The organism is Microbacterium sp. MYb45 (assembly GCF_002979655.1).
Classification (GTDB): Bacteria; Actinomycetota; Actinomycetes; order Actinomycetales; family Microbacteriaceae; genus Microbacterium.
In genome coordinates this window covers 111,061-280,099 of record NZ_PCPG01000004.1, presented here as the reverse complement: position 1 = coordinate 280,099, position 169,039 = coordinate 111,061, and the positions used below count along the sequence as shown (strand labels likewise).

Here is a 169,039-nt window from a genome sequence, read left to right as displayed (position 1 = left end):
CGCCCAGGACCTTGTCGGTGTCGGGGTCGATCTCGAAGATCTTCCGGCTGTTCTGGTCGCCCAGGTACAGCAGGTCGCGCGATTCGGAGTAGGCCATGCCCGCGGGCAGGCTCGCCTTCGAACGATCCACCGACGCCAGGTTCCCGGTGACCTCGTAGTCGACCTCGCCGGTCGGCACGTCGGGCGCGACCTCACCGGGGTCGGGGTTGCCGCCGCAGCCGAGGCACGGCTGCACGGGACCGGTCGGGATCTCCTGCGGATCGACCCCGTCGGTGACGAGCTTGCCCTTCTCGTCCTTCTTGATGGTCACGCCGTCGAAGAACTCGCCATCGGCCGTGCGGGACTCGTAGCGCAGCGTGCCCTCGGTGACGTCAACCAATTGATAGAACTGCTTGCCGCCGTCGAGGCGACGCAGGTGCGCGCCGTTCTCCTTCCACAGGCGCGGCCCGTATTCGTACAGCTTCACGCTCGCGCTCGAGCCGACGTAGACGGGTCCGGTCGCGCTCTTCTTCGGGTCGGCGCCCGCCGGAAGGTTCTCCTCCGCGGCGAGTGTGTTGCCCCGGCCGTAGGCGTGGTCGTGGCCCTGGAGCACCAGGTCGACGTTGTACTTCTCCAGGAGGGAGCCCCAGACGGTGCGGATGCCGAGGTTGTTGCGGCCCTCGTCGAGGGAGTACACGGGGTGGTGGAACAGCACGACGGTCCACTCGTTCGCGTTGTCTGCGAGCACCCCTTCGAGCCACTCGGCTTGGACGCGCAGGCCCTCCTCGGACGAGATGTTGCTGTTGAGGGAGATGAAGCGCACCCCCTCACGGTCGGTGAAGTACACCGTGCCGGCGAGCTCGTCGTAGATGTCGCCCTCGCCGCCCGGACCGTTGTCCGGGTAAGGGAGCTGTGCGCGCCAGGTGCGGGACAGGCCGCCGTCGTACTCGTGGTTGCCGGGCGTCGTGATGAGGTTCTGCGTGCCCAGTGAGTAGGAGAAGGCGTCGAACAGCTCGCCCCACTCCTGGTCCGAGTTCGCATCGTTGACGAGGTCGCCGATCTGCACCACGGCATCCGCGTTCGGCCGGTCGCGGAAGGCGTTGCGCAGCACGCGCGAGCCGTCGCTCAGGATGCCGTTCTGGATGTCGCCGAGGAAGATGAACGAGGTCGTCTTGTCGGTCGCGCTGGCTGTGGCGAAGTCCTGCCACTCCGAGAAGTTCGTCCCGTCGCCCACGCGGTACATGTACTCGACACCGGGCTGCAGGCCCGTGATCGTGGCGGTGTGCATGTTCTGGGTGTAGCCGATGTCGGTGGTGACCTCGGTGTGCGCGGCTTCCGCCTCGAGCACGCCACCCGGGTAGGGGGCCGGCGTCATGGTGCGGTACTGCACGAGTCCGCGGTCGGTGGTCGCCGAGGTGCGCCAGGTCACACTCTGCTGCGTGGTGGCGTCGGCTGCGGGAGTGAGGACGATCCGGTCAGGGATCGCGGACGGCTCCCAGCGGGAGGGGGTGTCCTCGGCGGCCTGCGCGCTGGGCGCAGGAGCGGCGAGGACCCCGCCCGACAGGAGCACGGCTCCCGCGAGGGCGCAGGCGGCGAGCCGCCACGGGGAGCGGCGCCGCGTGAAGGGGGTGGTCATCGAGATCAATGCCTTTCGGGAAGAGAGGAAGGGGCCGGTCACGCGGCGGAGCGGGAACGGGCGCGGAGGATCACGGCGGCACCGGCCGCGGTGATGAGGATGCCGAACAGGGCAAGGCCGCCTCCGGCCCACCCGGTCGCGGCGAGGGAGCCGCCGCCGTCGGACGGCTGGGTCACGATGATCGCGATGCGTCCGGTGGCGTCGGAGCCGAGGCCGGTCACGACGATCTCGTGCTCGCCCGGGGCGGTGTCGGCGGGGATGCGCACTGTCGCCGCCAGCGCACCGTCGGCGTCGCTCGAGGCGACGGCGAGCTGCACCGGTGTCGAGTGCAGCTCGATCGAGGCGCGTTCGCCGGGCTCGAGTCCCTTCGCCTGCAGTTCGATCTCCTCGCCAGGAGCCACCTGTGCGGTGGAGAGGGTGATCGAGACGCCATCCGGGTCGACGGGGTCCACCGGGTCGACGGGATCGACCGGGTCGACGGGATCGACCGGATCGACCGGGTCGGTGGCCCCCGGCAGGCCGTCACGCGTCGAGCCGGGTCCTGCCGCCCATGCCGTGTCGTCGCTCACGAGCTTGCTGCCGTCCTTCGCCATCTCGATCGTGAAGGAGTCGAACAGGGCGCCGTCGACGGTGCGGGCCTCGACGTGGAACTCGTCGTCGGTGACGTCGACCGTCTGGAACAGCTGCACGTCGCGTCCGACGACGCGGAGGTTCGCGTCGTTGGCTGTCCAGTTGTTGGCGTCCTCCGGGTCCGGGATGTACATCTTCGGTCCGGCGACGGAGACGAGGTACACCGGTCCGGTGTGGCTCTTCGCCGGGTCGGCGCCCGCGGGCAGGTCCTTCTCGTTGGCGATCAGGTTGCCGCGACCGTAGGCGTGGTCGTGGCCCTGGACGACGAGGTCGACGCCGTACTTCTCGAACATGGGCATCCACGCCTCGCGCAGCACCGCGTTGTCGCGGCCGGACGTGACCGAGAAGACCGGGTGATGGAAGGCCACGACGGTCCAGGTGTTCGGGTTCTCGGCGAGCTGGCCCTCGAGCCATTCGGTCTGCGCCGACAGGCTCGCGGGGTCGAACGCCTGGGTGCTGTTGAGCGTGATGAAGCGCACGCCCTGGTAGTCGACCGAGTAGACGGTCTCGCCCAGGTCGGCGCCCTCAGGGCCGTTGGCCGGGTACTCGAACTGCGCGTCCCAGTGCTTCGAGAGCTCCGGTCCCGGGTAGTACTCGTGGTTGCCGGTGGCGGCGATCACATTGAGGTACTGGTTCGAGAAGGCAGCGGCCTCGTGCCACTCTCCCCATTCGGCATCCGAGGTCTCGGTGTCGATCAGGTCACCGGCGTGCACGACCGTGCGCGCGTACGGGCGGGCCTCGAACGCGGCGCGGAGGGCGCGCGAGGTGAACGCCTTGTTGTCGTTCTGCGCGTCTCCTTGCACGAGGAAGCTGAAGTTGCCTGGCTTGTCATCCGCCGTGGTGAACTCGAGCCACTCGCTCCAGGTCGTGCCGTCGCCGACCCGGTACAGGTACGTCGTCGCGGCCTTCAACTCATCGACCGTGGCCGAGTGATGGGCGATCTCGTAGCCGAAGTTCGATTCGAATCCGGTGGTGGTGGCGGTGATCGTGCGCGCTGCGGCCACGTCGACGGGCGTCGCGCTGAGAGGGGCGAGCTGCATCTGCGGCGACGTGACGTCCGAGGACGTGCGCCAGCTGACACTCTGGCTCGTCTCGGGCGTCGCGGTCGGTGTGAGGATCACGCGATCCGGCACGGCCGACGGGACGAACACCGTCGCGGGGGCGACGGCAGGCGGGTTGAGGCCTCCCGCGGCGACGGCGACGCCGCCTCCGAGGAACGTGAGGCCGACGGCGGCGGCGAGGCCGCCCGCGGTGAACGCGGCACTGCGCCGCAGGGTCAGGGATCGTGGCAAGCGCGCCATCGCAGGCAGCACCTTTCGTCGGGATTCGAGAGGGGTGATGGCGCGCTGCAACAGGGTGGAGGAGGCGCCATTCGCGAAGCTACTAGCGCGGGGCGCAGCGAAACGGCGGTTCCTGCCACCCGTCATCCGTCGTTCATCGAAAGGCGACGAGCGTTCACCGAGCAGTCGCTTGACGCCGCTCGGCGATCTCTGAACGGGCGTTCAGTGAAAGGGGAGAGTCTTCCCCGGAAGCGATCCCGAGTGTCAGTCGAGCGGCGGCAGTGCCGGCAGGTCCGCCGCGATCAGCAGCACTCTCTCGGCGGCGGCGTGGCCCGCGGAGAGGCGCGCGGCGAGGTCGGCGCCGTCGAGGGTCGCCGCCAGGAAGCCGGAGGCGAAAGCATCGCCCGCGCCGACCGGCTCGACCACGTCGACCACCGGAGCGGGGACGAACACCGGCTCGGCATCGCCGTCGTACGCGGTCGCGCCGATGTCGCCGTCCTTGACGATCAGCAGCGCGCAGTTCGGCAGGAAGGCCCGGATCTCGGCCGCCGTCGCGGTTCCCCAGATGCGTTCGGCCTCGTCGCGTCCGACGAAGGTGATGTCGGCGGCGTCGGCCAGGCGGGCGAGGGTCTCGGCCGCGTCCTCTCGACTCCACAGGGGGCGGCGGTCGTTCACGTCGAAGGACACCAGCGCACCGGCTGTGCGCGCATCGGCGAAGAGCCGGTCCACCATCTCGCGGCAGGATGCGGAGAGCGCGGGCGTGATCCCGGTGGTGTGCACGATGCGCACGCCGTCGAGCCGCTCCGGCGTGAGGTATCCCGCCTGCATGTGAGAGGCCGCGGAGCCTCGGCGGTAGTAGTAGACGGAGGAGGACTCGACGCTCGGATCCTTGAACATCACGCCGGTCGGGGTGGTGTCGTCGCGCTCGACCCACAGCTCCACGTCGCGACGCTCGAGCTCCGACGCGATGCGGTCGCCGAGCGGATCGGCGCCGAGGCGGGATGCCCACGCCACGCGGTGCCCGGTCGCGGCGACCCCGGCCGACACGTTCGACTCCGCCCCGGCGATGCCGATCGTCGCGTGACCGGCTGTCGCGAGTGCGGCATCGGTCGGTGTGATCAGCGCCATGGTCTCGCCGACGCAGACGATCTCGGGTGCGGAGACGGGGGAGGAGGTGGAGCTCATGAGGGGGTGACCGCCAGGGGTTCGGTGTCGGGATACGGGCTCGCGTCGCGATGACGCAGGTCGGGGAAGGAACGGACGAAGACGATGGAGACGAGCAGGCCGACCGCGGCGAAGATCGTGGCGGCCAGGTAGGCGCCGCGCCAGTCGCTCGCATCGACGAGGAACCCGGCGACGGCGGATCCGGCTGCCGCGCCGATCAGCTGCCCGGTGCCCGCCCAGCCGAAGGCTTCAGCCGTCTCGCTGAACTTCACGCTGGCCGAGGTGATGGCGAAGAGCACGGCGAGGGCGGGAGCGATGCCGATGCCGGCGAGGATCAGGGTGCCGCCCAGCCAGAACACGTTGAGCATGACCATCGTGAGGCCCAGGCCGATCGTGACGATCAGCAGGCGGCGCGCCATGGCCCACGGCCCGATCGGGATGTGGCCGAACGCCAGGCCGCCCGCCAGGCTCCCCGCCGAGAACACGGCGAGCACGAGTCCGGCCGCGAGACTGCCGTGCTCGAAGGTCGCGACGACGCCCACCTCGACCGCCGAGCAGGCGCCGATCAGCAGGAAGCCGATGACGGTCGCCAGCAGCACGGGAGGTTTGAGGACGACCTTGCCCAGCGCATTGCGGCTGCGCGGGATGCGCACCCGACCGACCTCGGGGGAGAGGATGAACCAGGCGCCGCCGCCGACGAGGATGATCGCCACCAGCAGCAGGCCCTCCGCCGTGCCGATCTGGGTGGAGACCAGGGTGATGACGACCGGCGCCAGCACCCAGATGATCTCCTGCAGCGAGGCGTCGAGGGAGAACAGCGGCGTGAGGTTCGAGGAGTTCACGAGCTTCGGGTAGATCGTGCGGACAGCGGCCTGCACGGGCGGGGTGGAGAGCCCCGCGACCATCCCGAGCAGCATGTAACCAGGCACGTCGAGCGGCAGCAGGGCGAGTCCGAGCACGGTGACGACGCAGACCGAGAGGGTGAGGGTGATCACGCGTCGCATGCCCCAGACGCCCATCCATCGACTCGTGATCGGGCCGGCGACGGCCTGCCCGACGCTGGTCGCGGCGAGGACGAGGCCGGCGGAGCCGTACGACCCGGTCTGCTGCTCGACGTGCAGCAGGATCGCGAGGGACATCATGCCGTTGGGGAAGCGCGCGGTCAGCTGAGCCGCGATCATGCGCGCCACTCCGGGCGTGCGAAGAAGGTCCCGATATCCCGCCACCAGACAACGGTACCGGGCCTCGAGTGTGGTCGTGGAAGAGGCCGTGCGGCGACACGCCCGCGACACGCCGAAAGTCCGATTCCACAGGAAACGAAATGTCTGAGGGGCGGCGTAGCGTGCCCCCTGTGGATGGATCGTTCACAGGGGCTTCCCAGCCGCGATTTCTCGCGGTTCGCGAGCCTCGCGAAGGGGCCTCAGCCTGTGGAAGAAACGGTGGAGAACCTGTGTTGTATCTGTAGAGAACGGTGGATAACTACACGGATGTAACTACTACCCCTTGTGGTCGCCCCCAATGTCGGTCCCCATATGTAGTATTGAAGTCCCGGCAGGGGGTCTACCGGGAAACAGCCTGATGAGAAGCAGGCCAGAGATTTGAGGGGTTACGAAAAGATGTCGATCACGGTCTACACAAAGCCTTCCTGCGTTCAGTGCAACGCCACCTACCGCGCCCTCGATGCCAAGGGCATCGAGTACGAGATCCTCGACCTTTCCGAGGACCCGACGGCGCTCGAGCAGGTCAAGGCGCTCGGCTACCTGCAGGCACCCGTCGTCGTCACCGACGAGGGTCACTGGTCGGGCTTCCGTCCCGACAAGATCGACGAGCTCGCCTCCCGTCTGGCGTGACGCCCCATGAGCGCCGTCGCGACCGCAGCGCCGCTCCTGATCTACTTCTCGAGCGTGTCGGGTAACACTGCGCGCTTCATCGAGAAACTCGGACTCCCGTCCCGACGCATCCCCCTCCACCGACACGAAGAAGATCTCGTCATCGACGAGCCGTTCGTGCTGGTCACCCCCACCTATGGCGGGGGCGCGGGGCGCGGCGTCGAGAAGGGCGCCGTCCCCAAACAGGTGATCCGGTTTCTCAACGACGAGCGCAACCGGCGCCACATCCGCGGAGTGATCTCCGCGGGCAACACCAACTTCGGCGATGCATTCTGCCTCGCCGGTGACATCATCAGCCGCAAGTGCCACGTGCCGCACTTGTATCGGCTCGAGATCTTCGGCACACAAGACGATGTGGATCGCGTGAGCGACGGATTGGAACGACGGTGGCAGCTTCAGTGACCGAGACAGTGGCATTCAAGGCGAACCCTGCATACGAGGGTCTCGACTATCACGCCCTCAACGCGATGCTCAACCTGTACGACGCGGACGGGAAGATCCAGTTCGACGCCGACAAGCGCGCCGCGCGGGAGTACTTCCTGCAGCACGTGAACCAGAACACGGTGTTCTTCCACTCGCTCAAGGAGCGTCTGGACTACCTCGTGGAGAAGGAGTACTACGAGGGCGCCGTCATCGAGAAGTACTCGATGGAGTTCATCCAGAAGCTCAACGATCTCGCCTACGGCAAGAAGTTCCGCTTCGAGACGTTCCTCGGCGCGTTCAAGTACTACACGAGCTACACGCTCAAGACCTTCGACGGCAAGCGCTACCTCGAGCGCTTCGAGGACCGTGTCGTCATGACCGCGCTCGGCCTCGCCGACGGTGACGAGAAGCTCGCGGTCGCCCTCGTCGAGGAGATCATCTCCGGTCGCTTCCAGCCCGCAACCCCGACCTTCCTCAATGCCGGCAAGGCACAGCGCGGCGAGCTCGTCAGCTGCTTCCTGCTGCGCATCGAAGACAACATGGAGTCGATCGCCCGCGGCATCAACTCCGCGCTGCAGCTCTCCAAGCGCGGCGGCGGCGTGGCGCTCCTGCTCTCGAACATCCGCGAGTCGGGTGCGCCGATCAAGCAGATCGAGAACCAGTCCTCGGGCATCATCCCCGTGATGAAGCTCCTCGAAGACAGCTTCAGCTACGCCAACCAGCTCGGTGCCCGTCAGGGTGCGGGTGCGGTGTACCTCAACGCGCACCACCCCGACATCATGCGCTTCCTCGACACCAAGCGTGAGAACGCCGACGAGAAGATCCGCATCAAGACGCTCTCGCTGGGTGTCGTGGTTCCCGACATCACGTTCGAGCTCGCCAAGAACGACGAGGACATGTACCTGTTCTCGCCGTACGACGTCGAGAAGGTCTACGGCGTGCCGTTCGGCGACATCTCGGTCACCGAGAAGTACCGCGAGATGGTCGACGACCCGCGCATCAAGAAGACCAAGATCAACGCGCGCGAGTTCTTCCAGACCGTCGCCGAGATCCAGTTCGAGTCCGGCTACCCGTACGTCATGTTCGAAGACACGGTGAACAAGGCCAACCCGATCAAGGGTCGGATCAACATGTCCAACCTCTGCAGCGAGATCCTGCAGGTGAACACGCCGACGACGTACAACGACGACCTGTCGTACGACAACATCGGCAAGGACATCTCCTGCAACCTCGGCTCGATGAACATCGCGCTGTCGATGGATGCCGACGACCTGGGTCAGACCGTCGAGACGGCGATCCGCGCTCTCACCGCGGTCAGCGACCAGAGCCACATCGGCTCGGTGCGCTCGATCGAGGACGGCAACGACCGCTCTCACGCGATCGGCCTCGGCCAGATGAACCTGCACGGATACCTCGCCCGCGAGCACGTGTACTACGGCTCCGAAGAGGGCATCGACTTCACGAACATCTACTTCTACACGGTGCTGTTCCACGCGCTGCGTGCGTCGAACAACCTCGCCATCGAGCGCGGCACGACGTTCGACGGGTTCGAGGACTCGACCTACGCGTCGGGTGCATTCTTCGACAAGTACATCGACCAGGCGTGGGTCCCCGCGACCGAGAAGGTCAAGGAGCTCTTCGCCGGCAAGCACATCCCGACGCAGGACGACTGGGCCGAGCTGAAGGCGTCGATCCAGAAGCACGGCATCTACAACCAGAACCTGCAGGCCGTCCCGCCGACCGGGTCGATCTCGTACATCAACAACTCCACGTCGTCGATCCACCCGATCGCGTCGAAGATCGAGATCCGCAAGGAAGGCAAGCTCGGTCGCGTCTACTACCCGGCGGCGTTCATGACGAACGACAACCTGGAGTACTACCAGGACGCATACGAGATCGGCTACGAGAAGGTCATCGACACGTACGCGGCTGCCACGCAGCACGTCGACCAGGGTCTGTCGCTGACGCTGTTCTTCAAGGACACCGCCACCACGCGTGACATCAACAAGGCGCAGATCTACGCATGGCGCAAGGGCATCAAGACGATCTACTACATCCGCCTGCGTCAGCTGGCGCTCGAGGGCACCGACATGGCCGAGTGCGTCTCGTGCATGCTCTGACCTGTTGACCCGAGAACACAGCTGAACCCCGAGAGACGACGAAGAAAATGACTCCTGAAAGACTCAAGCTGGTCTCCAGCGTGCAGGCGATCAACTGGAACCGCATCCAGGACGACAAGGACCTCGAGGTCTGGAACCGTCTGGTGAACAACTTCTGGTTGCCGGAGAAGGTGCCGCTGTCGAACGACGTGCAGTCGTGGAACACGCTCACCCCCGACGAGCAGCTGCTCACCATGCGGGTGTTCACCGGTCTCACCCTGCTCGACACGATCCAGGGCACCGTGGGTGCGGTGTCGCTGATCCCCGACGCGATCACGCCTCACGAAGAGGCCGTGTACACGAACATCGCGTTCATGGAGTCGGTGCACGCGAAGAGCTACTCCTCGATCTTCTCGACGCTCGCGTCGACGAAGGAGATCGACGAGGCGTTCCGGTGGTCGACCGAGAATCCGAACCTTCAGAAGAAGGCTCAGATCATCATGGACTACTACCAGGGCGACGACCCGCTCAAGCGCAAGGTGGCCTCCACCCTGCTGGAGTCGTTCCTCTTCTACTCGGGGTTCTACCTGCCGATCTACTGGTCGTCGAAGGCGAAGCTGACGAACACGGCCGACCTGATCCGCCTCATCATCCGTGACGAGGCCGTGCACGGGTACTACATCGGCTACAAGTTCCAGAAGGGCCTCGAGAACGAGACCCAGGAGCGTCGCGATGAGCTCAAGGACTACACGTTCTCGCTCATGTACGAGCTCTACGACAACGAGGTGCAGTACACCCAGGACCTCTACGACGGCGTCGGGCTGACCGAAGACGTCAAGAAGTTCCTGCACTACAACGCCAACAAGGCCCTCATGAACCTGGGCTACGAGGCGATGTTCCCCTCCAGCGTCACCAACGTGAACCCGGCGATCCTGTCGGCACTCTCGCCGAATGCCGACGAGAACCACGACTTCTTCTCGGGGTCGGGCTCGTCGTACGTCATCGGCAAGGCCGAGGCCACGGAAGACGACGACTGGGACTTCTGACCCGTCCGAGATGAGCTCAGGCGCGCCCGTCGGCCAGGCGGGCGCGCCGCTCCTCCTCGCGCTTCGAGTACGTGGCGGCGCGGATCGCGTCGTCGGATTCCAGGCCTGTGCCCAAGGCCCCGCCGAGAGTCGCCGCCGATGCGACGAACCAGGTGAGCACGAACAGATCGCCGACGCTGACTGTTCGGCCGAGGGCTTCGCTCATCACCGTCGTGTCGAGCACGAACAGCGCCCAGGCCAGGTTCACGACGTACAGCGCCAGATAACAGATGATGATGCCGATGGTCAGAGTCAGCAGCGTCGAGGTGTTGTAGAGACGGGATCTCTCCCGCGCTTGAGGTGAGTCATCGTCGGGGCGGTCCCAGAGCCTGCCGTCGATCACGATCCAGGCGATGATGATCGCGATGGAAGCCAAGGTCGCCGCGGCCAGGCGCCAGCCCGACAGTGAGATGGCGAGCGACCACACCGTCGGTTCGATCGTCGCCACCGCGCCGGTCGCCAGGGCCGCGACCAGGGCGGACTTGAGCCCGGCGGCGAGCAGCCACGGGCCGTTGGCCAGCACCATGCCCAGAAGCACGCGCCCACGGGCGCTGAGCCGGGGGAGAGGCAGACGCTTCTCCTCGGGTGAGGCGGGTTCGGCCATCCCGTTGACGAGCCCTTGCACCGCTTGTCGGGCGCGGGCCTGCACCCGGAAGCCGCCCAGAGCGGGCAGCGACAGCACCGCGCACAGGCGTCGAGGATCGATCGCCGCCAGCAGATAGCGCCCGTCATCATCGCGAAGCGGAAGCTCGGTGACGCCGATGACGATATCCCACCGGTTCTGGTCGGCGTGCGCACGGAGCCGTTCCAGGGCGACGTCGACGTCTTCGGAGCCGAGGGTGAACGGTTCGCTGACGAGTTCGACGATCCAGCCGTCGGCGTCAGCCGCGAGCGGTGGCGTGAGGTCGGTCATCCGGCGCGCGACGGCGGTGGGCGAAGCCGGGTCGGCCACGAGGCCCACGCGGATCGGCTCCATCTCCGCAACCTACACCTCCCACACGTCGCCCGCACTGGCATCTGCGAGTTCTGCGCTGCCTACTTCTGGTTCGCCGCGTGGTACGCGAGCAGGGCCTTGATCGAGGCGTCTGCCCAACGATGGCCGACGCATCTCCGTCGATGGCGGGAGCGATCTGCATCGCGACGAGCTGATGTCCCAGATCGTGTCCTGGGTGACGGTGATGTGCTCGTGCAGGGCGATCAGCTGGTCGAGCACCTGCCTTTCTCTGTCGACTGCGCGCCGGAATCGTCGGCAGCTCCACGAGCGATCAGGGCGCTGAAGTGCCGGAATCCGCGGATGCTTGACGAGCGGCATCCCGGGCTCGTGTCCAAGGGCTCCCGCGCAACGTTCGCGCGGGTCGAGCTTCAGTAGCATCGAGCGGAGACCGAGGCGAGGAGTCGCTTCGACGCCGCGGGCGAGTGCGTCGTGACGTAGATCGGCCCGACTTATCTCGGCGCAGTTCGCAAGAATCTCGGTGTGATGTGAACCTCGCAAGAGCAGTCGTGCCATATCGATGACACTGTGCCAACAACGCTGATGATCCACAGAAACGCTGGTCAGTCTAGGATTCGCTGACACCCACGAAGCCCCCGCCCGGCGGTCCTATCGACCACCGTGCGGGGGCTTTCTCGTTCGAGGTCGCCAGCTGCGCCGTTCATCATGGGCGTGGCTACGGGGATACTGTCCGCGAATCCTGTCTCGGTATGAGGACCTGCTTCACGATGAGGAGGATCGAGGCGGTCACCGGAATCGCGATCAGAGCGCCCAGGAGGCCGAGCAGGGTGCCGCCCACGAGCGCCCCGATGACCACGAGTGCCCCGGGTACGGCGATCGCCCGATTCATCACCTTCGGCGTCAGGACGTAGGCCTCGAGCTGCATGTAGATGAGGTACGCCACGGCGAAGATCAGCGCTGGAAGCCATCCGGAGAAGAGTGCGAGCGCGGTCGCGACAGCCCAGTAGAGCACGGATCCCACCAGCGGGATGAGGGTTATGACGAATGCGACGACCGCCATCAGCAGCGCGAAGGGAAGGCTCAGGACGAGGTGCAGGACGAGCGCGACAACACTGTTGAAGAACGCCAACACGACCATTCCCATGAGGTAGCTGCCCACGGAATCCGTGATCTGACTTGTCATCGAGTCGACCCCGGACCGGTTGTACGCGGGGAAGAGACGGTTGAATCCCGCCTTGATCGCCGGCAGGGAGGCCAGAAAATACAAGCTCAGCACGAGCACGATGACCACGCCGGAGACCGTCGAGACGATCGACACTCCGACCTCCAGCACCCCCTGGCCTATCGCCGCGATGTGGGAGGGCTGCGTGAGAAAAGTCGTGACGTCGTGCACGAGGGTGGTCGCTTCGCTCCCCAGGGCATCGTGGAGCCAGCCGTAGAAGCTTGATGCTTCGAAACTCTTGATCAGCTTCGGTCCGTCGGCGATCACCTGAGCGACTTGGCGCACCGCGGTCGGCACGATCAAGAGCAGAGTGCCCACCACCGCCGCAGCGAAGACCGCGTACACGATCAGGATTCCCCACGCGCGCCGTACCCCGCGGGTCTCGAGCTTGCGCACCACGGGGTCGAGTCCGAGGGCGGCGAAAAGGGCGAATGCCACATAGATCAGCACCGTGGAGAGGTGCGTGAACGCCACACCCGTGCCGAAAGCGAGAAGTCCGCCCAACGTCAAGATGTACCCCGACGAGAAGGGACGATTGAGCGATGTCAGGGTCTCGCGAAGCCGGCGCGGATTCTCGTCGACGGCAGGATGGTCAGTCATGGTGCATTCGCTCTCCGTCGCTCGGCTTCGTCGGTCCGTTTGCGCCACCCCGTCCGCGCGCTTGCCTCCACCCTCGAGACATCGCCGCGACGTCACGGCTCAGCCCTGCTCCCAGCAGCATCCCGATCGCGATGGCAGTGAGGGAGCCGAAGGTCCGCATGATGGTGTCGGTGGCGCCGGAGGCGCCCGATGCCGCCTCGCTGAGACCGATGAACCCCATCGCGCCGGGTACCAGGAGCCAGTACGCACAGGTGAGCATGACCGCGGTCGAGGGGGATGCGGAGAGGCGGCCGGCGAGCATCACGGCGGGGATGACGATCAGGGCGCCGATGAGCCCCGACAATTCGGCTCCGACCAGCATGTCGCCCAGCAGCTGTCCCGAATAGGCCACGACGAGCGCATAGAGGATCCACACGAGTGATCGTCGCGGCGCTGCGGAGTACAGGTAGTAGCCGAGTGCGACCAGGACGATCCCCGCCCAGGGCGCCCATGCGCCGAGCTGCATCGGTGCGGCGGTGGGAGCCGGAGGCTCCCCGGCGATGGAGATACCCGCGTACACACCGAAAGTGAGAAGGCCGAGCCGGGCGATACCGGAGACCAAACGGCTCGCCCCCGCCATCATCTGCCCGGAGGTGAGCTCGACGGCGGCGATCGTGAGCGTGAGCCCGGGGAGGAAAGAGACCAGCGACGGCGCCACGAGCCGGAGCACATCGTCGTGCACGAAGGGACGAACGAGCAGCGATATGAGGAGTGTCACGGAGAAGGCGGTGAGCACCGGCAGGATGAGGGACAGCGTGGCGACGCGATTGCCGATCAGAACGATCGACCCCACGACCACGCCGAGCAGCACATAGACCGGAAGAGCGGTCACGGTGGGATTGAGCACCAGGCCGAACCCGACCGTGAGCAGGGTGTATCCGAAGACGGTGAGCACCGGTCCGAACCGTGCGGATTCCGATCGGATCTCGCCGAGTCGAGCGACGACGTCTTGCGGTGGCGTCGTACTCCTCGAGGCCTCACGCACGAGTCGCTCGACGGCGTCGACCTGGTCGAGGCGCAGCGGAACACTACCCACGGCGAAGAGGGAAGTGGCGGATGACGAGTTGCGCGGATCCTCGACCATCACGATCGTCGGGAGGACGAACACGCGGAGATCTGCGCGGTCGTATTGCTGCGCGAGACGGTTGAGTGTCTCCTCCACATCATTCGTCGCCTGCGACGAAGCCAGTAGCGAGGCGCCGAGCATACCGAGCATCGCGATCACGTCGGCACCGGGCTCGGCATCATTCCCGACCACAGAACGCGGGCGCAGGGCCTGGAGAGCGCCCCGTGCCCGCCCGATGATCCCTGGACTCTGATTCGTCTCGCGGTCGAGCGGTGTCATGATCGGGGCGAGACTTCGGAGGCGAGTAGATGCAGTCGGGATGCGATGCTGACGGCGTCGTCGCGCGTCGAACACCCGAGCTTGCGGTAAAGCGATCTCAGCTGCGACTTGATCGTGTTCGGTGAGACGAGCAACGACGCGGCGAGAGCGGCGGTCGTGGCATGCAGCGGAAGAGCTTGGAGAACACGGAGTTCACTCGCGGTGAGGGTGGGCGGACGTGGGCGGTCGGCGGCGGCCAGCCCCCCGGTCGCGGCCGCGAAGGAGGTTGCTTCCTCCGGGGAGAGGCGTTCCTGCACCCGGGTTATCAGCTGGAGGGGAATCTGCGAGACGAGTCGCCGCCGCCCCGGCCTCGAAGCGATTCGCGCGACCTGCGCAGCCGTCTCCGAGGCGACCGCATCGGTGAGTGCGCATTCCAACCACGCAGACAGGAGGATCGACTCCGCGCGTGCACCCGGCCCCAACGATCGGGCGGTGGACATCTGACGCAGTCCCGAAGCGGCGACATCCAGGCGCGACTCGAGAAGTGCGTGGCGGATGATCGCCATGCGCGTGAGCGGTCCCGATCGAGCGGTCTCCTCGGCGATCCGTCTGGCGGTGGTCGTGTCTCCGGTAGACCAGAGTGCGTCGATCGACACGGAGTTGATGACGTCGGTCGCGAACGAGCCGTGCTGATCCGGATGCGCGTCGCGTGCGAGAGCAACGGCCTCGATCGCATCGTCGGGATGCTGCAGCACGAGCAGTCGCCGTGACCGCGCGAGCAGCGCGAACGGCCAGGTCAGCTCGATGCTGTCATAGGTTTCGAGCTGGCTGAGGAGTTCGTCGGTGTCCGGGTCCATGCTGTCGACGGCGAGCAGAGCGCGTGCGCATCGTTCCGTCATAGCCGTCGCCGTCAGATGGGCGCGTGTGGGTTCAGGCAACGTGGCGAGCTCTCTCAGCGAGCTCTCGGCATCGTCGATCGAGCCGCGAACGGCGTGGGTGAGTGCGGTGCGCCCGAGCGCCATCCGTTCCGCATCGGTCTGCTGCGACAATCTCCCGAGGTCCCGGGCGGTGGCGAATTCCAGCAGCGCGGCCGCGGATTCTCCGGCCGCGAGCAGGGTCGATCCGATCTGCTGGTGATAGAACCAGAGCGGTCCGTCCGGGCGCTCGCGGGACTCGACGCGGACTTGCAGGATGCGGTCTTGCAGGCGACGAGCGTAGATCATCGCGGCCGCCACGTCTCCGCTCAACCGGAAGGCCACCATCTGCACAAGCGTGAAGATGTCGAGTTCGTCCGCGCTCATGTTCCGCGCGTCGTCGGGATAGATGAGGGGTTTGAACGGGCGGTTCGTCCGCGCCAGCACGGGCGTCATGCGGTGCACGATGCGCAGCACCGGGTACCGCTCCAGGAGAGGCGTCGGAAGTGACTCGACGGCGGACACGAGCTCATCGGCGTGCACGCTGTACAACGGCCAGATGTTCATCATGGCCGCGTGAGCCACCGCTTCGCTGCTCTTCGAGAGCACGGCGCTCCGCAGCGCCTCGATCGCCCGCGTGCTGTCCGTCAGGTTCATCGTCTCAGCGCGCGCCGAGGCGCTGCGCGCGTTCTGTGGCATCGGAGACTCAGCTCGGACGGGACGAAGCCACCGCACCGTGTCCGGCGGCGAGACGACGGAGATCGGTGAGGGACAAGAAATGCAGTTCACCGCGCTCCTCGAACTTCGTCGAGACGTTGCCCGCCAGGCCTCCTTCGATCGCGAGACCGCTGCCCAGATCGAGGACCAGCGGGGGCTGCCCTCGGCGAAGTCGACATCCGCGAGGTCGACCCACACGATGTTCGGGCGCGTCGTCGATTCGAACACATAGCGGAGGCGGGTGAGATCCGCGACGACCTGCCAGATGGTCTGCGATGCATCCGGTCTGCCTTCGTCCGGCAGACGGAAGGGCTGGGCGGCATTGCGGATCACGCTGAACATCGACGCGATGGCCTCGAGTTGGGTCCTCGGCTGCGGCAGACGACGGACGTAGTGGGCGGCACGGGCGAAACGGTCGGGGGCGAGCGTCGTCCCAGGCAGGGGGTTCTCGCCGCCGAACCCGTCGATCTGTGAAAGCAGCGCGAGCTGCTCGTCATACTTCGGCGAGTTCGTCATCACCCGAAACTCCGCCCCGTGGTGGACCTCGACGTCGCCGTCGATGTACTCGATGATCGCGGAATCGCCGGATGCGTCGTCCAGGGCCAGATGAATCGTGGGGACCTCACCCGTGACGGGGTCCGTGAGCTGGACCACCTGCACGCGGTTCGAGGTGATCCACCCCACGGCTTCCGCCACCGTGGCGAAATTGTCGAGGAAGTACTGCAACCAGACGGCCTGGCTCAGCGCTGGTCGTGACGGATCGAGCTCTCCGTATGAGGATTCGGCGAGCCAGAGAACGTGCCCGGCGAGCCCCGCCTCGTTCACCCCGTCGACCGTGATCATGTCGAAGGCCGTGGCGACGATGCTGCCGTACCGGGACTGCCAGGTCAGAGCGCCGTCGACTCCGTCGTCGCGGCGCGACCCTCTCGGCAGCTTCCACAGATTGGTGCCCAGATCGCGGTGGTAGTCCATGTTCCGTCCGACGATCACCGCTCCGTCCGCGTCGGGCCAGACCACTCTTGTGCACATGTCGGTGTCTCTCTCTCGGGTTCGTCGGGGATCAGCAAGATTGCGCTTCTATGCCGGAGCAGGAATGAAGGTCATCCACGCTTCCGCGGTCGGAACCAGGGGAACAGGGAACCGATGACCACGCCGGCAGCCAGAACCGCGAGAAACCAGCCCCAGGCGGGCATCGTGAACTCCAGGAACAGGAATCTCAGCGTCGCGGGAGCCACATTCGAGAACACGAAGGAGAGCGCGGCAATGGCGATGATGATGGCGATGATGGCCTTCGCGCCGTTCGCTTTCGCCTTCTGTTCCGTACCGCTGCCTGTCGTGCTTTCCTTCTCGGGCATACGTCTCCTCCTCCTGCTCCCGCGCGCTCGCGGGCCGCTCCAGGGAGGAGACTACTCACCTTTCGTGCCGCTCCACGAGAGGATGAGAGCCGGGTGAAGGGCAGGGGGCGGACAGGGTCATCACCCGAATGACGGGTCGGGGGAAATCTCTCGCCGGGACGCATCCACCGCGCAGCCCGCGGCATAGTCTCGCGGCCATGGCCCCAGGGACGCACGCACCTCAGAGAATGATCATTCGCGACGCTCGCGTCTTCGACGGCGTGAACGCGAGGACACAGGACAACGTCGATGTCCTGATCGAAGGTCCCTTCGTCGTGGCCGTATCCTCGGCTCCCGTCGCCGGCGACGCCTCCGACGGCGTGATCGAGATCGACGCGAAAGGGCGCTTCCTGATGCCGGGCCTGAGCGATGCCCACGTGCACCTCATGGGCAACGCCAACAGCATGATGGAGTTCCTGCAGGGTCCGACCGGCGCGCTGTACGGGAACACGATCGCCGAGGCGAAGCGGATGCTGCTGCGCGGGTTCACGACGGTGCGGGATATGGGTGGTGACACCGCTCCGGTGAAGTCGCTCATCGATCGCGGTGTATTCGAGGGGCCGCGCATCTTCCCCAGCCAAGCGATGATCTCGCAGACATCGGGACACGCTGACTTCTCGTTCGTCTACGACGTTCCGGAGGAGTTCGGCGGTGCACCGAGCCGGACCGAGGACATCCACTTCACCCGCGTCGCCGACGGAGTGCCGCGCGTGTTGGCGGCTGTCCGGGAGCAGCTCAAGATGGGGGCGAGTCAGATCAAGCTCACCCTCGGCGGTGGGGCTGCGTCGATGTACGACCCGCTGAACACTCTGCAGTACACACCGGATGAGATCCGAGCCGCCGTGCAGGCGGCGACCGACTACGGCACCTACGTGGCCACCCACGTCTACACGCCCGCCGGAATCGCGCGTGCTCTGGAGGCCGGCGTCACATCGATCGAACACGGACACCTCGCCGACGAGGCGACGATCGCGCTGATCGCCGAGAAGGGTGCCTGGCTCTCGATGCAGCCTTTCGCCGAGGACGACCACCACTATCCCGACCCGGTGCGTGCCGCGAAGAACACCGAGATCTGCCATGGCACCGATGAGGTGTACGGCTGGGCGAAGCAGTATGGAGTGAAGACCGCATGGGGGACCGATCTGCTGCTCGAGCCGCAGTCCGCGGCCCGCCAGAGTGTCATGGCTGCGCGCCTCGGTGACTTCTACAGCAATGTGGACGCCCTCACGATGCTCACCTCCGGCAACGCGTCGCTGTTCGAGCTCGCGGGGGAGCGCAACAGTTACCGAGGCGCGAAGCTCGGCGTCATCGCGGAAGGATCCTGGGCGGACCTGATCCTCGTCAACGGAGATCCGATCGAAGACCTCTCGCTCATCGCCGACCCTGACGCGAACTTCGCGCTCATCGTCAAGGGCGGCCAGGTCATCAAGAACGAGGCCTGAAGCCATGTCGGCTCCTATCGGCAATCTCAGGGCGAATCGAAGGGGAAGAGCGATGGCAGCTCCGACGGATCAGGGTGAGACCGATGAGGGTCTCGGCACACGCAGTGGCCACAGCGAGACGTTCGGCGAGGTGCTGATCACCGCGACCGGCATCGGTGTCGACGCCTCTTGGGGGCACATCTACGGACCTGTCGATCTCACGGTCCGAGCCGGCGGCGTCACGGTGCTCGTCGGCGCAGGAGGCCGCGGCCGTCAGGCGCTCCTGCTGACGTTGAGCGGGCGGATGAAGCCGACCACCGGACGACTCGAAGCCTTCGGACGCATCGACAAGCCGCATCATCTCTTCGGTCAGGCGGCGATCGCCAACGTCGACGAGGTCGACGGCATCCCGCAGACGATCCGCGTGCACGACATCGTGACCGAACAGGTGCGGTGGGCCGCCAAGTGGTACCAGTGGGTGCCGCAGTCGACCGACGAGGATCTCGAACGCATCTGCCGCCCGGTATTCGGTGACTATTCGCTGCCGACGATGGACGCGATGGTCGAGGAGCTGCCGGAGTTCACGGCAGCCCTCTTCCGCATCGCCGTGGCCAACATCCGAAAGCCCCCGCTGCTGGTCGTCGGTGGTGTCGACACCCTCGCCAGCGTCGAGGGCTCCCGGCGTCTCCGTGAGCGCCTCATCGCTCTCGGTGCCGAGCAGACCGTCATCATGGCCGACGTCAACGGCGTCGAGAAGCAGGACGGCATCACCGATGTGATCGAGGTCCACAACCTCACCGACCACGAATTCGCGGTCCTGGAACGAGAGGTCACCGGCCGATGATCGCCGCATTCTCACCCGGTAGCGATTTCAAGCGCTACTACCGCGGGCGCATGCCGCGTCTCGCCGTCGCCGTCATCATCCTGATGCCACTGCTGTACGGCGCACTGTACCTCTGGGCGTTCTGGAACCCGTTCGGCAACGTGAACCATCTGCCCGTCGCCATCGTCAACCTCGACGAGGGGGCCGACGCGATGGGCGAGCCGCTCGATGCGGGTACCCAGGTCGTGAAGGGGATCGTCGATTCCGGGCAGCTCGAGACCCACGTCGTGGATGAGGCCGAAGGCACCGCAGGCCTCGAACACGGACGATATGCGTTCACGATCACGATCCCTGCGGACTTCAGCGAGGCGATCGCATCGGCGGCGACGGGGGACCCCCGCCAGGCCGACCTGATCTTCACCTACAACGACGCCAACAACTACCTGTCGACGGTGATCGGTCAGGATGCTGCCGCTGAGGTCATCAACGACGTCACCGCGCAGGTGGGGGAGCAGGTCTTCCTCGCCGTCGCGACCGGGATCAAGGGGGAGCTGCCCACGATCCGTCAGGCCGCAGCCGGTATCGAGACGCTCAACTCCGGGGTCGACGAACTCAGCGCGGGAGCCGATCAACTCGCCACGGGTCTGGTGACGGCCAAGTCGGGCGCGGGGACGCTTTCCGCCGCCCTCGATGAACTCGTGGCCAACGTGGACGTTGCCGTCGGGCAGGTCGAGCGAGCCGTCAACGCCAACGGTCTCACGACCGGCGAACTGCAGCAGTTCGCCTCGTCCATCCGCACCAGCACCGACAGCCTCGACGGCGCACTGGCAGGTATCGCGGAAGCGAACACGCGGGCGCGGGCAGATCTGCAGGCGGTGATCGACGACGTGCGCGCCTCCGGCGACGACGAGCTGGCCGAGCGGCTGGAGAATGTGCAGCGATCGATCGAGCAGAGTGGTGTCGGGCAGGAGGTGTCGATCGCCTTCGACCGTCTCCGCAACGACGTCGACACCCTCGCCGGCGAGTTCGACAACCCGAGCAGTCGCGTGAACGTGATGCTGCGGGCTGTCGAGTCCGGCGGCATCAACAACACCCTGAACCAGGTCACGGGGAAGGCCGACGAACTGCGATCGGGCGCGGACCAGCTCGCGAGCGGCCTGGTCCAGCTCAGCGACGGTGCGAACGAGATCTCCGCGAACATGCCTGCGCTCGTGGCCGGCACCGCGGAACTGGCCAGCGGCGTCGAATCGGGGATGAAACTGATCCCCCACTGGAACAGTGATCAGCAGTCGAGCTTCATCAAGACGCTGGCCGATCCCGTCGTGATGAAGCAGGTCACGAACAACGAGGCGAAGACCTTCGCCTACGGATTCGCACCGTTCTTCTTCGGGCTTGCGCTGTTCGTCGGCGGCATCATCGCGTGGATGCTCTTCACTCCGCTGCAGGCGCGTCCGCTGGCGCAAGGGCTCGGGTCCTTCCGAACCGTGCTCGCCTCCTATGCGCCCACGCTGGCGGTCGGCTTCCTGCAGGCGGCGATCCTCTACCTGGTCGTGCGGTTCGGACTGGGAATGGAGTACGCCAACCCCTGGGGCACATTCGGGTTCATGCTGCTCATGGTCGCGATGTTCATGGCCATGATCCAGATGTTCAATGCCGTCCTCGGGCCGGCCGTGGGCCGAGTGCTCACGCTCGCCTTCCTCATGGTGCAACTCACTTCCGCCGGAGGCGTGTACCCGGTCGCGGTGACGACGCTGCCGTTCCAGTACATCCATTGGATCGATCCGATGACGGCCACCGTCACCGGGCTGAGGTTCATGATCCTGGGAGGCGCGGACTACCGGCTGTGGGTTGCGATCGGCACGATCGCCCTGCTCACAGTGGTGTTCCTCGCGATCTCGACGTTGGCCGCCCGGCGCAACAGGCAGTACAACATGGACCGCCTCTACCCACCGGTCGAGGTATAGGAGGAGAGTCACCCTCACCACACGTCCTGGCACCTCATCCCACTTCACCCGTCCGATCTCTTCGTAGGAGCGAAAAGTGACCACCAACACGCACAAGGCCCGGCAGTCGACGAACATCGACTCGACCATCAGCATCAATCCCGTCTTCGTCCGACCGGGCGAGGCCACCGAGTTCGACAAGTTCACATTGCCGACCGGCCCGAGCCTGCCGGAGACGGCGTACCAGATCGTGCACGACGAGTCGATCCTCGACGGCAACTCGCGACTCAATCTCGCGACGTTCGTCGGCACCTGGATGGATGACGAGGCCAAGAAGCTGTACCTCGAAGCGGCCGACAAGAACATGATCGACAAGGACGAGTACCCGGCGACCGCGGCGATCGAGGATCGCTGCTGGCGGATCCTCGCCGACCTGTGGAACGTCCCGGACAAGAGCGACACGATCGGCACCTCGACGATCGGCTCGTCGGAGGCGTGCATGCTCGGCGGGCTCGCTCTCAAACGCCTGTGGCAGGAGAAGCGCACCGCTGAGGGCAAGTCGACGGACAAGCCGAACCTGATCATGTCGGCGGCTGTCCAGGTCGTGTGGGAGAAGTTCTGCAACTACTGGGACGTCGAGCCGCGATACGTGCCGGTGAGCCCGGATCACATCATCCTCGACGGCTACAACCTCGAGGACTACGTCGACGAGAACACGATCGGCGTGGTGTCGATCCTCGGACAGACGTTCACCGGACTGTACGACGACACCATCGCGATCTCGAAGAAGCTCGATGAGATCCAGGCGAAGACCGGCCTCGACGTGAAGATCCACGTCGACGGGGCATCCGGCGCGATGGTCGCACCGTTCTGTCAGCCGGACCTGGTGTGGGACTTCCAGCTGGACCGGGTGAACTCCATCTCCACCTCTGGCCACAAGTACGGCCTCGTCTACCCCGGTGTCGGGTGGGTGGTCTGGCGCAACACCGCCGTGCTGCCCGAGAGCATGATCTTCCACGTGAGCTACCTCGGCGGGGACATGCCCACGCTCGCGCTGAACTTCTCTCGCCCCGGCGCGCAGGTGCTGCTGCAGTACTACCAGTTCCTCCGTCTCGGATTCGAGGGCTACCGCGAGGTGCAGCAGAACTCGATCGACGTCGCCACCTACCTCTCGAGTGAGATCGCGAAGATCGGCCCGTTCGACCTGATCAGCAAGGGAGACACGATCCCCGTGTTCGCGTGGGTGCTGAAGGACGGGCACACCGACAAGTGGACTCTGTACGACCTCGCCGATCGTCTGCGGATGAAGGGGTGGCTCGTCCCCGCCTACCCGATGGCCGATGACATGTCGGATGTCGTCCTGCAGCGCATCGTCGTGAAGGTCGGGCTCAGCCGTGACCTCGCATCGGCTCTGCTCGCGGACATCCGGGGCGAGGTGGCGTTCCTCGAGGCGCTGACCACCCCGCTTCCCGATACCGCGAGCAGCGGATCACACTTCCACCACTGATCCGTCCGATCGGGGAGGGCGCCGTCGTGCGCCCTCCCCGATCGCGCCTTCGAGTCACACAGAGATGAGAGGAGTGCGACGATGACCGTTGCAGCGACCAGCATCGATCCACCCCGCAGGCTCTTCGTGCCCAATGTCACGAAGCAGTGCTGGGGGTTCATGATCGGCTCCGCGTTCTTCGCCGTCGGCTCCGCGCCCGGCCTGAGCGAGGCATTGGGCTCGAGCGGGTCCAACCTGCTCTTCTTCATCGGCGCCTGGTTCTTCACCGGCGCCGGACTGATCCAACTGTTCCTCAGTGGTGCCGTGGCCGTGAGGGTGGCCTACGCGCCGGGACGGATGGTGCGGGCGGAGTGGCTCGCCGCTGCCACGCAGTCGTTCGGGACGATCCTGTTCAACGTCAGCACGACCGGCGCCCTGCACGCGCGGAGCATCGCTGCACAGGAGAAGCTCGTCTGGAATCCCGACGCGGGGGGCTCTGTCGCCTTCCTCCTCAGCGGCATCCTCGCATTCGTGGCCTACGCCCATGCCCGAAGACTCTGGGACCTGGGGCGCCGTGCCTGGTGGTCGGTCTTCATCAACATGGTCGGATGCATCGCGTTCGGTGCCTCGGCAGTGGGCGCGTTCATCCTGCCCAGCGGAGATGCGTTCAACAACGGTCTCGCGAACTACGGCACCTTCGTCGGGGCGCTCTGCTTCCTGCTGGCCTCTCTCATCGTTCTTCCGTTCTGGGATCGAGCGCGCCGTCATCCGGGTCGGGCGGGCTCCGACCAGGACGACGAGCCCGCCCTCCGATGACGCACACGCAGCGGCCAGTGGCGACGGAGGAGAGGATGGCGATGGGCAGCACGACATCGATCGACGCGAGATCGAATGAAGGGGCGACCGGCACCCGTCGTCGCGTCCGACGCGCGCTCGATGACGAGTCCTTCGCCCTCACCTTCGGCGCGTTCGCCTTCGCGGGAAGCGCCATCGTCGCGATCTTCGTGTTCTGGGGCCGCGAGCTCCCGATCGATGGCCGACACTCTCTCGGCGAGTTCGCGGCGATCGCCGGCGCCGTGGCCGCCGCTGCCGGTTTCGCGACATCCCGTCTGCGTCCGCATCGCGACAGGCCGACCGACATGCGCGCCGCCGACGGCACCAGGTACTGGTGGTTCGACCTCGTCGCGTTGTCGGCCGCCTACGCTGCCATCGCTCTTCTCGGGTGGATCGGCGTGGCGACCATCCTCGATCACAGCTTCGTCGGGGCGACGGTGTTCGCGTCGCCGGCGGTCGTGCTCGCGGCGGCATCCACGGCGCTCAGCGCATATCTCGCCTTCGTGAGCGGGGCGAATCTCACGCCCCGCCATCTGTCCCTCGTCCTCGCGGTGTTCCTCGTGGTCGGCATGGTGACGGCAATGCTGAGTGCGACGGACCCGCAGTGGTGGCAGATGAACCTGTCGGCGCTCGGCATCACCCACGACATCTCGGCGCTGACGTTCAACGTCACACTGATCGTGTCGGGCGTCATCGTCACGACGATCGCGCGGTTCGGGACCGCGTCTCTGCCTTCGGAGATGGACGCGGATCGACGGCGGCGAGGCACCGTTCGGGGGCTCTTCGTTCTGCTCGGTGCGCTGCTCGCCTGTGTCGGGCTCTTTCCCGTCGACCGGTTCTTCCTCCTGCACAACACAGTCGCCACCGGCATGTGCGTCGCGTTCGCGGTGCTCGTGGTCGGGCTCCCCTGGCTCATCCCGACCATGCCGAGAGTCTTCGTCGCGCTGGGCTTCGTCTACGTGGGGGTGATCGTGATCCTCGCGCTGCTCTTCTCCGCCGGCATCTACAACCTGACGGCCGTCGAGCTCGTCTCGGCTCTGCTCATCTTCAGCTGGATCATCCTGTTCCTGCGTAATGCGCACCCGGTGGTGCGCGCATGATCGCCGTCCTCGCAGATCTGCTGACACTCGGCGTCGCCGTCGCGATCAGCCCGTTGTCCATCGTCGCCGTCATCCTGATGGCGACATCGGGCAAGGGGCGCACGAACGGCACGGCGTTCATCCTGGGGTGTTATGCGTGGGGCATCCTCTTCGTCGGCGTCCTCGTGCTGATCGGCCGAGCGGCGGGGGCGGAGGACCCGGACTCCGGGCCGCACATCACGATCGACATCATCGAGATCGTCCTCGGTGCGGGTCTGCTCGTGCTCGCGCTGCTGCAGTGGCGCGGCCGTTCTTCGCACGAGACTCCCAAATGGATGGCCAGTCTCGACGGGCTGACCGCGTGGAAGGCGTTCTTCGTCGGCGTCCTGATATCGGGACCGCTGTCGCCCAAGGATCTGCCGCTGCTCGCCGCCGCGGGGGGCCGCATTTCGCAGGCCGTCCTGCCCGTCGAACAGGTGGTGGCCGTCGTGCTGATCTTCGGCATCTTCGGCATCTCAGCGGTGGCGATTCCGTGGATCATCAGCGTCGTCTCGCCGAGCAAGGTCGAGGTGCGCCTCTCCGGCATGCGCAACTGGCTCGTCACCAATCACGCCGTCATCATGGCGGTGCTCTTCGTCATCCTCGGTTTCAAGCTCATCGGCGCCGGCGTCGCCGACCTCGCCGGGTGAGTCGTGGGTTCCGATCGTGAGGAGTCCGGATGCCGGTAGAGGTCCTCGTCTTCGTCATCGTCGCCGTGTTCGTGATCGTGTTCACGAGCTCGCTGTCGCAGCGGACGGGCATCGCGGGGCCGCTGATCCTCGTCGCCGTCGGCGTGGGGGTCAGCCTGATCCCCGGGGTGGCCGCCGTGTCCGTGCCCCCGGAGTTGATCCTGGTCGGCGTGTTGCCTCCACTGCTGTTCTCGGCGGCCGTCTCCGCCCCGGCGATCGAATTCCGGCGTGATCTCGCCGCGATCGGCGGCCTATCGGTGCTCCTCGTGATCGTGAGCGCCGTGGTGCTCGGGCTGTTCTTCTTCTGGGCCATACCCGGTCTCGGCTTCCCGCTGGCGGTGGCGCTCGGTGCGATCCTGAGCCCGACGGATGCCGTCGCGACGTCCATCGTGCGCCGACTCGGAGTGCCGCGACGCGTGGTGACCGTGCTCGAGGGGGAGTCCCTGCTCAACGACGCGACCGCACTGGTGCTGCTGCGCACGGCGATCGTCGCGGCGGCGTCCGGATTCTCCTTCCTCACGACTCTCGGATCGTTCGCCTGGGCGGTGCTCTCCGCTGTCGCCGTCGGTGCGGGCGCCGGGTGGCTGGCGCTGCGCCTGCGGGCATGGACCACGAGCGCGACGGCGAACACCGCCCTCGGCTTGACGATCCCGTACATCGCCTATCTGCCGACGGAAGCACTCGGAGGTTCCGGCCTCGTCGCGGCGGTCGTGGCGGGCGTGGTCTGCGGGCAAGGGGCCGTGCGATGGCTCACACCCGAACAGCGCATCTCCGACAAGCTCACCTGGCGCACGATCGCGTTCCTCCTCGAGGGTGCCGTCTTCCTCCTCATGGGGCTCGAGTTGTGGGGGATCGTCGAGAGCAATCTCGAGGCAGAAGAAGGGCTGCTCGCAGGCATCGCCATCGCCGCGGTGGCACTCGTGATCCTGATCGCCGTCCGTGCCGCCTACGTCTTCCCCATGATGCAGGTGCACACCGCCAGGGTGGCGAGATCGGTGCGCCACCGCCTCTCCGTGGACGGAGCCGGGTCCGGAAGGCGCACTGCGGGACGGATGCGCGCCGACATCGAGTACTTCGACGCGTCGCCGCTGACCTGGAAGCACAATGCGATGATCGTGTGGGCCGGCATGCGTGGTGCGGTCACCCTCGCGGCGGCGCAGACGCTGCCCGCAGAAGTACCGTCGCGCGACCTGCTGGTCTTCATCGCGTTCCTCGTCGCCGCGGGCAGTCTGCTGCTGCAGGGGATGACCCTTCCTGTCTTGGCGCGTCTCCTCGGACTCCGGGCGGCTGGGGCGAGCGGCCCGCCGCGCGACGAGATCCGCAGCATCGACGAGCAGCTGCGTGACGCCGCCCAAGCGGCGATCGACGGTGACACGCTGCAGCGTCGTGGGCGCACGCCGTTCTCCGACGCGCTCTCTTCGCTCCCGAGGGCGGGATTCGTCGCGCCACTCGATCCCCGTGGCGGTGCGGATGCCCCGGAGGCGCTCGAGTTCCAACTCGCCCTGATCGCCGTCATGCGGGAGCGCCTGCATGAACTCGGCCGGTCCGGACATCACAGCACGACCGCCCTCCGATATGTCCTCGATGAGCTCGATGCCTTCGAGATCAGTGTGAAGCTCCACCTCGAAAGCGAGAGATGACCATGGAACTCGACTCGGCACCTCTGATCGGCATCGCTCTGGCGGTCGGATCTGCCGCTGCGCTCGCGGTCGGCAATCTGCTGCAGGCGCGAGGTGTGCGTGCCATGGAGGCCGCAGCGGAGCGCGGAGTCGACGGTTCGAAGGCCATGAACCTCCTTCGCAACCACTTCTGGCTGCTCGGCACTCTCCTCCTCGGAGTCACCGTGCTCCTGCAGATGGGCAGTCTCACATTCGCGCCCTTGATGGTCGTGCAACCGGTGGGCGTCGTCGCACTGGTGTTCACCGCCCTGTTGACGGCAGTGTTCGCCAAGAGAGTGCCCTCCCGTCAGGTGGTGCGAGCCATCGCCATCTGCGTGCTCGGGGTGGCCGGGTTCGTGACCGTCGCGGCGATGGTGAGCACGCAGCACGCGATCACCGATGTGCAGCTCATCGCGGTGCTGGTCGTGCTGACCGTGATGCTGGTCACCACGGCGGTGGTCGGGATCGTGGGGCGGCGCCGGCGCACGCCTCCGGTCGTCTGGGTGCTTCTCGGCGGCATCTACTCGGCCTTCGTGGCGACCCTCGGCAAGACAGTCATCCTCCGCGTGCAGTCTGCCTTTCAGTCGGGCGGTCTGAAGTGGGATGTCGCCAACCTTCTGACCATCGCCTGCATTCTGGGCATCGGAGTCGCCGGGGGACTCTCGATCTACTTCGTGCAGAAGGCCCACGCTTTCAACCGCCCGGAGGTCGTCGTCGCGGGGCTCACCGTCGTGGATCCCGCGGTCGCCGTCGTGCTGGGCATCGCGATCCTGGGCGAGGCGAGCGGCGCGCCGATGTGGGCGTACCTGGCGTTGGCGGCGGCGGGAGCGGTCGCGATGAGCGGGGTGTTCGCCCTGTCACGGGCGGAGGCTCGCACGGAATGAGCGGTGCGGGTCGGGTCCTCAGCGGCCCGGATGCCGGACAGCCCGGGTGGTCGCCCGGGTGTCACCGGGGTGAACACCCGGGTGATGTCCGACGGTGATCTGCGCCCCGAGCCCGCCAATATATTAGGAAGGAGTCAGCGAGGAACCGAGGGGGTTGGTTTCTCGTCTTACAGGACCGGCGCTTCCCCAGAGCGTCGGCAGAGCAGGGGGTAACGATGCTTCGAGCGACCGCTTTTAACGACAAGTGCACGACTGTCCTTCGTCGGGAGCTCCTCCGTCCCGTCGTGGTGCGAACACCTCGAACCTCTCCGGAAAGAGCCTGGGTGGGGCCCGCATGAACCTCACCGACACGGACCGCGCCCGCGATGAGCTCGCGAAGGCAGTGCGTGCCGGACATCCAGAAACCATCGCCCGCACCGTCGTCTCCAACGTATGGCCGCTCTACACGACGCATCCCGACGCGTTGACGGCAGCGGTCGTCGAGCTCCCGAGCAGTCTGCTCGACCGGCATCCCATTCTTCGAGTGATCCATCCGATGACGGCCGTGCTCGCCCGCAGGGCTCGGGCCTATCAGCCGGTCCCGCACGCCCAGGATGCGCGCCTGATGAGCGCCGATGAGCTCGACTTCCTCACTCTTGCCCAAATGCTCTCGTTCCGCGTCAACGGCGACGTCACGGCCGCCATGGTCTACGCGCGGCGGCTCGAGGATCGCCTTCTCGAGACGGCAGCCGAGGGCCGGGAACGCATCGACGGGCCCCTGTGGTTCCTCCATCATCAGATCGGGACCACGATGCTCGCCGCCGGCGACTCGGGGCGGGCGCTGTTGGAGTTCGCGACGGCTCGTCAGCTGGGCAAGTTCTCCGGGCAGGAGTACGCCGAACGTATGGCTCTCGCCCGAACCGCACTCGCACACGCGATCCGCGGCACTCTGAGTGAGGCGGAACGCGCGCTCGCCGAGGCGGAGGAGATGCCGGAGGTGACCGCCCTCCATGCGAGCGCGACGATGTCGTCCGAGCTCATCGCCAGGGCGCTCATTGCCGTGGACCGCCGGTCGGGTGACGTCGACGAGTTGCTGTCGGGAGCGTGCCCGGTCGACAGCATCGAACTCAACTGGCCGTTCGCTCTGCTGGCCCGTTGCCGTGCCTATCTCTCGCGGCATCGGCCGGAGGATGCGCTCGAGGCGATCCGACTGGCTTCGGACGGGCATCCGACTCAGCGGGGCTCGTTCGCCGCCGACGTCGTCGCCTCCTCGACCATCGAGGCGCTCATCGCCACGGGTGACTCCGCGTATGCCTGGACGGTCGTCAAGGAAAACCCCAAGGTCGGCGTGCTCACCCTGCTGGCGACCGCCCATCTCGCGCTCCACGACGGGCGGCTGGACACGGCGGCACACGAGCTTCGCGCGCTGGCATCGGACCAGACGCTCGGACCTGCGCAGCGCGCCGAAGCCGTGCTGCTCTCCGGGTGGCTCGAGCTCGCGCGAACGGGCGAGATCGATGCGGAGACCGCACGCCAGATCTCGAGGATCTCCCAGCGCGCCGACCGCCGACGCCTGCTGGAAGTGATGCCGCGACAGCTCGTGGATCGCATCAAGGAAGTGCTGGATGCGGAAGCCGCCGAGGAGTGGGTCGTGGTGACGGAGGGCATCGTGTTCCGGGATCTCCAAGCGCGACCGTCGCTCACCTCGGGCGAACTCCGTATCCTCAACGCGCTGCCGGCACAGCGGTCGACGGCGAACATGGCATCGAGCTTCCACGTGTCGCCGAACACCGTGAAGTCGCAGCTGCGCTCGATCTACCGCAAGCTGGGGTGCTCGACTCGAGAAGAGGCGATTCGCATCGCGACGCGCATGCGTCTGCTCGCTGCCTCCATGAGCGACTGATCGCCTTCGCCGCATCGACCACGGACGGTCGCGCTGGCCACGTTCGGGCAGCCGGCGCGACCGTCCGTGATCAACGCTGCATGCGACCGAACGTGATCGCTCGCACGATGTTCACCACGCCGAGGACGATGAGCGAGATACCCATCAGCATCCACAGCACCATGGCGCCCCACAGCGGTGCGAACAGCAGCACCGCTCCAGCCACGATCGAGAAGATCGCGAAGACGATCGACCAGACCCTGGAGCCGGTTCCGGAGAGGGTGCTCAGAGCGACGATGCCCTCGACGATCCACAGGATGCCGACGAGCACGCCGAGGAAGGCTCCCAGCCAGACCGCGGTCTGACCGAGGCTCGTGAACGCGATCACCCCGGCGACGATGAAGATCAGGCCGAGCAGCACGTGGCCGACGCGCGCCCATCCGCCCTTCGTCCTGCTCAGCCCGCCGATGGCCGCGTAGATGACACCGGCGACGATCGCGTAGGCGGCGACGAGAGCGGTGACGGCCATCGCGGTCTTGCCCGGCCAGACGAGGATCACCACCCCGACGACGAGGGCGAGCGATCCCCCCACGCCGATGGCGATGCGGATGCCGTCGAAGGCGGTCTTCGTGGACGTGGGTGCAGCGTGCATAGGCGTTTCCTCGAGAGTCGATCGGGCGGTGCCGGGCGTTATGCGGCGTGGGGCTTCTTCTCGCCGACCAGGCTCTGAACGGCCTTCGTGATCGCGGCGAACTCGTCCTGCTTGCGCGCCACGAACTCGAGTGCTTCGGTCCCGGTGGCCAGCACCTGCTGGCCGAGCTCTCCGACATCCGCGAAATGGTGGCTGGCGTTGCCGACCAGGCCGCCCTCCAAAGCCAGTCGCCCCACCAGGTCGAGCTTGAGGATTTTGGTGCCCTCGTTGAAGCTCATGTCGGCGAAATCGACCCAGACGATGTTCGGTCGGGTCGTCGATTCGAAGGCGTAGCGCATGTTGGTGAGGTCGAGCACCACCTGCCAGATGGTCTGCGACGCGTCGGGTTTGCCCTCCTCTGGCGTTCGGAACGGCTGTGCCGCGTTGCGGATGATGCTGAACATCGCCGAGATCGCCTCGATCTGAGTCTTCGGCTGTTTCTGGTGCGCCACGTAGAAGGAGGCGCGCGCGAAGCGATCACTGGCCAAGGTCGACCCGGGAAGCGGCTTGTCACCGCCGAGGCCTTCGACCTCCTTCACGAGGTCGAGCTGCTTGTCGAACGTCGGGGAGTTGGTCATCACCTGGTACTCGCGGCTGTGGTACACCTTCGGCTTACCGTCGGTGTACTCGATGATCGCCGAGTCGCCGGTCGCGTCGTTGATCGCCAGGTGCAGCGTGGGAACGAGGTGCCCCGTCGGGTCGAAGAGCTGAGCGATCTGCACCTGCGACTCGTTCGTCCACGCGACGGCCTCGGCGACCGTGGCGAAGTTGTCGAGATAGTACTGCAGCCACACCGCCTGGCTCAGCTGAGTCGCATCCGCTGCGGGTCTGCCGTAGTCGGATTCGGCAAGCCACAGGATGTGACCCGCGAAGCCCTTCTCGTTCATGCCGTCGCACGCGATGAGGTCGAACGCCGTCGCGATGATGCTTCCGTACTTGGCCTTCCAGGTGAGGGTGCCATGGACACCGTCGGAGCGCTCGATGCCACGGGGGAGCTTCCAGAGGTTGGAGAGCAGGTCCATATGGAAGTCCATGTTTCGGCCAACGATGACTGCACCATTGGCATCGGGCCAGACAACTCGTGTGCACATGAGCGCCGCACGTCCTCTCGTCGATGATTCGCCCGCGGCCGGAGGAGTCACGGGCTCTCTGGTGATTATTGGTCGCGCTCGCCCGTGCGGACGTGGCGACGACGCGAAATCACCCGCAACGCTCACCCGGGTGCCACCCGCACCTTCACCCGCTCCCAACCCGCTTCGTACCGAATCGCTCCGCAGTGGTTGCCCACGAGGAAACTACATGTTAGTTTCTTCTCGCGAAACGAAATTCGAGGGGAAACATGGACAGTGACGAAGCAGCGGCCCGCCTCGCGGCCGTGAAGCAGACGAAGAGCGTGTCGGTGTGGAACGGGGCGTGGGTCGCCTCCCTGGTGGCGTCGGCGGGAGCGCTGGCGATCGGGCTGATGATCGACATGGACATGATCTACCTCTCGGCACTCATCGTGCTGGGGATCGTCGGGCTCTTCTCGATGCTGTCGATCCGGCTGCGGCTGACCTGGTCCGACCGCGCCGGCGCCTGGCTGGTCTGGGGCGGTGCCCTGCTGGCGCTCGCCGCATTCGCCGCCGTGCAGTTCCCCGTGCGCGCGGCGGGATGGATCCTCCCCAACACGATCGGAGCGCTCGCCGCCGTCGTGGTGATCCTCCTCGTCTGCCGACCGGGTCTGCAGCGCCTCGCGAGTGCACCCACCCCGGTGGCATCCGGGAAGCGAGATGAGTGACGCGCAGGGAGAGGATGCGGTGGCGCCGCGCCTCGATCCGCTGCTGCACGAGCCGGTGCGTTTGAGCGTGCTCTCCGCCCTGGCCCCCGCGGACTACATCGAGTTCTCGACGCTGCTCCGCCTGGTCGGGGTGAGCAAGTCCGCGCTGTCGAAGCACGTGTCCGCTCTGACGGATGCGGGAGTCGTCGTCGTGACGAACAGCCCCACCGATCAGCGCGCGCGTCGCATCGCCCTGACCGAGGCGGGGCGGGAGTCCTTCGACGCCTATCTCCGCCGGCTCGAGGAGATCGTGCGCGCGGCACGCGGGCAGGCGGGCGGATCCCGATGACGGAGAACACCACCGCCGACGCGCGGGTGCGTACGGGCGTGACCCGGAAACTGGTGCGCAACCCGCTCCTCTGGGGCGCGGTGCTGCTGCTCGCCGCCATCGTCTTCACGGTCGCGGGCGATGACTTGAGCTTCTTCCCCTTCCTGCTCATGCTGGTCGGCGGCTGGTGCTTCGGCTTCGCGTTCGTGAATGCGACGTTCGACATGGTGCCCGCGCGCAACGGCGCGATCCTCCACGTGATCGTGGCCGTGGTCCTGGGCGTGCTCGTCGCCTCGGTGATCGAGTTCGGGGGAGACCTGCTCGACCCGTTCCCCGCTGCCGTTCGCGGTGTCGCCGTGGTGCTGCAGATGGCGGCGATCCCCGCGGTCGGATGGATCTGGCTCGGGCTGCTCAGTCGCGTCACCGATCTGCTCGGGCGCCGGGATGCGAAGAAACGCCCGCTGCCCGTGGCCCCGGAGTGGGAACGCGAGGAGAGCGGCGACGGTTCGGTCGTGCGGTTCCCCGGCATCGAGCTCCGGATGCGCAGCCTCACGCAGGCGATCGTGGCGATCGTCGTGGTGTTCGGGCTCCTCGGTGTCGTCGCGCTGATCGCGCTCGACGACCTCGCGATGCGGATGGGCCCGCGCCTCGCCATCCTCCTCCTCGGGATCGTGGTCGGACTCCCCGTATACCTGGCGTTCACCGCGATCCTGCGTCGCCGCACGCAGCAGTGCGCTGTCGCCTTCGGCAACGACGAACTCCGGATCCGCGTGGGGGAGGCCCGTTACTCGATCCCGTTCCGGGACCTCGAGCTCCTCCGTTGGCGGACCCGCAGCGACTACGCGCGCTTCGAAGCGCGCGGCGGGTCCGGTGTCGACCTCTCGGTGGTCACCGGGATCGCGAAGCCGCCCCGAGGGTTCTCCGCCGAGCTGCCGCCATTGCCGAGACGGGCGTATCGGCGCCTCGAGCTCGCCGGTCTGACGCTCGAGAAATCGCGCCGGGATGAGGTCGTCACCTTCCGTCGGTGAGCCGATCCGGTAGAGCGTCGGTGGCTCATGCGAACATCCGTGCATGGATTCCCTCCGCCTCCGACTCTGGTCCGAGAACGACCTCGAGCTGCTGCATGCCGCCAACACCCCCGCGATGACGGCTCATCTGAACGGTCCCGAGACCGAGGAGCAGGTCGTCGAACGTCAGGCCCGCTATCTGCGGCTCGTGGCCTCCGGCGAGGCACGGATGTTCGTGATCGAAGACCCCGAGGGGGCGTCGCTCGGTTCGATCGGTTACTGGCGCATGGACTGGCGGGACGAGCCCGCGCTGGAGACCGGCTGGTTCGTCCGCCCCGAGGCGCAGGGGCGCGGCGTGGCATCGAAAGCCCTCGCCCTGCTCATCGACGATGCCCGCGCACATCGAGGTGACAGGCGTTTCCTCACCGCATTCCCCGGCGTCGACAACCCCGCGTCCAACAGCGTCTGCCGCCGGAACGGCTTCGCCCTGGTCGGCACGTTCACTGAGGCGTTCCGGGGCGCAGAACTGACCGTGAACGAGTGGGTGCTCGACCTCACGGGGTGATCGACATCACCCCGCCGGGTACTCCTGCGCCTTGAGCAGCCGAGCGAGGTGCGCGGCGTTCCGCGCCGCCGTCCCGATCGCCGAGGCGACCTTCTCGGGGGTCTCGTCGAGGTCCTTGTAATCGGTGGTGTGCATCGCCTCCCCGTTCCAGTAGACCGAGCCCTGGGCCGGGATGGTGAAACCGACGTCGTTCAGCGACTGGAAGAGGATCGCCGCGATGTGGTGGGCTCCGTCCTCGTTGCCGACGATGCCCGCGATCGCGACCTTGTCGAAGAGGGTGGGCCGTCCTCGCGCGTCTGTCTCGCCGAGCTCGGCGTCGAGGCGTTCGAGCACGCGCTGCGCGACGCTGGAGTGCTGTCCCATCCACGTGGGAGTGGCGAACACGAGGATGTCGGCGTCGAGGATGCGTCGGCGCACGCTCGGCCACTCGTCGCCGTCACCCATGTCCTTCTCCACGCCGGGGCTGATCGACAGATCGACGGCGCGGACCAGGTCGCCCGTGATGCCGTGACCGGCGAGGGCCTCGAGCAGCTGCGTGGCGAGAAGGTCGGAACTGGAGGAGGCGGGCGACGGCTTCAGGGTGCAGGAGACGGCGACCGCGGTCAATGGTGTCTTCATCCTCCGAGGACACCAGGCCGCGAGTCCGGTGCACAGGGGGTTTCCGCGCCGGGGCTATCCTGGTAAATGGCACCGACGACAGGAGATCCCGTGATCCTCAGCTTCCTCTTCTTCATGATCCTCTTCATCGGAGGCATCTGGACGATGGGCATCTCGTTCGGGCTGCCCGACTTCCAGGCGCTCGCGTTCTGCGGCGGCCTCCTCCTCGTCACGCTGGCGATGGCGTTCATGCTCCGCCAGGGAGGGTCGGCCACCCGCCGGTCGAACAACTGGTCGGGCAACGCCACCGAGTGACGCATCGCGGACGGCAATGCCGTCCGCTCAACGCGGTCCGCTCAACGTCGTTTGGCGAGCCTCGCCTCGAGGTTGGCCTGCACCGCGGGCCACTCCGGCTCGATGATCGAGAACTCCACGCTGTCGCGCAGCGCGCCGTTGCGGTAGCGGCTCATGGCTCGCATCACGCCGTCCTGCTTGGCTCCGAGCCGCTCGATGGCTGTGCGGGACTGGAAGTTGACCCACTGCGTGGTCAGGCCGACGCGGAACACCCCGAGCGTCTCGAAGGCGTGCCGGAGCAGGAGGAGCTTGGACTCGGCGTTCGTGCCCGTGCCGTGGGCGGACGGACGGTTCCAGGTGTAGCCGATGTGCAGACGCGGGACGTCGGCGACGATGTCGTAGTACGAGGTGAGTCCGAGGATGCGTCCGTCGGCACCGAAAGCGGTGAACGGCACCATCTCGCCCTTCTCGATGAGCGAGAGGCGTCGGTCGACTTCTGCGCCCACGCCGTCGGGGGCCGGAACCGAGGTGTACCAGGCCGTCTTCCACAGGTCGCCCTCCTGCACGGCGTCGATGAGACCGTCGACGTGCGAGCGCTCGAGCGGACGGAGTTCGACGAGTTCGCCGGTGAGGGTGACGGGGGCGGGAGCGACGAGGAAGGCCATGACGGTATTCAACCAGCGACCGGGACGGCACCCTGACGCAGGAGCTGCTGGTAGGCGGTGACCAGCTCGATGGTGACCCCGAGCTCGAAGGCCAGACTGGCCAGGTGCGGCCCGCGGAGCTCTTCTGCCTCGGCATAGGCACGTGAGGTGATCAGCCGACAGGCCGCCCACTCGTCGGCCTGGCGCTCCTGCTGCGCACGGATCACGGGCACGCGCGCGGGAGTGTGCCCGAACTGCGCATGCCCGAGCTCGTGGGCGAGCACACTGCGTGTGGTGCGCGCGCTCATACCGGGACTGAGTCGGATCGTGCGGGTCAGGGGATCGAAGCCGCCGCGCGTGCGGCCGGGACCCTCGACGATGCGCAGTCGCTGTTCCTCGGCGAGGTGCAGAAGGTCGTCCATCGCTCTCCTCCTCGCCGTGCCGGGGCGGCAGCGTATGCGCCGCTAGTCGTAGAGGTCGTCCGTATCCGAGTCGTGCGACGTGCGGGATTCGAAGGCGACCTCGCGGGTATCTTCTCGCGGACCGGCGACATCGGGGGTGGGGCGGATCGGGGTGATGCGCGCGCTCGTCTCCCCGTCTGCTCTGAGGCGTTCCTCTGCGCGAGCGAAGAGCACGTGGGGCTCGAGGCCGAGAGCGTCGCAGACCGAGTAGACGACCGGGACCGGGATGGCACGCTTGCCGGTGACGTAGTTGTCGAGGGCGCTGCGCGCGATACCGATGGTGCGCGCCATCGCCGCGATGCTGCTCCTGGACGCGGCGATCTCGCCGCGGATCTGGCGCCCCACGGCGTTGTTGAATTCCTCGGCCGGTGTCTTCACCCGGCTCACGATAGCAGCGCACCGACTCCAGAATGCCGCCATTATGGTGCAATCGACAGGTCTGCGTGTCCGTGCGGGGTACTAGCGTAGGCGTATGGGGACAGAATTGCGTCAGATGTTGGCATCCACCGTGAACGGCGCGCGAATGCACGCCGGGCTGTCGTTCGCTCGACTGTCCGAGCTCTCGGGCATCACGCCGGACGCGCTCTCGGAGCTGCTGGAGGGTCAGGTCGACTTCACCGTCGTCGACCTCGCCGGCATCGCCGCGGCGCTCGACATCCCGATCACGAGACTCCTCCCGGCATCCGCGGTCGACGACTGAGGTCGGACGCGCACAGTAGCGTGGTCCGTATGAAGACCGTGCCGTTCGGATCGTCCACCGCCCCCGCCGTCGTCGCCGGCATGATGCGCATCAACGACAAGGACGAGGCGCACATCCGGGCGCTCTACGCCACAGCGCGGGAGTCCGGCATCGACTTCTTCGACCACGCCGACATCTACGGCGGGAGCATGCACCAGTGCGAGGCGCGCTTCGCCGATGCGCTGCGGCTCAGCGCCTCCGAGCGCGACGAGATCGTGCTGCAGACCAAGTGCGGGATCGTGCCCGCGCAGGGGACGTTCGACTTCTCCTACGAGCACATCGTGACCCAGGTCGAAGGGTCGCTCACCGCCCTGCAGACCGACCGCCTCGACGTGCTGCTGCTCCACCGCCCCGACATCCTCGTCGAGCCCGAAGAGGTCGCCCGCGCGTTCGACGATCTGGAGGCCTCGGGCAAGGTCCGCGCCTTCGGCGTCTCGAACCACACGCCGCGGCAGATCGATCTGCTCCGCACGGCCGTCCGGCAGCCGCTGGTCGCCAACCAGCTGCAGCTGTCGATCACCCATGCGCCGATCCTCGCTCAGCCGGTCGCGGCGAACATCGCCGGCCACGAGCAGAGCGCCGTGCGCGACGGTGGCGGCATCGTGGAGTACTGCCGCATCAACGGCATCACGATCCAGGCCTGGTCGCCGTTCCAGGACGGCCGCGGTCACGGCGTGTTCCTCGGCAACCCCGAGTACCCCGAGCTGAACGCGGTGATCGATCGCCTCGCGGCGTCGTACGGCGTGACTCCGCTCGCCATCGCGACCGCCTGGATCACCCGTCACCCCGCCGGCATGCAGGTGGTCCTCGGCACGACCACACCCCAGCGCGTGCGCGAGGCCGCGATGGGCGCCGACCTCGAGCTGACCCGGCCCGAGTGGTACGAGCTGTTCCGCGCCGCCGGACACCTGCTGCCGTAGAAGCGGTTCGGGTCGGCGCGGTCCGGCACGCCGTCGTCTACCCTGAACTCATGCCGTTCCTGTTCTCGCTCCTCGTCATCGCCCTGATGATCGGCGCACTGATCGACATCATCACCCGCGACAGCGCCCTGGTGAAGCACCTGCCGAAGATGGTGTGGATCATCATCGTGATCCTGTTGCCGTTCGTCGGCAGCGTGCTGTGGTTCGCCATCGGACGCGAGTACGGCGAGGCCGGCATCTCCATCCCTCGCGTGCGTCGCGCCGAGCGGCCGACCGCCACCCGCACCGACGTGCGTCCCTCGCCGCCGGCGGACACGCGCACGACCGAGCAGCAGATCGCCGACCTCGACCGCGAGATCGAGGAATGGCGGCTCCGCGAGGAGCTCGAGAAGCGCCGCCGCGACGGGGACGCAGCCTCCGGATCCGCCGGCGCCGCCTCCTAGGCCGAGACCCCTCCGCGGTCGAAGGACTCGCGGATCGCCTCTTCCAACTGCGGGTGGCGGAACTCGAAGCCCGCGGCGGTGAGCTTCTCCGGCAGCACCCACCGGCTCTTCAAGACGAGTTCGGTCTCGGTACGGATGCCGATGGCGCCGAGCTCGAGCATCCAGCGGGGCAGCGGCGGCCCGATGCGAGCACCCAGCACCCGCCTGATCGTCGCCATGAACTCGACGTTGTCGACCGGATTCGGGGATGCGACGTTGACGGGACCCTCGAGTGACGGCGTCTGCTCGATGAAGTCGATGATGCGGGCGACGTCGTCGATGTGCACCCAGCTGAACCGCTGACTCCCGCGGCGCGCGCGGAAGTGGTGAACGGTCCCGGCCCGGCGTCGCGCGGCGCTCGCGGGCCACCGACCGTCGTACTGCGGACCGCCGAGCCCGAGCCGGACGAGGTTCTTCAGGGGCCCGAGCACGCCGCCGTGGCCGAGCACGATGGCGCTGCGGAGGGCGACGCGGCGAGTGGCGGGCAGCTCTTCGGCGAACAGTGCCTTCTCCCAGGCCTTCGCGACCTCGACCGAGAAGCCGGTGCCGAGCTCGCCCGTCGACTCGGTCATCGGACGGTCCTCAGCGTGCCGGTAGATCGTGGCCGTCGAGGAGTTCACCCACAGCGCCGGGGGTGCCGACGCGCGGGCGATCGCCGTGCTCAGCGAGGTGGTGGTGTCGAGCCGCGACCGGAAGATCTCGGCGCGGTTCTCCGGTGTGTAGCGGCAGTTGACGCTCTTGCCGGCGAGCCCGATGACCAGGGAGGCGCCGTCGACCGCGCGGTCGATCTCGACCTGATCGCCCCAGCGGATGTCGGCGCCGGAGCGGGAGATCGTGACGACCTCGCGGCCCTCGGCGCGGAACCGGGAGACGAGGTGGCTGCCCATGAAGCCCGTGGATCCACCGATCACGACCCGGCCTGTGTTCATGCGGACTGCTCCTTCGCTGCGGTGCGGGGGACATCGGCGATGTGCGGGACGCGGTACTCGAAGTCGCCCCGGTATTCGTACACGCGGCCGAGGAGAGGCGCGTCGATCGTGAGTGCCACCTGCTGCCGGTCGATGGCGTCGTCGAAGCGCTCCGTGAGGCGGACGACCGGTGCGATCAGACGGGGGATGCGCATTCGGAGCCGTCCGAGTCGCACCCCGACAGCCCGACTCGTGAGGTGCAGTGCGCCGTCGCGCACGTCGACGTCGAAGCAGGCCGCGATGAGTCCGGGTTCGCCGAGTTCGTCGAGCACGCGACCGTGCCGGGTGAGCGCGACCGCATCGCGCATGACCCACGGGCCGCGGGTGAAGCGGAACGTGCGCTCGCCGATGGCCCTCGATGCGATCGTGCGGTTCTCGACGCGGAAGGGCACGTCGCGCTCCCAGACGGCGGCGACGACCCCGCGACGTTCGAGGACGCGGAGCACGGGCCACAGCCACCGCCGCGGCGTGCCGACGACGTGGAACACGCCCTCGCCGATGCCGACGGCGCCGTCGGGGACCGCCGAGAAGTAGGCGCGCAGGCGAGGGTGCAGCTCGTCGATGCGTTCGCCGAGCGCCCGGGCGTAGGGGGAGTCCGGCACGGGCGTCACGCTTCGAGCCTAGCCCGACGGCGGGTGCTCCCGGCCGGTCCGCGGTCGGTCACGCGGGCGGGCGCAGCAGCCGGTCGAGCAGCGCGAGCGCCTCGTGCTGCGGGGCCGTCTCGTCGAGCAGCCACTGCGTCTGAAGGCCGTCCGACGCCGCGACGACGAGAGCCGCGACGGCGTCCGCGTCGACGTCTTTCCGGATCTGCCCGCCTTCCTGCTGTCGCCGCACGGTCTCGGCGAGCCGTTCGCGCAGACGTGTGAAACGACCGGTGGCGAACGTGCGCGCCGCCGGGTGGCCCTCCTCGAGTGCCGACGCGACAAGGGTCGAATACAGCTGCACGAGGCCGGGGATCGCGCGGTTGAAGCGTGCCGACTCGATCATCATCTCGACCGGCGTCGCATCCGCCGACGGGGGATCGGGCTGCCGCCCCGGCGCGTTGCTCTCCTCGTAGACGGCGACGAGCAGCTCTTCGAGAGACCCGAAGTAGTGGGTGAGGGCGGCGTGCGTGACGCCCACTTCGCGCGCGATCGCTCGCAGGCTCGTGCGGTCGGAACCGCGTTCGGCGAAGACCTCGATGGCGCGATCGAGGATCTCCTGTCGGCGAGCGATCCCCTTGGCGTAGGTGCCGCGCGGGCGGGGCTGCTCGGCAGGCTCTGGCGTGTCGGCGGGCATGGGGGGAGTCTAGCGAATCAAAACTTCCACGTGGAGGTATTTGGTGGTAGCGTGCCTGCACGGGGTAGTGACCCCCACATGTCACCGAAGACCGAAGGAGCACGACCGATGACGATTCAGACCTCCCTGCAGCTGTTCACGATCAAGGACGAGCTGGAGGCCGACCTGGAGGGCACGCTCACGGCGGTCGCCGCCCGCGGCTTCACGGCCGTCGAGCCCTACGACTTCGTCCGCCGTGCCGAGCCGCTCGCCGCCGCGCTCTCCGCCGCCGGACTCACCGCCCCGTCCGGGCACGCCTTCCTCGCCTCGGAGTCGTTCGTGAACCCGGACGGCAGCGGCACGACCATCCCCGTCCCCACGCCCGACGTCGTCTTCGCCGCGGCCAAGGTGCTGGGGATGGACACGGTCATCGACCCGTACACCGAGCCTGCCCGCTGGGAGTCGGTCGCGCAGATCGAGGAGACCGCGCGCCTGCTGAACGCGGCCGCCGAGATCGGCGCGACCGTCGGCGTCCGCGTCGGGTACCACAACCACGCGCACGAGCTGGAGGCCGTCTTCGACGGGGTGACCGGGCTGGAGGTTCTCGCCGGGCTGCTCGACGAGCGCGTCGTGCTCGAGGTCGACCTGTACTGGGTGGCTCGTGGCGGTGTCGACCCCGTCGCGCTGCTGCAGCGCCTGGGTGACCGCGTGATCGCCGTGCACGCGAAGGACGGCACGCTCGACCCGGCGCTCGCCGGCGCCTACCCGCCCGCCGACCAGGTGGCCGCGGGCGAGGGGTCCGTTCCGCTCGTCGAAGCCATCGCCGCCGCCCCGGCGCTCGAACTCGCGATCGTCGAGTTCGACCACTACGAGGGCGACCTGTTCGACGCGATCGAGCGCAGCCGCGTCTTCCTCGACGAGAAGGTCGCCGGCTGATGGCGGGTCCCGTCGGCGTCGGCATCATCGGTGCCGGGAACATCAGCGACCAGTACCTGTCGAACCTCACCACCTTCCCGGATGTCCGTGTGATCGCGGTCGCCGACGTCATCGAGGAGCGCGCGAAGGCGCAGGCCGCGAAGTACGGCGTCCCGCGTGCGGGCGGCGTCGAAGTGGTGCTCGACGACCCCGAGATCGACATCGTCGTGAACCTCACGATCCCCGCCGTGCACGTCGAAGTCTCCGAGGCGATCATCGCCGCAGGCAAGCACGTCTGGACCGAGAAGCCGATCGGCGTCAGCCGCGAGGAGTCGCGTCGGCTGCTGGAGAAGGCGGATGCCGCCGGCCTCCGCGTCGGTGTGGCCCCGGACACCGTGCTCGGCCCGGGCGTGCAGACCGCCAAGCGGGCGATAGCGCGCGGCGACATCGGGCGCCCGCTGTTCGGTCAGACCACCTTCCAGTGGCAGGGCCCGGAGATCTTCCACCCGAACCCTGCGTTCCTTTACGCCAAGGGCGCGGGGCCGCTGCTCGACATGGGCCCGTACTACGTGTCGACCCTCGTGCACGTGTTCGGGCCGGTCGCCGCGGTCGCCGCCCTCGGGCTGCAGGGGACGCCGACGCGCCGTGTGCAGGTCGGCGAGCTGGCGGGCCAGGAGTTCCCGGTCGAGATCCCGTCCACACTCAGCGTGCTGATGGACTTCGAGGAGGGCGGCCAGGCGCAGAGCCTGTACAGCACCGACTCGCCGCTGCTGCGGCAGGGGATCGTCGAGATCACCGGCACCGAGGGCACGATCGTGATCCCCGACCCGAACACGTTCGGCGGTCCGATCACCATCACGCGTCCGCTCACACGTCAGTTCGTTCCGCCGGAGCCGATGACGCAGGAGATCGTCGACATCGCGCAGGAGGGTGTGCTCTCCGGGCGCGGAGTGGGGCTGCTCGACATGGCCCGCTCGATCGCCGCCGGGCGACCGCACGTCGCCACCGGGGAGTTCGGCTACCACGTGCTCGACACGCTGCTGTCGATCGAGGAAGCCGCCGAATCGCGGAGCTTCGTCCCGGTCGAGAGCACGCTGGATCAGGTGGGCGCGATCGCCGCCGACTTCGATCCGTTCGAAGCCACACTCTGACCGTCGCCACGCGGGGTGGCGGGGGTGCGGATCAGCGCGCCTTCGCCGCCACGTAGCGGTCGACGCTCGCGGGGGAGAGCACCTCGCGCGCGACCATGATCGCGGCCCCCAGCACGGCAGCGCGGTCGCCCGCCTGGGACTGCACGATCGCCAGATGCTGCGTCGCGAGCGGGATCGAGCGGCGGTAGACGACCTCGCGCACACCCGCGAGCAGGTGCTCACCGGCGCGGGCGATGCTGCCGCCCAGCACGATGATCGACGGGTTCAGGAGATTGACGACGGTCGCGAGGACCTCGCCGACATCACGCCCCGCCTGACGGGTGGCCTCGATCGCGGCGGCGTTTCCGGCGCGGACCAGGTCGACCACGTCCGAGGGGCCGTGCACGTCGAGCCCTTCGTCGCGGAGCGCGATCGCGAGGGCGGAACCGCTGGCGAGGGCCTCGAGGTCGCGCTCATCGCCCGGCTCGCGGGTCGACCCCGCGCCCGCGGGCACCTGCACGTGGCCCATGTCTCCCGCGGATCCCTGCGCGCCGCGCTGCAGCTGGCCGCCCGCGATGATGCCGGCGCCGATGCCGGTCGAGACCTTGACGAAGACGAGGTCTTCGACCTGTGGCCAGCTCATCGCCTGCTCGCCGAGGGCGAGGATGTTGACGTCGTTGTCGACGAGCACCGGCACGTCGAAGGTCTTCTGCACGTAGGCGGGCACGTCGAACCGGTCCCAGCCCGGCATGATCGGCGGGTTGGTCGGTCGGCCGGTGGAGTGCTCGACGGGGCCGGGGACGCCGATGCCGACGCCGACGAGCGGGAGGCCGCCGGCGGTCGAGTCGAGCAGGGCGGCGGCATCCGCGAGGATCGTGTCGAGCAGGCTCTCCGGTCCGTCGCCGATGTCGATCGTGCGCGTGCGGGCATCGAGGATGACGGCGGCCAGGTCGGCGACCGCGACCGTCGCGTGCGTGGCGCCGAGGTCGACCGCCAGCACGAGCCCGGCGCGCGGGTTGAAGGCCACGCGTGCGGGCGGTCGGCCGCCCGTGGAGACGGCTTCTCCGGCGGGGCGGACGAGGTCGGCGGCGAGGAGCGCGTCGACCCGCAGGGCGACCGTCGACCGGGCGAGGCCGGTGAGGACGGCGAGTTCCGCCTTCGTCCTGGCGTGGCCGTCGCGGAGGATCTGGAAGATCTCTCCGATCCCCGATGCGATCGCCGGAGCGGGCCTGAGAACGTCAACCATTGCGTCAGTAAACCACAGCACTTCGGCGTCTCGCCGATCGACTTCCGATTTCCGTCAGATAACTTTTGACGAAGGTCTAGCAAAAGTCTGCAGGTCTGTGTCAGAATCGCCGCATGACAACGGATGTCACTGACACCGGTCTCGGAACGATCCGAGCCGGCATCCTCGGCGGAGGATTCATGGCCCGCGTGCATCGCACCGCGGCCCGCGACGCCGGCGGCGAACTGCGCGCCGTCGCCACCCGCTCCCGCGAAGGAAGTCGCGATGCCGCACTGGCGCTCGGCGCCGGTCGAGCCGAGAGCGATGCGGCCGGTCTGCTGGAGGCGGGCGACATCGACGTCGTGCACATCTGCACGCCGAACGCCACGCACGCCGAACTCGCGCTCCAAGCTCTGAACGCCGGCAAGCACGTCGTGTGCGAGAAGCCGCTCGCGACGACGGCCCCGGACGCGAGGGTTCTCGCCGAGACGGCCGAGGCCCGCGGGCTGGTGGCGGCCGTGCCGTTCATCTACCGCTATCACCCGATGGTGCGCGAGGCCAGGGCGCGGATCGCCCGCGGTGAGGCCGGCGACCTGCTCACCCTCGACTGCTCCTATCTGCAGGACTGGATGCTGCTGTCGAGCGACGACGACTGGCGGGTGCGCTCCGAGTCCGGCGGTGCATCCCGCGCCTTCGCCGACATCGGCTCGCACCTGTGCGACCTGATCGAGTTCGTGATCGGTGAGCGGATCCACGCGCTGAGCGCCCGCACCCGTCGGGTCTTCTCGGAGCGCTCGGGGCAGTCGGTCGATACGGAGGACATCGTCGCGGTGCTCGTCGAGACCGAGTCGGGCGCCCTCGGCACGCTGCTCATCTCGCAGATGGCCGCCGGCCGCAAGAACGCCCTCACCCTCGAGCTGCACGGTTCGCGGCAGAGCCTGCGCTTCGAGCAGGAGCGCCCCGAGGAGCTGTGGATCGGCATGCGCGAGGAATCCCGGCTGCTGCTGCGCGACCCCGCCACCGCCGACCCGGATTCCGCGCGGCTGCAGCGGGTTCCGGCGGGACACCCGATGGGCTACCAGGACGCCTTCAACAGTTTCATCGCCGACGTCTATGCGGCGATCGCCGGTGCGGAACCCGATGGGCTCCCGACTTTCGCCGACGGATACCGCTCGGCCGTGCTGACCGAGGCAGTGCTCGCGTCGGCGGCCGATGGCGGACGATGGGTGGAGGTGACGGCATGATCACGACCACGACCGAGCCCGTGCTGCAGGTGGCCGGCATCCGCAAGTCGTTCTTCGGCGTCGAGGTTCTCAAGGGCATCGACTTCGACGTGCGGCCCGGCGAGGTGCACGGTCTCGTCGGCGAGAACGGCGCGGGCAAGTCCACGCTGATGAAGATCATCGCCGGCGTGCAGCCGGCCGATGAGGGCACGATCTCCTACCGCGGCGAAGAGGTGCACCACGCGCACCCGCGGCAGGCGATGGATGCCGGCATCGTCACGGTCTTCCAGGAGTTCACCCTGCTGCCGGAGCGCACGGTGGCGCAGAACGTCTATCTCGGACGTGAGCCGCGTCGGCGCGGGTTCGTCGACCAGCGGGCCATGAACTCGCGGACCGCTGATCTGCTGACCGACCTCGGGGTGTCCTTCATCGAGCCGACCTCGCGCGTGGGTTCGCTGACGGTCGCCGAGCAGCAGATCGTCGAGATCGTCAAGGCGCTCTCCTTCGATGCTCGGGTCATCTCGATGGACGAGCCGACCGCCGCCCTCAGCGACCGCGAGGTCGAGCTGCTCTACGCGATCATCCGCCGGCTCACCTCCCGCGGCGTCGCCGTGATCTACGTCTCGCACCGGTTGAAGGAGATCTTCGACCTGTGCGATCGCATCACGATCCTCAAGGACGGCGCGCTCGTCTCGACCGACGAGACCGCCGCCCTGACCACGGATGAGCTCGTGCGGCGCATGGTCGGCCGCTCCATCCAGTCGTACTTCCCGGATGCGGTCGAGGGCACGACGGTCGGGAACGCGCGGCTCGAACTCGACGGCTGCGGCAACGCCTACGTCGACGGGGTCTCCCTCACGCTCCGCGCTGGGGAGATCGTCGGCATCGCCGGTCTGCAGGGTTCCGGACGCACCGAGTTGGTGGAAGGGGTGTTCGGCATCCAGGCCTTCACCCGCGGATCGATGCGCTTCGACGGGGCGCCCGTGCGCATCGGCACCGCCCGCGCCGCCGTCCGCGCCGGCCTCGCCCTCGTCTCGGAGGACCGCAAGGCGCAGGGCCTCGCCCTCGGTCAGTCCGTCCTCGACAACGCGCTCCTCGTCGTCCGCAGTGTCTTCGCCGGTCGTACCGGCGCATCCCGACGGGAGGTGCCTGGCATCCTGAGCTCGCTCGAGGTCAGCTCGCGGGGCCTGGACCAGGAGGTGCGCTTCCTCTCCGGCGGCAACCAGCAGAAGGTGGTGCTGGCCAAGTGGCTGCTCACCCAACCGCAGATCGTGCTCTTCGACGAGCCCACCCGCGGCATCGACGTCGGTGCGAAGTACGCCGTCTACCAGCTGATGCGCGAGCTCGCAGCGCAAGGGAAGGCCGTGCTGATGGTGTCGAGCGAACTGCCGGAGGTGATCGGCATGAGCGACCGGATCCTGGTCATGCACGACGGCGAACTCGTCGCCGAACTGCCGGCGGGCTCCGCCGAGCACGAGATCCTCGGGGCCGCGACCGGCGCCGCCCATCCGGGCACCCTCGATCCCGGCACCGCGACGGACGGAGGTGCGCGATGAAGCGTCTGAAGATCGATTCCACGGTCATCGTGCTCGGCATCCTGCTCCTGGTGCTCGTCATCGGCGCGATCCTGGTCGGCACCGTGGGGCGCAACTTCCTCAGTGCCGGCAACATCCGCGACATCCTGACCGGCATGAGCGTGCTCGGCCTCGTCGCGATCGGGCAGACGCTCGTGGTGATCGGTGCCTCTCTCGACCTCTCGGTCACCTACGTGATCAGCCTGTCGAGTCTGCTGGCGGCCACGATGATGAACGACAACGCGGCGAACATCCCGGTGGCCGTGATCGTCACGCTGCTCGTGTGCGCCGGCGTGGGTCTCGTGAACGGGCTCATCGTCACGGTGCTCAAGGTCAACGGCTTCATCGCCACACTCGGCGTCGGACTCATCCTGCAGGGCATCCTCAACACGAACTTCGAGGGATCCGCGGGGAAGGTGCCCTGGGCGTTCCAGCTCATCGGCGCCACCGGCGTCGGCCCCATCCCGGTCTCCACGCTCATCATGATCGTGCTGGCCGTCGTGATCTGGGTGCTCCTCAACCGCACCCGCACCGGTGCCCACCTCTACGCCGTCGGCGGCGACCCCGAGATCGCGCGGCTATCCGGCGTGCGCACCCGGATGCCGCTCATCTGGGCGCACGTGCTCTGCTCGGTGTTCGCCGGGCTCGCGGGTCTGCTGCTCGCCAGCCGCCTCGGCGTCGGCAGCCCGACCGTCGGGCAGCAGGGCGGCTACGCGCTGCTCTCGATCGCTGCGGTCGTGCTCGGCGGAACGCTGCTTCTCGGTGGACGCGGCTCCGTCTGGGGCACGATCGGCGGCGTGGCGATCCTCGCGGTCGTCGACAACGTCATGAGCGTCATGCAGGTCAACCCGTTCCTCAAGGACGTCGTCCGCGGCGTCGTCATCGTCGCGGCAGTGGCCGTCTACAGCCGCCGGTCGATCATCCGCCGCCGTCCGCGCTTCGGCGCCGGAGGTACCCGCACCGGCGGGGACGATGCCGCGAAGGCGGCGGCACCCGAGATGGCCGCCGCCGCGTCGCAGCTCGCCGACGTCACCACTGTCACCGCATCCGATATCGGCACCGCCACGGAAGGAGGACGCTCATGAACGCGCTGCGCACTCTCGTGAGTCCCCGTGGGGCTGTGTTCCTGCTGCTCGTGCTGCTGTTGGTGGCCGTGACGATCCTCAACCCGAGTTTCGCGGAGCCCGGTCAGTTCATGCGCTTCATCCAGCGGGTGGCGCCCATCGCGATCGTCGCGATCGGGCAGTACTTCGTGATCATCGCGGGGGAGTTCGACCTCTCGCAGGGTTCACTCATCACGGCGCAGGTGATCATCGCCGGCAACCTGGTCGGTCAGGACGACGCCCGCACGGTGCCGGTCCTGCTGCTCATGATCGTCTTCGCGGTGGCCGTCGGGCTCGTGAACGGAGTGATCACGACACTGTTGAAGGTGCCGTCGTTCATCGTCACGCTCGGCATGATGCTCGCCCTCCTGGGTGGAGTGATGTGGTGGACCGGGGGAGCGGCCACCGGGAACCCGGCCGACAGCTTCCGTGAGATCGGCCGCGGCGGCATCCGCGACGTGCCGTTCCTCGAGTTCATCCCCTGGGCGGTGCTGCTGCTCATCGTGTGGCTGGGACTCGGCATCTGGATCACCAAGCGCCCGCTGGGCAAGACGCTGATCGCGGTCGGCGACAACGCCGGTGCGGTCGACTACGCCGGGGCCCGCCGCGCCTGGGTGACGACGCGCGCGTTCGTCATCTCATCGCTCTCCGCCTCGCTGTCGGCCGTGCTCCTCGTCGGATACGCCGGCGTGCACCCCTCGGTCGGCCGCGGATACGAGTTCACGGCCATCACAGCCGTGGTGCTCGGAGGCGTCGTGCTGGGCGGCGGCCGAGGGTGGATCGTCGGCGCGGTCGCCGGTGCCTTCGCCCTCGAAGCACTGTTCATGCTGCTGAACATCGCGGGCATCCCCTCGACACTGCGCGATGCCGTGCAGGGCGTCATCATCATCGCCGCGGTCGCCTACTCCGCCGTCGCCTTCCGGGCGCGGCGCAAGCGCGGGCCGCTGCCATCGGACATCCCTCCCGAAGAACCCAGAATCCCTGAAACCACCAGAATCCCTGAAACCACCAGCACCATCAACACAGAAACCAGAGGAGATTAGCAATGCGACGATCGATGAAGATCGCCACCGCAGGGGTGGCTCTCTTCGGCCTCATCGCGCTCGCCGGGTGTACGACCGACCCGTCCGTGGCGCCGGCGGAGTCGGAGAACCCCGAGGAGACGGCAGAGACGACAGAGTGGTTCGACCAGGAGCTCTTCGACAAGCAGGACGAGGAGCGCGGCGTCACCCCGCAGGGGCCGGAGGACGAGCCCTACCTGCAGCACATCAACGCCGAGATGGTCGACACGGCGGAGTTCGCGAGCGAGGGGGCCAAGAAGGCCTGCTTCGCCAACGCGTCGATCTCCAACCCGTGGCGCCAGACCGGCTGGATCACGATGAACGAGCAGCTGAAGTCGCTGCAGGACGCGGGCGCCATCAGCGAGATGGAAACCCGCGACGCGCAGGACTCCGATGACACGCAGATCGCGGACATCGACTACTTCATCGCCGAGGGCGAATGCGACGTCTTCCTCATCTCGCCGAACAGCACGGCGGCCATGACCCCGGCCGTCGAGCGGGCCTGCGAGACGGGCAAGCCGGTCGTCGTGTTCGACCGCGGCGTGAACACGGACTGCCCGGTCACGTTCATCCACCCGATCGGCGGCTTCGCCTGGGGTATCGACACCGCCGAGTTCCTCATCGACAACCTCGAAGAGGGCGACAAGGTCGTGGCACTGCGCATCCTCCCGGGTGTCGACGTGCTCGAGCACCGCTGGGCCGCCGCCGAGAAGCTCTTCGACGAGGCCGGCATCGAGGCTGTGGATCACTTCACGGGCGCCGACCCCGCCGAGATCAAGAGCATCATCAGCGACGAGCTCGCCAAGGGCGACGTGCACGGCATCTGGATGGATGCCGGTGACGGCGCGGTCGCGGCCATCGAGGCGTTCGAGGACGCCGGAGCGGACTACCCGGTCATGACCGGTGAGGACGAGATGAGCTTCCTGCGCAAGTGGAAGGACACGGGTCTCACGGGCCTCGCGCCGGTGTACTCCAACTTCCAGTGGCGCACTCCGCTGCTCGCGGCGCAGATGATCTTCGCCGGCGAAGAGGTTCCGAAGGAATGGGTCCTCCCGCAGAAGCCGATCACGGAGCCCGAGCTCGACGACTACCTGAAGGCCAACGAGGGCATGCCCGACGGCCACTACGCCAAGTTCGGCGGGGAGAACCTCCCCGGCTACCCGACGGTGTGGCAGCAGCGTCAGATCCCGTAACCGAAATCCGCTCCCGCCCTTCCGCTCCGCACCCGCGGGGTGGGAGGGTGGGAGCGCTTCACGATCACAAGGACAACGATGCCCCGCACGATCGCCGTCAACACATGGGTGTGGACGTCTCCGCTGACCGACGCGACGCTCGAGCCGCTCGCCCGCAAGGCCAAGGGCCTCGGGTACGACGCGCTGGAGCTGCCGCTCGAGAGCGTCGGCGACTGGGATCCCGGGCGCACCCGCGACCTGCTCGATTCGCTCGGGCTCGGCGCGATCGTCGTCGGAGCCATGGGGCCTGGACGATCTCTGATCGCCCGTGCCGGCGATGTCGCCGCGACGCAGACCTACCTGCGCGCCTGCATCGCGGCCGCTCGGACGCTCGGCGCCGAGGTCGTGGCCGGCCCCTTCTACGCGCCGACCGGCGTCACCTGGCGGATGGATGCCGACGAGCGGGCGGCGGTCGTGGGGGAGCTGCGGGAGAACCTCGCGCCCCTCGTCGCCGAGGCCGCCGAGGCGGGCATCACCCTCGCGATCGAGCCGCTGAACCGCTACGAGACGAGCCTGCTCAACACGGTCGAGCAGAGCCTCGACGCTCTCGGCCCGCTGCTCGGTGCCGGTCTCGGACTCGCGCTCGACACGTATCACCTCAACATCGAAGAGAAGAAGCCCGACGAGGCGATCCGGGCCGCCGGTGCCGCGATCGCCCACGTGCAGGTGTGCGGGAGCGACCGTGGGGCCGTCGGCGACGACCACACCGATTGGCCGGGGATCCTCGCGGCCCTCGACGACGCCGGCTATCGCGGCCCGCTGGGGCTGGAGAGCTTCACGGGGGAGAACGCCACGATCGCGGTCGCGGCCTCGGTGTGGCGCCCGCTCGCCCCGAGTCAGGACGAACTCGCCGCGCGCAGCATCGCTGCCCTCCGAGCATTGGAGTATCCATGAGCACGCATCCGGTCACGCTGTTCACCGGGCAATGGGCGGACCTGCCGTTCGAGGAGGTCGCCCGCCTCGCTGCGGAGTGGGGGTACGACGGACTCGAGGTCGCCGCGTCCGGTGATCACCTCGACCTGCGGCGTGCCGACGAGGATGACGCCTACGTGGCGTCGCGCCGGGAGATCCTCGACCGGCACGGCCTGAAGATCTTCGCGATCTCGAACCATCTCGCCGGGCAGGCCGTGTGCGATGCGCCGATCGACTTCCGACACCAGGCGATCCTGCGCGAGTACGTGTGGGGCGACGGTGAGGCGGAGGGCGTGCGGCAGCGGGCGGCCGAGGACATGAAGCGGGCTGCCCGCGTCGCGCGCAAGCTCGACATCGACACCGTGGTCGGGTTCACCGGCTCCTCGATCTGGCCGTATCTGGCGATGTTCCCGCCGGTGCCGGCATCCGTCATCGAGGGTGGGTTCGAGGACTTCGCGGCCCGATGGAACCCGATCCTCGACGTGTTCGATGCGGAGGGCGTGCGGTTCGCGCACGAGGTGCATCCGGGGGAGATCGCGTACGACTACTGGTCGTCGGTGCGCGCGCTGGAGGCGATCGATCACCGGGAGGCGTTCGGGTTCAACTGGGACCCGTCGCACATGATGTGGCAGAACATCGATCCGGTCGGGTTCATCGTGGACTTCGCGGACCGGATCTACCATGTGGACTGCAAGGACACCCGGATGCGTCCGCACAACGGCCGGGCCGGCGTGCTCGGCTCGCACCTGCCGTGGGGCGACCCTCGGCGCGGCTGGGACTTCGTCTCGACGGGGCACGGGGATGTGCCGTGGGAGGACTCGTTCCGCGCGCTGGATGCGATCGGCTACTCCGGCCCCATCTCGATCGAGTGGGAGGACGCGGGGATGGACCGTCTGCACGGCGCCCCCGAGGCGCTGGCGTACGTGCGCTCGCTGCTGTGGCCGAAGCCCGAAGCCTCGTTCGACGCCGCGTTCAGCAACCAGTGACCACCCCGACAGGAGCCCCATGCCGATCCAGCACACCGTCGTCTTCCGCCTGATCCATCCGGCCGGTTCCGTGGAGGAGCGGGAGTTCCTGGCGACCGGCCATGCCGTGCTCACGTCGATCCCCGGCGTCGAGGACTTCACGATCCGTCGCCAGGTCAGCGCGAAGAGCGATCTCACGCATCAGTTCTCGATGGTGTTCGCCGATCAGAGCGTCTACGACGCCTACGACGCCCATCCCGCGCACCGGGCGTTCGTCGCGGAGCGGTGGGTGCCCGAGGTGGCCGAGTTCCAGGAGTACGACTTCGTGGAGTGACGGTTCCGATCAGCCCGTGAGCTCGCGCAGGCGCACCAGGCGCTCGTGTCCGGTCTCTTCGAGTTCGGCGATGTCGTCGCGCGACTTGAGGAAGTCGGAGAACGAGCGGTAGCCGAGGGCCTTCTCGCTGAACGAAGGGTCCATGCGGCGCATGTGCGTCTTCACGGCGGAGCTGTGCAGCCACTCGTCGGCATCGGCCTTGTCGTGGCCGAGACGCAGGGCGCGCTCCAGCAGCTGCGTCGCTTCGCCCTGCTCGTCGAGCTTGGGCTCTTCGACCTTGGCCGCGGCTGCCTTCGACCTCGCGCGGCGCGGGGCCTTGGCCTTCGGCGCATCCGCCGCGTCGGCCGCATCCGGCACCGTCTCCGGAGCGGGCTCCGCGACAGTCTCGGCCTTCGCGGCGACGACCGGAGCGGCCTTCACCGGACGCACGACACCGGGCAGCGAGTCGTACGACTCGAACTCATCGCAGGCCGCTGCGAGCGACTTGGCCGTCGAGCCGGAGACGCCGACACCGATCACGTAGCGTCCGAGTCGCTTGCAGCGCTGCGCGAGCGGCACGTAGTCGCTGTCGCCGGCCACGATCACGACGTGCGTGAGGTCGGGCAGGCGGAACATGTCTTCGACCGCATCCACGGCGAGCCGGATGTCGGCGCCGTTCTTGGCGTACGCGGCGGCCGGGAAGAGCTGCACGAGGTCGACGGCGCGGGCCACGAGCTGCGAGCGGTACACGGCGTTCACGGGGGAGGACCAGTCGGCGTATGCGCGCGTCAGCACCAGGGTGCCGAAGGATGCGGCGTAGTCGATGATGGCACCGACCTCGATCATGGCGCGGCTGAGGCGCTCGACGACGTCGGGGTCGTTGGGGTTCTCGGTGATCCGCTGCCTGTCTTTGCCGTAGGCGTTACGCCCGTGCACCCGGTCGTACCAGGAGATGACGATGTTGTCGAAGTCGAGGTAGACGGCGACGCGGGCATCGGTGGTCTCGGCCATGATCAGGCCTCCTCACGGGGGTAGCGGACGCCGATCTGCGCCCTGATCTCATCGAGAGTGCCCATGATGGCGACGCTCTCGGTGATCGGAAGGATGTCGCCCTCGAGGATGCCGTCGCGCACCAGGCGCTCGGCGGCGAGGGCCTGGAACTGCATGCCGCGGCCGTCGACCTCGGAGACGTACTCCTCCTGCACCGTGCCGTCCGGGAGGGTGACCCGGAACGTGGTGGGGGTGTACCAGACCCGGTCGATGTCGATTCGCGCCTGGGTGCCGATGATGTTGGCCGCGTTCGGCCCGGATGCCCGCGAGGAGGAGAGCGTGGTGGAGATCGCGCCGCCCTCGTGCGTCATGACCGTGGCGACCTCGGAATCGGCGCCGGTCTCGATCAGGCGGCCGACGGCGCGGATGTCGGTCGGAGCGCCCAGCATGTCCCAGACGAAGGAGATCGGGTAGATGCCCAGGTCGAGCAGCGCGCCGCCGCCGAGCTCCAGGGCGTTGAGCCGGTGCGTCGGGTCGGTGGGCAGCAGCTGCGTGTGATCGGCGCTGACCGCACGGATCTCGCCGAGGGTGCCATCGGCGATGAGCTCGCGGATGCGGATCATGTGCGGCAGATACCGCGTCCACATCGCCTCCATCACGAGGAGCCCCTTCTCGGCGGCGAGCGCCTGCAGGTCTTCGGCCTCGGCGCGGTTCAGCGTGAACGCCTTCTCGGCGAGCACGTGCTTGCCGTGCTCGAGCGCGAGCCGGGCGTTCTCGTGATGCATCGGATGCGGCGTGGAGACGTAGATGATGTCGATGTCGGGGTCGGACACCAGCGCCTCATAGGAGGGGTGCGCGTGCGCGATGTCGAAGCGGGCGGCGAACGCGTCGGCCGACTCCTGGGAACGTGAACCCACCGCCACGAGGTCGAGCCCCGCCGTGCGCAGATCGGATGCGAACGCGCCGGCGATACCGCCGGTAGCGAGGATTCCCCAACGAAGACCAGTCATGGTCTCAGCGTACGGGGTGGGGTGCGCATGTCGGACTGTTACACCCCGAGACGTCCGGCGACGGCCGCCTGGTCGCGGGTGCGCGCCCGCTCCTACCGTGACGAGCATGACCGAACCCCTCATCATCGGCGCCATGGTGCGCACCCTGGGGGCCTACCCCTCGGGTTGGCGTCAGCCTGGCGCGCACCGCGATCCGGCCGCGGACGCCGCCATCCTCCGCCACATCGCACGCGAGGGGGAGGAGGCCGGACTCGACTACCTGTTCTTCGGTGACTGGCTCGCGACGGGCCCCGACCTGGAGTTCCGCGACCCGTATCTGCTGGCGCGCATCGACCCGGTGAGCGCGGTGCTGTTCCTCGCCGGGGTCACCTCGCGCATCGGCCTGATCGCCACGGTCAACACCACCTACGCCGATCCGTACACGACGGCGCGCTCGCTGGCCTCGCTCGACGTGCTCACCGGCGGACGTGCGGGCGTGAACCTCGTCACGGGCGCCGAGCCGCGTGCCGCGGGCAACCACGGCCGCGACGCGCACGCCGACAACGAGACGCGCTACGACCGCGCCGAGGAGTTCGTCGAGGCGCTCCGACGCCTGTGGGACTCGTGGGACGAAGACGCCTGGATCGCGGATGCCGCGCGCGGCGTGCTCATCGACCCCGAGGGGCTCCGTGCCGCCGACCTGGAGGGTTCGCAGGTGCGGGTCACCGGTCCGCTCAACGTCGCTCGCCCTCCGCAGGGACAGATCCCGATCGTGCATGCCGGCACGTCGCCGCGGTCGCGCGCGCTCGCCGCGACCGAGGCCGACCTCGCCCTGACCGCCGCGCCGACGCTCGCCGACGCGATCGCCACGCGCCGCCTGCTGCGCGACATCGCGGCCGAGGCCGGGCGGTCTCCGGATGCGGTGAAGGTGATCGCCCCGGTGCTGCCGGTCGTCGCCGACACGGATGCCGACGCCCGCCGCATCGTCGAGCGCCTGCTCGCGCTGGTGCCGCTCGCCGAGGGACATCAGACGGCTCGCACCGCCTTCCCGCCCAACCGCACGGTGGCCGCGCTCGCCGATGCGTTCGACATCGCCGCTGACGATCCGCTGCGCGCGTCGGAGTTCGACCGCCCGGTCACGGCTGCTGAGGCGCAGCGGTTGGGGGAGCGCGGCTCCGCACTCATCGAGCGCCTCGCCGGCATCGCCGGACTGCGCGTCTCGGGAGCCGGGGTGACGACCGGCGATCCGCTCACCTGGCGGCACCTCGTGGCTGCCAACGCGGTGCCGGCGGCCTTCGTGGTCGGCGACGCCGGCACCATCGCGGACCACTTCGAGACCTGGCGCGACGAGGGGGCGGCCGACGGGTTCAACGTGCTGTCGGCCTTCCAACCCGCCCAGTTCGAGGCGTTCACCCGCCAGGCCGCTCCCGAGCTGCGCCGCCGCGGACTGCTGCGACACGCGACGGAGAGCGAGGGCGCGACCCTCCGCGACCGTCTGCGCATTTCCTCGTATGTCGACGCGTGACCACTCGTGTCGTCGCGCGACACCCGGTGTCCGCCGCCTCGCGGCACGGCCACTCCGATTCCTACCGTGAACACATCCCGACACCCGAAGCCCAGGAGACCCTCCGCATGAACCGCCGTCTCATCCGTGCCGCCGCCATCGCGGTCCCGCTCGTCCTCGCGGGCAGCCTCGCCGCCTGCGCCTCCTCGCCTGCTCCTGCCAACGCCCCCGCCGAGGGCGGCGACCCCGTCACCGGCGGCACGCTCACCTACCTCGAGCACCAGGCGTACACGAACCTGTACCCGCCGCAGGCCGGCTTCTACCCGAACGGCGGCATCGTCAACAACATCGCCGCTCGCCTGACCTGGCAGAACCCGGAGACGCTCGAGATCGAGCCGTGGATCGCCTCGGACTGGACCGTGAACGCGGATGCCACCGAGTACACGTTCGACCTGAACCCCGACGTCACGTTCTCGGACGGCACCGTGCTCGATGCCGCGGCCGTTGCGAAGAACTTCGACACGTACGGCCTGGGCGATGCGGAGCGCGGCCTCACGGTCTCGGAGGCGATCAACAACTACGCCAGCAGCGAGGTCGTCGACGAGGACACCGTGACGTTCCGCTTCAGTGCGCCGTCGCCCGGGTTCCTGCAGGCCACCTCGACCATCAACTCGGGTCTGCTGTCGCCTGCGACGCTCGACGGCACGATCGAGGACTTCGGCGCGGGCAACGCGGCCGAGATCATCGGATCCGGCCCCTTCACCGTCACCGACGAGAAGCTGGGCACCGAGTACACGCTCACCGCCCGTGACGACTACGAGTGGGGCCCCGACAGCGTCGACAACGACGGCCGCCCCTACCTCGACGCCGTCCACGTGCTGATCACCCCCGAGGACTCGGTGCGGATCGGCTCGCTGCTCGCGGGCCAGGCCGACTACGTCCGCTACGTGCAGGCGTTCGACGAGGACCGCGTCGAAGGCGCCGGCTTCACGCTCTACGCCCCGCAGACCCGCGGCGTGAACAACTCGATCGCTCTGCGCCCCGAGAACCCGCTGCTGGGCGACATCCGCGTGCGCCAGGCGCTCGTCGCCGCCGTGGACGCGAAGGAGGTCGTCGACACGCTCTTCACCGAGAACTACCCGGTGGCGACGTCGGTGCTCTCCTCGCAGGCCGTCGGCTACAAGGACGAGTCCGCGCACTACGCCTACGATCCCGACAAGGCCGAGGAGCTGCTCGACGAAGCGGGCTGGGAGCCCGGTTCCGACGGCATCCGCGAGAAGGACGGCGAGCGCCTGTCTATCACCGTCTACGAGGCCAAGCCGCAGCCGCTGTCGAAGCAGACGCTCGAGCTCGTCGCGCAGCAGCTGGCGAAGGTCGGTGTGGAGCTCTCGGTCAAGCCCGGCGACGCCGGCAGCGCGGCCGAAGACACCCGCGATCCGCTGAAGACCGGCTTCTACCACTCGATGGTCGGACGGGCGGACCTCGACGTCATCAAGAGCCAGTACTTCACGAAGAACCGCGACGTGCTGATCTCGAAGGACGCGAAGCTCGACGAGCTGCTGCTCGCCGTGGCCTCCGAGCCCGACGCCGACAAGCGCGTCGCCGCCTCGCAGGCCGTGCAGGACTACATCGCCGAGCAGGCCTATGTCATCCCGCTGTTCGAGGAGCCGCAGGTGTACGGCACCGCGACCTACGTGCAGGGCGTCGCCTTCGAGTCGGTGGGGCGTCCGACGTTCTCCGGCGTCTGGCTCGCCGAGCACTGAGAGCGCCGGTGACACGATGAGCTTCGTCCTCCGACGAGCCGGGCAGGCCGCGATCGTTCTGATCGCGGCCTTCACGGCCACCTTCTTCCTGCTGCAGCTGCTGCCGGGCGATGCGATCCTGATCAAGTTCTCCGACCCCAGCCTCGGGCTGTCGCCGGACCAGCTCGACAGCATCCGCGCCACCTATGGCGCAGACCTGCCGTGGTGGGAGCAGTACGTGCACGCGGGCCTCGGCTTCCTCGCCGGGGACTTCGGGTTCTCGACCCAGTTCGGCACCCCGGTGCTGACGATGCTGGGCGAAGCGCTTCCCGCGACCCTGCTGCTCGCGTCGCTCGGACTCGTCGTGGCGCTGATCCTCGCCATCCTCATCGCCGGGCTCTCCTCGCTCGCACCGTTCGCGTGGCTGCGCGACGGCCTGCGTCAGGTGCCCGGGCTGTTCGTGGCGGTGCCGGTCTTCTGGCTCGGCATCCTGCTCATCCAGGTGTTCTCGTTCGGGCTCGGATGGGTGCCGATCGTCGGCGCCGACCCGGTGGCCGGACTCGTCCTGCCGGTGCTCACCCTCGCCGTGCCGATCTCGGCCCCGCTGGCCCAGGTACTGGTGCGCGCGATCGACCAGGTGCAGGCGCAGCCGTTCGTCACGGTGGTGCGGGCGAAGGGCGCTCCGCCGCTGTGGGTGCTCACCCGTTCGGTGGCCCGGAACGCCGCCGTGCCGACTCTGACCATCGCCGGTGTCCTGTTCGGCGAGCTCGTCGGCGGGGCCGTGGTGACCGAGACCGTGTTCGGCCGCACGGGCATCGGCCGCCTCACCGAGCAGGCCGTCGCGAACCAGGACATCCCGGTGCTGCAGGGCGTCGTGCTGCTGTCGGCCCTCGGCTTCGTGATCATCAGCTTCGCGGTCGACCTCGTGACCCCGCTCATCGACCCCCGCCAACGCGCCGTCGCCCGCGCCTCGGCGCCCCGCGCGCTCCAGGAGGCGACCGCATGACCGCTCCCGTGATCATCGATCCCGTGGTCGGGCCCGAACTCGCTCCGGGACCGCCGGCGACCGAGCCCGAATCCACCCCGCCACGCCGCCGCCTGCACGGCCGCGCCTGGGGCCTGTACCTGGCCTACGCGGTCGTCGCGCTCGCCGTGCTCTGGGCCGTCATCCCCGGGGTGTTCGCCCCCGGCGACCCGCTCACGGGCGTCCCGGCCGACAAGCTGCTCGCGCCGAGTGCCGCGCACTGGTTCGGCACCGACACCCTCGGCCGCGATCTGTTCGGCCGGGTCGTGCACGGTGCGGTGCACTCGCTCTCGGGAGCGCTCATCGCCGTCACGGTCGGCCTCGCCCTCGGCACGCTGATCGGGGCGATCGCCGGTGCCGTCGGCGGTGTGGTCGACGACGTGCTGATGCGCGTGGTCGACGTGCTGCTCGCGATCCCCGGGCTGCTCCTCGCTCTCACGGTCATCATCCTGCTCGGCTTCGGCACCGTGAACGCCGCGATCGCGGTCGGTCTCGGCAGCGTCGCCGCGTTCGCCCGGCTCATGCGCGCCGAGGTCGCCCGTGTGCGGCGCACCGAGTACGTCGAAGCGGCCTTCGGCAGCGGCGGCACGTTCTTCACGGTCCTGCGCCGGCACGTGCTGCCGAACTCACTGACCCCGATCGTCGCGCTCGCCGCACTGCAGTTCGGCACCGCGATCCTCGCGATCTCGACGCTCGGGTTCCTCGGCTACGGTGCGCCGCCGCCCACGCCGGAGTGGGGCCTGCTGATCGCCGACGGCCGCAACTACGTGGGCACGGCTTGGTGGCTCACCGCCCTGCCCGGTCTCGTCGTGGTCGTCGTCGTCCTCAGCGCCAACCGGATCAGCCACCGCATCGGAAGGAGCGCGAAGTGAGCGCCGTCATCTCCGCCACCGATCTGCGGATCTCCTACGGCGACAAGGACCGGCGCCGCGAGGTCGTGCACGGCGTCTCGTTCGAGATCGCCGAGGGCGAGACCCTGGCGCTCGTGGGGGAGTCGGGTTCGGGCAAGTCCACCACCGCGCACGCCCTGCTCGGGCTGCTGCCGGAGGGCGGCCGCGTCGACGGCGGGCGGGTGCTGCTCGGCGACCTCGACATCTCGGGATGGTCCGATCGTGCGCTGCGCGGCATCCGCGGTCCCGAGGTCGGTCTCGTGCCGCAGGATCCGACCACCTCGCTCGACCCCGTGCGCACGATCGGTGCGCAGGTCGAGGAGATCCTCCGTCTGCACGGGCACCGGGATCGCCGGTCGCGGCGGGCACGGGCCATCGAGCTGCTCGACCGTGTCGGAATCGACGACCCCGACCTGCGGGCGCGCCAGTATCCGCACGAGCTCTCGGGCGGCATGCGCCAGCGCGTGCTCATCGCCACCGCGATCGCCCTGCGGCCGCGGCTGCTGATCGCCGACGAGCCCACCAGCGCCCTCGACGCCACGGTGCAGCGCAAGGTGCTCGACCTGCTCGACGAGCTGCAGCGCGAAGAGGGCACCAGCATCCTGCTCGTGACCCACGACCTCGGTGTCGCAGCCGACCGGGCCGAGCGGCTCGTCGTGCTCAAGGACGGTCGCATCGTCGAGCAGGGCTCCAGCGAGGCGGTGCTCGCCGCACCGGCCGACCCGTACACGAAGCAGCTGCTCGCCGACGCTCCGGCGTTCGCGACGGGTTTCCGTCGGCCCGACGCCCCGCCGTTCCTGCGCGATGCCGCGGCGGTCGCCGCCGAGAACCCCTGGGCGATCGTCGCCGACGGACTCGTCAAGGAGTTCCGCGTCGCGGGGCGCGAGCGCTTCCGGGCCGTCGACGACGTGTCGTTCCGGGTGCGCAAGGGCACCACACATGCGCTCGTGGGGGAGTCGGGCTCGGGCAAGACCACGACGGCGCGCCTCATCACCCGCTTCCATCAGCCGGATGCCGGGACGATCGAGGTCGACGGCGACGACGTGACCCACGCGAAGCGCGAGCAGCTGCGGGTGCTCCGCCGACGCATCCAGCTCGTCTACCAGAACCCGTTCGCCTCGCTCGACCCGCGGCAGCAGATCGCCGACATCGTCGCCGAGCCGCTGGTGAACTTCGGCGTCGGCAGCCGCACCGAGCGCCGCGAGCGCGCACTCGCCCTCCTCGACCGGGTGTCACTCCCCGCCGAGGTCGCACGGCGCACCCCGCGTGAGCTCTCGGGCGGGCAGCGGCAGCGCGTCGCGATCGCCCGCGCGCTCGCGATCGACCCCGACATCGTGGTGCTCGACGAAGCGGTGTCGGCGCTGGATGTCACGGTGCAGGCCCGCATCCTCGAGCTGCTCACCTCGCTGCAGGCCGAGCTCGGGCTCACCTACCTGTTCATCTCGCACGACCTCGCGGTGGTGCGGCGGATCAGCCACACGGTCTCGGTGATGCGCCGCGGCCGGATCGTCGAGGAGGGGCAGACGGAAGACCTCTTCCGCGACCCGCAGCACGACTACACCCGGGAGCTGCTGGCCGCAGTACCGGGACGAACGGAGACCGTCGTATGACCACCACCCCCACCGTCGCCTTCTTCACCCGGCTGCTCGACGATGCCGCCCCCGCCGAGCGGTATGCGTTCGCGACCGCGCAGATCCAACAGGCCGAGCGGCACGGCATCGGTCGGGCCTGGGTCGCGCAGCACCACTTCCATGCGGCCGAGGGCGGGCTGCCGTCGCCCCTGGTGTTCCTCGCGAACGTCGCCGCCGTGACTTCCACCATCCGTCTCGGTACCGGCGTGATCACGCTGCCGCTCGAGGACCCGGTGCGGGTGGCGGAGGATGCCGTGGTCGCCGATCTGCTCTCCGGGGGGCGCGTGGATCTGGGACTCGGCAGCGGCGGCACGCCCTCGTCGTTCGCGCCGTTCGGCGAGGACGTGCGCGACAAGGGGCCGACCTACGACCGGAAGCTGCGGACACTGCTCGACGGTCTCTCCGGCCGCGATGTCGGTGCCGGCAACACCCTCTATCCGGATGCCGGCGCCCTCGCCGACCGCGTCTGGCAGGCCACCTTCTCGGTGCCGGGCGGGCATCGGGCCGGCATCCACGGGCACGGGCTGCTGCTGTCTCGCACGCAACCGCGCAGTGCCGATCGGCTGCACGCGCCGCTGTCTGCCCTGCAGGATCCGATCATCGACGCGTACCTCGAAGCGCTGCCGGAGGGGGTGGCGCCGCGGATCACCGCCTCGCGCACCGTGTTCGTCGCCGACGACCGCGCCGAGGCGCTGCGCTTCGCCGAGGTCGGGCTGCGCCGGGCGGCTGAGGGCTTCCGCCGTCAGTGCCAGACGATCCCCGGAGACAGCATCGACGAGCTGATCGCCGCGCTCGACACACACCTGGGTACGCCGGAGCAGGTGGCGGAATCGCTCGCCGCCGACACCACCCTCGCCCGCGCGACCGAGGTGGCGTTCCAGGTGCACTCGGTCGACGCCCCGCACGAGCACGTGCTGCGCTCGATCGCGCTCTTCGCCGACGAGGTCGCCCCGGCCCTCGGCTACGCGCTGACCCCGACACCGCACGGAACCACGACCGACCAGAACCTCACCCTCAAGGAGAATGCATGACCGACGACATCGTGGACCGGATCGTGGAGGTGACGCCGGAGCTCGATGCCCTGCGCCGTCGCCGTCCGGTGACCAGGGAGCAGCTGCAGGCGAGCTTCGACGCCCTCTTCCAGCCGGTGAGCACGGAGCACGTCTCGCAGGCCGAACGCGAACTCGTGGCCGCCTTCGCCACCGGTCTCGCGGGAGCCGAAGACCCGACCGCGGTGTTCTATGCCGGTCGTGCGCAGGAGGCCGACACCCAGCGGGCCACCGTCGTGCTCGCGGAGGCCGCCCGGGCGGCGACCACCGGACCCTTCGGCACCTACACCGAGCTCGGACTGCAGGCCGAGAACACCGACGGGGCGCGCTATGTCCCGTCCGAGACCGTCATCGCCGCGGTGGATGAGCGCCTCGCCGCCGCCCTCGCGCACACGCACCTGCTGGTGTTCCGCCCCCGCGAGGCTTCGGGCGCCGACCTCGGTCGCCTGCTCGACGCGGGCTGGTCGGCGGACGGCATCGTGACGCTGTCGCAGCTGGTGTCGTTCCTCGCCTTCCAGCAGCGCGTCGTCACCGGGCTCCGTGTGCTCGCCGCTGCGGGCTTGACCGCCGAGATCTCCGAGGAGGAGGCCGCATGACCGCCGAACAGAGCGTGCTCCGGCACGACGACGCCCCGCACCCGCACGCGTTCACCCGCGGCGAGGTCGGGTGGGTCCCGCACCTCGAGCCCCTCGCCGAGGCGGAGCTGACCGAGCGCCACTACGACGGCCTCGTCGATGCGGCTCGCGCGAAGAACGACTACTTCCGGCTGCTCGCCCGCGACCCCGAGGTGCTGAAGGCCCGCACCCTCGTCGACAAGGACATCTTCTACAACGCCGCCGAGGGTCTGCCCCGCGCCGACCGTGAGCTCGCGGCGACCGCGGCATCCCGCCGCAACGGCTGCGTGTTCTGCGCCTCGGTGCACTCGCGCTTCGCCGCGCACCACAGCAAGCGCACGGACGACGTCGACCTGCTGCTCGACGAGGGTGTGGACGCGGACCTCGGCGAGCGCTGGAACGCCGTCGTCGCGGCATCCGTCGCCCTCACCGACACGCCCAACGCGTTCGGCGCGGACGAGATCGTGCGGCTGCGTGCCGCCGGGCTCGACGACCTGGAGATCTCGGACCTCATCCACGGCGCCGCGTTCTTCAACTGGGCGAACCGGCTGATGCTGTCGATCGGACGGCCGGTCGCGCCGGCCTGACCGCTCTGACGGCACCTCGCCGTCAGGGGACGAGGATGATCTTGCCCGAGGCGGCGCCGGACTCCATGAGCTCATGGGCCTGCGCCGCCTCGGTCAGCGGCAGCTGGGGGCCGAGCTCGATCACGAAGTCGCCGGCGTCGAGGAGGGCGATCGTCTCGGGGAGCGCCTCGGCGCGCCAGGCGAGCTCCTCGTCGGTCAGGGGCACCGGGGAGCCGCCGGAGAACGCGCGGATGCCGAAGGACGCGGAATCCGGGCCACGCACGATCGTCGCGATCCGGTCGCGGTCGGCGACCAGCGCGAGGGAGGTCTCGATCGCCTCGTCGGTGCCGGCGCAGTCCAGGGCCACGGTGACGGCCTCGGGGGCGGTGTCGCGCACGCGGTCGAGCAGACCGTCGCCGTAGGCCACGGGGATCGCGCCGAGTTCGCGCAGCTGGTCGTGGCGGGCGGGGCTCGCCGTCGCGATCACGGTCGCACCCCAGGCCACCGCGAACTGCACGGCGGCCTGTCCGACCGAACCGGAGCCGCCGTGCACGAGCAGCACATCGCCCTCGGTGACCCCGAGTGAACGCAGCGACTGGTACGCGGTGCCCGCGGGGATCCCGATCGCCGCCCCCTCGGCGGTCGTGACGGAGTCGGGGAGCTTCGCGAGCTTCTCGGTGGAGATCGCGATCGCCGAGGCGTAGGTGCCGTGCGCGTCGCGGATCGCCACGCGGTCGCCGACCGCGAAGTCGTCGACACCCTCGCCGAGCAGCTCGACCACGCCGGCCCCGTCGAACCCCACAGGGCGCGGTTCGGTGATCGGGGGAGACGGCCGCTTGGCGCTCCGCAGCTTGGCATCGATGGGATTCGCCCCCGCCGCCTCGATGCGCACCACGACCTCGCCGCGGGCCGCGACGGGATCGGGGATCTCCATCAGGTGCAGGACATCGGGGGAGCCGAACTCGGTGTAGACGATCGCGCGTGCCATGGATTCAGGCTACCCGCGCTGACGCCCGCCGTCGCGGATCAGCGTCCGGACAGCACCTTCATGATGCGCTGCGGCGACACCGGCTGCGCGGTGCCGAGGCGCTGCGCGAACACGCTGACGCGGTACTCCTCGAGCAGCCAGCGCACCTCGACGAGCGCGGGGGGAGCGCCGGCGGGAAGCGGGATCGTGCCGCCCGCATCCTCGTACGCCTTCGCCATCCGCTCGTACTCGGTCATGCGTGCGCGGTCCTTGCCCGGTTCGCTCCCGAGCGTCTTCAGCCGGTCGAGCATGCCTTCGAGGTAGCGCGGGAAGTGCGCGAGACGGTCGACGCCGGCCGCGGAGACGAAGCCCGGATGCAGCAGACCGCTGAGCTGTGTGCGGATGTCGTTCAGCGGGCCGAGCAGGGCGAGCGAGTTCTGCGACTTGATGCCGCGTTCGACATCGCGGGACTTCGTCAGGATGCGGGCCACCAGCGAGACGCACGCGAAGAGCTGATCGACGAGCACGCCCGAGACGGCGTCGCGCACCCGGATGAACTCGGCTTCGCTGCGTACGATACCGCCCGGTGCGGTCTGCTCGATGACCTGCCGCGCCACGGCCGCGCGGCAGTCCTCGATGAGGGCGGCGGCGGACTGGTACGGCGAGGCGGCGAGGGCGAGCTTCTCCTGGCTCGTCAGGTGCTCCTGCACGTACGAGGAGGGGGAAGGGACCCCGAGCAGCACGAGCCGCAGCACGCCGTCGCGGGTGGCGGCGGCCGCGGCATCCGGGGTCGATTCGACGCGCACCGACACGGTCTTGCCCTGGTCGACGATCGCCGGGTAGCCGCGCACGACGCCGCCGGCGACACGGGTGTCGAGCACCTCGGGCAGGTCTCCGAAGGTCCACGCCACCAGACCGGTCTGCTCCACTTGCGGGCGCTTCGGCGTGCTCAGAGTCCCCGGCTTCACGGGCCCGGACTTCGGCGGCGCGGCGATCGATCGCGCCACGCTGCTGCGCGCCCGGTCGGAGAGCTGCGCCTGCAGCGCCCGGAGATCACGACCCGACCCGACCACCCGGCCGCGTTCGTCGACCGCACGGAAGTTCATGCGCAGGTGCGGCGGCACGCGCTCGTCGTCGAAGTCGGCGGCGGACACGAGCTGGTTCGCGAGCGGCTGGATGAGCCGGGCCAGTGCCTCCTTGAGTGTGCGCGGCGGGAGGCCGCCGTGCGACTCCGGACCCTGCTCGGCCAGCTCGGCGCCGAACTTCTCGGCCCAGTCGGCGGCGGGTACGACGTGGCGGCGGATGGCCTTGGGCAGCGCGCGCAGCAGCCCGGTGACGAGCTCGGCACGTAGGCCAGGAACCTGCCAGTCGAAGCCGCGCTCCTCGAGCTGGGCGAGCAGCGGCAGCGGCACGACCACGCTCACACCGTCGTCGTCGGCACCCGGTTCGAACCGGTACGCGAGGCCCAGCACCTGGTCGCCCTGCGTCCACCGTGTCGGGAACTCGCGCTGGTCGGCGCGCTCCTCGTCGTCGATCAGGTCGCTCTCGCGCATCACGAGCAGCTTCGGCGTCGTGGCCATGGCCTCGCGCCACCAGCTCTCGAACGACCGCACGTCGAACACGTCGGCGGGGATGCGCTCGTCGTAGAAGCGGAACACGGCCTCGTCGCCGGCGAGGATGTCGCGGCGGCGCTCGCGCTCCTCCAGCTTCTCGAGGCGCTTGCGCAGCTCGGCGTTGCTGCGCCAGAACGCGCTCACCCGCTTGTCGATCCGCGTCGGGTCCCACTCGCCCTCGACCAGCGCATGGCGCACGAAGAGCTCGCGCGAGGCGGCCCGGTCGATGCGGGCGAACTGCACACGGCGACGCGGGATGATCTCGAGCCCGAACAGCGTCACCTTCTCGAACGCGACGGCGGCGCCGGCATCCTTCGACCAGTGCGGCTCGGTCACCTGGCGCTTGGCGAGGTCTCCGGCGAGGGGCTCGGCCCAGGCGGGGTCGATGGCGGCGACCGTGCGCGCGAACGTGCGGGAGGTCTCCACGATCTCGGCCGCGATCACCGCGCGAGGACTCTTCTTGCGCAGGCCGGAGCCGGGGAAGATCGAGAAGCGGATGCCGCGGGCTCCCCGGTATTCCGCGATGCGACGGCCCTTCTGCTCCTTCGCGGGGGAGTGCGCCTTGCCCGCAGGGGCGGTGCGCTCGTCGAGGAGGCCGATCTGCGACAGGAGTCCCGACAGCAGGGCGCGGTGGATGGCGTCCGGGTCGCTCGGGCCGGTGTCGTCGCCGGTGCGGTCGGGCGTCTTCACGAGCGTGCGCAGCTGGCGGTGCACGTCGAACCACTCCCGCACTCGCACGTAGTTGAGGTGCTCCGAGCGGCACAGGCGACGGAACGCGCTGGATCCGAGTTCGCGCTGCTGCTCGCGCAGGTGGTTCCACAGATTCAGCAGGGTAAGGAAGTCACTGGTCGGGTCGACGAAGCGGGCATGCAGGCGGTCGGCCTCCTCGCGGCGCTCCTCGGGTCGCTCGCGCACGTCCTGGATCGTCATGCCCGACACGATCGCGAGCACGTCACGGGTCACAGTGCCGACCGAGCCCCCGCGCCCCGCCTCGATCAGCATCCGCGCGAACCGCGGGTCGATCGGCATCCGCGAGATGTCGCGTCCGATGCGGGTGAGGTGCGGAGCGCCGTCGCGGCGGGACGGTTCGACCGCGCCGAGCTCGGTGAGCAGGTCGAACGCCGCCTTCACACCCCGCGAGTCGGGCGGGGTGAGGAAGGGGAATGCGGTGATGTCGCCGAAGCCGAGCGACAGCATCTGCAGGATCACGGAGGCGAGCGAGGTGCGCAGGATCTCGGGCTCGGTGTACTCCGGGCGCCGGTCGTAGTCCTCCTCCGAGTAGAGGCGGATCGCGATGCCGTCGCTGGTGCGGCCGGCGCGGCCGGATCGCTGGTTCGCGGAGGCCTGCGACACCGCCTCGATCGGCAGCCGCTGCACCTTGGACCGGTTGCTGTAGCGCGAGATGCGCGCGGTGCCGGTGTCGATGACGTACTTGATGCCGGGCACCGTGAGGCTCGTCTCGGCGACGTTGGTGGCGAGGATGACGCGACGGCGGACGCCTGCCACCCTGCTGCGCTCGAACACGCGGTGCTGGTCGGCGGCGGAGAGCCTGCCGAACAGCGGCAGCACCTCGGTGGGGGCGCGGTCGTTCGCATAGGCGCCGCGCACGGCGTCGGCCGCATCCCTGATCTCGGCCTCGCCGGGGAGGAACACGAGCACATCGCCCGGCGCCTCGCGGTCGAGTTCCCGGAGGGCGGCGACGATGGCCGAGACCTCGTCCTCCGGCTCGGCCGGTGCGTCCTCGTCGTCCCCGTCTTCGACCTGCCCGCGGTAGCGGATCTCGACCGGATACGTGCGGCCCGAGACCTCGATGATCGGCGCCGGTGTGCCATCCGCCGCGGCGAAGTGCTTCGCGAAGCTCTCCGGGTCGATCGTCGCCGAGGTGATGATCACCTTGAGGTCGGGGCGCTCCGGGAGGATGCGGGCCAGGTAGCCGAGCAGGAAGTCGACGTTGAGGGAGCGTTCGTGCGCCTCATCGATGATGATCGTGTCGTACCGGGTGAGCAGTCGATCGCGATGGATCTCGTTGAGCAGGATGCCGTCGGTCATCAGCGCGATGCGCGTGGCGTCCGACACCTTGTCGGTGAAGCGCACCTTGTAGCCGACGAGCGTGCCGAGCTCGACCTGGAGCTCTTCCGCGACCCGCTCCGCGATCGTCCGCGCGGCGAGCCGACGCGGCTGGGTGTGCGCGATGCGCTCCCGCCCGAGCTCGAGCGCGATCTTCGGAAGCTGGGTGGTCTTGCCCGACCCGGTGGCGCCCGCGACGATCACGACCTGGTGGTCGCGGATGGCGTCGCCGATCTCGCCTCGGGCAGCGCTGACGGGCAGCTCCGGAGGGTAGGAGATCACGGGGGAGGACATAGCCCTCCATCGTATGACGGGATTCGCCCCCTACGATCATCTGGTGATCACCGCTGCAGCCCCCGTCCGCTGGTTCCGCGAGTTCGGGCGCCCGCCGCGCATCCTCGGACTGGATGTCGCTCGTGGGCTGGCGATCCTCGGCATGGCCGGCGCGCACATCGGCGAGACCGAGGCGTTCGAGTGGATGGACCCGGCGACGTGGACCGACCTCGTGCACGGGCGGTCGTCGATCCTGTTCGCGCTGCTCGCCGGAGTGTCCATCGCGCTGATGACCGGACGCAGCGTGCTGCCGGAGCGCGAGCGCCTCCCGAGCATCCGCCTGAACCTCGTCGGGCGCGGGGCAGTGATCTTCCTCATCGGACTGGCGCTGGAGATGCTGAACACTCCGATCGCCGTGATCCTCACGCTCTACGGCATCCTCTATGTCGCGGTGATCCCGTTCCTCCGGTGGCGCCCGTGGCAGCTGCTGCTCGGTGCGGCCGTGCTCGCGCTGGTCGGCCCGGCGCTGCTGGCGTTCCTCGGAGCCGTGATGCTGCATCCCTTCGGCACCGGGATCGGCTTCGTGCTCTACGGCACCTACCCGATCACGGTGTGGCTGGCTCTCGTGCTCGGCGGCATGGCGCTGGGACGGATGCACGTCGAGCGTGTGCGCACCGCCGTGATCGCGCTCGCGGTCGGCATCGTGCTCGCGGTGGTCGGCTACGGCCTCGGCGGCATCGGTCAGGCTGCGGGCCTCAGCACACCGGCGGAATACAGCAGCTCCTCGTTCGTCGACGGCTCCTCGTTCAGCGAGAGCTCCTTCGACGTCTCGATGCCGAACGGGTGGGAGGGGTATCCGCAGGCGCTGGAAGCGTCCGATCCGCTGGGCTCCGTGCTCGCGGCGGTGTTCGCGGTCGAGCCGCACAGCGGTGGCACGGCCGAGGTACTCGGCTCCGGCGGCTTCGCGCTGACCGTCATCGCCCTGTGCCTGCTGCTCAGCCGACCGCTGCGCTGGGTGCTGCTGCCGCTGGGCGCGCTGGGCTCCATGCCGCTGACGGCATACAGTGCGCACGTGCTGTCGATCGTCCTGTTCGGTGGGCCCGGCGGCTTCTTCTCCAGCAACGAGTTCTGGGCCGCGACCGCCATCGGGCTGCTGGTGGTGACGACGCTCTGGTCGATGTTCTTCGGCCGAGGGCCGCTGGAACGGCTGGTCGGCCGTGGGGCGGCCGCGATGGCACTTGTTTCCTCACCCACGGCCTCGACGTCGGATGCCGGTCATAGGCTGGAGGGATGAGCATTCCTGCACTCGAACTGAACGACGGCAACTCCATCCCGCAGCTCGGCTACGGCGTCTTCAAGGTGCCGCCGGCAGAGACCGAGCGCGCGGTGAGCGAGGCGCTCGAGATCGGCTACCGCCACATCGACACCGCCGCCATCTACGGCAACGAAGAGGGCGTCGGCGCTGCGATCGCCGCGTCCGGCATCGCCCGCGACGAGCTGTTCATCACGACCAAGCTCTGGAACGACCGTCACCACGGCGACGAGCCGCGTGTGGCCATCGGCGAGAGCCTCGACAAGCTCGGCCTCGAGAAGGTCGACCTGTACCTGGTGCACTGGCCGGCCCCCGCGATCGGCGACTACCTGCACGCGTTCACGAAGCTCATCGAGCTGCGCGAGGCCGGACTCACCCGCAGCATCGGCGTCTCGAACTTCCTGGTGCCGCACCTCGAGCGCGTGGTGAAAGAGACCGGCGTGGTGCCGGCCGTGAACCAGATCGAACTGCACCCGGCCTACCAGCAGCGCGACGTGGTCGCCTGGGCCGGCGAGCACGGCATCAAGATCGAGGCCTGGGGTCCGCTCGGGCAGGGCAAGTACGACCTGTTCGGCACCCCGGCGGTGGCTGATGCCGCGGCCGCGCACGGGGTCACCCCCGCGCAGGCCGTGCTGCGCTGGCACCTGCAGAAGGGGATCATCGTGTTCCCGAAGTCGGTGCGCGCCGAGCGCCTGCGCGAGAACCTCGACGTCTTCGGCTTCGAGCTGACGGATGCCGAGATCGCGGCGATCGACGCCCTCGACCCGCTCGACGGCTCGGGCCGCGTCGGCTCGCACCCGGACGAGGTCAACTGACCCCGGTCATCGGATCGGGCCCCCGGGCCTACATGACGCCCCGTGTCGCTCCGCGCGACACGGGGCGTCGTCGTGAGTAGCTTCGAGGCATGACAGCTCCGTTCCGCGTCGTGGCCGTGTCGGGATCCCTGCACGAGCCGAGCAAGACGACCGCCCTCGTCCGCGCGATCACGGCCGCCGTCGCCGAGCGTGCCGAGGTCGAGTCGCAGCTCATCGAGCTCACGCAGATCGGCCCGGGCCTCGCGGGCGCGCTCCAGCGCGACCAGCTGCCGCCGGAGGTCGAGGCGCAGCTGCAGGCGATCGAGTCGGCCGACCTGCTGATCGTGGGCAGCCCCGTCTATCGGGCCTCGTTCACCGGACTCTTCAAGCACCTCTTCGACTTCGTCGGGCAGTACGACCTGGTGGGAAAGCCCGTGCTGCTCGCGGCGACCGGCGGCGGCGAGAAGCACGCGCTGATCATCGAGCACCAGTTGCGGCCGCTGTTCGCGTTCTTCCAGGCGCTCACCCTCCCGGTCGGCGTCTACGCGAGCAACACCGACTTCGACGGCTACGAGATCGCCTCGGATGTGCTGCAGGCGCGCATCGCTCTCGCCGCCGAGCGTGCCCTGCCGCTCGTGGGTTACGCGGCCTCGCGTCCCGTCGAGCTGCTCGTCGGCTGACCGCGCGCGCTCTGCGCGGCGTAGCGTGAGGGTATGACCAACCGGCTCGCCGACACGCTCAGCCCGTATCTCCGTCAGCATCAGGACAACCCCGTCGACTGGTACCCGTGGGGCGAAGAGGCGTTCGCGGAGGCCGAGCGCCGCGACGTGCCGCTGCTGATCTCGATCGGCTACTCGACCTGCCACTGGTGCCACGTGATGGCGCGGGAGTCGTTCGCCGATCCGGATACCGCCGCTCTCATCAACGAGGGCTTCGTCGCGGTGAAGGTCGACCGCGAGGAGCATCCGCAGGTCGATGGCGCCTACATGGCCGCCGCCTCCGCCTTCACGCAGAACCTCGGTTGGCCGCTCACGGTGTTCACCACGCCCCGCGGGCGCACGTTCTACGCCGGCACCTACTGGCCGCCGGAAGCCCGGGGCCAGATGCCCGGCTTCCGTGACGTGCTCGCCGCGGTGCGCGAGGCATGGACCGTGCGGCGGGAGCAGGCCGAGGAATCGGCGGATGCCGTGACCGACGCCCTCGCCCGCGCGGCGGAGTCCACGCCGTCGGACCTGCCCGACATGGTGGCGATCGCGACGGCGGCCGAGACGATCGCACAACGGGAGGACCGCGTCTACGGAGGTTTCGGCGGGGCCCCGAAGTTCCCCGTCGCCACGACGCTGCGGTTCCTGCAGCATCCGCTGGTGCGGGAGGGCGCTCCGCAGGCCGCGGCGTCGGCAGCACGGGCGCTCGCCGCGATGGCCGGGTCCGGCCTCCGCGACGCCGACGGCGGCTTCTTCCGATACGCCACGCAGCGCGACTGGACGGTGCCGCACTACGAGCGGATGCTCACCGACAACGCGCAGCTGCTCGACATCGCGCTCGACGCGGGGGACGAGTCGACGGTGCGCGGAATCGCCGACTTCCTGATCGACGTGCTCCGTCGCGACGGCGGAGGATTCGGTGCCGCGCAGGATTCCGAGTCGACGATCGACGGCACCCGCAGCGAGGGCGGCTATTACCTTCGCCCGGTCGCCGACCGCGCGGACCTGGAGCCGCCGGCCGTCGACGGCAAGGTGATCACCGGGTGGAACGGCCTGGCGATCGGCGCGCTGTCCCGGGCGGGTGCGGCATTCGGCGAGCGGGCCTGGATCGATGCCGCCGCTGCTGCCGCCGACCACGTGCTGCGGGTCAACCGGAACGCCGCGGGCGCGCTCGTGCGCACATCGCTCGACGGCCGCGCATCCGCCGCAGTGGCGACCCCCGCCGATCTCGGACTCCTCGCCGACGGCCTGTTCGCCCTCGCCCTCGCGACGGGGGAGGCGGAGTGGGCTGTCACGGCACGCGGCGTCCTCGACGACGCTCTCGCCGGCACCGGCGGCGACGATCCGCTGCTCTCGGCGCAGGGCATCGCGACCTCGCCCGACCAGACCGATGGCGACCTGCCCTCGGATGCCGCCGCGGTCGCGGGAGCCGCGCTCACCGCCTGGTGGCTCGGAGCGGGGGACCGGTACCGCGAGGCCGCCGCCGCGACCGTGAGCGCCCTCGCGTCGCGTTCGCTGGAGCAGCCGTTCGCCCACGGCACCCTGCTGCGGGTGGCAGCGGGCCTCGCCCTCCCGCCCCGCCAGGTGGTCGTGATCACGGCCGACCGCGTGGGCACCCTCGCCGCAGCCGCCCGGGGTGCGGACGCCGAGGTCATCGCCATCGTCAGCCCCGCGCAGGCGCAGGCGTTCACCGAAGCCGGGTTCGAGCTGTTCGAGGGCAAGGATGCGGTCGCGGAGCGCGCCTACGACTGCCGTGCGTTCGTGTGCCGGCTCCCGGTGAGCGACCCGGCAGAGGTCTCGATCTCGCGCTGACGTCACCGATGCATGGTGCACAATCTGCACAGCAATCCGCGCGCAGGCACCGTCCGGTTGCGCGGGTTGCGCAGCATCCGGTGCACCGTTTGCCCAGTGCCCGGCATCCGTTCTACTGTTGCGCGACCCCACCCGCGATCACAGCAAGGATGCTCTGACGATGCCCCTCCCCACCCGCGCCGGACTCGACGCCGTTCCCGCGTACCGTCAGGGGCGCTCCGCCCCGGCCGGTGCCTCCAAGCTCTCCTCGAACGAATCGCCGCATCCGCCGCTTCCTTCGGTCGCCCAGGCCGTGCGCGACCGGGTCGACGGCATCAACCGCTACCCGGATATGAGTGCCGCCGCTCTCCGCGAGCGTCTCGCCGCCCGCTACGGTGTCGACCCCGCCGAGGTCACCGTCGGTGCGGGTTCGGTCGAGATCGCCTCGCAGCTCATCCACGCGGTGGCCGGCGACGGCGACGAGGTGATCTTCGCCTGGCGGTCGTTCGAGGCGTATCCCTCGCTGGTCCGCATCGCCGGGGCCACACCGGTGGCCGTGCCCCTCGATGCCGAGCACGCGCACGACCTCGACGCGATGCTCGCGGCGATCACCCCGCACACCCGCCTGATCTTCGTGTGCAACCCGAACAACCCGACCGGAACCGTGGTCGGCGCCGACGAGCTGGAGCGCTTCGTCGCCGCGGTGCCGCACGATGTGCTCGTGGTGATCGACGAGGCGTACGTGCACTTCGACACGACCGAGAGCCGCGGCGCCGGCATCGAGCTGTTCCGACGCCACCCGCACGTGGCCGTCCTGCACACGTTCTCCAAGGCCTACGGGCTCGCCGGGCTGCGCATCGGCTACGCGATCGCCCCGGCCGCCGTCGCCGAGAACCAGCGGAAGGTCGCCGTGCCGTTCGGGGTCACCGACCTCGCCCAGAGCGCTGCCCTCGCCTCGCTGGATGCCGAGGACGAGCTGGCTGCACGCATCGACGAGGTGGTCGCGCAGCGCGACCGGCTGCACGACGTGCTCACCGCCGCGGGCTGGCCCGCCGTCCGCTCGCAGGCGAACTTCGTGTGGGTTCCGTCCGGCGATCGCACCGCGGAGCTCGAAGACCTGCTCCAGGCAGGAGGCGTGGTCGCGCGGGCCTTCGCCGGCGAGGGGATCCGCATCTCCTCCGGCTCTCCGACCGACATCGACCGCGTCGAGCAGGCGCTCACCGCCGAGAGTGTGGAGGTCGGCGCATGACCGGCGACCGCGCGACACAACTTCCCCCCACCACGACGACCACCAAGGGTCTGCATCCGGGGTTGACCCGCCGCCAGATCTCGATGATGGGGCTCGGCGGTGCGATCGGCGCCGGCCTGTTCGTCGGTTCGGGCCAGGCGATCAGCATCGCCGGTCCCGCCGTCCTGGTCTCGTACCTCGTCGCGGGCGGCATCGTCGTGCTCGTGATGGCGATGCTGGCCGAGATGGTGGCGGCGCGACCGAGCTCCGGCGCTTTCAGCTCGTACGCGCAGAAGGCGATGGGCCGCAGCGCCGGCAGCGCGGTCGGATGGCTCTACTGGATCCAGCTGGTCGTCGTGATTGCGGCCGAGGCGACCGGTGCCGGTGCGATCGTGGCGAACTGGACCCCGGGCATCCCCGCCTGGGTGTGGGTGCTGATCTTCGTCGTGGCGCTCACCGCCGTGAACCTGTTCGGGGTGCGGAACTACGGCCGCTTCGAGTTCTGGTTCGCGGCCATCAAGGTCGCGGCGATCATCGCCTTCCTCGTGGTGGGGGTGTGCGCGATCGTCGGACTCATCCCGGGCGTGCCCGCGACCGGCATCGCGAACCTCGTCGACAACGGCGGTTTCGCGCCGAACGGCATCGCCGGAATCGCGGGCGCCCTGCTCATCGTGGTGTTCGCGTTCGGAGGCACCGAGGTCGTCGCGATCGCCGCCGCCGAGTCGAACGACCCCGCACACAACATCCGCCGCATCGTGCGCGAGGTGCTCGTGCGCATCCTCGTGTTCTACGTCGGATCGATCTTCGTGATCGTGGCGGTCCTGCCGTGGAACGATCCCGCGGTCAAGGACGGCCCGTTCTCGGCGGTACTCGAGACCCTGAACGTCCCCGGCGTCGGTCTCGTGATGGACCTGATCGTGATCGTCGCACTGCTGTCGGCCATGAACGCGAACATCTACGGCGCCTCCCGCATGGCCTACTCGCTGGGGGAGCGCGGACTCGCCCCGCTGGCAGCGACCCGCACCAGCCTCAAGGGCGTGCCGTTCGTCGCCGTGCTGGCCTCGGTCGCCTTCGGCTTCGTGACGGTCGGGCTCAACTGGGCGTTCCCCGATGTGGTCCTGCCCGCGCTCCTGAACGTGGTCGGCTCGACGCTGCTCGTGATCTGGACGGCCACGGCGGTCGCGCAGATCATCCTCCGCACCCGCGCGGATCGCACGGGCGAGGAGATGCCGATGCGGATGTGGGGCTTCCCGTGGCTGTCGTGGCTGTGCCTGGTGCTGCTCGCCGCGGTGATCGCGCTCGCGATGGTCGACCCGGCAGCGCGCATCCAGCTCCTGTTGACCCTCGCGCTCACCGGTGTGCTCCTCCTCGTCGCCCGCGCGACCAGGGGATACGCGCGGGCCGGCGTGCCGCGGGAGTAGCCGATGCGCATCGATCGCCTCGACGCCCAGCTCATCCGGCTGCTCACCGAGTCCCCGCAGCTGCCGATCCTGGAGGTCGCGCGACGGCTCGGGATCGCCCGCGGCACTGCGACGAGCCGTCTCGCGCGCCTGCACGAGGGCGGGGTGATCGAGGCGATCGTGCCGCGCGTGGACCCGGCCGGCTTCGGCTACGGCGTGGTCGCCTTCTGCCTGGTCGAGATCGATCAGAAGGTCGGTCATGACGAGGTGGCGACGGCGCTGGCGAACGCGGTGCCCGAGATCGTCGACATGCACACCGTCACGGGCGCCAGCGACATGCAGCTGCGGCTGGTCGCGCGGGATGCCACGCGGCTGCAGGAGGTGCTCGACCGGGTCGCGCTGGTGCCCGGCGTCGCCCGCACGGCCTCCTCGATCGCGATGCGCACCCACCTCTCGGGGCGGGTGCTCCCGCTGGTGGACCACGTCGCGACGGACGATCCCGCCTAGTGCCTCACACCCTCACACCCAGCCGGGCAGCCAGTTGTGCAACAACCAGAACTCGTACGGCACGCTCATCCCGGTCCACAGCGGCAGGAAGAACGCCGAGACCAGCACCACGAACGTCAGGAAGATGATCACCGTGCGCTCGCCGGACTGCCGCCGGTACAGCGGATCCTCCCGCTGTCCGGCGATGATCCGCAGCGTCATCGCCAGGGCGAGCACGAGGAACGGCATCATCACGACCGTGTAGAACTGGAAGATCGTGCGCTCGGGGAACATCAGCCACGGCAGGTAGGTGACCGCGAGGCCGACGAGCGGAACGGTCAGCTCCGGACCGACCGGCTGCCGGGTGATCCAGCTCCGCACGAGTCGATAGATCAGGTAGACGGCGGCCGCGACCCCGCCGTACCAGATGAGCGGATTGGGGACGGCGGAGATCACGCCGATGCAGTGATCCGTGCCGCAACCCGAGGGGGAGGGGTCGACCCAGACCGCGGTCGGACGCAGCAGCAGCGGCCACTCCCACGCGGGGCTCGCATAGGGGTGCCCGCGGCTCAGGCCCACGTGGAATCCGAGCATGGACTCGTGGTACTTCCACAGTGCGAGCAGGGGGTTGGTGTCGCTCTTGCGGTCATAGCCGCCGGCGGTCACGAGCCAGCCGGTCCAGCTGATGAGGTACACCGCGAGGGCGGGGAAGACGAGCAGTACGAATGAGACGGGCCCCTGGCGGAATGCGGCGGCGGTCGGCCACAGCACCACGCCCGCGCGGCGCCGGGCCAGGGCATCGGTGATCACGACGTACAGCCCGAAGCCGGCGAGGACGTAGAGTCCCGACCACTTCACGGCGCACGCCGCGCCCAGGGCGAGCCCCGCGGCGACCAGCCACGGACGGCGCCACAGCACGGGCCCCCAGAACGGATCCGGCGCGTCGGGGTCGCGCCTCTCGAGCACGGGGATCGTCCGCTGCCGGTCGATCAGCACGAACAGCACGCCCAGCAGGATGAAGAACGTCAGGATGCCGTCGAGCAGGGCGATCCGGCTCATCACGATGCTGAGTCCGTCGATCGCGAGCAGGGTTCCGGCCACGCTCGCGACGACCACCGAACCGCTGAGGCGCCGGGCGATCAGGTACACCAGCAAGACGGATGCCGTGCCGAAGAGCGCGGTGGCCAGCCGCCAGCCGCCGCTGTTCTCCGGGCCGCCGATCGCCATGCCCAGCGCGATCAGCCACTTGCCCAGCGGCGGATGCACGATGAACGCGCCCTGGTCGGAGAGCGGAAGATCCTCGCCGGTCGGGAACGCCTGGTTCGCGCCGTCGCCCCAGGTGCCTTCGTAGCCCAGGGTCCACAGCGACCAGGCGTCCTTGACGTAGTAGGTCTCGTCGAATGCCAGCTCGTGCGGATGGGCGACGCCGATCAGCCGGAGGACCGCGGCCAGCGCGGTGATGACCAGTGGGGCGAGCCACCGGATGGCGCGGCCCCAGTCGGGATCGAGGAGCACGCGGTCGCGAAGTCGCCCGTATCGCGTCAGCCGTGCCTCGGGGGCAGGGAGCAGGGGCACGGGCGCGGTCACCGGTCCAGCCTAGACAACCCGCCTAAGCTGGGCGGGTGATCATCCTCGCCGCCACTCCGATCGGAAATCTCGGCGACGCGTCCCGCCGCCTGGTGGAGGTGCTGGAGAACGCCGAGGTCGTCGTCGCGGAAGACACCCGCACCACCGTGCGACTCCTGAAGGCGCTGCAGATCGACAACCGTCCGCGCCTGATCGCGCTGCACGACCACAACGAGAAGCAGAAGGCGGCGGAGCTCGCCGCCCTCGCCGCGGAGACCGACATCGTCGTGATGAGCGACGCCGGGATGCCGACCGTCAGCGATCCCGGTTACGGGCTGGTCGCCGAGGCCGTGGCCCAGGGTGTGACGGTGACCGCGATCCCCGGTCCGAGTGCGGTGCTGATGGCGCTCGCGATCTCGGGCCTCCCCACCGACCGCTTCACGTTCGAGGGATTCCTGCCGCGCAAGCCGGGGGAGCGCCGCTCGACCCTTCGCGCGCTCGCCGCGGAACCCCGCACCATGGTGTTCTTCGAGTCGCCCGCCCGCCTCGCGAGCGCGCTCGCCGACATGGGGGCGGCGTTCGGCGACGAGCGGCGGATCGCGGTGTGCCGCGAACTCACGAAGCTGTACGAGGAGGTGCGCCGCGGCACGGCATCCGAGCTGGTCGCCTGGGCCGAGGACGGCGTCAAGGGCGAGATCGTCGTCGTCGTCGAGGGGGCTTCCCGCCGCGACGCCTCCCCGGAGGACGCGCTCGCCCAGGTGCAGAAGCTCGTCGCCGACGGCATCCGCCTGAAGGATGCCGCGTCCGAGGTCGCCGCGCTCACCGGCCTCTCCTCCCGCGACCTCTACCAGGCCGCGCTGGCCGCCCGCTCCGGAGGGGCATGACCGTGAGCAAGGCGGCGACCGTGTACGACGTGGCCGATCGGGCCGGCGTGTCCATCGCCACCGTGTCGCGCGTGCTGCGCTCGCCGGATGCGGTGCGTCCGGTCACGCGGGAGCGCGTGCTCGATGCCGTGTCCGCCCTGGGCTATGTGCCCAGCGGCAGTGCCCGGGGTCTCGCGGAGCGCCGCACCGGGGTGCTCGGGCTGTACTTTCCCGGGTTCGACGCCGCGGAAGACGCTCCGCCGCTGGACGTGCTCTCCGACGCCGATGCGCCGCCGTTCGCGATCGTCCGCGATGACGCGGATGCCGACGACGGCCACACCTCGATGCTCTTCCTCGACGAGGTGCTGCGCGGCGCGGAGCTGGAGGCCTGGAAGCAGGGTTTCGTGCTCATGGTCGGCGTCGGACGCGACGATCCCGATCGCTCGACGGTGCGCGACATGGCCGGCCGCGTCGACGGCCTCATGGTGCTCGCGAGCAGTGTGCCCGACGACGTGCTGGCGCGCCTCGCCCGGCGGATCCCGGTCGTGGTGCTCTCCGGGCCGCCGCGCGGCGACCACTACGACCACGTCACCGTGAGCAACGCCGAGGCGATGGCCGAGCTGACCCGGCACGTCCTGGCCCAGGTGGGGGACGGGCGGCTCGCCTTCCTCGCCGGACCGGCGGACTCTCCGGACGGCCTGCAGCGGTGGGAGGGTTTCGCGGCGGCGGTCACGGCTGCCGGCCGCTCCCTCGACGACGTGTCCGTTCTCCGCGGCGACTTCACGCGCGGATCCGGCCGTCGTGCCGCCGAGGAACTCGTCGCATCCGGGGCTCCCGCGGCCCTGATCGCGGCGAACGACCAGATGGCGCTCGGCGCGCTCGATGTGCTGCGCGGCGCCGGCATCCGCGTGCCGGACGACGTTATCGTGACCGGGTTCGACGGCATCGAGGCGGCGGCGCTGTCCCGCCCCCCGCTCACCACGATCCGCCAGCCCATGATCGACCTGGGGAGGGCAGCGGTGCAGGTGCTCGCCCGCCGCCTGGAGAACGTGGACGCCGAGCCGGTACTGGCCCGTCTGCCGCTGCAGATCCTCCTTCGCGAGAGCTCGCAGCGCCCTTCCTGACGCCCCGCGGCACGGCGCCACGCCGGTGTCAAGGGGTTGCTTTCGAAAAATGTATGCGCTTACAATCGCTGAGGCGGCGCAGGCCGTCGGTCATGACAGAGACGACATGAGGTGGCAGATGTCCGGTGGCAGAACACCGAGAGCGCGGATGATGGGACGCTGGCGCAGAGCGGCGATCGTCGGCCTTGCAGCAGCCGCAGTCGCATTGAGCGGCTGCAGCATCCAGATCACATCCCAACCCGATCCCTCGATCGGCGACGACACGATGCTGATCAACGCCGACAAGGGCAACCCGTTCTTCACGAGGAACTTCAACCCGTATCTCACCAACACGCGCACGGCGTCGCGGTGGATCTACGAGCCGCTGATCCTGGTCAACCCGCTCGACGGCACGCAGAACCCCTGGCTGGCGACCGAGTGGACGCAGCCCGACGCCCGCACCATCGTCATGACGATCCGCGACGACGTCGAGTGGAGCGACGGCGAAGACCTGACGCCGGACGATGTGGCCTTCACGTTCCAGCTGCTCAAGGACAACCCCGCGCTCGACATCAAGGGTGCCTGGCAGCATCTGGAGAGCGTCGAGACCGAGGGCGACGACGTGATCATGCACCTCCAGACCGAGGATGCTCCGTCGCTGCCGATCCTCGGCCAGACCATGATCGTGCCGGAGCACCTCTGGGCCGACGTGAAGGACCCCGCCACGTACCGCAACGAGACACCGGTCGGGACCGGGCCGTTCGTGCTCGGTAACTACAACGACCAGCAGTACTCGATGGACCGCAACCCCGACTACTGGCAGGCCGACAAGATCGAGATCGAGCACATCATCCTGCCCTCGACCAACTCGCAGCTCGACACCGTGAGCCGCGGATACGACTGGGCGTACTCGTTCATCTCCGACGTGGAGGGCACCTGGGGTGCGGCGAGTCCGGACAACAAGTGGTGGTTCCCGCCGGGCGGCGTGATCGCCCTGATGCCGAACCTCGAGGTCGCCCCCTTCGACGACGTGAACGTCCGCCGAGGCATCGCGCTCTCCCTCGATCGCGAGGAGATCGCCGAGACCGCTTCCGAGGGGTACATGGAGCCCGCCGGCCAGACCGGACTGATCCTCCCGAACCAGGAGGAGTATCTCGACCCGAGCATCCCCGACGAGGGCATGATCACGCAGGACACGGATGCTGCGCTCGAAGCCTTCGAGAAGGCGGGCTACACCCTCGACGGCGACCGGCTCGTGGACGCCGACGGTGAGCAGCTCGAGTTCGCGCTGACCACGGCCAACGGCTTCACCGACTGGACCAGGGCGGCGCAGACCGTGCGCAGTCAGCTCGCCGAGGTCGGCGTGAAGGTCACGCTCAAGCTCCCGCAGCCCGCGGGATACCAGAGCGCGATCAGCAACGGCGACTTCGAGATGGCGATCGGCGGCATGGGCAACGGCGACGTCTACCAGGCCTACAACAACCTGCTCTCCAGCGAGTTCTACGTGCCATCGGGCGAGACGACCGCCAACAACTTCGAGCGCTACCGCTCGGACGAGGCCGACGCGCTGCTGGCCGAGTACCGCGAGACCGTCGACACCGATCGCCAGGCCGAGATCGTGAAGGAGCTGCAGGGCATCGTCTACGACGAGATGCCCGTGATCGGCCTCTACTACGGCGGCATCTGGGGTCTGTTCAACGACGCCAAGTTCACCGGCTGGCCGAGTGAGGAAGACCCGTACATGATTCCGCAGAACTACGATTCCGCGCCGCTGGGCATCTTCACGCGGCTCGAGCGAGTCAAGGAGGACGACAAGTGAAGTACGTGCTCCAGAAGTTCGGCCTGTTCGTGCTCACCCTGTGGGCCGCCGTCACCCTGAACTTCTTCCTCCCGCGCATGATGCCGGGTTCCCCGGCGGATGCCGCCATCGCCAAGCTGTCCCAGAACGGGCCGGTGTCCGACGCCACGCGCGCCGCCATCGAAGCCCAGCTGGGCGTGCCGACCGGGTCGCTGTGGGATCAGTACATCGCCTACCTCGGCCAGGTCGTGCGGCTCGACTTCGGCGTCTCGTACACGTTCTACCCGCAGTCGGTCGCGAGCATGGTGTCCACCGCACTGCCGTACACGATCGCCCTGGTCGGCATCGTCACGATCCTCGCGTTCGTGATCGGCACCCTCATCGGCGTCGCGGCCGCCTGGCGTCGAGGTACCTGGCTCGACACGCTGCCGACGCTGACGGGCTCCTTCCTCAGCACGTTCCCCTACTTCTGGACCGCGCTGCTGCTGCTGTTCTTCTTCGGCTACGTGCTGCACTGGTTCCCGACGACCGGCGCCTACTCCGCCACGACGACCCCCGGGTTCACCTGGGAGTTCCTCGGAGACCTGCTCAGCCACGCGTTCCTGCCGGCCCTGACGATCCTGCTCACCTCACTCGGCGGCTGGATCATCGGGATGCGCAACGCCATGATCAACACGCTCGGTGAGGACTACATCACCTTCGGCGAGGCGAACGGGCTGCACGGCCGCACGATCGCCCTCCGCTACGCCGCGCGCAACGCGATCCTGCCGAACCTCACCGGCTTCGGGCTCACGCTCGGCGGTGTCGTGGGCGGATCGATCCTCGTCGAGCAGGTGTTCGGCTATCCCGGCATCGGGTACCTGCTCTTCAACGCCGTGATCGGGCAGGACTACCCGCTCATGCAGGCGCTCTTCCTGATGATCACCGTGAGCGTGCTCATCGCCAACTTCCTCGTGGACATCCTCTACGGGGTTCTCGACCCGAGGACACGCCGATGACTTCCACCATGAACGTCAAGATCCCCGCCGAGCGCATCGCCGCGCCTAGCCCGTGGCGCGCCTTCGGGCGCATGGTCGCCACCCTCTGGAGCAACGGCAAGGCCCGACTCGGCCTCTGCATCCTCGCCTTCTTCGTGCTGGTCGCGGTGTTCGCCCCGGTCCTCGCCCCCTACGGGCCGAAGGAGAACGGGTTCGACCGCAACGCCGACGCGTCCTGGGCGCACTGGCTCGGCACGACCGCCGCGGGAGAGGACGTGCTCAGCCAGCTCATCTACGGTGCGCAGATCAGCCTGCTGGTCGGCTTCGCCGCCGGCATCCTGTCCACCATCGTCGCCGTGCTCATCGGCCTCAGCTGGGGTTACATGCGCGGCTTCGCGGGCGAGGTGGTCGGCTTCATCGTCAACCTCTTCCTCGTGATCCCGGGCCTGCCTCTCATGATCGTGATCGCCGCCTACCTGCAGAACGGCGGCATCCTGATGATCATCGCCGTGATCGTGGTGACCGGCTGGGCGTGGGGCGCTCGCGTGCTCCGCAGCCAGACGCAGTCGCTGCGCGGCAACGACTTCGTCACCTCGGCGCAGTTCTCGGGGGACAGCCGGACGCGCATCGTGTTCCGCGAGATCCTGCCGAACATGACGTCGATCATCGCCGGCACGCTCTTCGGAGCGGCGACGGCGGCGATCCTCGCCGAGGCCGGCCTGGAGTTCCTCGGCCTCGGTGACTCCAGCATCGTCAGCTGGGGCACCATGCTCTATTGGGCGCAGAACTCCAACTCCCTGCTCACCGGGCAGTGGCTGCTGCTGTTCGCCCCCGGTCTGTGCATCGCACTGCTGGCGCTGAGCCTGACACTGATCAACTTCGGCGTGGACGGCATCTCGAATCCGCGCCTGCGAGAGGGGAAGGGCCGATGACCGCCATGAACACGAATGATGTGCTGCTGGAGGTCGACTCCCTCTCCGTCGAATACGCCTCACCCGGGGCGACGCCGGTCGCCGCCGTCCACGACGTCTCGTTCTCGCTGCGTCGCGGCGAGTTCGTCGGACTCGTCGGCGAGTCGGGGTCGGGCAAGTCGACCCTCGGCTTCGCGCTGACGCGGCTGCAGAAGCCGCCGGCACGCATCAGCGGAGGCCGCATCCTCTTCGGCGGGCGCGACATCCGCGAGCTGGATGCCGAGGAGCTGCGTCGTCAGCGTCAGGGCGGTTTCGCCATGGTGCTGCAGTCGGGCATGAATGCGCTCAACCCGGTGCGCACGGTGGGCAACCACTTCCGCGACATCTTCGCCGCCCACGGCCACGTGCCCAAGGGCGACCGGGAGGCCCGGGCCCGCGAGCTCATCGGCAAGGTCGGCCTCGACGCCTCGGTGCTCGCCCGCTACCCCGGGGAGCTCTCCGGCGGTATGCGCCAGCGTGCCTCGATCGCGCTCGCGCTGTCGCTGGAGCCGCAGCTCATGGTCTTCGACGAACCGACCACCGCACTCGACGTGCTCGTGCAGCACGCCGTCATGGACACGATCAAGGAACTGCAGCGGGCCGAGCAGTTCACGGCCATCCTCATCAGCCACGATCTCGGCATCGTGCTCGAGGCCACCGACCGGGTGATGGTGATGCACGAGGGGCGCATCGTCGAGGACGCGCCGAGCATCGACATCCTGCAGCGGCCGAAGGACGAGTACACGCGCATGCTGCTCAGCCACTACGCGGACCCGCGGGCGAAGACCCTGTCGATCCCCGGCTTCGTCGACCTCGGGACGCGGCGCGCCGAAGGCCGTTCGCGCACCGACGTGACGGAGACGCTGCCGACCGTGTCGTCTCGGGATGCGCGTCGGGCGGATGCGGCGATCGTGGTCGACGGGGTGTCCAAGCACTACCCGGCGCCGCGCCGCGGACAGGATGCCGTGACGGCCGTCGACGACGTGTCGTTCCGGCTGGAGCCGGGGGAGGCGCTCGCGCTCGTCGGCGCCTCGGGTTCGGGCAAGTCGACCATCGCGAAGATGCTCACCGGCGTCGAGAAGCCGACCTCCGGCACCGTCCGCTTCGGCGATGTCGACGTGGCGACCCTCAAGCGCCGCGGTCTGCGCGACCTGCGCAAGGACGTGCAGATGGTGTTCCAGGATCCGTACGCAGCACTCAACCCGCTGCACACGGTCGAGTACGCGCTGACGCGCCCGGTCATGAACTACACGAAGCTGCGCGGGCAGGAGGCGCGGGCGCGGGTGCTCGAGCTGCTCGAGACCGTGGGCCTCACCCCCGTCGAGCAGTTCGCGGCGAAGCTGCCGCATCAGCTCTCGGGTGGGCAGCGGCAGCGCGTCGTGATCGCCCGGGCGCTCGCGAGCGACCCGCAGGTGCTCATCGCCGACGAGCCGGTCTCGATGCTCGACGTCTCGCTGCGTGCGGGCGTGTTGGCGCTGCTGGAGGATCTGCGCGAGAGATGGGGCATCAGCATGCTCTACATCACGCACGACCTGCTGAGCGCGAGGCTCGTGACGCAGAACATCCTGGTGCTCAACGGCGGCCGCGTGGTCGAACGCGGCGAGACCGCCGAGGTGCTGCAGCATCCGGAGGACCCGTACACGATCCAGCTGCTGGATGCCGTTCCGAACCCGACTCGTATCCGATAGAACCACTCATGAGAGGAGCACTCGTGCTCGCATTCCCCGACGGCTTCCTGTGGGGTGCCGCGACCGCGGCCCACCAGGTGGAGGGCAACAACACCACGAGCAACTGGTGGGCGATGGAACACGCCCCCGGCTCGCCCATGGTCGAGCCCTCCGGTGACGCCGCCGACCACTTCCACCGCTACCCGGAGGACATGCGGCTGCTCGCCGACGCCGGGCTGAACTCCTACCGGTTCTCGGTGGAGTGGGCGCGGATCGAGCCCGAGCGCGGCTTCGTCTCGCGGGCGATGCTCGACCACTACCGCCGCATGATCGACACGGCGCGCGAGAACGGGCTCGACCCGACGGTCACGCTCATGCACTTCACGGTGCCGCAGTGGTTCCAGAAGGACGGCTTCTGGCGTGCCGACGACGCGGTCGACCTGTTCGCCCGCTACGTCGAGACCGTGCTCCCGATCCTCGACGGCGTCGAGTACGTGTGCACGATCAACGAGCCGAACATCGCCGCGATGCTGGCCGGGGGAGAGGATGCCGCGAACCTCGTGGCCTTCGGCCTCCCGAACCCCGACCTCGCCGTGGCCGACACCCTGCTCGACGCGCACCACCGCGCCTCCGAGATCCTGCACTCGGTGCCCGGGGTCAAGGCCGGCTGGACGATCGCCACACAGGCGTTCCACTCCACCGGCGAGCCCGGCGCCGACGAGATGCTCGCCGATTACGGCGACCCGCGCGACCACTGGTACCTGGACCAGTCGGCCGGCGACGACTTCGTCGGCGTGCAGGCGTACACGCGCACCTTCATCGGACCGGAGGGTCCGCGGCCCGTGTCGCCGGATGTGGAGACGACCCTGACCGGCTGGGAGTTCTTCCCCGAGGCGCTCGAACTCGGTGTGCGCAGCGCATGGGAACGCAGCGGAGGGGTGCCCGTGCTCGTGACCGAGAACGGCATCGCGACCGCCGACGACACCCGCCGCATCGCCTACACGCAGGGTGCGCTCGAGGGACTGCACCGCGCGATCTCCGACGGCATCGATGTGCGGGCGTACCAGCACTGGAGCGCACTGGACAACTACGAGTGGGCCAGCGGCTTCGCCCCCACGTTCGGCCTGATCGGTTTCGACCATCAGACGTTCGAGCGCACTCCGAAGCCCTCGCTCGCCTGGCTCGGGGAGGTCGCCCGCCGCAACGGGCTCTGACTTCGGGGTTACGCTCAGGGAATGACGACGCACGCGAGGCACTCGACGCGGCAGGACCGGATCCGATCCGCAGCCGCGGGCCTGAGCGCGGCCGTCGTCGCGGTCGGCCTGGCGGAACTCGTCGCTGCGGTCGTGGAGCCGAGTGCGAGCCCGTTCGCCGTGATCGGCAGCGGGCTCATCGACCTCGCGCCGAGCTGGGCGAAGGACACGGCCATCGCGCTGTTCGGCACCGGAGACAAGGTGGCCCTGATCGTCGGGGTCGCCATCGTCCTCGCGGTCGTCGCCGCGTTCGCCGGCTTCCTGGAGCTGCGACGCCCTCCGATCGGGGCCGTGATCCTCGCTGCTCTCGGCGCACTCGCCGTCGTGGCCGCGATGATCCGCCCCGGTGCGGGGCCGTTCGCCTGGCTCCCCGGCCTCGTCGCCGGTCTCGTCGCGGTGATCGTCCTGCGGATGCTGGTGCGCAGGCTCCGGCCCGTCGCCGGAATCGCCCCCGACGAGATCGACCGGCGCCGGTTCCTGATCTGGACGACCGGCGCCGCGGCGGCCGGACTCGTGCTGCTGATCGTCGGGAACGTCGCGCGCGGGGCCACCCGCTCGATCGAGGTGGTCCGTGACGCGCTGCGGCTGCCGAAGCCGGCGCGAGCGGCGGCGCCGGTCCCGGCCGGCGCCGACCTGGAGATCCCCGGCCTCGCTCCGGTCGTCACCCCCAACGCCGAGTTCTACCGCATCGACACCGCGCTGATCGTGCCGCGGATCGACCCGGCCGACTGGTCGCTGCGTATCCACGGGATGGTGGACCGCGAGGTGCGCCTCACCTGGGACGAGCTGGTCGCCCTGCCGATGCAGGAGTCCGACGTCACTCTCGCGTGCGTGTCGAACGAGGTCGGCGGATCGCTGATCGGCAACGCCCGCTGGCTGGGCGTTCCGGTGCGGGAGCTGCTCGCCCGCGCGGGTGTGGATCCTGACGCCGACATGGTGCTGTCGACCTCGTCCGACGGCTTCACGGCATCCACTCCGATCGAGGCGCTCACCGACGACCGCGACGCGCTGCTGGCCGTCGGCATGAACGGCGAGCCGCTGCCGATCGAACACGGGTTCCCGGCGCGACTCGTGGTGCCCGGGCTCTACGGATACGTGTCCGCGACGAAGTGGGTCACCCAGCTCGAGGTCACCCGTTTCGACCGCGCCACCGCGTACTGGACCACACGGGGATGGTCCGAGCGCGGGCCGATCAAGCTGCAGTCCCGCATCGATGTGCCACGTCGAGGCCAGTCGGTCCCCGCCGGCGACACCGTGATCGCGGGGATGGCGTGGCAGCAGCAGGTCGGCATCGCCGGGGTCGAGGTGCGCATCGACGACGGGCCGTGGCAGCGTGCCGAGCTCGCGACCGCCATCTCGGCCGACACGTGGGTGCAGTGGAGTCTGGCGTGGACCGCGGAGCGCGGAGCGCACACCGTCGAATGCCGGGCGCTCAGCGTCGAGGGCGAGACCCAGACATCGGATCCGGCGCCGCCCGCACCCGACGGCGCGCAGGGATGGCACCGCATCGACGTCTCGGTGGCCTGAGCGCGTAACCACCGGTGCCCGGACACCTAGAATTGCTCCATGCCCGCAGGCGAATCCTTCTACATCACCACGCCCATCTACTACCCCTCCGACGTGCCGCACATCGGTCACGGGTACACGACGGTGGCCGTCGACACGCTCGCACGGTGGCACCGCCAGGCGGGGGATGACACCTGGATGCTCACGGGCACCGATGAGCACGGGCAGAAGATGCTGCGCGCCGCGGCAGCCAACAACGTCACCCCTCAGGAGTGGGTCGACAAGCTCGTCACCGAGAGCTGGTTCCCGCTGCTGACGACGCTCGACGTCGCCAACGACGACTTCATCCGCACCACGCAGGAGCGCCACGAGACGAACGTGCAGACGTTCTTCCAGCGCCTGTACGACCGCGGCTACATCTACGCGGGCGAGTACGAGGCGCTCTACTGCGTGGGCTGTGAGGAGTTCAAGCCCGAGTCCGAGATCGTCGACGGCACCGGTCCCTTCGAGGGGCTGAAGGTCTGCGCCATCCACTCGAAGCCGCTGGAGCTGCTGCAGGAGAAGAACTACTTCTTCAAGCTGAGCGAGTTCCAGGATCGTCTGCTCGAGCTCTACAAGACGCAGCCCGATTTCGTGCGCCCGGATTCCGCGCGCAACGAGGTCGTGTCGTTCGTGAGCCAGGGCCTGAAGGATCTGTCGATCTCGCGTTCGACCTTCGACTGGGGCATCCCGCTGCCGTGGGACGAGTCGCACGTCATCTACGTGTGGGTCGACGCCCTGCTGAACTACGCCACGGCCGTCGGCTACGGCTCCGACGAGGAGACGTTCGAGCGCCGTTGGCCCGCGTACCACGTGGTGGGCAAGGACATCCTGCGCTTCCACGCGGTGATCTGGCCCGCCCTCCTGATGGCTGCCGGCCTCGAGGTGCCCCAGGGTGTCTTCGCGCACGGCTGGCTGCTGGTCGGCGGCGAGAAGATGTCGAAGTCGAAGCTCACCGGCATCGCGCCGACCGAGATCACCGACGTGTTCGGCTCCGATGCGTACCGCTTCTACTTCCTCTCCGCGATCGCGTTCGGTCAGGACGGGTCGTTCTCGTGGGAAGACCTGTCGGCCCGCTACCAGGCCGAGCTCGCGAACGGCTTCGGCAACCTCGCCTCGCGCACCACGGCGATGATCGAGAAGTACTTCGAGGGGGTCGTGCCGCCCGCGGCCGAGTACACCGAGAATGACCTCGCGATCCAGAAGATCGTGGCGGATGCGGCGTTGAACGCGGATGCCGCGGTCGCGCAGTTCCGCATCGACGAGGCCATCTCGTCGATCTGGACGATCGTCGACGCGCTCAACGGCTACATCACCGAGAACGAGCCCTGGGCGCTCGCTCGCGACGAGGCTCAGCGCGGTCGCCTGGGCACCGTGCTGTACACCTGCGCCGAGGGTCTGCGTGCGCTCGCGGTGCTGCTCTCGCCCGTGATGCCGCAGTCGACCGAGAAGCTCTGGGTCGCACTCGGTGCCGCCGAGACCCTGGGTCGTCTGCAGGACCAGCCGATCCGCGGGGCCGGAGCCTGGGGTGTGCTGCGTCCCGGCACGAGCGTCAACGGTCTCGCACCGCTGTTCCCCCGGGTGGAGTCCACGGCCTGAACAAGGTCGGTCACGGAGATGTCGGGGACCTATGTGCAGCGCCGTGACGGCGACGGACGCAAGGATCTGAAGTATCCGGCCGCTCCCGAGCCGCTCACGGTCCCGGTGTACGACAACCATGCGCACCTGGAGATCGTCGACGGCGATGACCCGCTGTCGCTGACCGAGCAGCTCGACCGCGCGGCGGCGGTGGGCATCGCCGGGGTCGTGCAGGCTTCCGGTGACATCGAGTCGTCGCGGTGGGCCGTCGAGGCCGCGGCATCCGATCCGCGCGTGCTCGCCGCCGTCGCCATCCACCCGAACGATGCGCCGACGTACGCCGAAGAGGGCCGGCTCGACGAGGCGATCGCGGTGATCGACGAGCTCGCGGCGCACCCGCGCACGCGGGCGATCGGCGAGACGGGCCTGGACTTCTTCCGTACAGAGCCCGAGCGGCAGGCGCCGCAGTTCGAATCGTTCGAGGCGCACATCGCGCTGGCGAAGAAGCACGGCATCGCGATGCAGATCCACGACCGCGATGCGCACGATGCGGTGCTGGAGACCCTGAGCCGCATCGGCGCCCCCGAGCGCACGGTGTTCCACTGCTTCTCGGGCGACGACGCGATGGCGCGCGTCTGCGCCGATGCCGGGTATCACCTGTCATTCGCGGGGAACGTGACGTTCAAGAACGCCCAGAACCTGCGGGACGCGCTGAAGGTCACCCCGCTCGATCGCCTCCTGGTCGAGACGGACGCGCCGTTCCTCACCCCGGTGCCGCTGCGGGGTCGTCCGAATGCCCCGTACCTCGTCCCGATCACGGTGCGCTTCATGGCGGCTGAGCTGGGTATCGAGGTCGATGAGCTGTCCGCCCAGCTGGCAGAGAACACCCTGCGGGTCTACGGCTCGTTCGCCGACTGACTCTCGGGTTCTTCCACGGGCTTCGCCGACACGATCTGCGAGATCGGCTTCCACACCAGCAGCAGCGTGAGCGCCGCGCCGACGAACGCGAACCACCACGGTGCCGTGAGGCCCCAGACCTGGGCGATCACGCCGCCGAGAGCCTGGCCGACGACCATGCCGCCGAACACCCCGACCATGTTGACGGAGGCCACGCGCCCCTGCAGCTCGGCGGGCACGAGGCGCTGCCGCACGGTCGTGGAGATCGTGCCCCACACGAACGCGTAGGCGCCGAAGAAGAACATGATGACCAGGGCCACCCAGCCCGTGGTGGTGAGCGCGAACGACAGGTGCATGAGCACCTCGAGCGAGAGCACCACCCGCATCAGCGTCGCGAACGACACGTGCCGCTCCAGCCAGCCGAAGCTGAGTGTGGCGAGGATGCCGCCCGCTGCGGATGCCGTCGTGAGCGCGCCGTAGCCGACCGCGCCCATGTGCAGGTGTTCGGTCGCGTACAGCACGAGCACGCCCCAGGGCGCGGCCCACGTGATGTTGAAGACCAGGATGATGAGCACCAGCATGCGCACCGGCGGATTGCGCCACAGCCAGCGGATGCCCTCGGCGATGTCGGTGTGCACCGGCGGGTGCGTGTCGGTCTCGCGCGGCGGGACGGGCGTCTTCGCCATGCGTGAGATGAGCACGACCGCGAAGCTCACGCACACGACCTCGAGCAGGAACGGCCAGGCGGTGCCGGCCGCGAAGAGGAACGCCCCCAGCGGTGGGCCGGCGAACTGGTTCGCGACGAGGTACCCGGCCTGCAGGCGGGCGTTGCCGATGCCGAGGTCGGCGGGCTTCACCAGCATCGGCAGCAGCGTGCTGCCCGCCGTGTCGACGAAGACCTCGGCGGTGCCGTAGAGGAAGGCGACGGCGAGCACGATCCAGATGTTCGCGACGCCCGTCACGAGGAACACGCACAGGGCGAGGAGGACCACGGCTCGCGCGGCATTGGCGAACATGACCAGTCGGCGGCGGTCGAAGCGGTCGGCGATCGCCCCGGCGTGCAGGCCGAACAGCAGCCAGGGGAGGAACTGCAGGATCGCGCCGGATGCCACCAGGATCGGCGACGACGTCATCGACGCGATCAGCAGGGGAGCGGCCGCGAGGGCCACGCCGTCGCCGATGTTGCTGGTCCACGACGAGGCGAGGAGCCAGCGGAAATCGCGGCCCATGCGGCGGGGGGCGACGAGTTCACCGAGGGAGGGCACCAGAGAAGACTACTGACGGCAGGGGACATCGGCGGGGGTCACCGGGAGAGTGGGGGAGAATGGCAGGATGACCGTCACCCTGCTCGGCGCCACCGAGATCCGCCGACTCGCCGCCGAGCTCGACGTCACCCCGACCAAGAAGCTCGGCCAGAACTTCGTCACCGACGCGAACACCGTCCGCAAGATCGTGCAGGCCGCCCGTGTGCAACCGCATGAGCGCGTGGTCGAGGTCGGTCCGGGGCTGGGTTCCCTGACCCTCGCGATCCTCGAGACCGGGGCATCCGTCACGGCCGTCGAGATCGACCACCGCCTCGCTGCCCGGCTGGCACAGACCGCCGCCGAACACGGCGTGGAGCCCGACCGGCTCACGGTCGTCGATGCGGATGCGCTGCGCATCACCGAACTGCCGGGCGAGCCGACGGTGCTCGTCGCCAACCTGCCGTACAACGTCTCGGTGCCGGTGCTGCTGCACTTCCTCGAGAACTTCGCGTACCTGCAGCGCGGGGTGGTGATGGTGCAGGCCGAGGTCGCCGAGCGTCTCGCCGCGAAGCCGGGGTCGAAGATCTACGGCTCGCCCAGCGTCAAGGCGGCCTGGTACGGCGAGTGGAAGCTCTCCGGGAACGTCTCGCGCCAGGTCTTCTGGCCGGTGCCGAACGTCGACAGCCTGCTCGTCGGCTTCGACCGGTCCGAGGGGGAGCGCGGCACCGAGGACGAGCGTCGCCGCACGTTCAAGATCGTGGATGCCGCCTTCAACCAGCGCCGCAAGATGCTCCGCCAGGCGCTGTCGGGGATCTTCGGCAGCTCGGCGGTGGCATCCGAGGTGCTGATCGCCGCCGGCGTCGCTCCCACGGCCCGCGGCGAAGACCTCACGGTCGAGGACTACCAGCGCATCGCGCAGCAGGCACCAGGGACTAATCTGGCACCGTGACCGACTCCCCCCGCTTCCGTCCCGATGTCCCCGAGCTGCACCGTCCGTACGCGGCGGACGAGAGCCGCTACCAGCAGTTCTCCTACCGCCAGGTCGGCACGTCCGGGCTGTATCTGCCCCCGATCTCGCTCGGGCTGTGGTGGAACTTCGGCGACAACATCCCGCTCGACAACCAGCGCGCGCTGCTGCGCCACGCGTTCGACCGCGGCATCACGCACTTCGACCTGGCGAACAACTACGGCCCGCCCTACGGCTCGGCGGAGAAGAACTTCGGACGCATCTTCGCCGAAGACCTCCGCCCATACCGCGACGAGCTGATCATCTCGTCGAAGGCCGGCTGGGACATGTGGCCCGGCCCCTACGGCGACTTCGCGAGCCGCAAGTACATCCTCGCGAGCGCCGAGCAGTCGCTGACCCGCATGGGCCTCGACTACGTCGACATCTTCTACTCCCACCGCGTCGATCCCGTCACCCCGATCGCCGAGACCGTCGGCGCGCTCGACACGCTCGTGCGCCAGGGCAAGGCCCTCTACGTCGGCATCTCCTCGTACAGCGCCGAGCGCACGGCCGAGGCCGTCGCCGTCGCCAAGGACCTCGGCACGCCCTTGGTCATCCACCAGCCCGCGTACTCGATCCTGAACCGCTGGGTCGAAGACGGTCTGACCGACACCCTCGAGCAGTCGGGCCTGGGCGCGATCGCCTTCACCCCGCTCGCGCAGGGGCTGCTCACCGACAAGTACCTCGGCGATGGCACGGCCGAGCGCGCCCAGAAGCGCGGCTCGCTGCCGGATGGGCGACTCACGGATGAGGCCGTACAGACGCTGCGATCGCTGAACGAGGTCGCGCAGAGCCGTGGACAGTCGCTCGCGCAGCTGGCTCTGCAGTGGACGCTGCGCAACCCGGTCGTCGCCTCCGCGCTGATCGGCGCCTCGCGCCCGGAGCAGCTCGACGAGAACATCGCCGCCGTCAACGGACCGGACTTCACCGCGGAGGAGCTGACCCGCATCGACGAGCTCGCCGGGGCGATCGACGTGAACCTGTGGGCGAAGTCCTCGGAGCTGTGATCCGATCATGAGCCACGCCGCGTTCACCGACTCCGTGCACGTGCGCGCCCCGGGGAAGATCAACGTCTACCTCGGGGTCGGCGGCCGGCACGACGACGGCTATCACGCGCTGGCGACGGTCTTCCAGGCGGTCTCGCTGTATGAAGACGTGATCGCGCGCCCGGCCGACGACTTCTCGGTCACGGTCGCCGGCGTGGAGGACATCGGCTCGGTCCCGCTCGACGACCGCAACCTGGCGATGCGCGCCGCCAAGCTGCTCGCACTCGCCGTCGACCACCAGGGCGGCGTCGCGCTCGAGATCCGCAAGAGCGTTCCCGTCGCCGGGGGCATGGGCGGAGGGTCGGCGGATGCCGCTGCCGCTCTGGTCGCGTGCGACGCGCTGTGGGGGACCGGGCTCTCGCAGGCCCGGCTGCACGACCTCGCCGCCCGCCTCGGCGCCGACGTGCCGTTCGCCCTGCACGGTGGCACCGCGGTCGGCACCGGTCGCGGCGATCAGCTCAATCCGGCGCTCGCACGCGGGCGCTTCGACTGGATCCTGGTGCCGAGCGACGAGGGGCTCTCGACGCCGGTGGTGTACGAGCGACTCGACATCCTGCGCGAGGAGGAGGGCGCCCTCGCCGACGACCCGCCGCTTTCGCTCGACGTGCCGATCCCGGTGTTGCAGGCGCTGCGCTCGGGAGACCCCGCCCAGCTCGCCGAGACCCTGTTCAACGACCTGCAGGCCGCCGCGCTGTTCGAGCGTCCCGACCTCGCCGACACCATCCGGCAGGGTGTCGCGGCCGGTGCGCTGCAGGGGATCGTGTCGGGCTCCGGTCCCACCGTCGCCCTCCTCTGCCCCGACCCCGAGACGGCGCAGGACGTGCAGTCCGCCCTGCGCGAGACCGGCCTCGACCCGCTCCACGTGCACGGCCCCGTCCCGGGCGCGCGCATCATCGGCTGACACCCGATTCCCGCGCCTCACTCCGCCTGCAGCAGCGCGCTCACCCGGTAGGGGATGACCTCGCGGAGGAACAGGCTCGTCGAGGTGCGGAGGATGCCGGGGCAGAGGCGCACGACCTCGGCCACGCGGTAGAGGTCGTCGGGGTCCTTGGCCACGACGCGCAGCAGCAGGTCGGTGTCGCCCGCGGGGGCGAAGCACTCCAGGACCTCGGGAACCCGGCTGAGCGCGTCGATCGCGGCGGTGATCTGATGCTGATCGAGCTCGACGAGGATGGAGGCCGCGACGCCGCGTCCCAGAGCCTGCGGAAGGATGCGCGCGCTGTGGGCGCGCAGATACCCGCCGGATTCGAGCCGGTCGAGCCGGGCGTGCACGGTGCCGCGGGCGAGCCCCAGATCCTGGGCGATCAGAGCCACCGGTCGGCGCGGGTCGCGGTCGAGCACCGTGAGGATCCTCCGGTCGGTCTCGTCGAGATTGGCCATTTCGATCACCGTCGCCTTCGTTGACTCCCACAGATTGATCGGATCGATCAATCAGAATCCACTCTATGGTCTGAATGATCGTGATGTGGTGTGATGACTGTCAGATACGCAGGATGCCGGCCACGAGCGGGCATCACGCGCACTCGACGGAAGGCCACGAGCCGCACACGCCGGGTGTCGACGGCGACCGGCCACGAGCCTCAGCCGTCGATCAGACCTCCATCGCGGGGGATGAGGAGCCGCAGCTGCACCATGGCCGAGAACCGTGCGTCCGGATCGGTCAGATCGAGTCCGCTGATCTCCGACAGCCGGCGCAGCCGATACCGGAACGTGTTGGGGTGCGTGTACACGCGGGCCGCAGCCACCGCCACATCTCCGAACGCGTCGAGCCAGGCCCGCAGCGTCTCCACCAGATGCGTGCCCTTCTCCCGGTCCTGCGCCAGGAGCCGCGCGACGGGGCCGGTGGGCTGGTCGCCCCGAGAGCGGACGAGATCTCCGAGCTCGACCAGCAGGGCTTCCATCTGCACGGCCGTGAACCGGGCGACGGGCTCGCGCGAAGGCGTCTGACGCACCACTCGGAGGGCGCGGTCGGCATTCGCGCGCGACGCGGGGATGCCCGCCGCGTCCTCCGCGACGGTGCCGACGCCGATGCGGATCTCACTGGTGGCCCCGAGCCGCCCGAGGAAGTCGGTCGCGACGCGGTCCGCGCGGCTGTCCGCATCGCGGTGCTCCGCCCCGGTCTCCGCATCACCCTGTTCCGGGCGGATGCCGACGACCGCGTACACGACGTTGCCGATCACGGCGACGGCCGAGCGGAGGTAGACGGCGCCCAGGTGCACGGCGAAGGCATCGGCGATGCGCTGCCGCTCGGCCACCCCGCGGGCGCCGGCGGAGGGTTCGTCGTCGCTCTCCTCCGCTGCCGACAGCGCCAGCACGACGCATCGATGATCGCTGAGACGCAGCCGGGCGGTGGCATCCGCGGCCCCCGGACCGCCTTCGAGGATCGTGGCGAGCAGGTCGGCCCGCAGCCGGCGCTCGACATCGGCACCGGCCCGCAGCCGCAGCATGTGCAGGGCCACCAGGCCGGCGGAGTCCTTCAGCGCGCGCACACGATCGGGGGATAGAGGTTCCTGGACCGCGGCCCAGATCGAGCCGAGGATCTCGTCGCCCGCGCGCACCGCGAGCGCCACGCGCGGGAACGAGGGGAGTCCTTCGGTGTTGTTCACGGGGCCGACGTCGATCGGGTCCACGCTGCGGTAGAGCTCCTGGAAGACGCCGCGCTCCTCCAGCTGCCGTGCGAACCGTTCGGGCACCTGCCGTCCGAGCACGGTCTCGATGCGGGCGGGGTCGGCTTCGTGCTGGCGGCCCGAGAAGGCGACGACCCGGGAGTTGCGATCCTCGATCGTCACGGGGGCGTTCAGCAGGGTCGCGATGGCGTTGGCGAGGGCGAACAGGTCACCGGAGGGCATCCCGCCGAGTGTCGTGGCTCCCTGATCGCCCACGTCGCCCTCGGCGATCAGGGACCGCAGCATCGCCGCCAGCTGCGCCCACGACGCGCCGCGGGTCAGTGCGAGGACGGGGATGCCGGTCGCCTCGGATGCTTCGCGCACCGGCTGCTCCGAACGCACGGGCGCACGCAGGACCAGGGCGGAGGCCTGCTGTGTGGCGAGGACCCGGAGGAGCTCCGCGATCTCGTCCGGATCGCTCAGGCCGACGCCGAGGACGAGCGCGCGGCGCATCGGCATCGCGTCGTCGAGGACATCGTGGATGACGACCGTCTCGATCTCGGTGTCATCGTCGACCGCACCGCTCACCACCTCGAGCAGGGTGTTGCCGAGGTCTTCGATGACCCGGCCGAGGCTGGCGCGGGGCTTTGTCGTCACGGACATGAGCACAGGGCCCAGGCTAGGGGGCGACCACCGGTCGCGGAGCTGTGGGGCACGACGAAATCGTATCGACAGTTGGTCGATCTCGACAGGCTCGTCGTGCCCCGTCGCATCAGCTCAGAAGGTGATCCACTCCGTGCGCACCGTCACGGCATCCAGCGCATCGGCATCCGGCGTCACGCCGATGCCCGGTCCGGTCGGGACCGTCAGCGTGCCGTCCTCCACGACGAACGGCTCGGTGATGTCGCGGGAGTAGTAGCGACCGGAGCCCGAGGTGTCGCCGGGGAGGGTGAAGCCCGGGAGAGCCGCGAGAGCGACGTTCGCCGCCCGGCCGATCCCCGTCTCCAGCATCCCGCCGCACCACACCGGGATGTCGTTCGCCACGCAGACGTCGTGGATGCGACGGGCCTCGAGGTAGCCGCCGACGCGGCCGGGCTTGATGTTCACGATCGAACAGGCACCCAGCGCGATGGCGTCGGCGGCAGCACGGGCCGAGACGATCGACTCGTCGAGACAGACGGGCGTGGTGATGGCCTTCGCGAGCTGCGCGTGCCCGAGCAGATCCTCCTCGTCGAGGGGCTGCTCGATCAGGAGCAGGTCGAACGGGTCGAGCTTGGCGAGGTGCCGGGCGTCGCCCCGGTGGTAGGCGGTGTTCGCGTCGACCTGCAGCAGCACGTCGTCGCCGAACCGCTCGCGCACGGCACGGACGGGATCGATGTCCCACTCCGGCTCGATCTTGAGCTTGATGCGCACGTAGCCCTCGTCGAGGTAGCCGTCGACGGCGTCGAGGAGCTCGGGGATCGAGTCCATGATGCCGACGGAGACGCCGCAGTCGACCCGGTCGCGCACGGCGCCCAGCTCGCGCGACAGCGGCACACCCGTGGCCCGCAGCTCGGCGTCGAGGATCGCCAGTTCGACGGCGGCCTTCGACATCCGGTGCCCCTTGAACTTCGCGAGAGCCGGAGCGACGCCGCCCGCATGTAGGTCCTTCACCTGCGCGAGCGCCGGCAGCAGGAAGCGGGTGATCACGTCGACGCTCGCCTCGACGTACTCGGAGGAGTACAGCGGGTCGTTCATCGCGACGCCCTCGCCCCAGCCCTCGGCCTCGTCGGTGACGGCCCGCACGATCAGCGCCTCGCGCACGGTCTGCACCCCGAACGACGTCCGGAACGGCGACACCAGCGGCATCTCGATCACACGCAGCTCGAATCCGGTGAGCTTCATCCCTGTTCTCCTCTGTCGATGGTGTACGCGCCGGAGCGATCGAACGAGAGCACGCGCCCTCCGCCCTCCAGCGCAGATCCGAGCGTCTCCCGCAGCGCCAGACGCCACGCGGTCGCGCGGGCGGGCTCGGAAAGGCGCAGCGTCTCGATGTCGCGCGGCAGCGCCACGCGGACGAGCCGGGCGTCGGTGCGATGCCGGAGCGGCCCGAGGTCTTCGCCCACGCTGAGCAGTGGCTCGGCGTCGGCGACGTCTCCCGAGCCGGACGGCTCCCCGTGACAGGCGGCGACGACGCGCGGGTCGCGCACGTACCAGGTCACCAGCATCCGGTCGGTGTCATCGGCGCCGTTGAGCGCATCGGCCATGTGCCCGTAGAAGTTGCGGTGGTACGACGTCGGCGTCGCGGCGAGCTTCACGAGATTGAAGTGGGCGTTGCGGCTGATCAGCGGATCGAACGTCCAGGAGATCTCGTCGAGGCCCTCCTCGAGCGCCCAGGCGCGCTGATGCACCTTGAGCGCGAAGCCGACGCTGCGACCGCGCATCCGTGCCGAGACCCCGGCGATGTGGCTGTGCAGGGCGCGCTGATCCGGGGCCGCGAAGAAGCCGAAGCAGGCGCCGACGAGCTCGTCGTGCTCGAACGCGCCGCCCACGTAGCTGCCGGCCTTCGACAGGGCGCGCAGCGTCTCGACGTTGACCGGCGAGGTCTCGCCCTGCTTGGTCCAGATGCTCTGGAACAGCTCCGCCACCCGGGCGAAGTCCCCCACATCCTCGAGCAGCCGGATCTCCACCCCCGCCCTCGACGCGGCGGCGCTCGCCGCGTCGGCGGCCTCCTCCGGCGAGGCGCGGAAAGCTGCGGCATCCGTCATGCTCATGCCCGCGCTCCGGAGATCAGACCCTGCAGTAGCTGGATGCGTTCCGGGATCATCGCCACGATCACGTGCTCATCGTCGGCGTGGGCTCCGCCGCCCACCGCGCCGAGGCCGTCGAGGGTCGGAACCCCCAGCGCCGCGGTGAAGTTGCCGTCGGACGCTCCACCCACCGCGACGCCCTCGAACGGCGTCAGACCGGCCTCCTGGGCGATCGCCACCGCGGCGCGGAACAGGTCCGCAGAGACCTCGGGTTCCATCGGTCGACGGTTGGGGCCGCCCTCCACGCGCACCGTGGCGCCGGGAAGCGTGGCAGGGAGGGCGCGGAGCGCCGCATGCACCCGGTCCTGCTCCGCGACCGTGCGCACCCGCACGTCGACCGCGAACTCCGCATCGGCGGGCACCGTGTTCGTGGTGCTGCCGGCACGCAGGAGCGTGGGCGTGACGCTGGTCCCCGCCGCCGCGGCACCGAGCTCGGCGACCGCGAGGAGGAGGTGCGCGGCCTCCACCGCCGCGTTCACGCCGCGCTCCGGTTCCAATCCGGCATGAGCTGCTCGACCGGTGACGTGCATCCGATACAGCGAGACCCCCTTGCGGGCGACCTTCACGGCGCCGCCGTCGGCCGAAGCTTCGAGCACGAGCGCCGCCGTGCAGCCGAGCACCTCCTGCTCGATCAGGGCGCGCGAGCTCGGCGAACCGAGCTCCTCGTCGCCCGTGATCAGGATGCTGACGCCGGTGCGGTCCGGCAGCGCGGCGACGGCGTGGAGGGCCATCACGACACCGGTCTTCATGTCGAAGCATCCCGGGCCGCGGAGCACGCCGTCGTCGATGCGGAACGGATGCCGCCGCAGGGAGCCGAGGGGCCACACCGTGTCGTGGTGACCGAGGAGCAGCACCGTGGGATCGCCGAACCGCCAGCGCAGGTGGGAGCGTCCGTCGATCACGATGCGCTCCGGCGCGACGCCCAGCAGGCGCTCGCCGAGGGCGGCGACGACATCGGCGCTGCGGGCGACGGCGTCGAGGTCATCGGACGGCGACTCGCAGGAGACCAGTGTCTCGATGTCGGCGAGGACCAGGTCGAGGTCCACGCCGGCCTGCACCGGCATCACGACACCTTCGGCGCCGCGCGGACGCCGTGGTGCAGATAGCGTTCGCCGCTGGGCAGGGAGTAGAACACCACGGCGTGCCAGGCCTGCTCGCCCTCGGGACGCATCACGAACTCGCCGCGACGCACGGGCACCAGCGGATGCTCCTGCACAGGGTCGGGGAGCATGGCGGCGAGTGGTCCGTTCAGGGTGGTGCGCATGCGCAGGCCATCGTCGTCGCGGAAGATCTCGGTGCGCACGCCCGAGCGGTCGTAGACACCCTCGAACTCGGAGAAGTCGTCCGTGAAGGGCTCCTCCGGCGGCGTGAGGCCGGCCGGCACCTCCAGCGCCGCCAGCTCGTGGAAGATCTCGCCGAACAGCTCGACGTAGAGATCGTGGGTGTTGCCCCCGTTCGTCAGCAGCGTCACCGCGAGCCCCTCCTCGGGGAGGATGCGCAGGAACGACGCCTGCCCGATCGTGTTGCCGTCGTGCCCGATGAGGCGGTGGCCGTCCCAGTCGAACAGGATCCAGCCCACGCCCCACGCGTCGCCGAGCGAGTACGGGTCGGGCATGTCCACCTCACGCTCCTGCATCCGCGCCACGGCGGCCTCGGACAGCACGCGCGTCCCATCGGCGGCCAGTCCGCCTGCCAGGTGCATGCGGGCGAAGGCGAGCACGTCGGCCGTGGTGGAGTTGATGAGTCCGGCCGGTCCCATCGATCGGGGGAGCATCCAGGCGGGCGCGAGGTGCGGGCCGTCGTCGTCGACCACGGTGTGCCCGCTGGCAGCCCGGAACATGATCGCCTCCTCCGGGAGGGTCGAGGAGTGGGTGAGTCCGAGGGGCGTGAACACGAGGTCGCGCATCGCCTGGTCCCAGGTCGTTCCGGTGACCTTCTCGATCACGCGCCCGGCCAGCGAGAATCCGGAGTTGCAGTACGACATGGTCGCGCCGAGCGGGTGGTTCTGTGCCACGCCGTCCAGGAGCGCGACGTATTTCTCGAGCGTGTCGTCGCCGCGGCCGGTGTCGGTGAAGACATCGCCGTCGATCCCACTGGTGTGATTCAGCAGGTGACGCAGCGTCACTGTCCGCGTGATCTCCGGGTCGGAGGACGAGAACTCCGGCACGTACGAGACGACCGGGGCGTCGAGATCGAGCACACCCTGATCGACGAGGCGCATGATCGCGGTCGTCGTCCACACCTTGCCCATCGAGCCGATCTGGAACACGGAGTCGTCGGTGGTCTCGATGCCCGTGCGCGCGTTGAGTATGCCGTGGTGCGCATATACCGGCTCCTCGCCGAGACGCAGGATGCCGAGGGTCGCGCCGGGCACCTTGTGCGCTGCGGCCAGCGCGCTCAGTCGCTGCTGCCAATGACGGGCGTCGAGGCGGGCGCGCACGGGCGTGCCGGCCGGCGGCGCGTACTGCTCGACCCAGTCGATCACGCGCTGCGAGTAGTCGGCGCGGTGCGACGGAGGACCGGAGAGCACGAACAGGTGCGAGCCACCGGGATACAGCACCAGGCGCGTGGGGACGTCGCGCTCGCGCAGCGCCGTGAACCACTGCTCGGCCTGACCGACCGGGCAGCGGTCATCGGCCGCACCCTGCAGGATCAGCGTGGGGGTCGTGACCCGGTCGACCTGCGTGAACGGGGACTGCGCGGAGAGGCGCTCCTCATCGCGCCAGGGGAGCCCGCCGTTCTCCTTCGCCGAGAGGTAGTGCCCGAAGTCGGAGGTGCCGCCCATCGAGAAGAGATCGGTGACCACGCCTCCGCCCACGGCCGCCGCGAAGCGGTCGTCGCGCGACGTGAGGAAGCAGGTCATGAAGCCGCCGTAGCTGTATCCGGTCACGGCCAGTCGGGCCGGGTCCGCGATGCCCTCGGCGACGAGCTGGTCGATCGGCTCGAGGAAGTCGTTCGCGTCGTTGACGCCCCACCCACCGGAGACCGCGGAGAAGAACGCGTCGCCGTAGCCGTCGCTGCCGCGGGGGTTGAGGGTGAGGATCGCCCAGCCGCGGCGCGCGAGCACCTGGTGGTACGGGTGGACGAGGTCGGCGGCACCGTTCCAGGCGTTGTGCGGACCTCCGTGCACATCGAGCAGGAGGGGGAGCGGGCCGGCAGCATCGGGATCGCGGCGCAACCAGCCCGTGACGACGGTGCCGTCGGCGATCGTGAAACGGCGCTCCTCCGCCGGGAGGAGATCGAATGCGGGTGTGCCGTAGTCGGTGAGGACACGCGTGGATCCATCCGTGAGGTCCAGCACTGCGATGTCGCCGAAGGATTCCGGCGTCGCGAGCGTGATCGCCGCGGAGGATGCCGCCACCGAGAGTCCTGACACGTTCGCGGTACCGTCCACGAGGGCAGTGGCCCCCGAACCGTCCGGGGCGACGCGGTACACGTGCGAGTAGCCGTTGTCACGGAGGCAGAACACGAGGTCCCCGCCGTCCGTGAACTGCGGCATGCCGCCCGGGTAGCCGGGACCACCCGGCATCACGTTGCGGTCGAGACTGCGCGTGATGTTCTGCGGTTCGCCGCCGTCGACCGGGAACAGCAGGAGGTCTGCGTTGCCGACCTCGGTGTCGGTGCGTCCGGCGGCGACGACATGGCGGCCGTCCGGGGTCCATCCCACGGCCGTCGCCTGCACATCGGCGGCGCTGACCTGCACGGCCGCGCTGTTCGGGTCGGTGGCGGAGCGCACGAACACGGGGACCCGCATCGTCAGATCGGCATCGTCCTCGACGCTCGCCGAGTACGCGAGGAGTGTGCCGTCGGGCGACCAGAACGGGTCGGAGGCGTGGGAGCGGCCGCGGGTGAGGACCGTCACCTTGCCCGAGTCGACGTCGAGCACATGCAGCTGCTGCACGAGCGTGCCCAGGGTGCCCGCACCATCGGCCTTGTAGCCCAGCCGGTCGGTCGAGGCCGGCGCCGAGCGTCGGGCGAGGATGGTCTCCGTGGTCTCGTCGGGAAGCGCCGCGCTGTCGACCGGGGCGGTGAACGCGATGCGCGTGCCGTCGGGGCTCCACGCCGGAGCGCCGGCGCCGAGCGGGAGCGTCGTGAGTCCGCGTGCTTCGCCGCCGGCGGCCGGGAGCAGCCAGAGCTGCGCCGGGCCGTCCTGCGCGCGGAGGAACGCGAGCTGTGACCCGTCGGGGCTCCAGACCGGGGTCGAGTCGGCCGTCGCGTGCGTGAGCGGGGCCGGGTCGCCGCCGGTGGTCGGCACCTGCCACAGGGCGCGCGTGTCCCGGTCGCCGTCGCGGTCGGTCGTCCGCAGCACGAAGGCGATGCGGGTGCCGTCCGGTGACAGTGCCGGTTGCTCGGGGGTGCGGACGGCGAGCAGGTCGTCGACGGTGACACGGTTCATGGGAGCTCCAATCGGATGGTCAGTTCACTGTGTCCGCAGAGAGCGGGGTCGGTGTTGTGGTCGAGGCCGAAACCAGGGGGGTGCTTTGGGAGATGGGCACAGTTCCGATCGGCGCATCCGTCGGCAGCCCCGCGAAGTGGCAGGCCGCGCCCACCGTGCCCGTGGGCCGCTGCGGTTCCGCGATCACGCAGATCTGCCGATCGGGGCGCGCCGCGGGACCGATCGGGCACCGCGGGTGGAAGCGGCAGCCGCCGGGCGGGGCGTGCGGGTCGGCGGGCTCCACATCGACGGGGGCGAGCGGATCGACGGCCAGCAGGCTCCCGTGCCGGGTGGGCGCCGCCTGGAGCAGGTCCCGCGTGTACGGGTGCTGCGGGTCGGCCAGCACCTGCTCGGTCGGCCCGACCTCCACGATCCGGCCGAGGTACATCACCGCGATGTGATCGCTCAGGTATCGGACGACGGACAGGTTGTGCGAGATGAAGAGCATCGTCAGGTCGAGCTCCACGCGCAGGTCGCGCACGAGGTTGAGCACCGAGCCCTGTACGGAGACGTCGAGCGCGGAGGTGATCTCGTCGGCGATCACGACCTCGGGGCGGGCGGCAAGAGCGCGGGCCAGGGCGATGCGCTGGCGCTGCCCGCCGGAGAGGGCGGCCGGGAGCGACTGCGCGCGGTCGGCGTCGAGGTTCACGAGGTCGAGCAGTCGCGCGACCTCGGCACGGCGGGCCCTGCTTCCGCGGATGTCGCGGGGGAGGGCCTCGGCGATCGATTCGCCGATGGTCATGCGCGGGTCGAGCGAGGAGAACGGATCCTGGAACACCATCTGGATGGGGCGACGGCGGCGCAAGCCGCGCACGTCCACTCCGTCCAGCGTGATGGCGCCCTCGCTGATCGGCGCGAGGCCGATCGCCGCGCGGGCGAGCGTGGACTTGCCCGAACCCGACTCACCCACGAGCCCGACGACCGACCCGGACGGGACGGTCAGGGACACATCGTCGACGGCGGTGAGGCCGGAGCGGTGCGAGCCGTAGCGCACGCTGACCCGGTCGAAACGCAGCTCGCTCATCGCAGGACCCTCTCGTCATCGGCGGCGGCCTCGTCCGCCGTCGTGGCCACCGCCACAGCGACCTCCGCCTCTCCGGTGACCGGATGCCAGCAGGCGACCCGGTGCCCGGCCTCATCGGCCAGGAGCTCGGGGTCGCTCTCCCGGCAGAGGTCGGTGGCGAGGGGACAGCGGGCGGCGAACGCGCATCCGGTGGGGAGGGCGCCCGGTGCCGGCGGACGGCCGGGGATCACTTTGAGGGGCTCGTCGCGGTCGGCGTCGAGCTCGGGCACGACCTCGAGCAGGGCGCGGGTGTACGGGTGCCGGGCGTCGGTGTGCAGGTTCGCTGCGGGCAGGTCCTCGACGATCCGTCCCGCGTACATCACCAGCACGCGGTCGCAGGTCTGCGCGACGACCGCGATGTCGTGGCTGATCAGCAGGATCGCGGCGTCGGTGTCGCGGCGCACGCCGGCCAGCAGCTGCAGCACCTGTCGCTGCACCGTGACGTCGAGAGCCGTGGTCGGCTCGTCCGCGATGATGAGGCGCGGATGGTTCATGAGCCCCATGGCGATCATCGCCCGCTGCCGCATGCCGCCGGAGAACTCGTGCGGGTACTGGTGGGCGCGTCGTGCCGCGGCGGGCACCCGCACCGACTGCAGACGCTCGATCGCCCGATCCATCGCCTGCGTCCGAGTGATGTCCTGGTGCTCGGAAGCGGCCTCGGCGAGCTGCGAGCCGATCCGCCTCGTCGGGTTGAACGAGGTCATCGGGTCCTGGAAGACCATCGCGAGGGAGGTGCCGAGGAGGCTCCGCACCGCGCGGTCGGACGTCGTCAGCAGCGGGGTGCCGCAGAAGTCCAGTCGCGCGGCGTCGACGTGACCCGGGCGTTCGATGAGCCGGGCGGCGGCCAGGGCGGTGAGGCTCTTGCCGGAGCCCGATTCGCCGACCACGCCGATGGCCTCGCCGCGCGCGACCGTGAACGAGACGCCGCGCACGGGGGTGACCCATCCCCTCGGGGTCGGGAAGGAGACGCGCAGATCGTCGACGAGGAGTACCGGTTCCTCGCCGTCGACCGGCGCGGGCTGAGCGGCGCGCGGACGCACGATCGCGGGGAGGCGGTGGCGGCGTCGCGCGGAGCGTCCGCCGAGCGCTGCGGCTGCGGTCTCGCCGAGGAGGTTGAACGCGAGTCCGGCGATCACCACGGCCACGGCGGGTCCGAGCGCGGCCGCCGGGTTGAGGTAGATCCGGTTCAGGCCCTCGCCCAGCAGCCGGCCCCAGTCGTACTCGGGGACCTGCACGCCCAGGCCCAGGAAGGAGAGTCCGGCGAAGGCGAGCAGTGCCGATCCCGCGGAGACGGTGGCGTTCACGATGAGCGGTTCGCCGATGTTCGGCAGGATGTGACGGATCAGGATGCGGAACCGCGAGACGCCGGCCACCCGAGCGGCGTCGATGAAGTCGCGTCCGGCGATCGCCGCGGACAGCGTCTGGGTGAGCCGCGCGAACTGCGGCGCCATCGCGAACCCGATCGCGAGGACGGCGCCGGTGGATCCGACCCCGAAGATGACCGCGAAGAACAGCGCGAGCAGGAGTCCGGGGAAGGCGACCGCGATGTTCACGAAGCCGACGATCGGGCGTCCGAGCCAGCGGGGGAGCACCGAGGGTGCGGTGCCGAGCAAGGTGCCGGCGACGACGCCGATCATCACGGCGATCACGGCGAGCACCACCGAGAGCCGGGTCGCCACCAGCACGCGGGCGAGCACGTCGCGGCCGAGCGTGTCGGTGCCCAGCAGGTGTGCGGCGCTCGGTCCCTTGGTGATCTCGGTCGGGTTCACCTGCTCGGCCTGCGCGCCCCAGACGATCGGCGCGAAGATCGCGGTGAGCGTGACGAGGAGGACGAGCGCGAGAGCGGTGATCCCCAGTGGTGAGCGGACGATGCCCGACCATGCCGTACGTGCCGACATCATGCCTCCCGGATGGTGGATCGAGGGTCGAGGAGGGCGAGGACCACGTCGACCACCAGGTTCACGATGAGCACCCCGATCCCGTAGACGAGGACGATGCCCTGCACGACCGAGTAGTCCTTGGTGAGGATCGACTGCACGATCATCGTGCCCAGGCCCGGCCAGGCGAACACGTTCTCGACCAGCACGGTGCCGGCGACCATGCCCGTCAGGAGCAGGCCGGTGAGGGTGAGGGTCGCGGTCATGGCGTTCGGCAGTGCGTGGCGCGAGTAGATCCGGTGCGGCGCGAGCCGCTTGGCCCGGGCGGTGCGGATGAAGTCCTGGTTGAGGACGGACAGCACCTCGACCCGGATGATGCGCGAGAACACCGCGGTCGGGGCGACGGCGAGGGCGATCACGGGGAGCACCAGCGAGAACGGGGCGGTGTTGCCGGCGACGGGGAACCAGCCGAGCGATACCGCGAAGAAGTAGACGAGTCCGACGGCGAGGAGGAACTCGGGGATCGCGGCGAGGATGACGGATCCGGTCGCGAAGGCCAGCTCGAGGCCGCGACGGCGGCCACCGCGGGTCGCGACGGCCATCGTCACCCCGAGCGGGACGGACACCAGCAGCACCAGCACGACGGCGAGGAGGGCGAGCTGCAGGGTCGCGGGCAGCCGCGTGGAGATGATCTCGGCGACCGGCTGCCCGGTGATCATGGACGAGCCCATGTCGCCGGTGAACAGCCCTCCGATGTACTGGAAGTACTGCACGAGCAGGGGCTGGTCGAGCCCGAGCGCCGCGCGACGGGACTCGACGAGCTCGGCCGGGGCGTTCAGTCCGAGCGCCGCGCGCACCGGATCACCCGGCACCAGGTGGATCATGAAGAAGGCGGCCGTGACCAGCACCCACACCGACAGGACGAACTGCCCTCCGCGACGGACCAGGAAGGACACCCAGGGGTTGTCCGACCGTGCGGATCTGATCAGTATCGCGTGCGTGGCGGTGGTGCTGGCCATCGGCTGCCTCCGGCTCGGTTGTTCTCTGCGTGCTTACTCGTACATGCGGATCGAGGCGGGGTCGATGCCGTCGCCCTCGGTGAAGGTCACCTTGTTGCCGAACGTCGTCAGCACGTTGTTCGCGTACGGGACGACCGACACCGACGTGTACAGGGCCTTCTCGGCGTCGCCCCAGTCCGCGCATCCTTCGGCGCCCGGCTTCGACGAGGCGGCCGTGACGGCGGCCGTGTAGGCGTCGTCCGCCACCGACGCGAAGTTCGTGCCGTCGGGCGGGGTCGGTCCGGAGTAGAACGGCACCAGCATGCTCGGCAGCGAGACGCCCAGCGGAGCAGCGGAGACGTCCCAGTCGCCGGAGGCGAAGAGGGTCTCGCTCAGGGTGGGTGCATCGACGGTCTTGATCGTCACGTCGACACCGAGCTTCTTCCACGATGCCTGCATGAGCTCCGCCGCGGCGCTGCCGCCGTCGCCGAGCGTCGTGGGAGTGAGGAGAGTGATCGTCATCGCCGTCCCGTCCTTCTCACGGATGCCGTCGGAGCCGGCCTTCCATCCGGCGGCATCGAGGCCCGCGGCGGCCTTCTCCTCGTCGAAGGCGGGGAGCAGATCGCCGACGACATCGGCCTGGCAGGGGTTCGGCGCGATCGTGACGAGGCTCTTCGCCGCAGTGCCCTGCCCGCTCGTGAGGACCTGGCGGAGCTGGGTGAGGTCGAGTGCTTCCGTGAGGGCCTCACGCACGGCCTGATCGGAGCCGGGGTGGCCGTCCGCCTGGTTGAAGAACAGCTGTCCCGCCGCCAGCGGCAGCTCGGAGACGAACAGCCCGGCGTCCTGGAGGCGCTGGCGATCCGGGCCGATCACGAGTGCCGTGTTGACCTCGCCGGAGAGCACGAGGTTCGCCGCGGTCGTCTCGTTCGGGATGACGCGGTAGACGACCGTGTCGGGAATGCCCGGCTGCTTCGGATCCCAGTCGCCGGGCCCCCAGGTGAAGTCGTCGCGACGGGTCAGGGTGTATTGGCTGTTCGGCACGACCTCGGTGAGCGTGAACATCCCGGTCGCGCCTTCGCCGGCGGCGCGGGCGTCGGCGTCGTCGACGACGTTGCCGCACACGATCGAGATGCTTCCGACGTTCTCCACGAGGAAGGCATCGGGCCGTCCGCTCGTGACGGTGACGATGCCGCTGGCGTCGTCACCGGTCGCGGTGGTTCCCGGCTGCACCTGCACGCCGGCGAGGGGGGAGCCGTTCGCCGGATCGCCGATGAAGGAGATGTTCGCGGCGACGGCGGACGCCGTGAGCGGTGAGCCGTCCTGGCAGGTGATGTCGTCACGCAGCGTGAAGGTCGCCTGCTCCGTCCCGGCTTCCCATTCGGAGGCGAGTCCGGACAGGATCGTCCCGTCGTTCTGCACCTCGACGAGGCGACCGTACAGGTAGCGATCGATCTGTCGGGCCGTGCCGATGACGGTCGTGAACGGGTCGAGCGTGCCCGGGTCGGTGGCGACGGCCGCGGTGAAGGTCTTGCCGTCGGCGAGGACGCCGTCGGGGGTGTCTCCTCCTTCGGGAGGGGCGCTCGCGGCACAGGATGTCAGGGCGAGCGCCGCAACGCCCAGCAGCGCGATCAGCGGGGTACGAGAACGCATCAGAAGCCTCCAGCAGTGTTCGGGATGGTGCAGGTGGATGGTGCAGGAATCAGGTCAGAGGGCGCGCAGGTGCTCGACGGCGGCGAAGCCCGCGCGGCCGATCGAGGCGTCCACCAGAGGCTGCCTGTCGGCGAGGGATGCGGCGCGGGTGAAGACGGCCACTGCGTGCTGCCGGCCGTCGGGATAGGTCACCACGCCGGCCTCGTTGCGCCAGGTGGGCAGCGTGCCGGTCTTCGCCGCGATACGGACACCCGGGGGGAAGCCGGAGCTCAGCCGGTGCGGCCAGATCTGCTGCGCCATGATGTCCCTGGCCTGACGGCACGCCTCGGCCGTCGCCGCGGTGTCGGTCCACAGCGCGTTGAGCAGTGTCGTGACATCCCGCGGGGTGGAGTGCGAGGTCTTGGCCGGATGCACCGCGTCGAGTGCGAGGATCTGTTCGGCGCTCGCCCCCTCGAACAGCTCGTCGAGGTCGCTGTCGGGTGTGCCGCCGAGATCGGAGACGACCGAGGCGAACAGGTCTTCGCAGCACCCCACGAGCCGCGTGTGCCGCAGCCCCAGGTCGCTGATGACCCGGTTCACGGCATCACTCCCGAGCCGGTGGTACACGACGTCGGTGGCGGCGTTGTCGCTCATGGTCATCATGTTCTGCGCGAGGTCGCGCCAACTGGCCTCGACGTCGTCCGAGAACCCGGCGGTGCCCACGCCGCCGATGCGGTAGCGCGCCGTCACGGTGGTCCGCTCGGTCGGGTCGAGTTCCCCGGCGGCAACTGCGCGCACGTAGGCCGTGAGCACGAGGATCTTGAACACCGAGGCGAGCACCACGGGCTCGTCGGCGTCGACGCTCACCTCAGGGCCGCCCTCTGCGCCGATCTCCCGCGCGTGCAGGAACCCGGTCGCGCCGGCCTCCGTGAAGAGCGCCGCCGTGGTGATCATGCGTCGACCCGGCGGTCGGCTCGTCCGGTGTGCAGGTACAGCGCACGTCCGGTGCCGTCGTCGCCGACGAAGGCGTGCGGCATGCGCATTCCGCGTTCCTGCTTGCGGGGGAGCAGCGTGTCGGTCGTCCAGCCGACGAGTTCGACCGGCTCCGGTGCCGGGCCCAGCTCGGCGAAGATCCCCTTCATGGTGCGCTCGAGCCAGATGCGGCCGTCGTCGTCGAGTCGCACGGTCGAGTCCGAGACCGACGACGAATACGTGCCGAGGATGCGGTCCACGTCGACCTCGACCGGCGTCTCCGGGATCGTGGGCAGCGCGGGCATCGTGACCCCGGCCAGCGCCGTGAGCACTCGGGAGGTGATGGCGTGGTAGGCGTCGACCGTCTGCCCGCCGTTCGTGAGGACCGCCACGGCGACCCCCGCGGAGGGAACCATCCGCAGGAACGCGTTCTGCCCGATCGTGCCGCCGTCGTGGCCGATCACGGGTCCGCCCTCCCAGTCGAAGATCTCCCAGCCCAGGCCCCACGCGTCGCCCATCAGGCCGAGCTCGGGGAGATCGACCTGACGCTCCTGCATCGCGCGGACGCTCTCCTCGGACAGGATGCGCGTCCCATCGGGAGCGACGCCGCCGTCCAGGTGCATGCGCGCGTAGCTCACCAGATCATGCGCGGTCATGGCGAGCATCGACCCGGCGGGTGCGTTCGAGCGCACCAGATTCCACACGGGGGCGGCCACCGGCTCGTCGCTGCCCTCGGCCGGGATGTGCCCGAGCGCGGCGCGGAACATGATCGCCTCGGAGGCCGTGGTGGCCACGTGCGTCAGGCCCAGCGGACCGGCGAGGTGGGTGCGCAGCGCCTGGTCGTACGACGTGCCGCGCAGGACCTCGACCATGCGGCCGAGCACCACGAAGGCGGCGTTGTTGTACGAGAAGCGCTCGCCGGGGGTGAAGAGCTGCGGGGCGTCGGCGATCGTCGCGAGGTACTTCTCCACGGCGTCGTCGCCGACCCCGGTGTCGTTGAAGAGGTCGCCCTCGAAGCCGCTCACGTGGCTCAGCAGCTGCCGGGCAGTGATCGTGCTCGCCGCCGCATCGTCGCCGATCGCGAAGGCGGGCACGGTGTCGCGCACCGGGGCGTCAATGTCGAGCAGTCCCTCGTCGACGAGCTGCATGATGAGCGTCGCCGTCCAGGTCTTGGTGATCGAGCCGATCTGGAAGACCGAGTCCACGTCGGCTTCGACACCGGTGTTGCGGTTCAGGATTCCGGCGGCGGTGGTGAAGATCTCACCGTCGGCCAGGATCGCGACGGATGCCGCGGGGATGTGCGCGTCGGCCAGCATCGCGGGAAGGTTCTCCCGCACCCAGCTGCCGATTTCGTTCAGGTCGGACACGTGCGCTCCTCTACATCGAGTGGGTCGTCGCATTCGAGGCGACGGCGATGGGCCGAGACTATTCGCGTGCTCCGCCGGCCCGTTGGTGTCGGGCGACGAGACTTGCGCGGACCTTGGTTCGCCCGGACGAAGGATCGATGCTTCAGGCGTTCCCTCGTACGGGGCGCCCCGGCAGGGCCTCGGTCACGATCTCCCCGGCGTGCACGACGGGGGTGCCGTGCACAAACAGGTGGCGGATGCCCCGCGAGGGCCGGGTCGGGTCGGAGTACGTCGCCCGGTCGGTCAGGGTCGCCGGATCGAGCACCACGATGTCGGCATCGGCTCCGATGGCCAAATGCCCTTTGCCGCGCATGCCCGAGGAGACCTCATCGAGCACCCGCGCGGGCAGGAAGGCGCAGCGGCGGAAGGCTTCGAGCCAGCTCCACGTTCCGCTCTCGACGACCATGAGACGAAGCGACTTCGTGAACGTCCCCGCCGTGCGCGGGTGCGTGTGTCCGCCGGAGGGGAGAGGCCAGTCACGCTGCTCGTACACGGTCCGGCGGTCGGTCTCTGCCCACGAGATCGGCATCGCATCGCTCGCGACGATCGAATCGGGGTAGGCGAGGGCACGGTGCAGGTGCGCGCGATCGAGGGGGTCCGTTTCGTCGAGGAACGTCACGATGCACGCGGCGCCGGGGTCGGTCGCGCGCACCTCGCGCAGCCGGGCCTCGTCGGCGATGCGCTCGCCGGTGTCGACGAGCACCAGAGAGCTCGGGGTGATGCCGAGTCCCTTGAGCTTCTCCGGAGCGAGGAAGAACGCGCCGATCGCGGTACTGCCCGCGCCGTAGGGATAGGCCTCGACCGTCACGCGGGAGCCCGCCGCGCGGCTGCGGTCGAGCAGGGCCAGCACGCGGTCGATGTGGCGCAGCGACGTGCTGTTCACATGGCAGTGGTGCATGGCGGCGCCGGTCTCGGCGGCCGCGCGGACGAGCTCCTCGGACCCGTCGATCGGTGTGCGGGGATCGGCTTCGATCAGCTCGCGCACGTGCGTGAACGTCGGGGCATGCGCGGCCGCGGCCAGCCGGGCGAGCTCCAGGTACTCGTCCGGATCGGAGCGGGGCGCGTAGCCCATGAGCACACCGATTCCGAGGGCGCCGGCACCGAGCTCGCCCTCGAGCAGGCTCAACCAGCGGCGGCGTTCGGCGGGGGAGGAGGCGCGCTGCCACTCGGGCGTGCCGAGCAGGTCCATCGACGCGGCGAAGTCGGCGACGGGCACCCGGTCGAGGTGCGCGTACGCCCGTGCCTGCGACCAGGAGGCGGAGAATCCGTAGTTCAGCGGGCGGCCGTCTGCCGCGGCGCGCGCCAGCGCCTCGGCGATCGGCATGAGGCCCGCTTCGAGGTCGAGTGCGGTGGTGACGCCGTCCATCGCCTGCAGGCGCTGTCCGGCGATCGAGTGCACGTGGCTGTGCAGGTCGACGAAGCCGGGGCCGACGATGAGACCCGTGGCGTCGACGACGTCGGCATCCACCGGTGCCGTGAGTGCATCGCCGACGGCGGCTACCCGTCCCTCTGTGATCAGGAGGTCGGCGATCCGGTCGGATCCGGTCTTCGGGTCGATGACGCGCCCGCCGCGCAGCAGAGTGTCCACGTGGTCACGATGCCATGCTGAGGGAGGCCGTTCCGGTGCAGTCCGACGAAACCGGGTGCACGTTCCCGTGCTCCCGCACAACCGGCGACGCGCGGCGACGGTCGGCGAGAGGTGCGTGCGCGCGTCCCAGCAGACATAATGAAGTGACGATGTGACCGTGCACACGCGAGGAGGCAAGTGATGTCCACCGCCTCCGAGCGTGCGCGGCTGCCCAGCATCCGCGACGTCGCACGGCTCGCGGGAGTCTCCCATCAGACCGTGTCCCGGGTGCTGAACGAGCATCCGAGCATCCGTCCCGAGACGAAGGCCAAGGTCCTCGACGCGATCGCCGTGCTCGACTACCGGCCGAATCTCGCGGCCAGGGCGCTGGTCACCAGCAAGTCGAACATGCTGGGGATCCTCTCGGCGACCATCGGGGAGTTCGGTCCGACGTCATCCATCGCCGGGATCGAGGATGCAGCGCGCGAGGAGGGGTACTCGGTCTCGACCCTGAACCTCCCCGCGACGAGTCCGGAGGCGATCGGCAACGCGGTGCGGCAGCTCTCGCGCGAGCAGGTCGACGGGATCGTGGTGCTCGCGCCGCAGGTGCGGGTGTTCCATGTCCTTCGCGGCATGTCCGTCGACATGCCGTTCGTCACGCTGCAGACGGCATCCGGCTCGGACGGGGTGAGCCTGTCCGCCGACCAGGTCGCCGGTGCCAGAGCGGCGACGGAGCACCTGATCTCGCTCGGTCACAGCGACATCCTGCACCTGGCTGGACCTCAGGACTGGATCGAGGCCGAGTCGCGCATGCGCGGCTACCTCGACGGACTGCGCGAGGCCGATCTGCCCACGTTCCCGCCGATCCGCGGCGACTGGACCGCGGACTTCGGGTACTTCGCGGGCAAGGAGCTCGCCCTCCGCCGCGACTTCACCGCCGTGTTCGCCGCCAACGACCTCATGGCGATCGGGCTGATGCACGGGTTCCGCGACTCGGGGATACGCGTCCCGCACGACGTGAGTGTGATCGGTTTCGACGACATCCCCGTCGCGGCGCATGTGGCGCCGTCGCTCAGCACCGTGCACCAGGACTTCCCCGAGCTCGGGCGCCGAGCCGTGCGCATCCTGCTCGCGCAGATCCGTGGTGAGCAGGTGCCGGAGTTCGGCCCGCTGCAGACGATCCTGCGCGCGCGCGAATCCGCTGCATCACGGTAGCGAAACGAAATCCCGGCGCGGACTTGACAGCGGTCCATCAGAAGACGACGATATATCGATGTGAACGGTCACATTGAAGGTGACCGCACGTCGCGAGGAATGATCCGTGAGCACCACTGCAACGTTGCCGACTGTGTCAGGCCCGATCCTGGAGATGCGCAGCATCACCAAGGAGTTCCCGGGGGTCAAGGCGCTGGCCGATGTCTCCATCACCGTCCGCGCCGGCGAGATCCACGCGATCTGCGGGGAGAACGGCGCCGGGAAGTCGACCCTGATGAAGGTCCTCTCCGGGGTGTATCCGTACGGGACCTACGAGGGCGAGATCCTGCTGTACGGCGAGGAGCAGCGCTTCAAGGACATCGTCGCCAGCGAGCAGGCCGGCATCGCGATCATCCACCAGGAGCTCGCGCTCATCCCCGAGCTCTCGGTCACCGAGAACATCTTCCTCGGCAACGAGATCTCCCGCGGCGGCCGCATCGACTGGCAGGCGCAGAAGGAGCGCACGATCGAGCTCCTCGCCCGCGTCGGGCTGAGTGAGGACCCGGACGCGCAGATCAAGACCCTCGGCGTCGGCAAGCAGCAGCTGATCGAGATCGCGAAGGCGCTCAACAAGGAGGTCAAGCTCCTGATCCTCGACGAGCCGACCGCCGCGCTCAACGAGAACGACTCCCAGCACCTGCTCGACCTGATCCTCGGCCTCAAGGCCAAGGGCATCGCGTCGATCATGATCAGCCACAAGCTCAACGAGATCGAGCAGATCGCCGATGAGATCACGATCATCCGCGACGGCCGCACGGTCGAGACGCTCGACATCTCCCGCGGCGAGATCAACGAGGACCGCATCATCCGCGGCATGGTCGGCCGCTCGCTCGAGAGCCGCTACCCCGACCGCACGCCCGAGATCGGCGAGGTGTTCTTCGAGGTCAAGGACTGGTGGGTGCAGCATCCGACCGTCCCGGAACGCATGGTCGTCAAGGGCTCGAACATCAACGTCCGCCGCGGCGAGGTCGTCGGCATCGCCGGGCTCATGGGCGCCGGGCGCACCGAGTTCGCCATGAGCATCTTCGGTCGCTCCTACGGCACCTTCCTCTCCGGCACCCTGATCAAGGACGGCCAGGAGGTCGCGCTCCACGACGTGTCATCCGCGATCAAGCACGGCCTGGCGTACGTCAGCGAGGACCGCAAGGTGCTCGGGCTCAACCTGCTCGACACCATCAAGCGCTCGGTCGTCGCCGCCAAGCTCTCCAAGATCGCCAAGCGCGGCGTCGTCGATGCGCGCGCCGAGTTCGCCGTGGCGGAGGACTACCGCAAGGCCCTGCGCATCAAGACGCCCTCGGTCGAGGAGGGGGTCGGCAAGCTGTCCGGCGGAAACCAGCAGAAGGTCGTGCTGGCGAAGTGGATGTTCACCGACCCCGACCTGCTGATCCTCGACGAGCCGACCCGCGGTATCGACGTCGGAGCGAAGTACGAGATCTACGCGATCATCAACCAGCTCGCGGCACAGGGCAAGGGCGTCATCGTCATCTCCAGCGAGCTGCCCGAGCTGCTCGGCATCTCCGACCGCATCTACACCGTCTTCGAAGGTCGGGTCACCGACTGCATCCCGGCCGACCAGGCGACACCCGAGGACCTCATGCGCAGCATGACCTCGACGAACCAGAAAGCATCCGCATGACCACCGACACCACCGCAACGAAGCGCGGCTTCCACTTCAAGGACATCACGAAGATGTTCGGGGGCGGCCAGTCGACCCTCCGCCAGTTCGGCATCCTCGGCAGCCTCGTCGTGATCCTGGTCGTCTTCCAGGTGCTGACCTGGATCTTCAAGGGCACCGGCCTCACGCTCTCGTCCGGCAACCTGATCAACGTCGTCAACCAGTACTCGTACATCCTGATCCTCGCGATCGGCATGGTGATGGTCATCATCATGGGTCACATCGACCTGTCGGTCGGCTCGGTCGCGGCGTTCACCGGCATCGTGGTCGCGAAGGCGATGGCCGACTGGAATCTCCCCTGGCCGCTCGGCGTGCTCCTCGGCCTCGGCGTCGGCGTGCTCGTCGGTGCCTGGCAAGGGTTCTGGGTGGCGTATGTCGGGGTACCGGCGTTCATCGTGACGCTGGCGGGCATGCTGTTCTTCCGCGGAGCGAACCAGTGGGTCGGCGACTCGCAGTCGATCCCGGTGCCGCAGGGCTTCAAGGTCATCGGTGCCGGCTACCTGCCCGAGCTGTCGTTCATCCCCGTGCCGTTCAACGTCTTCACCATGCTGCTCGCCCTGCTCGGCGTCGCGTGGATCGTCTTCTGGGAGATCCGCACCCGTCGCATCCAGCACAAGATGGGTGCCGACATGGCACCGCTGTGGGTGAGCGTCACCAAGGTCGTGCTGATCTCGGTCGTGATCCTCATCGCGGGATGGCTGTTCGCCACCGGCCGTGAGGGCACCAGCTTCCCGATCTCGGGCATCATCCTGCTCGCGCTCGTCATCCTCTACTCCTTCATCACGAACAACACCGTGTTCGGTCGCCACATCTACGCGGTCGGCGGCAACCGCCAAGCCGCGCGCCTGTCGGGTGTGAAGGACCGCTGGGTCGACTTCTTCGTGATGATGAACATGTCGGTGCTCGCCTCGCTGGCCGGCATGATCTACGTCGCCAGGGCCACGGCCTCGGGGCCGCAGGACGGCAACGGCTGGGAGCTGGATGCGATCGCCTCGGTCTTCATCGGTGGCGCGGCGGTCTCGGGCGGTATCGGAACCGTGATCGGCTCGATCATCGGTGGTCTCGTGATGGCGTTCCTGAACAACGGTCTCGCGCTGCTGGGCGCCGGTGCCGACGTCGTCTCGATGATCAAGGGCCTCGTGCTCCTGTTCGCCGTCGGTGTCGACGTCTGGAACAAGCAGCAGGGTCGCCCGTCGATCACCGGCTTCCTCACGCGTCGCTTCGGCCGCAAGGAGGATCCGATGACCGACACCTTCGATCCGAAGGCGAACTACCCCACCAACCAGAAGTACGAAGCCCCCGCCGTCGACGAGACGCGCGGATAGTAGGGGTCTCACTGCGCACGCACACGCGTCGAGACCTACACACACCAGAGAAAGAGATCACATGAAGAAGATGCTTCTTACGGCGACAGCGATCGTCGCCGTGGGCGCTTTCGCCCTCACCGGCTGCTCCTCGGAGCGTGGCGGAGACACCGGCGCCGATGGTGGCGACGAGGCGGCAGCAGGCTTCGCCGCCGACGCCACGATCGGTGTCGCCCTCCCGGACAAGACCTCGGAGAACTGGGTCCTCGCCGGTCAGCTGTTCACCGACGGACTCAAGAAGGCCGGGTTCAAGGCCGACGTGCAGTACGCGCCGGCCAGCAACACGGTCGCCGAGCAGCAGAACCAGATCCAGGCGATGGTCACCGGTGGCGCCAAGGTCATCATCATCGGCGCCAAGGACGGCAAGCAGCTCGCGACGCAGGTCGAGGCCGCTCGCGACGCCGGTGTCGCCGTCATCGCGTACGACCGTCTGATCGAGAACACGGAGGCCGTCGACTACTACGTCGCGTTCGACAACTTCGAGGTCGGCAAGCTCCAGGGTCAGGCTCTGCTCGACGGTCTCGCCGAGCGTGCGGGCCACGAGGCTCCGTACAACATCGAGCTGTTCTCGGGCTCGCCGGATGACGCGAACTCCGCGGTGTTCTTCAACGGCGCCATGGAGGTCCTCCAGCCGAAGATCGACGACGGCACCCTGAAGGTCGTCTCGGGTCAGACCGAGATCGCCCAGACGGCGACCGAGGGCTGGAAGGCCGAGAACGCGCAGCGCCGTATGGACTCGATCCTCACGTCGACCTACAGCTCTGAGGCGCTCGACGGCGTCCTGTCCCCGAACGACACGCTCGCTCGCGCCATCATCACCTCGGTGCAGGGTGCGGGCAAGGATGTCCCGGTCGTCACCGGCCAGGACTCCGAGGTCGAGTCGGTGAAGTCGATCATGGAGGGCATCCAGTACTCCACGATCAACAAGGACACCACGCTCCTCGTCGAGCAGTCGATCAAGATGGTCGGCCAGCTCCAGAAGGGCGAAGAGGTCGACGTGAACGACGAAGAGCAGTACGACAACGGCGTGAAGGTCGTTCCCGCGTTCCTGCTGCCGCCGGTCATCGTCACGAAGGAGAACGCGGCCGAGGCGTACGCCAACGTCCCGAGCCTCCTCGAGATCGTGAAGTCGTACCAGTAATACCGCAGCATCCTCGGGCCGTCCGGACCTTCGGGTTCGGGCGGCCCGTTCGCTGTGTCCCGCTTCCGGTCGCCGTTTCCTGCTACCGAGTGTCACCGTTCAGAACGGAGCGGGCACTGTTGAATCGGTGAACGTCACCGTGTTCTGGGGAGGCGGTCGATCGACGTATGAGCGTCCGGTTGGACTCGTCCACTCCAGCACGCCGCCCGCACGCTGTTCGACGTGCCAGGGGGAGTGGTGTTTGAGCATGTGATGTCGTCGGCAGAATGCGGCGAGATTCATATCAGCAGTCGCGCCCCCGGTCGAAGCCGCGTGATTGTGGTCGAGATCGCACTTCCGTGCCCCGATCCCGCACCCGGGGAACCGGCACCGCTGATCCCGCGCGCGAAGATGTCGCCGCAACTGCTCGCTCGGCCGGTAGCGGTCCACCGCGAGCAGCGCGCCGGAGATCGGATGCGTCAGCACGCGATCCCAACCCATGGCCGAGCCGGCCAGCCTGCGGGCGGTCGTGATGTCGATCGGCATCGTGCCGTCGAGCAGGGCGGGCGGCAGGGTTGGCGGCGAGGTGGACGGCGAGGTGGAGTCACCGGGGCGCCCGCATCCCGCATCGCCGGGCGTGCGCACGAAAGCGGCGGCATCTGGAGCCTTCCGGTCATCGTCCATCAGTGACATCACCGGAACCGAGACTTCGACGCGGGCGCGGATCTCGCCGAGCAGCCCGTCGGTCGTGTCGTGTCCTGCGGGGGTTCCCGTAAGCAGGAGGTCGGCGAGCAGGTCGGCACGCAACTGGTCGATCGTGCGCTCGTCTGCCGGAGGGGCATCGGGGCCGGCATCTCTCGCCGCGTGGGCATTGTCTTTCTTCACCGCGTGCGCCATCTGCGAGAGCCGGTCGAACATGCCGTGGATGAGCGCGGCCGGGCCGCGGGTGGCGAGCTCGGCCATCCCGTCGTCGAGATCTCTCGCCCACACGCGGCGGCCCTTGCGGGCCTCGCGGTGCCGTTCGCTGACCGTGCGCTCCTGGAACCGTTCGGCCAGGCGCCGTGCGAGCCGTCGCAGCCGGTTCGGGGACTCGGTCTCGGCGATCGCCACCGCCTCGGCGGCGTAGGCCCGCCGGTCGGCGGCATCGTCGAGGTGGGCGCCCGCGTCGACGATCACCCGCGCATGAGCGCCACTGATGCGCCCCGCGCCCTGTGCCTCCCACACCGAAGGGAAGCGCTCGACGAGCCAGGAGGCGTCGGCCATCCGCCGCTCGATCGTGCGGTCGCTGAGATGCTGCGCGGCGCCGATCTCGGTCGCCACCGTGCGGATCGCCATGTCGCCATGATCGGGATGCGCGGCCTCGCGGGCGATGTCGATCGCCAGGCGACCGGCCATCGCGAGCATGCCGTCTCGGGCCGCGTGCATGCTGCTCAGAGTCGCCTCGGCCGCCTCGAGCGACGCCACCAGATCGGCGAGCATCGCCATCTGGGAGTCGGTCGCGTGGAGCAGTGCGGTCATGACTTCAGTCCATCACAGACCACCGACATTCGAAACTATGTTCACCGGGATGCCGGCATCCGATTAGGTCCTTGTCTTCGCCCGTTGTCTCCGCCCGTCCGGCCGGGCCCCGTCGGGCTGAGCGCTAATCCCAGATGGGGTCGTCGGGGTCGGGGGAGTCCGTGCCGTCGGCGTCGGTCATGATGCGTGCGTCGGCGATCCACGACGTCAGCGAAGCGTCGTGCAGCATGTGCGGTCGCGGTGCGCCGAGCAGATCGGGGTTCGTCACGACGTCCAGCGGCGCATCACTCGCGAAGACGACGACGTTGCCGAGTGGTCCTTCGTCGTCGTTCGGTTCCGCGTCGAGAACCACGGCGACGTGATCGAACACCGAGCGCAGCGTGGCCGCCTGTCGCCGCGAGTACTCGAACGGATGCCCGTCGAGCAGGTTCACCGCCACGACGCCGTCTGCGGCGGAGCGCGCGGCGACCCGGCGGTAGAACTCCTGACTGGCCACCCGATGTCGGATGACGGCGGCATCCCAGAGATCGACGACGGTGAAGCGCGCACCCGCCCACTCGTCCGGAAGCTCCGCGTCGGCGACCGCTCGCGCATCGCCGAAGATGACCCGCAGATCGGCGCCGGCGGGCAGGGGCAGTGCCGCGACCACCGCTTCGTAGAGAGCGGGCTCGAACTCGACCACGAGCTGGGGTGATCCGGCACGCGTGGCCTCGACATAGCGCGCCAGCGTGAGTGCTCCGGCTCCCAGATGCACGGTGAGCAGCGGTGCACCGGGCTCGGCCGCGGCATCCATCGCCCTGGCGATGTGCCGGGTGTAGGCGTATTCGAGTTCGGTGGGATCCGTCATCGACACGACGGACTGCGGAATCCCGTCGACGCTGAGCTCGTAGCGACCTGGTCGCCTTCGCGATTGCACCAGCTTCGCCTTGCGATCGTCGAGCATGAGCGAGAACACCCGGCGTTTACTTGGCACCCGTCGATTTTAGGCTGGCCGCCGTACCCATCGCGCGCGGCTACCCTGGAAGGAACATGGCACATCTTCTCGGGGCTGAAGCCCTGCACCTCGAATATCCGACCAGGGTCGTCTTCGACTCCGTGACCCTCGGCATCGAAGAGGGTGACCGCATCGGCATCGTCGGCCGCAACGGCGACGGGAAGTCCAGCCTCCTCGGCATGCTCGCCGGCATCAAGGAGCCGAACTCCGGCCGCGTCACGGTGCGCGGCGGCACGCGGATCGGCGTGCTCGACCAGGCCGACAACCTGCCGGACGACCTCACGATCAGCGCCGCCGTCGTCGGCGACACCCCGGAGTACGAGTGGGCGGGCGACGCGCGCATCCGCGACGTGATCGACGGCCTCCTCACCGATCTGCCGTGGGATGCCGAGATCGGATCGCTCAGCGGTGGCCAGCGGCGCCGGGTGTCGCTCGCGAAGCTGCTCACCGGCGACTGGGACGTCATCGCCCTCGACGAGCCCACCAACCACCTCGACGTCGAGGCGATCACGTGGCTCGCCGCGCATCTCAAGAAGCGCTGGTCGCCGAACTCGGGCGCGCTCATGGTCGTGACCCACGACCGGTGGTTCCTCGACGAGATCTGCACCGAGACCTGGGAGGTGCACGACCGCATCGTCGAGCCCTTCGAGGGCGGCTACGCGGCGTACATCCTGCAGCGCGTGGAGCGCGACCGGATGGCGGCGGCGACCGAGGCGAAGCGACAGAACCTGGCCAAGAAAGAGCTCGCCTGGCTCCGGCGCGGTGCTCCCGCCCGCACGGCGAAGCCGAAGTTCCGCATCGACGCGGCCAACGAGCTCATCGCCGACGTGCCCGAGATCCGCGACAAGGTGTCGCTGCAGTCGCTGGCCGTCTCGCGCCTCGGCAAGGACGTGGTCGACCTGCTCGACGTCGGCGTGACCTACCCGACGGCGGAAGGCGGCGAGAAGGTCGTGCTCCGCGACATCGAGTGGCGCATCGCGCCGGGGGAGCGCACCGGCATCCTCGGGGTGAACGGCGCCGGCAAGTCCACGCTCCTCGGGCTCATCTCCGGCACCGTGGAACCCACGGTCGGCCGGGTCAAGCGCGGCACGACCGTGAAGGTGCAGACCCTCACCCAGCGGCTCGACGAGCTCACCCAGCACTGGAAGGACCCGGTGCGCGTGATCATCTCGGGGCTGCGCACCTCGTACTCGATGGGTGCCGGCTCCAAGGCGCAGGACCTCACGCCCGGACAGCTGCTCGAGCGCCTCGGGTTCGACTCCGCCCAGCTCTCCACCCCGGTCAAGGACCTCTCGGGTGGCCAGCAGCGCCGTCTGCAGCTGCTGTTGGTGCTGCTCGACCAGCCCAACGTGCTGATCCTCGACGAGCCGACCAACGACCTCGACACCGACATGCTCGCCGCTATCGAAGACCTGCTCGACTCCTGGTCGGGCACGCTCCTGGTCGTCAGCCACGACCGGTACTTCCTGGAGCGTGTCACCGACCAGCAGTACGCGATCCTCGACGGCCACCTGCGGCACCTTCCCGGAGGCGTCGACGAGTACCTGCGACTGCGCCACCTGCAGGCGTCGGCGGGCTCGAAACAGACCGCGACGTCGGCAGCTACGGCGACGGCGACGGCAACCGCCTCAGGTCTCGACGGTGCGGCTCTCCGCACAGCGCAGAAGGAGATCTCCTCCCTCGAGCGGCGCATCCAGAAGCTGACTCAGCAGGTCAATGCCGCCAAGACCGCGCTCGCCGATCACGACCAGGCCGACTACGCGGGACTCGGCGATCGCATGAAGAAGATCAGCGATCAACAGGCCGAGATCGAGGAGTTGGAGCTGCGCTGGTTCGAACTCACCGAGGAGATCGGCTGACCGAGGAATATCCTTCTCCTGACGCTGTTGGGAGGTAGGGATGGAAGGCCTCGAAGTAACGGTCCTGCTCGGACTCACGATTCTCGTCGGAACCCTGATCGCCCCGCGCGTGCGTCTCGCGCTGCCCCTCGTCCTGGTCATCTTCGGCCTGCTGCTCGGCTTCATCCCGCCGCTGCGTGAAGTGCAGCTGCCGCCCGAAACGGTGCTGCTGCTGTTCCTCCCGGTGATCCTGTTCTGGGAGAGTCTCACGACGTCGCTGCGCTCGATCCGCCGCGACTTCCGCTACATCCTCCCGATGAGCACGGTCCTCGTGGTCGCGTCGGCGTTCGCGGTCGCCGGCATCGGCGTGCTGTTCGGGATGCCGTGGGAGATCGCGCTCATCCTGGGAGCGGCGGTCGCACCGCCGGATGCCACGGCCGTCGCGGCGCTCGGTCGCCTGCTGCCGCGCCGCACATTCATGAAGCTGAAGGCCGAGAGCCTCACCAACGACGGCACGGCGCTCGTGCTGTACGCGATCGCGGTCTCGCTCGCGCTCGGCGGTCAGATCACCCCGCTCTCCGTGACACTCGACGTGCTGATCTCCTACGTCGGCGGGATCGCCGCCGGTGTCGTGATCGCCGGCCTCGGATACCTGCTGCTGCGGCGCACATCCTCGACGATCGTGATCAACGTGGCGCTGCTGCTGATCCCGTTCACGGCGTTCCTCGCTGCCGAGATGGTGCACGCCTCCGGCGTTCTCGCGGTCGTCGTCGCCGGGCTCATCGTCGCCTACGTGTCGCCGCGCGTGACGACGGCGTCCTCCCGCCGACAGGCCGATGCGGCCTGGCCGTTCGGAGTCTTCCTGCTCAACGGCGCGCTGTTCGTGCTGATCGGCCTCGAGGTGCAGTACGTCGTGCACGAGATCTCGGCGGCGGCGATCGGCCGGCTCGTGCTGATCACGCTCGCGGTGTGGGCGACCCTCCTGGTCGTGCGCTACGTGTTCCAGGTGCTGAACGTGCTCTTCCAGCGCCAGACCGGTGGGCGTCCGGCGCGGGGAGCCCGGTCGCGGGCGCGCGTCGTGTCGACCATGGCCGGCATGCGCGGTGCGGTCTCGCTCGCGATCGCGCTGTCGGTCCCCGCCACGATCACCGAGGGCGGGGTGGTGTCCGGACGCGACGAGATCGTGTTCGTCACGGCCGGAGTCATCATGCTGAGCCTGCTCGTGCAGGCCCCGCTGCTCCCCGCGCTCGTGCGCTGGGCGCGGTTTCCCGTCGATCATGTCGAGGACGAGGAGTACGAGCTCGCCGAGCGGGCGATCTCGGGTGCGGCGCTCGCAGCCCTCGACGACCTCGCCGCCGAGCACGGCATCGGGCAGGAGGTCCGCGACCGTGTGCGGACCGAGGGCTACGCGATGCTCGAGTTCGCGAACGCGCGCACACTGGCGCGTGAGCAGGCGATCGTCGACGCCGAGGCCGACGCACTGGACGAGATGCTCGACGAGCCCGATCCGCTGAGCGCCGGAACCGCTGATCCGCCCGAAGAAGTTCCGGCACCGAGCGGGGGAGTGGATCAGGCCACGGGGCCCGATGGCACCGACGGGACGGTCCTGCAGATGATCGCGACCTCGGCCGACGTCGACCTCGCGCAGCGCTCGCCGCTGATCCGGCACGAGGAGCACACGCGCCTCAAGCTCGCCCTCATCGACCGCAAGCGCGAGGTGCTCCTGGGTCTGCGCGGTGCGGGGACGGTCGACGACCTCGTCGTGCGCCGCATCTCGGCCCGCCTCGACCTCGAGCAGGTGCGTCTGCAGGGGATCGAGGAGTTCGACTGACCTGCGCCGAGCAGGCTGTGACGCCGTGTGACGACTCGATTCCGCACGTTCGATGGTGCCTGCCTAACGTAGTCGAGTCCCCCCACGAGAGGAACTCCTTCCCATGTCACGCCGCACCACTTCCGTCATCGCCGCGCTCGCCGCGGTCCCGCTCTTCGTCGCGCTCGCAGGCTGCGCGACGGCATCCTCCGAAGCCGGTTCCGGCAGCGCGGGCTCGACCGAGGACGAGGTCGTGAAGATCGGCGTCGTCGGCAAGGGCGATGAGCAGTGGCCCGCATTCGTCGATGCTGCGGCCGAGGAGGGCATCACGGTCGAGCTGGTCGACTTCGGCTCCTACGAGCAGCCCAACCCGGCGCTCACCGAGGGTGAGATCGACCTGAACCAGTTCCAGCACATCGTGTACCTCGCGGAGTACAACAACGCCTCGGGTGCGGACCTGACCCCGATCGGGTCGACCGCGATCTACCCGCTCGGTCTGTACTCGACCAAGTACGACGACGTGAAGGACATCCCGAAGGGCGAGACCGTCGCCGTCCCGGATGACGCCTCGAACCAGGCCCGCGCGCTGAACGTGCTGCAGCAGGCCGGCCTCATCGAGCTGAAGAGCGGTGGCACCCCGTACTCCGACCTCGCCGACGTGGACACCGAGAAGTCCGAGGTCAAGGTCAAGGCGCTGGAGGCCGCGATCGTCCCGACGTCGCTGCCCGACGTCGCCGCCGCGATCATCAACAACGACTTCGTGGAGCCGGCCGGCCTCTCGTTCGAGGACGCGATCGCCCAGGACGACCCCGAGGATGCCGGCGCGCTGCCGTACGTGAACATCTTCGCCGCGCGCGCCGATGATGCCGACAACGAGACGTACCTCAAGCTCGTCGAGATCTTCCAGACGAATGAAGACGTCCAGAAGGGTCTGCTGAAGTCGTCGGGCGACACCGCCGTGGCGCTGCAGACCCCGGTCGAGGACCTCGTCGCGTCGCTCGAGAAGGTCCAGAAGGACGCGGACTCGAAGAAGTAGGACGACGGGGAAACCCCCTTTCGTCCGATGAGGGAGAATCGGGTGCCGCGAGAAGCGTCACCCGATTCTTCGTTCCCGAAGCAGACCGGAGCAGCCCATGCCGATCGTCACCCTGACGAACGTCTCCAAGACCTACCCGCCCCGCACCCGTGAGGGGTCAGAGGTCGTCGCCGTGGACGACGTCAGCCTCGAGATCGAGAAGGGCGACGTCTTCGGCATCATCGGATACTCGGGTGCCGGCAAGTCCACGCTCGTGCGGCTGATCAACGCGCTCGAGCCGGCGACGAGCGGCACCATCACGGTGGACGGCGTCGACATCACCGCGCTCAAGGAGAGCGAGCTGCGCAGGGTCCGCGGCGGCATCGGGATGATCTTCCAGCAGTTCAACCTGTTCTCCTCGCGAAGCGTCAAGGCCAACATCGCCTACCCGCTCAAGCTCGCCGGCTGGTCCAAGGACGACATCGAGAAGCGGGTCGCCGAGCTGCTGTCGTTCGTCGGCCTGGCCGACAAGGCCAAGGCCTACCCCGAACAGCTCTCGGGCGGGCAGAAGCAGCGCGTCGGCATCGCCCGCGCGCTCGCGACAGGCCCCGCGATCCTGCTCGCCGATGAGGCCACCAGCGCCCTCGACCCGCAGACGACGCACGAGGTGCTCGACCTGCTCAAGCGGGTCAACCAGGAGCAGGGCGTCACGATCGTGATCATCACGCACGAGATGGACGTCATCCAGACCATCGCCACCAAGGTGGCGGTCATGGAGAACGGCCGCGTGATCGAGCACGGCGACGTGTTCGACGTCTTCTCCGCTCCGCAGAACCCGGCATCCCAGCGCTTCGTCGGCACGGTCGTGAAGGGTGTGCCGTCGCCGGCCGAGCTCGCGGTGCTCCGCGAGCGGCACCGGGGCCGCCTGGTGACGTTCTCGTTCCGCGACGGCGACTCGTCGCAGGCGCAGGTGTTCCTCGATCTCGCCGGCGCGGGCCTCGACTTCGAGCTCGTGTTCGGCGGCATCAACGACATCCGCGGGCGCGCCTTCGGGCACCTGACCCTCGCGATCCGGGGTGACGCCGCGGCGATCGACGGCGCGCTCGCCCGCATCGCCGAACGCGTCGAAGTGACCGAGATCGCCGGAGAGGAGGCCCGCTGATGGAGCGTCTGAACGAACTGTGGCCCGAATTCTGGGCGGCCGCACTCGAGACCCTGTACATGACGTCGTTCGCGCTGGTGCTCGGCGGCATCCTCGGGCTGGCGATCGGCATCATCCTGTACGTCACGCGCCCCGGTGGTCTCGCACAGAACCGGGTCATCTCGGTGCTCGCGAACCTCGTGGTGAACTTCTTCCGCCCGATCCCGTTCGTCATCTTCCTCGTGGTCGCGCAGCCGCTGGCGCGCGCGGTCGTGGGCGTGGGCATCGGCACCACCGCCGGCGCCTTCATCATCGGTCTCGCCGCCGCGTTCGCGATCGGGCGCATCGTGGAGCAGCACCTCGTCTCGGTCTCTCCCGGAGTCATCGAGGCGGCGCGGGCGATGGGTGCCGGCCCGTGGCGCATCCTCTTCACCGTGGCCATCCCGGAGTCGCTCGGGCCGCTCATCCTCGGCTACACGTTCATCCTCGTGGCGCTGATCGACATGACGGCCATGGCGGGCCTCGTCGGCGGTGGCGGGCTCGGTGCGTTCGCGCAGATCTACGGCTTCCGGCAGTTCGAGCCGCTCGTCATGTGGGCGGCGATCGTCCTGATCGTGGTGTTCGTGCACCTGGTGCAGATGCTCGGCACGCGCCTGGCCCGCAAGGTCATGCGTCGCTGACGGGTGCTTCCTGCAGGGTGCGACGCGTGGTGAACACCCGGTCCGCGCCGCTGATCGGATCGACGAAGCGCAGCTCTCGCGCCAGCAGCTGCAGCGGGCGGTCGTAGTCGTCCGGCAGGTCTTCCTGCAGCTCGGGGTAGAAGCGGTCGTTGAGGATGCCGATGCCGAGGGCGGCGAGGTGCACGCGCAGCTGGTGCATCTTGCCGCTGTGCGGGCGCAGCAGCGTGTGCAGCACGCGCTCGTCGGCGCGGATCAGCTCGACGAGCGTTTCGGAGTTCGGCTCCTTGGCATCGTCGACCTGCACGCGCACCTGGCCGCGGAGCTTGTCGATGTTGTTGCGGTACACGACCGGGAACGCGGGGAGCGTCCCGTTCTCGGGGAGCGCGGAGACCGCCTCGTAGGCCTTCTGCACCTGCCGTTTCTCGAAGAGCAGCTGGTAGGCGCCGCGGGTCGCGGGGCGCGTCGAGAACATCAGCAGCCCGGCGGTGGCGCGATCGAGCCGGTGGATCGGCGCGAGCTCGGCATTGTCGAGCAGGTTGCGCAGTCGCACCAACGCAGAGTTCTGCAGGAACTTGCCGCCCGGCGTGGTGGGCAGGAAGTGTGGCTTGTCGACGACCACGAGATGGTCGTCCTGGTGCAGGACCTCGATCTCGAACGGCATCCGGGTCTCGACGGCGGGTTCGCGGTAGTACCAGACGAACTCGACGCTGCCGAGTGCGGCGTCGCGGGGAACGGGAGAGCCGTCAGCGCGCACGATGTCGCCGCGGTCGAACCGCTCGAGCAGACGTTCGGGATCGAGGTGGAAGAAGCGCTCGACCATGTACGCGGCGACCGTGGGCCAGGCACCGGTGAGCGGCACGTGCAGTCGGGTCGCTCCGACGCCGTCGCGCACCGGGAGGGGAGAGGGCATGCCCATCAGGCGGAGCCGCTCACGTGTCGAAGCTCAGACTCAGCTTGCGCAGCAGCCCGGCGAGGCGATCCCGGTCCGAGCGGGAGAGCGCCTGCAGTAGGTCGGCCTCCACGTCGACGAGGCGGGTGATGGCGGCATCCACGCGGATGCGCCCGTCGTCGGTCAGCGTCACGAGCACACTGCGCCCGTCGCCGGGGTCGGCCTCGCGGCGCACGAAGCGGCGGCCGACGAGCCGGTCGATCCGGTTGGTCATCGTGCCGCTCGAGACCAGGGTCTGCTGCAGCAGCTGCTTGGGGGAGAGCTGGAACGGCGTTCCCGCGCGGCGCAGCGCCGAGAGCACATCCCACTCCCAGTGCTCCAGGTCGCTGCGACGGAACACGTCGCGGCGGGCGCGGTCCAGATGGCGCGAGAGGCGGTCCATCCGCGAAAGCACCTCGAGGGGTGAGAAGTCGAGGTCGGGACGTTGGGTGTTCCACGCGCCGACGATCCGGTCGACTTCATCCGCCTCGCTCATCCGCCCATTATCGCGTGTGCGGGTCCTGCGCGACGGACGCCTCCGGCAGGTCGAGGGTCATGAAGGTGCTGTACGGGTCGGGGAGGTAACGGCCGAACGGGCCCGATTCACGGAACCCGACCGCCGCATACATCCCGCGTGCGGGGATGAAGAAGTCGTCGCTGCCGGTCTCGAGCGAGAGTCGGCGGATGCCGCGCTCCTGCGCGTCGGCGAGGAGGAAGGCCAGCATCGACTTCCCGAGTCCGCGGCCGCGCAGGGCCGGATCCGTGCGCATCGACTTGAGCTCCTCGTGGCCGTCTTCGACCGTGGCCAGCGCGCCGGTGGCGACCGGGCGGCCGTCGATCGAGCCGGCGAACAGCCGGACACCGGGGGCGAGCAGGCGCTCGAAGACCAGCGCATGACGGCTCTCCGCGGGCGCGGTGTGCTCCAACTCGGCGTGGTGGGCGACCAGGAATTCTGCGAGGGCCGGGGTCGCCGTCTCGACCCTCTCGATCACGATGCTCATGGTGTCAGCATTCCAGAGCAGTGTTTCCGAACCATGACGGCGCGGGAGTGCCGTGATCCGCGCACATCGGAACACCGGCCGGAGCATGGCAGACTTGACCCCGCGGTGCCCTCCTGGGCGGCGCGGTCCGCCGTGGTGTAATGGCAGCACGACAGCCTTTGGAGCTGTTAGGTCTAGGTTCGAGTCCTGGCGGCGGAGCATGACTGGGAACAATCTCGCCATCATCGTCCTCGCTGCAGGCCAGGGCACGCGCATGAAATCGCGTCTGCCCAAGGTGCTGCACCCGATCGGCGGGCGCCCTCTGGTGGGGCACGTGCTCACCACCGCTGGGCGGCTGCACGCCGCGCACGTCGAGGTGGTCGTGCGGCACGAGCGCGATCAGGTCGTCGCCGCCCTCACGAAGGACTACCCCGACGCGGTGTTCGTCGATCAGGACGACGTGCCGGGAACCGGGCGGGCCGTGCAGGTTGCGGTCGACGCGCTTCCCGACGACTTCGACGGCGACGTGCTCGTGCTCTCCGGAGACTGCCCGCTCGCCGACGCCGACACGCTCTCCGCGTTCGTGGAGGAGCACCGCGCATCGGGTGCGCCAGCGACGCTGATGACGGCACTGCTCGACGACCCGACGGGTTACGGACGCGTCGTCCGCGATGCCGACGGTGGGGTCGACCGCATCGTCGAGCAGAAGGACGCGAGTGCGGAAGAAGCCGCGGTCCGCGAGATCAACGCCGGGATGTACGTGTTCCGGGCCTCGACGCTGCGCACCTACCTGCCGCAGCTCAGTCTCGACAACGCGCAGGGCGAGATGTACCTGACCGATGTGCCCGGCCTGCTCCGCCGCGACGGCGACCGGGTGGCGGCATCCGTCGTCTCCGACATCTCGGTGACGTTCGGGGTGAACGACCGCGCACAGCTGACCGAGGTCGGTCGCCTGCTCAACCAGCGCATCGTGCGTCGCTGGCAGCTCGAGGGCGTCACCGTCATCGACCCGTCGACCACCTGGATCGACGACGACGCGAAGCTCTCGCCCGACGTCACCCTCCTGCCGAACACCCACATCCTGGGTGCCACGGTCATCGCCTCCGGCGCCGTGATCGGACCGGACACGACCCTCGTCGACTGCGAGGTCGGCGAGGATGCGACGGTCCGTCGCACCGACGCCACCCTCGCCGTGATCGGCGCGGAGGCCACCGTCGGCCCGTTCTCGTTCCTCCGGGCCGGCACGGTCCTGGGCGCCAAGGGCAAGATCGGCGCCTACGTCGAGACGAAGAATGCCGAGATCGGCGAGGGCAGCAAGGTCCCACACCTCTCCTACGTCGGCGACGCCACGATCGGCCGCGGCGTCAACCTCGGTGCGAGCACCATCACGGCGAACTACGACGACGTGAACAAGCACCGCACCGAGATCGGCGACGAGGTGCACACCGGCTCGCACACGGTGCTCGTCGCGCCCGTTAGGCTGGGAGCTGGCGCGAAGACCGGCGCCGGCGCGGTCGTCCGCAAGGATGTCCCGGCCGGCGCACTGGCCATGACCGTCGCACCCCAGCGCAACATCGAAGGCTGGGTCGCGAAGAACAGAGCAGGGACGGGCGCGGCGGATGCTGCGTCCCGCGAGAATTCGGCGGAATAGGCGGAGCATGGCGCGCAAGAAGAAGACGGTCGATCTGGATCGCGACAACGGCGTGGCTCCCGGGATCATCGCGAAGACGAAGAAGCGACTCGTCGTCGCGGGCGGGCGTTCGCACCCGGCGCTCACGGCGGCCGTCGCCGAAGCGCTCGGCACGGAGATCGCCCCCGTCGAGCACCGCACGTTCGCCTCCGGTGAGATCTACGCCCGCTTCGAGGTCTCGATCCGCGGCGTCGATCTCTTCCTGATCCAGACGTTCGGCGAGCCGGTCAACGAGTGGCTCATGGAGACGCTCATCATGATCGACGCCGCCAAGCGCGCGTCGGCCAAGCGCATCACCGTCGTGGCGCCGTACTACCCGTATTCGCGTCAGGACAAGAAGGGCCGCGGCCGCGAGCCGATCAGCGCCCGCCTCGTCGCCGACCTGCTGAAGACCGCCGGTGCCGATCGCGTCATGAGCGTCGACCTGCATGCGGCGCAGATCCAGGGCTTCTTCGACGGACCCGTCGACCACCTGTTCGCCAAGCCCGTGCTGCTGGACTACTTCCAGCGCACGCTCTCGCCGGCGGACCGCGAGATCCTCACCGTCGTCTCGCCCGACATGGGTCGTGTGCGCGTCGCCGACACGTGGTCGGACAGCCTCGGCGCACCGCTCGCCATCATCCACAAGCGTCGTGACCCGAAGGTGGCCAACCAGGTCTCGGTGCACGAGATCGTCGGAACCGTCGAGGGGCGCACCTGCCTCCTCGTCGACGACATGATCGACACCGGTGGCACGATCGTCAAGGCGGCCCAGGCGCTCAAGGCGGCCGGGGCGCACCGTGTGATCGTCGCGGCCACCCATGCGATCTTCAGCGACCCGGCATCCGATCGCCTGCAGGACTCGTCGATCGACGAGGTCGTCATCACCGACACGATCCCGCTCACCGAGTCGCGTCGCTGGGACAACCTCACGATCCTCCCGATCGCGCCGCTGCTCGCCCGCGCCATCCACGAGGTCTTCGAAGACGGCTCCGTGACGAGCATGTTCGGTGGCGACGCGTAACGCATCGTCACGGCACAGCCCGCGCATAGACGCGGTGCTTACGGTCGAAGGGTCGACGAACCCGTCGAACGACACCGCGCCGGGAGGACCAGCATGATCCGCACGACCGTACCGACCTCTGTCCGCAAGGGTTCCGCCATCCTCGGGATCGCGGGCCTGTTCGTCCTCGCCGGGTGCTCCGGCACTGCCGACGCGGGTGACACGCCGAACGACACCGGCAGCACGCCCGACGCCGGCTCCTCGGAGTCCTCGGGCGGCGACGCGACCGCCACCTACGCAGACGGCACCTACACGGCCGACGGCTCGTACCAGACACCCGAGACGGTCGAGCAGATCTCCGTCACGCTGACCCTCGCCGACGGCGTCGTGACCGACGTCGAGGTCACGGGCGACCCGCAGGCGCCCGAGACCGAGCAGTACCAGGGCCAGTTCATCGACGGCATCGCGGACGAGGTCGAGGGCAAGTCGATCGACGAGCTGAACGTCAGCCGGGTCGCCGGCTCGTCGCTCACCAGCGGCGGCTTCAACGACGCGGTCGAGTCGATCAAGGAGCAGGCGGCCTCCTAGGCGCCTGAGGCCGCATGGCGAGCTGGCGCTTCGAGGCGATCGGAACGCGCTGGGAGATCGAGACCACGGATCCGCTCGCGGACCCGGCGCGTGCGGCGGTCGACGCCGAGATCGAGCGCTTCGACCGCGAGTGGTCCCGATTCCGTGACGACTCCGCGGTGACGCGGCTCGGACGGGAGGGCGGCTCGTTCGGCTCACCGGACGCCGCTCCGATGCTCGACGCCTACCGCGAGCTCTCGGCGGCGACGGGCGGCGCCGTCAACCCGCTCGTGGCGGCGAGTCTCGAAGCTCTGGGCTACGACGCGGGCTATTCGCTCGTCGGCGGAGACCCGGTGCGCGCTCCGGACGCCTGGCAGGCGCAGGTGTCCTGGACGACGGCCGGGGTCGCGGCATCCGCACCCGCGCTCCTCGACGTCGGCGCCCTGGGCAAGGGGCGACTGGTCGACCTGGTGATGGACGTGCTCGGAGACGTGCCGGGCGATGTGGTGGTCGATGCCGGCGGCGACATCCGGGTGCGGGGCGGCGGTGTGCGCATCGGGCTGGAGCATCCGTACGACGCGACGAAGGCGATCGGTGTCGTCGAGGTGCGCGACCGGGCGCTGTGCGCCTCCGCCGTCAACCGTCGCGCATGGGGGAACGGACTGCACCACGTGCTCGACGCCCGCACCGGGCTGCCGGTGCGCACCTGGGCGGCGACCTGGGCGCTGGCCCCCGACGCGATGACGGCGGATGCCGTCTCGACCGCGCTGTTCTTCGACGGCGGACCGGAGCTCGCCGGCGCCTGGGGTGTGGAATGGGTGAGGATGAGCACCGACGGCCGGGTGCAGCACTCGCCGGGATGCCCCGCGGAACTGTTCATCGCGGGGGCGGACACGCGCCCCGCGGCGCCGAACTAGGGAAGAGTGGAGAACGTGATCACCTCATTCGCCGCCGCACGCCAGCGGGTCCTCGCGGTCCTGGGCTCGCTGTCGATGTATCGCCTCGTGCTGTTCGCGCTGATCGCCCTGGCGGTGATCGCGTTCGTGCTCTCGCTGCTCGGCGTGATCGTCTCGCCCACGCCGCTCGAGATGCTGGCGTCGTTCCTGGTGCTCGCGATCGTGATCTCGGCCGTCGACGCCGCGGCCCAGCGCATCCTCCGACTCCCGTGGCGTATCGAATCCTCCCTCGTCACGGCCCTCATCCTGCTGTTCGTGCTCCGCCCCGGCGTCGAGCTCGGCGCCCTTCTCGGGCTCGCCCTCGCCGGAGCCGTGGCGAGTGTGTCGAAGTACCTGATCGCATGGCGCGGTCGACACATCTTCAACCCGGCGGCGTTCGGTGCGGCCGTCGTCTCGATCCTCGGCGCCTTCGGGGCGTTCGAGTGGCTGGGCACCTCGTCGTCCTGGTGGGTCGGGACTCCGGTGCTGACGATCCCCGTGCTCCTCCTCGGCCTCGCGGTGCTGTGGCGCACCGAGAAGGTGCGGGTGGTGCTGGTGTTCGTGCTGGTCGCCGTCGCCACCTCGGTCGTGCGTCAGGCCGTGCAGGCCGTGCAGTTCGACATCGGCTTCGACGTGCTCACCGCGCTGCAGTTCGCGGTGCTGCAGTCGCCGTTCCTGTTCCTCGGGGCGTTCATGCTCTCCGAGCCGCTCACGCTTCCGCCGCGTCGCCGCCAGCAGCTTGTGGTGGCCGTCGTGGTGGGTCTTCTCGCGGGGTGGCCGATCTCGGTCGCCGGCCTGTTCACGCTCGGCCAGGAGCGGGCTCTCCTGATCGGAAACCTGGTGGCCTTCGCCTTCGCTCTACGCGGGTCCGTGCGGCTCGTGCTCGAACGACGCGAGTTCATCACCCCGACCGCGCAGGAGCTGACCTTCCGAGCCAAGGGTCGGGTCCGGTTCCTCCCGGGGCAGTACCTCGAGCTCGACGTCCCGCATCACCGCCCCGACGCGCGCGGCACCCGGCGGGAGTTCAGCATCGTGTCGGCGCCGGCAGACCTGCCGACGTTGCGCATCGCCTACAAGAACGGCGACCAGAAGCATCCGTCGAGCTACAAGCGGGCTCTCGCCGCTGCGGAGCCGGGCGCGACGTTCGCGGTCACGGGCACCTGGGGTGACTTCATCCTGCCGCGCAGCGATCACCCGGTGCTGATGGTCGCCGCGGGCATCGGCGTCACGCCGTTCGTGTCCCAGCTGCGTCAGCTCCAGGCCGTGGGCCAGCAGCGCGACGTGGTGCTCGTGTACGTGGCGTCCGAGGCTTCCGAGCTCGCCTTCCGTGATGAGCTCGCCGCGACGGGCGTGCGCACGGTCGTGTTCACCCGAGACGAGCCGCTCGACCTGCCCGCGCACTGGACCTGGGCGCAGGGCGCACGACTGGACGCCGAGACGCTGGAGCGCACCGTCCCCGACCTCGGCACCCGCCACGCGTTCATCTCCGGACCCCCGCGCCTGATCGCCGATCTCGCCCCCGCACTGCAGAAGGCCCGCGCCCTCACGACCGACGCCTTCGCCGGCTACTGATCCGGCTCACGGCCGGCCGGCCGGTACACCCGTCGGGAGAACGGACGGATGTCGGACGACTCGCCGCGAGGCGTCCCGACATCTGTGCATCCTGCCGACGAGTGCACGGCGCATCCACTTCTGCACATCCCGCATCCGCTTCGGATCGGCCCACAACGGGCGGAATCGATCTCTATCAGCCGTCTCGGGGCATCAGGATCGGTGGATGCTCAGCGCTCTATCCGTGACAGACCTGCATGGCGGCGTCGTGCGGGGCACACTGCTCCAGAAGTACGGAATCGACCGTCGGATGCGTGCGGATGCGGTTCATGCCGGCGCCCTGATCCGTGTGAGGACAGGAGTGTTCGCCGGGCCGAACGCAGACACGACCGTCGTTGAGGCTGCCGCGCACGGCGGGGCACTCACCTGCGCGCACGCGTTGCGCCTGTATGGCGTCTGGGCACTCGACCCCGGCGGCCCCGTTCACGTCTGGCTGGGGGCGAAGGGCCGCACCCATCACGAGACGTGCGAGTGCGTCGCGCACTTTGACGCGGGGCACGCCGGGGTGGGGCTTGCCCCATTGGAGGAAGTACTCATCCACGTCTACCGTTGCGGCGGAGACGAGGCGTTCTTCGCTGCTGTCGAGTCCGCACTGGTGCAACAGAAGATCACCGGTGCGGCACTGCGCCGCATCCGCCGCCGCCTACCGGCCCGCGCGCACTGGTTGATCGACCTGGCGCGATCGGATGCCGACAGCGGCCTCGAGTCACTGCTCCGGCTGCGCTTGCACCTGCACGGCATCAGCCTGGACTGCCAGGTGACCATCCCGTCCGTCGGGAGAGTGGATTTCGTGCTCGACGGAAGTCTGATCCTCGAGGCCGATGGGAAGGGCAACCATGACGGCCCCGCGCATCGCCACCGTGATCTCGTGAGGGATGCCGCGGCGTCGGCTCTCGGATACGAGACGCTGAGGTTCGATTACGCCCAGATCGTCCACGCCTGGCCCTCAGTCGAGACGGCCGTACTCGCCGCCATCGTACGTCTGCGTGCCCGTCACTGAGGTCTTCGAGGTCAGGCGTGTGCGTCTGTCGGGAGAATGTACGCATGTCGGACGAATCGCCGTGAGATGCCCCGACGGCCGTGCATCCTCCCGACATGTGTACGCCGACCAGGAGTGCGGCGGGCAGGATCTCCGCAGAGAGGCCGGCCGTCAGGCCTCGGACGCGTCGTCTTCGGCGGCCGCGGCCGCAGGGTTGACCGGGATGCGCACGGTGAAGGTCGTGTCGCCGGGCTCGCTGGCCACGGAGATCGTTCCGTGGTGGCCCTCGACGATGGCCTTGACGATCGCGAGGCCCAGTCCGGTTCCCCCGGTCTGGCGAGCCCGGGAGCTGTCGCCGCGGGCGAAGCGTGCGAAGAGCTCGTCGCGGATGGCGGGGTCGATGCCGGGGCCGTCGTCGTGCACGCGCAGCACGGCGTCCGCGCCCTCTCGTGCGACGCTCAGGGTGATCCTGGTGCCGGCCGGCGTGTGCGTCCGGGCGTTCGCGAGGAGGTTCGCGACGACCTGGTGCATCCGTCCGGCATCGCCGACGACGGTGACGGGCTCGTCCGGCACTTCGATGCTCCAGTGGTGGTCGGTCGCCGTCGGCCGCGCATCCGAGAGTCCTTCGAGCGCCAGCTGGGTGAGGTCGACGGTGCCGTAGACCAGCTCCTGCCCCTCGTCGAGCCGTGCGAGCAGCAGCAGGTCCTCGACGAGACGGGTCATCCGCAGAGACTGCGCCTGGATGCGCTCGAGCGAGGAGGTCGTGCCCTCGATGACCTCCGGACCCTGTTCCGCGGCCGGACGCTGATGCAGCGCGCGCAGCGACAGCTCCGAGTACCCCCGGATGGACGCGAGCGGGGTGCGCAGCTCGTGACTCGCGTCGGCGACGAAGCGGCGCATTCGCTCCTCGTTCTTCTGCCGCGAGGCCAGCGAGGTGTTGACGTGATCGAGGAGCTTGTTCAGTGAGGCGCCGACGAGGCCGGTCTCGGTGCGCGGATCGGCTTCGGATGCCGGCACCCGCTCGGTGATCGTGACCTCGCCCCGATCGAGCTGCTGATTCGCGACCCGGGTCGCGGTGACCGCGACGGCGCGGAGCGGGCGCAGGCTCACTCGGATGGTGATCGCCGTGGTCAGAGCCAGCAGGATGAGCCCGCCGATCGTGGCGAGGGCGATCACGGTGAGCAGCTGCGTGAGCTGGCTCTGGATCTCATCGCGGGGGAGCCCGGTCACCGCGAGGACGCCGTTGTTCGAGGGCAGGGCCATGACCCGATACGAGCCGAGGTCGGTGAGGGAGACCGTGGCGACGGACGTACCCTTCAACGCCGCCGCGATCTCGCTCAGCTGCTCGCCGGTCAACGGCTGCAGGGTTCCGGTGAGCTCGTCGGCGGCGGTGCTCTTCACGAGGGACCCGCTGAAGCCGGTCACCGGGCTCGAGACGACGAACAGCAGCCCGGCCGGCGGAGAGTAGCGACCGGCCAGGAGGACGTTCTGCGCGGTCGCCGCCGACGGGGCGAAGGCCTCGGTGACGCCCACCAGCGCGTGCGCGCTGTTGTTCAGCTTCTGGTCGAGCTGGTCCTCCATGGTCTTGCCCAGCGTGGCGCTGGTGATGACGGCGACGATGATGAGGATCAGCGACACGAACCCGATCACGGCGGTCATCAGCCGTGTCTGCAGGCTCATCGGCCGCCTCATCATCGTCGCAGAGCTCACTGCGGAGCCTTGATCATGTAGCCGACGCCGCGGACGGTGTGCAGCAGCGGCGTGCGACCGGCATCGATCTTCTTGCGCAGGTACGAGATGTACAGCTCGACGACGGAGGACTTGCCGCCGAAGTCGTAGCTCCAGACCCGGTCGAGGATCTGGGCCTTCGACAGCACCCGTCGCTCGTTGCGCATGAGGTAGCGGAGCAGCTCGAACTCGGTCGCGGTCAGCTCGATCTCGGTGCCGTCGCGCACGACCTCGTGGCTGTCCTCGTTGAGCGTGAGGTCGGCGACGCGCAGGATCGACTGTCCGTCGTCGGTGGTCGCGTGGCCGGTGCGGCGGATGATCGCGCGCAGTCGTGCGATGACCTCCTCCAGGCTGAACGGCTTGGTGACGTAGTCGTCACCGCCGGCGGTGAGGCCGGCGACGCGGTCGCCCACGGCATCCTTGGCGGTGAGGAACAGCACCGGGACGAGGTTCCCCGACTCGCGCAGCCGCTTCAACACGGACATGCCGTCGAGGTCGGGCATCATGATGTCGAGCACGAGCGCGTCGGGTTCGAACTCCCGCGCGACCTGGAGCGCCTCCATGCCGGACGAGGCCGTGCGCACCTCCCAGCCCTCCATGCGCAGGGCCATCGCGAGCAGGTCGGTCAGCATCTGCTCGTCGTCGACGGCGAGGATGCGCAGGGGGGTGCCGTCGGGGCGGCGCAGTTCGGGCAGGTCGCTGGTCATACCCCTATTCTGCGGAATCTCCTATGTGATTTCTATGGAGATCGCTATGTGTTGTCTGGGAGGCGTGGCGCGTGGTCATGCCAGCCGCTCGTCGGGGAGGGCGAGGAAGTCGATGCCGGCCTGCAGAGCGAGCCGGTCCGACAGTTCGCCGATCTCGCCGGGAAGGTGCCCCGCGGCGCGGACGCTCAGGCGACGCGGCCCGGTCAGCGCGTGGTACACGGCGAACTGGCCCCGGGGGTCGACGGCCGGATCCTGCACCGCCGCGGTCACGTGCACGGGAATCCGCAGCCTCCGTGCCGCGATCGCCGCGTCGAAGTAGTCGAGCACCGGCCGGTCCTCCGGGTGCCGCTGCAGATGCTGACGCACGGCCTCCCCGCTCCCGGTGCATTTCCGTGTGAGCCGCACATCGTGGTCACCGAAGCTCGGCACGTCCAGCACGGCGCGCCGGAAGCGGGCGTCCCAGGGCAGGGCCATCGCGCCGATGCCGCCGCCGAAGCTGCCGCCGCTGAAGTCGAGGGCCCCGGCCGCCGCGGGCACCATCTCGAGCAGGACGGTGGCGGCGCGCCAGATGTCCGCTGCGCTGAAGCGGTGCGAGTAGGTGTCGCGGTGGGCGATCCCGGCCAGGACGTGCTCGTCGGGGAGGGCGGGGAAGCGGCTCGCGGTGCCGGCGTGCGTCCCGGGTGCGACCGGGAACATCGCGGCCGTGTCGGCGGGTACCCGGTCGAGGTCGGGCGCCGTGCGGCCGCCGTAGCCGTGTCCGACGACGAGCCCGCGGGGTGCGCTCCCGATCGTGTGCGGCAGCACCACGTAGGCCGCAGCGGCCTCACCGGCCGAGGAGTGGAAGCGGATTTCCGAGACGCGGTGCGTCGCGGTCGGCGCGAGTTCGCGGGTGGTTTCCCACGGCACGGGACCTGTGCCGAACTCCTCGAAGGTCGCGCGCCAGAAGTCGTCGAAGTCATCCGGCTCGGCGGGTGGCGCGAGCGGGGTCAGCAGCGCGCTGAGTGAGTACTCGGTCAACTCGACGGGAGGATCCTGGGGCACCGCACGTGTCCTTTCGGGTGGTTCTGCCTGCTCGACGTTACCGGCGTGGCACGACGAGGCGGCGTCATGGCCCGCGAGGCCGACGCATTGACATGATCGCATACGGATTGCAGTATGTGCATCATGGATTCAATGCCTGGCGATGGAGCCGAAGACAATCCTCTGCTGTGGAGCCGACGCTCCGTCCTGCGAGCGCTCGTGATCGCGGGAGTGCTTCCCCCGGTGCTCGGGTCGTCGTACGGAGCCGCTCCCGCAGCGGCGACGGAGCTCACGACGACGGGCGGCGTGTACGCCGACGCCCTCCGGCGCCTCGACAAACCGAATCTCGCGTTCACGCAGGTCGCGCAGCTGGTCGGACAGAACCACCGGATGACGTTCTCCCAGGCCACGTGGGACGGCGGGGCCACGATCGTGCGCGACCTCGAGGTCGCGCACAACGGCGGGTGGCTGCAGGTCACCGACCCGGCGCACCGCTTCGACGAGCAGTGGCTCGTGCTGGAGGGGACACTGCCGTCGGGGAGTGCTCCCGAGCTGTACGGACCCCTGGCGCCGAGCTGGCTCGGCTTCACCTCCTACCAGGTGCTCGGCTCGCAGGCCATCGAACTGACCACGAGCACGGACGACGTCGACCTGGTCGTCCGCTGGCGGCTCGAGGGCGCCCATCCCGAGGCGCACTACGTGCTGACGGCCAAGACCGCCGGTGACTACATCGTCGGATACCAGAGCCAGGACGCGAAGTCCCTCGACGACCTCGACGAGGTGCTGTGCGGGTCGTATCAGCACGCGCTCTCGGTGCTCGACGGATCCGCGCCCCTGGGCGCCTGGGAGCTCTTCGCGCCGATGGCGCTGACCCAGTACGCCGTGGGCGATGTGGCTGTCACCTCGGGCGTGTACCTGCCCGCCGAGGTGGCCGAGTTCGTGCACGAGCGGCAGCTGATGGCCGACCGACAGCCTTACGGGATGAGTCTGCGCAACGACAGCCTCGACATCGTGCCCAGCATGTACGCGCCGCAGCCCGGGCTGCGCACGGCCATGGCCGTCGGCGAGCAGCGCGGATTCGCGTTCGGCCTCGCGGCACGCCCGGACACGCTGTACGGCACGTACGCACAGCTGTGCCGCAACGAGTACGGGCTGACCGCCTACCGCAGCAACGTCTACGACCGCTCGCTCACCGACGCCGTGCACGCGATGGCGGCACTGATCGCGGTGGAACCCGACGGAGACGACTCGACCGACTACATCCCCTCGTACTCCGGCTGGTGGAATCGCGCCAAGGGGTTCGTCGACGTGGAGAACGAGGATGCCGTGCGCGCGGCGGCCAGTGGTGTCGTGCTCTCGGCGCACTATCTCACCGGCACAGCAGACGGCACTCTGTACGACCGCCGCGCGCGGCCGCTCGTCGAGTACCAGCTCTCCCGGAAGGGCATCGGGCACACGCCGATGATCGGGAGCCCGGTCTACAACGACACGAGCCAGTACCGCATCGGCCGGATCCCCACGGATGCCGTGAATCTGGCGTCGCTCTACCAGCTCACGCACGGCCGCAACGCCGGCATCCAGCGGCTCGCGGTGAAGGCGACCAAGGCCGGCGTCGTCGGGCAGAGCAGGGCGCCGTTCTCGAATGCTCTTGCGACGTACCGGGTCACCGGGGATCCGGCGTACCTCGCCGAGGCGACGTTGATCGCCCGCCGCTACTCCCAGGAGCAGATCCTGGAGCCGTACCGCAGCAACGGTCAGCCGCCCGGCGGGTTCGCGTACAGCTTCTCGAAGTACTGGGTCGACCTGCTCGAGATGTTTGAGGCGACGGGTGAGGCCGAGTTCCTCGACGGTGCGTACCGGGAGGTGCAGCGCTTCATCACGCAGACGGCGGTCCGCCCGGTTCCGGGTGGCACGGTCACGGTGCCGGCCGGCCACGTGATCAAGCAGCAGTACGACTGGGAGTCGCGTTCGTCGCTGCCGTCGTATCCGACCACGAACGTGCCGACCGAGACCGTCCCGGCCTGGTACGTGTCTCCCTCGGGTCTCACGTTCGAGGCGCTGTCGTCGTTCAAGCTCGGCGTCAGCACACTGACCAACCCGGGCGGGGGCTATGTGTTCAACCCGTGCTGGGCGGGTGCCCTGCTGCGACTGGCGCATCACACCGGCGACGAGCTGCTGGCCGACATCGCCCACAACATGGTGATCGGCCGGTTCACGACCTATCCCGGCTACTACGGCCGACAGTTCCAGGTCGCGCACATGAAGCCCGACTTCGCGACGAGCGGTCCGGTGGGCATCACCGGGTACTACTTCCATCACGCCCCCGCGCAGCTCGGCCTCGCGATGGACTACCTACTCAGTGAGAGCTTCTACCGCAGCGGCGGGGCGATCGAGTTCCCGCACGTGTTCGAGGCCGACTTCGCCTACTTCAAGTTCTTCGCCTACGGCCACGCCCCGGGGACCTTCTTCGGCGAGGACGGCGTCTGGCCCTATCTCCCTGCGGGGCTGATCTCGGTCTCCAATCCGCTCGTCAACTGGATCGGCGGCGTCGGCAACGATGCTCTCTACGTCAGCCTCACCAACTCCGCCGGTGCGGCGCAGCAGGTGATCGTCGACCTCGCCACCGAGCTCACGGGCATTCCCCGAGGTTTCTCGGGTGCCGTCGAGCTGGTGACCGCGAACGGCAGCCGGTCCACCGGCGCGGCCGTCAACGGTCGGGTCACCGTCACTGTGCCGGCGCGCGGGCTCGTCGCCCTCGTCATCCGGAACGTGGACGTGCAGCGCCCCGGGCTGCCGTTCGACGACGTGGCCGATCATGGCCGCGACAGCTTCCACGAGGTCGACACCGACCCCGCCACCGACTACGGGATCGCCCGCGGGATGCTCCTGGTGCGGCCCGACGGACAGGGCTACGACGCCTACGTGCAGATCGACACTGAGCAGCAGGCGACGCTGTCGTATCGCATCGGCGGGAAGCCGGCGAAGCAGGCTCCCGCGAAGGCGTATCCCTACGAGTGGACGATCCCGGTAGACGACCTCACCGACAAATTCCGGTACACGATCACCACGGGCGGGACGACGACCGAAGAGGTGACCCTGCGGCTGCCCGCCCGGATCACCGGAGCCAACTCCGGAATCGTGGGCGACGTGATCGCGCAGGCGACGGGTACGGCCGGGGACCGCGTGCCGTTGATCTTCGAGGTGCGCAACGCGACCGGCGACCCGATCACCGGCGACATCACGGTGGCCCTGCCGGCGGGGTGGCAGCTCGACGGCACCGTACCGGCGATCACGGTCCCCGCGGAGGGCTCCGCGCGGGTGGAATCGGCGGCGACCATCGCGACGAACGCGGAGCTCGGCGAGGTCGATGTCACCGCGAACGTGACGGTCGCGGGGGAGGATCCGGTGCAGCTGCGCGCGGCCGCGATCGAGGTGATCGACCGTCGACGGCTGGTGTCACTCACCTCCGACGTCGAGATCGTCAGCGGACCGGGCGCCGTCGCCAAGCTCACCGCGCTCGTCATCAACACGGGCGTCACCCCGCTGCAGGGCACGCTCGCGCTGTACGGCGTCAGCGGGTGGAGTGTGGGGCAGCAGAGCACGAGCATCACAGTGCCCCCGCGATCCGATCTCACCCACACCTGGACGGTGACCGCGGGTTCGGGCGTCGCGCCTGGATCATCGACGCGGTTCGAGGCGCGTCTCGATCAGACCCTGCGCCGGGGTGTGCTCGTGCGCGTCGCCGACGAGGGCGTCATCGCGCACACCCAGTCCCCGTGGCCCGGCTATCTGGAGTCCGGCAACTGGTACCCCAGTGGACTCTCGGGATGGAACGGCACCAGGACGCGGTACAGCGACTCCGACTCGGTGGGCAGCACGGTGACGTGGAACGTGGAGCTGCCGGACGCCGGGCTCTACCGCGTCTCGGTCTGGTACCCCACGAACTCGACGACCACGACCTCGGCGGCCTACGTCGTGGAGCATCAGGACGGCAGCTCCGAGGTCATCGTGGACCAGACGCAGGGCGCGGCGGCCTGGCGTTCGCTGGGCTCGTTCCGCTACGCCGCCGGGGCCACCGGCACGGTCCGACTCGAAGTCCGCAACACCAGCATCCACCGGGTCAGCGCCGCACAGTTCGTGCGCATCGGGAACTGACGCGAAAGAACGGGTGGGTGGGCCGGAGAGATCCGGCTCACCCACCCGTTCTTCGTCGGATGTCGATGCGGATCAGTGCCGCACGTACTCCTGGATCGCGTCCTCGTCGACGGTCACGCCGAGCCCGGGGCCGGTCGGCACGACGAACCCGCCGTCTGCGCGCACCTCGAGCGGGGTCGTCAGCAGGCGGTTGGCGACGGGAAGGGTGAACGGCTGGTACTCGAAGGCGAGGAGCGACGCGGCGCTCGCCGCGACATGCACGCCGGCGGCCATCGCGATGCCGAATGCGGCGGAGTGGTGCGGCGCGACCGGCACGTGGAAGGCATCGGAGACCGCGGCGATCGCGAGGCCTTCGGTGATACCGGTGCGGCCGATGTCGGGCTGCGTGAGGCCGACCGCGCGGCGGGTGAGCCAGTCCGTGAACTCGAAGCGGCTGCGCATGGCCTCACCGATCGCGATCGGGGTGGCGAGAGCGGTCGCGAGATCGCGGTGCCCCTCCACGTCCTCCGGGGCGAGCGGCGCCTCGAAGAACCATGCGCGCCGGTCGTCCAGCTCGCGGCCGAGCGCACGCGCCTCGCCGAGCCGGTACGTCCAGTGCGCATCGAGCGCGACGTCGAGATCGGGGTGCACACCGCGGACGGCGTCGTAGGTCGCCAGGTCGGTGCGGATGTCGACACCCAGGTGCAGCTTGATGCGGCGGACGCCGCCCTCCACGAGCTCCGCCGTCTTCTCGGCGCGCTCGACGTCGTCGACACCGCGGATGCCCGAGACGTAGGTCGGCAGCACCTCGTGGAAGCGCCCGCCGGCGAGCTCGGAGACCGAGAGGCCGGTGGCGTGGCCCCAGAGGTCCCACAGCGCGATGTCGACGGCGGCCATGGCGTCGGCCTGGTGCCCGGTGAGGTGTCCGCGCTCGCGCATCGACTCGGTCATGCGGTGCCACAGCGTGCGCACCGAGCGCGGATCCTCGCCGAGGATGAGCGGGGTGAGCAGGTTGTCGACGATGGCCGCGGCGACGACGGGGGCCACGGGGGCGAGCGCCTCGCCCCAGCCGACCAGACCCTCATCGGTCTCGATCTTGACGAGCAGCGTCTCGTATCCGGGGGAGTACAGGCTCCGCCACGGCGGACGGATGACGTACCCGCGGTGATCCACGGCGGTGTCGCCGGCGTACGAGTTGTTCGCATCCTCCTTCGACAGGTAGAGGGGGAAGGTCTGGACGCGCGTGATTCTCACTGGGGTCTCCAATAGACGGGGTGGTCGAACGGCCGGCGGCAGGTGCCGTCGTCAGAGGGGGAAGCCGCAGTGCGGCCGAGGGTCAGAGTGCCGCGAACGCCGAAGCGGTGCGGGACGGGCTGTACCCGAGGGCCACCGAGATCTCGTCGGCGGCTTCGATGAGCTGCAGGGCGAGCTCCTGATGCGGTTCGTGCAGGTCGAGCACGGAGAGGGGGCCGCTGGCAGAGATGCCCGCGACGATCTCACCCGCCCGGTTGCGGATCGGTGCGGCGATGCAGGCGCGACCGAAGGCGAGCTCCTCGATCTCGGTCGCGTAGCCGCGGCTGCGCGTCTCGTCGAGGGCGGTCTGCATCGCCGCGCGGTCCACGATCGTGTGCGGCGTGAAGCGCTGCGGCGTCTGCGCGAAGTACTCGTCGACCTGTGCATCGGACATGCCCGACAGCAGGGCCTTGCCGATGCCGGTGGCGTGCAGCGGTCCGGTGCGGCCCGCCATGGCGAACGACTTCGGCGCCAGGGCGCCTTCGAAGTTGCAGAGGTAGGTGAAGGTGAAGCCGCTGAGCTCGGCCACGTTGACGCCGATCTCGATGCGGCGCGCCAGGTTCTGCGCGATCTGCCGCGAGGCGCGGAAGATGGGGGAGCCGTTGATCGCGACCGTGCCCAGCGACACCGCCGCGGGGCCGAGGCGGTAAAGGCCCGTGCGGGCGTCCTGCACCACGAACTTCATGCGGTCGAGTGCCGACATCATGCGAGAGACCGTCGACTGGCCGAGGCCGGTCAGCGTGCAGAGCTCGGAGACCCTCAGCTCGCCGGATTCCTCCGTGAAGCATGCGAGCAACGACATCGCCCGTTCGACGGTCTGCGTGCCGCCTACCGATTCCGACGCCATGGTGACTCCTCCTTGGTGATGTGGCCGCATCTGCGCGACCGCGGCTCGTCGCCGTTGCCAGTCATCCTATTCAGCGAAATGGCTTCGAGCAACACAAATGTGGGTGTCTTATGCATTTTGTGGATTTCGCATCCGCATTGTGGTTAACTGGCCGCACGTCGACGTCGACGACTGTGACGACGATGCGCAGGGCCCTCCGGGGTCGTCTCTACTGGAAAGTGACTGCAATGCAACAAGCCATACTCGAGCGGCCCGCAGAGAGCGAGCAGAAGGCCGTCGAGCCTCGCTCAGGGCGGCGCTCCACGTTGGGGGCGAAGGACCGCACCTTCGGTTTCATGATCGCACTTCCCGCGGTCCTCCTGTTCCTCGTGATCGCGATCTTCCCTCTCGTGTCGAGCATCTGGACCAGCCTGTACGACCAGTCGCTGCTCCGCCCGGAGCGCACGTTCGTCGGCCTCGACAACTACGTGGCCGTCTGGGACGAGTTCTTCGCCCGTCTCGGCACCACCCTGGTGTTCGCCTCGCTCGCGACGGTCTTCCCACTCATCCTCGGCGTCGCCCTCGCGCTGCTGCTGAACGCCCGCATGCGCGGACGCAACATCCTGCGCGGCGCGCTCATGCTGCCCTGGCTGCTGCCCGGCGTGGTCGTCTCCTTCCTCTGGGCGTGGATCTTCAACGACAGCTACGGCGTCGTCAACCACGTGCTCTCGATTTTCGGGCTCCCCGAGGTCAGCATGCTCGGCACCCCCACCGGCGCGATGGCCGCGGTGGTCATCGCCAAGACCTGGCACTCGTTCCCCTGGATCATGGTCGTCGCCCTCGCGGTGCTGCAGACCCTGCCGAGCGAGCAGATCGAGGCCGCCACCATCGACGGCGCCACGCGCGCCCAGCGGTTCCGTCACATCTCCCTGCCGCACATCGCCGGCCCCGTCACCCTCGTCGCGGTGCTCGAGTTCATCTACAACTTCGGCAACTTCGACACCATCTTCGTGATGACCGGCGGTGGGCCGGGCAACTCGACCACGACGCTCGCGGTCAGCCTCTACGACCTCGCCTTCGGCAGCTACGAACTCGGCAAGGCCTCCGCCATGGGCGCCCTCTGGCTCGTCCTGCTCGCGATCATCACGAGCGGATACCTGTTCCTCAACCGACGGCTGGAGAAGTGATGCGCCGTAGTCGCGATGTGGGGGAGTCGATCATCCGCCCCCACCTGTCCATCCCGGGGCGCGTGCTGCTCCTGCTGCTGGCCCTGTTCGGCCTGCTGCCGGTGTACTGGCTCACGGCGACCGCGTTCACGAAGAAGGAGGATGTCTTCTCCCTGGATCGGCCGTTCTTCCCGGTCGACCCGACGTTCGAGAACTTCATCGGCTTCTTCCAGAACGACCTCCTGCTGAAGAACCTGCTGAACAGCATCATCGTGTCCACCGGCACGGCCCTGCTCGCGGTGCTCGTCGGTGGTCTGATGGCGTACTCGCTGTCGAAGTTCCGCTACCGCGGCCGCAACGCGATCATGTTCATGTTCCTCATCGGCCAGCTGATCCCGGGCGCACTGCTGCTCATCTCGCTGTACCTGATGCTGAGCTCGGCCGGACTGCTGTACACCTACACGGCGCTGATCATTTCGTTCACGACGTTCACCCTGCCGCTCGCGGTGTTCCTGCTGAAGGGCATCATCGACGCCCTCCCCGACGACATCCTCGAGGCGGCCAAGGTCGACGGTCTCTCCCGCACCGGGACGATGTTCCGCATCGTGTTCCCGCTCGTGGTCCCCGGCCTCATCACCGCGGGCATGTTCGCCTTCATGCGCGGCTGGAGCGATCTCCTCTTTGCCCTCACGCTCGCCGGCCCCGACAAGCAGACGCTGCCGGCAGGTCTGACCCAGGCGTTCATCCGCGAGGGCACGGCCGACTGGCCGGCGCTCATGGCGGCGTCCCTCATCACGTCGCTCCCGCTCGTCATCATCTTCGTCCTCCTGCAGCGCTACTTCGTCTCCGGCCTCGCCGCCGGAGCCGTCAAGGGGTAGCCATGCGTCTCCCGAACAGCTCTACCCCCATCACCTCGAAGGAGCAGTCTCCATGACCATCTCGAACTCACAGTTGAGCCGCCGAGCCTTCCTCGGAGGCGGCACCGTGCTCGCCGCATTCGGTGCCCTCGCGCTCGCCGGGTGTGCAACGCCCGCCGCCCCCGGCGCCGGTGCCGGAGGGGCCTCGGCCGGTGCTGCGACGGCCGCTGCGACCATCAACTTCTACGGCAACTCGCTCGGCGAGGAGGCGCTGAAGTCCGCGTGGCAGGGGATCCTCGACGGGTTCTCCAAGAAGGAGGGCGTCAAGGTCGCCCCGGTCATCTACCCGTACGACCAGGCGGCCACGCAGCTCGCTCTGACCGGGCGCTCCGGCAACCTCATGGGCGTCGGCCAGTCGGGCGGATGGCAGGTCCTCACGCCGATGAACGTGCTCGCCGACCTCACCGACCTCGCGAAGGGGCTCGGCATCCCGCAGGGCGTGCTCGACTCCTACACGATGGACGGCAAGCTGCTCGTGCTGCCGCTCACGGCCGCCGGCATCGGCATCATCACCAACGGCGAGATCGCGAAGAGCGTCGGCATCAAGTCGGGCATGACGGTGGAGCAGTTCGCCACCGCGCTCGAGAAGATCAAGAAGCAGGACAAGTCGCTGATCCCGTACGCCGCGGTCACCAAGAACCCCGACCTCAAGGACTCCGTGCCGTGGATGTGGGGCTTCGGCAGCGATGTCGTCACAGACGACCTCAAGTGCACGCTGGGCGACGCCGAGAGCGTCGAGGCCGTCACCTGGTACAAGTCCCTGCAGGACCAGGGTCTGACCCAGACGAACGTCGCCCGCAGCGATGCCCGCATCCTGTTCGCCAGCGGCCGGGCCGCGCTCTACGACGACGCCCCGCTCGCCTCGACCTTCGTCAAGACGAACGGCGCCGCGCAGAACATCATCGACAACATCGGGGCTATCTCGCGTCCGACGGCCGGGGGCAAGGACTCCTTCAACCGGGCGTGGGGCAGCGGCGTGTTCGCGACGGCGGGCGAGGGTGAGCTCACCAGCCGCGACTTCATCCTCTACGCGGCGACCAACGTCGAAGCGGCGACGGCGCTGTACGAGAACTCCGCCGTGGCTCCGGCCGCCAAGAGCGTCGCCGACAAGATCCCGGCGCTCGCGGCCGACAAGTTCCAGGGCGCGTTCCGCACGGAGGTCTCCGAGCACGCTCGTGGCGCCGCGTGGGACCGTGTCGCCGTGACGGCGCAGATCGACGCCGCGATCGGTGCCGGGGTCGCGACGATCCTCGCCGGTCAGGTCGAGGCCCAGGCCGGGCTCAACGCGCTGAAGAAGGAAGTCCAGGGGCTGCTCGACTCCAACGCCTGAGCCCCCGCACGAAGAAGGCCGCGTCCCGAAAGGGGACGCGGCCTTCTTCGTCGTGTGGACTGCGGGATCAGAGCCAGCGATCCCGCAGGACCGGCTTCAGCCAGGCTGCGGGGGACGAGATCGAGAGGCCGCCGTCGACCGCGATGGACGTTCCCGTGATGAAGGAGGCGGCGTCGGAAGCGAGGAATGCCACGACCGACGCGACCTCCTCCGGCCGGCCGATGCGTCCGAGGGGGTAGCCCTCGCTCTCACCGGTGTCTTCGGCTGAGATGCTGCCCGGCTGCACGGCGTTGACCCGGATGCCCTGGGGGCCGTAGTCGAGCGCCAGCTGCCGCACGAGGCCGTCCACGCCCGCCTTGGCGGCCGCGTAGGCGGGCAGGGCAGGGGCGGCGAGCGAGGAGTTCACCGAGGTGACCGCGACGATCGACGATCCGCGCGTGAGGCGGGGGAGTGCCGCCCGCGCCACGAAGAACGCCGAGTCCAGCGTCGCGCCGAGCGCTCCGCGCCAGTCTTCGTCGCTCGTGGCCTCGGCACGCCCGATCGGCATGCGGCCCGCGGCGAGCACCACCACGTCGAGCCGGCCCAGAGCCAGCTCGGCGTCGGCGACGGCGCGGTCGGCGGCCTCCGGCGCGCTGCAGTCCGCGACCAGGTAGCGCTCGAAGACCGGGTCCGCCGAGTCCTCGAGCCCCACGCCGACGACGGCGTCTCCGCCGTCGACGAAGGCGCGGGCGATCGCGAGTCCGATGTCGGAGCTGCCGCCGATCAGCAGCACGCCGCGGCGTGTCACACGCGCACCGTGGCGGGGATCGGCGGAAGAGCGAGCTCGTCGATCACGAGCTTGACCGAGGCGCGGCTGCCCGCGTCCAGGCGCGACGCGGGGTAGCGCACCGTCGCATGGTCGATCACGCCCCGTGCGACGAGCACCTCCTTGTGCACCGCCCAGGCGATGCCTCCCTGCAGACCGATGAGCACGAGAGGGAGCATACGACGGAACTCGGCACGGGCCTCCTCGACGCGCCCCTCGGTGAACAGCGCGAGCACGGGGCCGAGCAGGTCGGGGAACTCGCAGGCGGGCATCGTGCCCACCGCGCCCCTGGCGTACTCCTCCAGGCAGAACTGGGCGTTCTGACCGCCGAGCACCGCGAAGTCGGGGTCCTCGATCGCGGCGACCACCGCTCCGACCTTGGGGGCGGTCGGCGGCGCCTCGACCTTGACGGAATCGACGCCGTCGAGGCGGGCGATCTCGGCGATCAGGCTCGGCGCCATGGCCACGCCGGTGACACCGGGCGCATCCTGCACCATGACGGAGAGCGTGGTCGCGGCGGCCACGTCGCCGTAGAAGTCCACGAGCGTGCCGGCGGGCGGCTTCACCATGAACGGCGGGAGCACCATGAGGGCATCCGCGCCGCCCTCCTCGGCGAGGAGGGACTGCTCGATGGACGTCGCGGTGGAGGTGCCGTTGACGCCCGCGATCACGGGGATCCGGCCGTCGACGACCCGGACGACATCGTCCAGGATCGTGCGGCGCTCCTCCGTCGTGAGGGCGAAGCCCTCGCTCGCCATCCCGAAGACGGCGACGCCGTCGACGCCGGAAGCGAGCTGGAACTCGACCAGTCGGCGCAGGCTCGCGCGGTCGAGGGCGCCCGTCTCGTCGAACGGAGTCGCCAGAATGGGCATCAAGCCGTGGAGTGTCGGAGCCATCAGCTGTTTCCCCGCTTCATCATCGTGTGTCCACATTTCTCGCAAGTGTTATGCATATTGTGAGATAGTCTGCCACATAACGGTTACGAGCTACCAGCGAAGGATGATCCGGATGTCGCACACCCCGCCCTCCCGAACCGTCGAGATCCTCTCCGACGCCCGTTACGTGCAGGCCGAATCGCCGCGCTGGGACGGTCGCGACGGCGGCCTCGCCTGGATCGACATGGCCACCGGGTCGCTGCATCGCGGTCGACTCGAGCACGGCAGGGTGATCCCCGAGACCGCGGTCGTCATCGGTGCGCAGATCGGCGCCCCGATCCCGCTCGCGGAGCCGGGTGCCGGATGGCTGGTGGGCGTCGATCGCCGCGTGGTGCACGTCGGCGACGACGCGGTCGTCACGGCGCTCACTGGCGACGTCGCCGCACCGGGCGACTACATGAACGACGGCGGCGGCGACCCCTCCGGCCGCTTCTGGGTGGGCAGTCAGTCGATGCCGCGGGATCCCCACTGCACGCTGTGGAGCATCGGCGCCGACGGCATCCCCGTCGCGCGCCTCGACGGTGTGACCGTGTCGAACGGCCTCGCCTTCGATCCGACGGGATCCACCCTCTATTACATCGACACCCTGCCGCACCGCAGCATCGAGGCCTTCGACGTGGCCCCCGACGGCACGCTGTCGAACCGCCGCACGGTGTGCCGCGTCGATGGCGGCAACCCCGACGGCATGACCATCGACCTCGACGGCAACCTCTGGGTCGCGGTGTGGGACGCCGCCGAAGTGCATCGATACTCGCCCGAGGGCGAACTCCTGGAGACGATCGCCCTCCCGGCGAAGCGACCGACCGCGGTCGCCCTCGTCGGTTCGGTGCTCGTGATCACGACGGCGAGCATCGGACTCGCAGCACCCGGAGAGGCCGACGGCGCGCTGCTCGGCGTGCAGGTCGACGTCGGCGGGATTCCGGCGTGGCCCTGGGCGGGTGAGGCGCCCGTCCAGCACGGTGCCGGGTCGATCGCGGAGGCGGCGCTGTGAGCACCGTGGACAACGCGCAGCTCCGGGAGCGGCTGCGGACCGCGCGGCTCGTCGCGATCCTCCGGGGTACCGACGTCGATGCGACGGTTGCCGCGGCGCGCACGCTCATCGATGCGGGCGTCGTGACGCTGGAGATCGCCCTCACCCTGCCGGACGCCGAGGAAGCGATCGCCCAGGTCGTGCAGGACGCTCCGGACGAGGCGCTGATCGGCGCCGGGACCGTGCTCAGCGAGGCCGATGTGGAGCGCGCAGCAGCGGCCGGAGCGCAGTTCATGGTGACGCCCACCCTCAGCGCCTCGGTCGAGTACGCGGTCGCGCAGGGGATCGGCGTGCTCCCCGGGGTGTACACGCCCACGGAGATCCAGCGCGGTCACGACCTCGGCAGTGCCGCGGTCAAGCTGTTCCCCGCGTCGGCGCTCGGAGCCGGCTTCATCCGCGCGGTGCGCGATCCGTTCCCCGATGCGCGGATCATCCCCGTGGGCGGAGTGAGTGTCGACACCGTGGGCGAGTACCTGGCCGCGGGGGCGTTCGGCATCGGGGTCGGCGGACCCCTCGTCGGCGATGCCGCGACGCCCGGCGGCGATCTCGCGGCTCTCGCCGTTCGCGCCCGATCGTTCGTGGAGGCGCTGCACGGCGCCTGACCCCCGGTCACCCGTTCCATAGGTTCCTCATCACCCGTCCCTCGATCTCGCAAATGCGCGCTTCCTAACGTCGATCTCACCCCCGCGATGGCCGCGGCGGAAGGAGAGAGATGTACGGAACATATCTGCGGCGGGAACTCGCCGGCCGAAAGAAGCAGACGCTGATCGTGGCGGTCGGATTGGCGATCGCGATCGCCCTCGTGATCGTCGTCAACGCCCTGACGACCGGCGTGCGCGATGCGCAGACGCAGGCGCTGGAATCCGTCTACGGTGTCGGCACCGATCTCACCGTGACGGGGGCGGCCACCGAGCCCGGCGAGGGCGGAGGGCCCCGCTTCGACTTCGACGCGGACGCGGGGGAGACCGATGGTGAGACCACCACTCTCGCGCAGTCGATGCTGCGGACGGACTTCCTGCGCGGCACGCTCGACTCCTCGGTGCTCGACACGGTCGCATCCACGGAGGGTGTCGCAGCAGCCTCCGGTGCGTTGAGCCTCACGAACTCCACCTTCTCCGGTGAGATGCCCAGCGGCGGGTTCGCTCCGCAGGACGGCGGGCAGGGAACCGCCCCCGAAGAGGGGCAGGCGCCCCCGGAGGGCGGACAGGGGGGCGGAGGATCGTTCGGCGTCGACTCGTTCTCCGTGCTCGGGATCGATCCCGCCGCGACGGCGATCGGCCCGCTCGCCTCGGCCGAGGTGACCGAGGGACGCGGATTCGACGCGGACGACGGCGATGCCCTCGTCGCCCTCGTCGACGGCACATACGCCGCGACGAACGAGATCTCCGTCGGCGACGCCATCGATGTGGCCGGCTCCGACGTCGAGGTCGTCGGGCTCCTCGGCTCGACCTCGGACAGTGCGGACACCGCGGCGAACGTCTACCTGCCGTTGAGCACCGCGCAGACCCTCGCGGGAGTCGAGGACGTCATCTCCACCGTGTACGTGCAGGCGGACTCGGCCGCGTCGATCGACGCCGTGCAATCCGCGCTCGCCGACGAGCTTCCGGAGGCGACCATCACCTCGCAGTCCGAGCTCGCATCGACCGTCTCCGGATCACTCTCGAACGCGAGCGCCCTGATCGCGAACCTCGGCACGTGGCTGTCGATCATCGTGCTCACCGTCGCCGTGCTGCTCTCGGTGCTCCTCACCCTGTCGGGCGTCGGACGTCGCACCCGGGAGTTCGGCACGCTCAAGGCGATCGGCTGGTCGAACGGCAGGGTCGTGCGCCAGGTGGCGGGCGAGTCCATGGTGCAGGGCCTGATCGGTGGGGCCGTCGGGCTCGCCCTCGGTGTCGCCGGCATCGTGGTGATCAACATCCTGAAGCCCTCTGTCGCGGCGAGCGGTGCCGGTCAGGGCCCCGGCGCCGGCGGCATGGGCGCCGGCCCGACCGGGGGCGCGGGTGGGATGGTGCCGACGCCGCAGGCGGCCGACATCGTGCTGCAGGCGCCGTTCACGCCCTGGGTGCTGGTAGCAGCGGTCGGTCTCGCGGTGCTCGGCGGTCTCGTGGCGGGTGCATTCGGCGGTTGGCGCGCCGCGCGTCTCAGCCCGGCGGAAGCACTGCGGTCGGTCGCATGATCCCGTCCGGCATCGGCGACAGCGGCCCGTCCACAGCGGCATACGAGAAGGAGAAGCACATGACCATGGCAGACATCGTGGAGACCACAGGGGGTCCGGAGCAGGATCGACCGCTCTACCGCGCGGTAGGAGTGACGCGCACCTATACGCAGAAAGGACGCATCGTGAAGGCGCTGACCGGAGTGGATCTGCAGATCCTGCCCGGCGAGTTCGTCACGATCCAGGGCCCGACTGGGGGAGGGAAGTCGACGCTGCTGCAGCTGCTGGGTGCGCTCGACACTCCCTCCACCGGTTCGCTCCTGCTCGACGGTCGAGAGCTGTCCTCGGCGTCGGCGAAGGAGCTCGCTCGCATCCGTGCCGAGGAGATCGGCTTCGTCTTCCAGGGGTTCAACCTGATCCCCACGCTCTCCGCCGCGGAGAACGTCGACATGGCGCTCGAGCCGTTGCACCTCGACAGGGAGGAACGGCGGAAGCGGGTCGCGGCGGCGCTGTCGCACGTCGGTCTCGACGACCGCGTCGACCACCTGCCCACCGAACTGTCGGGCGGGCAGCAGCAGCGTGTGGCGATCGCGCGGGCGATCGTGAAGCGCCCCCGGGTGCTCCTCGCGGATGAGCCGACCGGCAACCTCGACGAGAGCATGCGGGACGAGATCCTGACGCTGCTCCAGTCCCTGTGCGCGGAAGGCATCACCATCATCGTGGTCACCCACGATTCGGCGGTAGCCCGGCGGGCGACTCGACGTCTGCGCCTGACGAAGGGCGTCGTGCAGGACATCACGAAGTAGGGCGGTGCGGAGGACGGGGGCACGATGTCGGCGGCTCTGGCTACCATGTCGCCATGGCTGACAGCGCTGGTGCTCCCGTTCCTTCCGTCCACCGTCCCTCGACCGTCGACGAAGTCGCCGAGGTCGTGAGACGCGCGTCCCGCGAGGCCGTCCCCGTGACCGTCGTCGCCGGCGGGCACGGGCCGTGGTCGCACGCACCCGCCGACGGGATCCGTCTCGAACTCGGTGGCCTGTCCGGCATCGAGGTCGAGGGAACGACCGTGCGCATCGGAGGAGGAGCGGTCTGGGGCGATGTCGCCACGGCCCTCGCCGCACACGGTCTCGCGCTGAGCTCCGGCGACACCGCTTCGGTCGGCGTCGGAGGGCTCACGCTCGGTGGCGGAATCGGATGGATGGTGCGGGCCTGGGGTCTCGCCGCAGACCAGTTGATCGGCGCGCAGGTCGTCACCGCCTCGGGCGAGGTGGTCGACGCATCTTCCGAGACGAACCCCGAGCTCTTCTGGGCGCTGCGCGGCGGCGGCGGCAACTTCGGCGTGGTCACGCGCTTCGACTTCGCCGCGCATCCGCTGGCCGGGATCGCCTTCGCCGAGAGTGTGATCGACGGTGATGCGACCGCGGTGCTGCGTGCCGCGCGCGATCTGCTCCGCGACGCTCCGCGTGAGCTCACGGTCACGTACATGGACGTGCCGCCGATGGACCCGAGCGCACCGGCGGGAGCGCGCCTGAGCGCGGTGTGGGCGGCACCGGAGCCCGACCGCTTGCGCGCCGTGTGGGAGCCGATCTCCGCGCTCCCCGGCGTGCAGACGCAGGTGACGACTCCGCCGTATCGCGAGGTCCTGATGGAGATGCCCCAGTCCGAGGGGGATGACGCGCCCGCCCCTCCCGGCTTCCTCGGCGGCAACGGGCTCTACGCCGAGCTCGACGACGCGCTGATCGAGCGGCTCGTCGCGTTCCGGCGCACGTACCCGGCCTCGGTGGTCTTCCTCCGGTCGCTGGGCGGCGCGTTCCACGACGTCGCGCAGGAGGAGACGGCGTTCCCGGCGCGTGCGGCGAACTGGTTCGTGATGGCCGGGGCGTTCGACATCCCCGGCATGCTCGACGAGCAGACCCGTTCGGCGATCGACGCGGACGGCGAGGGCATCCGGGCCGGTCGCCTGGCCGAGTACGGCAACTTCGCCGACACCGAGCGGCCGGATGCGGTTCCGGGGATGTTCTCGGCGGAGGCGCTCACGCGGCTGCGCGCGACCAAGGCCGCGTGGGATCCGCAGAACATCTTCCGGCGCAACCACAACATCCTCGTGTGATGCACGAAGGGCCGGACACCTCGCGGTGCCCGGCCCTTCGTGAGGAGACGTCAGTGCGTGTCTTCCGCCTCGATCTCGGTGCGGTCGCCCGACCACAGCGTGTGGAAGGTGCCTTCCTTGTCGATGCGCTTGTAGGTGTGCGCGCCGAAGAAGTCGCGCTGCCCCTGCACGAGCGCGGCGGGGAGGCGGTCGGCACGGATGCCGTCGTAGTACGACAGCGACGACGAGAACGCCGGCGCCGGGATACCGGCCTCGGCGGCCGCGATGACGACTCGGCGCCAGGCGGCCTGGGCGCGGGTGATCGCCTCGGTGAAGTACGGGGCGGTGAGCAGAACCGGCAGCTCCGGCGTCTCGGCGTAGGCGTCGGCGATCCGGTTGAGGAACTGCGCGCGGATGATGCAGCCGCCGCGCCAGATCTTGCTGATCGCGCCGAGGTCGATGTTCCAGCCGTACTCGGCGGCGCCGGCGCGGATCTCGTCGAAGCCCTGCGAGTACGCGACGATCTTCGAGGCGTAGAGGGCGAGGCGGACGTCTTCGATGAACGCGTCGGTGTCCTCGACCGAGAACTCCTCCTCCGGGCCCGGCAGGTCGCGGGAGACGGCGCGCTGCTCGGGGTGCGAGGAGAGCGAGCGGGCGAAGGTCGCCTCGGCGATGCCCGAGACGGGGACGCCGAGCGAGAGCGCGGTCTGCACCGTCCACGCGCCGGTGCCCTTGGCGCCGGCCTGATCCAGGATCACGTCGACGAGCGGCTTGCCGGTCTCGGCATCCACCTGGCGGAGCACCTCGGCGGTGATCTCGATCAGGTACGACTCCAGCTCGCCACGGTTCCACTCGGCGAAGATCTCCGCGATCTCCGCGGGGGTCTTGCCCGTGCCGCGGCGGATCAGGTCGTACGCTTCGGCGATCAGCTGCATGTCGGCGTACTCGATGCCGTTGTGCACCATCTTCACGAAGTGTCCGGCGCCGTCGTGGCCGACGTGCGTGACGCACGGCTCGCCCTCGGCGACCGCCGCGATCGAGCGCAGGATCGGTCCGAGCGTGACCCAGGACTCGTCCGAGCCGCCGGGCATGATCGACGGGCCGAGCAGGGCGCCCTCCTCGCCACCCGAGATGCCGGCGCCGACGAAGTTGATGCCGGTCTCGCGGACCGCCTTCTCGCGACGGATCGTGTCGGGGAAGTACGCGTTGCCGCCGTCGACGATGATGTCGCCCGGCTCGAAGACCTCGACCAGGGAGTCGATCACGGCGTCGGTCGGGCCGCCGGCCTTGACCATGATGATCGCGGTGCGCGGCTTCTGCAGCGAGTCGGCGAACTCCTGGTAGGTGCGGGCCGGGACGAATCCGGCCTCGGGGTGCTCGTCGAGGAGCGTCTGGGTCTTCTCGTAGCTGCGGTTGAAGATCGCCACGGTGTTCCCCTCGCGGCTGGCGAGGTTGCGGGCGAGGTTCGATCCCATGACGGCGAGTCCGACGACTCCGATGTTCGCTGATGCTTCGGGCACAGAAGGCTCCTCGAGGGTGAAGAAGGGGTGGTTTCAGCGTATCGCTGTCCGGGAGGTCAGTGCTCGCCTGTGTCACGCGACGCGATGAACCGCCGGGACACGGCGATGTCGCGGTCTCCGAGGCCCGCGGCCACCAGCTCGTCGAACGCGGCGCGCAGGGTGGGAAGGAGCACGGGGGAGGTGCCGGTGGCCTCGGCGATGTCGGCGGCGAAGCCGAGATCCTTCACCATGTACTGCGCGACGCCGCTGGGGGAGTCGTCGCCCGTGACGAGCTTCTCGCGTCGGCTGTCGAGCAGTCGCGAACCCGCATAACCGCCGGAGAGCAGTGACCAGAGGGCATCGAGGTCGAGTCCGGAGCGGTCGGCGAGCACCGTGGCCTCTCCGAGGGCCAGGATCGTCGCGGACACCACCAGCTGGTTGCAGGCCTTCGCGACCTCGCCGGCGCCCAGCGGCCCGAGCAGGACGGGGGTGCCGCACGGGGCCAGCACCTCGGCCGCGAGGGCCGCGTCCTCGGGATCGCCGCCGAGCATGATCGAGAGGGTCCCGGCGATGGCCCCGTCCTCGCCGCCCGAGACCGGGCAGTCCACGACTCGTACCCGTCCGTCGGTCTGCGCGCCGATGCGCTGCGCGAGCGCACGGACGGCCGGTGCCGACGAGGTCGATCCGATCATGATGAGCAGCTCGCCGGCGTCCGCGAGGAGTCCATCCGGGCCGTCGAGCATCGCCTCGAACGGGGGAAGATCCGGCAGCATCATCAGGAGGACGTCTACTCTGGAGGCGAGTTCGCGCGGCGTCTCCGCCCAGTCGGCTCCGGCTGTCAGCAGTTCCGGCTGCGGGCGGCGGGCGTGGATCACCAGTCGGCCGTGCGCGGCGAGCAGATGGTCGGCCATCGGGCGGCCCATGGCGCCGAGTCCGACGGCTCCGACGGTGACGGATGAGATGTCCATGGGCACACCGTAGCAACAATCCAACGGAGAGAACAGTGTCCAACGGGATGGATCTGGGCTAAAGTGAGGGATTCCAGATTTCCCGAGGAAGGGATCAGCATGACGGGGACCGAGAAGAAGCTGCGCGCCGTCGTGACGGTACCGCTGCGCGAAGACCTCTGCCGGCTCATCGAAGAGCTCGAGCCTCGCGTCGAGGTGGTCCGCGATCACTCGCTCCTCCCGCCGATGCGGGGGCCTGCGGATTGGTCCGGCGACCCGGACTTCGCACGCACCGCGAGCGAGCAGCAGGCCTTCGACGAACTGGTCGACTCCGCCGACGTGCTCTTCGGCATCCCCGATGTGGACGCCGCGGCGCTCGCCCGCACAGTGGCGGCGAACCCGCGACTGCGCTGGGTCATGACGACGGCGGCGGGCGGCGGGGCGGCGGTCAAGGCCGCAGGGCTCGACCGCGCAGACCTCGATCGGGTCGTCTTCACCACCAGTGCGGGCGTGCACGGCGGGCCGCTGGCCGAGTTCGCGGTGTTCGGCGTGATGGCGGGAGCGAAGAACCTCCCTCGCCTCCTCGCGGATCAGAGCACCCGCACCTGGCCCGACCGCTGGGAGATGCGGCAGCTCGACGAGATGACCGTGTTGATCGTCGGCCTCGGCGGGATCGGCGCGGAATGCGCGCGTCGCTTCCATGCCCTCGGTGCGAGGGTGTGGGGCACGACGAGGTCGGGCGAGCCGGTCGCCGGCGTCGATCGCCTGGTGCGGCTCGACGAGCTGCGCGACGCGGTGGCCCACGTCGATGCGATCGTGGTGACGCTGCCCGGCACCGCCCAGACCCATCACCTGATCGGTGCCGACGTCCTCGCTGCGGTGAAGCCGGGGGCGATCATCACCAACGTCGGTCGCGGCTCGGTCGTCGACGAGACCGCCCTGCTCGCGGCTCTCGACGACGTTCGGATCGCGTTCGCCGCTCTCGATGTCTTCGAGCAGGAACCGCTCGACGACGCGTCGCCGCTGTGGACGCACCCGCACGTGCTGGTGAGCCCGCACACCGCGGCGCTCAACTCGAAGGAGGAGGAGCGGATCGCCCGACGCTTCGCGGAGAACGCGGCGCGCCTGCTCGATGGCGAGCCGCTGACCGCCGTGGTCGATACGGTCGAGTTCTACTGATCCGCAGGCGGGTGCGCGTGCACCCGCGGCCCCACCGACGGCGGAAGGCGCAGCCATGGACGACGACACCCGCGAGGGGCGCGATCCCGCGCCTGCCGTCACCCGCAGCATCCGCCTGCTCGGCCTCCTCGCCGACGCCGGTGGCCCCCGGACACTGACCGAACTCGCCGGCGAACTCGGGCTGGCGAAGTCGTCGACCGCGAATCTGTGCCTCGCTCTCGAGGCCGGGGGCATGGTCGACCGCACGCCGCAGGGCTATCGTCTGGGAGTGCGCACCGCCGAGCTCGGGGGTGCGTTCGCGGCGCAGTTCAACCAGGTGCGCGAGTTCTACAGCGTGTGCGAGGCTTCGCCGCAGCTGGCTTCCGAGCTCGTGCAGGTCGCCATGCTCGACGGCACGGATGCGCTCTACCTCGCCAGGCACGAGGGGTCACGGTCGCTGCGACTGGGAACCCCGCTGGGCTCGCGGCTCCCCGCGCCGCTCTCGGCCACCGGGCGCGCGCTGCTCGCCGCCATGACCGATGCCGAGGTCATCGAGCTCCTCGGCGAGGACGCGGTCTTCCCGTCGCTGACGGAGCGGAGCGCGACGACCATGGCGGGGCTGCTGGAAGTGCTCGCCACCGCCCGTCGGCGGGGCTGGGCGCTGGATGCGGAGGAGTCCTTCCGCGGCATCGTCGGCGTCGCCGTCCCGCTCGAGGGCTGGGCGCCGACCGATCCGCCGCTGGCTCTCGGCGTCGCCATCCGCGCCGCCGAGGCGGACTACGAGCGCATCGAGCGCGTGGGCGAGGCGCTGCGCGCGGCTGCCGCGGCGTTGACGAACCCCTTCAGCACCGCCGTTCGTCGCTGACTCGTTCCGCGCTGCCGCGTCCTGCGCGCGGTCTGTCCTTCCGTGCGTCGAAACTCGGTCCAAAGGGTTGAACGCAATCCAACGGGCTGGTACAGTCGGGGTCACGCCGCAGGCGAAGCCGATCGAAGGAGATGGCAGTGACCGACCACCGCACCTCAGCACGCGCAGTGTCCGATGACCCGGAGTACGCGGCGAATCTGCGCCGCGCGACGCTCGCGTCCAGCATCGGCAGCGCGCTCGAGTACTTCGACTTCGCGCTCTACGGGCTCTCGACGGCATTGATCTTCAACGTCCTGTTCTTCCCGCAGGACGACCCGGCCATGGCCACGGTCGCCGCGTTCGCGACCTTCGGCGTCGGCTTCCTCGCGCGACCGTTCGGAGGCCTGTTCTTCGGCGTCCTGGGCGACAAGCTCGGGCGCAAGTGGGTCCTGGTCGCCACGATCGTCCTGATGGGCGGGGCATCGACCGCGATCGGTCTGCTGCCCACCTACGAGGCGATCGGGCTCTGGGCCCCGATCCTGCTGGTGCTGATGCGCCTCCTCCAGGGCTTCGGTGCCGGTGCCGAGCAGGCAGGTGCGACGGTGCTGATGGCCGAGTACGCGCCGGTCAAGCGCCGCGGGTTCTTCTCGGCCCTGCCGTTCGTCGGCATCCAGGCCGGAACCCTGCTCGCCGCGGTCGTCTTCGGGCTGATCACCCTGCTCCCCGAGGACCAGCTGCTGAGCTGGGGATGGCGCGTGCCGTTCCTCGCCTCGTTCGCGCTGATCCTCCTCGCCCTGTTCATCCGGATGCGGTTGCGCGAGACGCCGACCTTCGTCGAGCTCGAGAAGCACGAGCAGATCGCCGATCGCCCCATCAAGGAGATCTTCACGCACGGCCTCCCCGGCGTCATCGTCGGCATCGGTCTGCGGATGGCCGAGAACGGCGGCTCCTACATGTTCCAGACCCTCGGTCTCGCCTTCTTCGTCACGGTGGTCGGGGACAGTGCCGACAAGAGCCTGCTCACGTGGGGCGTCACCCTCGGATCGCTGATCGGCGTCTTCTCCGTGCCGTTCACCGGACATCTCTCCGACCGCTTCGGGCGCCGTACGGTGTACCGGTTCGGAGCCGTCTTCATGCTCGTCTACACGTTCCCCGCGTGGTGGCTGCTGTCACTCGGCAACTACGCCGTGGCCATCGGTGTGATCGCGATCGGCATCGGCGTCGCCGTGAACAGCATGCTCGGACCGCAGTGCGCCATGCTCCCCGAGCTCTTCGGCAACCGTCACCGCTACCTCGGCGTCGCGATGGCTCGCGAGATCTCGGCCGTGCTCGCCGGCGGCCTCGCCGGTGTCCTCGGTGCGTACCTGATCGCGGTGAGCGACGGGAACTGGGTGCTCCTGGCGATCTACATGGCCGTGCTCGCCATCATCACGACCGCCTCGACGTTCCTCGCCCCGGAGACGCTCCGCCGCGATCTCACCCGCATCGACGACGCGATCAAGGTCTCCCGCGAAGAGGGCGGCGACGACGTCTTCGCCACGACGGTCTCGATCAAGGCCGTCGGACGGTGAGCGCCGTGCCTGCGGGCCTCACCCTCTTCGACCTCAGCGGCCGCACGGCGCTCGTGACCGGATCGAGCCAGGGCATCGGCCGGACCCTCGCGGAGGGACTCGCCGGAGCGGGTGCGACCGTCGTGGTCCACGGACGCGATGCTGCGAAGGCCGCGGCGGTCGCGGCCGAGATCACGCAGGGCACGGGGGCCGTGGCCCACAGCGTCGTCTTCGACGTGACCGACGCCGCGGCGGTGGATGCGGGGATGCGCGAGGTCGAGCAGCTCATCGGAACCCCCGACATTCTCGTGAACAATGCCGGTGTGCAGCGGCGGGCGCCGATCGCGGAGTTCGCGGACGAGGACTGGGATGCGCTCGTGCAGACCAACCTCTCCAGCGTGTTCCACCTTTCGCGTCGCGTCGCCGCCGGTATGATCGCCCGCGGCTCGGGGAAGATCATCCAGATCGGCAGCGTGCAGTCGCAGCTCGCGCGCCCCTCGATCGCCGCGTACTCGGCGACCAAGGGCGCGATCGTGATGTTCACGAAGGGGCTCTGCGCCGATCTCGCCCCGCACGGCATCCAGGCCAACGCCATCGCTCCCGGTTACTTCGCGACCGCTCTCACGCAGCCGCTCGTCGATGATGAGGAGTTCTCGGCATGGGTCCGCGGACGCACTCCGGCCGGACGCTGGGGCGACACCCGAGACCTCGTCGGCGCTCTGCTCTTCCTCGCCGGCGGGGCGAGCGACTTCGTCAACGGCCAGACGCTCTTCGTCGACGGCGGCATGACAGCGGTCGTCTGATGCGGCTCGGTCGAGTCGCGTCCGCCGCAGGCCCCCGGTGGGTGCGTGAGACGGACCACGGGCACATCCCGATCTCGGACCCGTTCCTCGCGTTCGCCGAGGGCCGCGCCCCGGATGACGAGGGTGACGCCGTCGAAGGAACCGTCGTCGCGCCGGTCGACCCCCTCGTCATCGTCGGGATCGCCCAGAACGGCCCCGACCACACCTCGCCGGTGCAGGCGTGGCTCAAGAGCCCGCGGACCGTGATCGGAAGCGGAGCGGAGGTCGCCCTGCGGCGCGATGCGGGCGCCCCGGTGGCCGAGGGCGAGATCGCCGTCGTGATCGGCCGGGCGACCCACGGATTGACGGCTCAGAATGCCCACGAGTATGTGCTCGGCATCACGGCCGTGAACGATCTCTCCAGCCCCGACCGCGCGCACAGCGATCCCCGCAACTTCGAATCCAAGTCGGGGGAGGGATACACGCCACTCGGCCCGTGGATCGATACCGCGGTGGGGATCGACGACGTCGACCTCGACGTCGAGGTCGACGGGCTCCTCGTCGCCCGGACCGGGAGCCGGCAGCTGCCGATGCCGATCCGAGATTGCCTCGCGTATGTCGCGGCGTGGTCCGTGCTGGGGCCCGGCGACGTCGTGATGACCGGCGCCCCGCATTCGCAGGCGCCGGTGCATCCCGGCCAGCGCGTGACGATCAGGGTGGCCGGAGTCGAGCTCGTCACGGTGTTCGTCTGACCGAGGAGGAGACATGGTGGACAATCTCGCCGTGGTGGCCCACGCCGCCGACGATCTGCGGATCGAAGACATCGGTGCTCCCGCGCCCCGCTCCGACGAGGCGGTCGTCGAGGTCGCCTACGGGGGCATCTGCGGCTCCGACCTGCACTACTTCCGGCACGGTGCAGCCGGGGCCTCCGTGCTGCGCGAGCCGATGGTCCTGGGGCACGAGGTCGCGGGCGTCGTGGCCGTCGCGGCGGCGGACGGGTCGGGTCCCGTCGTCGGAACGGCTGTCGCCGTGCATCCCCTCACCGCGCACGGCGACGGACGCACGCCCTGGCCGTCGGATCAGCCGAATCTCGCCCCGGCTTCGACGTACCTCGGCTCGGCGATGCACCTGCCGCACACGCAGGGAGCGTTCGCGCGCCGGGTCGCGATGCCCACGCGCATGCTGCACCCCCTGCCCGCCGGACTCGATCTGAGAACCGCCGCGCTGGCCGAGCCTGCAGCCGTCGCCTGGCACGCCCTGCAGCGCGCCGGCGATGTGCGCGGGCGTCGTGTCGTGGTCATCGGCGCAGGGCCCATCGGTCAGCTGGTCGCCGCGGTCGCCCAGCGCGGCGGGGCGGCGTCCGTCACCGTCACCGACCTGCAGCAGCGTCCGCGCGAGATCGCCGAGGCGCGCGGCATCCGGTCGCTCGATGCGAGGGCCGAGGCGGAGATCGCGGAGCTCCACGCCGATGTCGTGGTCGAGTCCAGCGGCACCGTGCCCGGTCTCTCGGCCGCGGTCTCGGCGGCGATCCGTGGCGGAACCGTCGTGCTGCTCGGCCTGCAACGCGGGGGAGATGTTCCGGCACCCCTGGCCACGGCGATCACCCGTGAACTGACGCTCCGCGGCTCGTTCCGCTTCGGTGACGAGTTCGACGACGTCATCGCCGCCCTCGCCGACGGCAGCCTCGACGTGCGCGGTATCATCAGCGAGGTGCTGCCGGTGGAGGATGCTCACGATGCCTTCGCGCTGGCGGCCGATCCCGCGAGCTCCTGCAAGGTGCTCATCGACTTCGGCCTGGAGATATGAGTGTGCGCATCGTCGTGATGGGTCCCAGCGGCTGCGGCAAGTCCACCGTCGGCAGTGCGCTCGCGGAGAGCATGGGGGCGCGCTTCATCGACGGCGACGACCTGCATCCGCTGACCAACGTCGAGAAGATGGCCGCCGGCATCCCGCTCGACGATGCCGACCGGATGCCGTGGCTTCGCACGGTCGGAGCGACACTCCACGGCGAGGACCGGATCGTGATCGCCTGCTCCGCGCTGCGTCGTCGCTACCGGGACGCGATCCGTGAAGAGGCACCCGACACGTTCTTCGTGGAGCTGGTGGTGGATCGTGCCACTCTGGAGGCGCGGCTGACGCAGCGCGCAGAGCACTTCATGCCCGCATCCCTGCTGGATTCCCAGCTGGAGACCCTGGAGTCGCTGCAGGACGGCGAAGCCGGAGTCCGCGTGTCTGCGTCACTCGCTCTGGATGAGGAGCTCCGCCTCATCCGCGATGCGGTGCAGGCGTCGGCTCTCTGAAACCGCGGCGGTCTGAGCCGCGTTCAGTCCTTGCGGTAGCTCGAGCGGCCCATGGCGAACAGTGCGATGAACGACGTGACGGCCGCGCACACGGTCATGGCGCCGATCAGCCAGAGGATTGCGTGCGAGAGGAAGGCGCCGTCGAGCATGGGGGTTCTCCGTGTTCTGCAGAAAAGTACCGGGTGTCCTCAGCCTATCGGGTCATCCGGTACCATTGAGGCTGTACCTCGGCGAGGGATGCTTCTGCGCGTGCGCGTTCATCCGTTATCGACGCGGCGAAGCAAGCCCGGTGGCTTTCCTCCTGCGTCAGCGAGTTCGACAATTCCAAGACCACCGCGCGGCGCCTTCGCTGCGTGCCCCGAAGGAGAACCCCATGTCTGAAGACACCAAGGTCCAGGCCGAGCTCCGCGAGAGCTTCGGCAAGGGCTTCGCCCGCCGCCTCCGCGCCGCCGGCAAGATCCCCGCCGTCATCTACGGCCACGGCACCGAGCCGGTGCACGTCGCGCTGCCGGGCCACCAGGTCTCGCTCATCATCCGCCGCGCCAACGCGCTGCTCGAGCTCGACATCGAGGGCAAGGGCCAGCTCGCCCTCGTCAAGGATGTTCAGCGCGACCCGGTGCACCAGATCATCGAGCACATCGACCTGCTCGTCGTGAAGAAGGGCGAGAAGGTCGCGATCGACGTGCCGATCATCGTCACCGGTGAGTCGGCTTCCGGCACCATCGTGAACCTCGACGCGACCACGCTCTCGATCGAGGCCGAGGCCACGCACATCCCGCAGAACATCGAGGTCTCGGTCGAGGGCCTGGAAGAGGGCGCGCACATCACCGGCGCCGACGTGAAGCTCCCCAAGGGCTCCACGCTGCTCTCCGACCCCGAGGTCCTCGTCGTCGCGATCTCCGTCCCGGCCGCACCCACCGAGGATGACGCCGAGGGCGAGAGCACCGAGGCCGCCGAGGCTGCCGAAGAGGCTGCCGCGGAGTGATCTCCGACTGATTCATCACAGAGGGGACGCGATCCGATCGCGTCCCCTCTGTCGTATCCTGACCGGGGCTCGCACCGGGCGGGGAGAGGACGACGACATGGCATCGACCTGGCTCGTGGTGGGACTCGGCAACCCGGGCCCGCGATATGAGACCACCCGGCACAACATCGGTCAGATGGTGGTCGATGAGCTGGCCTCGCGACGCAGCGAGGCGTTCCGGGAGCACAAAGGGGGAGCGCGCGTCGTCGAGACGTGGCTGCGTCCTGGCGCGGACAAGCTCGTCCTGGCCAAGCCGAACACCTTCATGAACGTCTCGGGCACCCCGGTCGCGGCATTGGCGCGCTTCTACTCGGTGCCCGCAGAGCAGGTCGTCGTCGTGCACGACGAACTCGACATCCCCTTCGACACGGTCAGGCTCAAGATCGGCGGTGGGCACGGCGGCCACAACGGGGTGCGGGACGTCGCTCGGGCGCTCGGAACAGCGGAGTTCCCCCGTGTGCGCGTGGGGATCGGTCGACCTGTCGGCCGCCAGGATCCCGCTGACTGGGTCCTCTCACCCTTCGGCAAAGAGGAACGGCCGAACCTGCCCATCCTCGTCGATGATGCCGCCGACGCGGTCGAGCTCCTCGTCGGTGAAGGTCTTCTCGCGGCGCAGCAGAAGCACCACGCACCGCGCTGACGCCGCGGTGGCGCTCCCGCTGCTCCGAGAGCGTCGTCAGGACGTGTAGGTCGCGAAGCCTGCGGCGCTTCCGGCCGCGAGCGCGGCGACCAGCACGGTGAAGAAGATGACCGCGCCGAGCACGGCGACGACGACGGCCGCGATACCGGCGCCACGGCCCCTGCGCTTGGCGATGGCGATGATGCCGATCACGATCGCGGCGATCCCGAGGACCGTGCCGATCCAGAAGGACAGCTCGGCCCAGAGGACCTGGTCCCGTGCAGGGGAGAGAACGCTGAGGTCTTCGGTTGTCGACGTCGTCACGCCCTGCGGGAGGACGCGCCCGATCTCGAAGGCCGCGATGCCGGCGATGATGGGGGTGACGACCGCGGCGAGGAGCGCGAGGATCAGCGCGATCGTCCCGAACAGGCCGGACGGGCGGACCGTGGTGTCGGGGGCCGTGTAGGCGCCCGCCGGAGAGGCGTAGCCGCCGACGGGAACCTGGTACGCGCCCGGAGGGGCTGCCGGATACGCGGCGGCCGGAGCGTTCGGAATCGTTGCGTACGGCGGTGCGGCGGGCGGTGCCGGCGGCGCGAAGGGCTCGGCGCCGGAAGGGGGAGGCAGCTGTGGATCAGTCACGTCCCCCATCCTAGGGCGCGGCTCAGACGCGCCGGAGGAGCCCCACGCGGTCGTACACGTTCGAGAGGGTCGCATCGGCGACGGCGTCCGCACGGCCGGCGTTCTCGGCCAGGATGCGGTCGAGTTCTGCAGGATCGTCGAGCAGTTCGAGTGCACGCGCGCGCACGGGCTCGAACTCGTTCACGACCACCTCGGCGAGGCCCTTCTTGAAGTCGCCGTAGCCGCGACCCGCGTACTCGTCCTCGATCGCGGCGACCTGGCGGCCGCTGAGGGCCGCGTAGATCGTGAGGAGGTTCGAGACGCCGGGCTTGTTCTCCCGGTCGAAGCGCACGGAGCCCTCGTTGTCGGTCACCGCGCGCATGATCTTCTTCGCCGACTTCGCCGGGTCGTCGAGCATCCACAGGACTCCCGCGTCGCTCTCCGCCGACTTCGACATCTTGGCGGTCGGGTTCTGCAGGTCGTAGATGCGCGCGGTCTCCTTCTGGATGACCGGCATCGGCACCGTGAATGTCTCGCCGAAGCGGGAGTTGAAGCGTTCGGCGAGATCACGGGTGAGCTCGACGTGCTGCTTCTGGTCGTCGCCCACCGGCACCACATCGGTCTGGTAGAGCAGGATGTCGGCGGCCATGAGGACCGGATACGTGAACAGGCCGACGCTGGTGGCATCGGCTCCGTACCGCGTCGACTTGTCCTTGAACTGCGTCATGCGGCCGGCTTCGCCGAAACCGGTGATCGTGCTGAGGATCCAGGCGAGCTCGGCGTGCGCGCGCACATGGGACTGCACGTACAGGGTCGACAGCGACGGCTCGATGCCCGCGGCGATGTACTGCGCGGCGGTGCGTCGGGTCTTCTCACGGAGTTCCGCCGGGTCCTGTGCGACGGTGAGCGCGTGCAGGTCGACGACCGAGAAGTAGGCATCGTAGGAGCTCTGCAGGTCTCGCCACTGGAGCAGCGCGCCGATGTAGTTGCCGATCTGGAGGGAGTCGGCGGAGGGCTGCATTCCGGAGTAAAGGCGCGGTTTCGTCACACCCTCAATCCTATGGGGTGTGTGCGGGGCCCATACGATGGGCGCATGACGCCCGAATCCCCTCTCCGCCGCAGACGAGGGGACGAAGCCCTCTACGTCGAGGTCCTCATCCGCGCGCCGCTGGAGGAGGTCTGGCGGCTGACGCAGGATCCCGCCTCTCACGTGCGCTGGGATGCGCGATTCAGCGACATCGTTCCGCAGCGCACGCGATCGGACGGCGCACGGGAGTTCCGATACGAGCTCGACCTCGGGGTGCACACGATCCGCGGCACGGGAGTCTCCCTCGCCACCCGCGAGGGACCTGCCGGGGAGCGGACTTCGGCTCTGCTGTTCGACACGGAGGACGCCCTGTCCCCGCTGGGCGCGGGTCGCGGGTACTGGCGCTACATCCCGACGCCGGAGGGCGTGCGATTCCTGACCGGCTACGACTACGTGCCGGGATGGGGATGGCTCGGGCGCCTGTGCGACCCGCTCCTCATCCGCCCGTTCGTGTGGTGGCTGACCGCGCGGAGTTTCGACCGCCTGCGGATGTGGGCGGA

149 protein-coding genes and 1 tRNA gene (1 of these 150 cut by a window edge) are annotated in these 169,039 nt (G+C 69.2%); 95 read left to right on the top strand and 55 right to left on the bottom strand.

Going from position 1 to position 169,039, the window contains the following annotated elements:
- The 4 genes from CQ034_RS10545 to CQ034_RS10530 form a co-directional block, all read right to left on the bottom strand.
- A partial coding sequence (locus tag CQ034_RS10545) for a metallophosphoesterase family protein (protein WP_105710994.1) occupies positions 1-1,615 on the bottom strand: 1,615 nt, incomplete at its 3' end.
- Positions 1,616-1,653: 38 nt separating this feature from the next.
- Positions 1,654-3,546 (bottom strand): metallophosphoesterase family protein, encoded by a 1,893-nt coding sequence (locus CQ034_RS10540; RefSeq protein ID WP_105710993.1) that lies wholly within the window; start codon positions 3,544-3,546, stop codon positions 1,654-1,656.
- 243 nt (positions 3,547-3,789) lie between these two features.
- On the bottom strand, positions 3,790-4,710 hold the full coding sequence (locus CQ034_RS10535; protein WP_105710992.1) for a sugar kinase: 921 nt from the start codon (positions 4,708-4,710) through the stop codon (positions 3,790-3,792).
- Positions 4,707-5,915, bottom strand: coding sequence for an MFS transporter (locus tag CQ034_RS10530; RefSeq protein WP_029262704.1), 1,209 nt, complete (start codon positions 5,913-5,915; stop codon positions 4,707-4,709). Before CQ034_RS10530 ends, CQ034_RS10535 begins: the two co-directional genes overlap by 4 nt.
- Before the next feature lie 390 nt (positions 5,916-6,305).
- On the opposite strand from CQ034_RS10530, the gene nrdH reads away from it, so the two are divergent.
- From nrdH to nrdF, 4 genes are read left to right on the top strand one after another with little or no spacing between them, the layout of a single operon-like run.
- Positions 6,306-6,539 carry a glutaredoxin-like protein NrdH gene (nrdH, locus tag CQ034_RS10525; protein WP_028503264.1) on the top strand — a complete coding sequence of 78 codons (234 nt, stop codon included), beginning with the start codon at positions 6,306-6,308 and terminating at the stop codon, positions 6,537-6,539.
- A 6-nt stretch (positions 6,540-6,545) separates the two neighbouring features.
- Complete coding sequence (gene nrdI / locus CQ034_RS10520; RefSeq protein WP_029262703.1) at positions 6,546-6,980, top strand: class Ib ribonucleoside-diphosphate reductase assembly flavoprotein NrdI; 435 nt, start codon at positions 6,546-6,548, stop codon at positions 6,978-6,980.
- On the top strand, positions 6,977-9,121 hold the full coding sequence (gene nrdE, locus CQ034_RS10515; RefSeq protein ID WP_036303651.1) for a class 1b ribonucleoside-diphosphate reductase subunit alpha: 2,145 nt from the start codon (positions 6,977-6,979) through the stop codon (positions 9,119-9,121). The genes nrdI and nrdE overlap by 4 nt, the downstream gene beginning before the upstream one ends.
- A 47-nt stretch (positions 9,122-9,168) precedes the next feature.
- Positions 9,169-10,146 (top strand): class 1b ribonucleoside-diphosphate reductase subunit beta, encoded by a 978-nt coding sequence (nrdF, locus tag CQ034_RS10510; protein ID WP_017828866.1) that lies wholly within the window; start codon positions 9,169-9,171, stop codon positions 10,144-10,146.
- A gap of 16 nt (positions 10,147-10,162) precedes the next feature.
- Here the strand turns inward: nrdF and CQ034_RS10505 are convergent, their stop codons facing one another.
- From CQ034_RS10505 to CQ034_RS10480, 5 genes are all read right to left on the bottom strand, one after another.
- Positions 10,163-11,161 (bottom strand): hypothetical protein, encoded by a 999-nt coding sequence (locus CQ034_RS10505; RefSeq protein ID WP_181156280.1) that lies wholly within the window; start codon positions 11,159-11,161, stop codon positions 10,163-10,165.
- Positions 11,162-11,852: 691 nt separating this feature from the next.
- Positions 11,853-12,959, bottom strand: coding sequence for an AI-2E family transporter (locus CQ034_RS10500; protein WP_105710991.1), 1,107 nt, complete (start codon positions 12,957-12,959; stop codon positions 11,853-11,855).
- Positions 12,952-14,343 (bottom strand): threonine/serine exporter ThrE family protein, encoded by a 1,392-nt coding sequence (locus CQ034_RS10495; protein WP_105710990.1) that lies wholly within the window; start codon positions 14,341-14,343, stop codon positions 12,952-12,954. Before CQ034_RS10495 ends, CQ034_RS10500 begins: the two co-directional genes overlap by 8 nt.
- Entirely contained in the window at positions 14,340-16,982 is a 2,643-nt protein-coding gene (locus CQ034_RS19675) for a linear amide C-N hydrolase (protein WP_219860786.1), read from the bottom strand. Before CQ034_RS19675 ends, CQ034_RS10495 begins: the two co-directional genes overlap by 4 nt.
- Before the next feature lie 71 nt (positions 16,983-17,053).
- On the bottom strand, positions 17,054-17,308 hold the full coding sequence (locus CQ034_RS10480; RefSeq protein ID WP_029262697.1) for a LapA family protein: 255 nt from the start codon (positions 17,306-17,308) through the stop codon (positions 17,054-17,056).
- 227 nt (positions 17,309-17,535) lie between these two features.
- On the opposite strand from CQ034_RS10480, the gene CQ034_RS10475 reads away from it, so the two are divergent.
- The 10 genes from CQ034_RS10475 (at position 17,536) to CQ034_RS10430 (ending at position 30,085) form a co-directional block, all read left to right on the top strand.
- Complete coding sequence (locus tag CQ034_RS10475) at positions 17,536-18,789, top strand: amidohydrolase family protein (protein ID WP_105710988.1); 1,254 nt, start codon at positions 17,536-17,538, stop codon at positions 18,787-18,789.
- Positions 18,790-18,841: 52 nt separating this feature from the next.
- Entirely contained in the window at positions 18,842-19,612 is a 771-nt protein-coding gene (locus CQ034_RS10470; protein ID WP_219860785.1) for a hypothetical protein, read from the top strand.
- Positions 19,609-21,555 carry a YhgE/Pip domain-containing protein gene (locus CQ034_RS10465; RefSeq protein ID WP_105710987.1) on the top strand — a complete coding sequence of 649 codons (1,947 nt, stop codon included), beginning with the start codon at positions 19,609-19,611 and terminating at the stop codon, positions 21,553-21,555. Before CQ034_RS10470 ends, CQ034_RS10465 begins: the two co-directional genes overlap by 4 nt.
- Positions 21,556-21,631: 76 nt before the next feature.
- Entirely contained in the window at positions 21,632-23,041 is a 1,410-nt protein-coding gene (locus CQ034_RS10460; protein ID WP_029262693.1) for a glutamate decarboxylase, read from the top strand.
- Between the two features lie 81 nt (positions 23,042-23,122).
- Complete coding sequence (locus CQ034_RS10455; protein WP_105710986.1) at positions 23,123-23,836, top strand: hypothetical protein; 714 nt, start codon at positions 23,123-23,125, stop codon at positions 23,834-23,836.
- 41 nt (positions 23,837-23,877) lie between these two features.
- Positions 23,878-24,954, top strand: coding sequence for a hypothetical protein (locus tag CQ034_RS10450; protein ID WP_146114831.1), 1,077 nt, complete (start codon positions 23,878-23,880; stop codon positions 24,952-24,954).
- Positions 24,951-25,622 (top strand): GAP family protein, encoded by a 672-nt coding sequence (locus CQ034_RS10445; RefSeq protein ID WP_029262690.1) that lies wholly within the window; start codon positions 24,951-24,953, stop codon positions 25,620-25,622. Before CQ034_RS10450 ends, CQ034_RS10445 begins: the two co-directional genes overlap by 4 nt.
- 29 nt (positions 25,623-25,651) lie before the next feature.
- On the top strand, positions 25,652-27,301 hold the full coding sequence (locus CQ034_RS10440; RefSeq protein WP_105710984.1) for a sodium:proton antiporter: 1,650 nt from the start codon (positions 25,652-25,654) through the stop codon (positions 27,299-27,301).
- Positions 27,298-28,203: a multidrug DMT transporter permease gene (locus CQ034_RS10435; RefSeq protein WP_146114830.1), complete on the top strand. Its 906-nt coding sequence runs from the start codon at positions 27,298-27,300 to the stop codon at positions 28,201-28,203. The genes CQ034_RS10440 and CQ034_RS10435 overlap by 4 nt, the downstream gene beginning before the upstream one ends.
- Positions 28,204-28,537: 334 nt before the next feature.
- The gene (locus tag CQ034_RS10430) at positions 28,538-30,085 is read left to right on the top strand and encodes a LuxR family transcriptional regulator (protein ID WP_105710982.1); all 1,548 of its coding nucleotides are present in this window, start codon (positions 28,538-28,540) and stop codon (positions 30,083-30,085) included.
- Positions 30,086-30,155: 70 nt separating this feature from the next.
- Here CQ034_RS10430 and CQ034_RS10425 read toward each other — a convergent pair whose 3' ends face one another.
- Positions 30,156-30,716 (bottom strand): HdeD family acid-resistance protein, encoded by a 561-nt coding sequence (locus CQ034_RS10425; protein ID WP_029262686.1) that lies wholly within the window; start codon positions 30,714-30,716, stop codon positions 30,156-30,158.
- A 38-nt stretch (positions 30,717-30,754) separates the two neighbouring features.
- The gene (locus tag CQ034_RS10420; protein ID WP_105710981.1) at positions 30,755-31,846 is read right to left on the bottom strand and encodes a linear amide C-N hydrolase; all 1,092 of its coding nucleotides are present in this window, start codon (positions 31,844-31,846) and stop codon (positions 30,755-30,757) included.
- Positions 31,847-32,094: 248 nt separating this feature from the next.
- Here CQ034_RS10420 and CQ034_RS10415 point away from each other — a divergent pair, with 248 nt between their 5' ends.
- From CQ034_RS10415 to CQ034_RS10400, 4 genes are read left to right on the top strand one after another with little or no spacing between them, the layout of a single operon-like run.
- Entirely contained in the window at positions 32,095-32,532 is a 438-nt protein-coding gene (locus CQ034_RS10415) for a hypothetical protein (RefSeq protein WP_105710980.1), read from the top strand.
- On the top strand, positions 32,525-32,860 hold the full coding sequence (locus tag CQ034_RS10410; RefSeq protein WP_105710979.1) for a transcriptional regulator: 336 nt from the start codon (positions 32,525-32,527) through the stop codon (positions 32,858-32,860). Before CQ034_RS10415 ends, CQ034_RS10410 begins: the two co-directional genes overlap by 8 nt.
- Positions 32,857-33,867: a hypothetical protein gene (locus CQ034_RS10405; RefSeq protein WP_105710978.1), complete on the top strand. Its 1,011-nt coding sequence runs from the start codon at positions 32,857-32,859 to the stop codon at positions 33,865-33,867. Before CQ034_RS10410 ends, CQ034_RS10405 begins: the two co-directional genes overlap by 4 nt.
- Before the next feature lie 43 nt (positions 33,868-33,910).
- Positions 33,911-34,411 (top strand): GNAT family N-acetyltransferase, encoded by a 501-nt coding sequence (locus CQ034_RS10400; RefSeq protein ID WP_105710977.1) that lies wholly within the window; start codon positions 33,911-33,913, stop codon positions 34,409-34,411.
- A 6-nt stretch (positions 34,412-34,417) separates the two neighbouring features.
- On the opposite strand, the gene CQ034_RS10395 is transcribed toward CQ034_RS10400, so the two are convergent.
- Positions 34,418-35,029: a flavodoxin family protein gene (locus CQ034_RS10395; protein ID WP_105710976.1), complete on the bottom strand. Its 612-nt coding sequence runs from the start codon at positions 35,027-35,029 to the stop codon at positions 34,418-34,420.
- A gap of 66 nt (positions 35,030-35,095) precedes the next feature.
- On the opposite strand from CQ034_RS10395, the gene CQ034_RS10390 reads away from it, so the two are divergent.
- Positions 35,096-35,323, top strand: coding sequence for a hypothetical protein (locus tag CQ034_RS10390; protein WP_231481831.1), 228 nt, complete (start codon positions 35,096-35,098; stop codon positions 35,321-35,323).
- A gap of 41 nt (positions 35,324-35,364) precedes the next feature.
- On the opposite strand, the gene CQ034_RS10385 is transcribed toward CQ034_RS10390, so the two are convergent.
- Genes CQ034_RS10385 through CQ034_RS10375 form a run of 3 tightly spaced genes read right to left on the bottom strand, consistent with a single transcriptional unit; the run spans position 35,365 to position 36,785 of the window.
- Positions 35,365-35,967 (bottom strand): GNAT family N-acetyltransferase, encoded by a 603-nt coding sequence (locus tag CQ034_RS10385; RefSeq protein WP_029262679.1) that lies wholly within the window; start codon positions 35,965-35,967, stop codon positions 35,365-35,367.
- 8 nt (positions 35,968-35,975) lie between these two features.
- A complete protein-coding gene (locus tag CQ034_RS10380; protein WP_105710975.1) occupies positions 35,976-36,368 on the bottom strand; it encodes an ImmA/IrrE family metallo-endopeptidase in 393 nt (130 codons plus the stop codon).
- Positions 36,369-36,410: 42 nt separating this feature from the next.
- On the bottom strand, positions 36,411-36,785 hold the full coding sequence (locus tag CQ034_RS10375) for a helix-turn-helix domain-containing protein (protein ID WP_231481830.1): 375 nt from the start codon (positions 36,783-36,785) through the stop codon (positions 36,411-36,413).
- Positions 36,786-36,879: 94 nt separating this feature from the next.
- Here CQ034_RS10375 and CQ034_RS10370 point away from each other — a divergent pair, with 94 nt between their 5' ends.
- Genes CQ034_RS10370 through CQ034_RS10360 form a run of 3 tightly spaced genes read left to right on the top strand, consistent with a single transcriptional unit; the run spans position 36,880 to position 38,509 of the window.
- The gene (locus CQ034_RS10370; protein WP_258134176.1) at positions 36,880-37,107 is read left to right on the top strand and encodes a helix-turn-helix domain-containing protein; all 228 of its coding nucleotides are present in this window, start codon (positions 36,880-36,882) and stop codon (positions 37,105-37,107) included.
- Between the two features lie 29 nt (positions 37,108-37,136).
- Positions 37,137-38,066 carry an aldo/keto reductase family oxidoreductase gene (locus CQ034_RS10365; protein ID WP_105710973.1) on the top strand — a complete coding sequence of 310 codons (930 nt, stop codon included), beginning with the start codon at positions 37,137-37,139 and terminating at the stop codon, positions 38,064-38,066.
- Positions 38,067-38,116: 50 nt separating this feature from the next.
- Complete coding sequence (locus CQ034_RS10360; RefSeq protein WP_105710972.1) at positions 38,117-38,509, top strand: PLD nuclease N-terminal domain-containing protein; 393 nt, start codon at positions 38,117-38,119, stop codon at positions 38,507-38,509.
- Here the strand turns inward: CQ034_RS10360 and CQ034_RS10355 are convergent.
- From CQ034_RS10355 to CQ034_RS10345, 3 genes are read right to left on the bottom strand one after another with little or no spacing between them, the layout of a single operon-like run.
- On the bottom strand, positions 38,506-39,477 hold the full coding sequence (locus CQ034_RS10355; protein ID WP_105710971.1) for an epimerase: 972 nt from the start codon (positions 39,475-39,477) through the stop codon (positions 38,506-38,508). The two genes, CQ034_RS10360 and CQ034_RS10355, sit on opposite strands and share 4 nt — an antisense overlap.
- Positions 39,474-40,127, bottom strand: coding sequence for a DUF4166 domain-containing protein (locus CQ034_RS10350; RefSeq protein WP_105710970.1), 654 nt, complete (start codon positions 40,125-40,127; stop codon positions 39,474-39,476). Before CQ034_RS10350 ends, CQ034_RS10355 begins: the two co-directional genes overlap by 4 nt.
- A 49-nt stretch (positions 40,128-40,176) precedes the next feature.
- Positions 40,177-40,794, bottom strand: coding sequence for a TetR/AcrR family transcriptional regulator (locus tag CQ034_RS10345; protein WP_105710969.1), 618 nt, complete (start codon positions 40,792-40,794; stop codon positions 40,177-40,179).
- Between the two features lie 108 nt (positions 40,795-40,902).
- Between CQ034_RS10345 and CQ034_RS10340 the strand changes: the two genes are divergently transcribed.
- Together CQ034_RS10340 and CQ034_RS10335 are read left to right on the top strand one after the other, a co-directional pair.
- Entirely contained in the window at positions 40,903-41,709 is an 807-nt protein-coding gene (locus CQ034_RS10340; protein WP_105710968.1) for a sugar phosphate isomerase/epimerase, read from the top strand.
- Positions 41,709-42,839: a Gfo/Idh/MocA family protein gene (locus CQ034_RS10335; RefSeq protein ID WP_105710967.1), complete on the top strand. Its 1,131-nt coding sequence runs from the start codon at positions 41,709-41,711 to the stop codon at positions 42,837-42,839. The genes CQ034_RS10340 and CQ034_RS10335 overlap by 1 nt, the downstream gene beginning before the upstream one ends.
- Before the next feature lie 31 nt (positions 42,840-42,870).
- Here CQ034_RS10335 and CQ034_RS10330 read toward each other — a convergent pair whose 3' ends face one another.
- Positions 42,871-44,064, bottom strand: a complete 1,194-nt coding sequence (locus CQ034_RS10330) for an ROK family protein (RefSeq protein ID WP_105710966.1) — start codon at positions 44,062-44,064, stop codon at positions 42,871-42,873.
- 113 nt (positions 44,065-44,177) lie between these two features.
- Between CQ034_RS10330 and CQ034_RS10325 the strand changes: the two genes are divergently transcribed.
- The 8 genes from CQ034_RS10325 (at position 44,178) to CQ034_RS10290 (ending at position 52,447) form a co-directional block, all read left to right on the top strand.
- Complete coding sequence (locus tag CQ034_RS10325) at positions 44,178-45,287, top strand: Gfo/Idh/MocA family protein (RefSeq protein ID WP_105710965.1); 1,110 nt, start codon at positions 44,178-44,180, stop codon at positions 45,285-45,287.
- Complete coding sequence (locus CQ034_RS10320) at positions 45,284-46,822, top strand: sugar ABC transporter ATP-binding protein (RefSeq protein WP_105710964.1); 1,539 nt, start codon at positions 45,284-45,286, stop codon at positions 46,820-46,822. The genes CQ034_RS10325 and CQ034_RS10320 overlap by 4 nt, the downstream gene beginning before the upstream one ends.
- Complete coding sequence (locus CQ034_RS10315) at positions 46,819-47,925, top strand: ABC transporter permease (protein ID WP_105710963.1); 1,107 nt, start codon at positions 46,819-46,821, stop codon at positions 47,923-47,925. The genes CQ034_RS10320 and CQ034_RS10315 overlap by 4 nt, the downstream gene beginning before the upstream one ends.
- A complete protein-coding gene (locus CQ034_RS10310; RefSeq protein ID WP_258134173.1) occupies positions 47,922-48,986 on the top strand; it encodes an ABC transporter permease in 1,065 nt (354 codons plus the stop codon). The genes CQ034_RS10315 and CQ034_RS10310 overlap by 4 nt, the downstream gene beginning before the upstream one ends.
- Before the next feature lie 2 nt (positions 48,987-48,988).
- The gene (locus tag CQ034_RS10305; protein WP_029262663.1) at positions 48,989-50,197 is read left to right on the top strand and encodes a substrate-binding domain-containing protein; all 1,209 of its coding nucleotides are present in this window, start codon (positions 48,989-48,991) and stop codon (positions 50,195-50,197) included.
- 78 nt (positions 50,198-50,275) lie between these two features.
- Positions 50,276-51,130, top strand: a complete 855-nt coding sequence (locus tag CQ034_RS10300; RefSeq protein WP_105710962.1) for a sugar phosphate isomerase/epimerase — start codon at positions 50,276-50,278, stop codon at positions 51,128-51,130.
- Entirely contained in the window at positions 51,127-52,134 is a 1,008-nt protein-coding gene (locus tag CQ034_RS10295) for a sugar phosphate isomerase/epimerase (protein WP_029262661.1), read from the top strand. Before CQ034_RS10300 ends, CQ034_RS10295 begins: the two co-directional genes overlap by 4 nt.
- Positions 52,135-52,153: 19 nt before the next feature.
- Positions 52,154-52,447 (top strand): Dabb family protein, encoded by a 294-nt coding sequence (locus CQ034_RS10290; protein ID WP_105710961.1) that lies wholly within the window; start codon positions 52,154-52,156, stop codon positions 52,445-52,447.
- Between the two features lie 9 nt (positions 52,448-52,456).
- On the opposite strand, the gene CQ034_RS10285 is transcribed toward CQ034_RS10290, so the two are convergent.
- Together CQ034_RS10285 and CQ034_RS10280 are read right to left on the bottom strand one after the other, a co-directional pair.
- Positions 52,457-53,437 carry an NYN domain-containing protein gene (locus CQ034_RS10285; protein WP_105710960.1) on the bottom strand — a complete coding sequence of 327 codons (981 nt, stop codon included), beginning with the start codon at positions 53,435-53,437 and terminating at the stop codon, positions 52,457-52,459.
- A gap of 2 nt (positions 53,438-53,439) precedes the next feature.
- Positions 53,440-54,426 carry a Gfo/Idh/MocA family protein gene (locus CQ034_RS10280; protein ID WP_105710959.1) on the bottom strand — a complete coding sequence of 329 codons (987 nt, stop codon included), beginning with the start codon at positions 54,424-54,426 and terminating at the stop codon, positions 53,440-53,442.
- Positions 54,427-54,532: 106 nt separating this feature from the next.
- Here CQ034_RS10280 and CQ034_RS10275 point away from each other — a divergent pair, with 106 nt between their 5' ends.
- The 8 genes from CQ034_RS10275 to CQ034_RS10240 all read left to right on the top strand — a co-directional run bounded on the left by CQ034_RS10275 (position 54,533) and on the right by CQ034_RS10240 (position 63,446).
- Complete coding sequence (locus tag CQ034_RS10275; protein ID WP_105710958.1) at positions 54,533-55,930, top strand: NtaA/DmoA family FMN-dependent monooxygenase; 1,398 nt, start codon at positions 54,533-54,535, stop codon at positions 55,928-55,930.
- 107 nt (positions 55,931-56,037) lie between these two features.
- Positions 56,038-57,672 carry a TIGR04028 family ABC transporter substrate-binding protein gene (locus tag CQ034_RS10270; protein WP_105711015.1) on the top strand — a complete coding sequence of 545 codons (1,635 nt, stop codon included), beginning with the start codon at positions 56,038-56,040 and terminating at the stop codon, positions 57,670-57,672.
- Positions 57,673-57,688: 16 nt separating this feature from the next.
- On the top strand, positions 57,689-58,657 hold the full coding sequence (locus tag CQ034_RS10265; RefSeq protein ID WP_105710957.1) for an ABC transporter permease: 969 nt from the start codon (positions 57,689-57,691) through the stop codon (positions 58,655-58,657).
- Positions 58,654-59,547 (top strand): ABC transporter permease, encoded by an 894-nt coding sequence (locus CQ034_RS10260; protein ID WP_105710956.1) that lies wholly within the window; start codon positions 58,654-58,656, stop codon positions 59,545-59,547. Before CQ034_RS10265 ends, CQ034_RS10260 begins: the two co-directional genes overlap by 4 nt.
- A complete protein-coding gene (locus CQ034_RS10255; protein ID WP_105710955.1) occupies positions 59,544-61,175 on the top strand; it encodes an ABC transporter ATP-binding protein in 1,632 nt (543 codons plus the stop codon). Before CQ034_RS10260 ends, CQ034_RS10255 begins: the two co-directional genes overlap by 4 nt.
- Positions 61,172-62,227: a putative FMN-dependent luciferase-like monooxygenase gene (locus CQ034_RS10250; RefSeq protein WP_105710954.1), complete on the top strand. Its 1,056-nt coding sequence runs from the start codon at positions 61,172-61,174 to the stop codon at positions 62,225-62,227. The genes CQ034_RS10255 and CQ034_RS10250 overlap by 4 nt, the downstream gene beginning before the upstream one ends.
- The gene (locus tag CQ034_RS10245) at positions 62,224-62,841 is read left to right on the top strand and encodes a CMD domain protein (RefSeq protein WP_105710953.1); all 618 of its coding nucleotides are present in this window, start codon (positions 62,224-62,226) and stop codon (positions 62,839-62,841) included. Before CQ034_RS10250 ends, CQ034_RS10245 begins: the two co-directional genes overlap by 4 nt.
- The gene (locus tag CQ034_RS10240; protein ID WP_105710952.1) at positions 62,838-63,446 is read left to right on the top strand and encodes an alkylhydroperoxidase domain protein; all 609 of its coding nucleotides are present in this window, start codon (positions 62,838-62,840) and stop codon (positions 63,444-63,446) included. The genes CQ034_RS10245 and CQ034_RS10240 overlap by 4 nt, the downstream gene beginning before the upstream one ends.
- Positions 63,447-63,468: 22 nt before the next feature.
- Here CQ034_RS10240 and CQ034_RS10235 read toward each other — a convergent pair whose 3' ends face one another.
- The gene (locus CQ034_RS10235) at positions 63,469-64,413 is read right to left on the bottom strand and encodes an NADP-dependent oxidoreductase (protein WP_105710951.1); all 945 of its coding nucleotides are present in this window, start codon (positions 64,411-64,413) and stop codon (positions 63,469-63,471) included.
- 38 nt (positions 64,414-64,451) lie between these two features.
- Positions 64,452-68,366 carry an ATP-dependent RNA helicase HrpA gene (hrpA, locus tag CQ034_RS10230; protein WP_105710950.1) on the bottom strand — a complete coding sequence of 1,305 codons (3,915 nt, stop codon included), beginning with the start codon at positions 68,364-68,366 and terminating at the stop codon, positions 64,452-64,454.
- Positions 68,367-68,409: 43 nt separating this feature from the next.
- Here hrpA and CQ034_RS10225 point away from each other — a divergent pair, with 43 nt between their 5' ends.
- The 7 genes from CQ034_RS10225 to CQ034_RS10195 all read left to right on the top strand — a co-directional run bounded on the left by CQ034_RS10225 (position 68,410) and on the right by CQ034_RS10195 (position 76,081).
- On the top strand, positions 68,410-69,639 hold the full coding sequence (locus CQ034_RS10225; RefSeq protein ID WP_258134172.1) for a heparan-alpha-glucosaminide N-acetyltransferase domain-containing protein: 1,230 nt from the start codon (positions 68,410-68,412) through the stop codon (positions 69,637-69,639).
- The gene (locus CQ034_RS10220) at positions 69,636-70,472 is read left to right on the top strand and encodes an aldo/keto reductase (protein WP_105710948.1); all 837 of its coding nucleotides are present in this window, start codon (positions 69,636-69,638) and stop codon (positions 70,470-70,472) included. The genes CQ034_RS10225 and CQ034_RS10220 overlap by 4 nt, the downstream gene beginning before the upstream one ends.
- A gap of 89 nt (positions 70,473-70,561) precedes the next feature.
- Entirely contained in the window at positions 70,562-71,131 is a 570-nt protein-coding gene (msuE, locus tag CQ034_RS10215) for an FMN reductase (RefSeq protein ID WP_105710947.1), read from the top strand.
- 33 nt (positions 71,132-71,164) lie between these two features.
- Positions 71,165-72,967 (top strand): thioredoxin domain-containing protein, encoded by a 1,803-nt coding sequence (locus CQ034_RS10210; protein ID WP_105710946.1) that lies wholly within the window; start codon positions 71,165-71,167, stop codon positions 72,965-72,967.
- Between the two features lie 160 nt (positions 72,968-73,127).
- Entirely contained in the window at positions 73,128-74,195 is a 1,068-nt protein-coding gene (gene hisC / locus CQ034_RS10205) for a histidinol-phosphate transaminase (protein WP_105710945.1), read from the top strand.
- A complete protein-coding gene (locus CQ034_RS10200) occupies positions 74,192-75,595 on the top strand; it encodes an amino acid permease (RefSeq protein ID WP_105710944.1) in 1,404 nt (467 codons plus the stop codon). Before hisC ends, CQ034_RS10200 begins: the two co-directional genes overlap by 4 nt.
- Before the next feature lie 3 nt (positions 75,596-75,598).
- Positions 75,599-76,081, top strand: coding sequence for an Lrp/AsnC family transcriptional regulator (locus CQ034_RS10195; RefSeq protein WP_091031088.1), 483 nt, complete (start codon positions 75,599-75,601; stop codon positions 76,079-76,081).
- Positions 76,082-76,093: 12 nt separating this feature from the next.
- Here CQ034_RS10195 and CQ034_RS10190 read toward each other — a convergent pair whose 3' ends face one another.
- A complete protein-coding gene (locus tag CQ034_RS10190) occupies positions 76,094-77,647 on the bottom strand; it encodes a dolichyl-phosphate-mannose--protein mannosyltransferase (protein ID WP_105710943.1) in 1,554 nt (517 codons plus the stop codon).
- A gap of 35 nt (positions 77,648-77,682) precedes the next feature.
- Between CQ034_RS10190 and rsmI the strand changes: the two genes are divergently transcribed.
- The 10 genes from rsmI to CQ034_RS10140 all read left to right on the top strand — a co-directional run bounded on the left by rsmI (position 77,683) and on the right by CQ034_RS10140 (position 90,278).
- Positions 77,683-78,510, top strand: coding sequence for a 16S rRNA (cytidine(1402)-2'-O)-methyltransferase (gene rsmI, locus CQ034_RS10185; protein WP_029262639.1), 828 nt, complete (start codon positions 77,683-77,685; stop codon positions 78,508-78,510).
- Entirely contained in the window at positions 78,507-79,613 is a 1,107-nt protein-coding gene (locus CQ034_RS10180; RefSeq protein ID WP_105710942.1) for a LacI family DNA-binding transcriptional regulator, read from the top strand. Before rsmI ends, CQ034_RS10180 begins: the two co-directional genes overlap by 4 nt.
- A 148-nt stretch (positions 79,614-79,761) precedes the next feature.
- Positions 79,762-81,411 carry an ABC transporter substrate-binding protein gene (locus CQ034_RS10175; protein ID WP_105710941.1) on the top strand — a complete coding sequence of 550 codons (1,650 nt, stop codon included), beginning with the start codon at positions 79,762-79,764 and terminating at the stop codon, positions 81,409-81,411.
- A complete protein-coding gene (locus tag CQ034_RS10170) occupies positions 81,408-82,388 on the top strand; it encodes an ABC transporter permease (protein WP_029262636.1) in 981 nt (326 codons plus the stop codon). The genes CQ034_RS10175 and CQ034_RS10170 overlap by 4 nt, the downstream gene beginning before the upstream one ends.
- Positions 82,385-83,299: an ABC transporter permease gene (locus tag CQ034_RS10165; RefSeq protein ID WP_105710940.1), complete on the top strand. Its 915-nt coding sequence runs from the start codon at positions 82,385-82,387 to the stop codon at positions 83,297-83,299. The genes CQ034_RS10170 and CQ034_RS10165 overlap by 4 nt, the downstream gene beginning before the upstream one ends.
- 5 nt (positions 83,300-83,304) lie before the next feature.
- Complete coding sequence (locus CQ034_RS10160) at positions 83,305-85,005, top strand: ABC transporter ATP-binding protein (protein WP_105711014.1); 1,701 nt, start codon at positions 83,305-83,307, stop codon at positions 85,003-85,005.
- Between the two features lie 23 nt (positions 85,006-85,028).
- Positions 85,029-86,198, top strand: a complete 1,170-nt coding sequence (locus CQ034_RS10155) for a glycoside hydrolase family 1 protein (protein ID WP_105710939.1) — start codon at positions 85,029-85,031, stop codon at positions 86,196-86,198.
- A gap of 21 nt (positions 86,199-86,219) precedes the next feature.
- Positions 86,220-87,764 (top strand): molybdopterin-dependent oxidoreductase, encoded by a 1,545-nt coding sequence (locus tag CQ034_RS10150; RefSeq protein WP_105710938.1) that lies wholly within the window; start codon positions 86,220-86,222, stop codon positions 87,762-87,764.
- A 39-nt stretch (positions 87,765-87,803) separates the two neighbouring features.
- Positions 87,804-89,381: a methionine--tRNA ligase gene (metG, locus tag CQ034_RS10145; protein WP_105710937.1), complete on the top strand. Its 1,578-nt coding sequence runs from the start codon at positions 87,804-87,806 to the stop codon at positions 89,379-89,381.
- 18 nt (positions 89,382-89,399) lie between these two features.
- On the top strand, positions 89,400-90,278 hold the full coding sequence (locus CQ034_RS10140) for a TatD family hydrolase (RefSeq protein ID WP_105710936.1): 879 nt from the start codon (positions 89,400-89,402) through the stop codon (positions 90,276-90,278).
- Here the strand turns inward: CQ034_RS10140 and CQ034_RS10135 are convergent.
- On the bottom strand, positions 90,257-91,522 hold the full coding sequence (locus CQ034_RS10135; RefSeq protein ID WP_181156278.1) for an MFS transporter: 1,266 nt from the start codon (positions 91,520-91,522) through the stop codon (positions 90,257-90,259). The genes CQ034_RS10140 and CQ034_RS10135 overlap by 22 nt on opposite strands.
- Positions 91,523-91,589: 67 nt before the next feature.
- Here CQ034_RS10135 and rsmA point away from each other — a divergent pair, with 67 nt between their 5' ends.
- From rsmA to CQ034_RS10120, 3 genes are read left to right on the top strand one after another with little or no spacing between them, the layout of a single operon-like run.
- A complete protein-coding gene (gene rsmA, locus CQ034_RS10130) occupies positions 91,590-92,450 on the top strand; it encodes a 16S rRNA (adenine(1518)-N(6)/adenine(1519)-N(6))-dimethyltransferase RsmA (RefSeq protein WP_105710935.1) in 861 nt (286 codons plus the stop codon).
- Complete coding sequence (gene mgrA, locus CQ034_RS10125; RefSeq protein ID WP_105710934.1) at positions 92,447-93,514, top strand: L-glyceraldehyde 3-phosphate reductase; 1,068 nt, start codon at positions 92,447-92,449, stop codon at positions 93,512-93,514. Before rsmA ends, mgrA begins: the two co-directional genes overlap by 4 nt.
- 7 nt (positions 93,515-93,521) lie before the next feature.
- A complete protein-coding gene (locus CQ034_RS10120; RefSeq protein WP_105710933.1) occupies positions 93,522-94,454 on the top strand; it encodes a 4-(cytidine 5'-diphospho)-2-C-methyl-D-erythritol kinase in 933 nt (310 codons plus the stop codon).
- Between the two features lie 17 nt (positions 94,455-94,471).
- On the opposite strand, the gene CQ034_RS10115 is transcribed toward CQ034_RS10120, so the two are convergent.
- From CQ034_RS10115 to CQ034_RS10055, 13 genes are all read right to left on the bottom strand, one after another.
- Entirely contained in the window at positions 94,472-94,933 is a 462-nt protein-coding gene (locus tag CQ034_RS10115) for an Lrp/AsnC family transcriptional regulator (protein WP_029262625.1), read from the bottom strand.
- 200 nt (positions 94,934-95,133) lie between these two features.
- Positions 95,134-96,822 (bottom strand): CdaR family transcriptional regulator, encoded by a 1,689-nt coding sequence (locus tag CQ034_RS10110; protein ID WP_181156277.1) that lies wholly within the window; start codon positions 96,820-96,822, stop codon positions 95,134-95,136.
- Positions 96,823-96,936: 114 nt separating this feature from the next.
- Positions 96,937-98,043, bottom strand: coding sequence for an o-succinylbenzoate synthase (gene menC, locus CQ034_RS10105; RefSeq protein WP_105710932.1), 1,107 nt, complete (start codon positions 98,041-98,043; stop codon positions 96,937-96,939).
- Positions 98,040-98,912, bottom strand: a complete 873-nt coding sequence (locus CQ034_RS10100) for a GNAT family N-acetyltransferase (protein ID WP_197021056.1) — start codon at positions 98,910-98,912, stop codon at positions 98,040-98,042. Before CQ034_RS10100 ends, menC begins: the two co-directional genes overlap by 4 nt.
- Positions 98,909-100,012, bottom strand: a complete 1,104-nt coding sequence (locus CQ034_RS10095; RefSeq protein ID WP_105710931.1) for a M20 family metallopeptidase — start codon at positions 100,010-100,012, stop codon at positions 98,909-98,911. Before CQ034_RS10095 ends, CQ034_RS10100 begins: the two co-directional genes overlap by 4 nt.
- Positions 100,012-103,344, bottom strand: coding sequence for a serine hydrolase (locus tag CQ034_RS10090; RefSeq protein WP_105710930.1), 3,333 nt, complete (start codon positions 103,342-103,344; stop codon positions 100,012-100,014). Before CQ034_RS10090 ends, CQ034_RS10095 begins: the two co-directional genes overlap by 1 nt.
- Before the next feature lie 19 nt (positions 103,345-103,363).
- Complete coding sequence (locus tag CQ034_RS10085) at positions 103,364-104,407, bottom strand: ABC transporter ATP-binding protein (RefSeq protein WP_105710929.1); 1,044 nt, start codon at positions 104,405-104,407, stop codon at positions 103,364-103,366.
- Positions 104,404-106,347 (bottom strand): dipeptide/oligopeptide/nickel ABC transporter permease/ATP-binding protein, encoded by a 1,944-nt coding sequence (locus CQ034_RS10080; RefSeq protein ID WP_105710928.1) that lies wholly within the window; start codon positions 106,345-106,347, stop codon positions 104,404-104,406. The genes CQ034_RS10085 and CQ034_RS10080 overlap by 4 nt, the downstream gene beginning before the upstream one ends.
- The gene (locus CQ034_RS10075; protein WP_105710927.1) at positions 106,344-107,342 is read right to left on the bottom strand and encodes an ABC transporter permease; all 999 of its coding nucleotides are present in this window, start codon (positions 107,340-107,342) and stop codon (positions 106,344-106,346) included. Before CQ034_RS10075 ends, CQ034_RS10080 begins: the two co-directional genes overlap by 4 nt.
- Positions 107,343-107,375: 33 nt before the next feature.
- Positions 107,376-108,971, bottom strand: a complete 1,596-nt coding sequence (locus CQ034_RS10070) for an ABC transporter substrate-binding protein (RefSeq protein ID WP_105710926.1) — start codon at positions 108,969-108,971, stop codon at positions 107,376-107,378.
- Positions 108,972-109,025: 54 nt separating this feature from the next.
- Positions 109,026-109,904, bottom strand: a complete 879-nt coding sequence (locus tag CQ034_RS10065; RefSeq protein ID WP_105710925.1) for a serine hydrolase — start codon at positions 109,902-109,904, stop codon at positions 109,026-109,028.
- Positions 109,901-111,289 (bottom strand): serine hydrolase, encoded by a 1,389-nt coding sequence (locus tag CQ034_RS10060; RefSeq protein ID WP_029262614.1) that lies wholly within the window; start codon positions 111,287-111,289, stop codon positions 109,901-109,903. The genes CQ034_RS10065 and CQ034_RS10060 overlap by 4 nt, the downstream gene beginning before the upstream one ends.
- A gap of 142 nt (positions 111,290-111,431) precedes the next feature.
- Positions 111,432-112,916, bottom strand: a complete 1,485-nt coding sequence (locus tag CQ034_RS10055; protein ID WP_105710924.1) for an amidohydrolase family protein — start codon at positions 112,914-112,916, stop codon at positions 111,432-111,434.
- A 180-nt stretch (positions 112,917-113,096) separates the two neighbouring features.
- Between CQ034_RS10055 and CQ034_RS10050 the strand changes: the two genes are divergently transcribed.
- From CQ034_RS10050 to CQ034_RS10035, 4 genes are all read left to right on the top strand, one after another.
- The gene (locus CQ034_RS10050) at positions 113,097-114,110 is read left to right on the top strand and encodes a LacI family DNA-binding transcriptional regulator (protein ID WP_105710923.1); all 1,014 of its coding nucleotides are present in this window, start codon (positions 113,097-113,099) and stop codon (positions 114,108-114,110) included.
- 154 nt (positions 114,111-114,264) lie between these two features.
- Positions 114,265-115,785, top strand: a complete 1,521-nt coding sequence (gene mmsA / locus CQ034_RS10045) for a multiple monosaccharide ABC transporter ATP-binding protein (protein WP_308737266.1) — start codon at positions 114,265-114,267, stop codon at positions 115,783-115,785.
- The gene (gene mmsB, locus CQ034_RS10040; RefSeq protein ID WP_105710921.1) at positions 115,782-117,149 is read left to right on the top strand and encodes a multiple monosaccharide ABC transporter permease; all 1,368 of its coding nucleotides are present in this window, start codon (positions 115,782-115,784) and stop codon (positions 117,147-117,149) included. Before mmsA ends, mmsB begins: the two co-directional genes overlap by 4 nt.
- A gap of 61 nt (positions 117,150-117,210) precedes the next feature.
- Positions 117,211-118,329: a sugar-binding protein gene (locus tag CQ034_RS10035; protein ID WP_105710920.1), complete on the top strand. Its 1,119-nt coding sequence runs from the start codon at positions 117,211-117,213 to the stop codon at positions 118,327-118,329.
- Positions 118,330-118,428: 99 nt separating this feature from the next.
- Here the strand turns inward: CQ034_RS10035 and CQ034_RS10030 are convergent, their stop codons facing one another.
- Positions 118,429-119,826: an HNH endonuclease signature motif containing protein gene (locus CQ034_RS10030; protein WP_105710919.1), complete on the bottom strand. Its 1,398-nt coding sequence runs from the start codon at positions 119,824-119,826 to the stop codon at positions 118,429-118,431.
- Positions 119,827-119,950: 124 nt separating this feature from the next.
- The gene (locus CQ034_RS10025; protein ID WP_146114829.1) at positions 119,951-120,799 is read right to left on the bottom strand and encodes a spermidine synthase; all 849 of its coding nucleotides are present in this window, start codon (positions 120,797-120,799) and stop codon (positions 119,951-119,953) included.
- Between the two features lie 56 nt (positions 120,800-120,855).
- Here CQ034_RS10025 and CQ034_RS10020 point away from each other — a divergent pair, with 56 nt between their 5' ends.
- The 5 genes from CQ034_RS10020 (at position 120,856) to CQ034_RS10000 (ending at position 127,304) form a co-directional block, all read left to right on the top strand.
- A complete protein-coding gene (locus CQ034_RS10020; protein WP_105710917.1) occupies positions 120,856-122,679 on the top strand; it encodes an ABC-F family ATP-binding cassette domain-containing protein in 1,824 nt (607 codons plus the stop codon).
- Positions 122,680-122,719: 40 nt separating this feature from the next.
- A complete protein-coding gene (locus CQ034_RS10015; protein ID WP_105710916.1) occupies positions 122,720-124,489 on the top strand; it encodes a Na+/H+ antiporter in 1,770 nt (589 codons plus the stop codon).
- A gap of 103 nt (positions 124,490-124,592) precedes the next feature.
- Positions 124,593-125,504: a MetQ/NlpA family ABC transporter substrate-binding protein gene (locus tag CQ034_RS10010; RefSeq protein WP_105710915.1), complete on the top strand. Its 912-nt coding sequence runs from the start codon at positions 124,593-124,595 to the stop codon at positions 125,502-125,504.
- Positions 125,505-125,601: 97 nt separating this feature from the next.
- On the top strand, positions 125,602-126,645 hold the full coding sequence (locus CQ034_RS10005) for a methionine ABC transporter ATP-binding protein (RefSeq protein ID WP_105710914.1): 1,044 nt from the start codon (positions 125,602-125,604) through the stop codon (positions 126,643-126,645).
- Positions 126,645-127,304: a methionine ABC transporter permease gene (locus CQ034_RS10000; RefSeq protein WP_105710913.1), complete on the top strand. Its 660-nt coding sequence runs from the start codon at positions 126,645-126,647 to the stop codon at positions 127,302-127,304. Before CQ034_RS10005 ends, CQ034_RS10000 begins: the two co-directional genes overlap by 1 nt.
- Here CQ034_RS10000 and CQ034_RS09995 read toward each other — a convergent pair.
- From CQ034_RS09995 to CQ034_RS09985, 3 genes are read right to left on the bottom strand one after another with little or no spacing between them, the layout of a single operon-like run.
- Entirely contained in the window at positions 127,291-128,214 is a 924-nt protein-coding gene (locus CQ034_RS09995) for a pseudouridine synthase (RefSeq protein ID WP_219860784.1), read from the bottom strand. The genes CQ034_RS10000 and CQ034_RS09995 overlap by 14 nt on opposite strands.
- Before the next feature lie 19 nt (positions 128,215-128,233).
- Complete coding sequence (locus CQ034_RS09990; protein WP_105710911.1) at positions 128,234-128,728, bottom strand: MarR family winged helix-turn-helix transcriptional regulator; 495 nt, start codon at positions 128,726-128,728, stop codon at positions 128,234-128,236.
- A gap of 7 nt (positions 128,729-128,735) precedes the next feature.
- Positions 128,736-129,233, bottom strand: coding sequence for a GNAT family N-acetyltransferase (locus tag CQ034_RS09985; RefSeq protein WP_105710910.1), 498 nt, complete (start codon positions 129,231-129,233; stop codon positions 128,736-128,738).
- A 126-nt stretch (positions 129,234-129,359) separates the two neighbouring features.
- Between CQ034_RS09985 and CQ034_RS09980 the strand changes: the two genes are divergently transcribed.
- From CQ034_RS09980 to CQ034_RS09950, 7 genes are all read left to right on the top strand, one after another.
- Positions 129,360-129,431, top strand: a tRNA-Gln gene (locus CQ034_RS09980).
- 1 nt (position 129,432) lies between these two features.
- Positions 129,433-130,863 carry a bifunctional UDP-N-acetylglucosamine diphosphorylase/glucosamine-1-phosphate N-acetyltransferase GlmU gene (gene glmU, locus CQ034_RS09975; protein ID WP_105710909.1) on the top strand — a complete coding sequence of 477 codons (1,431 nt, stop codon included), beginning with the start codon at positions 129,433-129,435 and terminating at the stop codon, positions 130,861-130,863.
- Positions 130,864-130,870: 7 nt separating this feature from the next.
- Complete coding sequence (locus CQ034_RS09970) at positions 130,871-131,905, top strand: ribose-phosphate diphosphokinase (protein ID WP_029262597.1); 1,035 nt, start codon at positions 130,871-130,873, stop codon at positions 131,903-131,905.
- 93 nt (positions 131,906-131,998) lie between these two features.
- Positions 131,999-132,472 carry an FMN-binding protein gene (locus CQ034_RS09965; RefSeq protein WP_029262596.1) on the top strand — a complete coding sequence of 158 codons (474 nt, stop codon included), beginning with the start codon at positions 131,999-132,001 and terminating at the stop codon, positions 132,470-132,472.
- 14 nt (positions 132,473-132,486) lie between these two features.
- Positions 132,487-133,368 carry an FAD:protein FMN transferase gene (locus CQ034_RS09960; protein WP_105710908.1) on the top strand — a complete coding sequence of 294 codons (882 nt, stop codon included), beginning with the start codon at positions 132,487-132,489 and terminating at the stop codon, positions 133,366-133,368.
- 15 nt (positions 133,369-133,383) lie between these two features.
- Positions 133,384-134,958 (top strand): FAD-dependent oxidoreductase, encoded by a 1,575-nt coding sequence (locus tag CQ034_RS09955; protein ID WP_105711011.1) that lies wholly within the window; start codon positions 133,384-133,386, stop codon positions 134,956-134,958.
- Between the two features lie 205 nt (positions 134,959-135,163).
- Positions 135,164-135,997, top strand: coding sequence for an endonuclease domain-containing protein (locus tag CQ034_RS09950; protein WP_051662338.1), 834 nt, complete (start codon positions 135,164-135,166; stop codon positions 135,995-135,997).
- A 150-nt stretch (positions 135,998-136,147) separates the two neighbouring features.
- Here the strand turns inward: CQ034_RS09950 and CQ034_RS09945 are convergent, their stop codons facing one another.
- The 3 genes from CQ034_RS09945 to CQ034_RS09935 form a co-directional block, all read right to left on the bottom strand.
- Positions 136,148-137,656: a cell wall metabolism sensor histidine kinase WalK gene (locus CQ034_RS09945; protein ID WP_105710907.1), complete on the bottom strand. Its 1,509-nt coding sequence runs from the start codon at positions 137,654-137,656 to the stop codon at positions 136,148-136,150.
- A 26-nt stretch (positions 137,657-137,682) separates the two neighbouring features.
- The gene (locus CQ034_RS09940) at positions 137,683-138,411 is read right to left on the bottom strand and encodes a response regulator transcription factor (RefSeq protein WP_029262591.1); all 729 of its coding nucleotides are present in this window, start codon (positions 138,409-138,411) and stop codon (positions 137,683-137,685) included.
- Between the two features lie 75 nt (positions 138,412-138,486).
- Entirely contained in the window at positions 138,487-139,452 is a 966-nt protein-coding gene (locus tag CQ034_RS09935) for an acetylxylan esterase (RefSeq protein ID WP_181156276.1), read from the bottom strand.
- A 123-nt stretch (positions 139,453-139,575) separates the two neighbouring features.
- Between CQ034_RS09935 and CQ034_RS09930 the strand changes: the two genes are divergently transcribed.
- Positions 139,576-143,586: a hypothetical protein gene (locus tag CQ034_RS09930; RefSeq protein ID WP_146114828.1), complete on the top strand. Its 4,011-nt coding sequence runs from the start codon at positions 139,576-139,578 to the stop codon at positions 143,584-143,586.
- Positions 143,587-143,658: 72 nt separating this feature from the next.
- Here CQ034_RS09930 and CQ034_RS09925 read toward each other — a convergent pair whose 3' ends face one another.
- Both CQ034_RS09925 and CQ034_RS09920 read right to left on the bottom strand, forming a co-directional pair.
- A complete protein-coding gene (locus CQ034_RS09925; RefSeq protein ID WP_029262589.1) occupies positions 143,659-144,819 on the bottom strand; it encodes a mandelate racemase/muconate lactonizing enzyme family protein in 1,161 nt (386 codons plus the stop codon).
- 82 nt (positions 144,820-144,901) lie between these two features.
- Positions 144,902-145,705, bottom strand: a complete 804-nt coding sequence (locus CQ034_RS09920; RefSeq protein WP_029273785.1) for an IclR family transcriptional regulator — start codon at positions 145,703-145,705, stop codon at positions 144,902-144,904.
- A 335-nt stretch (positions 145,706-146,040) separates the two neighbouring features.
- Here CQ034_RS09920 and CQ034_RS09915 point away from each other — a divergent pair, with 335 nt between their 5' ends.
- The 3 genes from CQ034_RS09915 to CQ034_RS09905 are packed head-to-tail and all read left to right on the top strand — an operon-like array spanning position 146,041 to position 149,097.
- Entirely contained in the window at positions 146,041-146,871 is an 831-nt protein-coding gene (locus tag CQ034_RS09915; RefSeq protein ID WP_231481692.1) for a carbohydrate ABC transporter permease, read from the top strand.
- Entirely contained in the window at positions 146,871-147,728 is an 858-nt protein-coding gene (locus CQ034_RS09910; RefSeq protein WP_105710904.1) for a carbohydrate ABC transporter permease, read from the top strand. The genes CQ034_RS09915 and CQ034_RS09910 overlap by 1 nt, the downstream gene beginning before the upstream one ends.
- A gap of 52 nt (positions 147,729-147,780) precedes the next feature.
- Positions 147,781-149,097, top strand: a complete 1,317-nt coding sequence (locus CQ034_RS09905; protein ID WP_105710903.1) for an extracellular solute-binding protein — start codon at positions 147,781-147,783, stop codon at positions 149,095-149,097.
- A gap of 67 nt (positions 149,098-149,164) precedes the next feature.
- Here CQ034_RS09905 and CQ034_RS09900 read toward each other — a convergent pair whose 3' ends face one another.
- Positions 149,165-149,884, bottom strand: coding sequence for an SDR family NAD(P)-dependent oxidoreductase (locus CQ034_RS09900; protein WP_105710902.1), 720 nt, complete (start codon positions 149,882-149,884; stop codon positions 149,165-149,167).
- A complete protein-coding gene (locus CQ034_RS09895; RefSeq protein ID WP_258134169.1) occupies positions 149,881-150,774 on the bottom strand; it encodes a dihydrodipicolinate synthase family protein in 894 nt (297 codons plus the stop codon). Before CQ034_RS09895 ends, CQ034_RS09900 begins: the two co-directional genes overlap by 4 nt.
- A 136-nt stretch (positions 150,775-150,910) precedes the next feature.
- Here CQ034_RS09895 and CQ034_RS09890 point away from each other — a divergent pair, with 136 nt between their 5' ends.
- The 5 genes from CQ034_RS09890 to CQ034_RS09870 all read left to right on the top strand — a co-directional run bounded on the left by CQ034_RS09890 (position 150,911) and on the right by CQ034_RS09870 (position 156,132).
- Entirely contained in the window at positions 150,911-151,828 is a 918-nt protein-coding gene (locus tag CQ034_RS09890; RefSeq protein WP_181156275.1) for an SMP-30/gluconolactonase/LRE family protein, read from the top strand.
- Positions 151,825-152,469 carry a bifunctional 4-hydroxy-2-oxoglutarate aldolase/2-dehydro-3-deoxy-phosphogluconate aldolase gene (locus CQ034_RS09885; RefSeq protein WP_197021054.1) on the top strand — a complete coding sequence of 215 codons (645 nt, stop codon included), beginning with the start codon at positions 151,825-151,827 and terminating at the stop codon, positions 152,467-152,469. Before CQ034_RS09890 ends, CQ034_RS09885 begins: the two co-directional genes overlap by 4 nt.
- 110 nt (positions 152,470-152,579) lie before the next feature.
- Positions 152,580-154,043, top strand: a complete 1,464-nt coding sequence (locus CQ034_RS09880) for an ABC transporter permease (RefSeq protein WP_105710901.1) — start codon at positions 152,580-152,582, stop codon at positions 154,041-154,043.
- Between the two features lie 59 nt (positions 154,044-154,102).
- Positions 154,103-154,828: an ABC transporter ATP-binding protein gene (locus CQ034_RS09875; protein ID WP_105711009.1), complete on the top strand. Its 726-nt coding sequence runs from the start codon at positions 154,103-154,105 to the stop codon at positions 154,826-154,828.
- Between the two features lie 53 nt (positions 154,829-154,881).
- The gene (locus CQ034_RS09870; RefSeq protein ID WP_105710900.1) at positions 154,882-156,132 is read left to right on the top strand and encodes an FAD-binding oxidoreductase; all 1,251 of its coding nucleotides are present in this window, start codon (positions 154,882-154,884) and stop codon (positions 156,130-156,132) included.
- Positions 156,133-156,182: 50 nt separating this feature from the next.
- Here CQ034_RS09870 and gndA read toward each other — a convergent pair whose 3' ends face one another.
- Positions 156,183-157,631 carry an NADP-dependent phosphogluconate dehydrogenase gene (gene gndA / locus CQ034_RS09865; protein WP_105710899.1) on the bottom strand — a complete coding sequence of 483 codons (1,449 nt, stop codon included), beginning with the start codon at positions 157,629-157,631 and terminating at the stop codon, positions 156,183-156,185.
- Positions 157,632-157,687: 56 nt separating this feature from the next.
- Positions 157,688-158,578 carry an NAD(P)-dependent oxidoreductase gene (locus CQ034_RS09860; RefSeq protein ID WP_105710898.1) on the bottom strand — a complete coding sequence of 297 codons (891 nt, stop codon included), beginning with the start codon at positions 158,576-158,578 and terminating at the stop codon, positions 157,688-157,690.
- Between the two features lie 99 nt (positions 158,579-158,677).
- On the opposite strand from CQ034_RS09860, the gene CQ034_RS09855 reads away from it, so the two are divergent.
- From CQ034_RS09855 to CQ034_RS09825, 7 genes are all read left to right on the top strand, one after another.
- Positions 158,678-159,736, top strand: coding sequence for a D-2-hydroxyacid dehydrogenase (locus CQ034_RS09855; protein WP_105710897.1), 1,059 nt, complete (start codon positions 158,678-158,680; stop codon positions 159,734-159,736).
- A gap of 55 nt (positions 159,737-159,791) precedes the next feature.
- Complete coding sequence (locus CQ034_RS09850; protein ID WP_105710896.1) at positions 159,792-160,580, top strand: IclR family transcriptional regulator; 789 nt, start codon at positions 159,792-159,794, stop codon at positions 160,578-160,580.
- Positions 160,581-160,711: 131 nt separating this feature from the next.
- Positions 160,712-162,130, top strand: coding sequence for an MFS transporter (locus tag CQ034_RS09845; RefSeq protein ID WP_105710895.1), 1,419 nt, complete (start codon positions 160,712-160,714; stop codon positions 162,128-162,130).
- Entirely contained in the window at positions 162,127-162,912 is a 786-nt protein-coding gene (locus CQ034_RS09840) for an SDR family NAD(P)-dependent oxidoreductase (protein ID WP_105710894.1), read from the top strand. The genes CQ034_RS09845 and CQ034_RS09840 overlap by 4 nt, the downstream gene beginning before the upstream one ends.
- Before the next feature lie 41 nt (positions 162,913-162,953).
- The gene (locus CQ034_RS09835) at positions 162,954-163,643 is read left to right on the top strand and encodes a fumarylacetoacetate hydrolase family protein (RefSeq protein ID WP_258134168.1); all 690 of its coding nucleotides are present in this window, start codon (positions 162,954-162,956) and stop codon (positions 163,641-163,643) included.
- A gap of 13 nt (positions 163,644-163,656) precedes the next feature.
- On the top strand, positions 163,657-164,697 hold the full coding sequence (locus CQ034_RS09830) for an alcohol dehydrogenase catalytic domain-containing protein (RefSeq protein WP_105710892.1): 1,041 nt from the start codon (positions 163,657-163,659) through the stop codon (positions 164,695-164,697).
- A complete protein-coding gene (locus CQ034_RS09825) occupies positions 164,694-165,191 on the top strand; it encodes a gluconokinase (protein ID WP_105710891.1) in 498 nt (165 codons plus the stop codon). Before CQ034_RS09830 ends, CQ034_RS09825 begins: the two co-directional genes overlap by 4 nt.
- A gap of 23 nt (positions 165,192-165,214) precedes the next feature.
- Here CQ034_RS09825 and CQ034_RS19770 read toward each other — a convergent pair whose 3' ends face one another.
- Positions 165,215-165,340: a hypothetical protein gene (locus tag CQ034_RS19770; protein WP_258134167.1), complete on the bottom strand. Its 126-nt coding sequence runs from the start codon at positions 165,338-165,340 to the stop codon at positions 165,215-165,217.
- Between the two features lie 224 nt (positions 165,341-165,564).
- Here CQ034_RS19770 and CQ034_RS09820 point away from each other — a divergent pair, with 224 nt between their 5' ends.
- Positions 165,565-166,176, top strand: a complete 612-nt coding sequence (locus CQ034_RS09820; RefSeq protein WP_029262568.1) for a 50S ribosomal protein L25/general stress protein Ctc — start codon at positions 165,565-165,567, stop codon at positions 166,174-166,176.
- A 97-nt stretch (positions 166,177-166,273) separates the two neighbouring features.
- Positions 166,274-166,855 carry an aminoacyl-tRNA hydrolase gene (gene pth, locus CQ034_RS09815; protein WP_105710890.1) on the top strand — a complete coding sequence of 194 codons (582 nt, stop codon included), beginning with the start codon at positions 166,274-166,276 and terminating at the stop codon, positions 166,853-166,855.
- Between the two features lie 36 nt (positions 166,856-166,891).
- Here pth and CQ034_RS09810 read toward each other — a convergent pair whose 3' ends face one another.
- Both CQ034_RS09810 and trpS read right to left on the bottom strand, forming a co-directional pair.
- Positions 166,892-167,482 (bottom strand): hypothetical protein, encoded by a 591-nt coding sequence (locus CQ034_RS09810; protein WP_258134166.1) that lies wholly within the window; start codon positions 167,480-167,482, stop codon positions 166,892-166,894.
- Between the two features lie 13 nt (positions 167,483-167,495).
- On the bottom strand, positions 167,496-168,500 hold the full coding sequence (trpS, locus tag CQ034_RS09805) for a tryptophan--tRNA ligase (RefSeq protein WP_081859884.1): 1,005 nt from the start codon (positions 168,498-168,500) through the stop codon (positions 167,496-167,498).
- Between the two features lie 45 nt (positions 168,501-168,545).
- On the opposite strand from trpS, the gene CQ034_RS09800 reads away from it, so the two are divergent.
- Positions 168,546-169,039 carry the 5' portion of a hypothetical protein gene (locus tag CQ034_RS09800; RefSeq protein WP_081859885.1) on the top strand. 151 nt of this gene lie beyond the right edge of the window, so 494 of the gene's 645 nt are visible here — the first part of the coding sequence; its start codon is at positions 168,546-168,548; its stop codon lies off the right edge, out of view.

Bases quoted from the DNA above. Each gene is read 5' to 3' on its own strand.
- CQ034_RS10540 (WP_105710993.1), bottom strand. From the start codon at position 3,546: ATGGCGCGCTTGCCACGATCCCTGACCCTGCGGCGCAGTGCCGCGTTC.
- CQ034_RS10535 (WP_105710992.1), bottom strand. From the start codon at position 4,710: ATGAGCTCCACCTCCTCCCCCGTCTCCGCACCCGAGATCGTCTGCGTC.
- nrdH (WP_028503264.1), top strand. From the start codon at position 6,306: ATGTCGATCACGGTCTACACAAAGCCTTCCTGCGTTCAGTGCAACGCC.
- nrdI (WP_029262703.1), top strand. From the start codon at position 6,546: ATGAGCGCCGTCGCGACCGCAGCGCCGCTCCTGATCTACTTCTCGAGC.
- nrdF (WP_017828866.1), top strand. From the start codon at position 9,169: ATGACTCCTGAAAGACTCAAGCTGGTCTCCAGCGTGCAGGCGATCAAC.
- CQ034_RS10505 (WP_181156280.1), bottom strand. From the start codon at position 11,161: ATGGAGCCGATCCGCGTGGGCCTCGTGGCCGACCCGGCTTCGCCCACC.
- CQ034_RS10500 (WP_105710991.1), bottom strand. From the start codon at position 12,959: ATGACTGACCATCCTGCCGTCGACGAGAATCCGCGCCGGCTTCGCGAG.
- CQ034_RS10495 (WP_105710990.1), bottom strand. From the start codon at position 14,343: ATGACACCGCTCGACCGCGAGACGAATCAGAGTCCAGGGATCATCGGG.
- CQ034_RS19675 (WP_219860786.1), bottom strand. From the start codon at position 16,982: ATGTGCACAAGAGTGGTCTGGCCCGACGCGGACGGAGCGGTGATCGTC.
- CQ034_RS10480 (WP_029262697.1), bottom strand. From the start codon at position 17,308: ATGCCCGAGAAGGAAAGCACGACAGGCAGCGGTACGGAACAGAAGGCG.
- CQ034_RS10475 (WP_105710988.1), top strand. From the start codon at position 17,536: ATGATCATTCGCGACGCTCGCGTCTTCGACGGCGTGAACGCGAGGACA.
- CQ034_RS10470 (WP_219860785.1), top strand. From the start codon at position 18,842: ATGGCAGCTCCGACGGATCAGGGTGAGACCGATGAGGGTCTCGGCACA.
- CQ034_RS10465 (WP_105710987.1), top strand. From the start codon at position 19,609: ATGATCGCCGCATTCTCACCCGGTAGCGATTTCAAGCGCTACTACCGC.
- CQ034_RS10455 (WP_105710986.1), top strand. From the start codon at position 23,123: ATGACCGTTGCAGCGACCAGCATCGATCCACCCCGCAGGCTCTTCGTG.
- CQ034_RS10450 (WP_146114831.1), top strand. From the start codon at position 23,878: ATGGGCAGCACGACATCGATCGACGCGAGATCGAATGAAGGGGCGACC.
- CQ034_RS10445 (WP_029262690.1), top strand. From the start codon at position 24,951: ATGATCGCCGTCCTCGCAGATCTGCTGACACTCGGCGTCGCCGTCGCG.
- CQ034_RS10440 (WP_105710984.1), top strand. From the start codon at position 25,652: ATGCCGGTAGAGGTCCTCGTCTTCGTCATCGTCGCCGTGTTCGTGATC.
- CQ034_RS10435 (WP_146114830.1), top strand. From the start codon at position 27,298: ATGACCATGGAACTCGACTCGGCACCTCTGATCGGCATCGCTCTGGCG.
- CQ034_RS10430 (WP_105710982.1), top strand. From the start codon at position 28,538: ATGAACCTCACCGACACGGACCGCGCCCGCGATGAGCTCGCGAAGGCA.
- CQ034_RS10425 (WP_029262686.1), bottom strand. From the start codon at position 30,716: ATGCACGCTGCACCCACGTCCACGAAGACCGCCTTCGACGGCATCCGC.
- CQ034_RS10420 (WP_105710981.1), bottom strand. From the start codon at position 31,846: ATGTGCACACGAGTTGTCTGGCCCGATGCCAATGGTGCAGTCATCGTT.
- CQ034_RS10415 (WP_105710980.1), top strand. From the start codon at position 32,095: ATGGACAGTGACGAAGCAGCGGCCCGCCTCGCGGCCGTGAAGCAGACG.
- CQ034_RS10410 (WP_105710979.1), top strand. From the start codon at position 32,525: ATGAGTGACGCGCAGGGAGAGGATGCGGTGGCGCCGCGCCTCGATCCG.
- CQ034_RS10405 (WP_105710978.1), top strand. From the start codon at position 32,857: ATGACGGAGAACACCACCGCCGACGCGCGGGTGCGTACGGGCGTGACC.
- CQ034_RS10400 (WP_105710977.1), top strand. From the start codon at position 33,911: ATGGATTCCCTCCGCCTCCGACTCTGGTCCGAGAACGACCTCGAGCTG.
- CQ034_RS10395 (WP_105710976.1), bottom strand. From the start codon at position 35,029: ATGAAGACACCATTGACCGCGGTCGCCGTCTCCTGCACCCTGAAGCCG.
- CQ034_RS10390 (WP_231481831.1), top strand. From the start codon at position 35,096: ATGGCACCGACGACAGGAGATCCCGTGATCCTCAGCTTCCTCTTCTTC.
- CQ034_RS10385 (WP_029262679.1), bottom strand. From the start codon at position 35,967: ATGGCCTTCCTCGTCGCTCCCGCCCCCGTCACCCTCACCGGCGAACTC.
- CQ034_RS10380 (WP_105710975.1), bottom strand. From the start codon at position 36,368: ATGGACGACCTTCTGCACCTCGCCGAGGAACAGCGACTGCGCATCGTC.
- CQ034_RS10370 (WP_258134176.1), top strand. From the start codon at position 36,880: ATGGGGACAGAATTGCGTCAGATGTTGGCATCCACCGTGAACGGCGCG.
- CQ034_RS10365 (WP_105710973.1), top strand. From the start codon at position 37,137: ATGAAGACCGTGCCGTTCGGATCGTCCACCGCCCCCGCCGTCGTCGCC.
- CQ034_RS10360 (WP_105710972.1), top strand. From the start codon at position 38,117: ATGCCGTTCCTGTTCTCGCTCCTCGTCATCGCCCTGATGATCGGCGCA.
- CQ034_RS10355 (WP_105710971.1), bottom strand. From the start codon at position 39,477: ATGAACACAGGCCGGGTCGTGATCGGTGGATCCACGGGCTTCATGGGC.
- CQ034_RS10345 (WP_105710969.1), bottom strand. From the start codon at position 40,794: ATGCCCGCCGACACGCCAGAGCCTGCCGAGCAGCCCCGCCCGCGCGGC.
- CQ034_RS10340 (WP_105710968.1), top strand. From the start codon at position 40,903: ATGACGATTCAGACCTCCCTGCAGCTGTTCACGATCAAGGACGAGCTG.
- CQ034_RS10335 (WP_105710967.1), top strand. From the start codon at position 41,709: ATGGCGGGTCCCGTCGGCGTCGGCATCATCGGTGCCGGGAACATCAGC.
- CQ034_RS10330 (WP_105710966.1), bottom strand. From the start codon at position 44,064: ATGGTTGACGTTCTCAGGCCCGCTCCGGCGATCGCATCGGGGATCGGA.
- CQ034_RS10325 (WP_105710965.1), top strand. From the start codon at position 44,178: ATGACAACGGATGTCACTGACACCGGTCTCGGAACGATCCGAGCCGGC.
- CQ034_RS10320 (WP_105710964.1), top strand. From the start codon at position 45,284: ATGATCACGACCACGACCGAGCCCGTGCTGCAGGTGGCCGGCATCCGC.
- CQ034_RS10315 (WP_105710963.1), top strand. From the start codon at position 46,819: ATGAAGCGTCTGAAGATCGATTCCACGGTCATCGTGCTCGGCATCCTG.
- CQ034_RS10310 (WP_258134173.1), top strand. From the start codon at position 47,922: ATGAACGCGCTGCGCACTCTCGTGAGTCCCCGTGGGGCTGTGTTCCTG.
- CQ034_RS10305 (WP_029262663.1), top strand. From the start codon at position 48,989: ATGCGACGATCGATGAAGATCGCCACCGCAGGGGTGGCTCTCTTCGGC.
- CQ034_RS10300 (WP_105710962.1), top strand. From the start codon at position 50,276: ATGCCCCGCACGATCGCCGTCAACACATGGGTGTGGACGTCTCCGCTG.
- CQ034_RS10295 (WP_029262661.1), top strand. From the start codon at position 51,127: ATGAGCACGCATCCGGTCACGCTGTTCACCGGGCAATGGGCGGACCTG.
- CQ034_RS10290 (WP_105710961.1), top strand. From the start codon at position 52,154: ATGCCGATCCAGCACACCGTCGTCTTCCGCCTGATCCATCCGGCCGGT.
- CQ034_RS10285 (WP_105710960.1), bottom strand. From the start codon at position 53,437: ATGGCCGAGACCACCGATGCCCGCGTCGCCGTCTACCTCGACTTCGAC.
- CQ034_RS10280 (WP_105710959.1), bottom strand. From the start codon at position 54,426: ATGACTGGTCTTCGTTGGGGAATCCTCGCTACCGGCGGTATCGCCGGC.
- CQ034_RS10275 (WP_105710958.1), top strand. From the start codon at position 54,533: ATGACCGAACCCCTCATCATCGGCGCCATGGTGCGCACCCTGGGGGCC.
- CQ034_RS10270 (WP_105711015.1), top strand. From the start codon at position 56,038: ATGAACCGCCGTCTCATCCGTGCCGCCGCCATCGCGGTCCCGCTCGTC.
- CQ034_RS10265 (WP_105710957.1), top strand. From the start codon at position 57,689: ATGAGCTTCGTCCTCCGACGAGCCGGGCAGGCCGCGATCGTTCTGATC.
- CQ034_RS10260 (WP_105710956.1), top strand. From the start codon at position 58,654: ATGACCGCTCCCGTGATCATCGATCCCGTGGTCGGGCCCGAACTCGCT.
- CQ034_RS10250 (WP_105710954.1), top strand. From the start codon at position 61,172: ATGACCACCACCCCCACCGTCGCCTTCTTCACCCGGCTGCTCGACGAT.
- CQ034_RS10245 (WP_105710953.1), top strand. From the start codon at position 62,224: ATGACCGACGACATCGTGGACCGGATCGTGGAGGTGACGCCGGAGCTC.
- CQ034_RS10240 (WP_105710952.1), top strand. From the start codon at position 62,838: ATGACCGCCGAACAGAGCGTGCTCCGGCACGACGACGCCCCGCACCCG.
- CQ034_RS10235 (WP_105710951.1), bottom strand. From the start codon at position 64,413: ATGGCACGCGCGATCGTCTACACCGAGTTCGGCTCCCCCGATGTCCTG.
- hrpA (WP_105710950.1), bottom strand. From the start codon at position 68,366: ATGTCCTCCCCCGTGATCTCCTACCCTCCGGAGCTGCCCGTCAGCGCT.
- CQ034_RS10220 (WP_105710948.1), top strand. From the start codon at position 69,636: ATGAGCATTCCTGCACTCGAACTGAACGACGGCAACTCCATCCCGCAG.
- msuE (WP_105710947.1), top strand. From the start codon at position 70,562: ATGACAGCTCCGTTCCGCGTCGTGGCCGTGTCGGGATCCCTGCACGAG.
- CQ034_RS10210 (WP_105710946.1), top strand. From the start codon at position 71,165: ATGACCAACCGGCTCGCCGACACGCTCAGCCCGTATCTCCGTCAGCAT.
- hisC (WP_105710945.1), top strand. From the start codon at position 73,128: ATGCCCCTCCCCACCCGCGCCGGACTCGACGCCGTTCCCGCGTACCGT.
- CQ034_RS10200 (WP_105710944.1), top strand. From the start codon at position 74,192: ATGACCGGCGACCGCGCGACACAACTTCCCCCCACCACGACGACCACC.
- CQ034_RS10195 (WP_091031088.1), top strand. From the start codon at position 75,599: ATGCGCATCGATCGCCTCGACGCCCAGCTCATCCGGCTGCTCACCGAG.
- CQ034_RS10180 (WP_105710942.1), top strand. From the start codon at position 78,507: ATGACCGTGAGCAAGGCGGCGACCGTGTACGACGTGGCCGATCGGGCC.
- CQ034_RS10175 (WP_105710941.1), top strand. From the start codon at position 79,762: ATGATGGGACGCTGGCGCAGAGCGGCGATCGTCGGCCTTGCAGCAGCC.
- CQ034_RS10165 (WP_105710940.1), top strand. From the start codon at position 82,385: ATGACTTCCACCATGAACGTCAAGATCCCCGCCGAGCGCATCGCCGCG.
- CQ034_RS10160 (WP_105711014.1), top strand. From the start codon at position 83,305: ATGAACACGAATGATGTGCTGCTGGAGGTCGACTCCCTCTCCGTCGAA.
- CQ034_RS10150 (WP_105710938.1), top strand. From the start codon at position 86,220: ATGACGACGCACGCGAGGCACTCGACGCGGCAGGACCGGATCCGATCC.
- metG (WP_105710937.1), top strand. From the start codon at position 87,804: ATGCCCGCAGGCGAATCCTTCTACATCACCACGCCCATCTACTACCCC.
- CQ034_RS10140 (WP_105710936.1), top strand. From the start codon at position 89,400: ATGTCGGGGACCTATGTGCAGCGCCGTGACGGCGACGGACGCAAGGAT.
- rsmA (WP_105710935.1), top strand. From the start codon at position 91,590: ATGACCGTCACCCTGCTCGGCGCCACCGAGATCCGCCGACTCGCCGCC.
- CQ034_RS10120 (WP_105710933.1), top strand. From the start codon at position 93,522: ATGAGCCACGCCGCGTTCACCGACTCCGTGCACGTGCGCGCCCCGGGG.
- CQ034_RS10115 (WP_029262625.1), bottom strand. From the start codon at position 94,933: ATGGCCAATCTCGACGAGACCGACCGGAGGATCCTCACGGTGCTCGAC.
- CQ034_RS10110 (WP_181156277.1), bottom strand. From the start codon at position 96,822: ATGTCCGTGACGACAAAGCCCCGCGCCAGCCTCGGCCGGGTCATCGAA.
- menC (WP_105710932.1), bottom strand. From the start codon at position 98,043: ATGAAGCTCACCGGATTCGAGCTGCGTGTGATCGAGATGCCGCTGGTG.
- CQ034_RS10100 (WP_197021056.1), bottom strand. From the start codon at position 98,912: ATGAGCATGACGGATGCCGCAGCTTTCCGCGCCTCGCCGGAGGAGGCC.
- CQ034_RS10095 (WP_105710931.1), bottom strand. From the start codon at position 100,012: ATGCCGGTGCAGGCCGGCGTGGACCTCGACCTGGTCCTCGCCGACATC.
- CQ034_RS10090 (WP_105710930.1), bottom strand. From the start codon at position 103,344: ATGAACCGTGTCACCGTCGACGACCTGCTCGCCGTCCGCACCCCCGAG.
- CQ034_RS10085 (WP_105710929.1), bottom strand. From the start codon at position 104,407: ATGAGCGAGCTGCGTTTCGACCGGGTCAGCGTGCGCTACGGCTCGCAC.
- CQ034_RS10080 (WP_105710928.1), bottom strand. From the start codon at position 106,347: ATGATGTCGGCACGTACGGCATGGTCGGGCATCGTCCGCTCACCACTG.
- CQ034_RS10075 (WP_105710927.1), bottom strand. From the start codon at position 107,342: ATGGCCAGCACCACCGCCACGCACGCGATACTGATCAGATCCGCACGG.
- CQ034_RS10070 (WP_105710926.1), bottom strand. From the start codon at position 108,971: ATGCGTTCTCGTACCCCGCTGATCGCGCTGCTGGGCGTTGCGGCGCTC.
- CQ034_RS10065 (WP_105710925.1), bottom strand. From the start codon at position 109,904: ATGATCACCACGGCGGCGCTCTTCACGGAGGCCGGCGCGACCGGGTTC.
- CQ034_RS10050 (WP_105710923.1), top strand. From the start codon at position 113,097: ATGTCCACCGCCTCCGAGCGTGCGCGGCTGCCCAGCATCCGCGACGTC.
- mmsA (WP_308737266.1), top strand. From the start codon at position 114,265: ATGCGCAGCATCACCAAGGAGTTCCCGGGGGTCAAGGCGCTGGCCGAT.
- mmsB (WP_105710921.1), top strand. From the start codon at position 115,782: ATGACCACCGACACCACCGCAACGAAGCGCGGCTTCCACTTCAAGGAC.
- CQ034_RS10035 (WP_105710920.1), top strand. From the start codon at position 117,211: ATGAAGAAGATGCTTCTTACGGCGACAGCGATCGTCGCCGTGGGCGCT.
- CQ034_RS10030 (WP_105710919.1), bottom strand. From the start codon at position 119,826: ATGACCGCACTGCTCCACGCGACCGACTCCCAGATGGCGATGCTCGCC.
- CQ034_RS10020 (WP_105710917.1), top strand. From the start codon at position 120,856: ATGGCACATCTTCTCGGGGCTGAAGCCCTGCACCTCGAATATCCGACC.
- CQ034_RS10015 (WP_105710916.1), top strand. From the start codon at position 122,720: ATGGAAGGCCTCGAAGTAACGGTCCTGCTCGGACTCACGATTCTCGTC.
- CQ034_RS10010 (WP_105710915.1), top strand. From the start codon at position 124,593: ATGTCACGCCGCACCACTTCCGTCATCGCCGCGCTCGCCGCGGTCCCG.
- CQ034_RS10005 (WP_105710914.1), top strand. From the start codon at position 125,602: ATGCCGATCGTCACCCTGACGAACGTCTCCAAGACCTACCCGCCCCGC.
- CQ034_RS10000 (WP_105710913.1), top strand. From the start codon at position 126,645: ATGGAGCGTCTGAACGAACTGTGGCCCGAATTCTGGGCGGCCGCACTC.
- CQ034_RS09995 (WP_219860784.1), bottom strand. From the start codon at position 128,214: ATGCCCTCTCCCCTCCCGGTGCGCGACGGCGTCGGAGCGACCCGACTG.
- CQ034_RS09990 (WP_105710911.1), bottom strand. From the start codon at position 128,728: ATGAGCGAGGCGGATGAAGTCGACCGGATCGTCGGCGCGTGGAACACC.
- CQ034_RS09985 (WP_105710910.1), bottom strand. From the start codon at position 129,233: ATGAGCATCGTGATCGAGAGGGTCGAGACGGCGACCCCGGCCCTCGCA.
- glmU (WP_105710909.1), top strand. From the start codon at position 129,433: ATGACTGGGAACAATCTCGCCATCATCGTCCTCGCTGCAGGCCAGGGC.
- CQ034_RS09970 (WP_029262597.1), top strand. From the start codon at position 130,871: ATGGCGCGCAAGAAGAAGACGGTCGATCTGGATCGCGACAACGGCGTG.
- CQ034_RS09965 (WP_029262596.1), top strand. From the start codon at position 131,999: ATGATCCGCACGACCGTACCGACCTCTGTCCGCAAGGGTTCCGCCATC.
- CQ034_RS09960 (WP_105710908.1), top strand. From the start codon at position 132,487: ATGGCGAGCTGGCGCTTCGAGGCGATCGGAACGCGCTGGGAGATCGAG.
- CQ034_RS09950 (WP_051662338.1), top strand. From the start codon at position 135,164: ATGCTCAGCGCTCTATCCGTGACAGACCTGCATGGCGGCGTCGTGCGG.
- CQ034_RS09945 (WP_105710907.1), bottom strand. From the start codon at position 137,656: ATGAGCCTGCAGACACGGCTGATGACCGCCGTGATCGGGTTCGTGTCG.
- CQ034_RS09940 (WP_029262591.1), bottom strand. From the start codon at position 138,411: ATGACCAGCGACCTGCCCGAACTGCGCCGCCCCGACGGCACCCCCCTG.
- CQ034_RS09930 (WP_146114828.1), top strand. From the start codon at position 139,576: ATGGATTCAATGCCTGGCGATGGAGCCGAAGACAATCCTCTGCTGTGG.
- CQ034_RS09920 (WP_029273785.1), bottom strand. From the start codon at position 145,705: ATGGCGTCGGAATCGGTAGGCGGCACGCAGACCGTCGAACGGGCGATG.
- CQ034_RS09915 (WP_231481692.1), top strand. From the start codon at position 146,041: ATGATCGCACTTCCCGCGGTCCTCCTGTTCCTCGTGATCGCGATCTTC.
- CQ034_RS09910 (WP_105710904.1), top strand. From the start codon at position 146,871: ATGCGCCGTAGTCGCGATGTGGGGGAGTCGATCATCCGCCCCCACCTG.
- CQ034_RS09905 (WP_105710903.1), top strand. From the start codon at position 147,781: ATGACCATCTCGAACTCACAGTTGAGCCGCCGAGCCTTCCTCGGAGGC.
- CQ034_RS09895 (WP_258134169.1), bottom strand. From the start codon at position 150,774: ATGCCCATTCTGGCGACTCCGTTCGACGAGACGGGCGCCCTCGACCGC.
- CQ034_RS09890 (WP_181156275.1), top strand. From the start codon at position 150,911: ATGTCGCACACCCCGCCCTCCCGAACCGTCGAGATCCTCTCCGACGCC.
- CQ034_RS09880 (WP_105710901.1), top strand. From the start codon at position 152,580: ATGTACGGAACATATCTGCGGCGGGAACTCGCCGGCCGAAAGAAGCAG.
- CQ034_RS09875 (WP_105711009.1), top strand. From the start codon at position 154,103: ATGACCATGGCAGACATCGTGGAGACCACAGGGGGTCCGGAGCAGGAT.
- CQ034_RS09870 (WP_105710900.1), top strand. From the start codon at position 154,882: ATGGCTGACAGCGCTGGTGCTCCCGTTCCTTCCGTCCACCGTCCCTCG.
- CQ034_RS09860 (WP_105710898.1), bottom strand. From the start codon at position 158,578: ATGGACATCTCATCCGTCACCGTCGGAGCCGTCGGACTCGGCGCCATG.
- CQ034_RS09855 (WP_105710897.1), top strand. From the start codon at position 158,678: ATGACGGGGACCGAGAAGAAGCTGCGCGCCGTCGTGACGGTACCGCTG.
- CQ034_RS09850 (WP_105710896.1), top strand. From the start codon at position 159,792: ATGGACGACGACACCCGCGAGGGGCGCGATCCCGCGCCTGCCGTCACC.
- CQ034_RS09845 (WP_105710895.1), top strand. From the start codon at position 160,712: ATGGCAGTGACCGACCACCGCACCTCAGCACGCGCAGTGTCCGATGAC.
- CQ034_RS09830 (WP_105710892.1), top strand. From the start codon at position 163,657: ATGGTGGACAATCTCGCCGTGGTGGCCCACGCCGCCGACGATCTGCGG.
- CQ034_RS09825 (WP_105710891.1), top strand. From the start codon at position 164,694: ATGAGTGTGCGCATCGTCGTGATGGGTCCCAGCGGCTGCGGCAAGTCC.
- CQ034_RS19770 (WP_258134167.1), bottom strand. From the start codon at position 165,340: ATGCTCGACGGCGCCTTCCTCTCGCACGCAATCCTCTGGCTGATCGGC.
- CQ034_RS09820 (WP_029262568.1), top strand. From the start codon at position 165,565: ATGTCTGAAGACACCAAGGTCCAGGCCGAGCTCCGCGAGAGCTTCGGC.
- pth (WP_105710890.1), top strand. From the start codon at position 166,274: ATGGCATCGACCTGGCTCGTGGTGGGACTCGGCAACCCGGGCCCGCGA.
- CQ034_RS09810 (WP_258134166.1), bottom strand. From the start codon at position 167,482: ATGGGGGACGTGACTGATCCACAGCTGCCTCCCCCTTCCGGCGCCGAG.